General features: G+C 46.7%; 218 protein-coding genes, 7 pseudogenes, 2 riboswitches and 3 other annotated features (2 of these 230 running past the window's edge). Of the genes and pseudogenes, 184 read left to right on the forward strand and 41 right to left on the reverse strand.

Annotated features, from left to right (window positions below):
* From D5E69_RS10475 to D5E69_RS10530, 12 genes are all read left to right on the forward strand, one after another.
* A protein-coding gene (locus D5E69_RS10475; RefSeq protein WP_048003989.1) for a DUF3243 domain-containing protein crosses the window boundary here: on the forward strand, positions 1-195 show its 3' portion. It extends 63 nt beyond the left edge of the window; the window shows 195 of its 258 coding nt (coding positions 64-258); its start codon lies beyond the left edge, outside the window; it ends in the stop codon at positions 193-195.
* Between the two features lie 173 nt (positions 196-368).
* Positions 369-1,160: a DUF3388 domain-containing protein gene (locus D5E69_RS10480; protein ID WP_048003988.1), complete on the forward strand. Its 792-nt coding sequence runs from the start codon at positions 369-371 to the stop codon at positions 1,158-1,160.
* Positions 1,161-1,179: 19 nt separating this feature from the next.
* Positions 1,180-2,088 (forward strand): helix-turn-helix domain-containing protein, encoded by a 909-nt coding sequence (locus D5E69_RS10485; RefSeq protein WP_063191227.1) that lies wholly within the window; start codon positions 1,180-1,182, stop codon positions 2,086-2,088.
* A 49-nt stretch (positions 2,089-2,137) separates the two neighbouring features.
* Positions 2,138-2,716 (forward strand): CDP-diacylglycerol--glycerol-3-phosphate 3-phosphatidyltransferase, encoded by a 579-nt coding sequence (gene pgsA, locus D5E69_RS10490; RefSeq protein ID WP_159129623.1) that lies wholly within the window; start codon positions 2,138-2,140, stop codon positions 2,714-2,716.
* Positions 2,717-2,779: 63 nt separating this feature from the next.
* The gene (locus tag D5E69_RS10495; RefSeq protein ID WP_159129624.1) at positions 2,780-4,018 is read left to right on the forward strand and encodes a competence/damage-inducible protein A; all 1,239 of its coding nucleotides are present in this window, start codon (positions 2,780-2,782) and stop codon (positions 4,016-4,018) included.
* A 214-nt stretch (positions 4,019-4,232) separates the two neighbouring features.
* Positions 4,233-5,270, forward strand: a complete 1,038-nt coding sequence (gene recA, locus D5E69_RS10500) for a recombinase RecA (protein ID WP_048003984.1) — start codon at positions 4,233-4,235, stop codon at positions 5,268-5,270.
* A gap of 407 nt (positions 5,271-5,677) precedes the next feature.
* Positions 5,678-7,237: a ribonuclease Y gene (gene rny / locus D5E69_RS10505; RefSeq protein ID WP_048003983.1), complete on the forward strand. Its 1,560-nt coding sequence runs from the start codon at positions 5,678-5,680 to the stop codon at positions 7,235-7,237.
* A 109-nt stretch (positions 7,238-7,346) separates the two neighbouring features.
* Complete coding sequence (locus tag D5E69_RS10510; RefSeq protein WP_048003982.1) at positions 7,347-8,150, forward strand: TIGR00282 family metallophosphoesterase; 804 nt, start codon at positions 7,347-7,349, stop codon at positions 8,148-8,150.
* 133 nt (positions 8,151-8,283) lie between these two features.
* Positions 8,284-8,544, forward strand: coding sequence for a stage V sporulation protein SpoVS (spoVS, locus tag D5E69_RS10515; protein WP_034760060.1), 261 nt, complete (start codon positions 8,284-8,286; stop codon positions 8,542-8,544).
* Between the two features lie 81 nt (positions 8,545-8,625).
* Positions 8,626-9,555, forward strand: coding sequence for a dipeptidase (locus D5E69_RS10520; protein ID WP_159129625.1), 930 nt, complete (start codon positions 8,626-8,628; stop codon positions 9,553-9,555).
* Between the two features lie 129 nt (positions 9,556-9,684).
* Complete coding sequence (locus D5E69_RS10525) at positions 9,685-11,436, forward strand: 2-oxoacid:acceptor oxidoreductase subunit alpha (RefSeq protein ID WP_048013100.1); 1,752 nt, start codon at positions 9,685-9,687, stop codon at positions 11,434-11,436.
* On the forward strand, positions 11,423-12,289 hold the full coding sequence (locus D5E69_RS10530) for a 2-oxoacid:ferredoxin oxidoreductase subunit beta (RefSeq protein ID WP_048013101.1): 867 nt from the start codon (positions 11,423-11,425) through the stop codon (positions 12,287-12,289). Before D5E69_RS10525 ends, D5E69_RS10530 begins: the two co-directional genes overlap by 14 nt.
* A 67-nt stretch (positions 12,290-12,356) precedes the next feature.
* Here the strand turns inward: D5E69_RS10530 and D5E69_RS10535 are convergent, their stop codons facing one another.
* Positions 12,357-12,872, reverse strand: a complete 516-nt coding sequence (locus D5E69_RS10535) for a hypothetical protein (RefSeq protein ID WP_048003978.1) — start codon at positions 12,870-12,872, stop codon at positions 12,357-12,359.
* Positions 12,873-13,342: 470 nt separating this feature from the next.
* On the opposite strand from D5E69_RS10535, the gene D5E69_RS10540 reads away from it, so the two are divergent.
* The 5 genes from D5E69_RS10540 to D5E69_RS10555 all read left to right on the forward strand — a co-directional run bounded on the left by D5E69_RS10540 (position 13,343) and on the right by D5E69_RS10555 (position 17,068).
* Positions 13,343-14,524 carry a BMQ_0737 family morphogenetic spore coat protein gene (locus D5E69_RS10540; protein WP_142245911.1) on the forward strand — a complete coding sequence of 394 codons (1,182 nt, stop codon included), beginning with the start codon at positions 13,343-13,345 and terminating at the stop codon, positions 14,522-14,524.
* Between the two features lie 41 nt (positions 14,525-14,565).
* Positions 14,566-15,684 (forward strand): hypothetical protein, encoded by a 1,119-nt coding sequence (locus D5E69_RS10545; protein ID WP_048015565.1) that lies wholly within the window; start codon positions 14,566-14,568, stop codon positions 15,682-15,684.
* A 23-nt stretch (positions 15,685-15,707) separates the two neighbouring features.
* Complete coding sequence (locus D5E69_RS23820) at positions 15,708-15,842, forward strand: hypothetical protein (RefSeq protein ID WP_258523385.1); 135 nt, start codon at positions 15,708-15,710, stop codon at positions 15,840-15,842.
* Positions 15,826-16,236 carry a M67 family metallopeptidase gene (locus D5E69_RS10550; RefSeq protein WP_148795047.1) on the forward strand — a complete coding sequence of 137 codons (411 nt, stop codon included), beginning with the start codon at positions 15,826-15,828 and terminating at the stop codon, positions 16,234-16,236. The genes D5E69_RS23820 and D5E69_RS10550 overlap by 17 nt, the downstream gene beginning before the upstream one ends.
* Before the next feature lie 133 nt (positions 16,237-16,369).
* Positions 16,370-17,068, forward strand: a complete 699-nt coding sequence (locus D5E69_RS10555) for a glycosyltransferase (protein ID WP_048003975.1) — start codon at positions 16,370-16,372, stop codon at positions 17,066-17,068.
* Between the two features lie 310 nt (positions 17,069-17,378).
* On the opposite strand, the gene D5E69_RS10560 is transcribed toward D5E69_RS10555, so the two are convergent.
* Together D5E69_RS10560 and D5E69_RS10565 are read right to left on the reverse strand one after the other, a co-directional pair.
* Positions 17,379-18,287: an NAD-dependent epimerase/dehydratase family protein gene (locus tag D5E69_RS10560; protein WP_048015566.1), complete on the reverse strand. Its 909-nt coding sequence runs from the start codon at positions 18,285-18,287 to the stop codon at positions 17,379-17,381.
* Positions 18,288-18,363: 76 nt separating this feature from the next.
* A complete protein-coding gene (locus D5E69_RS10565) occupies positions 18,364-19,434 on the reverse strand; it encodes a glycosyltransferase family 4 protein (protein WP_048015567.1) in 1,071 nt (356 codons plus the stop codon).
* 172 nt (positions 19,435-19,606) lie between these two features.
* Here D5E69_RS10565 and D5E69_RS10570 point away from each other — a divergent pair, with 172 nt between their 5' ends.
* The 8 genes from D5E69_RS10570 to D5E69_RS10605 all read left to right on the forward strand — a co-directional run bounded on the left by D5E69_RS10570 (position 19,607) and on the right by D5E69_RS10605 (position 26,514).
* Positions 19,607-20,314, forward strand: coding sequence for a glycosyltransferase family 2 protein (locus D5E69_RS10570; protein ID WP_249931589.1), 708 nt, complete (start codon positions 19,607-19,609; stop codon positions 20,312-20,314).
* Positions 20,311-21,270, forward strand: coding sequence for a hypothetical protein (locus tag D5E69_RS10575; RefSeq protein ID WP_048015568.1), 960 nt, complete (start codon positions 20,311-20,313; stop codon positions 21,268-21,270). The genes D5E69_RS10570 and D5E69_RS10575 overlap by 4 nt, the downstream gene beginning before the upstream one ends.
* Before the next feature lie 181 nt (positions 21,271-21,451).
* Positions 21,452-22,243: a glycosyltransferase family 4 protein gene (locus D5E69_RS10580; protein WP_159129626.1), complete on the forward strand. Its 792-nt coding sequence runs from the start codon at positions 21,452-21,454 to the stop codon at positions 22,241-22,243.
* Positions 22,240-22,665: a glycosyltransferase family 4 protein gene (locus D5E69_RS10585; RefSeq protein ID WP_249931590.1), complete on the forward strand. Its 426-nt coding sequence runs from the start codon at positions 22,240-22,242 to the stop codon at positions 22,663-22,665. Before D5E69_RS10580 ends, D5E69_RS10585 begins: the two co-directional genes overlap by 4 nt.
* Before the next feature lie 97 nt (positions 22,666-22,762).
* Positions 22,763-23,857 (forward strand): non-hydrolyzing UDP-N-acetylglucosamine 2-epimerase, encoded by a 1,095-nt coding sequence (gene wecB, locus D5E69_RS10590; RefSeq protein ID WP_048013110.1) that lies wholly within the window; start codon positions 22,763-22,765, stop codon positions 23,855-23,857.
* Positions 23,847-24,839, forward strand: a complete 993-nt coding sequence (locus D5E69_RS10595; protein ID WP_048003969.1) for an SDR family NAD(P)-dependent oxidoreductase — start codon at positions 23,847-23,849, stop codon at positions 24,837-24,839. Before wecB ends, D5E69_RS10595 begins: the two co-directional genes overlap by 11 nt.
* Positions 24,836-25,651 carry a dTDP-4-dehydrorhamnose reductase family protein gene (locus D5E69_RS10600; RefSeq protein ID WP_048015570.1) on the forward strand — a complete coding sequence of 272 codons (816 nt, stop codon included), beginning with the start codon at positions 24,836-24,838 and terminating at the stop codon, positions 25,649-25,651. Before D5E69_RS10595 ends, D5E69_RS10600 begins: the two co-directional genes overlap by 4 nt.
* Positions 25,648-26,514, forward strand: a complete 867-nt coding sequence (locus D5E69_RS10605; RefSeq protein WP_159129628.1) for an NAD-dependent epimerase/dehydratase family protein — start codon at positions 25,648-25,650, stop codon at positions 26,512-26,514. Before D5E69_RS10600 ends, D5E69_RS10605 begins: the two co-directional genes overlap by 4 nt.
* A gap of 35 nt (positions 26,515-26,549) precedes the next feature.
* Here D5E69_RS10605 and D5E69_RS10610 read toward each other — a convergent pair whose 3' ends face one another.
* Positions 26,550-27,431, reverse strand: a complete 882-nt coding sequence (locus D5E69_RS10610; RefSeq protein ID WP_048015572.1) for a glycosyltransferase family 2 protein — start codon at positions 27,429-27,431, stop codon at positions 26,550-26,552.
* A gap of 119 nt (positions 27,432-27,550) precedes the next feature.
* Between D5E69_RS10610 and D5E69_RS10615 the strand changes: the two genes are divergently transcribed.
* Positions 27,551-28,714, forward strand: a complete 1,164-nt coding sequence (locus D5E69_RS10615) for a hypothetical protein (protein ID WP_159129629.1) — start codon at positions 27,551-27,553, stop codon at positions 28,712-28,714.
* 40 nt (positions 28,715-28,754) lie between these two features.
* Here D5E69_RS10615 and D5E69_RS10620 read toward each other — a convergent pair whose 3' ends face one another.
* Positions 28,755-29,816 (reverse strand): coiled-coil domain-containing protein, encoded by a 1,062-nt coding sequence (locus tag D5E69_RS10620; RefSeq protein ID WP_159129630.1) that lies wholly within the window; start codon positions 29,814-29,816, stop codon positions 28,755-28,757.
* Between the two features lie 216 nt (positions 29,817-30,032).
* Here D5E69_RS10620 and miaB point away from each other — a divergent pair, with 216 nt between their 5' ends.
* From miaB to D5E69_RS10650, 6 genes and pseudogenes are all read left to right on the forward strand, one after another.
* Positions 30,033-31,589, forward strand: a complete 1,557-nt coding sequence (miaB, locus tag D5E69_RS10625) for a tRNA (N6-isopentenyl adenosine(37)-C2)-methylthiotransferase MiaB (protein ID WP_048013113.1) — start codon at positions 30,033-30,035, stop codon at positions 31,587-31,589.
* 1 nt (position 31,590) lies between these two features.
* On the forward strand, positions 31,591-32,022 hold the full coding sequence (locus D5E69_RS10630) for a YlbF/YmcA family competence regulator (RefSeq protein ID WP_048003962.1): 432 nt from the start codon (positions 31,591-31,593) through the stop codon (positions 32,020-32,022).
* A gap of 432 nt (positions 32,023-32,454) precedes the next feature.
* Positions 32,455-32,991 (forward strand): outer spore coat protein CotE, encoded by a 537-nt coding sequence (locus D5E69_RS10635; protein ID WP_048003961.1) that lies wholly within the window; start codon positions 32,455-32,457, stop codon positions 32,989-32,991.
* Between the two features lie 145 nt (positions 32,992-33,136).
* Positions 33,137-35,299, forward strand: coding sequence for a DNA topoisomerase III (locus D5E69_RS10640; protein WP_159129631.1), 2,163 nt, complete (start codon positions 33,137-33,139; stop codon positions 35,297-35,299).
* A gap of 137 nt (positions 35,300-35,436) precedes the next feature.
* Positions 35,437-36,878, forward strand: a pseudogene (locus tag D5E69_RS10645) (carbon starvation CstA family protein).
* A gap of 168 nt (positions 36,879-37,046) precedes the next feature.
* Positions 37,047-38,387, forward strand: coding sequence for an aspartate aminotransferase family protein (locus tag D5E69_RS10650; protein ID WP_187427046.1), 1,341 nt, complete (start codon positions 37,047-37,049; stop codon positions 38,385-38,387).
* A 44-nt stretch (positions 38,388-38,431) separates the two neighbouring features.
* On the opposite strand, the gene D5E69_RS10655 is transcribed toward D5E69_RS10650, so the two are convergent.
* Positions 38,432-39,295 carry a VanW family protein gene (locus tag D5E69_RS10655; protein WP_249931591.1) on the reverse strand — a complete coding sequence of 288 codons (864 nt, stop codon included), beginning with the start codon at positions 39,293-39,295 and terminating at the stop codon, positions 38,432-38,434.
* A 203-nt stretch (positions 39,296-39,498) separates the two neighbouring features.
* On the opposite strand from D5E69_RS10655, the gene D5E69_RS10660 reads away from it, so the two are divergent.
* From D5E69_RS10660 to mutL, 3 genes are all read left to right on the forward strand, one after another.
* Positions 39,499-40,284, forward strand: coding sequence for a hypothetical protein (locus tag D5E69_RS10660; protein ID WP_048004512.1), 786 nt, complete (start codon positions 39,499-39,501; stop codon positions 40,282-40,284).
* 127 nt (positions 40,285-40,411) lie between these two features.
* Complete coding sequence (mutS, locus tag D5E69_RS10665) at positions 40,412-43,006, forward strand: DNA mismatch repair protein MutS (protein WP_159130344.1); 2,595 nt, start codon at positions 40,412-40,414, stop codon at positions 43,004-43,006.
* Between the two features lie 9 nt (positions 43,007-43,015).
* Positions 43,016-44,848, forward strand: coding sequence for a DNA mismatch repair endonuclease MutL (gene mutL / locus D5E69_RS10670; RefSeq protein ID WP_159130345.1), 1,833 nt, complete (start codon positions 43,016-43,018; stop codon positions 44,846-44,848).
* A gap of 40 nt (positions 44,849-44,888) precedes the next feature.
* Here mutL and D5E69_RS10675 read toward each other — a convergent pair whose 3' ends face one another.
* Entirely contained in the window at positions 44,889-45,335 is a 447-nt protein-coding gene (locus D5E69_RS10675; protein WP_048013117.1) for a DUF4385 domain-containing protein, read from the reverse strand.
* A 141-nt stretch (positions 45,336-45,476) separates the two neighbouring features.
* Between D5E69_RS10675 and D5E69_RS10680 the strand changes: the two genes are divergently transcribed.
* The 6 genes from D5E69_RS10680 (at position 45,477) to spoVK (ending at position 52,272) form a co-directional block, all read left to right on the forward strand.
* Complete coding sequence (locus D5E69_RS10680; RefSeq protein WP_048003955.1) at positions 45,477-46,487, forward strand: class I SAM-dependent methyltransferase; 1,011 nt, start codon at positions 45,477-45,479, stop codon at positions 46,485-46,487.
* 12 nt (positions 46,488-46,499) lie between these two features.
* A complete protein-coding gene (locus tag D5E69_RS10685; protein WP_249931592.1) occupies positions 46,500-48,875 on the forward strand; it encodes a penicillin acylase family protein in 2,376 nt (791 codons plus the stop codon).
* 42 nt (positions 48,876-48,917) lie between these two features.
* Complete coding sequence (locus D5E69_RS10690; RefSeq protein WP_048015580.1) at positions 48,918-49,712, forward strand: aminoglycoside adenylyltransferase domain-containing protein; 795 nt, start codon at positions 48,918-48,920, stop codon at positions 49,710-49,712.
* Between the two features lie 70 nt (positions 49,713-49,782).
* The gene (gene miaA / locus D5E69_RS10695) at positions 49,783-50,733 is read left to right on the forward strand and encodes a tRNA (adenosine(37)-N6)-dimethylallyltransferase MiaA (protein WP_159129632.1); all 951 of its coding nucleotides are present in this window, start codon (positions 49,783-49,785) and stop codon (positions 50,731-50,733) included.
* A 28-nt stretch (positions 50,734-50,761) separates the two neighbouring features.
* The gene (gene hfq / locus D5E69_RS10700; RefSeq protein WP_048003951.1) at positions 50,762-50,998 is read left to right on the forward strand and encodes an RNA chaperone Hfq; all 237 of its coding nucleotides are present in this window, start codon (positions 50,762-50,764) and stop codon (positions 50,996-50,998) included.
* A gap of 338 nt (positions 50,999-51,336) precedes the next feature.
* Entirely contained in the window at positions 51,337-52,272 is a 936-nt protein-coding gene (gene spoVK / locus D5E69_RS10705) for a stage V sporulation protein K (protein ID WP_231578832.1), read from the forward strand.
* A 33-nt stretch (positions 52,273-52,305) separates the two neighbouring features.
* Here spoVK and D5E69_RS10710 read toward each other — a convergent pair whose 3' ends face one another.
* On the reverse strand, positions 52,306-52,914 hold the full coding sequence (locus D5E69_RS10710; RefSeq protein WP_048003950.1) for a trimeric intracellular cation channel family protein: 609 nt from the start codon (positions 52,912-52,914) through the stop codon (positions 52,306-52,308).
* A gap of 191 nt (positions 52,915-53,105) precedes the next feature.
* On the opposite strand from D5E69_RS10710, the gene D5E69_RS10715 reads away from it, so the two are divergent.
* From D5E69_RS10715 to glnA, 3 genes are all read left to right on the forward strand, one after another.
* Positions 53,106-54,383 carry a methionine gamma-lyase family protein gene (locus tag D5E69_RS10715; protein ID WP_048003949.1) on the forward strand — a complete coding sequence of 426 codons (1,278 nt, stop codon included), beginning with the start codon at positions 53,106-53,108 and terminating at the stop codon, positions 54,381-54,383.
* Between the two features lie 195 nt (positions 54,384-54,578).
* A complete protein-coding gene (locus tag D5E69_RS10720) occupies positions 54,579-54,992 on the forward strand; it encodes a MerR family transcriptional regulator (RefSeq protein WP_048003948.1) in 414 nt (137 codons plus the stop codon).
* Positions 54,993-55,029: 37 nt separating this feature from the next.
* On the forward strand, positions 55,030-56,364 hold the full coding sequence (gene glnA, locus D5E69_RS10725; RefSeq protein WP_048003947.1) for a type I glutamate--ammonia ligase: 1,335 nt from the start codon (positions 55,030-55,032) through the stop codon (positions 56,362-56,364).
* Between the two features lie 189 nt (positions 56,365-56,553).
* Here glnA and D5E69_RS10730 read toward each other — a convergent pair whose 3' ends face one another.
* Positions 56,554-58,014, reverse strand: a complete 1,461-nt coding sequence (locus D5E69_RS10730; RefSeq protein WP_159129633.1) for a SulP family inorganic anion transporter — start codon at positions 58,012-58,014, stop codon at positions 56,554-56,556.
* 123 nt (positions 58,015-58,137) lie between these two features.
* Here D5E69_RS10730 and D5E69_RS10735 point away from each other — a divergent pair, with 123 nt between their 5' ends.
* Positions 58,138-58,680: a recombinase family protein gene (locus D5E69_RS10735; RefSeq protein ID WP_048003945.1), complete on the forward strand. Its 543-nt coding sequence runs from the start codon at positions 58,138-58,140 to the stop codon at positions 58,678-58,680.
* Positions 58,681-58,729: 49 nt separating this feature from the next.
* Here the strand turns inward: D5E69_RS10735 and lexA are convergent, their stop codons facing one another.
* Entirely contained in the window at positions 58,730-59,350 is a 621-nt protein-coding gene (gene lexA, locus D5E69_RS10740) for a transcriptional repressor LexA (protein WP_159129634.1), read from the reverse strand.
* A gap of 157 nt (positions 59,351-59,507) precedes the next feature.
* On the opposite strand from lexA, the gene yneA reads away from it, so the two are divergent.
* From yneA to D5E69_RS10790, 10 genes are all read left to right on the forward strand, one after another.
* Positions 59,508-59,831, forward strand: a complete 324-nt coding sequence (yneA, locus tag D5E69_RS10745; protein ID WP_048003943.1) for a cell division suppressor protein YneA — start codon at positions 59,508-59,510, stop codon at positions 59,829-59,831.
* An 11-nt stretch (positions 59,832-59,842) separates the two neighbouring features.
* The gene (locus tag D5E69_RS10750) at positions 59,843-60,493 is read left to right on the forward strand and encodes a YneB family resolvase-like protein (RefSeq protein WP_048003942.1); all 651 of its coding nucleotides are present in this window, start codon (positions 59,843-59,845) and stop codon (positions 60,491-60,493) included.
* Positions 60,494-60,562: 69 nt separating this feature from the next.
* Positions 60,563-60,793 (forward strand): DUF896 domain-containing protein, encoded by a 231-nt coding sequence (locus tag D5E69_RS10755; RefSeq protein WP_048003941.1) that lies wholly within the window; start codon positions 60,563-60,565, stop codon positions 60,791-60,793.
* Positions 60,794-60,984: 191 nt separating this feature from the next.
* Positions 60,985-62,991 (forward strand): transketolase, encoded by a 2,007-nt coding sequence (tkt, locus tag D5E69_RS10760; protein WP_048003940.1) that lies wholly within the window; start codon positions 60,985-60,987, stop codon positions 62,989-62,991.
* Positions 62,992-63,044: 53 nt separating this feature from the next.
* Positions 63,045-63,500: a GNAT family N-acetyltransferase gene (locus D5E69_RS10765; protein WP_048003939.1), complete on the forward strand. Its 456-nt coding sequence runs from the start codon at positions 63,045-63,047 to the stop codon at positions 63,498-63,500.
* Between the two features lie 102 nt (positions 63,501-63,602).
* Positions 63,603-64,040: a sporulation inhibitor of replication protein SirA gene (gene sirA, locus D5E69_RS10770; RefSeq protein WP_048003938.1), complete on the forward strand. Its 438-nt coding sequence runs from the start codon at positions 63,603-63,605 to the stop codon at positions 64,038-64,040.
* A gap of 85 nt (positions 64,041-64,125) precedes the next feature.
* A complete protein-coding gene (locus D5E69_RS10775; RefSeq protein WP_048003937.1) occupies positions 64,126-64,347 on the forward strand; it encodes a YneF family protein in 222 nt (73 codons plus the stop codon).
* Positions 64,348-64,598: 251 nt separating this feature from the next.
* Positions 64,599-65,720 carry a CamS family sex pheromone protein gene (locus D5E69_RS10780; protein ID WP_048003936.1) on the forward strand — a complete coding sequence of 374 codons (1,122 nt, stop codon included), beginning with the start codon at positions 64,599-64,601 and terminating at the stop codon, positions 65,718-65,720.
* A 134-nt stretch (positions 65,721-65,854) separates the two neighbouring features.
* Positions 65,855-67,597: an ABC transporter transmembrane domain-containing protein gene (locus tag D5E69_RS10785; protein WP_048003935.1), complete on the forward strand. Its 1,743-nt coding sequence runs from the start codon at positions 65,855-65,857 to the stop codon at positions 67,595-67,597.
* 4 nt (positions 67,598-67,601) lie between these two features.
* A complete protein-coding gene (locus tag D5E69_RS10790; RefSeq protein ID WP_048003934.1) occupies positions 67,602-69,398 on the forward strand; it encodes an ABC transporter ATP-binding protein in 1,797 nt (598 codons plus the stop codon).
* A 91-nt stretch (positions 69,399-69,489) separates the two neighbouring features.
* Here D5E69_RS10790 and D5E69_RS10795 read toward each other — a convergent pair whose 3' ends face one another.
* Positions 69,490-69,663 carry an aspartyl-phosphate phosphatase Spo0E family protein gene (locus D5E69_RS10795; RefSeq protein ID WP_079516015.1) on the reverse strand — a complete coding sequence of 58 codons (174 nt, stop codon included), beginning with the start codon at positions 69,661-69,663 and terminating at the stop codon, positions 69,490-69,492.
* A gap of 267 nt (positions 69,664-69,930) precedes the next feature.
* Here D5E69_RS10795 and D5E69_RS10800 point away from each other — a divergent pair, with 267 nt between their 5' ends.
* The 3 genes from D5E69_RS10800 (at position 69,931) to D5E69_RS10810 (ending at position 71,655) form a co-directional block, all read left to right on the forward strand.
* A complete protein-coding gene (locus tag D5E69_RS10800) occupies positions 69,931-70,635 on the forward strand; it encodes a cytochrome c biogenesis CcdA family protein (RefSeq protein ID WP_048003932.1) in 705 nt (234 codons plus the stop codon).
* 86 nt (positions 70,636-70,721) lie between these two features.
* On the forward strand, positions 70,722-71,081 hold the full coding sequence (locus D5E69_RS10805; protein ID WP_048003931.1) for a response regulator: 360 nt from the start codon (positions 70,722-70,724) through the stop codon (positions 71,079-71,081).
* 94 nt (positions 71,082-71,175) lie between these two features.
* Entirely contained in the window at positions 71,176-71,655 is a 480-nt protein-coding gene (locus D5E69_RS10810; RefSeq protein WP_048004510.1) for a CcdC family protein, read from the forward strand.
* A 140-nt stretch (positions 71,656-71,795) separates the two neighbouring features.
* Here D5E69_RS10810 and D5E69_RS10815 read toward each other — a convergent pair whose 3' ends face one another.
* Complete coding sequence (locus D5E69_RS10815) at positions 71,796-72,221, reverse strand: DUF2621 domain-containing protein (RefSeq protein ID WP_048003930.1); 426 nt, start codon at positions 72,219-72,221, stop codon at positions 71,796-71,798.
* Positions 72,222-72,422: 201 nt separating this feature from the next.
* Here D5E69_RS10815 and D5E69_RS10820 point away from each other — a divergent pair, with 201 nt between their 5' ends.
* The 13 genes from D5E69_RS10820 (at position 72,423) to D5E69_RS10880 (ending at position 86,206) form a co-directional block, all read left to right on the forward strand.
* Positions 72,423-73,760: an ATP-binding protein gene (locus D5E69_RS10820; protein ID WP_053072394.1), complete on the forward strand. Its 1,338-nt coding sequence runs from the start codon at positions 72,423-72,425 to the stop codon at positions 73,758-73,760.
* 219 nt (positions 73,761-73,979) lie between these two features.
* Positions 73,980-74,495 carry a hypothetical protein gene (locus D5E69_RS10825; protein WP_053072393.1) on the forward strand — a complete coding sequence of 172 codons (516 nt, stop codon included), beginning with the start codon at positions 73,980-73,982 and terminating at the stop codon, positions 74,493-74,495.
* 99 nt (positions 74,496-74,594) lie between these two features.
* The gene (locus tag D5E69_RS10830; protein ID WP_048004508.1) at positions 74,595-74,732 is read left to right on the forward strand and encodes a YvrJ family protein; all 138 of its coding nucleotides are present in this window, start codon (positions 74,595-74,597) and stop codon (positions 74,730-74,732) included.
* A 114-nt stretch (positions 74,733-74,846) separates the two neighbouring features.
* Entirely contained in the window at positions 74,847-75,989 is a 1,143-nt protein-coding gene (locus D5E69_RS10835; RefSeq protein WP_048003928.1) for an exonuclease SbcCD subunit D, read from the forward strand.
* Positions 75,986-79,117 (forward strand): AAA family ATPase, encoded by a 3,132-nt coding sequence (locus tag D5E69_RS10840; protein WP_159129635.1) that lies wholly within the window; start codon positions 75,986-75,988, stop codon positions 79,115-79,117. Before D5E69_RS10835 ends, D5E69_RS10840 begins: the two co-directional genes overlap by 4 nt.
* Before the next feature lie 7 nt (positions 79,118-79,124).
* Positions 79,125-79,937 (forward strand): acetate and sugar kinases/Hsc70/actin family protein, encoded by an 813-nt coding sequence (locus D5E69_RS10845; protein ID WP_159129636.1) that lies wholly within the window; start codon positions 79,125-79,127, stop codon positions 79,935-79,937.
* 75 nt (positions 79,938-80,012) lie between these two features.
* On the forward strand, positions 80,013-80,612 hold the full coding sequence (locus D5E69_RS10850; protein ID WP_048003925.1) for an SCO family protein: 600 nt from the start codon (positions 80,013-80,015) through the stop codon (positions 80,610-80,612).
* A gap of 627 nt (positions 80,613-81,239) precedes the next feature.
* The gene (locus D5E69_RS10855) at positions 81,240-81,791 is read left to right on the forward strand and encodes a VanZ family protein (protein ID WP_053072133.1); all 552 of its coding nucleotides are present in this window, start codon (positions 81,240-81,242) and stop codon (positions 81,789-81,791) included.
* Between the two features lie 74 nt (positions 81,792-81,865).
* On the forward strand, positions 81,866-83,071 hold the full coding sequence (locus D5E69_RS10860; protein WP_159129637.1) for a phospholipase D-like domain-containing protein: 1,206 nt from the start codon (positions 81,866-81,868) through the stop codon (positions 83,069-83,071).
* Positions 83,072-83,168: 97 nt separating this feature from the next.
* Positions 83,169-83,609, forward strand: coding sequence for a hypothetical protein (locus D5E69_RS10865; RefSeq protein WP_159129638.1), 441 nt, complete (start codon positions 83,169-83,171; stop codon positions 83,607-83,609).
* The gene (locus D5E69_RS10870; protein ID WP_048003922.1) at positions 83,578-84,204 is read left to right on the forward strand and encodes an NUDIX hydrolase; all 627 of its coding nucleotides are present in this window, start codon (positions 83,578-83,580) and stop codon (positions 84,202-84,204) included. Before D5E69_RS10865 ends, D5E69_RS10870 begins: the two co-directional genes overlap by 32 nt.
* Before the next feature lie 36 nt (positions 84,205-84,240).
* Entirely contained in the window at positions 84,241-84,867 is a 627-nt protein-coding gene (locus D5E69_RS10875) for a metal-dependent hydrolase (RefSeq protein ID WP_048003921.1), read from the forward strand.
* Between the two features lie 56 nt (positions 84,868-84,923).
* Positions 84,924-85,145: a binding site (T-box leader), on the forward strand.
* Between the two features lie 65 nt (positions 85,146-85,210).
* Positions 85,211-86,206, forward strand: coding sequence for a tryptophan--tRNA ligase (locus D5E69_RS10880; protein WP_048003920.1), 996 nt, complete (start codon positions 85,211-85,213; stop codon positions 86,204-86,206).
* Between the two features lie 83 nt (positions 86,207-86,289).
* On the opposite strand, the gene D5E69_RS10885 is transcribed toward D5E69_RS10880, so the two are convergent.
* A complete protein-coding gene (locus D5E69_RS10885) occupies positions 86,290-87,423 on the reverse strand; it encodes an alcohol dehydrogenase catalytic domain-containing protein (protein ID WP_159129639.1) in 1,134 nt (377 codons plus the stop codon).
* A gap of 244 nt (positions 87,424-87,667) precedes the next feature.
* A riboswitch (SAM riboswitch) is annotated at positions 87,668-87,776 on the forward strand.
* Between the two features lie 76 nt (positions 87,777-87,852).
* Between D5E69_RS10885 and D5E69_RS10890 the strand changes: the two are divergent.
* The 4 genes and pseudogenes from D5E69_RS10890 (at position 87,853) to metH (ending at position 95,446) form a co-directional block, all read left to right on the forward strand.
* A pseudogene (locus tag D5E69_RS10890) lies at positions 87,853-88,973 on the forward strand (methionine biosynthesis PLP-dependent protein).
* Positions 88,966-90,153 carry a cystathionine beta-lyase gene (metC, locus tag D5E69_RS10895; protein ID WP_048003917.1) on the forward strand — a complete coding sequence of 396 codons (1,188 nt, stop codon included), beginning with the start codon at positions 88,966-88,968 and terminating at the stop codon, positions 90,151-90,153. Before D5E69_RS10890 ends, metC begins: the two are co-directional and overlap by 8 nt.
* Positions 90,154-90,168: 15 nt before the next feature.
* Entirely contained in the window at positions 90,169-92,019 is a 1,851-nt protein-coding gene (locus tag D5E69_RS10900) for a bifunctional homocysteine S-methyltransferase/methylenetetrahydrofolate reductase (protein WP_159129640.1), read from the forward strand.
* Positions 92,000-95,446, forward strand: coding sequence for a methionine synthase (gene metH, locus D5E69_RS10905; RefSeq protein WP_159129641.1), 3,447 nt, complete (start codon positions 92,000-92,002; stop codon positions 95,444-95,446). Before D5E69_RS10900 ends, metH begins: the two co-directional genes overlap by 20 nt.
* A gap of 16 nt (positions 95,447-95,462) precedes the next feature.
* Here the strand turns inward: metH and D5E69_RS10910 are convergent, their stop codons facing one another.
* Together D5E69_RS10910 and D5E69_RS10915 are read right to left on the reverse strand one after the other, a co-directional pair.
* Complete coding sequence (locus D5E69_RS10910) at positions 95,463-96,269, reverse strand: STAS domain-containing protein (protein WP_053072134.1); 807 nt, start codon at positions 96,267-96,269, stop codon at positions 95,463-95,465.
* Positions 96,270-96,393: 124 nt separating this feature from the next.
* The gene (locus D5E69_RS10915; RefSeq protein WP_048003914.1) at positions 96,394-96,603 is read right to left on the reverse strand and encodes a hypothetical protein; all 210 of its coding nucleotides are present in this window, start codon (positions 96,601-96,603) and stop codon (positions 96,394-96,396) included.
* Positions 96,604-97,012: 409 nt separating this feature from the next.
* Between D5E69_RS10915 and D5E69_RS10920 the strand changes: the two genes are divergently transcribed.
* From D5E69_RS10920 to D5E69_RS23965, 13 genes and pseudogenes are all read left to right on the forward strand, one after another.
* Positions 97,013-97,843: an STAS domain-containing protein gene (locus D5E69_RS10920; RefSeq protein WP_048003913.1), complete on the forward strand. Its 831-nt coding sequence runs from the start codon at positions 97,013-97,015 to the stop codon at positions 97,841-97,843.
* 109 nt (positions 97,844-97,952) lie between these two features.
* Positions 97,953-98,924 (forward strand): ring-cleaving dioxygenase, encoded by a 972-nt coding sequence (locus D5E69_RS10925; protein ID WP_159129642.1) that lies wholly within the window; start codon positions 97,953-97,955, stop codon positions 98,922-98,924.
* Between the two features lie 12 nt (positions 98,925-98,936).
* Positions 98,937-99,548 carry an alpha/beta hydrolase gene (locus D5E69_RS10930; RefSeq protein WP_159129643.1) on the forward strand — a complete coding sequence of 204 codons (612 nt, stop codon included), beginning with the start codon at positions 98,937-98,939 and terminating at the stop codon, positions 99,546-99,548.
* 88 nt (positions 99,549-99,636) lie between these two features.
* Entirely contained in the window at positions 99,637-99,939 is a 303-nt protein-coding gene (locus D5E69_RS10935; protein ID WP_048013134.1) for a TIGR04104 family putative zinc finger protein, read from the forward strand.
* Between the two features lie 104 nt (positions 99,940-100,043).
* Positions 100,044-101,033 (forward strand): DUF3231 family protein, encoded by a 990-nt coding sequence (locus D5E69_RS10940; protein WP_159129644.1) that lies wholly within the window; start codon positions 100,044-100,046, stop codon positions 101,031-101,033.
* 158 nt (positions 101,034-101,191) lie between these two features.
* The gene (locus D5E69_RS10945) at positions 101,192-101,884 is read left to right on the forward strand and encodes a YwaF family protein (protein WP_048003908.1); all 693 of its coding nucleotides are present in this window, start codon (positions 101,192-101,194) and stop codon (positions 101,882-101,884) included.
* A gap of 68 nt (positions 101,885-101,952) precedes the next feature.
* The gene (locus tag D5E69_RS10950) at positions 101,953-102,519 is read left to right on the forward strand and encodes a glycerol-3-phosphate acyltransferase (RefSeq protein ID WP_048003907.1); all 567 of its coding nucleotides are present in this window, start codon (positions 101,953-101,955) and stop codon (positions 102,517-102,519) included.
* A gap of 12 nt (positions 102,520-102,531) precedes the next feature.
* On the forward strand, positions 102,532-104,142 hold the full coding sequence (locus tag D5E69_RS10955; RefSeq protein ID WP_159129645.1) for an aminotransferase class V-fold PLP-dependent enzyme: 1,611 nt from the start codon (positions 102,532-102,534) through the stop codon (positions 104,140-104,142).
* A gap of 13 nt (positions 104,143-104,155) precedes the next feature.
* Positions 104,156-104,694 (forward strand): annotated as a pseudogene (locus tag D5E69_RS24110) (LTA synthase family protein); the annotation flags it as partial.
* 201 nt (positions 104,695-104,895) lie between these two features.
* Positions 104,896-105,996, forward strand: a complete 1,101-nt coding sequence (locus tag D5E69_RS10960) for an LTA synthase family protein (RefSeq protein WP_488473445.1) — start codon at positions 104,896-104,898, stop codon at positions 105,994-105,996.
* 226 nt (positions 105,997-106,222) lie between these two features.
* Positions 106,223-107,062 carry a YitT family protein gene (locus D5E69_RS10965; RefSeq protein ID WP_370295228.1) on the forward strand — a complete coding sequence of 280 codons (840 nt, stop codon included), beginning with the start codon at positions 106,223-106,225 and terminating at the stop codon, positions 107,060-107,062.
* 98 nt (positions 107,063-107,160) lie between these two features.
* Complete coding sequence (locus tag D5E69_RS10970; RefSeq protein WP_048003904.1) at positions 107,161-107,979, forward strand: undecaprenyl-diphosphate phosphatase; 819 nt, start codon at positions 107,161-107,163, stop codon at positions 107,977-107,979.
* Positions 107,980-108,105: 126 nt separating this feature from the next.
* On the forward strand, positions 108,106-108,993 hold the full coding sequence (locus D5E69_RS23965; protein WP_331711585.1) for a GNAT family N-acetyltransferase: 888 nt from the start codon (positions 108,106-108,108) through the stop codon (positions 108,991-108,993).
* A 22-nt stretch (positions 108,994-109,015) separates the two neighbouring features.
* On the opposite strand, the gene D5E69_RS10985 is transcribed toward D5E69_RS23965, so the two are convergent.
* Complete coding sequence (locus D5E69_RS10985; protein WP_048003903.1) at positions 109,016-109,243, reverse strand: hypothetical protein; 228 nt, start codon at positions 109,241-109,243, stop codon at positions 109,016-109,018.
* 190 nt (positions 109,244-109,433) lie between these two features.
* Between D5E69_RS10985 and pssA the strand changes: the two genes are divergently transcribed.
* Positions 109,434-110,108, forward strand: a complete 675-nt coding sequence (gene pssA / locus D5E69_RS10990) for a CDP-diacylglycerol--serine O-phosphatidyltransferase (RefSeq protein ID WP_048003902.1) — start codon at positions 109,434-109,436, stop codon at positions 110,106-110,108.
* Positions 110,109-110,147: 39 nt separating this feature from the next.
* Here pssA and chrA read toward each other — a convergent pair whose 3' ends face one another.
* Both chrA and D5E69_RS11000 read right to left on the reverse strand, forming a co-directional pair.
* Positions 110,148-111,302, reverse strand: a complete 1,155-nt coding sequence (chrA, locus tag D5E69_RS10995) for a chromate efflux transporter (protein ID WP_249931595.1) — start codon at positions 111,300-111,302, stop codon at positions 110,148-110,150.
* A gap of 40 nt (positions 111,303-111,342) precedes the next feature.
* Entirely contained in the window at positions 111,343-111,651 is a 309-nt protein-coding gene (locus tag D5E69_RS11000; protein ID WP_048003900.1) for a PadR family transcriptional regulator, read from the reverse strand.
* Between the two features lie 272 nt (positions 111,652-111,923).
* Between D5E69_RS11000 and D5E69_RS23630 the strand changes: the two genes are divergently transcribed.
* On the forward strand, positions 111,924-114,467 hold the full coding sequence (locus D5E69_RS23630; RefSeq protein ID WP_430757496.1) for a collagen-like triple helix repeat-containing protein: 2,544 nt from the start codon (positions 111,924-111,926) through the stop codon (positions 114,465-114,467).
* A 178-nt stretch (positions 114,468-114,645) separates the two neighbouring features.
* On the forward strand, positions 114,646-116,091 hold the full coding sequence (locus D5E69_RS11010; protein WP_159129647.1) for an esterase/lipase family protein: 1,446 nt from the start codon (positions 114,646-114,648) through the stop codon (positions 116,089-116,091).
* A 49-nt stretch (positions 116,092-116,140) separates the two neighbouring features.
* On the opposite strand, the gene D5E69_RS11015 is transcribed toward D5E69_RS11010, so the two are convergent.
* Positions 116,141-117,334 carry a S8 family peptidase gene (locus D5E69_RS11015; protein WP_159129648.1) on the reverse strand — a complete coding sequence of 398 codons (1,194 nt, stop codon included), beginning with the start codon at positions 117,332-117,334 and terminating at the stop codon, positions 116,141-116,143.
* A gap of 566 nt (positions 117,335-117,900) precedes the next feature.
* Here D5E69_RS11015 and D5E69_RS11020 point away from each other — a divergent pair.
* The 9 genes from D5E69_RS11020 to D5E69_RS11060 all read left to right on the forward strand — a co-directional run bounded on the left by D5E69_RS11020 (position 117,901) and on the right by D5E69_RS11060 (position 126,293).
* Positions 117,901-118,158: a CD3324 family protein gene (locus D5E69_RS11020; RefSeq protein ID WP_048016318.1), complete on the forward strand. Its 258-nt coding sequence runs from the start codon at positions 117,901-117,903 to the stop codon at positions 118,156-118,158.
* A gap of 265 nt (positions 118,159-118,423) precedes the next feature.
* Positions 118,424-119,062 (forward strand): FusB/FusC family EF-G-binding protein, encoded by a 639-nt coding sequence (locus D5E69_RS11025; RefSeq protein ID WP_048003548.1) that lies wholly within the window; start codon positions 118,424-118,426, stop codon positions 119,060-119,062.
* 97 nt (positions 119,063-119,159) lie between these two features.
* The gene (gene rlmN, locus D5E69_RS11030; RefSeq protein WP_048014255.1) at positions 119,160-120,224 is read left to right on the forward strand and encodes a dual-specificity RNA methyltransferase RlmN; all 1,065 of its coding nucleotides are present in this window, start codon (positions 119,160-119,162) and stop codon (positions 120,222-120,224) included.
* Between the two features lie 325 nt (positions 120,225-120,549).
* Positions 120,550-121,029, forward strand: coding sequence for a MarR family winged helix-turn-helix transcriptional regulator (locus D5E69_RS11035; protein ID WP_048003550.1), 480 nt, complete (start codon positions 120,550-120,552; stop codon positions 121,027-121,029).
* 18 nt (positions 121,030-121,047) lie between these two features.
* Positions 121,048-121,683, forward strand: a complete 636-nt coding sequence (locus D5E69_RS11040; protein ID WP_048003551.1) for a nitroreductase family protein — start codon at positions 121,048-121,050, stop codon at positions 121,681-121,683.
* Positions 121,684-121,738: 55 nt separating this feature from the next.
* On the forward strand, positions 121,739-122,038 hold the full coding sequence (locus D5E69_RS11045) for a putative quinol monooxygenase (protein WP_048003552.1): 300 nt from the start codon (positions 121,739-121,741) through the stop codon (positions 122,036-122,038).
* A gap of 69 nt (positions 122,039-122,107) precedes the next feature.
* On the forward strand, positions 122,108-122,491 hold the full coding sequence (locus D5E69_RS11050) for a nuclear transport factor 2 family protein (RefSeq protein WP_048003553.1): 384 nt from the start codon (positions 122,108-122,110) through the stop codon (positions 122,489-122,491).
* Between the two features lie 360 nt (positions 122,492-122,851).
* Positions 122,852-123,136 (forward strand): CotD family spore coat protein, encoded by a 285-nt coding sequence (locus D5E69_RS23635; protein ID WP_262370522.1) that lies wholly within the window; start codon positions 122,852-122,854, stop codon positions 123,134-123,136.
* 103 nt (positions 123,137-123,239) lie between these two features.
* Positions 123,240-126,293: a DEAD/DEAH box helicase gene (locus D5E69_RS11060; RefSeq protein WP_159129649.1), complete on the forward strand. Its 3,054-nt coding sequence runs from the start codon at positions 123,240-123,242 to the stop codon at positions 126,291-126,293.
* Positions 126,294-126,576: 283 nt separating this feature from the next.
* Here the strand turns inward: D5E69_RS11060 and D5E69_RS11065 are convergent, their stop codons facing one another.
* Entirely contained in the window at positions 126,577-127,074 is a 498-nt protein-coding gene (locus tag D5E69_RS11065) for a DinB family protein (protein WP_048014253.1), read from the reverse strand.
* A 128-nt stretch (positions 127,075-127,202) separates the two neighbouring features.
* Between D5E69_RS11065 and D5E69_RS11070 the strand changes: the two genes are divergently transcribed.
* The 7 genes from D5E69_RS11070 to D5E69_RS11100 all read left to right on the forward strand — a co-directional run bounded on the left by D5E69_RS11070 (position 127,203) and on the right by D5E69_RS11100 (position 134,589).
* Positions 127,203-127,391 (forward strand): hypothetical protein, encoded by a 189-nt coding sequence (locus D5E69_RS11070; protein WP_048003556.1) that lies wholly within the window; start codon positions 127,203-127,205, stop codon positions 127,389-127,391.
* A 138-nt stretch (positions 127,392-127,529) separates the two neighbouring features.
* On the forward strand, positions 127,530-128,270 hold the full coding sequence (locus D5E69_RS11075) for a glycosyltransferase (protein ID WP_048003557.1): 741 nt from the start codon (positions 127,530-127,532) through the stop codon (positions 128,268-128,270).
* A 31-nt stretch (positions 128,271-128,301) separates the two neighbouring features.
* Complete coding sequence (locus tag D5E69_RS11080; protein ID WP_148795099.1) at positions 128,302-129,504, forward strand: glycosyltransferase family 4 protein; 1,203 nt, start codon at positions 128,302-128,304, stop codon at positions 129,502-129,504.
* Positions 129,505-129,600: 96 nt separating this feature from the next.
* Positions 129,601-130,482, forward strand: a complete 882-nt coding sequence (locus D5E69_RS11085; RefSeq protein WP_159130348.1) for a sulfite exporter TauE/SafE family protein — start codon at positions 129,601-129,603, stop codon at positions 130,480-130,482.
* A 228-nt stretch (positions 130,483-130,710) separates the two neighbouring features.
* Positions 130,711-131,298, forward strand: a complete 588-nt coding sequence (locus D5E69_RS11090) for a TetR/AcrR family transcriptional regulator (protein WP_231579029.1) — start codon at positions 130,711-130,713, stop codon at positions 131,296-131,298.
* Between the two features lie 47 nt (positions 131,299-131,345).
* A complete protein-coding gene (locus tag D5E69_RS11095) occupies positions 131,346-132,752 on the forward strand; it encodes an MDR family MFS transporter (RefSeq protein WP_048003561.1) in 1,407 nt (468 codons plus the stop codon).
* Positions 132,753-133,143: 391 nt separating this feature from the next.
* The gene (locus tag D5E69_RS11100) at positions 133,144-134,589 is read left to right on the forward strand and encodes an N-acetylmuramoyl-L-alanine amidase (RefSeq protein ID WP_159129650.1); all 1,446 of its coding nucleotides are present in this window, start codon (positions 133,144-133,146) and stop codon (positions 134,587-134,589) included.
* A gap of 287 nt (positions 134,590-134,876) precedes the next feature.
* Here D5E69_RS11100 and D5E69_RS11105 read toward each other — a convergent pair whose 3' ends face one another.
* A complete protein-coding gene (locus D5E69_RS11105; RefSeq protein WP_249931596.1) occupies positions 134,877-135,596 on the reverse strand; it encodes an AAA family ATPase in 720 nt (239 codons plus the stop codon).
* An 85-nt stretch (positions 135,597-135,681) separates the two neighbouring features.
* Complete coding sequence (locus tag D5E69_RS11110) at positions 135,682-135,903, reverse strand: hypothetical protein (RefSeq protein WP_048003563.1); 222 nt, start codon at positions 135,901-135,903, stop codon at positions 135,682-135,684.
* Between the two features lie 162 nt (positions 135,904-136,065).
* Between D5E69_RS11110 and D5E69_RS11115 the strand changes: the two genes are divergently transcribed.
* The 5 genes from D5E69_RS11115 to D5E69_RS11135 all read left to right on the forward strand — a co-directional run bounded on the left by D5E69_RS11115 (position 136,066) and on the right by D5E69_RS11135 (position 140,673).
* A complete protein-coding gene (locus tag D5E69_RS11115) occupies positions 136,066-137,535 on the forward strand; it encodes a flavin monoamine oxidase family protein (protein ID WP_048012723.1) in 1,470 nt (489 codons plus the stop codon).
* Between the two features lie 101 nt (positions 137,536-137,636).
* Positions 137,637-138,026: a CotD family spore coat protein gene (locus D5E69_RS11120; protein ID WP_159129652.1), complete on the forward strand. Its 390-nt coding sequence runs from the start codon at positions 137,637-137,639 to the stop codon at positions 138,024-138,026.
* 166 nt (positions 138,027-138,192) lie between these two features.
* Positions 138,193-139,299, forward strand: a complete 1,107-nt coding sequence (spoIIP, locus tag D5E69_RS11125; protein ID WP_159129653.1) for a stage II sporulation protein P — start codon at positions 138,193-138,195, stop codon at positions 139,297-139,299.
* Between the two features lie 108 nt (positions 139,300-139,407).
* Entirely contained in the window at positions 139,408-140,181 is a 774-nt protein-coding gene (locus tag D5E69_RS11130) for an aminoglycoside 6-adenylyltransferase (RefSeq protein WP_048003566.1), read from the forward strand.
* Positions 140,182-140,238: 57 nt separating this feature from the next.
* Positions 140,239-140,673, forward strand: coding sequence for a DUF2512 family protein (locus D5E69_RS11135; protein WP_048003567.1), 435 nt, complete (start codon positions 140,239-140,241; stop codon positions 140,671-140,673).
* Positions 140,674-140,710: 37 nt separating this feature from the next.
* Here D5E69_RS11135 and D5E69_RS11140 read toward each other — a convergent pair whose 3' ends face one another.
* Entirely contained in the window at positions 140,711-140,962 is a 252-nt protein-coding gene (locus tag D5E69_RS11140) for a hypothetical protein (RefSeq protein ID WP_048003568.1), read from the reverse strand.
* A 158-nt stretch (positions 140,963-141,120) separates the two neighbouring features.
* On the opposite strand from D5E69_RS11140, the gene D5E69_RS11145 reads away from it, so the two are divergent.
* The 3 genes from D5E69_RS11145 (at position 141,121) to D5E69_RS11155 (ending at position 143,103) form a co-directional block, all read left to right on the forward strand.
* A complete protein-coding gene (locus tag D5E69_RS11145) occupies positions 141,121-141,702 on the forward strand; it encodes a lysophospholipid acyltransferase family protein (RefSeq protein WP_048016310.1) in 582 nt (193 codons plus the stop codon).
* Between the two features lie 151 nt (positions 141,703-141,853).
* Positions 141,854-142,642, forward strand: coding sequence for a hypothetical protein (locus tag D5E69_RS11150; RefSeq protein WP_159129654.1), 789 nt, complete (start codon positions 141,854-141,856; stop codon positions 142,640-142,642).
* Complete coding sequence (locus D5E69_RS11155) at positions 142,642-143,103, forward strand: hypothetical protein (RefSeq protein WP_159129655.1); 462 nt, start codon at positions 142,642-142,644, stop codon at positions 143,101-143,103. Before D5E69_RS11150 ends, D5E69_RS11155 begins: the two co-directional genes overlap by 1 nt.
* A gap of 85 nt (positions 143,104-143,188) precedes the next feature.
* Here D5E69_RS11155 and fbpA read toward each other — a convergent pair whose 3' ends face one another.
* Positions 143,189-143,386, reverse strand: coding sequence for a Fur-regulated basic protein FbpA (gene fbpA / locus D5E69_RS11160; RefSeq protein ID WP_048003572.1), 198 nt, complete (start codon positions 143,384-143,386; stop codon positions 143,189-143,191).
* Positions 143,387-143,468: 82 nt separating this feature from the next.
* Positions 143,469-143,574, reverse strand: a riboswitch (SAM riboswitch).
* 154 nt (positions 143,575-143,728) lie between these two features.
* On the opposite strand from fbpA, the gene hemG reads away from it, so the two are divergent.
* Complete coding sequence (hemG, locus tag D5E69_RS11165; protein WP_159129656.1) at positions 143,729-145,117, forward strand: protoporphyrinogen oxidase; 1,389 nt, start codon at positions 143,729-143,731, stop codon at positions 145,115-145,117.
* On the opposite strand, the gene D5E69_RS11170 is transcribed toward hemG, so the two are convergent.
* The 3 genes from D5E69_RS11170 to D5E69_RS11180 all read right to left on the reverse strand — a co-directional run bounded on the left by D5E69_RS11170 (position 145,103) and on the right by D5E69_RS11180 (position 148,234).
* A complete protein-coding gene (locus tag D5E69_RS11170; protein ID WP_159129657.1) occupies positions 145,103-146,410 on the reverse strand; it encodes an amino acid permease in 1,308 nt (435 codons plus the stop codon). The two genes, hemG and D5E69_RS11170, sit on opposite strands and share 15 nt — an antisense overlap.
* Positions 146,407-147,645, reverse strand: a complete 1,239-nt coding sequence (locus tag D5E69_RS11175) for an MFS transporter (RefSeq protein ID WP_249931598.1) — start codon at positions 147,643-147,645, stop codon at positions 146,407-146,409. The genes D5E69_RS11170 and D5E69_RS11175 overlap by 4 nt, the downstream gene beginning before the upstream one ends.
* Positions 147,646-147,844: 199 nt before the next feature.
* Complete coding sequence (locus D5E69_RS11180; protein WP_159129658.1) at positions 147,845-148,234, reverse strand: tautomerase family protein; 390 nt, start codon at positions 148,232-148,234, stop codon at positions 147,845-147,847.
* Positions 148,235-148,396: 162 nt separating this feature from the next.
* Between D5E69_RS11180 and D5E69_RS11185 the strand changes: the two genes are divergently transcribed.
* Together D5E69_RS11185 and ileS are read left to right on the forward strand one after the other, a co-directional pair.
* A complete protein-coding gene (locus D5E69_RS11185; protein WP_048003577.1) occupies positions 148,397-148,804 on the forward strand; it encodes a hypothetical protein in 408 nt (135 codons plus the stop codon).
* A 63-nt stretch (positions 148,805-148,867) separates the two neighbouring features.
* Positions 148,868-149,083 (forward strand) — a binding site (T-box leader).
* Positions 149,084-149,133: 50 nt separating this feature from the next.
* Positions 149,134-152,219 (forward strand): annotated as a pseudogene (gene ileS, locus D5E69_RS11190) (isoleucine--tRNA ligase).
* Positions 152,220-152,234: 15 nt separating this feature from the next.
* Here the strand turns inward: ileS and D5E69_RS11195 are convergent.
* Complete coding sequence (locus D5E69_RS11195; RefSeq protein ID WP_048003579.1) at positions 152,235-153,260, reverse strand: STAS domain-containing protein; 1,026 nt, start codon at positions 153,258-153,260, stop codon at positions 152,235-152,237.
* 183 nt (positions 153,261-153,443) lie between these two features.
* Here D5E69_RS11195 and D5E69_RS11200 point away from each other — a divergent pair, with 183 nt between their 5' ends.
* From D5E69_RS11200 to D5E69_RS11210, 3 genes are all read left to right on the forward strand, one after another.
* A complete protein-coding gene (locus D5E69_RS11200) occupies positions 153,444-154,316 on the forward strand; it encodes a diacylglycerol/lipid kinase family protein (RefSeq protein WP_048003580.1) in 873 nt (290 codons plus the stop codon).
* An 11-nt stretch (positions 154,317-154,327) separates the two neighbouring features.
* The gene (locus D5E69_RS11205; protein WP_063191502.1) at positions 154,328-154,639 is read left to right on the forward strand and encodes an iron-sulfur cluster biosynthesis family protein; all 312 of its coding nucleotides are present in this window, start codon (positions 154,328-154,330) and stop codon (positions 154,637-154,639) included.
* A gap of 69 nt (positions 154,640-154,708) precedes the next feature.
* Positions 154,709-155,077 (forward strand): nucleotide excision repair endonuclease, encoded by a 369-nt coding sequence (locus tag D5E69_RS11210; protein WP_048003582.1) that lies wholly within the window; start codon positions 154,709-154,711, stop codon positions 155,075-155,077.
* Between the two features lie 37 nt (positions 155,078-155,114).
* Here D5E69_RS11210 and D5E69_RS11215 read toward each other — a convergent pair whose 3' ends face one another.
* On the reverse strand, positions 155,115-155,504 hold the full coding sequence (locus D5E69_RS11215) for a hypothetical protein (protein ID WP_048003583.1): 390 nt from the start codon (positions 155,502-155,504) through the stop codon (positions 155,115-155,117).
* Between the two features lie 163 nt (positions 155,505-155,667).
* Here D5E69_RS11215 and D5E69_RS11220 point away from each other — a divergent pair, with 163 nt between their 5' ends.
* The 8 genes from D5E69_RS11220 (at position 155,668) to D5E69_RS11255 (ending at position 165,928) form a co-directional block, all read left to right on the forward strand.
* Complete coding sequence (locus D5E69_RS11220) at positions 155,668-157,401, forward strand: sensor histidine kinase (protein ID WP_231578747.1); 1,734 nt, start codon at positions 155,668-155,670, stop codon at positions 157,399-157,401.
* Positions 157,398-158,264: a response regulator gene (locus tag D5E69_RS11225; RefSeq protein ID WP_159129659.1), complete on the forward strand. Its 867-nt coding sequence runs from the start codon at positions 157,398-157,400 to the stop codon at positions 158,262-158,264. Before D5E69_RS11220 ends, D5E69_RS11225 begins: the two co-directional genes overlap by 4 nt.
* A 65-nt stretch (positions 158,265-158,329) precedes the next feature.
* Complete coding sequence (locus D5E69_RS11230) at positions 158,330-158,968, forward strand: helix-turn-helix domain-containing protein (protein ID WP_213085589.1); 639 nt, start codon at positions 158,330-158,332, stop codon at positions 158,966-158,968.
* On the forward strand, positions 158,965-160,293 hold the full coding sequence (locus tag D5E69_RS11235) for an ABC transporter substrate-binding protein (protein ID WP_053072373.1): 1,329 nt from the start codon (positions 158,965-158,967) through the stop codon (positions 160,291-160,293). Before D5E69_RS11230 ends, D5E69_RS11235 begins: the two co-directional genes overlap by 4 nt.
* A gap of 653 nt (positions 160,294-160,946) precedes the next feature.
* Positions 160,947-161,903, forward strand: coding sequence for an ABC transporter permease (locus D5E69_RS11240; protein WP_370295113.1), 957 nt, complete (start codon positions 160,947-160,949; stop codon positions 161,901-161,903).
* A 16-nt stretch (positions 161,904-161,919) separates the two neighbouring features.
* A complete protein-coding gene (locus D5E69_RS11245) occupies positions 161,920-162,798 on the forward strand; it encodes a carbohydrate ABC transporter permease (RefSeq protein WP_048003587.1) in 879 nt (292 codons plus the stop codon).
* Positions 162,799-162,818: 20 nt separating this feature from the next.
* Entirely contained in the window at positions 162,819-164,432 is a 1,614-nt protein-coding gene (locus D5E69_RS11250; protein WP_048016297.1) for an ABC transporter substrate-binding protein, read from the forward strand.
* A gap of 17 nt (positions 164,433-164,449) precedes the next feature.
* Entirely contained in the window at positions 164,450-165,928 is a 1,479-nt protein-coding gene (locus D5E69_RS11255) for a glycoside hydrolase family 32 protein (protein WP_048016296.1), read from the forward strand.
* A gap of 66 nt (positions 165,929-165,994) precedes the next feature.
* On the opposite strand, the gene lysS is transcribed toward D5E69_RS11255, so the two are convergent.
* Positions 165,995-167,530, reverse strand: a complete 1,536-nt coding sequence (gene lysS, locus D5E69_RS11260) for a lysine--tRNA ligase (RefSeq protein ID WP_048016295.1) — start codon at positions 167,528-167,530, stop codon at positions 165,995-165,997.
* 67 nt (positions 167,531-167,597) lie between these two features.
* Positions 167,598-167,848 (reverse strand) — a binding site (T-box leader).
* A 201-nt stretch (positions 167,849-168,049) separates the two neighbouring features.
* Between lysS and D5E69_RS11265 the strand changes: the two genes are divergently transcribed.
* The 5 genes and pseudogenes from D5E69_RS11265 to D5E69_RS11285 all read left to right on the forward strand — a co-directional run bounded on the left by D5E69_RS11265 (position 168,050) and on the right by D5E69_RS11285 (position 172,964).
* Positions 168,050-168,799: an IclR family transcriptional regulator gene (locus D5E69_RS11265; protein ID WP_048012733.1), complete on the forward strand. Its 750-nt coding sequence runs from the start codon at positions 168,050-168,052 to the stop codon at positions 168,797-168,799.
* 19 nt (positions 168,800-168,818) lie between these two features.
* The gene (locus D5E69_RS11270; protein ID WP_048003592.1) at positions 168,819-169,775 is read left to right on the forward strand and encodes a sugar kinase; all 957 of its coding nucleotides are present in this window, start codon (positions 168,819-168,821) and stop codon (positions 169,773-169,775) included.
* 18 nt (positions 169,776-169,793) lie between these two features.
* The gene (locus D5E69_RS11275) at positions 169,794-170,432 is read left to right on the forward strand and encodes a bifunctional 4-hydroxy-2-oxoglutarate aldolase/2-dehydro-3-deoxy-phosphogluconate aldolase (protein ID WP_159130350.1); all 639 of its coding nucleotides are present in this window, start codon (positions 169,794-169,796) and stop codon (positions 170,430-170,432) included.
* Positions 170,429-171,576, forward strand: a pseudogene (gene dgoD, locus D5E69_RS11280) (galactonate dehydratase). The gene D5E69_RS11275 and the pseudogene dgoD overlap by 4 nt, the downstream one beginning before the upstream one ends.
* A gap of 35 nt (positions 171,577-171,611) precedes the next feature.
* Positions 171,612-172,964 (forward strand): GntP family permease, encoded by a 1,353-nt coding sequence (locus D5E69_RS11285; RefSeq protein ID WP_048016293.1) that lies wholly within the window; start codon positions 171,612-171,614, stop codon positions 172,962-172,964.
* 115 nt (positions 172,965-173,079) lie between these two features.
* Here D5E69_RS11285 and cyoE read toward each other — a convergent pair whose 3' ends face one another.
* Entirely contained in the window at positions 173,080-173,991 is a 912-nt protein-coding gene (gene cyoE / locus D5E69_RS11290; protein ID WP_048003595.1) for a heme o synthase, read from the reverse strand.
* 128 nt (positions 173,992-174,119) lie between these two features.
* On the opposite strand from cyoE, the gene D5E69_RS11295 reads away from it, so the two are divergent.
* The 4 genes from D5E69_RS11295 (at position 174,120) to D5E69_RS11310 (ending at position 176,258) form a co-directional block, all read left to right on the forward strand.
* Entirely contained in the window at positions 174,120-174,716 is a 597-nt protein-coding gene (locus tag D5E69_RS11295) for a TetR/AcrR family transcriptional regulator (RefSeq protein WP_048003596.1), read from the forward strand.
* 115 nt (positions 174,717-174,831) lie between these two features.
* Complete coding sequence (locus D5E69_RS11300) at positions 174,832-175,440, forward strand: DedA family protein (RefSeq protein ID WP_063191511.1); 609 nt, start codon at positions 174,832-174,834, stop codon at positions 175,438-175,440.
* A 94-nt stretch (positions 175,441-175,534) separates the two neighbouring features.
* Entirely contained in the window at positions 175,535-175,795 is a 261-nt protein-coding gene (locus tag D5E69_RS11305) for a hypothetical protein (RefSeq protein WP_048003598.1), read from the forward strand.
* A gap of 205 nt (positions 175,796-176,000) precedes the next feature.
* Positions 176,001-176,258 (forward strand): hypothetical protein, encoded by a 258-nt coding sequence (locus D5E69_RS11310; protein ID WP_156489339.1) that lies wholly within the window; start codon positions 176,001-176,003, stop codon positions 176,256-176,258.
* A gap of 552 nt (positions 176,259-176,810) precedes the next feature.
* Here the strand turns inward: D5E69_RS11310 and D5E69_RS11315 are convergent.
* Positions 176,811-178,091, reverse strand: coding sequence for an IS110 family RNA-guided transposase (locus D5E69_RS11315; RefSeq protein ID WP_159129661.1), 1,281 nt, complete (start codon positions 178,089-178,091; stop codon positions 176,811-176,813).
* 310 nt (positions 178,092-178,401) lie between these two features.
* On the opposite strand from D5E69_RS11315, the gene D5E69_RS11320 reads away from it, so the two are divergent.
* Positions 178,402-178,755, forward strand: coding sequence for an avidin-fold protein (locus D5E69_RS11320; protein WP_187427049.1), 354 nt, complete (start codon positions 178,402-178,404; stop codon positions 178,753-178,755).
* Positions 178,752-179,222 (forward strand): 8-oxo-dGTP diphosphatase, encoded by a 471-nt coding sequence (locus D5E69_RS11325; protein ID WP_187427050.1) that lies wholly within the window; start codon positions 178,752-178,754, stop codon positions 179,220-179,222. The genes D5E69_RS11320 and D5E69_RS11325 overlap by 4 nt, the downstream gene beginning before the upstream one ends.
* A 24-nt stretch (positions 179,223-179,246) precedes the next feature.
* Here D5E69_RS11325 and D5E69_RS11330 read toward each other — a convergent pair whose 3' ends face one another.
* Positions 179,247-180,125: a LysR family transcriptional regulator gene (locus D5E69_RS11330; protein WP_048003599.1), complete on the reverse strand. Its 879-nt coding sequence runs from the start codon at positions 180,123-180,125 to the stop codon at positions 179,247-179,249.
* Between the two features lie 111 nt (positions 180,126-180,236).
* On the opposite strand from D5E69_RS11330, the gene D5E69_RS11335 reads away from it, so the two are divergent.
* From D5E69_RS11335 to D5E69_RS11375, 10 genes are all read left to right on the forward strand, one after another.
* Complete coding sequence (locus D5E69_RS11335) at positions 180,237-181,331, forward strand: citrate synthase/methylcitrate synthase (protein WP_159129662.1); 1,095 nt, start codon at positions 180,237-180,239, stop codon at positions 181,329-181,331.
* Between the two features lie 231 nt (positions 181,332-181,562).
* Positions 181,563-182,036: a GNAT family N-acetyltransferase gene (locus D5E69_RS11340; protein WP_048003860.1), complete on the forward strand. Its 474-nt coding sequence runs from the start codon at positions 181,563-181,565 to the stop codon at positions 182,034-182,036.
* 36 nt (positions 182,037-182,072) lie between these two features.
* Positions 182,073-183,854: an ATP-binding protein gene (locus tag D5E69_RS11345; RefSeq protein ID WP_053071924.1), complete on the forward strand. Its 1,782-nt coding sequence runs from the start codon at positions 182,073-182,075 to the stop codon at positions 183,852-183,854.
* Entirely contained in the window at positions 183,851-184,501 is a 651-nt protein-coding gene (locus D5E69_RS11350; protein ID WP_159129663.1) for a class I SAM-dependent methyltransferase, read from the forward strand. Before D5E69_RS11345 ends, D5E69_RS11350 begins: the two co-directional genes overlap by 4 nt.
* Positions 184,498-185,421 carry an alpha/beta fold hydrolase gene (locus tag D5E69_RS11355; RefSeq protein ID WP_159129664.1) on the forward strand — a complete coding sequence of 308 codons (924 nt, stop codon included), beginning with the start codon at positions 184,498-184,500 and terminating at the stop codon, positions 185,419-185,421. The genes D5E69_RS11350 and D5E69_RS11355 overlap by 4 nt, the downstream gene beginning before the upstream one ends.
* A complete protein-coding gene (locus tag D5E69_RS11360; RefSeq protein ID WP_159129665.1) occupies positions 185,387-185,605 on the forward strand; it encodes a hypothetical protein in 219 nt (72 codons plus the stop codon). Before D5E69_RS11355 ends, D5E69_RS11360 begins: the two co-directional genes overlap by 35 nt.
* Positions 185,606-185,808: 203 nt before the next feature.
* On the forward strand, positions 185,809-186,516 hold the full coding sequence (locus tag D5E69_RS11365) for an HAD family hydrolase (protein ID WP_159129666.1): 708 nt from the start codon (positions 185,809-185,811) through the stop codon (positions 186,514-186,516).
* A 239-nt stretch (positions 186,517-186,755) separates the two neighbouring features.
* The gene (gene hisS / locus D5E69_RS11370) at positions 186,756-187,796 is read left to right on the forward strand and encodes a histidine--tRNA ligase (RefSeq protein WP_347566736.1); all 1,041 of its coding nucleotides are present in this window, start codon (positions 186,756-186,758) and stop codon (positions 187,794-187,796) included.
* The gene (locus D5E69_RS23970; protein ID WP_347566737.1) at positions 187,784-188,029 is read left to right on the forward strand and encodes a His/Gly/Thr/Pro-type tRNA ligase C-terminal domain-containing protein; all 246 of its coding nucleotides are present in this window, start codon (positions 187,784-187,786) and stop codon (positions 188,027-188,029) included. Before hisS ends, D5E69_RS23970 begins: the two co-directional genes overlap by 13 nt.
* A gap of 110 nt (positions 188,030-188,139) precedes the next feature.
* Positions 188,140-189,318: a TraB/GumN family protein gene (locus D5E69_RS11375; RefSeq protein ID WP_048003604.1), complete on the forward strand. Its 1,179-nt coding sequence runs from the start codon at positions 188,140-188,142 to the stop codon at positions 189,316-189,318.
* Positions 189,319-189,388: 70 nt separating this feature from the next.
* Here D5E69_RS11375 and D5E69_RS11380 read toward each other — a convergent pair whose 3' ends face one another.
* A complete protein-coding gene (locus D5E69_RS11380) occupies positions 189,389-190,693 on the reverse strand; it encodes a hemolysin family protein (RefSeq protein WP_082139183.1) in 1,305 nt (434 codons plus the stop codon).
* Between the two features lie 51 nt (positions 190,694-190,744).
* Complete coding sequence (locus tag D5E69_RS11385; protein WP_048003864.1) at positions 190,745-191,098, reverse strand: MerR family transcriptional regulator; 354 nt, start codon at positions 191,096-191,098, stop codon at positions 190,745-190,747.
* A 267-nt stretch (positions 191,099-191,365) separates the two neighbouring features.
* Here D5E69_RS11385 and D5E69_RS11390 point away from each other — a divergent pair, with 267 nt between their 5' ends.
* From D5E69_RS11390 to D5E69_RS11440, 11 genes and pseudogenes are all read left to right on the forward strand, one after another.
* On the forward strand, positions 191,366-192,190 hold the full coding sequence (locus D5E69_RS11390) for a D-aminopeptidase DppA (protein ID WP_048003605.1): 825 nt from the start codon (positions 191,366-191,368) through the stop codon (positions 192,188-192,190).
* A 14-nt stretch (positions 192,191-192,204) separates the two neighbouring features.
* Entirely contained in the window at positions 192,205-193,137 is a 933-nt protein-coding gene (locus D5E69_RS11395; protein WP_048003606.1) for an ABC transporter permease, read from the forward strand.
* Positions 193,137-194,084 (forward strand): ABC transporter permease, encoded by a 948-nt coding sequence (locus D5E69_RS11400; protein ID WP_048003607.1) that lies wholly within the window; start codon positions 193,137-193,139, stop codon positions 194,082-194,084. Before D5E69_RS11395 ends, D5E69_RS11400 begins: the two co-directional genes overlap by 1 nt.
* 6 nt (positions 194,085-194,090) lie before the next feature.
* A complete protein-coding gene (locus D5E69_RS11405) occupies positions 194,091-195,104 on the forward strand; it encodes an ABC transporter ATP-binding protein (RefSeq protein ID WP_048003608.1) in 1,014 nt (337 codons plus the stop codon).
* Between the two features lie 41 nt (positions 195,105-195,145).
* The gene (locus D5E69_RS11410) at positions 195,146-196,771 is read left to right on the forward strand and encodes a peptide ABC transporter substrate-binding protein (protein WP_159129667.1); all 1,626 of its coding nucleotides are present in this window, start codon (positions 195,146-195,148) and stop codon (positions 196,769-196,771) included.
* A 69-nt stretch (positions 196,772-196,840) separates the two neighbouring features.
* A pseudogene (locus D5E69_RS11415) lies at positions 196,841-197,763 on the forward strand (S66 peptidase family protein).
* A 5-nt stretch (positions 197,764-197,768) separates the two neighbouring features.
* Positions 197,769-198,887 carry a dipeptide epimerase gene (locus tag D5E69_RS11420; protein ID WP_159129668.1) on the forward strand — a complete coding sequence of 373 codons (1,119 nt, stop codon included), beginning with the start codon at positions 197,769-197,771 and terminating at the stop codon, positions 198,885-198,887.
* A complete protein-coding gene (locus D5E69_RS11425) occupies positions 198,865-199,770 on the forward strand; it encodes a C40 family peptidase (protein ID WP_159129669.1) in 906 nt (301 codons plus the stop codon). The genes D5E69_RS11420 and D5E69_RS11425 overlap by 23 nt, the downstream gene beginning before the upstream one ends.
* Before the next feature lie 12 nt (positions 199,771-199,782).
* Positions 199,783-200,786 (forward strand): annotated as a pseudogene (locus tag D5E69_RS11430) (ABC transporter ATP-binding protein).
* An 11-nt stretch (positions 200,787-200,797) separates the two neighbouring features.
* Complete coding sequence (locus tag D5E69_RS11435; RefSeq protein WP_159129670.1) at positions 200,798-201,574, forward strand: serine hydrolase; 777 nt, start codon at positions 200,798-200,800, stop codon at positions 201,572-201,574.
* Between the two features lie 275 nt (positions 201,575-201,849).
* Positions 201,850-202,563, forward strand: a complete 714-nt coding sequence (locus D5E69_RS11440; RefSeq protein WP_159129671.1) for a class I SAM-dependent methyltransferase — start codon at positions 201,850-201,852, stop codon at positions 202,561-202,563.
* Positions 202,564-202,611: 48 nt separating this feature from the next.
* Here D5E69_RS11440 and guaC read toward each other — a convergent pair whose 3' ends face one another.
* Entirely contained in the window at positions 202,612-203,595 is a 984-nt protein-coding gene (guaC, locus tag D5E69_RS11445; protein ID WP_159130351.1) for a GMP reductase, read from the reverse strand.
* A gap of 362 nt (positions 203,596-203,957) precedes the next feature.
* Between guaC and D5E69_RS11450 the strand changes: the two genes are divergently transcribed.
* The 5 genes from D5E69_RS11450 (at position 203,958) to D5E69_RS11470 (ending at position 208,303) form a co-directional block, all read left to right on the forward strand.
* Positions 203,958-204,572, forward strand: a complete 615-nt coding sequence (locus tag D5E69_RS11450) for an ArsR/SmtB family transcription factor (protein ID WP_159129672.1) — start codon at positions 203,958-203,960, stop codon at positions 204,570-204,572.
* Positions 204,573-204,686: 114 nt separating this feature from the next.
* Positions 204,687-205,943, forward strand: a complete 1,257-nt coding sequence (locus D5E69_RS11455; protein ID WP_249931478.1) for an MFS transporter — start codon at positions 204,687-204,689, stop codon at positions 205,941-205,943.
* Between the two features lie 45 nt (positions 205,944-205,988).
* Positions 205,989-206,723 (forward strand): ABC transporter ATP-binding protein, encoded by a 735-nt coding sequence (locus D5E69_RS11460; RefSeq protein WP_159129674.1) that lies wholly within the window; start codon positions 205,989-205,991, stop codon positions 206,721-206,723.
* A complete protein-coding gene (locus D5E69_RS11465; RefSeq protein ID WP_159129675.1) occupies positions 206,686-207,822 on the forward strand; it encodes an ABC transporter permease in 1,137 nt (378 codons plus the stop codon). The genes D5E69_RS11460 and D5E69_RS11465 overlap by 38 nt, the downstream gene beginning before the upstream one ends.
* Before the next feature lie 22 nt (positions 207,823-207,844).
* A complete protein-coding gene (locus D5E69_RS11470) occupies positions 207,845-208,303 on the forward strand; it encodes a GNAT family N-acetyltransferase (protein ID WP_048003621.1) in 459 nt (152 codons plus the stop codon).
* 41 nt (positions 208,304-208,344) lie between these two features.
* On the opposite strand, the gene D5E69_RS11475 is transcribed toward D5E69_RS11470, so the two are convergent.
* A complete protein-coding gene (locus D5E69_RS11475; protein ID WP_048003622.1) occupies positions 208,345-208,731 on the reverse strand; it encodes a sporulation protein in 387 nt (128 codons plus the stop codon).
* Between the two features lie 287 nt (positions 208,732-209,018).
* On the opposite strand from D5E69_RS11475, the gene D5E69_RS11480 reads away from it, so the two are divergent.
* The 3 genes from D5E69_RS11480 (at position 209,019) to D5E69_RS11490 (ending at position 211,544) form a co-directional block, all read left to right on the forward strand.
* The gene (locus D5E69_RS11480; protein ID WP_159129676.1) at positions 209,019-210,176 is read left to right on the forward strand and encodes an N-acetylmuramoyl-L-alanine amidase family protein; all 1,158 of its coding nucleotides are present in this window, start codon (positions 209,019-209,021) and stop codon (positions 210,174-210,176) included.
* A gap of 94 nt (positions 210,177-210,270) precedes the next feature.
* Positions 210,271-210,696 (forward strand): DUF1801 domain-containing protein, encoded by a 426-nt coding sequence (locus D5E69_RS11485; RefSeq protein WP_159129677.1) that lies wholly within the window; start codon positions 210,271-210,273, stop codon positions 210,694-210,696.
* A 212-nt stretch (positions 210,697-210,908) separates the two neighbouring features.
* Positions 210,909-211,544, forward strand: a complete 636-nt coding sequence (locus tag D5E69_RS11490; protein WP_048003624.1) for an FMN-dependent NADH-azoreductase — start codon at positions 210,909-210,911, stop codon at positions 211,542-211,544.
* Positions 211,545-211,702: 158 nt separating this feature from the next.
* Here D5E69_RS11490 and D5E69_RS11495 read toward each other — a convergent pair whose 3' ends face one another.
* Positions 211,703-212,140 (reverse strand): hypothetical protein, encoded by a 438-nt coding sequence (locus tag D5E69_RS11495; protein ID WP_048003625.1) that lies wholly within the window; start codon positions 212,138-212,140, stop codon positions 211,703-211,705.
* A gap of 165 nt (positions 212,141-212,305) precedes the next feature.
* Between D5E69_RS11495 and D5E69_RS11500 the strand changes: the two genes are divergently transcribed.
* Both D5E69_RS11500 and D5E69_RS11505 read left to right on the forward strand, forming a co-directional pair.
* A complete protein-coding gene (locus D5E69_RS11500) occupies positions 212,306-212,944 on the forward strand; it encodes a hypothetical protein (protein WP_159129678.1) in 639 nt (212 codons plus the stop codon).
* The gene (locus D5E69_RS11505; RefSeq protein WP_148795136.1) at positions 212,941-213,669 is read left to right on the forward strand and encodes a nucleotidyltransferase domain-containing protein; all 729 of its coding nucleotides are present in this window, start codon (positions 212,941-212,943) and stop codon (positions 213,667-213,669) included. Before D5E69_RS11500 ends, D5E69_RS11505 begins: the two co-directional genes overlap by 4 nt.
* Before the next feature lie 46 nt (positions 213,670-213,715).
* Here the strand turns inward: D5E69_RS11505 and D5E69_RS11510 are convergent, their stop codons facing one another.
* Complete coding sequence (locus D5E69_RS11510) at positions 213,716-214,108, reverse strand: sporulation protein (protein WP_048003628.1); 393 nt, start codon at positions 214,106-214,108, stop codon at positions 213,716-213,718.
* Between the two features lie 274 nt (positions 214,109-214,382).
* Here D5E69_RS11510 and D5E69_RS11515 point away from each other — a divergent pair, with 274 nt between their 5' ends.
* From D5E69_RS11515 to D5E69_RS11525, 3 genes are all read left to right on the forward strand, one after another.
* Positions 214,383-216,530 carry a peptidoglycan D,D-transpeptidase FtsI family protein gene (locus D5E69_RS11515; protein WP_159129679.1) on the forward strand — a complete coding sequence of 716 codons (2,148 nt, stop codon included), beginning with the start codon at positions 214,383-214,385 and terminating at the stop codon, positions 216,528-216,530.
* Between the two features lie 101 nt (positions 216,531-216,631).
* Positions 216,632-217,162, forward strand: a complete 531-nt coding sequence (locus D5E69_RS11520) for a nucleotidyltransferase family protein (RefSeq protein ID WP_231578776.1) — start codon at positions 216,632-216,634, stop codon at positions 217,160-217,162.
* On the forward strand, positions 217,155-218,006 hold the full coding sequence (locus D5E69_RS11525; RefSeq protein ID WP_048012764.1) for a hypothetical protein: 852 nt from the start codon (positions 217,155-217,157) through the stop codon (positions 218,004-218,006). The genes D5E69_RS11520 and D5E69_RS11525 overlap by 8 nt, the downstream gene beginning before the upstream one ends.
* Positions 218,007-218,022: 16 nt before the next feature.
* Here the strand turns inward: D5E69_RS11525 and D5E69_RS11530 are convergent, their stop codons facing one another.
* A complete protein-coding gene (locus tag D5E69_RS11530; RefSeq protein ID WP_048003866.1) occupies positions 218,023-218,424 on the reverse strand; it encodes an SET domain-containing protein in 402 nt (133 codons plus the stop codon).
* A 161-nt stretch (positions 218,425-218,585) separates the two neighbouring features.
* Positions 218,586-219,887, reverse strand: a complete 1,302-nt coding sequence (locus D5E69_RS11535; RefSeq protein WP_048003631.1) for a D-alanyl-D-alanine carboxypeptidase family protein — start codon at positions 219,885-219,887, stop codon at positions 218,586-218,588.
* Positions 219,888-220,055: 168 nt separating this feature from the next.
* Between D5E69_RS11535 and D5E69_RS11540 the strand changes: the two genes are divergently transcribed.
* The 10 genes from D5E69_RS11540 to D5E69_RS11585 all read left to right on the forward strand — a co-directional run.
* The gene (locus D5E69_RS11540; RefSeq protein WP_430757497.1) at positions 220,056-221,048 is read left to right on the forward strand and encodes a serine hydrolase domain-containing protein; all 993 of its coding nucleotides are present in this window, start codon (positions 220,056-220,058) and stop codon (positions 221,046-221,048) included.
* Between the two features lie 31 nt (positions 221,049-221,079).
* The gene (locus tag D5E69_RS11545; RefSeq protein ID WP_249931481.1) at positions 221,080-222,300 is read left to right on the forward strand and encodes an aminopeptidase; all 1,221 of its coding nucleotides are present in this window, start codon (positions 221,080-221,082) and stop codon (positions 222,298-222,300) included.
* A gap of 170 nt (positions 222,301-222,470) precedes the next feature.
* The gene (locus D5E69_RS11550; protein ID WP_048003634.1) at positions 222,471-222,866 is read left to right on the forward strand and encodes a DUF805 domain-containing protein; all 396 of its coding nucleotides are present in this window, start codon (positions 222,471-222,473) and stop codon (positions 222,864-222,866) included.
* 132 nt (positions 222,867-222,998) lie between these two features.
* Positions 222,999-223,571, forward strand: coding sequence for a glycerol-3-phosphate responsive antiterminator (locus D5E69_RS11555; protein WP_048003635.1), 573 nt, complete (start codon positions 222,999-223,001; stop codon positions 223,569-223,571).
* Positions 223,572-223,826: 255 nt separating this feature from the next.
* Positions 223,827-224,657: an MIP/aquaporin family protein gene (locus D5E69_RS11560; protein ID WP_159129683.1), complete on the forward strand. Its 831-nt coding sequence runs from the start codon at positions 223,827-223,829 to the stop codon at positions 224,655-224,657.
* 16 nt (positions 224,658-224,673) lie between these two features.
* The gene (glpK, locus tag D5E69_RS11565) at positions 224,674-226,164 is read left to right on the forward strand and encodes a glycerol kinase GlpK (RefSeq protein ID WP_048014476.1); all 1,491 of its coding nucleotides are present in this window, start codon (positions 224,674-224,676) and stop codon (positions 226,162-226,164) included.
* Positions 226,165-226,344: 180 nt separating this feature from the next.
* The gene (locus D5E69_RS11570; RefSeq protein ID WP_159129684.1) at positions 226,345-228,006 is read left to right on the forward strand and encodes a glycerol-3-phosphate dehydrogenase/oxidase; all 1,662 of its coding nucleotides are present in this window, start codon (positions 226,345-226,347) and stop codon (positions 228,004-228,006) included.
* 216 nt (positions 228,007-228,222) lie between these two features.
* Entirely contained in the window at positions 228,223-229,062 is an 840-nt protein-coding gene (locus tag D5E69_RS11575; RefSeq protein WP_063191529.1) for an SDR family oxidoreductase, read from the forward strand.
* A 125-nt stretch (positions 229,063-229,187) separates the two neighbouring features.
* The gene (locus D5E69_RS11580; protein ID WP_053071917.1) at positions 229,188-229,625 is read left to right on the forward strand and encodes a DUF4064 domain-containing protein; all 438 of its coding nucleotides are present in this window, start codon (positions 229,188-229,190) and stop codon (positions 229,623-229,625) included.
* A 125-nt stretch (positions 229,626-229,750) separates the two neighbouring features.
* On the forward strand, positions 229,751-230,686 hold the 5' portion of the coding sequence (locus D5E69_RS11585) for a M24 family metallopeptidase (RefSeq protein ID WP_048012771.1). It continues 159 nt past the right edge of the window; the window shows 936 of its 1,095 coding nt (coding positions 1-936); it begins with the start codon at positions 229,751-229,753; its stop codon lies off the right edge, out of view.

Consider the following 230,686-nt stretch of genomic DNA (forward strand, 5'->3'; position numbering starts at 1 on the left):
CAGCACAGCGGAATGGAAAATGAAACCGTGAATGATCTTGCTTATCAAATCGGTGACTATCTTTCCAAACAGGTGGAAGCTAAGAATGATCAAGAAAGAGTCCTTGCAGATCTTTGGTCTGTAGCATCACCTGATGAGCAGCATGCTATCGCCAACATGATGGTTAAGCTTGTCAACAATAACGGAACTCGCTAAAGAGAGGGGATTTTCCCTCTCTTTTTTACATTGACCCATTCAATCGTGAAAATAGAGAAAATGTAGGCAAATATGTAGGTTTTTCTTTTATATTAGAAAAAAATACTTTATTATAATACCTAGAGTTCAAAAATCCCCGAGTCTGGATCATCGCCTTTGAAGGAGGAAACCCGATGGAAAGGAAAGAGTGGTACCTGGAATACGAGATTCAAAAAAACCGACCCGGCCTGTTGGGGGACATTTCTTCCCTGCTTGGGATGCTCTCGATCAATATCGTCACCATCAACGGGGTGGACGAAGGGAGAAGGGGGATGCTGCTCCTTGCTGACACGGATGAGCAGATCGGCAGACTCGAATCGATCCTGCAGACAATGGATACCATCAATGTGACCAAGCTTCGAGAACCGAAACTGAGGGATCGTCTGGCTGTAAGGCATGGCCGCTACATCCAGCGGGATGCAGATGATAAGAAGACGTTCCGTTTCGTGCGGGATGAGCTCGGGCTCCTTGTCGACTTCCTTGCAGAGCTTTTCAAGCAGGAAGGACACAAGCTAGTAGGACTGCGCGGTATGCCCCGCGTGGGGAAAACCGAATCCATTGTCGCCTCTAGCGTATGTGCCAATAAAAAATGGCTCTTCGTTTCATCGACACTATTGAAGCAGACCATCAGAAGCAAGCTGATCGAAGATGAATACTCCGACGATAATCTCTTCATCATCGACGGGATCGTATCCACTCGAAGGGCAAATGAACAGCATTGGCAGCTGGTCAGGGAAATCATGCGCATGCCGGCGGTCAAAGTGATCGAACATCCCGATGTATTTGTACAAAATTCCGAGTATACCCTGGAGGATTTTGATTACATCATCGAATTGCGAAACAATCCCGAAGAGGAAATTACATATGAGTTGGTCGAACAAAATAATTTATTTCAAAATTCCGATTTCGGCGGTTTTGATTTTTGATATTGGAAGGTGTTAAAAAGTGTCTGAATTAGGAAAACGTTTAAAAGATGCAAGGGAGTCTCAAGGCTACAGCCTCGATGACCTGCAGCGGATCACGAAGATCCAGAAACGCTATTTGACCGGAATCGAGGAAGGTTCGTACGATTCCATGCCCGGTAAATTTTATGTGAGGGCCTTCATCAAACAGTATTGCGAAGCAGTCGGGCTGCCTCCTGAAGAAATCTTTGAGGAGTACAAGTCCGAAATTCCTGTCACGCAGCACGAAGAAATCCCTGATTCACTTTCAAGGGTCCAGACGAGGAAGACGGTCTCCGAAAGTTCCTCGAAGGTCCTCGATTTCATCCCGACGCTGCTCATTGTAGTGGTGATCATCGGCATCTTATTTATCGCGTGGTTTTTCTTGTCCGGGAAAATGGGCAATAATGACGCTGCTGACAATGATACGAACAAAAACAGCCAGGTAGCGGTGGATGAAAAGGATGTACCGAAGGAAGCCGATGATTCAAAAAAATCAGCTGACAATAAAGAAAAACCTGCAGCCGATAAGGACAAAAAGCAGGATAAAGAAGCGGATTCAAACGATACTAAAAAAGAAGACGCACAAACACTTGAGCAGACTTCTGTCCAGGGATACAAGACCACCTATGAATTGAAAGGGACAGATCAATTCGATCTTACATTATCTGCTGACGGTGATTCATGGATCGGTGTATATAATGAAGATGATAAGGTGTTGTTTGAAGGCACCCTGACGAAAGGGAGCGAAGAGGACTTCGATTTCTCAGGAGAGTCCCAGGCCTACCTCATCATCGGGAATGCTGCCAACACAGTGATCACCCTCAATGGGGATGAGGTCGAGTACGGAATCCCGACCGATGTCGTCAGGCAGGATGTTATCATCAATTACAGCAAAGAATCTTCAGAGTAAGGAAAGGGAGTTCCCTTTCCGCTAGTGCACTGGATTGGAGGCAATACATTTGAATTTACCAAATAAAATCACCATCTCCCGGATCATCCTGATCCCGTTATTTCTCATCATCATGCTGGTTCCCTGGAACTGGGGGGATATGCGCTTCCTTGGGGCAGATCTTCCTGTCAGCCAATTCGTGGGGGCTCTCATATTCATCATCGCGTCGACGACGGACTGGATCGATGGATATTATGCAAGGAAGCTGGATCTTGTCACCAACCTCGGGAAGTTCCTTGATCCCCTAGCGGATAAGCTTCTTGTATCTGCAGCCTTGATCGTACTGGTTGAAATGGGAGTGGCTCCTTCTTGGATCGTCATCATCATTATCAGCCGTGAGTTTGCCGTGACCGGCCTTCGCCTTGTGCTAGCAGGAGAAGGGGAAGTGGTGGCTGCTGGGCAGCTGGGTAAGATCAAAACGTGGGCACAGATCATCGCCATATCGGCATTGCTGTTGAATAATGCCATCTTCGAACTCATGAACCTGCCGTTTGATATCATTGCCCTATGGATTGCCATGTTCTTCACCATTTGGTCCGGTTGGGACTATTTTTACCATAATCGCAAAGCGTTTGTTAATTCTAAATAATGTAAGGAAGGGGTTGATTCAATTGGAATCATCCCTTTCTTCTTTCACTGGGAGGAAATAATCATGAATGCAGAAATTATCGCAGTCGGATCGGAATTACTTTTGGGGCAGATCGCTAATACCAATGCCCAGTTCATCTCAGAAAGGCTTGCCGAAGTAGGGGTGAATGTGTTTTATCATACAAGTGTGGGAGACAACCCGGCAAGACTTGAAGAAGTCATCAAGCATGCTGAAGAGAGGGCGGATCTGCTCATCTTTACAGGAGGTCTCGGACCGACCAAGGATGATCTCACCAAAGAGACCATTGCAAGGAGTCTGGGCGTCAGCCTCTCGATGGATGAAGATGCCATGGACTCCATCAAGGCTTATTTTGAGAAAGTAGGCAGGGTGATGACACCCAACAACGAAAAGCAGGCTTTGATACTCGAGGGTTCGGTACCATTGAAAAATGATTTTGGCATGGCACCCGGGATGGTGTTTCAACAAGCGGGTAAAGCATATATCCTGTTGCCTGGCCCGCCTTCTGAAATGAGGCCGATGTTCAGTACCTACGGGATTCCTGCCGTCATGAACCTCATGAAACGAAAAGAGGTGATCCACTCCCGTGTTCTCCGTTTCTTCGGAATCGGCGAGTCGCAGCTAGAAGCCGACCTTGAAGAACTCATCGACCGCCAGACGAATCCGACGATCGCACCTCTTGCAGGTGACGGTGAAGTGACCTTGCGATTGACGGCCAAGCACGAATCAAAAGATGTCGCGGAGACACTTCTGAATGAGCTGGAATCAGAAATCCGCGGAACCGTCGGGGAGTATCTATATGGATACGATCAAGATTCACTCGAACGGGTGGGCTTCAGACTCCTGAAAGAAAAAGGCTTGACCCTTGCGGCAGCTGAGAGCCTGACGGCAGGCTTGTTCCAATCCAGCCTCGCCTCGATTGCAGGAGCTTCTTCCGTCCTTGAGGGCGGAGTGGTGTGCTATCAGGATTCTGTGAAAAGGAATGTGCTGAACGTACGGGAGGAAACATTGAAGAACCAAGGTGCGGTCAGTCGTGAATGTGCCATTGAGCTTGCAGCAAATGTGCGGTCACTGTTCAAAACCGATATCGGCATCAGCTTTACCGGCGTAGCAGGACCTGAAGCGCAGGGGGATCTGCCTCCTGGTACCGTCTGGATCGGCATAGCCGCTGGTGAGGAAGAGCCGAAGGCATACCAGCTCACTCTGGCCGGAAGCCGGAACGGCAACCGCAGCCGGACGGTGAAGTATGGGTGGCATTATTTGGTGAAGGAATGCAATGAATAAGAAACGGGATGGGTGCCCACTGGGTGCCCATTTTTTTGTAGGATTGGAAACAGTGAGAGAATCATGGGAAATAGCGAAGGACAAAAAAACCGAATGAATGTTCGACTTTTTGCTTGTTTTCTATTAAAAAAACCTTTATAGTTATAGATAGGTTGGAAGTGAGACAAGCGTATAGATTGTTAACCAGTTAACCATTCTGAAGGAGGAATCATTTGTGAGTGAACGTAAAGCAGCCTTGGATATGGCGTTAAAACAAATAGAGAAACAATTTGGTAAAGGTTCCATCATGAAATTGGGAGAAAAGACCGACAGGGAAATCGTGACGGTCCCAAGTGGATCCCTTGCCCTTGATGCAGCACTTGGGGTAGGCGGATATCCACGTGGAAGAATCATTGAAGTGTATGGACCGGAATCGTCCGGTAAGACAACCGTTGCCCTCCATGCCATTGCAGAAGTACAGGCACAGGGCGGTCAGGCAGCTTTCATCGATGCAGAGCACGCATTGGACCCTGTCTACGCACAGAAATTAGGGGTCAATATCGATGAGCTCCTTCTTTCGCAGCCGGATACAGGGGAACAGGCATTGGAGATCGCCGAGGCCCTCGTCCGAAGCGGAGCCGTCGATGCCATCGTCATCGACTCCGTGGCAGCACTTGTTCCGAAAGCCGAGATTGAAGGGGAGATGGGGGATTCACACGTGGGGCTCCAAGCACGTCTCATGTCCCAGGCCCTCAGGAAGCTTTCTGGTGCCATCAATAAATCGAAGACCATCGCCATCTTCATCAACCAGATCCGTGAAAAGGTTGGGGTTATGTTCGGAAACCCGGAAACGACACCTGGTGGACGCGCCCTTAAATTCTACTCTTCCGTGCGCCTTGAAGTCCGTCGTGCCGAGACCCTCAAGCAGGGGAATGAAATGGTGGGGAATAAGACCAAGATCAAAGTCGTCAAGAACAAGGTCGCTCCTCCATTCCGGGTTGCAGAGGTGGATATCATGTACGGTGAAGGGATCTCAAAAGAAGGTGAAATCGTCGACCTTGGTTCTGAACTCGACATCATCCTTAAGAGTGGTGCCTGGTATTCCTATAACGAAGAACGTCTTGGTCAAGGACGTGAAAACGCAAAAGTATTCCTCAAAGAGAATCCGGACATCCGTAATGAAATCATGCTGAAGATCCGTGATCACTACGGTTTGGATACTGGTCGCGCCGAGACAGAGGATATGGAAGAAATGAGTCTGTTAGACGACTGATGCTTTCCTGCCGGGCTTTGGCTGCATTACCTTCGCCGACTGGGGATCGTTGCATGTAGCGAAATGATGCAGATCACACTGCCTTTTGAAAAGCGGACTGGTTACGGCCAGTCTGCTTTTCTGCTTTTTAAGGAATGAATTGCCCGGGAACTGACCACAATGATACTAATGTCATTCATTTTAAGGTATAAAACGTGCCGATTGATGGGATTGCTTGATAAATCTGGACACAAAGGTCCCAACCCCTTGACAATAAATTTTCTGAGATTTAAAATTAACATGTATATTTTACAATATTTTCGAATGACATTTGAAAGCCTAGCGCTGTATGTTGAGGTCAATTTGTGCAATGTACAAGCCGACATGTAAAAAACATGATGAAAGTGATAGCAAGAGGAGGTGAAATGATGCAACCTATAACACTCATCTCCATTTTGCTTAGCCTTATCGTCGGTGTCGTTGTTGGATACTTTATTCGCAGATCCATTGCCGAAGCGAAGATTGCAGGGGCCAAAGGTTCCGCAGAGCAGATTTTGGAAGAGGCCAGGCGCGAGGCGGATGCTCTGAAAAAAGAGGCCTTGCTTGAGGCAAAGGACGAAAATCATAAACTTCGCACTGAAATGGAAAATGAACTCCGTGAACGAAGAAATGAACTGCAAAAACAAGAAAATCGTTTGATGCAAAAAGAGGAGAATCTGGACCGTAAAGATGAGACACTCGATAAACGGGAATCTCAGCTTGAACGCAGAGAAGGTACTCTAAACGAGAGACAACAACATATTGAAGAGATGGAAAGCAAAGTGGACGAGATGGTAAGATTGCAGCAAACGGAGCTTGAACGCATCTCGAGCCTGACGCGAGAAGAAGCGAAGGGCATCATTCTTGAGCGTGTGGAAAACGAATTGTCCCATGATATTGCCATCATGGTTCGCGAACACGAAACCCGTGCAAAGGAAGACGCAGACAAGAAAGCGAAGGAGGTCCTATCCCTCGCAATTCAGCGTTGTGCTGCAGAACATGTGGCCGAAACGACTGTCAGCGTCGTGAACCTGCCTAACGATGAGATGAAAGGTCGTATCATCGGAAGGGAAGGAAGAAACATCCGTACTCTGGAAACACTAACAGGAATTGATCTCATTATCGATGATACCCCAGAGGCGGTCATTCTTTCAGGATTCGATCCGATCCGCAGGGAGACTGCTCGAATCGCACTGGAGAAATTGGTCCAGGATGGTCGTATTCATCCGGCACGCATCGAAGAAATGGTCGACAAATCCCGTCGTGAAGTGGATGAATATATCCGCGAGATTGGTGAACAGACCACATTCGAAGTAGGTGTCCACGGATTGCATCCTGATCTCATCAAGATCCTCGGTCGCTTGAAGTACCGTACGAGCTATGGACAGAACGTCTTGAAGCATTCCATCGAAGTAGCTCATCTATCCGGGCTATTGGCGGCAGAACTTGGTGAAGATGAACGTTTGGCTAAACGGGCTGGTCTCCTTCATGATATCGGGAAGGCCATTGACCACGAAGTGGAAGGCAGTCACGTTGAAATCGGCGTCGAGCTTGCCACTAAGTATAAGGAACATCCGGTCGTCGTGAACAGTATCGCATCCCATCACGGGGATACCGAGCCGACGTCCATCATCGCAGTACTCGTCGCTGCAGCAGATGCACTTTCTGCAGCAAGACCGGGTGCAAGAAGCGAAACCCTTGAGAACTATATCCGACGCTTGGAGAAACTGGAAGAGATTTCAGAGTCCTATGAAGGAGTCGAGAAATCATTCGCCATCCAGGCAGGGCGCGAAGTCCGGATCATGGTCCGGCCGGAAGCCATCGATGATCTGGAATCTCACAGACTGGCACGGGACATCCGGAAACGGATCGAAAGTGAACTGGATTATCCGGGACATATTAAAGTCACGGTAATTCGTGAGACAAGGGCAGTAGAATACGCAAAATAACTGGTTGACTCAGGAAGGGGCTCCCCTTTCTGAGTCAGCTTTTTTATTGATTCAAATGCATCCATATGTGATACAATAACGGAATGAAGCAAACAGAAGGGATTTTTTTATGAAATTATTATTTGTAGGAGACGTCGTAGGTTCAATGGGCCGGGAGATGATCTCTGAATATCTACCTAAATTGAAGAAAAAACATCTGCCGGATTTTACGATCGTGAACGGGGAGAACGCCGCTTCAGGCCGGGGCATCACGGAAAAGATTTATAAGCAATTCATTCAGGACGGCGCCAACATGGTAACGCTTGGGAACCATGCTTGGGATAATAAAGACATCTTTGATTTCATCGACGGAGCCAAACAGATTGTGCGACCTGCAAACTTCCCAGAGGGTACGCCGGGACAAGGGTTGGTATTCGCCCAGGTTCACGGCAAGGAAATTGCCGTGATCAATGCACAGGGAAGGACATTCATGCCGCCACTTGATGATCCATTTGCCGTTCTGGACGACTTGGTGACCGAAGCAAGAAAACGGACGCCGATCGTTTTCGTTGATTTCCATGCCGAAGCGACGAGTGAAAAACAAGCGGTTGGGTGGTTCTTGGATGGAAGGGTGTCCGCCGTCATCGGGACGCATACCCATGTACAGACGGCAGACAACCGGATATTACCGAATGGCACGGCATTCATGTGTGATGTCGGCATGACGGGCCCTTACGATGAGGTACTTGGCATGAGCAAGGACTCGGTTATCAAACGGTTCCAGACAAGTCTGCCGGTGCGCTTCGAAGTGCCTAAAACCGGTCGGAAAACCTTGAGTGCCTGCTTGATCGATATTGATCATAAAACGGGAAAAGCAACGAAAATCGAACGCATCCTCATCAATCAAGATCATCCGTTCATGACCGAATACTAAAATTCATTCCTTTTTCCTCCATACCGGAATGATTTGTCCATTTCCTGAATATAGTAGCAGTGGAATTGTTTATACCAAGTTTGTTCTTTACCACAAGCATACGGTATAGGGGAAATGACAAGGAGGAAAAGGAATGGAAATATTAAAAGTTTCAGCAAAATCTAATCCTAATTCTGTAGCAGGTGCACTTGCCGGTGTTCTTCGTGAGAGAGGGGGAGCTGAAATCCAGGCGATCGGTGCCGGTGCGCTGAACCAGGCTGTAAAAGCCGTAGCCATTGCCCGCGGATTTGTGGCTCCGAGTGGTTTAGATTTGATCTGTATTCCGGCATTCACAGATATCCTGATCGACGGGGAAGAACGAACCGCGATCAAGTTGATTGTAGAACCAAGATAATGAACAATAAGGGCTGTCCGCCATGGTGGACAGCCCTTATTTCGTTGATTACTATAAAGATAACAACCGGGAGGTGCAAGTATGATCATCGATACACATTGCGACGTACTTATGAAGCTATATATGCATCAGGGTCGGTATTTATTCAATACGAAGAGTGGATTGATGATCACCTACCCACAGCTGGTGCAGCAACACAGCCGGGTGCAGCTCTTCGCCATATTCATCCCCACCCATCTGAAGCCGGGGGAAAGATTCCAGGCTGCCCTGACGATGGTCAATCTCTTTCACCGTCAAGTGATTTCCCCCAATGATAAGATGGTGATGGTACGTTCAAGAGAGGATGTTCTCGCCTTGGAAGAAGATGAAATCGGTGCCATGCTCACTCTTGAAGGCATTGAAGCAATCGAGGAAGACATGGAGAAATTGGAGATCCTCTATCGCCTCGGGGTCTCGTCTGTCGGTCTGACCTGGAACTGGGCCAATGCCGCAGCCGACGGTGCACTTGAACCGAGGGGGGCGGGTCTGACGAATTTCGGGAAGGAAATCATCACATTCCTCAATGATCACGGTATGTGGACCGATATGTCTCATCTCAGTGAACAAGCATTTTGGGATGCCCTGCCACTTGCCGAACATCCTATCGCTTCCCATTCGAATGCCTATACGATTTGTCAAAACCCACGAAATTTAAAGAATGATCAAATAGAGGCGCTGATTGCAAAGGACGGATTCATCGGCATCACCTTCGTCCCTCCATTCTTGAATACAGCGAAAGAGGCCTCCATGTATGATGTGATCCGTCATGTCGATCATGTGTGCAGTCTTGGAGGAGAGGACCATATCGGATTTGGGTCTGATTTTGACGGAATCGATCAAACGGTGAGCGGATTGTGCCGCTATACCGATTACGGTTCGCTGATCGGGATGCTCTTGCGCTATTTTTCCGATGCCCAAGTGAGAAAATTCATTGGGGGAAATGTTCTGAAAAGACTTCCCGTGATCCTGTAATCCATAGTGGAATGGTGCGAATTGCAGGTAGTGATTTTCAGGCAAAAGTGATACACTGATTAAGTGAGTCAGGCATATGGGGAGACCGTTTCCCCCTATAATAGATTGCTAAGGAAGGGATTGAATGGAATGAAGCATCAGCTTTCCTGGAAGGTCGGCGGACAACAGGGAGAAGGGATTGAGAGTACAGGAGAAATCTTCTCCATGGCTTTGAACCGTCTCGGTTATTATTTATATGGATATCGTCATTTCTCCTCTAGGATCAAGGGAGGACATACAAATAACAAGATCCGCGTTTCTACGACGCAGGTAAGAGCGATTGCCGACGATCTGGATATTCTCGTTGCATTCGATCAAGAAACGATTGATGTGAATTATAAGGAATTACATAATGAAGGAATCATCATTGCCGATGCGAAGTTCAAGCCTGTCAAACCAGAAGATACAGCTGCAGAACTATATGTGGTCCCCTTTACGGAGCTTGCCACAGAGCTTGGAACGTCCCTGATGAAGAATATGGTGGCGGTCGGCTCAACATGTGCAGTGATGAACCTTGACCCTTCTGTATTCAAAGAAGTGGTCGTTGAGATCTTCGGCCGTAAAGGGGATGCCGTCGTCGAGAAGAACATGGAAGCGATCAGACAGGGCTATGACAAGATGAAGGACGATCTTGGTGAAAAAGCAGGCTCCCTAGAGCTGGAAGCGGCTGATGGGAAAAAGCGTATGTTCATGATTGGAAATGATGCCATTGCCCTTGGTGCCCTTGCAGGAGGAGTGCGTTTGATGGCTGCATACCCCATTACGCCGGCATCAGAGATCATGGAGTACCTCATCAAGAAGCTGCCCCTCGTTGGCGGTACCGTGATTCAGACCGAGGATGAGATTGCTGCCGCTACGATGGCGATCGGTGCGAATTATGGAGGCATCCGTTCATTCACGGCATCTGCGGGACCAGGTCTCTCACTCATGATGGAGGCTATCGGATTATCGGGGATGACCGAACAGCCCCTTGTTGTCGTGGATACACAAAGGGGAGGGCCTTCCACAGGACTTCCTACAAAGCAGGAACAGTCCGACCTCATGGCGATGATTTACGGGACACACGGCGAAATCCCTAAAATCGTCCTTGCTCCGAGTACGGTGCAGGAAGCTTTTTATGATACGGTTGAAGCCTTCAATCTGGCAGAGGAGTATCAGTGCCCTGTCATCATTCTTTCCGATCTGCAGCTTTCATTAGGAAAACAGACGGTGGAGCCGCTGGATTATTCAAAAGTGGAAATCAGGAGAGGGAAGCTTGCGGATAATGAGCTGGATGAACTTGAGCCGAAGCACTACTTCAAGCGCTATGAAGTGACCGGCGATGGCGTGTCCCCAAGGGTGATCCCCGGAATGAAGAACGGTATTCACCATGTTACCGGGGTGGAGCATGATGAAACAGGGAAACCGTCTGAATCCCCAGTGAACAGGCAGGCCCAAATGGATAAAAGGATGCGCAAATTGAATGATATCCGCTTTGACACGCCGGTTCATATTCATGCAGCCCATGAGGAACCGGATGTCCTTCTGGTCGGATTCAATTCCACCAGGGGAGCGATCGAGGAAGCCATGGTGCGTTTGGAGGAAGATGGGATCTCAGTCAACCATGCCCATGTCCGCCTCATCCATCCTTTCCCCACGGAAACCATACAGCCTCAGCTTGCATCGGCGAGAAAAGTGGTTGTGATCGAGAATAATGCTACAGGACAGCTGGCGAACATCCTGAAGATGAATGCAGGCTATGGCCAAAAGGTCGTCAATATGACTAAATATGACGGGACGCCTTTCCTCCCGCATGAAATACATGAAAGATGTAAGGAGCTGACGCAAAATGGCAACATTTAAAGATTTCAGGAATAATGTCAAGCCGAACTGGTGTCCCGGATGTGGTGACTTCTCTGTCCAGGCCGCCATACAGCGTGCTTCTGCGAATGTAGGACTGGACCCGGAACAGCTGGCCGTTGTCTCGGGCATCGGTTGTTCCGGCAGGATTTCCGGCTATATCAATTCATACGGCTTCCACGGAATCCACGGCCGCTCCCTGCCCATTGCCCAAGGCTTAAAAATGGCGAATAAAGAGTTGACGGTGATTGCTTCCGGAGGCGACGGTGATGGTTTTGCAATCGGCCTCGGCCATACCATCCATGCAATCCGGAGGAACGTCAACATCACGTATATCGTGATGGATAATCAGATTTATGGATTGACAAAAGGGCAGACTTCCCCGAGGTCGTCAACCGGCTTTAAAACAAAATCCACTCCACAAGGGAGCATCGAACCTGCTCTTGCACCAATGGAGATGGCTTTGACCGCAGGTGCCACATTTGTTGCACAGAGCTTTTCTTCTGACCTCAAGGAACTAACTGCACTGATTGAAGCAGGGTTGAACCATGAAGGGTTTTCTTTGATCAATGTATTCAGTCCATGTGTGACCTATAATAAGATCAATACGTACGACTGGTTCAAAGAGAACCTCACAAAGCTATCCGACGTGGAAGGATATGATCCTTCGAACAGGGAGCAGGCCATGAGTCTCCTTATGGAGAAGCAGGGGCTCGTGACGGGACTCATCTATCAGAATAGCGATCAACCTTCCTATCAGCAATTGATCCCTGACTATTCAGAACAACCACTGAGTTCTCATGATATCCGTCTCGAAGAAGAAACCTTCGATCAATTGGTGAAGGAATTTATGTAAAACAAACCGGGCTCTCGCGGTAGAGTCCGGTTTTTTTATGTGCTGGAACGGGAGCGTCCTGCCTTATTCATTGATGTCCACGCTGCATGCTTCTCACGTAGCCTCGTTTTAGATCCAGGAACCTTTTCTTCAAGCGTTCGAGTGCCGCGACCACTTCAAGTTGCCTTTTCTTTTCCTCATATATAGAGGTGTTCAGCTTCCTGATCTCTTCATTCTTCTCGTCAATTATCCTTGTGAACTCTCCGAATTCCGCTTCCTTTTTGTGACGTTCCTTCACGAGCGCTGATTCCAGCTGCATGACGTTTTCTTTCAGCTTTTCGACTTCAGTGGTATCGTTCTTCAAGATGCCTTCATTATCCCTGATAAGGAATGAGAGGCTGGGGCGTCCTACGTCTTCCTTTGCGATTCGCTCGCTCAGGCGCCTGTTTTCTTCCTTCAGCTCCTCGACTTGGCGCTTCAGGGTCAGGATGGCTTTTCTTGACTGAGTGGACTCCAATGCTTCATATTCCTGTTTGAACCTTTGCATTTCCGATTTATAATGGATGATCAGCTGATTGAGCTGGATGGGATCGAGCCGATTCATGCGGGTCACCTCTCTTTCGTTTCGGTTTCTTTTACTTCTATATATATGTATGAACCGGGTCATTCGTCCATCCAATGAATAAAGCCGTGTAAACTTCCCAGCGTTTACACGGCTTTCTTTCTATATTTTTATCCGCACACGAATATTCATTCTAAGCGTAAACGTTTGATTCTTACTTAATCAATCTCAAAATCTCTTTGAATGATGCGTCCATTGCCGTTTCCGATGCGGGCGCATGTATGGAATGCATTCATAAGAGGTTGCTCTTCACCTTCCTTTTACATCCTATGCACGTCCATCGGAAAATTGTTGGATAGGTGTCAGGGGGCCTGCGCCTTTTTTTTTATATGGAATACCATGCCGGTTATATTTTTTTGAGGAATCTAGGTGTTTTCTCTATACCGATTCGCGATGCCCCCATAGGATATAGTGTTAAATAAATATTCATGTAGACGAAAGGAAGGATTTGTTTGAATAAGCGTAAACAACTTAGGGGTTCCCAGACTCCTACGCCAACACCATCACCATCTCCTATTCCATTGGATCCCAATGATCTTGCTCCAGAATGTATTCGTGTCGACAAAGTATATGATTGGGTGTTTTATGCCAATCGATACGAAAACAAAAACTTCATCCCTGATGAAGACTGCCGTGCAGCGGTCAGTGCAGCACTAGCGGCCGGCCAACGTGTGGAAGTACAAACGGCACCGGTTGATCCTGCAAGTGTCAGTGTGACTGGTACCATCCTTGAAAACGGAAACCCGGGCCGCGTCCTGATCGTATGGACAGTCCCAGTAGAAGTCACTATCCTCATCGCAGGTGTACCAGCGTGTACGTTCACAGTTCGGACTCAATTCACTGATGAGATCATGCTTTGTGTGCCGACTGGCATCACGAATGCCAACCTGAACATCCGTGCTACGCAAGTCATCGCGTCTTCCGGTGGCGTCCTAATGGGACCAGATCCATTCGGACCGATGATTCCGCTTCGTGTTGTCCTTTGTAAAGATGTTCAAGTGGAATTCCCTGTAAAGTTGGAAGTACTGGCTAAATTCTGCTTCCCGCGTCCAAACAACATTCCAGTACCAGAAGAGCAGCTTCAATGTGACTTGAGCCTTCTTGAATTCCCTCGTCAATGCCCTGGCTTGTTCCCTGTTGCAAACTGTGAGTGTCAAGGTACAGCTCTTGCGAGGAATGAAGATACCGAAGCCACATTCGGCACTGGAGCAGCGGCTGAACTTGTTACAGGTCTATCCACTCTCAGAGCGGAAATCTGTCAAGAGTGTTCCCTTGGGGACAGCACATGGTCTTACTCCTTTGTTGATACGGAAGTTGGACCGACTCCTGCACCTACTGCAACTGGATTCCAACCGGACTTCAGCTTCAGCTTCAACCCGTCTTCCATTGACCGCGTAACATGTGGAACAGACGCATTGACTGCTGTCGGAGAAGGGATCCGCTACTTCGACGGCGCCCCTGAGCAATTGTTCTACGAACTTCAAATCTTCACAGGCTTGCTTGGACCGATTGCTGAAGGCTTCCGCCTGATCCTTCGTAACACTGCCAATGCCGTCATTTTCGACAGTGGAGTAGTAGAAGCTCTCGTTGAATTCAGCGAGTGTCAAACATTCAATGACCTATTGAACGGCTAATGATTAGGGAGAGAGAGGAAACTCTCCCTCCTTTTTTTAACATGGAAAGAATCTGTACATATGATGAAAGAAAAGGATCAATGGGGGTGTTGGCGATGATGGAAAGGGACGATGGTGAGGCATTGAAGGCATTGGACGATATTCGGGTCATATCGGAAGAAGTGGAGTCGTTGTTCGGGGAATTGACAGAACGCGGTCCAGGCCGCATGGAGAAGGCAAGGATGCAGGAGGAAGCAGATGGCCGCAGGATCGTGGAATCCCTCCAGGCTCAACTGAAAGAATGGAAAACCAGGGAACGGGAGCAAGGTGAAGTGATCCTTGTCCTTAAACGAAAAATGGAACAGCTCAAGGAGAAGATCCATCATGATCGAGTTGCGAGCGTGAAGCCATCGTCCCCTTCAGTGGAAGTCATCATGATCGAGAACAAGGGTCCGCACATGCTGAAAGCGGTGAAGGAAAGGGTTATGAAAGTCGTATATGAGGCACCATCCAGAAATTCATTTGTCAGGATCGACTGCGATAGTATGCTCATGGGTTTAGAGACGAACAAAAAGATGGTGGAGCTTTTTTATAAACAGATGAATTCCTATACAGAAAGGTGGAGATATACGATGTGGAATTTTTTATCCGGTAAGGAGCACGCCGAAATGAACGCTGAGGTTTTACAGAGGTTGGAAGAAATCGATGAGCAGCTTCGTGTATACTCATCGAAATTTATGGAAGTGAAGGAAGCGATAGCCGAACAGCAAAGCAGGAACGACTCCGCTCAAAACCATCTCACTGAAGTGAAGAAGATCCAGGAAGAAATCAATAAGATTGAAAGCTATTATGAGGAAGAGATCCAAAGCCTGAAGCAGCAGATCGACCATTTCAAGGAGAGGGAAGGGGAGCTCCAACGGGAAATCACCCTTCTGCATGATCAGCAAAAAAATGCCCCCAAACAAAGTGCGAGGGAGCTTGAACTGGAAGCTGAAGTTGAATCATTAAGGAGTAAAATCAAGCAACAATCGAACAAAAAAAATGATCTGTATAAGCAGATGAAGACCCAGAAGAAAGAGGAAGTCCCGCAGGTGAACCCGGAATTCGATGAGTATGGAAACATTCCCCTGCCCTCCGATTCCAAGAGGACGATGTTCAATCCGCAAAAGTACTTCCGATGACCCATGGAAGGGGGTGAAACATCATGATGAAGAAAGATCAAAACCAAATCTACAGACAGAAAAAGAGCATTCCCATCGGCATTAAAAAAGAACAAAGGGAAAAAATCGCAGCAGAGCGCACCAAGTTCAAGTTTAAAGGGTGTGGGTGCAACGCATAAAGAATCAGTCATTCTTTCAAGGAATCTCTATAGCAGATTGATCCTGGAAGCGAAATCTTCCATGCCGAATGAAGCATGCGGACTCCTATCCGGAACCGGTTCACGATGCACGGGGGTTTGGCCGATGAGAAATACCGAACCATCCCCCTATTCCTTTGCCATAGATGAATCGGAGAAGGAACGTGCTGTTAGGGATATGCATGAACGCAATGAGACATTTATCGGATTGTACCATTCTCATCCGAATGGCCTGCCTGTCCCTTCGCAGGATGATATCGATCATGCACCAGATGTATTCTACTTCATTATTTCCGTCGGTGGCGCGGAAGAAGGAATCCGTTGCTACAGAATCCGGGGGAGACAGGTCACACATCTGACCATCATTGTGGAATAAGAGTGCAATGGCACTCTTATTCCCATTTGTCTTCCTAACTGAAAGAGTAGATTACGAGATTCGGTGAAACGCACAAGCGGTTTTCTCCTGTATGCATATAGTATAGAGAGACAAGCAGGAAAGAGGTGATTATGTGAAAGTCTCAATCATCATCCCATTTTACAATTGTCCCTATGTCGATCAGGCGATACGGAGTGCCATCCACCAAACCTATCCTGATCTTGAAGTCATTGTAGTGGACGATGGTTCTACCAAGTTCACCGAGAAGATCGCACCGTATAAACATCGAATCAAATACATCCGAAAAGCGAACGGTGGAACGGCTTCAGCTCTTAATGAAGGTTTGCGGCATGCAACGGGTCATTACTTTGCCTGGCTGAGCTCAGATGATCAATTTGTCGCAGATAAAATACAAAAGCAAGTGACGTTCATGCAGAGGAACGGATCAAGACTCTCCTATACGGCCTTTAAAACCGTGGATTCAAACAATACGATTATTAGCGAAATACGTTCTGCACCCATGAGACATGGGACATTCAAGCAGCGGTTGCTTCAAGGGTGTCCAGTGAATGGATGCACGGTCATGGCAGAGATTGCCCTCATGAAGCAGGCAGGCTGGTTTGACGAAGGATATAAATATGCCCAGGACTATGAAATGTGGTGCCGCCTCAGTTTGTTCACTCACATGCACTATTTCGATGAATCACTTGTGCTGTACCGAGTTCACCCTGGGATGGGTACGGCCCGTTTCGGAGGCGGTATTGCGAATGAAGCACAACAGATCCAACAAACGTACAGCAAGCTTTTCCAATCTGCCAAACGGAAAAAATAAATAGAGCCTGCTGGGACAAACGTGTTTTAGTCATAGTAAAACCCGAATTCATTTGCCTGCGATCAGGCAAAATAGTTCGGGTTTTTAATTTGTTTCATGACCATTACTCTTTTAGATTCTAGCGGTTGATTGGAGTGCAAGACGAAGACTCCTGTGGGAAGAGCGGCACCCTCAGGCATGCCGAGGAGGTTCACGGGCTACCCGCGGAAAGCAAAGTCTTGCACGGAAATCATTAGAGGTATACAGGACCTACATCGATAGTGTTCGTCATTAAATAATCCCATTTTAGTTTCTAGCAACCTCTTTCTTTCTATCGGCGGCGGAGCGTTTCAGAAATGCCCATGTCCATATCATACCGGTGAGCCCACCCAAGGGTCCGGTTGATCAAAGCCGGATCCAGACAGCTGTGTTTAATATCGCCGGGGCGATCCGCACCGTGCGTATAGGGGATGGATTGACCCGTGTGATTTTCAAGGGTCTTGATGACCTCGAGGAGTGATGTGGGGATACCGGTCCCTACGACAAATGTGCCTACATCCTGAATATCCCCGGCCGCCCTGTTGGCTGAAACGATGTCTTGCACATACACATAGTCTCTCGTCTGCAATCCGTCTCCGTTCACCTTTAACGGTTCTCCTTTTGACAGTTTTTCGGTAAAGACGGCGATGACTCCGCCTTCCCCTTTTGCCGTCTGTCTGGGACCATACACATTCCCATATCTTAAAATGGTGTAGGGAATGGAGAAGAGGTCGTGATAGAGTGTGATATAGCGCTCAGCCACCAGCTTCGAAAGCCCGTAGTAGGAAAGGGGAGAAACGGGAAGGTCCTCAGTGAGGACCGATTCAGGTGAATTCCCGTAGACAGCGGAAGTGGACGAAAAGACGAACTTTTTCAGTGACAGGCTCCTGCATGCTTCCAGGATGTTGATGGTTCCACCCACGTTCACCAACATATCCGTATGCGGGTCTTCCAATGACCGGTTCACATCTGCTTGTGCTGCAAGGTGATAGATGACATCCGGCTTGATGGAAGTGATCAGTTCCCTTGTTTCTTGAGAACTGATATCCAATTGGTGAAACGAAGCGGCATCAGGCAGATGCTCTAGTTTTCCGCTGCTCAGATCATCAATGATATGGACGTCTAAGCCGTCTTTGATAAGGCTGTCGGCCAGGTGGGAGCCGATGAAACCTGCTCCACCGGTTACAATTGCTTTTTTCATAGTGTTCACCTCTGTTTTTAATACACTATGCAAAGAAGCTGATTCGGGTTGAACAGCACGCCCATGAAAAGTCGTTTTAGATGCCTAAAGTTCTGAGCATGCCATTGAAGTGAATCCTATATGCTTCGTGACCAAACTGCGATTTAAGATGGAGAAGGGCGTTTTCGATGATGTACGATCGCAATTGTCCATCATCCATCAGTTTCAGCCCCTGCTCGACTGCTGTCTGAACATTGCCGATCGAGTAGTATTTTCCCGTTTGGTTATGAAGGATAGTGCTCCTGATCCCATCTGAGTCTGATGTGAGGACGGGACATCTGCAACTCATCGCTTCCAAAGGTGAGTAAGGGGCCCCTTCGACCTTGGACGTGCAGCATAGAAACCCTCCGGAATCTCCGATCTTCGAGAAAAAATGGGGCATCTGGGAATGTGGTACATTCTGTAGGAGATGAAGGTGTGCATCAAGATGATAGATGGATTTCAGTGTATTGAAATCCTGGCGTTCTTTAGGTGTGGAAAGGCTGGGATCTTCAAACATATATAGCTGGATTCCCGGCTTCCTCTTGATCATTTCGTGACCGATATGCAGGAACTCCCTCCAGTTTTTATTATCTTCCAACCTACCGATCCAGGCGATGATGGGGGAGGGATGTTTCGGGAGCGCCTTATAGGTGAAGGCATCCGCATCAAAGCAGTTATTGAATCCGAATGTTGGGGTCCCGGGGAAAAACTCATTGAATATGGCACCTATATGCGGGGTTTTCGGATAGAGCAGCCCATCGCAGAATTGATTCACATAGGGGATCGCATTTCTCATTTCAGCCCTCGCTGTTGCCTGGGGACCATACCCCTGGATTTCTAATAGGATCTTCCCCTTGTAACCAAGTTTCCGGAAACGTTCCATTCCCCGGTAATCAGAAGTGATGATGACGGCATCGTATCGGCCTTTTTTCAGGATCCTCTGGATGTCGGCATCCTGATCGGCTATAAATACATTGGCTTCTTCATGGTTCAACAGATCCCGTTTCTTGCTGTAGTAGAGGAAGTCACACTGAATCCCTGCAGATTTTAATGCGGCAGCCCTCTGTCGATTCAGCGTTTCTACACCGCCGCTGGGTACATAGAAGACAAATAAAACGTTTAACATAGTATCCTCCTTTAACCGAATGGACTCATTGGTCCTTATTATCAGGTATATGTAAAATGCGGGAAGTTGTACAGGACATTCAGGGAATAACCATTGAAATCCCTGTTTTTACTGTCAACGGATACAAGCATGACATAGTATGGAGAAGAAAAGCTTATGAGGGGGTGAAAGGATGGTTATGATTCCGAAAGTATCTATTATCATTCCGTTCTACAATTGTGCTTACGTGGATCAGGCAATCGAAAGCGCCCTCAATCAATCATATCCGTCAATCGAAGTGATTGTGGTGAATGATGGCTCCACCATGCATCTGGAAAAGCTTGAACCTTATGCAGATCGGATTTCGATTCTCCATAAAGTCAACGGAGGAACGGCAACGGCATTGAACTGGGGAATGGATACCGCTTCCGGGACCTATACCGCCTGGCTGAGTTCAGATGATCTATTCCTACCGGAGAAGATTTCCCTGCAGGTAGAGTATATGGAGCGGAATCGGATCGACCTCTGCTTCAGTGATTATCTTCTTATCACGGATGCAGGAACAGAATGGATGTGGTCGGTCAATGAATCCTTTGAGGAAATAAAAGGGCTTAAAGACGTGCTGTCGTATCGGAATCCCATTAATGGATCAACGATGCTCATGAAGAGGACGATCTTCAGGGAAGCCGGATTCTTTGAACCGAAGTACCGCTTTACCCATGATTATGATATGTGGATGCGGCTGATGTTGAAGGGATACTCATTTGGTTACATTCACCGGCCGCTTATTAAGTATCGCACCCATCCAGCGTCAGGCAGTATGAACCATCAGGCCGATATCCGTAGGGAAATGAATGATCTGCAGCTGCTATACCGAGAAAAAAGGAGAGAAGAGGATTGAGAGAGCTTATACTATCGGGAGCCACCCAGAAATCCGGACTTAAGAAGGATTGGGAACAGTTTAAAAAAGGCCTGGTCCTTTCGTTTCACACCAAAACCCAGCAGATACAAAAGGTGATTGAATATACCTCCCCAAAGGAAGTTTGTGCAGAAGATGAGCCCTCTATATCGTTCACGGCTGCCACGTTGAGGAAGAACAAGCTCTATGTTCCAACGCATACCGAAATATTGGTATACGATTTGAATACCTATCGGCTCGAGAAATATTTCACATATCCTTCATTGAATGATGTCCATCACGTGTATCCAAGAAACAATGGGAATCTGCTTATTTGTAACACCGGGCTTGATATGGTGATCGAGACGTCCCCTAAAGGTGTGATCCTGAACGAATGGAATGTAGGCAGAGGGGGGCCATGGAAAAGTTTTGATCCGTCGATCGACTACCGGAAAGTCCCTACCACCAAACCCCATAAACATCATCCGAACTTTGTGTTTGAACTGGACGATGAAATATGGGTGACAAGATGCCTGCAGAAAGACGCGATCTGTTTGACCGATCCTTGGAAAGAGATAACGATCGGCAGGCAGCTCATCCATGACGGAGTCCTTTATAAGAACCATCTTTATTTCACGCAGGTGGACGGCCACATTATCAAAGTGAATGCAGGGAGCCTGCAGGTCGTTCAGGACATCGACCTCTCAACCGTGGCTTCACACGAGGAAAAACTGGGGTGGTGCAGGGGCATCAGACCGCTTACAGAGGATATCATCCTTGTTGGCTTCACACGGATCAGACCGTCAAGCAGGGTGAATGAAGACGGATCCAGGGAATATTACGGGCAGCATGGTGTCCTTCCAACCCGAATAGCCTGTTATAACATCAAGGAAATGGTTTTGATGTGGGAGAAGGATCTTGAGCCTTATGATATGAATGCCATCTATTCTATTAGCTGATTAAAGGAGAGTGGAAGAGTTGTTGCCCAGAAAAAATACGTACCGACATCCCGGCAGGAGTGTTCCCATTTCAGCTAAAAAACCGCTACCGAAACCCCAAACGAATACCCCTCCGAGATATGCCATCCCCGATCCCAGGTTGAGAGAAGTGCTCGACCGGTATGCAGGGGAGTGGTGAACGATGAAAATCTTGATCGCTACCATCTTCCCATTACCGGGGGGAGGTATTTGGTCATTTGTGTCCCACCTTCATGATGGTCTTGTCGCGCAAGGACACTCCGTCGATATCATCTGCTCGAACCACACCAATACACAGGTATTGAATCTCTTAAAAGGGAATACAGTCGAACTTGTGCCCTTCCGTCCCATGATTGAGCGAAAGCTGAGGAAGTCCATTCCGAAATTGATCCAGCACCCATGGGTTTATCATGCTGAAGTGAACAGGTATCAATTTGAAAGGGGACTGACAGAGCTTGATTTGTCACAATATGACCTCATCCACTGTCAGGATGTCCTTTCTGCGGTATCGATCAGCAGGATGAAACCTGCACGTACCCCCATGGTCACGTCCATCCACGGTTTTTTGTCCGGGGCGATCTTCCATCAAATCAAAGCCACTAATCCCGGCATCGCCGATGATGATATCTGGAACAGTTTCGTCCTTCAGTACTACGCCAGATTGGAAAAAATCGGCTATGACAGCAGTGCATGCCTCCATACTTCAAGCAGATGGATGCGGGGGATCCTGCTGAATCAATACAGCGTTCCCTCTCGTAAGATCATGACCTTCAACTATGGGGTCCCGATTGAACAGTTCCCTGCATACTCGGGACAGCGTCCATCCGGTAAATGCACGATTGTGGCCATCAGCAGATTGGTCTACCTCAAAGGCCTTCATCACCTTCTTGAGTCCCTAGAAATGCTCTCCCCGTCGTTGGATTGGGAATGCCAGATCCTCGGGAGGGTGAGATGAAGGATAAACTGATGGACCAGGCTAGACAGCTTGGAATCGATTCAAAGGTGAACTTCCTTGGAAATCGGAACGATGTTGTACAAATCCTGCAGATGGCGGATGTTCTGGTGATTCCGAGTCTCCAGGAAAATCAGCCGTTTGCGGTTATTGAAGCACAAATGATGGGAGTACCGGTGATTGCATCCAATGCAGGCGGACTTCCTGAAATGGTGGAGCACCAAGCAACGGGCCTGATCGTGGAAAAAGCGAATAGCCATCAGCTCTCCAGGGCATTGGATCATATCATCCGTCACCCTGCAGAGCGGGACCGGATGGGACAGCAGGCATGGAAAATGAGCAGGGAAAAATGGGGTCTTGCATCTCTCATTGAGAATGCTTCAGCATTCTATCAGTCAGCGATGAACACGAACATCAAGACCTGATCTATCCGCCCTTTTATTGAAACAGTGAGAAGAGTCTAGGACAGCTCCCGCTTTCTATCATAATGTATTAAGACGAAACAGAAAGGAGAGCTCACAGGTGAAAATCGTTACAGTACTGGGGACAAGGCCGGAGATCATAAGGCTGAGCCTCATCATGAAAAAGCTTGATCAGCTTGCCGATCGGCATGTCATCGTGCACACAGGGCAGAACTTCACCCACTCACTGAACGGGGTGTTTTATCAGGAGCTTGGTCTGCGTGCACCCGACTACGTCCTGTCGGATAAGCAGCAGTCCCTCGGAAAGCAGCTATCCGCCCTCTATGAAGGACTCGAAGACATTCTGATCCGTGAGAAGCCGGATAAAGTGCTTGTGCTTGGCGACACGAACAGCGGGCTGAGTGCCATCCTGGCAGAGCGGATGATGATTCCTGTCGTCCATATGGAAGCAGGGAACCGCTGCTTCGATCTGAATGTACCGGAAGAGAAGAATCGAAAGATCATCGATTCTGTCTCATCATTCAATCTTGTCTATACCCCTTATAGCAAAACCAATCTTCTCAATGAAGGAATGACACCAAGCAAAATCATCACAACAGGCAACCCCATCTATGAAGTATTGAAGCACTATGAATCGAACATTGATGACAGCACCATCCTTACAGGCCTTTCATTGAAAGAAAGGGACTACTTCTTGGCCACGATCCACAGGGCAGAAAACGTAGACAACCCCGACCATCTTACCTCCATCATCCAAGCCATGAACCGCATAGCTGCCACCTACAAAAAAAGAATCATCTTCAGCGCGCATCCGAGAACACGTTCCAAGTTATTGGCCATGCCCCACCTATCCATCGATCCGAGAATTGAATTCCATGAGCCTTTCGGATTCTTTGATTTTATTCAGCTCGAAAAAAAGGCGTACTGCGTTTTGACCGACAGCGGGACTGTCCAGGAAGAATGCTGTATCTTCCATGTGCCGGCCGTCACAGTCAGGAAGACGACCGAGAGACCGGAAACCGTCGATTGTGGCAGCAACTTCATTTCCGGCCTGGAGGAAGCAAACATCGTGAATGGTGTCAAAGTCATGTGTTCCAAGGCTGCAAATTGGCATTGTCCTGCAGAATACTTGGATGAACATGTGTCGGATAAAGTGATCAATATACTTTTAGGAGGTACAGAAATTGTTTACTAATAAAACAATCCTAGTGACGGGAGGAACGGGATCATGGGGGAACGAGCTCGTATCCCAGCTTCTCGAGAAAAATCCGAAGGAAATCAGGATTTTCTCCCGGAATGAAACGAGTCAGGTACTGACAAAGCAGAAATTCGAGAACGATCCACGACTGACGTTCCTGATCGGGGACGTGCGGGATAAGGAGGCGGTGATGGAGGCGGCTCAGAAAGTCGATTATATCTTTCATCTTGCTGCACTTAAACATGTACCGGTCTGCGAGCATCAGCCTCTTGAGGCACTGAAGACGAATGTGATGGGTACCCAGAATATCATCGATGCCGCCATTGAGAATGAAGTGGAAAAAGTGATCAATATCTCCACTGACAAAGCGGCGAATCCCTCCAATTTCTACGGTTTTACGAAAGCCATGGGGGAGAAACTGATCATCAATGCCAATGTCCTGACCGATAAAACGAAATTTGTGTGCGTACGGGGAGGAAATGTACTGGGGACAAACGGAAGCGTCATCCACGTCTTCAAGCATGGAATCAAGGAAAAGTCGAAAATCGGGATAACGGATAAAAACATGACCCGTTTCTTCCTCACGATCAAAGACGCCATCAAGCTGTTGTTCAAGGCCACCTATGAAAGCCACGGAGGAGAAATTTTCGTCATGAAGATGCCGACGTGCAAGATCATGGATCTGGCTCAAGTACTCATCGATCGATATTCACCTGATCAGGAAGTGACAGTGGAAGAACTCGGGATCCGACCGGGAGAAAAACTGCATGAATTACTTCTGACGGAATTTGAAAGTCACAATACCATTGTATATGACAACGAATACTTCGTGATTTTACCTACGATCCATATCGAAGGGCTGACGGAATTCTACAAAGATTTTCCACAGGTGGATCTCGATACGTATTCTTCCAGCGATAACATCATCAATTACGATCAGATCAAGTCCATGCTGAAGGACGGGGGCTTCTTGGAATGAAAATCCTCGTATTGGGAGGCAGGGGCATGGCAGGCCATGTCATCACTTCCTATATGAAAAAGCAGGGACACGATGTCCTGTACACCACACGGAATGAAGATGGGATCCAACTTGATGTAACCAGCCTTGCAGGTGTACGGAATGTCATCCTGAGCCACAAGCCGGATGTGCTCATCAACGCCGTCGGTCTCCTGAATGAAGATGCAGAGGCAAGGCTGAAGGATGCCATCATCGTGAACGGGCTCCTGCCCCATTATTTGACGGAAGTCCTTGATGAATATGGAGGGAAACTTGTCCATATCAGTACGGACTGCGTCTTTTCAGGAGAAAAGGGCAGCTATGTCGAGGATGATGAAAAGGACGGCACCACCGCCTATTCGAAGACGAAGTCGATCGGTGAGGTGACCCGGTCCCCCCATCTGACGGTCAGGACCTCGATCATCGGACCTGAATTAAAAGAGAATGGAATCGGCCTCTTTCACTGGTTCATGAAGCAAAAAGGGGAAATAAAAGGATACGCGAATGTGTTCTGGAACGGTGTGACCACTCTGGAACTTGCCAAGGCAATCGATCACCTGATCCAAGCCGGTGCAACAGGACTCTATCATCTATGCACGCCGGGCAGAATCAGCAAGTATGAGCTGCTTCAGCTTTTCAAGGAAACTCTTCAAAAAGATGATGTGACCATTACCCCTTCTTTGACACCGGTTCATGATAAAACGCTTGTTCATACGCGAAACGACGTTCATTTTCACGTTCAGGACTACAAAAGCATGCTCTCAGAAATGGTCGAATGGATGCGGCAAAAATGAAACGCGTCCTAGTGACAGGGGCATCGGGATTCACCGGGCGTCATGCTTGTGCCTTGTTCGCTAGCATGGGTCACGCTGTATACGGCCTTGTAAGGACACCTACGATGATGAAAGACGTGACGCTAGTTCATTGTGACCTCATGGATGAACAGCAGGTCCAGAGGGTGGTGGAAGAGGTGAAACCCGACATCACCCTGCATCTGGCTGCGCAAAATCATGGTGGTATATCCTGGGAGAAACCTGCTCTTACGTTCCGCATAAATGTAGTGGGTACCCTGAATCTTTTGGAAGCCTTGAGGATCAGCGCACCAGATTCCGTGATGCTGGTCACGGGATCGGTACTTGAATGGAACGCGGGCTCCATGCCGGCCCATCCCTATGGCGTATCGAAGGTCATGCAGACAGCCCTTGCTTCCTCTTGGTCACAGCTATTCGGCTTGGATGTGCGAATTGCCCGCTCTTCTAATTTATGCGGTCCTGGTGAATCCACGGGCATCTGTTCCCTGTTAGCCAGAAGCTGTGTTGAAGGGAAGGAAGCATTTCACTTTTCCAATATACTCGATCAGAGGGATTTCCTGGATGTCAGGGATGCGGTTCGTGCCTATGCAAGGATTATTACAGATGGTGAGCGCGAAGGGGATTATACTGTAGCCTCCGGTCGGAACCGGACCCTCCTGGAAGTGGCAAGGGAAACAAGGGATATAGCCGGTAGCGGAATCTCCTTCACCACAGACGCCTTTCAGCACACTTTCCAGGAAGTGTATTCCACGAGGGGAATCCGGGCGTTGGGGTGGGAACCAGTTATTCCGTTCAAGCAGACGCTTGCAGATATCCATGACTATATGAATAAAACAAAAAGGTAATCGGAGACGATTACCTTTTTGCCGTTCCATAGGAATCAGAAGTAGATGGAGAATTTCTTGAACAGTGTTTCAATACTGGTCTTCCTCTTCTTCATATACTCTGTTCGTTTTTTGAGAACCCCATCCTGGAGCACCCTTCGATCAATCTTGATGGGAGAACCATGAACAATGAGAGATTTGGCCCTTTCGATCCGCGCATCGTCAAAATGGAGATAGGCCATTCTCATAAGGTTGTAGTAGATTCCCTCGTAGTTTACGTTGTACGGATGGGCCGTCCTGAACAAATGAAGGATCGTGACCGTGGGATCGCAGTGGCAACGGTAACCGAAAAGCCACAGTTTGATCGAAATTTCTACATCTTCGTGCCCCCACGAATAAAATCCGGGTTCAAATCCGCCAATATCGTCAAACGTCTCTTTCTTCATAACAATGCACGCACCGGGAAGGATGGCTGTTTCAAAAAGCGCACGGCCCCTGGGATTCCATTTGATTTTCAGGGAAGGAGTCAGAGATTGGCCGTAGCCCACGATGGAAGGGTCCTCCAGCGAACCGATGGCTGGACAAACGGCATCGGTTACCCCGCTTGCCACCGGATAGACAAGGCGGTCCAACCAGAAATTCTCAAAGGTCATATGGGCATCGCAAAAAGCGATATAGGGGTAGTTGGCAGCATCCGCCCCCAGATTCCTGGCAACAGATGGCCCCACCCCTTCTGCCCGCACATAGGTCACTTTTTGTTTATGTTCATAGGTGGAAAGGAAGGCGAAGCCATCATCAGTGGAGGCATCGTCCACAAGGATTGCCTCGACCTCGACATTTGTCTTGACGCTGAAAAGGGAATCCAACGTCATCTTTACATTCTTGCCTTCGTTCTTCACAGGGAATACAACGGAAACTTTGGGTATATGCCTGCTCATATCGACGCTCCTTTGCTACTTGCCTCTGAATCAGTGTATGTCGCTCCGGTCCGACCGTGAATCATGCAATTAACATAAGTCGCAAAAGGAGTTCATAAGATGAGTATTGGGTGATGCACATGGTGAAATGGAAAGTGGACGGGAGAGAGATGGGCGAACTTGCCGATCACCTCCTTCCATTTGTTCAATGGTTCTGCGCAGAGTATAAGTTCGAGTATAGAAGGGATCCATCAGGAGAAATGGAAGTATTCTCACCATTGTTTGGAAAAAAAGTGGAGGTCGCTGTAACGGGGATCAAAGAAGAAGCTTTTTTTCGCATGTTCAAATCCCTTATGGAGGTCCATGGGATAAAGGTTCGTTCTAAGGAAACCAGGGAAGGGGAGGCACCGGACAAATTCATCGACGTACAATTTGTTCAGACGGAAGATAAAGAAAGATCCTTATCGTTTGGGTTTTCCAATGCCGTCGAGGCAGTCGATGTGAAAAGTCTCATCAAAATCTATCAAGGGGAAATTAAATTCGGAAGCATCAACGTGCTGCAGGGTCGACCCTTTGACCATCGATATCGTTTTGTTTTCAAGGGGATGGAATGGGATGACTTCCTTACAGGTGAAGCGCCCACCATTGTGGCCAACTGCATTCTGAAATCCATCCTGAAGGCGGATTTGATTCCATATCTGACCCTTCTGTCCACTGGAAGGGAGCCGATCCCGATGGAGAGGGTGAAGACACCGGTTAAAGAAGAAAGGGTACAGGAGATCGAGGACAGGGACTATGAGGAAGCGAAAAGAAGAAAACAGCGGCAGCGCGCCGAGAAAATCGTGAGTGCCCATTCATACTTTGATTATAACGTGATGCCGAATCGGAAGCTGGATAAGTATACGGTAAAAGCGGATTTCTTCATTAAGAATACTGGGACAGTCGTCCTTGATCATCCAAAGCTCTGTTTTCGGGTCGATCCTCACGACCGGGTCGAAATCGGCGGTCAGATCCTTCCTCCCGAAATGAGTGAACTTTTCTCCCTTCAGGGTCAGACCGGAGCGCAAGGATGGCAGTATGCAGGAAAGGACTGGTTGGAAAAGGCGTACGAAACAGGGGAATACTGGATTGAATCGATTCAGCCCCTTCAATTGGCTCCTGGGGAAACCATCAAGGTTGAAGGTGTCCAGTTCTCGATCGAAGCACTGAACGAGCAAAAAGCAGCCACGATCGCAGGGTTTGTTTATGTAGAAGGAGAGAATCTTCAGATTCAATCGCAAAACAAAATCCTCATTACATTTTGATAAAGCCGCCCTGGTTGAAATCAATCGGGGCGGCTGCTTGTTATGATTCGGATTTGGTGGCCCCGAGATATTTGGGTCTGATCTGGCGCCTGCGATGATGCTCGATCATTCCCTTCAGCTCCTGGACTTGAGACGAAAGGGAGTGATTCGTCGAACGGATGGTCTGGATTTCTTCAAAAAATCGACGATCCGTTTCTTCGATCAGCTCCTGCATGAATACATGCTGACGCTGGATGCCGAGCAACTGGAGAGCTTCCATTTCATCCATTCGGTCCTCCTGCTCTTTTCGCTTTTGATCTATATCACCGAATCTTGATTCCATGAGCCATTCGTAATCCTTCATTTCCTGCTGGATCCCCAGCATCATTTCCTTGATGATCGTCATTTTTTCAATTTCGGCCTCTTTCAGCCGTTCTTTTGCCTGCTGAAGGGTAGAAAGGGCGATGGTCCGTTCCGACACCAATTCCTCGAACTGCTCTGTTTTCATAAGCAAGCTTGTGAATAGCGCATTTTTGGAATCCTCCGAATGAGCCAATGCGTTCCGCAAGTCATCGATATGAGCTTGTTGATTGAGCAATTTTTCATCCTTTTTCAACGCGTCGGTCTTGATGCGATCATACCATTCTTTCAGTGTATCATTCTCATCCGAAAGCGCCGAAGCTTCCTGTTCCCGTTCTGAAAGAGCCAGGATCAAATGGGCATTCTTCTCCTTCAGTGCATTGACCTCAGCCAGCAGGGTAAAAGATTTTTCCTTCCATTCCTGTAAGGACGATTCAGTGGTCAACAGTTGCTCCCTAAGATTGCGCGATTCCATGGCGTTTTCCTCTGATTTATGGAAGTAATGATTCCGATCCCTGATCAAATCCTCCTCTATTGCCTGTTGTGCTTCAATTTCTTCCTGAGATGTTTCCCACTGTGATTGAACTTCCGATAAGCGCTTTTTATAAAATGCCGCTTCTGCAAATAGTGCCCCTCGACTCAGACGTGCAATCTCTCGTTTCAACAGATGCAGCTGCGATTTCAAAAAGATGGTTTCCCCGTTTTCAATATAATACGAGGGTTCTTGATCTCCCTGTCTGATAGCTTTCTCCTCCTTCATCATTGTTTATTTTTACCGTATGCACCCATCCTCGAGGCGCAACCGGTGAGAATGCCTAATTTGCATGGTGACCGGGTTTGCATGGTCGATAGATGCAGGGAGCTATTGTATGATCTTCCAAAAACCGATATACTTAAACAAGCAGAATACCTTCTTATTGAAGCGGTTACAGTCCGGGGAGGTCGTTCTCAGGTTACAAAGCTTGAAAGGGGACTACTCATGAATGAGGAACAGCGAAAACATGGACAGCAGGCGAATCCCACCTCACCAAAAGGCGAGAAGGATTACAGTCAATATTTTCAGAGCGTCTATATTCCGCCTTCGTTGAAAGAAGCCAAAAAACGCGGGAAAGAGGAAGTCCAGTATCATAATGACTTCACCATTGATGATAAATTCAAAGGCCTTGGAACAGGAAGGAAATTCTACATACGTACATATGGTTGTCAGATGAACGAACACGATACCGAGGTCATGGCGGGGATCTTCATGGCCCTGGGCTATGAAGCCACGAACACGACGGATGATGCGGATGTGATCCTTCTGAACACATGTGCCATCCGGGAGAACGCCGAGAACAAAGTGTTCGGTGAACTCGGTCATCTCAAGGCACTGAAACGGGAGAATCCTGAACTGCTCATCGGCGTATGCGGATGCATGTCCCAGGAAGAATCGGTCGTCAATAAGATCCTGAAGACCTATCAGCAGGTGGATATGATCTTTGGCACCCACAATATACACAGGCTCCCAGAGATCCTTGCCGAGGCCTATATGTCCAAGGCCATGGTCGTGGAAGTCTGGTCCAAGGAAGGGGATGTGATCGAGAACCTTCCGAAGGTCCGCAGAGGGAATATCAAGGCCTGGGTGAACATCATGTATGGCTGCGATAAGTTTTGTACGTACTGCATCGTTCCTTACACGCGTGGGAAGGAACGGAGCAGAAGACCGGAAGAGATCATCCAGGAGGTCCGGATGTTGGCCGCTCAAGGGTACCAGGAAGTCACCCTTCTTGGTCAGAATGTCAATGCGTATGGCAAGGACATTGAAGACCTTGACTACGGACTCGGGGACCTCATGGATGAATTGAGGAAGATCGATATCCCGAGGATCCGCTTCACGACCAGTCATCCCCGCGACTTTGATGATCATCTCATCGAAGTCCTTGCGAAGAAAGGGAACCTCGTCGAACACATCCATCTTCCGGTTCAGTCCGGTTCCACCCCTGTCCTGAAGATCATGGCCAGAAAGTATTCCCGTGAGGCCTTCCTTGACCTCGTGGCGAAAATCAAGGCGTCCATGCCGGATGTAGCCCTGACGACCGACATCATCGTCGGTTATCCGAATGAAACAGAAGAACAATTCGAAGAGACCCTCTCTTTGTACAGGGAAGTGGGCTTCGAATCGGCCTACACGTACATCTACTCCCCACGGGAAGGGACCCCGGCAGCCAAAATGAAGGATAATGTTCCTGACGATGTGAAGAAAGACCGATTACGCAGGCTGAACGAAGTGGTGAATGAATTGTCTGGCAAGGCCCTCCTTCCGTATAAAGGCGAAATCGTGGAAGTCCTGGTGGAAGGAGAAAGCAAGAAGAATCCGGAGGTCCTCGCCGGATACACAAGAAGGAACAAATTAGTGAATTTCAAAGCGCCCAAGACGGCCATCGGCAAAATCGTGAAGGTGAAGATCACCGATACTAAAAGCTGGTCGCTCGACGGGGAAATGATCGAAGAAGGCTTAATCGGATCTGAATTTCAAATACCGGCAGAGGTGAAATGATATGGCGAAATATACAAAAGATGATATTATCAAACATGCAGGCGATCTTGCTCAGATGATCGCGGATACTGAAGAAGTGGATTTTTTCAAACGTGCAGAGGCACAGATCCATGAAAATCAAAAAGTAAGAGAAATGATTGCAAGCATCAAGAGTCTTCAGAAGCAGGCGGTCAACTTCCAACACTACGGTAAAAGCGAAGCACTGAAGATGGTTGAAGCAAAAATCGAAAACCTGGAAAAAGAAATTGACGCTATTCCCATCGTCCAGCAATTTAAAGAATCCCAGGAGGATGTGAATGATCTGCTTCAGATCGTCGCATCTGTCATCTCCAACAATGTCACCGATCACATCATCGAAACGACAGGCGGTGACGTCCTCAGGGGAGAAACCGGATCCCAGGTCCGCAATTCCATGCCTGGCAGCTGCTCGTAAGTTTCCCATTCAAAGATGCTGGGACAATTGTGTCCAATCATAGTAAAACCCGAACGATCTTGCCTAAGATCGTTCGGGTTTTTTATTTGGTTCATGACCATTACGCTTTCATTTCTTTCAAGAAGCGTAGGTATGCGGGACCCATGTCGAGGAGGCTCACGGGCTACGCGCGAAAAGCGAAATCATGCACGGTATAAAGTACCTATACTGATTGTGTTCGTCATCAAATCGTCTCTTTATTTGTTGTACCAACCGCTTTTTTCTTCGTCCATCTTTTCGCCTCGCATCCGCTCTCCTTTTCGTAACATCCCTTGGGTATTCGCATACAATACAGTATCTCGCAACAATCCTTTCATGCAATCCAATTTACTCGCACAAACACCTAAGTCATCGCATAAGATGAATTGAAAATGAATGAGGAGGTACGCTCGAATGGCAGAATATAGAGAGATCATTACAAAAGCGGTCGTAGCGAAGGGACGCAAATTCACTCAGTCCCATCATACGATTTGCCCGCCGCATCACCCATCGAGCATTTTAGGCTGCTGGATCATCAATCACGAGTACAAGGCACACAAAGTAGGGAAAAAAGTAGAGATTCAGGGTTGTTATGATATCAACGTATGGTACTCCCACAGTGATAACACGAAAACGTCCGTGGTTACTGAGCGAGTCGAATATACAGACGTCATCAAATTGAAATACCGCGATCCTGATTGCTCGGATGATCTTGAAGTGTGCGCACGCGTACTCCAACAGCCGAACTGCTGCGAAGCGGTCATCTCACCGAATGGGAATAAAATCATCGTTCATGTAGAACGTGAATTCCTGGTGGAAGTGATCGGTGAAACGAAAGTATGCGTCCTGGTGAATCCTGACGGCTGTGATGATCATGATTGGGACTGCGACCTGGATGACGAAGAGTTTGAAGAATTGGATCCGGAATTCCTTGAAGGCATCGAAGAGTAAAGATTGCTAGGAAGACGGCCTCTTCCTAGTTTTTTTATTGAAACCATCCAACCGGATGGTTTCTTCTTTGTGGAACGCCACTGCCCGATTGCATGTAAGTATGCTAAAATGGGTGGGAAGACCGATCACGAAAGGATTTTTAACGATGAAAAAAACAGTGGTTCTGGCAGAAAAGCCTTCTGTCGGAAGAGATATCGCACGGGTGCTGAACTGCACACAAAAAGGAAACGGATTCATGGAAGGGAAAGAGTATATCGTAACCTGGGCCCTTGGGCATCTGGTTACCCTTGCAGACCCCGAAACCTATGATGACAAGTACAAAACGTGGAAGATAGAAGACCTGCCGATGCTACCGAAAGATCTTAAGCTGGTGGTGATCAAAAAAACAGGCAAACAATTCAATACCGTAAAAACCCAGATGAATCGGCCAGATGTGAAAGAAATCGTCATTGCCACGGATGCCGGGCGTGAAGGTGAACTCGTCGCCAGGTGGATCCTGGAAAAGGCGAAGCCGCAAAAACCGTTGAAGCGTCTGTGGATCTCATCCGTCACCGATAAAGCCATTCAGCAGGGCTTCAGCCGGTTAAAGGATGGAAAAGCCTATGAAAACCTCTACAGAGCTGCAGAGGCAAGGTCCGAAGCGGATTGGTATGTCGGCATGAATGCCACGAGGGCCTTGACGACCAAACATAATGCCCAGCTTTCCTGCGGCCGGGTACAAACCCCGACGCTTAGTATCATCGCTCAGCGGGAAGAGGAAATCAGGAACTTCAAGCCGGTCCCATACTATGGCATTCAAGCGGTCACCGCAAAAGGGACCTTTACATGGCTAAAAGGTCAGGAGTCAAGGTCGTTTTCAAAAGAAGAGGTGGATCAGGTAGAAGCTGCCTTGAAGGCTCAAAAAAAACCGCTTACGATCGATACTGTCAAAAAAGCAACGAAAAAAAATCCTGCCCCTTCTTTTTATGATTTGACTGAACTACAGCGTGATGCCCACAAGATATACGGCTTTTCGGCAAAAGAAACGCTGTCAATCATGCAGAAATTGTACGAACAGCATAAATTGGTCACCTACCCGAGGACCGACAGCAAGCATCTGTCGAGTGATATGGTCGACACACTGAAAGATCGTCTGATGGCCGTCAATGTCCAGGAGTACAGAAGCATCGTCCATCATGCAATGAAAGGAAAGCTTACCCTTTCAAAAGCGTATGTTGACGACACCAAGGTCAGTGATCACCATGCCATCATTCCAACGGAGGAAACACCTTTTCTCCAGAAACTCCAAGACAGGGAACGGAAAATTTACGATCTGATCGTGAAGCGATTCGTCGCGGCATTCTATGCACCGTATTCTTATGAGCAGACCACCGTCACGGGAAATATCGGTCAGAACCGATTCCAGCTCAAAGGAAACAGGGTGCTGGATCAAGGGTGGAAGGCCGTTTATGAGAAGGAAAGCGTCGAAGGCCTGAAGGCAACGCTAGCCGAAGGGGAGAGTCTGCCGCTATTGTCGGTAAAGCAGACGGAAGGGAAAACCACGCCGCCGGGAAGATTCAATGAAGGAACCCTTCTGACCGCCATGGAGAATCCGCGGAAGTATATGAAAGGCAGCGATCAAGACCTGTTGGAGGCCATTTCGGAAACCGGGGGACTCGGTACCGTGGCGACCCGTGCCGACATCATTGAAAAACTATTCCACACGGCGCTCATCGAAGAGACGGGGAAAGAAATCACCATCACGTCCAAAGGGAAACAGCTACTTGACCTGGCACCTTCCGAGCTCAGGTCTCCGACACTCACTGCAGAATGGGAAATGAAGCTGGAGCAGATTGCCAGTGGCAAACTGAGCAAACAAGAATTCATGAAGGAAATCAAGGAATATACGAAAAAGTCGGTCCATGAAATCAAGCAATCCACTAAAAAATTCTCCCATGACAATCTCACAGGAACGAGATGCCCGGATTGCGGGAATCTCATGCTTGAAATTAAGAATCGTAATGGGAAAATGCTCGTTTGTCAGGATCGTGAGTGTGGACATCGCAAAAACGTCAGTAAAAAGACGAATGCACGCTGCCCGAACTGCCACAAGCGCCTTGAACTTAAGGGAGAAGGCGATGGACAACTGTTCGTATGTGTGTGCGGTCACAAAGAAAAGCTTTCTACCTTCAATCAGCGGAGGAAGAAGGAAAAGGGCGGAAAAGCAACCAAAAGGGATGTCAATCAATACTTGAAAACCCAGCAGAAAGATGAACCGGTGAATACAGCTCTCGCCGATGCCCTTGCCAAATTGAAACTTGATCAATAACTGTCAAGACGGTCTTTGGACCGTCTTTTTCTATGGGTAAAAAGAAATAAGTTTCATTATTTTGAATATTTGGTTGATTTGTCTGTCAAATCATATTAAGATTGCGGTTATATTCATACATAAAGGGGGATCGGCACATGCTCACGTTCATCGCGGCATTATTCATTCTGATTGCAGGCTACTTCGTTTATTCAAAGGTGGTCGAAAAGATTTTCGTCATCGACGACCGAACGATCACCCCGGCTTATTCAAAACGGGACGATTTGGATTACGTACCGATGAGCTGGTGGAAGGCAAGCCTCATCCAGCTTCTGAACATAGCGGGACTTGGACCGATCTTCGGTGCCATTATGGGTGCTCTGTACGGTCCGGTTGCATTCATCTGGATCGTCATCGGCTGTTTGTTTGCAGGGGCTGTACATGATTACTTTTCAGGGATGTTGTCTTTGCGGCATGGAGGGGCACAGTTCCCTGCCATCGTGGGTAATTATCTCGGGAAACCCGTGAAGGTGGCGATGAATCTCCTATCCATCGTCCTCATGATTCTCGTAGCCGCAGCCTTCACAGCCGGACCTGCCCAGCTTCTAACAGAGCTGACTCCTTTATCATTCATGACATGTCTCATTCTCATATTCATTTATTTTGTTGTCGCTACAGTTCTTCCTGTCAACAAAATCATCGGAAGGATTTATCCATTCTTCGGGGCTATCTTGATTTTCATGGCCGTATCCATCGGCATTGGTTTATTCTTTTTTGAACATCCGATCCCGAACCTTACCCTGAAAAATTTACATCCGGGAGATCTACCCATCTGGCCGCTGTTGATGGTAACCGTTTCATGCGGCGCGATTTCGGGGTTTCATTCCACACAGAGTCCGATCCTTTCAAGAACATTAAAGAAAGAGAGCGAGGGGAGGAAGGTATTTTACGGTGCCATGGTGGCAGAGGGTGTCATCGCTTTGATTTGGGCGGCAGCCGGGATGGCTTTCTTCAACGGAACGCCGGGTCTTCAAGAGGCTCTTGCCACAGGGGGCCTGCTGGTGTGGTCAATGAGATCAGTGTCACAACCCTTGGTACCGTGGGTGGCATATTTGCCATCTTGGGGGTCATCATCCTCCCTATTACGACAGGGGACACAGCCCTGCGCTCTTCGAGGATGATGCTGGCTGAATTGATCCGCGATATCCGAAAGCGGGACACGGACAATAAGTGGCTCCCTGTCCTGTTGGTCATCCCGGTTGCACTCCCGACATTCCTCCTGACTCAGATCGACTACAGCTTTTTATGGAGATATGTGGGATGGTCCAACCAAGTGGTGGCAACTGTCATGCTGTGGACAGGTTCCATTTATTTACTCAGGAAGGCTGCCTTCCATTGGATTTGTACGATTCCCGCCTTATTCATGACAGCGGTCGTGAGTGTGTATATCTTTTATGCACCTGAAGGATTCGGACTTGATTATAAGCTGTCCATGATCCTTGGATCGGTGATTTGGGCGGCGGTCCTGATCTGGTTCCTTCGTCAATGGAAGATGAGCCGGCCCGTCCGCTCCCTCAAGCCTGGAACCCTTCATTCATAAGGGGTTGGATCAAAGAGCCGGACGGTTAGTCAAACCGTCCGGCTTCTTAACGTGTTTCAGTTTATCCCCGAAGCCCTTAAACAGGAGAACCGGTTCAGAAACCACTGCTTCTAAAGGTGGACAGCCCCGAATAAAGATGAGTAGGGGAAGACCAATCAGAAAGGAGCGATGGTGGTGGATCAACACAAGGATCTGTTACAAGATGAGCGGAGGGTATGGCATTCCATGAAGCCTTATAATCCAGATGCGACCATGGTCGTGACCAAAGCAGCCGGTGCGTGGGTGACCGATCATGAGGGCGCGCGTTACCTCGATGGAATGGCTGGGTTATGGTGTGTGAACATAGGATACGGAAGAGAAGAGCTGGCGACTGCCGCTTACGAACAATTGAAGGAGATGCCTTACTATCCCCTCACTCAAAGTCATCGGCCAGCAATCGAACTGGCGGAGAAGCTGACCGAGCTTATCGGGGATGACTATGTGTTCTTTTTTTCCAACAGCGGTTCAGAGGCAAACGAGACGGCATTCAAGATTGCCCGTCAATATCATCAGCAAAAGGGGGAGGCCAATCGGTATAAGATCGTGGCAAGATACCGGGGATACCACGGGAATACCCTCGGGGCTTTATCTGCAACCGGACAGGCCCAGAGGAAATATAAGTACGAACCACTGGCACCGGGATTCATCCATGTTAGGCCACCCGATGCCTACAGGGATGAACCGGGATCAACCGGAAAAGACCTCCCTGCCGTCCAGGCGCTCAATGAAACACTGACATGGGAACTCAGTGAAACGATTGCAGCTGTCATCATGGAACCGATCATCACAGGCGGTGGGATCGTCATGCCTCAGGATGGATATATGAAGGCAGCGAAGGAGGTATGTGAAGCCCATGGGGCACTGCTGATCGTGGACGAAGTCATAACAGGATTCGGACGCACGGGAAAAGCATTCGGATTCATGCATTACGGGATTAAACCGGATATCATCACGATGGCAAAGGGGATTACCTCAGCGTATCTCCCTCTTTCTGCGACGGCTGTCAGGAGAGATGTGTACGAGGCGTTCAAGGGTCGTGAGGAATACGATTACTTCCGGCATATCAATACATTCGGGGGGAGTCCTGCCTCATGCGCAGTGGCTATGAAAAATATCGATATCATTCAAAAAGAGCAGCTTATTGACCGCTCTGCAAGACTGGGTGAAAAGGCCTTACATTTTCTCCGCCAAAAACTGTCTGCCCATCCTCGGGTCGGTGATGTGAGAGGAAAAGGACTCCTCCTTGGAATCGAGCTGGTGAAGGATAAGTCGACCAAAGAGCCGCTAGACGGGAAATCTGTAAGCAGTGTAGTGGACTATTGTAAGCAAAAACGTATCCTGATCGGTAAAAATGGAGCCACGGTAGCGGGATTCAATAACGTCCTTGCCCTCTCACCTCCCCTTGTGATTGAGGAGGACGATCTTGAGCTGATGCTTGATACCGTTGTTGAAGGGATCAATCGTCTATAAGATTGATCAAGCCCTCGCAGTTGCGAGGGCTTTTATGGTCACGATCAGTGCCGTTTTTCAGATGGTTTGGCAGGCGATGCACCTGGAACGCTCCTCTTCTCGGCTTCCACTTGATCGGATGAAAAAATGGTCACGATCATTTGTCCCCCTACGACTTTGGACCGGATCAGGATGGGCTGATGATAAGGGTTGCGGAATGCAAAATCGGGTCCATACCAGCTGACGGTCGCGTCTCTTCCTTTCGGGACGTACGGGACCCTTTTGGAATGATGATAGCGCTCCACGATCGTCACCCCTGCACGATCAACGGCATTGAAGAGAGTAGATGAAACCTGGCAGATCCCTCCCCCGATATCTTCCGATAATTCTCCCTTGACGATAACGGGAGCCTTCATATAACCCTTTCCTTTTGTACGTTTACCCACCGTCTTGTTGAATGAGAACGTCTCGCCGGGAAAGACGACTGTGTTGTTGATTTGCCCGGAAGCCAGGATGATATTATTCGTTCGTTCTTCATTTTTTTTATTGAAATACGTTACATAGGATCCGATGCGATTCGTGCGTATATGGGCAAGGATTTCTGTATCAACCTTAGGGTAGGTTTTCAGGGTCGGAGCATCAGTGGAGCGCACTCCTTTGTAAAGATAATTCATCATGGCTTCTCTTAAGCCGTTGCGGTCAAGCATGAGTCCTGTTTGTCCGGGGATGATACGATTATGCTCATCAATTTTGGCATTGATGGGCGCTTTATACGTCTTTTCCTGCAGAAGGGAAACAAGATGGTTAAAATGGTCTTCATTAAGTATCGGTAGATCAAGGTAGGGAAGAGCCAGAGATTCCTCCTTGACCGTAATGATTTCATCCCCTGTATCAAGTTCAAGGGGCTGCTGATTCGATAGTCCGATCATGGCAGCAATTAAAAAAGTGGTCCAAGCCATCATTATCACCCTTTCCCTTTTAGTATGGTCCCCCCGTATACGGTCATACGGGGGAAGGATGATTACCAAAAATTAATGGTTATGGAACGGCTCAATTAACGAAAAAGTATGAGGAAGAGTACGGGCAAGCGTCCGGAAGAAATCAATAAGAAAGGGGGCATTTGATGGCACTGATGATGATGAAAGTACTCATGACCGCATCCATATTAAGTGCGGCGCCTTTAAGAGTCGACTATTTGACGGACACGCTTTCGTGGAAGGATACGAACCTGCTTCTTCCCAAGTATTCATATTTCGAGCTCATCGATGTGGAGACAGGCAAGACGTTTCAAGTCCAGCGACGGGCGGGGAATAAACATGCGGATGTCCAACCGGTGACTGAAGAGGACACGAAGGTGATGAAAGAAATCTACGGAGGACATTGGAGCTGGAACAGGAGGGCGATCCTGGTGAAGTCGGGAAGCCTCCTCATTCCTGCTTCCATGAACGGAATGCCTCACGGGGGAGGAGCTCTTCAGAATGGATTCCCGGGACATTTCTGCGTCCATTTCCTTGGAAGTACGACCCATAAGACGCCGCGTCCGGATTTCGCCCATACCCTGATGATCCATAAAGCTGCCGGAGAACTTCCGGAGTTCATTGCGTCCTTGAAACCAGAGGGAGCAATGAGGGTAGTTGAGATGGCAGTGAAACAACGAGATGAAGAGTTGCTCGGAAAAATGCTCATGGAAGGAAGTGGGATGGAGTCGGAGGCCCTTCTGAAGAAGGTGGAAACGATGAAGATATCTTCCTTCGAAGTGAAGGAAACAAACCCGTTCCTGTCCAGCGTCACTGCCAAGGTGAAGTGGACGGACGGGAAACGGAGAGTCCATCATTCTGTTATGAAATTAAACCTTCACCAAGCAGAAGGGATCTCGGGTTGGAAGATTGATGGCAAGGAACTGAGCGGTTCATTTTGATCATGATTGGTTTAGGCGGATGGGTTCATTCCATCCGCCTGTTTCCATTGTTTCCGGCATGAAACCTCATGGTTAGATATGATATAATGAGACGTCTAGCAGAATACGGAAAGGTTTGAATGAACCCATGACTCAATACACGCCAATGATTAAACAATACTTACAGGTGAAGGCAGAATATCAGGATGCCTTTTTATTTTTTCGTTTAGGGGACTTTTATGAAATGTTCTTCAATGATGCCATCTCAGCTTCTCAGGAATTGGAAATCACCCTGACAAGCCGAGATGGGGGAGGACAGGAGAGGATTCCGATGTGCGGAGTTCCATACCATTCTGCTCCCAATTACATAGAGCAACTGATCAACAAAGGATACAAGGTCGCCATTTGTGAACAGACTGAAGATCCAAAGCATGCAAAAGGGGTCGTAAGACGTGAAGTCGTACAGCTCATCACCCCTGGTACAGTGATGGAAGGTAAAGGGTTGAGCGATAAAGAGAACAACTATATCGCCAGCGTGGTATCCTTTGATGATGGCACATACGGCCTCGCCTACAGCGATCTGTCAACGGGCGAAACCAACGTCACCCTTGTAGCCGACGGCATGGCGCAGCTATTGAATGAGCTGTCCACGATCGGGGCAAAGGAGGTAGTCGTAGCGCCGGATCTGGAGGAGGAGCACCAGCTCAAGCTCAAAGAACGCCTTGAAGTGACCCTTTCTTTTGAGGTCGGGCATGGATCAGCTGTTTCATTCGAGCACTTACTGGAAGAACTTCAGCAGGAAAAATTGAAACAGACGGCAGCCCTTCTCATGCATTATCTATTCAGGACTCAAAAGCGGAGCCTGGACCATCTGCAAAAGGTGGAAACCTATCATTTGAACCATTTCATGAAAATGGATTACTATTCCAAAAGAAACCTTGAGCTGACGGAAACCATCCGTTCCAAAGGAAAGAAAGGATCTCTTCTCTGGCTCCTGGATGAAACGATGACCGCTATGGGAGCGCGTCTTCTCAAACAATGGATCGACCGGCCGCTCATTTCACGCCGGGAGATTGAAAAGAGGCAGATGGTCGTCGAAGTATTCCTTGAACGGTTCTTTGAAAGACAGGACCTGAGGGAGAGGCTGAAAGAAGTCTATGACCTTGAAAGACTTGCAGGACGAGTGGCGTTTGGAAACGTGAACGCAAGGGATTTGATCCAGTTGAAGAAATCCCTCCAGCAGATTCCGATTTTGAAATCCCTCATCGCCTCACTGGATCATCATTCCATCGACCGCTACAGTAAAGAATTGGATCCTTGTGAAGATCTGACGGATCTCCTGGAACTTGCCCTCGTGGAAAATCCCCCTCTTTCCATCAAGGAAGGCAGCTTGATCCGGGATGGCTATCATGAAGAGCTTGATCAATACCGTGATGCCAGTCGAAACGGAAAGTCGTGGATTGCCGCTCTTGAACGGGACGAGCGCGAACGCACAGGGATCCGTTCCTTGAAGGTCGGCTTCAACCGTGTCTTCGGCTATTATATTGAAGTAACAAGAGCCAACCTTCATCACCTTGAAGAAGGAAGGTATGAGAGGAAGCAGACGCTCACGAACGCTGAGCGTTTCATTACCCCGGAGCTGAAAGAAAAAGAAGCGCTCATCCTGCAGGCAGATGAACGCAGCGTCGATCTTGAATACGAATTGTTCATCGGGATCAGGGAGCAAGTGAAAGAATTCATCCCGCGCCTTCAGCGCCTGGCTAAGGTTGTAAGTGAACTCGATGTTCTTCAATGTTTTGCCACGGTCAGTGAAAAAAGGCACTACAGCAAGCCGGTCTTCAATGAACAAAGACGGATCGCCGTCAAGGATGGCCGTCACCCTGTCGTTGAAAAGGTCATGGGAGCAGATGGATATGTGCCCAATGATTCCTACATGGACAGCGAGCGTGAAATCCTCCTGATCACTGGACCGAACATGTCCGGGAAAAGTACGTATATGAGGCAGCTCGCCCTCACAAGCATCCTGGCCCAGATTGGCTGCTATGTCCCGGCCGCTGAAGCTGACCTTCCGATATTCGATCAAGTATTCACGCGGATCGGAGCGGCAGACGATCTGATATCTGGACAGAGCACGTTCATGGTGGAAATGCTTGAAGCCAGGAACGCCATCGTCAATGCGACGGAGGCGAGTCTGATCCTGTTTGACGAAATCGGACGCGGGACGTCCACTTACGATGGAATGGCCCTGGCACAGGCGATCATCGAGTACATCCATGGGCATATTGGTGCCAAGACGTTGTTCTCGACTCACTATCATGAACTGACAGTACTGGAAACCGAACTGCCTAAAGTCAAAAATGTTCATGTGAGTGCCATGGAGCAGAGTGGGAAACTGGTGTTCCTTCACAAAATCAAAGATGGGGCGGCAGATCGAAGCTACGGTATCCATGTGGCGGAACTTGCCGAGCTTCCAGAGATCCTCATCACAAGAGCCAATGAGATCCTTTCGACCCTAGAAAGCAAAAAAGGGATGGAAGAATCAGCAGCGACCATTGTAAAGGAGGATGAGCCTGGCCAGCTTTCCTTTTTCGAAGAAGGAAAGAAACAGAAGACCGTTGCAAAAGAGCTATCCACAAAGGAAACAAAAATTCTGGATGAGCTTAAGAAATTGGACATTCTTGATATGACTCCGATTGATGCCATGAACACCCTTTACGGAATCCATAAGAAACTGAAGAAATAAGGAGGCAGTATCGTGAAGATCTTTCAGCTCGATGACTCCCTATCAAATAAAATAGCAGCCGGGGAAGTGGTGGAGCGTCCTGCATCCGTGGTAAAGGAACTACTGGAAAATAGTATCGATGCCGGTGGAACGATCATTGAAATCCATGTGGAAGAAGCGGGACTGAACTCCATCAGGATCATAGATAACGGGGATGGGATCGACGAAGAAGATGTCAAGACGGCATTCAAGCGCCATGCCACCTCGAAGATCAAGGATGAGAACGATCTCTTCCGTATCCGCACCCTCGGATTCAGGGGTGAGGCACTGCCGAGTATCGCCTCCGTCTCCCACTTCACGATGAAGACCTGCACAGGAGAGGGACCGGGTACAAAAATCGAGCTTGCCGGGGGGATCGAAGAAACCTTCGAAAAGACCTCCTCTCGAAAGGGGACGGATATCACTGTATCCCAACTGTTCTTCAATACACCTGCAAGGTTGAAATATATGAAGACGATTCATACGGAACTCGGCAATATCACCGATGTGGTCAACCGTATTGCCCTGTCTCACCCTGAGATTTCCATCAAGCTCCTCCATAATGGAAAGTCCCTCCTCCATACGAACGGGAACGGAGATGTGAGGCAGGTCCTGGCATCGATCTACGGACTCGCGATTGCGAAGAATATGGTGCCGATCCATGTACAATCCCTGGATTTCAAGGTCACAGGCTATGTGTCCATGCCGGAGATCACCAGAGCTTCCCGCAACTATATTTCAACGATGATCAATGGGCGCTTCATTAAGAATTATGCATTGGCCAAAGCAATCGCAGAAGGATATCACACCCTTTTACCAATTGGCCGGCATCCCATTGTCCTGTTGAATATTGACATGGATCCGGTCCTCGTGGATGTCAACGTCCATCCTTCCAAAATGGAGGTAAGGATCAGCAAGGAGCAGGAGCTTAACGCCCTGATCAGTGAGGGGATCAAAACCGTATTCAAAAAGAAGGAACTCATTCCGACCGGGTCTGTCGCACCGAAATCGATGGCACCCAAGTCTGAGCAAACCTTCATGACCCTCGACCATGTTTCTCGCCCGAAGCCGACTATTCCTGAGATGGTAAAGGAACGGCAGCCGGTGATGGTGGAGACTGAGATCAAGGAGGAGGCGTATTCAGAGCCAGCCTCCATGGACGTCCCTCATGAGACGGAGACACCCTTTCGCACCGTTCCGGTTGAACCATCCGTGGAGCCGGATGAAAGCAAGGATCAATCAAGGGTCCCGCCCCTGTATCCGGTCGGACAGATGCATGGAACGTATATCTTTGCACAGAATGACCAGGGCCTGTATATAATCGATCAGCATGCCGCCCAGGAGCGGATCAAATATGAATTTTTTAAAGAAAAAGTGGGTCAAGTCGCCAAGGAGCTGCAGGAAATGCTTGTGCCCATGACCCTGGAGTTTTCCACTGATGAATTCATCAAGATCAATGAATGCAGGGGTATGCTCGAAGAGGTCGGGGTTTTCCTTGAGGACTTCGGTCATAACAGCTTCATCGTCAGATCTCACCCGCAGTGGTTCCCTAAGGGTGAAGAGCAGGAAACGATCGAGGATATGATTGAGCAGGTCCTGAAAATGAACCGCATCGATATTAAGAAGCTGCGAGAAGAAGCGGCCATCATGATGAGCTGTAAGGGGTCCATCAAGGCGAACCATCACCTTCGCAATGACGAGATCCTTTCACTTCTTGATGAGCTGAGAAGTACGTCGGATCCGTTCACTTGTCCGCACGGACGACCGATCATCATTCACTATTCCGTTTATGAGATGGAAAAAATGTTTAAGCGGATCATGTAAAAGAAAGCAGGGAGATGCGGCGCATCTCCCTGCTTTCTTTTCATCCGTACTTTTTCTGATGCTGCTTCTTCCTCTTAAGATAATCCGGATCTTCTCTTACCTGGATCCACTTTTTCTCGAAGATAGAAGCGGATTCAGCTTTTTCATCATCTATTTCCCTATCATTCACATTTCCATCATTGTCATATTTCTTGCCTCCGGGGTAATTGGCATATCTCCTGGACCTTGTATACCCCATCTGCAGGAACTTCCGCGCCATATCCATCCCCACAAAATCATCCTTCTTTTGATAATCCAGAAACATCGCATGGATCTTGTCTGATGATTCCTTTGCAATCGCAGGTGTCTTGAACTTCCAATGAGGCAGGATTTCGCTTTTATATGGTTCGACCATCAGGACTCCTTGTTCCCCCCGGCCGACGCGATAAAGCTCAGGGGACTCCCTGAAATCAATCTGTTTATAGTCTAGGGAATAGTCAAAAGCCATCACTCCACCTCCTACGGTCCTTTTACCCCATACCGGCAAGGAAGAAACGGATTGTTCTCTCTCTTCATTGAAGGAATTTTGAGAATGAAAGGGTAATAGTATATAGAAGGAATGAAAGCGTTTTAATATAAGCGTGAGAGGATGAAAGCAACGATGGAAGATACATATTTGGAACCTTCTTATCGAGTGGACAAGCGTAGCTTTACGAAAAGGGAGCATGATCGGTTTGTTAAGCTGAAAGGTGTGGGGGATTGGTCAGGAGTCACATGGGATCAGGTGGGTAGACCGTTCAAGGTGAACCGGTTTTCCAAAGAGAAGAAAGAGTGGGAGCTGAGGGAAGGGAAGACCCTGCCGGTCCATGCTTCCTGGGAGATGTTCAATCGTTCCTTCCATGATTGGTTCGTGAAGGATGTGCCGGAAAGTCTGAGTCAGAACAGAAAGAAGATTGTGGGGGAGACCTTGAAGCTCCATCTGACTTCATCCGTTGAAGCGATGAAAGACCATTTGCGTCTGCACTTATGGAATTATGTCCATCGGATCCAGGATGGAATATGGGATCCCAGGGGGAAACGGGAGCTGTTCAAGGGGTTGGATGTGCTCAAACCGAAAATCTTGTTCCTGGGTGCTGCCGAAGGGTATGAGGCGATGCAGTTGGCCGCCATGTACCCGGGAAGCAGCATCGTAATGGTGGATTATGATCCCTTCTGTAAGGACACCCGGTATGAGGATTTCCCAGAATCCTATCCATTTCTCGGGGAAAATCCAGACACCGGGGGGATGAAAGTCTACCATAAGAGCGATTTTCCTACAGACTACGTAGTCAGTGATATCAGGGAACTTCCGTATGGCAAGGAATTCGATATCGTCCTGAGTGTCGGGTTATTGGAGCATTTCCCCGATGAACATAAGCCTGAAGTCGTCGATTGGCACCGGAAATTCCTTAAGCCTGGAGGATATATGATCCTGACGACCCCGAGAGCCCAGTGGAAGTCAAAGGTGTATTACGATCTTATGGCAGATGTGATGAACCATACGTACCGTGAGCTCATGACTGTAGAACAGATGGGACTCTATCTGTATGAAAACGGGGCCGACATCCTCCAGCATGGATACATCAAAGTGCATAACGGGATTATCGCAAAGGCGAGATAGGGAGGTGTTATCTTGGAGATAAAACTCAAGAAGAATCGAAAAAGAACAATCATCATAGGTGGAATCGCCTTCCTGTTTCTATGCATGACTTCTCTCATCCTTTATGCCGATTCGTTCATTGGACGCTCACTTCCTCAGATCGAAGGAAAATTGAGCGTTCCCGGCCTCTCTGAAGAGGTAGAGGTGGTCAGGGACAGCAAAGGCGTCCCCCATCTCGCTGCTTCCAATGACCGCGACCTTTATTTGGCGCAAGGATACATTCAGGCGCAAGATCGGCTGTTCCAGATGGACCTCAGCCGAAGGCAGGCATCAGGCCGATTGAGCGAGGTGGTGGGGGAAAAGGCAGTTGACCGGGACAAGTTCTTCCGTACCCTCGGTCTCAGGCGGGCTGCCGAAGCTTCCCTTGAAGGATATTCACCTGAAGTCAAGGAGGTGCTGACCTGGTTTGCGGATGGAGTGAATGCCTATATAGAAGAATCGAAGAAGAACAAGTCCTTGCCGGCCGAGTTCACCCTATTGGGCTATGAACCTGAGAAATGGACGGAAGTGGATTCTTTGACAATCGGAAAGTACATGGCCTTTGATCTCGGCGGCCACTGGCAAGGGCAGGCTTTCAGGTATTGGGCATTGCAATCGTTACCGGAGGAAAAGGCGATGGATCTTTTCCCCTCTTATCCGCAAGATGCTCCCACGATCATACATGAAACGAAAGAGCTTTCCATGAAATGGGGGAATGCCATCGCAGAGCCTGTCATTCCACCTGAGATGAACGGAAGCAATAATTGGGTAGTGAGCGGCTCGAAATCGGCAAGCGGGCATCCCATGCTCGCGGATGATCCCCACCTTTCGTTGGGAAGTCCGTCCATCTGGTATCAGATGCATCTTGAATCGCCGGACGTTAATGTGAGCGGGGTGATCTTTGCGGGGATTCCTGGAATCATACTCGGTCATAATGAAACGATTGCCTGGGGTGTGACCAACACCGGTCCGGATGTTCAGGACCTCTACATTGAAAAGCGCCACAAAGAGAAAAAGAATCACTTCCTCTATGACGGGAAATGGGAGGAGGCCAAGGTGATCAAGGAACCCATTGCTGTAAAAGACAGCGAGACGATTCCGTATGAAGTCACGGTTACACGACACGGCCCCATCGTATCGGAATTCGCGAATCAGGATGATAGCGAAAACGCTCTATCCATGAGATGGACGGCTCTGGATCCGAGTCTCGAGTTGCAAGCCATCATCGACATGAATAAAGCGTCCAATTGGACCGAATTCGAAAGGGCAATGGAAGATTTTCATACGCCTACCCAGAACTTCGTATTCGCTGACAAAGATGGGACGATCGCATACAAAGCAAACGGCAAAATCCCCATCCGGAAGAAGGGGGACGGACTCCTGCCGGTACCGGGATGGACATCGGACTATGAGTGGACCGGATTCATTCCGTATGATGAACTGCCCAGAGTCGTGAATCCTGCCGAAGGATACATCGCAACGGCAAATAATAAGGTGATAGGAGATGACTATCCCTATCATATCAGTCATCATTGGGCGGGTCCTTATCGGTACATGAGGATCAGCGAGGTCCTTGAAGCAAAAGAGAAGCTGACGAAGCAGGATATGAAGGACCTGCAAAATGATCACATGAATCTCCAGGCAAGGGAGTTTGTTCCGCTTCTTCTGAACGCTCTGGAAGGAGATGAGCTCTCCGTTCAATCCCGGGAAGCCCTCGACCTCCTAGCAGGTTGGGATTTTGATGATGAGGCCGATGAGGCCGCCCCGCTTCTATTCCATCAGTGGATGGACCGGATGAGCAACGACCTTTTTGATGACAGCATCCCGACCGATATGTTGAAGCTTTTTGAAGGAAAACAGAACGTGGTGGACGAACTGATCAGGAAGGCGGCGAAAGGGGAGGTTTCACCATGGTTTACTGAGCATGGTGGATTCGAATCATTTCTAGCCGAAAGTCTGTCCGATACACTGGAGGATGGTTTTGATCAATACGGTTCAGATATGAACGGGTGGGCATGGGGGGACTACCACAGGGTCTACTTTGAAAATCCCCTTTCCTCTGCTTCATCCATCCTTGAATGGTTCCTGAACCGCAGAGGCCCTGAACCTGTCGGCGGTAGTCGGGTCACAGTGGGTGCCGCAAGCTATACCGATGATGGGATTGTCAATCACGGGGGCTCATGGCGATTCATCATCGATACGGAAGATATGTCCAAGGCCGACCATATCGTAGGACCTGGTCAGTCCGGTCATTTTAAGAGCACGTGGTATGATGATCAAATCGATGACTGGATAGAAGGAAAGTATCATGAAACGACCTTGAAGCCACCTGCGGACGGCAAACGGCTTCGCTTGGTACCGGAAACATAAACAGGGGCCGGATAGTCCGGCCCCTGTCCAATGGGAGGAAGTATGATGGAAGAGTATGCAACGGCACTTGCAAAACGGATCAGTGGGCTGTTCCAGTATAAACTGACGGGGGTCTATCTCCACGGCTCGCTGGCCATGGACTGCTTCAATCCGGAAATCAGTGATATCGATCTTCTGATCATCGTGGAAGATGGAATAAGTAAAGATGAAAAAAAAGCCCTCGATGACTTGTTCCTGAAGGAATACAGAGGTGATCACCTTCCTGCAAAAGGGTTGGAAGTCAGCGTCATTACACGAGGGAATGTCCGGCCCCTGCTATATCCGACGCCTTTCGACTATCATTTTTCAGATATGCATATAGACGCCATAAGACGGGGGGACGCTACTTTCCCAGCATCAGACCCTGACATTGCAGCCCATATCGCCGTCATCCGCACGCGGGGGAGGGCATTGATTGGTGAGCCGATCGAATCGGTCTTCGCCCCCGTTCCTCATACGATCTACATGCGGGCCATTTATTACGACATTCAAGATGCGGAAACGGATATTTTGAAACAGCCAACCTATATGATCCTTAATTTATGCCGGGTGTATCAATTTTGTATCAACCAGTCTGTCGCTTCTAAAAAAGAGGGAGGAGAATGGGGACTCCAATCCTTGCCGGTTCGTTTTCATCCCATCATCCAAAAAGCACTGAAGGCGTATGCAATAGGGAGAACGTGGAAAACAGCCGTTGAGGAGGAGGCTTCTTTGACGGATTTTGCCGTTTATATGACTTCTTCCATCAGGGGAAAGAGTATCAATTTACACAATCATGACGATAATTTGAAGATATAATACATCTTTACGTATCATTATGGTACGATAGCGAATGAGGAATGACTACATAGAAGGCAGTGGATAGACGTTGAACAAAGAAAAGCTAATCGTCCTGATCGGTCCGACGGCCGTAGGGAAGACGAAGACGAGTATCGAATTGGCGAAGGCATTCGATGGCGAAATCATCAGTGGGGACTCCATGCAGATCTACAGGGGGATGGATATCGGAACGGCGAAAATCCGCCATGATGAGATGGAGGGGATCCCCCACCATCTAATTGATATCAAAGATCCCGTGGAATCGTATTCGGCTGCTGAGTTTCAGCAGTCGGTCAGGAAATTGATCACAGAGATCCATGCCAGGGGGAAAATGCCGATTATCGCCGGCGGGACTGGTCTTTACATCCAGTCCGTTCTCTATGACTACCGATTCACGGAAACGCCGGGAGACGAAGCGTTCAGGGAGCGATTGGAAGAAGAATCCCATCAGATCGGTCATGAAGCCATGCATCGCAAATTGGCTGATGTGGACCATGAAGCGGCCTCTCAGATCCATCCGAACAACATAAGGCGGGTGATCAGGGCCCTGGAGATCCACCACACCACAGGAAAGACCATGACAGAGTATCAAAAGCAGCAATCCCGGGATCTTCAGTATAATGTGGCTCTCATCGGCTTGACCATGGACCGGGACAAGCTTTATGAGCGGATCAACCTCAGAGTGGACATGATGGTGGACGAAGGGCTTTTGCACGAGGTCAGATCCCTGTATGAAGATGGGGTCAGGGAGGTCCAATCGGTTCAGGCAATCGGGTACAAAGAGATTTACGACTACTTTGACGGCAAGGTAAGCCTTGAAGAAGCAGTGGAGAATCTGAAACAGAACTCCAGAAGGTATGCCAAACGTCAGCTCACGTGGTTCCGGAATAAGATGGAAGTCGACTGGTTCGATATGACTGCATCGGAGCACCGTGATGAAATAATCGCTGACATTTCGAAATTCATTGCAGGAAAGCTCGGATTAGAGTCGAATAATTAGTATATAGAGATATAGAGGAGGATGCTCGATGAAACAATCCATTAATATTCAGGATCAATTCTTGAATCAACTGCGTAAAGATGGGTCACCAGTTACCGTTTTCCTATTGAATGGTTTCCAAATCCGAGGTCAGGTGAAGGGGTTTGATAATTTCACCGTGTTATTTGAAACGGAAGGGAAGCAACAGCTTGTTTATAAGCATGCCATTTCCACTTTTGCACCTCAGCGAAATGTTCAATTGAATTTCGATGAGCAAAACGTGTGATCATAGTTCAGAAATGGGGGCCGCTCAGCGGTCCTTTTTTCATTTTCAAAAAATGGCGCGATAAGCCTTACGGATTCATACCGGCCGGTTGTACCCGTGGAAAATACAATTTCTGATGAAAATAGGATTAATGAATCCTCATCTATTGAATAGAATGATATGAGGGGGATACGATATTGCTGCCTTGATCAAGAATGACGGACGATTTATTTCTCGGGAAAGCGCAGGAATTGACAAAAGAATGTTCTTTTGTCGAAGCGTACCGGGGGTGAAAATCCGCAGAATGTGTTTGCATATAGAATGGCGAGGTGAACCCTTTGGACCAACAACCGATGCGAATGAAGAACAACGGTCAGATCAGCATCGTCCTCAATTCACAAAAACGGAATCCGCTGCGGGATTCGATGATACAGGAATCCATTCCTCAGTCCATGCCCCAGGAGCATGCTGCTTTGAAAGAAATAGAAGAAGAATTGGGCACACTCATCGGAATGGACGAAATGAAGAAAATGGTGAAGGAGATCTATGCTTGGATATACGTGAATAAAAAACGTGAAATGATGGGACTGAAAGCGGGGAAACAAGCCCTTCATATGATGTTCAAAGGGAATCCCGGAACAGGTAAGACAACCGTGGCCAGGATCATAGGCAAGCTGTTCCTGAAGATGAATGTGCTGTCGAAAGGACATCTTATAGAAGCAGAGAGAGCGGACCTGGTAGGTGAATACATTGGGCATACAGCTCAGAAGACCCGAGACCTTGTCAAAAAGGCGTTGGGCGGGATCCTGTTTGTCGATGAAGCCTATTCTCTGGGTCGGGGAGGAGAGAAGGATTTCGGGAAAGAAGCCATCGATACCCTGGTGAAGCATATGGAGGATAAGCAGCATGAGTTCATCTTGATCCTTGCCGGCTACTCAAAGGAAATGGATCATTTTCTTACGCTGAATCCCGGGCTTCAATCAAGGTTTCCCCTCGTGTTTCATTTCCCCGATTATTCCGTCGACCAGCTGATGGACATCAGTAAGCTCATGCTTAAGGAAAAGGAATATATGCTCAGCCACGATGCCGAACGGAAAATACGTGAGCACCTTCACGGGGTGAAGAATGCCATTACGGCGAATGCATTTTCCAATGGACGATATGTACGGAACATCCTTGAGAAATCCATCCGGGCCCATGCCATGCGTCTTCTCATGGAAAATAACTATGACCGGCATGAATTAATGACCCTGAGGAGCAACGATCTTGTCTTCACACGGAAGGACAGCGATTGAAAAAACATGCATTCGTAAAGAATGCATGTTTTTTTAGGCTTCCGATTGGAGCCTTTTATTCGGCAGCTTCCATTTATATAGATAGGAAAACACACGTAACGCGGTGGTGATGACAAATAAGGCATATAATTCAATCGGTGATTCTGCTATGCCGAATCCGACAGCCATCCCCGAGACGACGGCCCAAACCGCGTAGATCTCAGATCTGAATACGAGGGGTTTCCTGCCGGCTAGCAGGTCCCTGACAATCCCGCCTCCCGTACCCGTCAGAACGGCGGCCACGATTATTGCGCTCATGGGATGATCCATGTTGACGGCATACAGGGCCCCCTGTATGGCAAATGCAGACAAGCCGATGGCATCGAAGAAGTTACCCCACCGTTTCCAGTGCTTCAATAGATTGTGGGGGAAAAGAAAGACGGCCGTAATAGCGAGGAGGGCGATCTGAAATAGCATACCCTGCTCCCAGAGTGCGGAAATGGGTACGCCGATCAATAAATTCCGGATCGCTCCGCCACCGAAAGCCGTGACGATTCCGAGTACGTATACACCCAGTATGTCATATTCTTCTTCCATCGCAACAATCGCACCTGACACCGCAAAGGCAACAGTGCCGATGATACTCAATACTTCCCATGTCATACCCTGGTCTTCCTCTCCTGATCGTACTCTTTAAACCTATCTGATTGTATCACGGCAACATGGATTTGCAACCATTTTTGCCGTAGTGTTTGTGAGGAATATTTGATATGATTGGTCTGTTGGTCTGCAGTATTAAGTGAGACTGTGAGCCGGCGCAAAGGAATTCGAAAAGCAGAAGGGAATTTATAGACATGTTTGATCAATTAAAACACGGAGAGGTCCTGCAGCCGCTTGCCCGATCCGTTGAACAATCCATAGCCCATATCCATGCAGCCATTGATGAGCGGGCAGAACGAAATCAATTCAATGTATTAACTTCTTTTCAGAAGCATCGTGTGAGTGACTCCCATTTCAACCCTTCGACAGGGTATGGGTACGATGATGCAGGAAGGGATACTTTAGAGAGCATTTACGCAGATGTGTTCGGCGGAGAGGCGGGGCTCGTTCGTCCCCAGATCATCTCGGGCACACATGCGATATCCATCGCACTCTTCGGCATCCTCCGTCCAGGAGATGAATTGGTATACATAACAGGAAAGCCTTACGACACCCTTGAAGAAATTGTCGGGATCAGAGGGAAGGGTGCAGGCTCCCTGAAGGACTTCCATATCGACTACCGGAGCATCGACCTTACTTCCGACGGTAAAGTAGACTTCGGTGCAGTAAGAGAGGCGCTGGGCACCAAAACGAAAATGGTGGGGATCCAGCGTTCGAAGGGATACGCCAACCGTCCTTCCTTCACAGTGGAAGAGATCAAAGCCATGATTGATTTCGTCAAAGAGATCGATCCATCGATCGTCGTTTTCGTTGATAACTGCTACGGTGAATTTGTTGAAGACCGTGAACCATGCCATGTCGGAGCCGACCTTATGGCGGGATCGCTCATAAAGAATCCCGGGGGCGGACTTGCGAAAACGGGAGGATATATCGTAGGGAAGAAGGAATTGGTCGAAGCGTGTTCGTACCGCATGACGTCGCCGGGTATCGGTGCGGAGGCGGGGGCTTCCCTCTACAGTCTTCAGGAAATGTATCAAGGATTTTTCCTCGCTCCCCACGTGGTGGCGCAATCCTTGAAAGGGGCCGTCTTTACTAGTGCTTTCCTGACAGAGCTCGGGATGGATACGAATCCAGCCCCTGATGCTCCCCGTACCGATTTGATCCAATCTGTCCAATTCGGTGATCGGGACCGGATGGTCGCTTTCTGTCAGGCTATTCAATTCGCTTCACCCGTGAATTCTCATTTCACCCCATATCCCAACTATATGCCTGGATATGTGGATGATGTCATCATGGCTGCAGGCACGTTCGTTCAGGGGGCGAGCATCGAATTGTCGGCTGACGGACCATTAAGGCCTCCATACGTTGCATATGTACAGGGGGGACTGACCTATTCCCATGTGAAGATCGCGGTGTGCACGGCCGTCGATGAATTGATCGAAAAAGGTTTTATGCCCCATTTAAAAGGTTAATATGATAAGTACAAAAGGATAGTCGATCAGTGACTATCCTTTTGTTGTTGACCCGAGCACAACATACCGCAAAAAGAATCACACTATTCAAAATGGATGATCAAAAAATATGTAAGGTAATCTAACATATTATTGACAGAATTCCTGACATTGAATATAATGAACACATGAACGAACAACAAAGGGGGAATCACGATGAGCGGAAGTGAAATTCGTCGAACGATGGCATTGTTCCCAATTAGCATTGTCATGCAGCTCACGGACTTGACGGCTCGTCAGATTCGATACTATGAAGAGCATGAATTGATCAATCCGGCCCGTACGGAAGGAAATCGAAGGCTCTTCTCCCTGAACGACATCGATAAACTCCTGGAGGTCAAGGATCTTTTGGAACAAGGGATCAACATGGCCGGCATCAAAAGGATTTTCGCTGTCTCGGGTCAGGAAACGAAAGTAGCATCTGACGTTAGTGGCAAGAAGGAAGAAAAAGCACGGCAGGATCTTTCTGACGATGATCTCCGCAAGCTGCTCCGGAATGAATTGATGCATTCCGGGCGCTTTAGCAAAACATCTCTTCGTCAAGGTGACATGTCACGCTTCTTTCATTAAATAAACCTTTACTAAACCTGAGGAGGAATTACGCAAAATGGCAAAGTATACTCGTGAAGATGTACTAAGATTGGCGAATGAAGAAGGTGTTAAATTCATCCGTCTCCAGTTCACAGACATCCTGGGAACGATCAAAAACGTGGAAATCCCTTTCAGTCAGCTTGAAAAGGCGCTTGACAACAAAATGATGTTCGATGGTTCTTCCATTGAAGGATTTGTACGGATCGAAGAATCCGATATGTATCTATTCCCGGATCTTGATACGTGGTTGGTATTCCCTTGGACAGCCGAAAAAGGGAAGGTTGCCCGTTTGATCTGTGACATCTATAACCCAGATGGAACTCCGTTCGAAGGAGATCCGCGTAATAACCTCAAACGTATTCTGAGCCAAATGGAAGAGCTTGGATTTACTGATTTTAACCTCGGGCCTGAACCGGAATTCTTCCTATTCAAGCTGGATGTGAATGGTGAACCGACCCTCGAATTGAATGATAACGGAGGATACTTCGATCTTGCACCTACGGATCTTGGGGAAAACTGCCGTCGCGATATCGCACTTGAACTTGAAGAAATGGGCTTTGAAATCGAAGCTTCCCACCATGAGGTTGCTCCTGGTCAGCACGAGATCGATTTCAAATATGCCAATGCCCTCAAGGCTTGTGACGACATTCAAACATTCAAACTCGTTGTTAAGACCATTGCCCGCAAACACGGACTGCATGCTACCTTCATGCCAAAACCGTTGTTCGGGGTGAATGGTTCCGGAATGCACTGCAATATGTCACTTTTCAAAAGCGGCGTGAACTCATTCTTCGATGAAAAAGGCGATCTTCAATTGAGCGATACAGCGCGTCAATTCCTTGCCGGTATCATTAAACACGCAACGAGCTTCACGGCCATTACAAACCCTACGGTCAACTCTTATAAACGTCTTGTTCCAGGGTACGAAGCTCCATGTTATGTTGCATGGTCTGCGCGTAACCGCAGCCCGCTCATCCGTATCCCGGCATCACGCGGTCTAAGCACGCGCGTTGAGGTGCGAAGCGTCGATCCGGCAGCCAATCCATATCTTGCGATGAGTGTACTGCTTGCCGCCGGTCTTGATGGAATCAAGAACAGCTTGGAAGCACCTAAGCCAATTGACCGTAACATCTACGTTATGGACAAAAAAGAGCGTGAAGAAGCAGGAATCACAGATCTGCCGGCAACCCTTCATGCTGCACTTGAACAGCTGAAAACAAATGAAGTCATCGTTGGTGCTCTTGGTGAGCATATCTTCGAACACTTTGTAGAAGCGAAAGAAATCGAGTGGGATATGTTCCGTACACAAGTTCATCCTTGGGAGCGCGAGCAATATATCCAAATGTATTAATCTATTGAAAAAGACCCCGGAAGGATTTAATCCTTCCGGGGTCTTTTTTGTAGATTGAAAGAATGAGCTTAGCGCAATCTTCACCGATGGCGGGTTCCATGGGAAAACATACCTTTGTTCTTGGGGAAGGGATTAACCCTTCTCGAACCAAACGTTTTCTTGGATAGGATCATGGCCATGATCCATCCGTCAGGCTGTCAAAGAAGTTTTATCATCTGTCAGCAGTAGAAGCGAGTCCTGAATCTTTTTACTTGTAGAGCTTAGTCCGATCGTCTCCACTTTACAGCCTTGATTTTTGCATTTGGCCAGGACTTTCGCGATGGCTGCTACTGCAGATTCATCCCAGATGTGGGCATGGGAAAGATCGATCTTAACGTACTGAACTTCGCCGGTCAGTTGAATGGAGCCTACGAACGTATCCACTGATGCAAAGAATAGTTGGCCTTCAACCGTGAACTTGCGCTTAACACCATCCACTTCTTCCGTAACCTTCAACTTTGATAGTTTGGCCACAAAGATCATGGCACTCAGCAATACCCCTGCAATAACACCTTTTGATAGATCATGAGTGGCAACCACGATCGCCACGGTGATGAGCATCACTGCGGCATCTCCTTTAGGGGCTTTCCAGATATAACGAAAGGAAGACCAGTCGAAGGTACCGACAGAGACCATGATCATGATTCCGGCAAGAACGGCCATGGGAATCTTCACAACAAGGTCCCCAAGTACAATGATGAGAAACATCAGGAAGGCCCCGGCTACGAATGTGGACAAGCGCCCGCGTCCTCCGGACTTTACATTGATCACCGACTGACCGATCATCGCGCATCCGGCCATCCCACCGAAGAATCCATTAATGATATTGGCGACTCCCTGACCCCTTGCTTCCTGATTTTTATTGCTGTCCGTATCCGTCATGTCATCAACGATTGAGGCCGTCATGAGGGATTCAAGCAGTCCTACAATCGCTAGGGCGAGTGAGTAGGGGAAAATGATGCTCAATGTTTCAAATGAAAACGGTACATCAGGAAGGAAGAACGAAGGCAAGGTCTGGCTTATCGTCCCCAGATCTCCTACGGTCCTCAAGTCTGCTTGTGAAAACAAGGCAATGGCGGTTAGTACCACAATGGCTACAAGTGGTGCAGGGATGGACTTGACGAACCGTGGGAGTACATACACAATCACCAACGTCACCGCCACAAATACATAGGTCATCCCGTTGATATTGAAGAAGTGAGGCACTTGTGCCGAAAAAATCAGGATGGCCAGTGCATTCACGAAGCCGATCATCACAGCACGGGGTATGAATTTCATGAGTCTCGCGATTTTACATACACCGAACAGGAGTTGGAAGATTCCCGTCAAGATGGTGGCCGCCAACAGATAATTCAACCCGTAATCTTTGACAAGCGGGACCATGACGAGTGCCATGGCACCGGTAGCAGCAGAAATCATGGCCGGTCTTCCGCCTACAAAGGAAATAATGACGGCAATGCAGAAAGAAGCATATAGCCCGACCATGGGATCGACACCGGCTATGATGGAAAAGGCAATGGCTTCCGGAATGAGGGCAAGTGCGACGACGATCCCGGAAAGGATGTCTCCCTTGACATTCGAAAACCACTGCTGTTTTATGGTATTCTTCATATTGTCACCTCGTAGAAATCGTAAATTTACGTTCAATAAAAAACAGTTTATCACCGACTTTCCCAAAAGTGAACCTTTTTGGGAAAGTTATTCAAGAATAGGTTGGGGAGGGAAGAGACGCCTATGATCATCGGATACTACAGACCGAGCTTTGAGGATCCAGAAGGACGGCAACAGGAAACAGAGCTCCTGAAGATAGAATGCAAGGTTTTATACAGGGAGGAACATTCTTCACCTAAGAGAAGGGTAAAACTGGAAGAACTGCTAGCCGTAGTTGGGGAAGGAGATACGGTCGTGGTCACTTCCTTAATCGACTTCGCTGATTCCAGCCGACAGTTACTGGAGCTATTGAACCAGCTTGAAGCGAAAGGTACACGCTTCATTTCTATATCAGAAGGGCTGTCGACCAGTCCGGGGCAGTCGTACCGTTTTCAGGAAGTCCTTGAGCATCTTATAAGCTTTCAAAGCGATGTGATCAGTGAAAGGACAAAAAAAGGCATAGGTGAAGCGAAAGAGAAGGGAGTCAGTACGGGACGGCCGCGCAAGCCGGATGAAAATGTAAAAAAGGCGATCGACATGTACGAAACGAAAACCTACAGTCTTTCAGAAATCAAAGAGAAGACGGGCATCAGTAAGTCCACCCTCTACCGATATCTCGAAAGATAGCAAAAAAGAGCTCCGGTCACATGTGACCGGAGCTCTTTTCTAGATATCATTAATGAACTTGCCGGTAGACACCAACGACTTTCCCGAGGATCGATACATTGCGGAGGATGATCGGGTCCATGGAAGAGTTTTCAGGCTGGAGCCTTACGAAATCCTTTTCTTTGAAGAAACGTTTCACGGTCGCCTCATCCTCTTCAGTCATGGCGACGACGATCTCACCATTGTTGGCTGTCTGCTGCTGCCTTACGATGACGAAATCACCGTCGAGGATCCCGGCTTCAATCATACTGTCACCCATGATTTCAAGCATAAAGATATGCTCGTCAGCCGGAGCCATTCTCTCTGGGAGAGGGAAGTATTCTTCGACGTTTTCAACCGCTGTGATCGGTTGACCCGCCGTGACTTTCCCGATGAGGGGAACATTCACGACATTGTGACGGGGGATCGAGTCTTCCACAAGGTCGAGGATCTCAATGGCTCTTGGCTTGGTCGGATCCCTGCGGATGAGACCTTTGCTTTCAAGTCGGGCCAGGTGGCCGTGGACAGTAGAACTTGAAGCCAGTCCCACCGCTTCCCCGATTTCGCGCACGGAAGGCGGATAGCCTTTTTCTTTCACGGAGCTTTTGATATATTCCAAGATATCCTGCTGCCGTTTGGATAGTTTTGTCATAGTCACGCACCTCTATCTATCGATCTTATGTTCCCATTATAACATGGTGGTGGGAACGATACAAACATAAGTTCGAATTTTTGATTGACTCCAAACGGATGTTCGTATTATGATGGATGTAACAAATAGAACAAACATTCGTATGGAGGGAATCATTATGGCAGGGAAACTTTGGGCGAATTACTCATATATACTTGTATTTTTTGGCTTGGCACTTGTGGCATCAATCTATTTCATTCTTCAAATGGAAGACGGAGTATCTTATCATAGTATAGAGGTGCAGGAGGGCGATACGCTCTGGACCATTGCAGATCAATACAGCAGCGACTCTTCCATGTCCACCGATGAATTTATCAAATGGGTGGGTGAACAGAATAATCTGGCCACCTATACAATTTCTGCGGGTGATTCCCTTGTGCTCCCAGTCAAAAAAAAGCTCGGGATCAACGGGGATTATCAGTATGTCATGAACGAGGAATAGAGGGGTTTTGAATGAATGCAATCATCTACTGTCGGGTGAGCACGAAGAAGGATACACAGGAAACATCACTCGAGCGTCAGGAAGAAGAGCTGGCGAAACTTGCACGGGAGTACGGAATGCAGGTTTCATCGGTCATAAGGGATCAGGCAAGTGGCTATGACCTTGACCGGCCTGGCGTTCTCGAGATGCTTGATCTTGTAAGGGATCAGGCGATCGATGCAGTGTTGATCCAGGATGAGACAAGGATCGGAAGGGGAAATGCGAAGATTGCCCTGATCCATTGCCTTTTGAAGGAGGATGTCAAGATTATCAGTCAGTCCCAGAGCGGGGAGCTGCATCTGTCGGACTCTGACTCCATGGTCATTAACATCGTAAGCATGGTGGAGGAATATCAGCGCAAGCTGCATAATTTGAAGATCAAAAGAGGCATGAAACGGGCCGTGGCGAACGGATTCCGTCCCCAGAAGAATTTGAAGAACAAGGGGAATATTGAGGGTAGGGAGCGTAAGGAAGTCCCCGTTGAAGAAATTGTCAGGCTGCGCAAGAATGAATTGACCTTTGCAGAGATTGCCGCTACTCTTCGGGGATTCGGCTATGATGTTTCGAAGGCAACCGTTCATAGGCGTTATAAAGAGCATATGGATGCAGTCGATCAAGCGTAACCCTTGTCATCCCCTATTATATTTAGTAACATGTCGTTATACGTTACCGAAATCAAAGGGGTTTTATAGATGCTTTCAAAAGAAAAGATGAACCGGATCAATGAATTATCCAAAAAATCTAAGTCTACCGGACTTTCAGCAGATGAAGCGAAGGAACAGACCAGATTGAGGAAAGAATATCTTGAGACGTTCCGCCAATCCATGAAAGGGACCATTGAAAACACCAGGATCTTTGATCCCGATGGAAATGAAGTGACGCCCAAGAAGATACAGGAAATTCAAAACAAAAAGAAACACTGATTCTCAGTAGTCAATACTGGATCACGCGGACTTCAAAGCGTGATCCTTTTTATTATGCAAAAAAAGTGCCAGTAATTCCGAACGGATATCAGTTTTAACAAAAAGGAAGACGTGGTATCATTCAAGATAGTTGTATAAACAGCCAAAGAAGATTAATATTAAGTAGAGATTGAAAAGGAAGGATGTCTGACATGTTTGATAAAACAGATCAATTAGCAATTAACACAATCCGAACGTTATCGATCGATGCGATCGAAAAGGCAAACTCCGGTCATCCGGGAATGCCGATGGGTGCAGCTCCTATGGCGTATGCTCTATGGACACGCTTCATGAACCATAACCCCAAAAATCCACATTGGTTTAACCGTGACCGTTTCGTTCTCTCTGCAGGACATGGGTCAATGCTTTTATACAGCTTGCTTCACCTTTCAGGCTATGATGTTTCCATGGATGACCTGAAGAATTTCCGCCAGTGGGGCAGTAAAACACCAGGACACCCTGAGTATAAACATACAGCAGGTGTAGAAGCGACAACAGGTCCACTTGGACAAGGAATCGCGATGGCAGTTGGTATGGCCATGGCTGAGAGACATATGGCAGCCACTTATAATAAAGAGGGCCACGACATCATCGATCACTTTACATATTCCATCTGTGGAGACGGAGATTTGATGGAGGGCGTTTCAGCTGAGGCGGCCTCACTTGCTGCTCACTTGAAATTGGGCCGCTTGGTCGTTCTTTATGATTCAAATGATATTTCCCTTGACGGGGAACTTGATAAGTCATTCTCTGAAAGTGTCAAAGGCCGTTTCGAATCTTACGGTTGGCAATATGTCCGCGTGGAAGATGGAAATGATCTTGATGAGATTTCCAAAGCCATCGAAGAAGCACAAGGTGATACAAGCCGCCCTACAATGATCGAAGTGAAAACGGTCATCGGCTACGGTGCACCTAATAAATCTGGTAAGTCTGCTGTTCATGGTGCTCCACTCGGGGAAGACGAGATGAAACTGACGAAGGATTACTATAAATGGACGTTCGAACAAGACTTCCATGTTCCGGATGAAGTCTACGCCCGTTTTGAAGAGAAAATCCAACAGGTAGGTAGTGAAAAAGAGGAAGCATGGGCGAAGAAATTCGTTGCGTATCAAGATGCGCTTCCAGAGCTTTCTGCTCAGCTGGAAACAGCGATCAGAGGCGATTTGGCCGAAGGATGGGACAAAGAAATCCCGGTTTACGAAGAGGGAAGCTCATTGGCAAGCCGTGCTTCTTCAGGAGACGTGCTGAATGCCATCGCTAAAAACCTGCCAACCTTCATCGGTGGATCTGCCGACCTTGCCGGGTCCAACAAAACGAACATCAAAGGCGAAGCAGACTTCTCTGCAGAAGCGTATGATGGACGTAATATTTGGTTCGGTGTCCGTGAATTTGCCATGGGTGCAGCCATGAACGGTATGGCTCTGCACGGTGGACTGCAAGTGTTTGGTGGAACATTCTTTGTGTTCAGTGACTATCTGCGTCCTGCCATCCGTTTGGCAGCTTTGATGGGACTTCCGGTCACATACGTCTTCACCCATGATAGTATCGCAGTCGGAGAAGATGGACCTACACATGAGCCTGTAGAACAGCTTGCATCACTCCGTGCCCTGCCGAATCTATCTGTCATTCGACCTGCAGACGGCAATGAGGTAGCCGCTGCGTGGAGGCTTGCTGTCGAGTCGAAAGATCAGCCGACCATGCTTGTACTTTCGCGTCAGAACCTGCCTACCATGAAGTCATCTGCTGATAAAGCATATAACGGTGTTAGCAAGGGTGCGTATGTAGCTTCTCCTGCCGGCAAAGAACAGCCTGATGCCATTTTGATTGCTACCGGTTCAGAAGTGGGTCTTGCCCTGGACGCTCAAAAAGCACTCGAAAAAGACGGAATCAATACATCTGTCGTCAGCATGCCGTCTTGGGATCGTTTCGAAAAGCAATCTCCGGAATACAAGGAGTCCATCCTTCCGAAAAGCGTGAAGAAACGTCTTGCCATCGAGATGGGTTCACCACTCGGATGGGATCGTTACGTTGGTGACGAAGGTGACATCCTGGCCATTGACGGCTTCGGTGCTTCAGCTCCTGGAGAAAAAGTGATGGAAGAGTACGGATTTACAACAAATAATGTTGTATCCCGTATCAAAGCCCTTCTTCAAAAGTAAGACATTTTAAGCCGGCTCATCCATTGAGCCGGCTTTTTTAGGTGGTGTAATAGATGGAAATCATTTATGAACAGCAAAAAGACCGAAGCGCCTTCATCCCCCTTTTGATGCTGGCTGATGAATCGGAAGCCGTAGTAAGAAGCTATCTGGAAGATGGGGAAGTGTACACCTTCTCAAACGCTGGAGAGACCGTAGGGATTATGCTCATGGTGGCAGTGGATTCATCCACCATCGAGATTAAGAACATGGCGGTGGTAGATTCAGCGCGTGGACAGGGGACCGGCCGACAGATGATCAAGGAGATGGAAAAAAAGGTGAAGAATTCAGGGTATCGAACCATACTGGTCGGGACGTCAAATTCGTCCATAGGCAACCTGATATTCTATCAAAAATGCGGTTTTCGATTTGAATCCATCAAAAAAGATTTCTTCTTGGCCTATCCGGAGCCATTCTATGAGAATGGAATAAGAGGTTTGGATATGGTGATGCTGAAAAAAGAATTGGGCTGAAACGGTGATTCGACAAAACTAGTCCATCTTCTCAACAATTTCTGACAACTCCTCTTCCTATGATTGGGTATACTGAATAGTATAATGGGAGGGGGAGTAACTGTGCGACGCTATCAGGTCTATTGGATTGCAGAGGAGTTTGCCCAGCATTTTTACGGTAGGGAACGGATGTTTCACCAGCTTTTCAACGAGATGGAGAGTTCTTCCGGGGAATTGCACACGATCATTTCCAAGCAGGTAGAGTATATTACAAGACCGATTCCATACCTCCCAACGAGACGCTTCATACAAAATGAGTTATTATCGGTCAATGGTTCCGGATGGGACGATGATAGGGCCGTGATTCACCTGGAGTCATCAGGGGTCTCTCTTGAATTAAAAGAGAGAATGTTGACGATTCATGCATGGGGAACCGATGAATCAGAGTACATTTTCTTTGAAATTCTAAGGAGACATATGGGATACTTATTGGCTGTGGACATTCAAAATGAACGGTTTGGATGGTTAAAGCCGATAAAACAAAGAAAATTTATATATTAATTAAGAAATTATGACAGAAATATTGTATAATCTTCTTTGGTTTAGTACACTTTTATAAGGACAACATGAAGGAGGAAGTAATCGTATGTCAACGACCGCTATAGCTATTCTGGTCGGCGTGATCGCACTGCTTGCCGGAGTTGCGCTAGGGTTCTTCATCGCTCGTAAGTACATGATGAGCTATCTTAAGAAAAACCCGCCGATTAACGAACAAATGCTACGCATGATGATGATGCAAATGGGACAGAAACCGTCTCAGAAAAAGATCAATCAAATGATGAATGCAATGAACAAAAACATGAAATAATCATCCCTGTATGATGGGACTGAGATAAATCATTTCGCTACCCTTTATTGGAGAGTAAGACTTTTCTACTGGAAATGCTGTCAGATTGGTTTATCCGTTTTATCGCAACGAAGCCACTTCCCATCGGGAAGTGGCTTTGTTGCGGGGTGGAAAGATGAATGTCTGTTAAAATGATGGATTTCACAAATTAGTATGATTATCATTCTTCAACCGATTTGATTTGTGGTAAACTATAGTCCGGAGGTTGTTGTATGAAAAAATGGATGATTGCTTCTCTTTCACTATTGATCTTCGCATCAGGATGCGCGAATAAGCCATCTGAAGTAGTCAGTGATGAAACACTTGAAGCACAAAGCAAGGCAGCCGGTAAGGCGCGTGAATATTTAACCTATAAAATCGATCAAGAAAAAAAGTCCGTCAATCGTGGACTGATCACGCAAACGGTGAATAACCGCAGCGATATGGATGAAATCGAAACGGGCTTGATGTCACAGTCCATCAAACACTTTTCTCCGGATAAAGTGAACTATCAGGAAGGTCAATACCTGACCAATATCAATGATTGGATCAAACGAAAGTCTTCTTCAAACAAAACAGGTTTGAATCCCGAATTGAAGGTAGAGGACGGTATGGGATGGGAAGAGCAGGTGCAATTGGAGAAGGACAACCCTGCATATCTTGCCTACATTCATGAACAGAACTACGTAGATTCAAAAGGGAACATTCAGGGGATTTCCCTGGGGCTCGCCATGAACTCTGTGGATTACATAAGGGTGCAGGACAGTCAGAAACTCATGCACTTTGATGAAAAGCAAATCGGTTCAAAAGAAATGGCCGCTTATGGAAAAAAGGCCGCCGAAACGATTGTTAAGCGAATCAGGAAGAATTCAAAATTAAAAGATGTTCCCATTATGATCTCCCTCTATAAACTTCAGCCGACCAATAGCGTCGTGCCGGGAAATTACTTCACCACGGCATTCATCGACGGGAATGACAATTCTATCAAGAAATGGAACGACCTTGATGAGAAATACTATTATTTCCCAAGTGATAAAGGGGAAGAGAAAAACCGGGACTTGGCGAAGAACCTATTGAACCTGGAAGATGAGGTGTCCAAGTACTTCTCACACCAGGATATCAAGCTCGTCGGGAAAGCACTGTACTCCGGTGATTCAATCAACAAGCTTGTGATCGAGGTGAACACGGGCATGGTCAAGGAGACGGAACTGATCGGGTTCTCCCAGGTGTTCGGCCCCGAGATCGTCGATTATTTCCCTAATATCCCGGTATATGTATACGTAAAAACACCTAAAGGGGTCAAGGCCACGATTGTAAAAGAAGTGGATCAGGAACCCTTTGTCGACATTCAATGAGCATCTCTTCGGAGGTGCTTTTTTTATTTGATGAAAGGAGTGTACATTCTTTAAAAGGGTCTGTTTTTTTCATTTATTACTGTCTGAGTATTTGGTAAAATAAAGAGTCTTAAGAAAATTATGGGGGAGTAGATATGAGGGTATTTTTAGATTTAAAATGGTTTTTTCTCCAGGAGAAAAAATCCTATATAACCGGAATTTTGATCCTTTTGATGGTAGCCTTTCTGCAGTTGATCCCTCCTAAAGTCGTTGGGATCGTTGTGGATGGGATCAAGGATAGCACCTTGACGCGTTCTGATATTGTAAGGTGGATGCTTATTCTGGCCGGAACGGCAGTGGCCATGTATGGGTTGCGATACGTCTGGAGAATCATGATATTCGGTTCGGCGAATCGGCTATCGAAGCTTCTCAGGAACCAGCTTTATCATCATTTCACCAAAATGGCTCCTTCGTTTTTTCAGAAAAGGCGTGTGGGGGACCTTATGGCTCATGCAACGAACGATCTCCAGGCGATCCAGCAAACAGCCGGTTCGGGCGTATTGACCCTCGTTGATTCCTTGTCGACAGGAGGGTTCGTCATTATCGCCATGGCCTTCACGATCAGCTGGAAACTCACGCTGATTGCATTGATCCCCATGCCGTTCATGGCCATTCTGACAAGTTACTATGGAACACTTCTTCATAAACGTTTCCATAAAGCCCAGGAAGCGTTCTCTTCACTCAACGATAAGACCCAGGAAAGCGTGACAGGAGTCAAAGTCCTGAAGACGTTTGGGCAGGAGAAGGAGGATATCGAATCCTTCAGGCGTGAGTCGGAAGATGTGGTGCAAAAAAATATGAGTGTCGCCAGAGTAGACTCATTATTCGATCCCACCATTTCCATTATCGTAGGTCTCTCGTTTTTCCTTTCCATCGTATTCGGATCAAAGTTTGTCCTGAGCGGTGAATTGACCATCGGAGAGCTCATATCATTCACAACCTATCTGGGTTTACTCATCTGGCCGATGCTTGCATTTGGGTGGTTATTCAATATTGTCGAGCGTGGAAGGGCTTCATACGACCGGGTGTCGAGATTATTGAGGGAAGAAGTTGAGATCGTGGATGGAACGGTAATGGAGAAGCCGAGAGGAGATATCGAGTATGCCATCGAATCGTTCGCATTCCCTGGAGAGAAGGATCCGGCCCTGAAGGGTATCCAATTCACGTTGAAAAAAGGCCAGACCCTCGGGATCGTCGGGAAAACCGGTGCAGGAAAGACTTCTCTTCTGAAACTCCTGCTCAGGGAGTTTGAAGGTTATTCCGGTGAGGTTCGCTTTGACGGTGTACCGATCACACAGTATGCACTGGACTCACTAAGGCAATCAATCGGATATGTTCCTCAGGATCACTTCCTATTCTCGGCCACGATTAAGGAAAATATCGCCTTCACCGACCCGTTGGCATCCATGGAGAAGGTGAAAGGGGCAGCGGAGTCCGCCCAGATCCATCATGACATAGAAGGGTTCCCTCAAGGCTACGATACCGTTGTGGGAGAGAGAGGGGTCTCTCTTTCAGGAGGACAAAAACAGCGGATTTCCATAGCCAGGGCTTTGCTTATGGAGCCGGAATTGTTGATCCTTGATGATTCCCTCTCTGCCGTCGATGCGAAGACGGAAGAAGCAATCCTCACATCCCTGAGGAAAGAGCGCGAAGGGAAAACCACCATCATCACATCCCATCGCCTGAGTGCCATCGTCCACGCCGATCTGATTCTGGTCATGGATGGGGGCAGGGTGACCCAGAGGGGTACGCACGAAGAGATGATGCAGGAAGACGGTTGGTACAAGGAAATGTATCTCCGCCAGCAATTAGAGGATATTGTAGAATATGGAGGGTGAGCAGATGGAACCAATACCTGCACTTAGCCCCAAGGATCAGCGAAAGATCTTTTTCCGCCTGATGGGGTATGCAACGCCGCATCGAAAGACGATTTATTTGGCATTCTTTTTACTCTTATTGACAACGATCGGGGATGTGTTCGGGCCCATCCTCATAAAAGTGTTCATTGATGATTATTTGACACCCGGTGTCTTCCCTTATGGTCCCCTTGTCGCATTGGGCACCGGTTACCTGCTCATTCAACTGGGGAATGTCGTTGTATCCTACCTTCAATTGCTGAAGTTCCAGGAAATCGCTCTGAAGATCATCCAGCAGCTGAGGGTCGATGTATTCACAAAAGTTCAAGGGCTCGGGATGAGATATTTTGATCAAACTCCTGCGGGCAGCATCGTTTCAAGAGTCACCAATGATACGGAAGCGATAAAGGATATGTTCGTAAGCGTCCTCGCTTCTTTCATCCAGGGAGGATTCTTGATCATCGGCATCTTCATTGCCATGTTTGTGCTGAATGCAAAGCTTGCAGTCTTTTGCTTGTTCATCCTGCCCATTTTGATCTGGATCATGAGTCTGTACAGGAAGTATAGTTCCGTATTCTATCAGGATATGAGGGAGAGGTTGAGCCAGTTGAATGCAAAGCTGAGCGAATCCCTTTCGGGTATGGCCATCATTCAAATATTCAGGCAGGAAAAGAGAATGAGGGAAGAATTCGGCCACACCAATGAACAGCATTTTCGGGCGAATATGAGAAATATCAAAGTGGATGGCCTCCTTCTGAGACCGGCCATCGATTTGGTCTATGCAGCGGCACTGATGGTCGTGTTGACCTATTTCGGGGTGGCATCATGGGATCATCCAATTGAAATCGGTGTTTTATATGCATTTGTGAATTATCTTGATCGATTTTTTGAACCCGTCAATCAAATCATGATGAGGCTCAGTCTGTTCCAACAAGCCATCATTGCTTCGAACAGGGTGTTCACGCTTTTGGATGAAAAAGAAGTGAGTCCTTTGCAGGGGGGAGACGGACAATCGTCGGAAATCACAGAAGGCAAGATTGTGTTTGACAACGTTTCTTTCTCGTACGACGGGAAGCAGGATGTGCTGAAGAACATCTCGTTCACAGCAAACCCGGGGGAAACAGTCGCCTTAGTCGGTCATACGGGAAGCGGAAAAAGTTCGATCATTAATCTTTTGATGAGATTCTATGAATTCGAGCGGGGAAGGATCACGATTGACGGACAGAGCATCAAGTCATATCCCGTTCACGAAATAAGGAAAAAGCTCGGCCTCGTCCTTCAGGATCCGTTTCTTTTTTACGGTGATGTGAAAACGAATATCCGTTTGTACAACGAGCAATTGACGGATGATGAAGTAAAGGCGGCAGCAGAATTCGTCCAGGCAGACAGCTTTATCCAAAAGCTCCCGCAGGGGTATGATGATCCCGTGGTCGAAAGGGGATCGACGTTTTCGAGTGGACAACGACAGCTTATCGCCTTTGCACGGACGATTGCCACCAAGCCGAAGATCCTCGTATTGGATGAAGCGACGGCGAATATTGATACAGAGACCGAAGAGGCCATCCAAGAAGCTCTCTCCAAAATGAGAGAAGGCCGCACGACCATCGCGATCGCCCACAGGCTTTCCACCATTCAGGATGCCGATCTGATCCTTGTACTCCACAAAGGAGAAATTGTGGAGAGGGGTACCCACAGGGAATTACTGGATGGAAGAGGAATCTATCACAAAATGTATTTGCTCCAGAATGGGATGGTCGAAGGAATGGAAGATGCCATAGGCTGATAGAAATCAAATAGGCAGCCCCGGTCGGGACTGCCTTGTTTTTCCGTATATTAGAATACTATTAATGGAAATGATGATAGGGATGGCCGGTTCAATGAAGGACAACAGCATTTTTTATGTATTGCGCATTATAACGGTTCAAGAGTCGATCGAGTTCCTGGCTGAACTGGATGGCTTGAGGGGATGTCAATCCATTCTCGGCGACGATGGCAATGAGTTGGGCGCGTTTGAGTTCAATTCGATCAAGTAGCTCTTTTTTAGACACGGCTGTTTCCTTTCTTTTGTATAACCTGACAAGGTCTATACAAAACTAGTAATAACTGTAACTTTTTTATTAGTATATCGGAAAACGAAACTTTTTTCAAAGTAAAAATTCGTTTTTATGAAAAAGAAAAGAGCCTTTAATGTTTTTGTTATTATTGCTCTTCACTGTAACCATATCGACATAAACCTTTCACATGAACATTTCTCATAAAGTTCATTTTTGTCTGATAGAATAGAAATATAAAATAAATGTAAGGGGGATGTCAACTTGTCTGATGTAAATATTTTTCTTGCGTTCGGCGCCGGGGTCCTTAGCTTCATTTCCCCATGTTGCCTTCCGCTCTATCCGGCTTTTCTTTCATACATAACCGGAATGAGTGTAAGCGAGCTGAAAGCCGAAAACGCCATGCTTCAAAAAAGGAGCCTGCTCCATACGCTGTTCTTTTTGATCGGCTTTTCCGTGATTTTCATTGCCATCGGATTCACGTCCTCTTTTGTCAGTGGATTCTTCACACAGTATCAGGATCTCATCCGTCAAATCGGTGCGATTTTCATTGTGATTTTCGGTTTGATGGTGATCGGTGTGTTCAAGCCTGAGAGTCTGATGAAGGAAAGACGTTTTGAATTCAAGAATCGTCCTGCAGGATTTTTAGGATCGATCTTGATCGGGATGGCGTTTGCTGCCGGCTGGACACCTTGCACAGGACCGATCCTTGCTTCTGTTATCGCATTGGCATCGAGCAATCCAGGGTCGGGGATGATCTATATGATGGCCTACGTTCTTGGATTTGCCATTCCGTTCTTCGTCTTGTCCTTCTTCCTGGGAAAAATGAAGTGGATCAGAAAAAACACCGGCCGGATCATGAAAATCGGCGGGTACATCATGATCGCTGTGGGGATCATGTTATTCTTCGACTGGATGACCAAACTCCTTGGATACCTGATCTACGTCTTTGATTTCACAGGCTTCTAATCCATTCCAAACTATGATATAGTGAAAACGGTAAATTCCAATAAGTTACACATTTAGATCGAACAAGGTAGAAGGGGGGGCGAAATGTGGCAGGCATTCTGATTGTGGACGATGCAAAGTTCATGAGGGTCACCTTGGGGAATATGGTCCGCTCCGGAGGACATGTCGTGGTGGGGGAAGCGGAGAACGGGCTCGAGGCGGTAGAAAAATTCAAGGCCCTTCAACCTGATCTTGTCACCATGGATGTCACAATGCCGGAGATGGACGGGATTCAAGCGGTAAGAAGAATCATGGATGAATACCCCGATGCTGTGATCATCATGTGTTCTGCCATGGGCCAACAGCGGGTGGTAATGGATGCAATCGAAGCGGGGGCGAAAGACTTCATCGTCAAGCCCTTTGAAGAAAACAGGGTCTTAGAGGCAATAAGCCGCATACTTTCGTAAGGGTTTACATAAAATACAGCTGAAGTGTTTTCGTTTTATGGAAGAATCATGTTATACTATTTAAGAGCTAGAAAGTAGAAGATAAAGGATGATGATGGTTATGGTGATTGCTTCATCCATAGCAGCAATTCTTATGGGGTTCATGGTGATCTTTATCCGCACTAAAGCCCAAAAGAAACCTGTAAGTGCAAAAAAAATCATACTGCCTCCGGTATTCATGAGTACAGGGGCCCTTATGTTTATTTTCCCCTTCTTCAGGGTGCATCCCCCTCAAATCATAGAGGCGCTGTCTGTGGGAATGGTATTTTCCATCCTGTTGATCAAAACGTCTAAATTTGAGATCAGGGATGATGATATCTATCTTAAGCGGTCGAAGGCGTTTGCATTTATTTTAATCGGTTTGCTGATTATCAGGATTGTCGGGAAAGTCTTACTGAGCACCTCCATCGACTATGGTGAATTAAGCGGTATGTTCTGGATCCTTGCATTCGGAATGATCGTCCCTTGGCGCATAGTCATGTATATTCAATATAAGAAGATCCATCAGGAACACCAGAACTTCTCAACGATTTAAAAAAGAAGGCTGTCGCAACCAGTTGCGACAGCCTTTTCGTTATTTCCTGCCCTTCTTGATCTTCAGATAGAAGAAGATTCCCCCAGAAGTGAGGATAAGCAGATAGAGTAAGATCGGTATAAGAAGGATCGGGCCCATATTCAAAACAGGTGCCGGTATGGGGATGCGTCAATCTTCATTTCATCCAGTTTCTTCAGAAGGAATTTATGATCCCTCTTCGGGGTCGCCATAATATAGCCCTTGATGATCAAATCCTCCGAGATGTCTTCCGCATGTTGTGAAACGGCTAATTCTCCGATCTTGCCTGCAATTTTATGCTTCGCCACATCGCGGAACAACTCAGGTACCGGAGTGACGAGTTCATTGAGCATTTTCTTTCCCTCATCATTCCACAAATGGATCGTTTCGTTCACATAATGCTCTTCCCAATCCATATCTGACTTTCCATCTTCCTTAGGAAACCGTTTAAGGAATTTCCTGAACATGAAAAATCCCCCGATGGCAAATGAAGCTGTCAGAAATACGACCCAAAATAAAATAAAGTAGAGAAACCATCCTTCAAGCACGTGATCACCTCAACAATTCGTGTATTCCCTTACATTATTATAATCAAGCTGGGGAAATGTGACAAGATGATGCGCATAATTCGACGAATAGTATGATGTTCTTAATAAGAAATGATATACTGATACTAGTGTTCATGTAAATTCTTTCTAGTAATGACATTTTTTAATCTGCGAAGTGTTAGAAGAAGGAGTCGTTCTGTGATGAAGTATCGGGGAAGGGTATTAATGACGTTGATCGGTATCATCTTCATTCTAATATGGGATATAGTCTACTACATCGAAATGAATCTAAAGATGGATGTGTTGTTAAATATCATATTCTCATGCATCTTATTGATCGTCCTGTATTGGACTGGCGGATATCTGGACAAAAAAACAGAGAAGATAGCATCCTACAAAGATAGTAAAGATGAGATGAAGATGATCAATGAAGAGATGCAGCATGTGCTTCAAAGCATTGAAGAAGTTGTTTTTCATACGGACGCCAAAGGGTGTTTTCAATTTCTTAACAGATCATGGGCGGATTTCAGCGGATATTCTGTGAAGGAAAGCCTTCATAAAAATGCCCTTCACTTCATTTCCCTCCATGAGAGGCATGAAGTGCTGCGGATGATCAGACAGCATATTGATCAAGGCAAACCAAAATTCAAAATGGATTTTTCCTATCAGAAGCGCGACGGTACACAGCGCTGGGGGGAAATGAACATCAAGTTGAGCTATGATCAGGCAGGCAGGTTGGTGGGGACCGTGGGAACCATTTCAGACGTGACGGATCGCATCCACACCGAAGAAGAATTGAAGGAGCTTAATGAGACGCTGGCCATTGAGTCCCAGAAGCTATCAGTAGCCGGGCAGCTCGCAGCCGGAATCGCCCATGAAGTAAGGAACCCCCTTACTTCCATCAACGGATTTTTGCAGCTTATCAGGGATGATGCCGATGAAAAGACGAAGGACTACCTTGAAATCATTTTTTCAGAGATCAAGCGAATCGAACTGGTACTGAGTGAGTTGTTGATCCTAGCAAAGCCCCAGACCGTCTCGTATCGCCATATCAATGTCAAAGAAACGCTTGTACATGTACAGAAGCTGTTGAATACCAATGCAATCCTCTATAATATCGATATCCGGACGGATTTTTCATCTGACGATCTCTTTATTAAAGGGGATGAAAATCAGTTGAAACAGGTGTTCATCAACCTTATTAAAAACGGGATTGAATCCATGCCCAGAGGAGGGACCATCACGCTGAAAGGGCTCCTGAACAAGCACAACAAGGTCGTTTTGACGTTTGAAGACCAGGGGGTCGGGATGAAGCGGGATATCCTCGATAAGCTGGGCGAACCTTTTTTCACTACGAAAACGAAGGGGACAGGATTGGGGTTGACGATCTGCCTCAGGATCTTGAGGGATCACCGTGCAGATGTCAGAGTGAACAGCGAACCTGGAGAAGGGACTAAATTTTTCCTTACCTTTGAGTCCGCGGGTCCTCCCATCCGGAAAAAACGCGAAAAAGCCGATGTTCAAACATCGGTACGGTGATAATAAGCATGGGTAAAAGGTCTTGATTCACACCATGTATGAATTGAATATTCTTAAAATTATAACTTTGGAGAAATTAGGAAATATTCCTTTACTTCAGCTCTGACCCCATGATACTATACATTTTGTGGACTTTACACAATGTTCCAGTGCAGGATCAGGCAGCTGATGAACATAGTGAAAGACCTTACATATGAATGTACGAGAGGGGAAATAAACATGAAAAAATGGTTGATTGCAGGATTGGGACTTTCACTTGCACTTGTCGGTTGTTCCAACGCTGATGAAGACAAAAAGGAAAGCACAAACAAAACAGAAGAAAAAGCAGACGCTAAAGGCGATCTAATGGATTATTATTTGAATCTGACCACGACTGTAAATGGTGTGGATGGAGATTTGAACGCTTATGAGGGTGCGATTGCAGGTGAAGAGCCTCCTAAAGGCGAAGAGCTTAAAAAACTTAAGGACGCTGCTGCTGCATCGGCTTCAGAAACAGCCACAGCGGTAGAAGGTATGGACATCCCGAAAGAACTTGAAGACCAAAAGGCAGATTTGGAGAAATTCCAATCTACCCTAGCTGAATCCTACAAAATGAAGTCTGAAGAATTGGCTAAAGATGATGCCAACACAGAAGAAGCCGATAAGAAATTCACAGATGCAGAATCTCAAATTTCCAAAATCCTTGAAGATGAAGGCTTGTCAAGCCCAAGCCTTGCAACGGATCTGAACGGTTAATACAGAAGGGACCTCCTATTGCAGGAAGGTCCTTTTTTTGTTCCAGGGGTACCTCCTATGGAGAATCCTTCCTATAGTAAAGGAAAGGAGGTGTTCATGATGGATGCGTTCATTTCATTCATTTCGGAAGTCGGGTTTCCCATCGTCGTAACCATGTATCTGCTTTATCGGATCGAAACAAAGCTAGATGCTGTCATTACCTCGTTGCAGACACTGCCCGACCGGATGAAGGATTGAAAAGGGGAGTAATGGTCTCCCCTTTTTACTATGCCCGCTGGCTGATAGAAGGACAGGGGCTTGTGCTGTCTGATATAATTTGAGGTATCAGATTGATAGAAAGGAAGAGATCATTTGAAGTTCATACATACTGCCGATTGGCATCTGGGCAAGCTTGTACACGGTATCTACATGACAGAAGAACAGCGCTACGTACTCGACCGGTTCGTTGAGCTTGTGGAAGAGGAGAAGCCTGATGCCGTCGTCATCGCCGGAGATTTATACGACCGCAGCGTACCCCCGACAGAAGCTGTCGAGCTGCTGGATGAAACCTTATATAAAATCAATGTGGAGCTGAATACCCCCATTGTCGCCATCTCGGGTAACCATGATAGTGCAGAAAGGCTTTCGTTCGGTTCCTCATGGTACAAACAGAGCGGTTTTCACTTGAAGGGTAAACTGACGGACGATTTCACCCCTGTGACGATTAACGGGGTGCACTTTCACTGTGTACCTTACTGTGAGCCAGGGACGGTCAAACATCAACTTAAGGATGAACATATTACTTCTCATCACACCGCCATGCAGGCAATCGTGTCGCGCATCAAAGAAAATTTGGGAGACGGCCCAAATGTCCTGGTCGGTCATGCCTTCGTACTCGGCGGACAAACCACGGATTCAGAGAGGATATTATCAGTGGGAGGTTCAGGCTGTGTAGGTGCTGAGTTATTTGATGCCTTTGATTACACGGCTCTTGGTCATCTCCACAGTCCTGATGCCATTAAGCATGATAAAATCCGCTACTCGGGGTCCTTGATGAAATATTCATTTTCAGAGGCTGCACAGAGAAAATGCGTCACCATAGTAGAGATGGATCCCGATGGGCGATTTCAATTGAAGGAAAAGATCCTAAAACCCCGGAATGACATGAGGGAATTGGAAGGGTATCTGGATGAGCTCCTCGATCCTGCCTTTTATGTGGAACAGGAAGTAAGGGACTACCTAAAAATAACGCTGAAAGACCAGGGGGCCCTGATCGACCCGATCAATAAGCTGCGGCAAGTATATCCGAATGTCCTTCATCTCGAACGGAAGCTTGAACGTACAGACGAAAAGAAGAAGCAGTCCGTACGTCTTCAACAGCACAAGCAGACATCGGGGGTCGAACTGTTCAAAGACTTTTATAACGAAATGACCAGTAGCGATTTCACTGATGAAAAAGAAGCCCTCATCCAACGGGCCTTGGAGAAAGCCACAAAGGAGGTTGAAGCGCGATGAAGCCATTACAGCTGACCATGCAGGCATTCGGTCCTTATGCTTCCAGGGAAGTCATCGACTTCCGTGAACTGGAGAACAGGACGATGTTTGTCATCTCCGGAAAGACGGGTGCTGGGAAAACGACGATCTTTGATGGGATTTCATATGCTATATACGGTAAAGCAAGTGGGGAAGACCGCAGTCCGGTCGATCTGAGAAGTCAATTTGCGAAGGAAGATGAGTTAACGGAAGTGGAACTTCTATTCACCCTGCGCGGAGAAACATACAAGATTTGGCGCTCTCCCCAGCAAGAGAAAAAGAAGGCAAGAGGAGAAGGGTTCACCACCATGAATGCACGCTCGGAGCTTTATCGGCTGGGTGGTGATGGGGAAGAACTGCTAGCAGCAAATGTACGGGAAGTAGATGAAAAGATCCGCAGTATGATCCAACTAGACGCCAATCAGTTTCGTCAAATCCTTATGATCCCACAGGGGGAATTCAGGAAGCTTCTCACTTCGGACAGTAAAGATAAAGAAATCATTCTTCAAAGGCTTTTCCATACTGAATTATACAGAGCTGTTCAAGAACAATTGAAGGAAGAAGCCGACCTCCTCAAGCATCGGGTTTCATCATCCGTTGAAGAGCGCACCAGGGAGCTTTTGAACATCCGTTACGTTGACAATGAGGAAATGCGTGAGCTGCTCCTCTCCGATCCGCTGAAGGATCAGACCATCATGGAGCTTCTCCCGACCCACATTCAATCATTGAACGGATCAAGGGGAAAGGTAGAAGAAAAACTGGTGGAAATCCAAGAGAAAAGGGATGCCCTCCAACGGGAACTTGCCGAGGCCAGGTCGCTGGATGAGCAGTTCAAATTGCAAGAAGCCCTCCTCCAGAAGAAAGGAGAATTGGAAGGGGAAAAACCGCGTATAGATCAGGCTGAAAGGGAAATCCAACGGGCCAACTATGCCGCACTCCTGGTACAGCAGGATGATTACTGTAAAAAATTGAACAAAAAGCTGAAAGCCGAAGAAGCGACACTTGAGCAGCTTATGGAAACGAAGAAACAGATTGAAGCCCGTCTAGTTAAGGCCAAAGCGTATTTTGAGGAAGAGGCCAGAAGACAGGAAGAGCGTGACCAGGTGGCACGGTATGTGCTGGAGCTTGAAGGGATGGAAAAGCAGATCCAATCGATCGACGAACTTCAAAGGGACACAGCCGTCTTGAAGAAAGAACAGGATCAGTGCCTTCAAAACGTCCACACCAACAAAAAGCAGGCGGAGGTCATCAGGGGTGGGATCAAAGAACGGGAAGCCGAGCTTGAAAAAGCGGATGATCTTTTCGAAGAGATTCATGGTGTTGAAGAGACGATTCGCGAGAAAAGAGAAAAACAGGACCTATTGGAAGAGTTGTCCATCCTTATTCAAAAAGAAGAAGCACTATCGAATTCAGTCGGGTCCCTTAGGAGGGACGAGGCTGCAAATGATGCCCGTTTGTCCGATGCACGGTCCACTTATCTCTATCTTGAGGATAAGCGTAACTCCGCTCATGCAGACCGGCTTTCTGCTCTATTGGAAACGAACCAGCCTTGTCCGGTCTGCGGGTCCCTTCACCACCCTGAACCTGCAACAGGGCAATCGGAATTACCTTCAGAGGTAGAGCTTGAAGCGGCAAGGAAAGCAAAGGAAGAGCTTGAAGAAGCAAAGGGAAGGCTATCCATAGAAATCGGTAGGGAAGAAGGCAGGCTCCAGGGAATCCAGGATCAGTGCCGTGACAGGTCAGAGCGCTTGAACGAGCGGATGGGTTCCTTTAATCGGGACAACACCCAAGTGACATTGCATGATATCCGTGAAGAAATAAGGAATCTCCGTTTGAACCTGAACCAGTTGCGATCCCGCGAAGACAGGGTGAAGGTTCTAAAAGACGAAGTGAAACAGGAGAGATTGAAGCTTGAAGAACTCCATGAGGTGATCCAAGAGGCAGAGGCCCGCTTGGAAAAAGCAAAATCAGAGTACCTTTCTTCTCATGCGAAACTTGCGGAAATCACCTCCTCCATACCGGAAAATCTTCGCTCCCCTGATGCGTTCAGGACCGAACTATCCAATGCCAAAAGGAAGAAGGAAGAACTGAAACGAGCTCATGAGCAGGCCCAGGAAGCTTTTAACAGACTTCAAAACGAAGAGCAGATCAAACAGGGTCAGATCAACGATAAACACCAATTGCTCACTTCCTTGCAGAAAGAAATGAAGGAAGAAAGGCAACAGTTCAAAGACATGATGGACAAGCAGGGCTTCAAGGATTATGGTGCTTATATAGAGGCCAAAAGAAACGAAGAACAAATTCTTCATCTTACTGATCAGGTGAGAAAGCACGGAGAAGAAATGCGGTCGGTCTATGATCGACTGGCTGACCTCGGAAAGCATCTTGATGGGAGAGAACGCCCTGACCTCGAGTCCTTGAATCAAAGCATCATCTTCTGTACTGAAGAGTTGAAAATGGCGAATCAAGAACTTAATCGCATTCAGACGGATATATCACAGAATGAAGGGATCTATCGCCGGGTCAATGACATCAATGAGGGGATCAAGGAGCTGGAGGCACAATATCTTACCGTGGGTCACCTGGCGGAGATCGCACGTGGACAGAACACCAATCGTATTACGTTTGAACGGTACGTCCTCGCCTCCTTCCTGGAAGATATCTTATTGGTGGCAAATGAACGACTGAGGAAAATGACATCGGGCAGGTATGAGTTGATCAGGAAGAATGACAGAAGCAAAGGGAACGTCCAGAGCGGGCTTGAATTGTTGGTGTTCGACCAATTTACAGGACAGGAACGACATGTGAAGACACTTTCTGGTGGAGAGAGCTTCAAAGCGTCTCTTGCACTGGCTTTGGGACTTGCCGATATCGTTCAACAGCATGCTGGCGGCGTGTCCCTTGAAACGATGTTCATAGACGAAGGATTCGGAACCCTGGATCCTGAATCCCTTGATCATGCCATTGAAGCTCTGATGGATATTCAAAGCAGCGGAAGACTTGTTGGAATCATTTCACACGTACCTGAATTAAAAGAACGGATCGATGCAAGACTGGAGGTCATTTCTTCCCAGAACGGGAGCCGCACGGAATTCAGAATTTCAGGATAGGGGGCATATGATGAAGAGGGTGATCGGTGTAGACGCAGGAAGCACGTTGACCAAGCTGGTTTATAAAGAGGATGGAAGAATGCACTACAAGAAATTCCTAACCAATGATCATCTTTTCATCCGACAGTTGCTTAAGCTTGATCCTGTTGATTCGGTCGTGGTGACCGGTGGAAGGGCAGACTTATGGAGGGACATGAAAAACGTCCCTCTTCATGAGTTTGATGCCGTCACACTTGGGACCCGAGAGCTACTGAAACAGGAAGGGAATTCCCTGGACGAATTCATATTGGTGAATATCGGAACGGGGACGTCCTTCTTCCGAGTGAAAAAGGACGAGTACGAGAGAGTGTTAGGCAGCGGGATCGGCGGGGGAATGTTTATGGGACTGGGCAGGAGATTGACAGGGGTGACAGACTTTGAGGACTTGGCGGGGCTCGCCGAAGAGGGGACACGCAAGAACTCAGACCTGCTCGTCGGGGATATATACAGGGAAGAAGAGGTGGGCATCGCACCGCATTTAACGGCGTCAAACTTCGGAAAACCCCCTTCATCGGCTGAAAGTCCGGGTGATCAACTGAGGTCGTTGACGAATATGATGGCGGAAACCATGATCCTTTTATCAATGAGCATCGCTCCCCAAACATCCAAGCCCTTTCTAGTGTTTGTGGGAAATGGCGTTGAGGGGAATGCGGCGCTTCAAGAGGATTTGGGAAGTTTCAGGGAATGGCTGAAGTACACGCCTTTGTTCCCCGATAAAGGTGGGTATGCAGGGGCGCTGGGGGCATATATTCAAGGCTTGAATTCACAAAATGGTCATTGATAATCAGTTGGCGGTGATTGTATTTGCACCCATTCTTTACTAACATAGAATATGGAGAACAGAATCAGAGGGGGTATGGTTTTGAAAAGGAAAGCGTTTTTATTAGTGATCGGCTTCATCATGATCCTTCTGTCAGCTTGCAGCAACAGCGGTTTCCAAGCAGATACCAATTACAAAGTGAAGAATTTTTCATTCATCAATCAAAAGGGCGAAACAGTGACGTTGGATGATCTGAAGGGGGAGGTATGGATCGCCGATTTTATCTTCACCAATTGTGAGACAGTCTGTCCACCGATGACATTCAATCTGACCAAGCTCCAAAAGGATTTGAAAGAGGAAGGGGTAGAGGATTATCGCATCGTATCCTTCAGCGTTGATCCCGAGAATGATACCCCTGATAAATTAACGGAGTACATAGGCAACTTTGAAGCAAATACCGATAAATGGGATCTGCTTACAGGCTATGAATTCGACAAAATCAAAAATCTGGCCGAGGACTCCTTTAAGTCAGTCGTGGCCAATGTTTCGGATTCGGATCAAAAGATTCATGGGACCAGTTTCTATCTGGTTGACCAAGAAGGGACCGTCGTGAAAACCTACAGTGGGAATTCGGATGTTCCATATGACGAAATGGTTTCCGATATAAAAGCCCTTATAAAAGAAGGGGAAAAATAAGCCTGAAAGAGACTGGGACAAACGTGTTTTAGACATAGTAAACCCGAATTCATTTGCCTACGATCAGGCAGAATGGTTCGGGTTTTTTAATTTGTTTCATGATCAATACGATTTCATTTTCTAGCGGTTGATTGGAGTGCAAGAGGAAGACTCCTGCGTTAAGAGTAGCTTAGGAGTGAAGGAGGAGGCTCAGGGGCTACCCGCGGGAAGAGAAGTCTTGCACGGAAATCATGAGCGGTATAAAGAACCGATACTGATACTGGTCATTAATTGGTACGATTTTAGTTTTGTCCCAACCGCTTTTTCATATGTTTGAAAGAGATTTCTATCATGGTGGGACCCGACATAGACTGGATAGTGGATGACGATGTAAAAGTGGCAGGTTCCGGTTTCGGTGTGATAGAGTAATGAAGATAGTTTGAAAAGCGCAGGTGAAGGAACATGAGGAATAAGGGTATATTTATTGTGGATTGTCTTATAACGTTCTTTATTCTTCTTTGGGGACTGAATGCTTTTATGAATGGCGAGGTCATAAAAGGGATCTTGTTTGGATTATGTTTTATCATCATGGCCGGAGTGTTCATTTTTCGCTTCAGGCAGAAGAAGTGAGGATGGTGATGAAGTAATATGATGGAGCTTTGGCGATCATTCGGCTGGTCGGTGCCGATCTTGCTAACCGCCGCCACCGCCTTGATCATGATCATCATCACGAATCAAGGCCGGTCCCGCAAGCGGGATCTTCTCCCGAAAGTGTTCACGATTCTCTCAATCGGGGCTGTCTGCCTCCTGACATTGACACCTTTGGATGGACCGAATATATCGGAAGGCCAAACCAATCTTGAGCCATTTTCAAACTTGAAGTTGAACCTTCATGGCCCGCATGTGGAAGTTCCCATAAGGAATCTTCTGGCAAATGTCCTGTTGTTCGTCCCATTCGGTTTTTTCGCAGCCTGGTGGATGAAGAGGAAGAAGGCATTGTGGTTGAAAGTGACGGGTGCTGGTGCACTACTGTCCTTGATCATTGAAGCATGTCAGTATACATTCCCTCTCGGAAGGGCGACAGATATCGACGATTGGATGATGAATACCCTGGGTGCCTTGATGGGGGTCCTCTTGTTTGGGCTAGGCCAGAGCCTATATAGAATAATAAAGAACAACTGGAGAAGAGGAAGGCCGTAGACTACGGCCTTCCTTTGTTATGTATCACGCCCCTCCTTAAGACAAATGCTATAGGAAAAAGGAGGAGGGATAAAATGAAGAAATGGATGATTTGGACTCTGAGTCTCTGCCTTTTCCTTTCGTATATACTCTGGCTGATGAATGTGGATGTGAAAAAAGGAGCGGCAGAATATGAACGAAATCATCCACCGGTCCAGACGTCCTTCTATGATGGAAAGGCGTCGATCCTGAATGATGGTAAATCATTTTACTCTTCTTTAACAACAGACGTCGAGAACGCCCGGCATTCGGTCAGCATCCATTTCTTCATTATACGGGACGATGATGTGACCCGCCCCTTCTTTTCTTTGCTTCAGAGAAAAGCGGAAGAAGGGGTCGATATCCGGTTATCGGTTGACGCTGTCGGATCGGATATGAAAGGCAGCACGATCGAAGGCCTGAAAGCGAGCGGTGTGAAATTCCTCAAAAGCCGACCTGTCAAACCTGAACATGTATTTTATCGTCTGCATCATCGAAATCACAGGCGGATCATCGTCATTGATGATACCATCACCTATATCGGTGGATTCAATTTGGGCAAAGAATATATCGGGAAAGATCCTGACCTTGGCTACTGGAGGGATTATCATCTTCGGATCGAAGGTGACGTGGCCAAAGAAGCCGCCCTTCAATTTAACCGTGATTGGAAGGAAGATGGCGGCAAGGGAAGGAAGACATCTGAAGGGAAATCGACTATCCATTCCGGTGATTCCCGCTATTCCCTGCTGTTCAATACAGGTGGGGATCTGGAAGGGAGGATGCGCGAATGGATAGATGGAGCAGAGGAAAGCCTCATCATCGCCACTCCTTATTTCATTCCGACGGATTTCCTCGTGACTTCACTGAAAAATGCCGTCTCCAGGGGAGTGGATGTGCGCATCCTCGTACCGGATGAAACGGATGCGTGGTTCACGAAACCCCCGGGCTATAAAATCGAAAAAGAACTCCTTGAGGCAGGAGCGGGTGTATACCTGTATGAGAAAGGTTTTTTTCATGGGAAGGTCATGATCATCGACCATCAATGGGCAGATCTTGGAACGGCGAATTGGGACCCGCGAAGCTTGTTCTTGAATGATGAGAGCAACTGTATAATCGAAGGGAATAAGGTAACAGAGCTTGAACAATTGGTTCTAAAAGATATGGAGGATGGCCGTCGTCTATCATTCAAGGACTTTGAAGAAATTCCCCTGTGGCAAAAAGGTCTGGAGTACACACCAAAGTGGGTTTTTCGCTACTTTTAGAAGGAAATGTGTTACAATGTAACAATGGTTTTTTCTGCCCGTGAATTGCATGGACGGGATCAGAAAGAAGATTGAAACGCAACAAAGGAGAATTTGAATGGACTCGGCAGTGATATTTGATATGAAGGAAACATTTATGAGAGAGGACGGCGGGCAGGAGCTGTGGAAAGAAGAAGCGCCAGAGCTTATTCACTACCTTTCTGAGCGCGGATACAAAATAATGGTCATGAACTGTCCAGGGATAGAGCAGGCAAAAAATTATATGAAACAACTTGGGTTAATGGGGTGCGTAGACGGTTTCTATGATAGGCATGCTTCTCTGCCACCTGAATTAACGGATTGTTCAGCGGGTATTCTTGTAGGGGGAAGTAAATCAAAGCTCTCAGAAATGGGCTGTCTTACCGTATGTATCGGGGGAACGGGTTCAGAGGATGGGGCGGATGTTCTCCTGACAAGGTCCCTGGAACTGAAAGCCTACCTAAAAGCGATGAGGGAAGAGGTGCAGTATGAAGGAAAAGGAGATGCTTTCCATATTTAATGATCAATACGAACGCATCGGAAAGGCGGATCGTGAAGACGTCCACTCAAAAGGATATTGGCATGAGACGTTTCACTGTTGGGTTGCCTTCCATGATCAGGGAAGGGATATCGTCTATTTTCAACTGAGAAGCATGGATAAGGGGGATTTTCCGGGTCTGCTTGACATTACGGCAGCCGGACATCTGCTGGACCATGAGGCAGTTTCGGATGGGATCAGGGAAGTGTACGAGGAGCTCGGTCTTACGCTTGCATTTGAGGATCTTCATCCTTTGGGAGCGTTGAAAGAGGAATTGATTGACGGTCCATTGATCGATAGGGAATGGGCGAATGTTTTTCTCCTTAAACAGCATGTTCCATTTGAAGCATTTCAGCTTCAAGAAGAAGAAGTGGCAGGGATTTTTGCAGCAGGTCTTGATGATGTGGAGAAATTGATCGAAGGAGAGAAGGATTCGATTCCAGTGGATGGATTCAGGATTCGAAAAGGAAAGAAGGAGTTCATCAGTTCAAAGGTTGCTTTGAATGCATTTGTACCTCACGAAGCTTCTTATATGGTCCAAGTGATTGATCGAATACGTGATAGATTAAGAGGGTAGTCATACATATTTTTTACAGCGAAAGAGGGAAACGACTTGAATGGAACGGCACATATGACAGTTGGAGCGGCTGTCGGCTTCATCATTGCCCAAACGTACGGTGCGGATGCCGTTGATACTGCCTCACTGGTTGCTGCGGGCGGGGTGGCTGCGCTTATTCCGGACCTTGATGTGAATGGCAAGCTCAGCAATAAAGTCACTTTTTCCTCGAAAATGGTGAGGTCTGCGGTCCAGGTGGTTGCACTATTGGTGATGCTATACAGCTACTTGGAAGGATCAGGGAATGAGAGATGGCTGGGGATTGGATACGGTGTAGTCGTCTTGATCTTCTCTACGTTCATCACCCAAAGAAGGATGCTTACCATCACTGGCATAGGGATAGCGGCCTGCGGATTCCAGCTTGATACATCTTGGATGTGGCTGATGGGGATCTACGTGATCATCGCCTCGCTGGTTTCACACCGTACATACACTCATTCTCTCCTCGGCATCATCTATTTTTATTTTGTGGCTCTGGCATTTCAGGATGCTGTTGGGGTGGATGGGTTGTTTCAGGCATCCATGATCGGCTATATCAGTCATCTGATCGGGGATATGAAATTCCTCCCTTTCAATAAAAAAGGAGTGAAACTATTCCTCCCCATATCCTCTAAAGAAATCTGAAATGATGGAAAAGTTTGACTGTTTAAATACGATACTGTATGATAATAAAAAAAGATAGTTGAGCGTTGATAAAGAGGAGTAAACGGAACAGATGCCACAGAGAGCTGATGGTTGGTGTGAATCAGTGCAGATGACCGTTGAATGGACTTTGGAGCTTCCCGGTACGGGCGGATTTCCCACCGATAAAAGGGAGTCCGACGGTGAATGGTCACCGTTGGCCGATAAGCGCATGCTTGACGCATGAACGAAGGTGGCACCACGGGTCTCCCGTCCTTTACAGAGGACGGGGGACTTTTTTATTTACAGAACATTTACAGACCATCACTGAGGAGGAAGACTAAAGATGAAACACAGGGTGTTGACAGGAATCAAGCCTACCGGAAAAATTCATTTGGGTAACTATGTGGGAGCCGTCAAGCCTGCACTGAAGCTGGCGGAATCAGAGGAATATCAGGCTTCTTACTTCATCGCCGATTATCACGGGATGACCAAAGTGCAGGATGCGGAGGAAATGCGGAACCTTTCAAGGGGGATTGCGGCAGCGTGGCTCGCACTGGGTCTCGATCCTGAAAAGGTGACGTTTTACAGACAGTCGGATGTACCGGAAATTTTCGAACTCACATGGATCCTCTCCTGCGTCACACCTAAAGGGCTTCTCAATCGTGCACATGCTTATAAAGCGATGACCGATGGTAATCAGCAGGCGGGACAGGATATCGACCATGGTGTAAACATGGGGATCTACACATACCCCGTCCTCATGGCATCGGATATTCTTTTATTCCAGGCAGACAAGGTGCCAGTGGGGAAAGATCAGCTGCAGCACATCGAAATTGCCCGGGATATTGCCGGATACTTTAACAAGCAATATGGAGAAACCTTCAAACTCCCTGAGCACTTCATCCAGGAGCAGTCCGCTATTGTACCGGGCTTGGACGGAAGGAAAATGAGTAAATCTTACAATAATACCATTCCTCTCTTCGAAGAACCCGCCAAGCTTAAGAAGTTGATCAATAAGATCAAGACCGATTCTTCGCTTCCGACAGAACCGAAGGACCCTGATCAATCTGTAATTTTCGCTTTGTACAGGGAATTTGCCTCTCCAGAAGAGGTCAATGTGATGAAGGAGCGGTTCATGGAAGGAATCAGTTGGGGAGAGGCGAAAGCGGAATTGTTCCAAGCCATCAACGGAACGATGGCCGGCCCAAGGGAAAAGTACTTGGAATTGATAGAATCGCCGGAAAAAATGGACGCAATCCTCGCCCGTGGAGCCCGAAAAGCAAGGGAGACAACTTCTCCATTCCTTGCAGAAATCAAAAAAAAGGTAGGGATCCTTTAACTACGTACACCAAGCAATACAAAAGCCCGGACACCCTGGTTATGTGGGCGCCCGGGCTGATTGCGTTGACCGGGTATGACTCGTTAAGGCTTAAGGATCACTTTGATGTTCCCATCTGATTTTTCATCGAAGATTTTGTACCCTTCGCTTGCCTGTTCCAGTGGAAGGGAGTGCGTGATGATATCAGTCGGGTCAAAGGTCCCGTTTTCGATCATGCCGTAGAGCTTCGGCATCAGATGGATCACCGGTGCTTGTCCCATCTTAAGTGAAACGTTCCTGCTGAAGAAGTCCCCGATCGGAAAACGGTTCGCCTCAGTCGCATAGACACCCGTCAACTGGACGGTTCCGAACTTGCGTACAGCCTGGGAAGCGGTGATGATGGGGCGGATCGTTCCAAACTGATTATCAAAGTCAGATCCGAATGATTCATCGGAAGCTACAGTGCCGTCCATCCCGACGCAGTCGATCACCACATCCGCCCCGCCATTTGTGTCTTCATGAAGCAACTGGCCGATATCCGGGTTGTGGGAAAAATCATAGATTTCTGCTCCATTCGTCTTCTTGGCATGTTCAAGCCGGTGCTTCACCTGATCCACGGCAATGACTCTTATTGCCCCTTTTAATTTGGCGAATTTTTGAGCCATGAGCCCGATTGGCCCACTTCCCAGGATAATGACGGTATCACCGGCCTTCACCCCGCTGTTCTCGACGCTCCAATAAGCAGTAGGAATGACATCTGAAAGGAATAGGACACTCTCGTCAGAAAGTTCGCTTTCTTCCGGAACTTTAAAAGAGGTGAAATCTGCATAGGGGACCCTCAGGTATTCGGCTTGTCCGCCAGGGTAGTTACCGTTCATCTCGGTAAAACCGAACAGCCCGCCGACTTCACCATGAGGGTTTGACTCATTACATTGACTTTCCATCTGATTTTGGCAGAAGAAACATTCCCCGCAGCCGATATTGAAGGGGATCACGACCCGATCTCCTTTTTTCAAAGTTTTGACGGCCTCGCCCACCTCCTCGACGATTCCCATTGGCTCGTGACCGACTATATAGTCCCGGGGCGGCTCGATTCCTGCCTTATATAGATGCAGATCCGATCCGCAAATTCCGCTTGCCGTGATTCGTACGATCATATCCGTGCTTTCCTGGATATCGGGTGTGGCCACTTCCTTGACCGTCATATTTTCCTTGCCTTGGAACGTTACTGCTTTCATTATTGTCACTCCATTCACATTTTGTAAGATTATTGTAGATGTTTAGACATAACCGGCCTGCATTAAACCTAGGAACGGCATCTTTTGAAAAGCTTCAGTCCCTCATTATTGGAAAGGAGCACACGGAACACTTCGATGACTGTGAAAGAAGTCTGAGTTTTGGTTTAAATTCGTCAATTCGCATTGACATTTTCCCTATACTGGTATAAATTATGGGAAAGCCATTAAACAATCATATATGCAATTCTTATCAAGAGAGGTAGAGGGACTGGCCCGATGACACCTCAGCAACCAGCCGTAAGTAAGGTATGGTGCTAATTCCAGCAAGCCGATTCAGGCTTGGGCGATAAGAGGGATTTTAACCATTCAAACCTTCTTATACGTATAAGAAGGTTTTTTGATGTAAATAGGGATAAAGGAGAGGTCGCGATGAGCCGACATATTGAAACATTACTGGTGCAGGCAGGGAACAGGAAGGATGCAGGAACGGGTGCTGTCAGTCTCCCCATCCACTTATCGACAGCATATGAACATAAGGGCATCGGGCAGTCGACGGGCTATGATTATTCCCGGACGGGTAACCCAACGAGAAGTACACTGGAGGAAATCCTTGCCCAGTTGGAAGGGGGGCATAAGGCATATGCCTTCTCATCCGGTATGGCTGCTGTCCATGCCGTCCTGTCCCTGTTTCAAAGCGGGGATGAACTGGTTGTTTCCAAAGATCTGTACGGAGGAAGCTACAGGCTATTTAAACAGTACGAAGCACAGTATAAAATGAAGTTCCGCTTTATCGATACAGCATCCATCGAGGAAGTGGAAGCATCAATCAGTCCTTCCACGAGGGGGATTTTCGTCGAAACGCCGACCAATCCCCTGATGAATGAAGCACCCATCAAGGAAATCAGCCGGGTGGCAAGGAAACATGATGTCCTGCTCATCGTTGACAACACCTTTTATACCCCGGTCATTCAACGTCCGATTGAAGAGGGGGCCCATATTGTCATCCATAGTGCGACGAAGTATCTCGGAGGCCACAATGATGTATTGGCTGGTGTAGTGGTAGTCGACTCCGAACCACTCGCCGACAGAATTTATACGGTACAGAACTCAATCGGTGCCACACTTGCACCACTGGACTGTTGGCTCTTGATAAGAGGAATGAAGACGCTTGGCCTGAGGATGAAACAGCACGAATCAAATGCAAAACAAATTGCTTCGTATCTTGAAAGTCATCCTTCCATCATCGATGTTCTCTATACGGGAAAGGGCGGGATGCTCTCGTTCCGCCTGAAAGAAGAGGAGTGGGTGGGACCGTTCCTGGAGCGTCTGGAATTGATCACATTCGCTGAAAGCCTTGGGGGGTGGAGAGCTTCATCACATACCCGGCTACTCAGACACATGCGGACATTCCGGAAGAAGAACGGATCGCACTGGGAATATGCAACCGACTTTTACGATTTTCAGTAGGTATCGAGAATGCAGGCGATCTGATTCAAGACCTTGAACAGGTATTGACAAATCTTGAGGAAGAGGTGTATTCACATGAGTGATAAAAAGGAGTTCAGCATCCAGACGTCCCTTATCCACAGTAACGGAGTAGATAAAGAGACCGGCGCGGTCAGTACGCCGATCCATCATGCGACCACGTTCCACCAATCGGATTTTGATCAGTATGGAAACTACGATTACAGCCGTTCAGGTAATCCCACCCGTGAAAAAGTCGAAGAAGCCATCGCGGAACTGGAGGGCGGAGTGAAAGGATTTGCTTTTTCATCGGGTATGGCTGCTATCTCCACGAGCTTCCTTCTGTTATCCGGTGGTGACCATGTCCTGGTATCGGAAGAGGTATATGGCGGCACATACAGGATGATTACGGAAGTACTGACGAAATTCGGGATCGAATATTCATTCGTCGACATGAAGGATCTCCATGAGGTAGCGTGTGCCATACGCCCGAATACGAAGGTCATCTACATGGAGACCCCGTCAAATCCGTTGCTCAATATCACCGATATTGAAGGTGTCGTCAAGCTAGCCAAAGCACATGGATGTATGACGTTCCTTGATAATACATTCATGACGCCCCTTCTCCAAAGGCCGCTCAGTCTAGGAGTGGATGTCGTCCTCCACAGTGCGACGAAATTCCTTGCCGGTCACAGTGATGTCCTGGCGGGACTCGCCGTGACAGGGAACGAAGAGATTGCCAAAAAGCTTGCATTCTTACAGAATTCCTTTGGAGCAGTCCTTGGTGTGCAGGATTGTTGGCTGCTGCTTCGCGGCATGAAGACCCTTCATGTGAGATTGAAAGAGTCGTCCCAATCCGCCTTCAAGATAGCCAGATTCCTGGAGAAAAGGGGGGAGGTGGAGCATGTTTATTATCCAGGCCTCACCTATCACCAAGGTCATGAGATCCAGGTAAGGCAGGCTGAAGGACCGGGAGCGGTGCTATCCTTCCGGCTAAAGGGAGCAGAGGAAGTAAAGCAGCTCATCGACAATATCAACATTCCTGTATTTGCTGTGAGCCTTGGGGCAGTGGAGTCGATTCTATCCTATCCATCAAGGATGTCACATGCCTCCATGCCGCGGGAAGAAAGGGAAAGAAGGGGGATTACAGACGGTCTTCTCCGACTTTCCGTAGGACTGGAAAATGTCGATGAACTGATTGCGGATCTTTCCAAAGGACTGGATGCCATAAAATTAACTAAACCATCAAGAATCATTAACTTGTAGGAGGGAGTGAACAGGATGAACACTCTATTGGATGCACTATCTGAAAACATACTGATTGCGGATGGTGCGGTCGGAACCCTTCTATACTCGTATGGGGTTGACCGATGTTTTGAAGAATTGAATCTATCCCATCCCGAAGAAATCATCAATGTGCATAAGCAATATATCGAGGCGGGCGCTGATATCATCCAGACCAATACGTATGGCGCCAATTATGCAAAGCTTTCAAGGTACGGGCTGCAAGATCAGGTGAAGGAAATCAATGAAGCGGCCGTCAAGCTGGCGAAGAAGGCAGCGAAAGAGGGGACGTATATCCTCGGGACCATAGGGGGGATCAGGGCCATCAATCAGCATATCAGCCTGGAGGAAGTGAAACGGGGTTTTCGCGAACAGCTATACTGCTTGCTCCTCGAAGGAGTCGACGGGATCCTCCTGGAAACCTATTATGACTTTGAAGAGCTCAGGACTGTGTTGCAGATCGTGAAGAAAGAAACTGATCTGCCGGTCATCGCACAGGTATCCATGCATGAAACCGGGGTATTGCAAAACGGGATGGATATTAAGGACGCCCTTGGGGAACTGGAACTCCTCGGAGCCGATATCGTCGGGATCAACTGCCGGATGGGTCCTTTCCATATGGTAAAGTCCCTGGAAGGAGTTCCTTTGCCCAAGTCGTCTTTTTTGTCGGTCTATCCGAACGCAAGTCTACCAAACTATGAAGAAGGACGGTTCTACTATGCTGCGGAGCCTGACTATTTTGGAGATATAAGCAATGAATTGCGCCTTCAGGGTGCCAGAATCATCGGGGGCTGCTGCGGGACGACTCCAGCACACATCAAAGCCGTTAAGGAACGAATGATTTCAAGGGTGCCGGTAAAAGAAAAAAAGGTGAAAAGACAGGAGCTGATCAAGCTCAAAGATCCCCTACTCCAAAAAAGCCTGCTCCACCATAAAGTAAAAGTGAAAAAAACACTCATTGTCGAACTGGATCCCCCGAAGCATCTGGATACCGGATTGTTCTTCCAAGGGGCAAAAGCATTAAAAGAAGAAGGAATCGATGCCATAACCCTCGCTGATAATCCCCTTGCTTCCCCACGGGTCAGCAATGATGCTATGGGGACCCTTGTTCAACAGAAATACGACCTTGACCCCCTCGTGCATATTACGTGCAGGGATCGTAACCTTATCGGCCTGCAGTCCCATTTGATGGGCCTTCACACCCTGGGGATTCATAATATTCTGGCGATAACAGGGGATCCTGCGAAGATCGGTGATTTTCCAGGTGCTGCATCGGTGTACGATCTTTCCTCCATCGAACTGATCGAGCTGATCAAGCAGAATAATGAAGGCCTATCCTTTTCGGGAAAATCTTTGAGACAACGGACGAACTTTTCGGTCGGTGCAGCCTTCAATCCAAATTTCAGGCATTTGGACGCTTCCGTAAAACGTCTGGAGAAAAAACAGAGTGCAGGAGCAGACTACTTCATTTCGCAGCCGGTTTTCAGCTGTGAACATCTCGTTCAAATTGCAGAGGCAACCAGGCATTTGCAATCACCGTTATTCATCGGGATCATGCCCTTGATCAGTTCACGAAATGCCGAGTTCCTTCATCATGAGGTACCTGGGATCAAGGTGCCCGATCAGGCAAGAAGATTGATGAAAGAAGCGGAGGGAGATCCTCTCCAATCCAGAGCGGTCGGAATGGGGATTGCAAAAGAATTAGTGGAAACGGCAATGGAGCTGTTCAACGGTCTATACATCATCACTCCGTTCATGCGCTACGATATGAGCGTAGAATTGATCCGGCATGCGAATGTCATAGAAAAGGAAAAGAGGGAAGTACCATATGACCACAACATTGTTTGAACAACAGCTCAAGAAGAAAATCATGATTCTTGACGGAGCGATGGGGACGATGCTTCAACAGGCAAATCTCTCTCCGGAAGATTTCGGAGGGGAAGAACTGGACGGATGTAATGAACATCTGGTGTTGACGGCACCAGACGTCATTACCCATATTCATGCCGAGTACTTGCGAGCAGGGGCGGATATTGTAGAGACCAATACATTCGGAGGGACCCCGGTCGTCCTGGATGAATATGGGATCGGGCACAAAGCCTATGAGATCAACCGGGTGGCTGCTGAACTTGCAAGGAAGGCAGTAGATGCGGTCAGCACACCGGAATGGCCAAGATTCGTTGCCGGGGCAATGGGACCGACCACGAAAACACTATCTGTCACGGGTGGGATCACATTCGATGAACTGGCCGATGATTACAGAGTGCAGGCAGAAGGCCTACTAGCTGGTGGAGTAGATGTCCTTCTTCTCGAAACGAGTCAGGACGCCCTGAATGTCAAAGCGGCAAATATAGGGATCAAACAGGCCTTTTCCACTGCTGGCAGAGAGATCCCGATCCTTCTTTCCGGAACGATCGAGCCGATGGGCACGACGCTTGCCGGTCAGAATATTGAAGCATTCTATTTATCACTGGAGCATTTGAATCCACTAGTTGTGGGTCTGAATTGTGCCACGGGACCCGAATTCATGACTGACCACCTGAGGACCCTATCAGGCCTTTCATCCTCTTATGTGAGCTGCTATCCCAACGCGGGGCTGCCGGATGAAGAGGGCCATTATAATGAAACACCTGCATCCCTTAGTGTCAAAATGAGAGGATTTGCCGAGAAAGGCTGGTTGAATCTTGTCGGCGGCTGCTGCGGAACGACGCCTGAACACATCCATGCCATTCGTGAAGCGGTGAAGGACCTGCAGCCACGGCAACCGGAAGTGGTTCATCCCCACGCGGTTTCTGGCATCGAGCCCTTTATCTATGATGATCCCGATAACCGCCCCACCCTGGTAGGGGAAAGAACCAATGTGATCGGATCACGGAAGTTCAAGCGGTTGATTTCAGAAGGGAAGATCGAAGAAGCATCTGAGATTGCCCGGGCTCAGGTGAAGAATGGTGCTCAAGTGATCGATATCTGTCTGGCCGATCCTGACCGCGATGAAGCCGAAGATATGAACGTATTCATACAGGAAGCTGTTAAAAAAGTGAAGGTTCCCCTCGTCATCGATTCAACGGATGAAGAGGTCATGGAAGGGGCCCTCCGGTTCATTCAAGGGAAGGTGATCATCAATTCTGTCAACCTGGAAGACGGAGAAGAGCGTTTCGAAAAGGTGGCAACCCTTGTGAAGAAATACGGAGCAGCCATCGTGGTGGGGACCATCGATGAGGAGGGCATGGCCGTCAGTGCTGAGCGCAAGGTGGAAATTGCCCAGCGATCCCACAAGCTTTTGACCGGTAAATACGGAATCCGTTCCGAGGATATCATCTTCGATCCCCTCGTATTCCCAGTAGGAACCGGGGACGAACAGTATATCGGTTCGGCTTCGGCAACGATTGAAGGGATCAGGAGGATCAAAGAGGTGCTACCCGAGTGTCCGCATATTCTCGGTGTGAGCAATGTGTCCTTTGGGCTTCCGCCGGTTGGAAGGGAGGTCCTGAATGCCGTCTATCTTTATCACTGCACGAAGGCAGGACTCGACTACGCCATCGTCAATACAGAAAAACTTGAGCGGTTTGCATCTATTCCTGAAGAAGAGGTGGCGATGGCCGAACGGCTGCTTTTTGATACAACTGATGCCACTCTAGCGGAATTCACTGCCTTCTATCGCGGGAAGAAGAAAGAATCCAAGGTACCTATCAATACCATGACCCTTGAAGAGAGGCTCGGTCACTACGTAGTGGAAGGCACAAAGGAAGGCCTGTTGCCTGATCTAGAGCAAGCCTTGCAAACGTATGATTCCCCCCTGTCCATCATAAATGGTCCTTTGATGGCCGGCATGAGTGAAGTGGGAAGGCTCTTCAACGATAACCAACTCATTGTTGCTGAAGTACTGCAGAGTGCAGAAGTGATGAAAGCATCGGTTGCCTTCCTCGAACCCCATATGGAACAAAGTGAATCCTCTTCCTCTAAGGGCAAGGTCATCCTTGCTACCGTGAAAGGGGATGTCCATGATATCGGCAAGAATCTGGTAGACATCATCCTCAGTAACAATGGCTATGAGGTGCATGACCTTGGAATCAAAGTGGCCCCCCAGGAGCTCATAGAGGTCATCAAAAAAGAAAAACCGGACATTGTCGGTTTGTCAGGGCTGCTCGTTAAATCTGCTCAGCAGATGGTCATCACAGCACATGATATGAAGCAGACAGGGATCGACGTTCCCATTGTTGTCGGAGGAGCCGCACTGACCCGGAAATTCACCTCCACAAAAATCGCCAAGGAATATGCCGGACTTGTGTTATATGCCAAGGATGCCATGGATGGGCTCAGCATCATGAATGGCATTCAAGATGTTGAAAAAAGAAAAGAGCTGGAACAAAAGCGTACACTGGACCTTGCTTCACATTCTGAACCGGCAGTCCTCAAGGAGGAGGAAGGTGGGGGCCTTGCGGTAAAAGTCCGGTCGGAAGTATCGACAGACGTCGATGTCTTCGTCCCCGCAGACTATAACGATCATATCATCCGGGAATTCTCCCTGGATCATATCCGGCCATACATCAATGAGCAAATGCTTCTCGGTCACCATCTCGGAATAAAGGGGAAGATCACAAGGCTCCTTGCTGAAGGCGACGAGAGGACGGTCGGACTTAAAAGGATGGTTGATGAATTATTTTTAAAAGCCAAAGAGGATGGTCTGATACAGGCGTCTGCTCTCTATCGGTTCTTCCCTGCGCAGGCTTCGGGGGATGACGTACTGATTTATGATCCGGAAAATCCTCAGAAGGTAATCGAAACATTCCATTTCCCGAGACAAAAAGGGAATCAACATCTTTGTCTCTCTGATTACTTGAGGCCGGTCGAAAGTGGAGAGATGGACTACGTAGGCTTCTTTGCCGTCACAGCAGGATATGGTATCAGGCAGTGGGCCAAAAAACTGAAAGACGAAGGAAGATTCCTGGAAAGTCATGCCCTTCAAGCTCTCGCACTGGAAACCGCTGAAGGCCTGGCCGAAAGGGTGCATGAAATGATGAGGAGCAGATGGGGGTTCCCTGATCCGGTCGATATGAGCATGCAGGATCGATTCAGGACAAAATATCAGGGACAAAGATTCTCTTTTGGCTATCCCGCCTGTCCCGACCTGGAAGATCAGAGCAAGCTTTTCAACCTGATTCATCCTGAACGCATAGGGATCCATCTCACCGATGGATGTATGATGGAACCTGAGGCATCGGTCACTGCCATGGTATTCGCCCATCCGGAAGCGAGATATTTTAATGTTCTATAAAAGAAACGGAAATCCTTTAAAGGATTTCCGTTTCTTTATGTACGAATGTAAAACCCATTTCCTGTAGGGCGATGGCGATGGTTGGCTTCACTTCCAAAGACGAAAAATCGATGCCCATCTGAATGGCCGTTTGAGCCACTTCCGGCCTGATACCTGATAATATGACATCCACTCCGATGAGATTCAGGGCGGAAATGATACGAAAAAGCTGCTGAGCTACCATCGTATCAACGATCGCCACGCCTGATAGATCGATGAAAAGAAAATCCAGTTCTTTTTTTAAGCTGTCCTGAAGGGAATGGGTAAGTATCGATTTTGCACGGTGGGTGTCGATGTCCCCGATTAAGGGAAGGATGCCGACTTGTGGAGCGACCTCTATGATAGGACTGCTCAATTCGTTGATCAGCTCCTGTTGACCGGATAGTATCCTGTCGGAATGGGTTTCAAAGGTTTTTAGAAACTCATCTGTCACCATGTCAAAGGTTTGAATGGTGCCAATCAACCAAACCAGGAAGCCGGGGGAGCCTACAAATTCATCAGGCAATGTTTCTTTCACATTGTCCATAAAGATCCGTTTGAACCTGTTGAATTCGGAAATTTCCAAGCTGGGTGACCTGGCAAAGTCGAGTCTTTCATCGGCAGCCTTTTCAGCCCAGCGTATAATCTTATCATCGGATGGGAAAGGCATGGAACGAAGGAGAAGGATGAACTCGATCAGTCCCTCCTTCAGGTCGTCGCCTTGAGGTGAACCTTTTGCCCACTCCTCTGCGATCCGCTCGCTTAATTCAAGGGTGAGATGTTGATGGATGAGGTTTGTGTCCATATGTCTCTCGCTTTCGTATAGAGTTTGATCTCTCATTTTCTATACCCGTCGGGTGAACAAATAAACACAATATAATTGTAATTTTCTAATAGGGAATATGATGCTTCAGGAAGGTGAAAAGGGGTCAGTGGGATGTCAAATTCTTTTTTAGAAGTTTTGGATACTCTTGTAATTGATACGATGTTTCCATGATGATCAGAATCTTTTCTTCTGAAAAACCGCTGATCATCGCGAGGTTTTCAAGGGTGGGAGCTAAATCCAGCGACTTACAAAATCGGCAGGCGCTTTGGATGGCCAATAATTCGATATAGTGTCTCGACAGCTTCTCTTTCATTCGTTTCATCCCCCTTCAATTGATTGGCCGTCTACAGGATGGAGAGCTACCCCGATGCAGGAAGGAAAGGTATCATCAAACACCATTCAGGGATTCGTTTAAATATTCAATCTATTATTTCTATTATATACTTTATAATTGGAATTGTAGAGAAGTATTTTCATATTTTCCCGATTTCGAAAAAAATTTGTCGAAATGTCGTTATGAGACTGGTATGAAAGAGTTTGAAACTGGTAATATGTGAAAGACATCGGATATACTAATATCATGAAACCGATTCGTATAATGGACCTTCAGAGTGGATGATAAAAGCCATACTGCTTATACATATCATACATACATGACAAGGGAATACCCCTTGACTGCTGCAAAAGGGTTTCAGTAAGAGCTGCCTTAAAGGAGGAGCACCATGCCAAGTAATCAGGATTTTTACGAATTTTTAATCAAGAGGGCAAAACAGTTGACGGACGATTGGTATAATTCACTCGATAAAAGCAACACATCAGGGGTGTATACTTCATCCAATCCGCAAGTGATCGAAACACTTAAACAGCAAAATTTTGAATTCCATGGGATACTTTGCAGCATATTTATCACAGAGCGTCTTGCATTCGAGCAGGAACTGGATAAATGGATTCTGTCCGTTGCTGAGGACAAAGAACATATCAACACGCCGAACCACCATATCCTGAAGGAGTTTGTCAGGGTAAGGGAGCAATACCTGGGCTTTTTACAAGAATTCAAAGATATGTCCTCTGAAGAAGACGGTTTCGATGTCTTTAACGAGTGGTGGAAATTGTTGGTTCAGTCGTTCGATCACGCGATGGTCCGTTTCGTAGAAATGCAGACAGCTGTTGTCAATAAACAGCTACAAGCTCAGCAAGAAGTCATTAATGAGCTGAGTTCGCCCGTCATCAAGCTGAATGAGCACACGGCCCTGCTTCCTCTAGTGGGTAATATCGAACCGACGAGGGCTGAATACATTCTTGAAAATGCCCTTGAACAGTGCGTTGAGAAGGGTGTCACCCAACTCTTTATTGATTTGTCGGGAGTGGTGCTAATTGATACCATGGTCGCGCATCAGCTTTTCAATCTGATGGATGCACTTCAACTCATAGGGGTCAAACCGATCCTGTCTGGACTTAGACCTGAGATCGCGCAGACGGCCGTACAGTTGGGGTTGAAATTTGATAACCTTACCATCACTTCAACCCTTTCCCAGGCCCTGAACAGACTTTGAGTATAAATGCTAAAAGAGAAAGCAGCCCTGCTTTCTCTTTATTTTGAATTCGTATATCTTGAATTAAAGATAATTTCCGGTTATACTTTTAGGAAAAGGAGGGGACAACATGGAGGTAAAAGCGATCAAAGGACATCACCATGTGTCAGCCATCACAGCGAATGCACGTAAAAATCTGGATTTCTATACCAAGGCCCTCGGTATGAGGTTGGTCAAGAAAACAGTAAATCAGGATGATCCATCGGTTTATCATCTGTTTTATGCGGATGAAATGGGGAATCCAGGTACAGATTTTACTTTTTTTGAGATTCCTCCGGCGGCCAGGACCCACTTTGGTACGAATAGTATTTCCCTGACGTCTCTAAGGGTCAAGAACGATAAAGCCCTCGCTTATTGGGAAGACAGATTCACTCAGCTTGGTGTGGAACATGAGGGCATTTCCGTTCGGACGGGGCGTTCGACGATTTCTTTCCGCGATCCGGAGGGTCAGAGGCTGATGCTTGTATCGGATGAAAATAATGCGGGTGTGCCTGGAGGGATTCCATGGAGAAAAGGGCCGGTGCCTGCTGACTTTGGCATCATGGGATTGGGGCCAGTTCAGCTGACGGTATCAAGGGGCGAACGGACTGCCCGGGTATTGACGGACATCCTGGGCTACAAGGAAACAAGGGCTTTCCCTTCACCAGTCGATGGCCAGAACGACATCAGGGTATTCGAAACAGGAGAGGGCGGCACGGGAAGTGAGATCTTCTTGGAAGAACGAAAAGATATCCCAGGTGAAAGACCGGGCCGGGGCAGCGTTCACCATCTTGCATTAAGGGTAGAAGATGAAAGTGACCTGCGCCGATGGATTGATCGCATCAATGAATCAGGATATGTCAATTCCGGATTCGTTGACAGATACTACTTCCGGTCCCTTTATTTCCGAGATCCGAATGGGATCTTATTCGAATTGGCCACTGAAGGACCGGGATTCGATCTGGATGAAGGGCTGGACTCGCTTGGAGAATCACTGGCTCTGCCACCTCATCTCGAGTCAAGACGTGTTGAAATTGAAAAGTCATTAAAACCTTTAACTTAAGGAGATGAAACCATGAAACACATTTATCAAAAGGGAACAAATGAAAACGCACCGACACTACTACTTTTACATGGAACAGGAGGGGATGAACGTGATTTGCTGCCCCTCGCAGACATGATTGCCCCGGGCGCATCTGTTCTTAGCGTAAAGGGGAACGTGAGCGAAAACGGGATGCCGAGATTCTTCGCCCGTCTGGCAGAAGGGGTCTTCGATGAAGAAGATCTCGTATTCAGGACGAAAGAATTGAAAGACTTTATCGATAACAGTGCCGTCGAGCATGGCTTCAATCGGGATCGGGTGGTCGCACTCGGATACTCAAACGGAGCGAATATTGCCGGAAGCATGGTGTATCATTATGAAGATGTTCTTGCAGGCGCGATTCTTTTCCATGCCATGGTACCGAGAAGGGGAGTGGATATCCCTGCCCTCAAAAACCTTCCTGTCTTTGTCGGCGCAGGCACCAGGGATCCGATCATCCCTAAATCGGAAACCGAGGAGCTGATACTGCATTTGAAGGAATCCGGGGCCGATGTGACAGAGTATTGGACGAATGGAGGTCATGAACTGAGAAGAGAAGAAGTCGATGAGGCAGCCAGGTGGTTTCAAAACCACTTTGTAAAATAAGGTGTGAGTCAGGATTCCTTCTACCCCTTAACGTCCTGTAATGATACAATTTAAGAAGAGAGTACCACTACAGGAGGCTTCAATATCCATGCAAAAATGTGAAAAATGCGGTCGGTCATTCCGGTGGAAAGATGTTCTGTTTTCCATCTGGCAATCGTATAAACCGATCACATGCAGTCATTGCAACACCAAACATACCATCAACTTCACTTCAAAATTCATCGTTTCGTTTCTGGTGCTGCTTCTGGCACTGGTCGTCATTTTCTATCTGTCGCCTATCAATGGATGGTCCAAACCAATGACATTCGGAGTCGCACTGGTCGTGGTTTTCTGTATCACCTTCACACTTCCGACCTTTGTGCGCTACGAGATTCCCACAAACAAACGATAGACTAAAGGTGCTTCTTCATGAAGCGCCTTTTTTATGATGCAACTGATACGAATACATAGGGGGAATAAGATAACACTATAAAAAATGATAAAGGAGCGGGCCCTATGAGCACTAAAAACATTCAACTCACAACGGCTGAGATTGCTGCCCTATGGACCACGTATATAAAATGTTCGGCCATGGATTGCTTTTATCAGCATTTCCTTATTCATGTGGATGATGATTCCATAAAGGACATTCTCGTTCAGCATGCAGAAGCCAATGCGACGTGGATCCAGCAATTAACGTCAATATTCGAAAAAGAAGGATTCCCCGTACCGAAAGGATTTTCTTCTAGTGACGTGGATCTCACTGCCCCCCCTCTCTTTACCGATATCTTTGTATTGAGCTTTGTGTACAGAGGGGGGCAGGTGACGAACGAGCATTTCACTTCGTTGCTTGAGACGGTGGCAAGAGCGGATGTGCTAGCATTTTTTGAGGCGTCTTTGGCGAAAAGTGTCAATTTATATAAGTCATCGTTGAAGTTGATGCTTGAAAAAGGTGTATATGACCGACCTCCTAAGATTCCCTATCCCGATCACGTTGGTTTTGTCAAAGAGAACCCTTCCCTGATCGGTCAGCTCCTAGGGGAAAACCGGCCGTTGAATGTACTTGAACTGAGCGAACTGTTTTTTATCATCGAACGTAATTGTATCGGTCTTGTCCTTTTAAAGGGTTTCTTACAGGTTGTGAAGGATCGGGAAGTGAGTGACTATTTTAGAAAAGGAAAGAAGCTTAGTGAAAAACAGATCACAGCATTCAACAAGATTATTATGGAAGATGATGCATTCCCTACGTATCCGATGACCATGGAAGTGACCAACTCCACAGAATCACCATTTTCCGATAAGCTTCTCGTATTTTTTATTACAAGCTCGAACGCAGTGGGACTTAGTACGATGTGTCATGCCATTACCATGTCCACAAGGAAAGACCTCGGAGTACAATTTGCCATGTTCGTGACCGAGATCTTAAAGTTTGGGTCAACCGGATTGGACCTACTTGTAAGAAGGGGGTGGATGGAAGAGCCCCCGCAGAAGAAAAATAATAGGTAGGTTTTATTCAACCCTCTTTCAGTGGAAAGAGGGTTTTGTGCTACTATAAACATAATCGGTCCATCGTGAAACTCAACTTGAAGGGCAGAATGGTTGGGCTCATTTATCTTGAGAGTCAGGTTGAATAGATGCACATCATACACATCTGGGGGGCTGTCATGCTTGTAATCATCTATCCATTTAAGTTATTCTCCATTTCCCATATCATTGCGATCATATTGACACTTGTCGGGGTGCTGTTCCTTTTCCTGGTCCGGAACCGAATCACTCCGAAAGGGAAATTGGTCTTGAAGGTAGGTCTTATCGCCAGCCTGTTCCTATCTGAATTGACGTTCCAACTGTGGTATCTCTTAAGAGGGGAATGGACAATCGAAACGAATCTCCCGTTCCAATTATGTTCCCTTTCACTTTATCTTTGTGTGATCATGCTTTTGATGGGAAGCTACAGGCTTTTTGAGGTAACCTATTTTGCCAGTATGGCGGGGGCTCTCATTGCCGTGATCACACCCGAACTTTTTTATGGTTTTCCGCATATACGGTACTTTCAATTCTTCATCGCCCATGCGGCCATCATCCTTTCTGCCTTTTATATGATCTGGATGGAAGGCTTCCACGTCACGTTCAGGTCAGTCATCAGGGCATTTATTTCTCTGAACGCCATTGCGCTGATGGTGTACTTCATCGATCGTATCACGGGTGCCAATTATATGTTCCTTGCACATAAACCATATAATATGAGTCCAATCGACTACCTGGGTCCGTATCCGTGGTATCTCCTTTCCCTGGAATTTGTTGCTTTTTTTGTTTTTCTGCTTTTGTACCTACCTTTCTTTCTTTATAATAAAAGGTGAATTTGCTAAATTAGGAAACTTTTTCTTTCGTTCTTCGTCTACTATTTTGAGAAGAAAGGCGTTTTATCATGAATGTTATCATCGGGATCATAGTAGCCGTTCTATCCTACTTTGGAGGGGGTATCATGGGTGCCCACTATTCTGTAAAGGGATCGGGCGTTGATATTCGACAGGAGGGAAGCGGAAACGTTGGGGCAACCAATGCCTTGCGGGTTTCAGGCAGAAGGGCATTCGTCCTGGCCGTACTATTGGATATTGCCAAGGTGATGACGGTCTTATTCATTGTGAATGCCATGACGACCGGAAATGGGTACCTTGTTGGTTCGGCATTCTTTTTAATGCTGGGTCACTTATTCCCTTTGCAACTGGGATTCCACGGAGGGAAAGGAGTCGTTGTTTATCTTGCGGCCTCCTTGTTTCTATCCCCGGTGGCCATCGCCGGTTTCATCCTATTGATGGGGATCGGCTATTTCAGTTTGAAGAAATACAAGGTCGCCGGCTTCATCGCCATGGCCTCCATACCGGTCACGTCCTGCTTAACGGGTGATCCCTTAGTGATATCACTATCATTGGCAGGTTTATTCATAGTGGTAATAATCATGCATTTGAAACCATCACATCAAGTGAAAGCGTAGGAGGTAATCAGAATGGAAACCCATTCTCTCATCTATAAATTGGCAACTGAAAAAGAAGAGATGGATCAGATCAACCGGTTGAATTACCGGACGTTTGTAGAAGAAATCCCCCAGCACTCCACCAATGAGGAGAAGGCGCTCGTGGATCGTTTTCATGACGAGAATACATACATTATTGCCAAATGGGGAAGCGAGGTAGTGGGCATGATCGCCCTTAGAAGCAATCGCCCATACTCCCTTGACAGCAAAATCGAGGACCTTGATCAATTTTTACCAAAGGATTCAAGCACCTGTGAAATCCGTTTACTATCGGTTAAAGAAGAATTCAGAAGTACAAGGGTATTCTTTTCACTTTGCGATCAGCTTGTGACTCATTGTCTTGAGAGAGGGTACGATATGGCTCTTATATCCGGTACTGTCAGACAGCTGAAACTCTATAGAAGGATGGGATTCATTCCCTTCGGTGAACGAGTTGGAAGTGGGGATGCCGTCTATCAGCCGATGTATCTGACAAAAGCAAGCTTCGAGTCATCCACTAAGGCGTTTATACGGATGATGGAACGGAAGAACCGTGTGAGAGAACTGTCTTTCCTTCCTGGCCCGGTGCCAATGAGAAAAGAAGTGACGGATGCATTCAAGGGAGCAACAGTCTCCCACCGGAATAATGAGTTCATTGAATGTATGAGCAAGGTCCGATTGAGACTGAAAGAACTTGTGAATGTGAATCATGTACTGGTTTCGGTAGGGACGGGAACCCTTTCGAACGATATGGTGGCTGCACATCTTTCCGTCCTTCCAGGACCTGGGCTGATCCTGTCTAATGGTGAATTTGGCTACAGGCTACAGGATCATGCCGACCGTTTTGGCCTGGAGTACATGACCATTTCAAAGGAGTGGGGAGTACCCGTCCGTGCAGAAGAAGTGGAAGAGATCCTGAAGCAGAATTGTGACATTCAGTGGATATGGACGGTGCATTGTGAAACATCAACGGGTTTCGTTTATGATGTCGAAAGGCTCTGTGACCTTTCAGATCGCTATGATGTAAAATTGTGCATCGATGCCTGCAGCTCCGTTGGGGTCATTCCCTCTGATCTTGGCCGTGCATATCTTGCCACCAGTGTGAGCGGGAAGGGGATTGGAGCTTACCCTGGGCTTGCGATTGTATTCCACCGTGAGGCAATCGGACCTGACAGCCGGATCCCTCGCTACCTGGATATCGGTCAGTACGATAAGAATGCAAGCATTCCGTATACCCACTCTTCCAATCTGGTGCAGGCATTGTATACGGCGCTGGGTGCAGTGGATACAGCCTCCAGGCCTATGATAATGGAGATTCTCAGGCACAGATTGATTGAAGCAGGTTTTCATGTGATCGGGGATGAGGACTACTCACCAGGAATCATTACGGTGGCATTGCCACCTGATATCCCTTCAAGGGAATTTGGTGACAGATGCCGTAGAGCGGGTCTGATCCTGAGCTATGAAAGCGACTATCTCCTAAAGCGGAATTGGATCCAGCTTGCCTTGATGGGGAACTATCAGGAATCTGAGGTCAATGAAGCCCTTGATCGGATCAAGACATGTATGGACGCTTATCGCAGGGAGCTTGCCACACATGGGTGATCGGTGGAATAGTATGAAAGAATGGAAGTTTACCTTCAAACCGGTGCTCATATCTGGGTTTGCGTTATGGGTAAAAACGGTCATCGTGCTTTTCGTCGGTTTTTCCCTTCACATCGACAATGTCCATGATGCACTGCTGGTGCTGATCAATCCGATTGCATCGATCCTCCTTATCCTGGGAGTAAGCTTTTATTTCACAAAAAAAATCAACCGATTCACCATCTTTCTCGTAATGATCCTTGCAAGCGGCATCCTTTATGGGGACCTTCTTTATTACCGCTTTTACTCTGATTATGTAACAGTCCCCATCCTGTTCCAGTTTAAAAATGTCGGGGGATCGGACCCAGTACATTCGAATTGATCAGTGGCTGGGATCTCCTCTTTTTCCTAGACCTGATTGTGGTGGGCGTTTACCTTTGGAAGACACGTGCAGTGAACGTGGACGTGAAAAAAAAGCAAAAAGCAGTGTACGTCATCGGGAGTTGCCTGGTCTTGATCGTCACGATCGGCATCGGTCTGCTGAAGTCGCCTTATATGTTCGCTGAAGCCTACGATCGGGAACAAATGGTAAAGGCAATCGGACCTTATAATTATCACCTATACGATATTGGCATAGCAGCAGGAAAGCCGTTTTCAAGGACCCTGGCCACAAAGGCAGATACAAAGGAAACCATTCGATACATCGACTCCAATGATAATGAAGAATCCGACTTATTCGGAATTGCCAAAGGCAAAAATCTCGTTCTGGTCAGTATGGAATCCACTCAAAATTTCGTGATCGATCAAAAAGTAAATGGAGAAGAAATTACTCCCTTTCTTAATTCGTTGATCAAGGATAGCTTTTATTTCAGTCAAATCTATGATCAAACTGCCCAAGGAAAGACTTCCGATTCGGAATTCATGGTGGATAATGGATTATATCCCCTCGCCAGCGGGTCTACGTTTGTGCAAAGGCCTGACAATACCTACCGGGCCCTTTCTCACCTTTTAGATGAACAGGAGGATTACTACACAGCTGTCTTCCATGGAAACGATAAGACCTTCTGGAATCGGGATAAGATGTATGAGGCCCTTGGATATGACCGATTCTTTTCTAAAGAGGAGTATGAAGTGACGGATGATAATTCAGTGAATTATGGTATCAAAGACATCCCGTTCTTTCAGCAGTCCATGGATTATGTAAATGATCTTCCTCAGCCTTTTTATGCCCGGTTCCTCATGCTAACCAATCACTTTCCTTTTCTTCTCGATAAAGAGGATCAATTCATAGAAGAAGCGGATACGAGTGAAGGAGTGGTCAATCGTTATGTGACGACTGTTAGATATGAAGACGAAGCCATCAAGAAACTCATAGAAGATTTCAAGGAGAGGGGACTCTACGATGACACGGTTTTTGTTTTTTACGGTGATCACTATGGAATCTCCGAAAAATATGAAGCAGGTGCATTTGAACTCCTTGGGATGGAGGATTCCGTCATCAACCATATGAAGCTTCAGCAGGTGCCTCTCATCATCCACGTTCCGGGTGAGGAGGGACGAACGATTGATACGTTGGGGGGAGAGATTGATATTAGACCGACGATTCTTCATCTGATGGGAATCGAATCCCAGTCAAATCTGTCGTTCGGGCATAATCTCTTCACCAGGGTGGAAAATCACCCGGTGATCTTTAGGAATGGTGATTTCATCACTGAAAAATTCCTATATAAAAACAGCGTTTGCTACAATAGGGAGTCCGAAGAAAGTGAAGATACGGGCAAATGCGATCCTTATAAAGAAATTGTAAGGAAAGAACTGGGGCTTTCAGATGATATCATTTATGGAGATCTGCTGCGGTTCCTAAAATCGGAATAAACACAAAAGCTCTTTCCATAGCGGAAAGAGCTTTTGACTGTAATTATATTATGTTAACTAAAGGTGTTTTTCATAAGAGATTTGTCGAAAAATGAAGGAATTTCCATGTGTCAGGGAGAATAGATTAATAGAGAACCGCGGCTTGCAGAGCGAGTCCGATACTTTACTGGGAGGTCCTATGGAAAATCAAATAGACTATCTGCCGATTAACCATAAAAAAATTCCGATGAAGGAAATCATCAAGCGGGGAATCTTCATAACCCTTGGAGCCATTATCATGGCCGTAGGGCTGGAAATCTTCCTCGTGCCAAACCAGGTCGTAGACGGAGGAATTGTGGGCATCTCGATAATGCTTGCCCATATAACAGGCTTCAAGCTGGGTCTGTTCATATTCGTCCTGAATATCCCTTTTTTCTTCGTTGGGTACAAACAGATCGGGAAGACGTTTGCCCTTTCCACTTTATACGGCATTGCCGTGTTATCAGCGTTTACCACCTTCCTCCATCCTGTACCCGCCCTGACAAGCGATGTGATGCTCGCTACCTTGTTTGGGGGAGTCGTTCTTGGAATCGGAGTCGGGATGGTCATCCGCTATGGAGGATCCCTCGATGGAACGGAAATCCTCGCCATCCTCTTCACGAAACGATTACCGTTTTCAGTCGGCGAAATTATCATGTTCATCAATCTCTTTATTTTGGCCAGTGCCGGTTTTGTGTTCAGTTGGGATCGGGCCATGTATTCACTGCTTGCGTATTTTGTAGCCTTCAAGATGATTGATATTACCATCAAAGGACTCGATGAGTCTAAATCCGTCTGGATCATTAGTGATAATTATCAAAAAATCGGTGATGCTCTCCTTTCAAGGCTCGGCAGGGGAGTCACCTATCTCGCCGGGGAAGGCGCATTTTCCGGAGACGACAAAAAAGTGATCTTCTGCGTCATCACAAGACTTGAAGAGGCAAAACTGAAAGATATCGTTTCGGAACACGATCCTACCGCGTTCCTTGCCATCGCTGATATCGCAGAAGTAAAGGGTGGAAGATTCAAAAAGAAGGCGATTCATTAATTCACAACTTCGACCAAAATTCTTATTGCCCAGTGCCTCCTAAAATCGTAAACTATATAAGTCTTACTTATTATGTGGTAATAGAGGAGAACTGACATATGGAATGGTTGACGCTGTTGAAAGCACTTATCCTTGGAATGGTCGAGGGATTGACCGAATTTGCACCTGTTTCGTCAACCGGGCACCTGATCGTGGTGGATGACCTGATCATCAAATCACAGGAAATCCTGGGCAAATACCCGGCTAATACATTTAAAGTCGTGGTCCAGCTCGGGTCCATCCTGGCCGTTGTGATCGTATTCAGAGATCGATTCATCGAGATGCTCGGTTTAAGACGAAATAAAGAACGAACACATACATTAAAGCTCAGTCATATCATCGTTGGCCTTCTGCCGGCCATGGTCCTCGGTCTACTATTCGATGACTTTATCGATGAACATTTATTTTCCCTTAAAACGGTTCTCATCGGCCTTGCGGCGGGATCGATCCTGATGATAGCAGCGGACCTGTTTCGCCCCAAGGTTCCCGTTATCGAGACCGTCGACCAGTTGACCTATAAAAAAGCGATCATGGTCGGTCTCATGCAGTGTATCGCCCTTTGGCCTGGATTCTCACGATCGGGTTCAACGATCTCAGCCGGCGTCCTCTTCGGTCTCAGCTACAGGGCAGCATCGGATTTCACGTTCATCATGGCTGTGCCTATCATGGCAGGCGCGAGCGGGATTTCCTTATTGAAGAACTGGATGTATATGACACCGGAATTTGCTCCTTTCCTTATTACAGGGTTCATCAGTGCATTCATCTTCGCCTATTTATCGATCAGATTCTTCTTAACGGTCATCAGCCGGATCAAACTGATCCCCTTCGCCATTTACAGGCTTGTGTTAGTGGCGGTCATCCTGATCTTTTTCATGTGAACTATCGGAAAGCTGCCGTGCATAGGCAGCTTTTTTTCTTTTCAAGTCTGTGTTTTTTACTTTAGCCATCTTTACAGTTGGATTATTTTACCTTAAACTAATCTGATAGATATGGGGGGAAGAGTAATGTTTGAATTTCAGCGCATGACTCAGAGAGAGGCAGAGGAGATCGCCTATACTTGGAAATACGACGGTGTTTTTTCATTTTATGACATGACGGCAGACGAAGAAGATCTGCTCGAATTTATAGATGGAAGCAAAAGGGGAGAGCACGTTTTTTCCTCGTACGTAAAAGGAAAGCTCACAGGTTTTCTCACCTTGGATTTTGTAGAGGGGAATATTGATATTGGTCTCGGACTGAAGCCTGATTGGACAGGGAAAGGGAACGGGCGTGGATTTTTACAGTCCGCCCTTTCGTTCATCCAGTCTCGGTACACGTTCCATGCATTGAGCCTTTCGGTGGCATCATTCAACCAACGGGCCATCTCTCTTTATTCTCATATGGGATTTGTACGGAATGGAACATTTCTACAGGAGACCAATGGAGGAGAGTATGAGTTCATCCGCATGATTCTTCCACCGTTCAACGGAATCGTTGTGACAAGGGCCTTTGACAAGTCAAGGTTGATGGAAATGCAAGAAGTATACCAGTCCGTGGGGTGGAATAAACACTCATTGGACGTAATAGAAGAAATCTATCGACAAAGTAACATTGTATGTATGGTGTATGTGGACGGACGGGTGAGGGGGGTAGGGAGAGCTTTATCAGACGGGGTTTTCAACGCGGCCATCTACGACGTGGTGATCCATAGAGAAGCTCATGGCCAGGGGCTTGGAAAACGCGTAATGGACCATTTACTCGATCGGCTCAAGGGAATTTCATGTGTTCATCTGATTGCGACGACAGGAAATGAAGAATTTTATCAAAAACACGGCCTGTTACCGATGAAAACAGGGATGGCCAGGTACAGAAGTGAGGTACTTGAAAACGAATACCTCATAAAAGAAAAATAAGCACCGCAAAATACGATGCTTATCAAATGATACGATCCTCTTTGGACGGTGGGCTGTTCAATTCCATTTTCTGCAGCTCAAGCTTCATTTTTTCCGTTTCAAGGACAAAGTTCTCGTGTTTCATCTGCTCAAGTTTGAGCTGATCTTCAAGCATTTTTTGTTTATACTTTGTTTGTTTTGTGAAATGATCTGAGATGATCGCAATGATCGGTATGGCGAAAACCATGATTACTGCAATTGTGCCGGTCATGTGTCCATTCCTCCTTAGCTTTTTTATCTGTTAACAAGAGTATAGCAGACAATTCTGTAAAGTAGACAGTGGTTTCATGTATTTCTACGAATCAGAGCCATTCTGAGTTTCATAATTAATCGGATATCCTGAACTTTTGCTGCGGTTTCATGATATGCTAATACTAAAAATGAGAATTGTGAGGGCATTTATGCGATTTAAAAAAATGATACCCAATATGTTTACACTTGGGAATCTGTACTGTGGATTTTTATCGATAGGTTTTGCTGCGAGTGGCCAATTCAAAAATGCTGCCGTCTTGATCATCATCGGAATGATGCTTGACAGCATGGATGGAAGGCTTGCCAGGATGCTCGACGCCGACAGCGAGCTCGGAAAAGAATTGGACTCATTGGCGGATATCGTGACGTTTGGGGTGGCTCCTTCTTTCCTTGTGTATTATACCTCGTTCTACCATTATGGGTTGCTGGGATTCATCGTTGCCGGACTGTTCCCGTTGTTTGGCGGATATCGGCTTGCCCGTTTCAATACCAGTCCAAAGAAAGCATCTCTTCATTATTTTGTCGGGGTTCCGATCACCGCTGCCGGTGGAATCATCGCCATATTGACGTTGTTCGGTTCGATGATACCGAATATCGTCATCACTGTGATCTTCACGGCCATGTGTTTCCTAATGGTGAGCAGGATCCGCATACCGAGTTTAAAAGAGGTTCCTCTGCCAAAGTACGGGACGATTGTAACCGTCTTTTTGGGGGCCATGCTATATGTAATCTATAAAGGTACGTATGAGCAATTCCCCTACCTTATCTATATCGCGACTCCCCTCTACGTCGCCTACCTTGCATACAGATTTGTTAAAAGATGAAAGCAAAAAGAGCATGATCGATGGATCATGCTCTTTTTGCTATAAAAATAGAAACCCAGCGATAATCCCGGCTACTACGATCACCCAAGGAGGGAGCTTCCAAAACATGAGCATACTGAAGAGAATGGCGGCTATGCCGAAATGCAGGGGAGAGGTTATCGTACTTGTCCAGATCGGCTCATAGAAAGCGGAGATCAATATCCCGACGACGCTCGCATTCACTCCCATCAAAACACCGTTCATTCCTGGATTCCTTCTCAGAGCATTCCAGAAAGGAAGAGCGCCGAAGATGAGAAGAAAAGCCGGAAGGAAAATGGCGATTGTCGCTAATAAGGCATATTCCCAGCCGCCGATTGCCCCTCCAAGAAACGCAGCAAAGGTAAACAATGGACCGGGGACGGCCTGGGCAGCACCATACCCCGCTAAAAATTCCTGACCGGATATGATTCCCGTTGGAACCAATTCCTTTTCCAAAAGTGGAAGTACAACGTGCCCACCGCCAAATACCAATGCCCCTGCCCGGTAGAAGCTATCGAATAAGGTCACTGCCATGGTCGAGGTCGCTTCTTTAAGTAGCGGAAGCCCTCCTAATAATCCGAAGAAAAGAACCAGACACACCGAACCGAACGTTTTACTAATGGAAAAGTGTGAGTGGTTTTTCTGTTCGGCCATGTCCTCGTCTTTGCGGAGTAAGAAGAAGCCGCATGCTCCGGCGAGGATGATGACGGTAACTTGAGAAAAGGATGAGCCCCATAATAAGGTGACAAGGAGGGAAAGAAGGGCGATCGCTTTCCTTGTCAAGTCTGGAGTAAGCTTCGATGCCATCCCCAATACAGCATGAGCAACGACAGCTACGGCAACGATTTTCAAGCCGCTTAACCACCCTGCATCACTCACCCCAGTATTTTCAAGAAAGATGGCAAAGAGTGTTAACACGATTACAGAGGGGATAGTGAAGCCGATGAAGGAAATGATTCCCCCCATTTTACCCCCTTTTAAAATACCGATTCCGATCCCAACCTGGCTGCTTGCGGGTCCAGGGAGGAATTGGCAAAGGGCAACCAATTCTGAATACGTTTTTTCATCAATCCACTTCTTTTTCCTTACATACTCTTCATGGAAATAACCCAGATGGGCGATCGGGCCACCAAAAGAAGTCAATCCAAGTCTGGTAGAGACCAGTAATATTTCCATCCAATTCATGAATTTTGATTTCATTTTTCTTATCACCTCGTTAATCCTTTATTTCTTTAAAGAGTTCATAAGCTTTATTCCTTGCTTCATCCAGCACGGTGATTCCTTTAGGGGTAATGCTGTAATATTTTCTTATTTTCCCTTCCACTTTCTTATCCTCACGCTCCAACAATCCATCTTTTTCCATAGAGTGAAAGATAGGATATAAGGTACCCGAACTCATTTGATAGCCATGCTCCTGAAGTTCATGAAGCATCCACGTTCCGTAAATGGGTTCTTCCTTGGCATGGTGAAGAATGTGTATATGAATGAAGCCGAGAAAGAGTTTCCTTAATACGCGATCTTCCAAGCTTTTCACCACCTTACTCTTACCGATATTGAATATCGATATCGGAATTCGATATTGATATCGTAACAGAGGGGAAGGGTGGATATCCATACGCTTCAAGAAACTTTACAAAAACTTAATAATCTGTGTTTTGAATGGGCAGTTGAAAAAAATTCTCTTCCATGACAGATATCCAAGCTATTTTTGTTCGTTTGAATAGAATAATGAAACTGTTTAGTGGGGGATTGTTTATGAAAAATTATGGTGATTTTAAAAACAACCCTTCATGGGATGTGAACGAAAGTTTTGATTATGTGAAATCAACGAATTTAGATCCATATTATGTTCCCACGGGCTGTCCATCTATTTTTCCAAGAAGGTCTTCTTCAGGACCACAGGGACCACAGGGGGCTACAGGAGCACAGGGGCCAGAAGGTGTACAAGGAATTCAAGGGGAAGTCGGAGCCCAAGGGCCACAAGGAGATCAAGGCGCAACTGGGACTCAAGGTCTTCAAGGAGACCAAGGCCCTCAAGGAGCTCAAGGTCCACAAGGTGACCAAGGCGCAACCGGGGCTCAAGGTCCCCAAGGAACACAAGGTCTAACCGGAGCCCAGGGACCACAAGGAGATCAAGGAGTAACCGGAGCTCAAGGTGCTCAAGGTGACCAAGGTGCAACAGGAGCTCAAGGTCCACAAGGAGATCAAGGCCCTCAAGGAACTCAAGGTCTGACCGGAGTCCAAGGTCCACAAGGAGATCAAGGCGCAACAGGAGCTCAAGGTCCACAAGGAGATCAAGGCGCAACAGGAGCTCAGGGCCCACAAGGGGACCAAGGTGCAACAGGAGCTCAAGGTCCACAAGGAGATCAAGGCACAACAGGAGCCCAAGGTCCACAAGGAGATCAAGGCCCTCAAGGAACTCAAGGTCTGACCGGAGCCCAAGGTCCACAAGGAGATCAAGGCCCTCAAGGAACTCAAGGTCTGACCGGAGCCCAAGGTCCACAAGGAGATCAAGGCCCTCAAGGAACTCAAGGTCTGACCGGAGTCCAAGGTCCACAAGGAGATCAAGGCGCAACAGGAGCTCAAGGTCCACAAGGAGATCAAGGCGCAACAGGAGCTCAGGGCCCACAAGGGGACCAAGGTGCAACAGGAGCTCAAGGTCCACAAGGAGATCAAGGCACAACAGGAGCTCAAGGTCCACAAGGAGATCAAGGCCCTCAAGGAACTCAAGGTCTGACCGGAGTCCAAGGTCCACAAGGAGATCAAGGCGCAACAGGAGCCCAAGGTCCACAAGGAGATCAAGGCGCAACCGGGGCTCAAGGTCCACAAGGAGATCAAGGTGCGACCGGAGCTCAAGGACCACAAGGAGATCAGGGTGTAACGGGAGCTCAAGGACCACAAGGAGACCAAGGCGCAACAGGGGCTCAAGGCCCACAAGGAAATCAAGGCGCAACGGGAGCTCAAGGTCCACAAGGAACACAAGGATTAACCGGGGTTCAAGGCCCACAAGGTGACCAAGGCGCAACGGGGGCACAAGGTCCACAAGGGACTCAAGGTGTAACAGGAGCTCAAGGACCGCAAGGAGATCAGGGTGCAACGGGAGCTCAAGGTTCACAAGGGACGCAAGGTGTTACTGGAGTTCAAGGACCACAAGGAGACCAAGGTGTTACTGGAGCTCAAGGACCACAAGGAGACCAAGGTGTTACTGGAGCTCAAGGACCACAAGGGACGCAAGGATTAACCGGGGCACAAGGCCCACAAGGTGACCAAGGCGCAACGGGGGCACAAGGTCCACAAGGTACTCAAGGTGTAACCGGAGCTCAAGGACCGCAAGGAGATCAGGGTGCAACGGGAGCTCAAGGACCACAAGGGACGCAAGGATTAACCGGGGCACAAGGCCCACAAGGAGATCAAGGCGCAACAGGAGCTCAGGGTCCACAAGGGACGCAAGGCGCAACGGGAGCTCAAGGTCCACAAGGGACTCAAGGATTAACCGGGGCACAAGGTCCACAAGGAACCCAGGGTGCAACTGGGACTCAAGGTCTTCAAGGAGACCAAGGCCCTCAAGGAACTCAAGGTCTAACTGGAGCTCAAGGTCCACAAGGAGATCAAGGCGCAACAGGAGCTCAGGGTCCACAAGGGACTCAAGGATTAACAGGAGCTCAGGGTCCACAAGGAGACCAAGGCGCAACCGGGGCTCAAGGACCCCAAGGAACGCAAGGCCAAACCGGAACCCAAGGACCACAAGGTACGCAAGGATTAACGGGAGCCCAGGGACCACAAGGAAATCAAGGCGCAACAGGGGCACAAGGTCCACAAGGTACTCAAGGACCACAAGGTGTGCAGGGCGCACAGGGACCAGCTTTCGCGACAGAAGGTTTTTCGGGCAGAGCGGATGGAATTACGACGGCAGCTTCGCAACAGATTGCGAACTTCTCTGTGGCCGCTCCGTATTACAGTAACGTAAACTTTAATGCCACTACCGGGACATACACAGTACCTGCAACCGGAAGATATTCAATCAAAGCAACCATCAACTATACGACGACGGCAGCCATCTCGGTAACATTGGGTGGTGGAATAAATCCATCATTTGTTGTAAGGAGGATCGCGGACAGTACGACTCTGGTATCAGGACTATTCCCGGTGCTCAATGTGAACATTGCATTGGTGTTGACACTAAGGACCATTCTTGGAAATGGGACTGTAACTTTGGCTGGGGATGTTCAGCTGAATGCAAACGATACAATTGGATTGTTTTATGTATCCGACGGTCTCACAGTCAACTTGAATCTCGGTGCTGGCCAAGGAATTGTGTGGTCGGTATATCGAATCGCATAACGTAGAGAGGATACGAATAAAGCCCCTACCTGTAGGTAGGGGCTTTATTAGGTCCATGGGATGGAATGATCAAGATTAGCTAGTTCTTTCTTCTCTTTTCTATATTCGTTCAACATATTGGCAAAAAATAGACGATAATAGTAAGTGGACAGAATATTTAGAAAAAGGAGTGAGGAAGTTGAAAAGGAAGATTAGTTATTCCTGTTTATTTCTAATGTTACTGTTTCCTTCTTGGACGTTGGCGGGTGATTTTGGTAAAGATGATCCTTCTGGAAATCCCGGTGAGTGGTATGTCGGGACGAATCCAGCCGCAGCCAAGCAGCCAATTTTGTTTGTGCATGGTTTGAATAGTTCATCGAATACTTGGTGGAATGAAAATGATATGTATAATGTTGCTTATCGCAGTGGCTATAAGACCGCATTCATTGATTTATATCCACAAAAGGATATGTGGGCAAATGGTGCATTGTTGGCTGCGAAATTAAAGGAAATCCATGATTATTTTGGGGGAAAAGTGGTGGTGGTTGCTCATAGTAAAGGAGGGATCGATACTCAATCTGCTCTCGTCCACTATGGGGCTGACCGTTATGTTTCCAAAGTGATTACGCTATCGAGCCCCCATCATGGGTCACAGCTGGCAGATTTAGCCTACAGCAACTGGGCCGGCTGGCTGGCTGCCATAATCGGAAGCAAAAATGAGGCGACCGCATCTTTACAAACCGGATATATGAGTCAGTTCAGGTCGCAAACTGACGGAAGTAGTGGGATGATCCCTTTTTATACGATGGGTGGTACTTCCTGGGGAGGATTCGGCGGATCTCTGTACTGGGGAGGACTTTACCTTTCGGGATATGGAAGCAACGATGGAGCTGTGACCATAGCAAGTTCTCGATTGCCAAATGCACAGGAGGTGGCAATCGGAAAGTGGGATCATAAAACCGTCAAAGAGGGATCTTCTACATTTTCTATTTTTCAATCATTATTATCTTCTTCCCCCACACATGATGTGGGATCCAGGAAGGAATCGGCTCTCAAGGCCAACACGTCATCCTTCATCCGCGGAGGTGAGTACACAAAGCATTCGAAGGAATCCTTTTGGGTAGAGGTCGGTGCAGAACGGATTAATATTGACTGGTTGGCAACGAACGTAATTGAGGATGTTTATCTTACAAGTCCAGATGGAGAAGTAACCGAATTGAAACCGTCAGGAAAGGATCAGGGAAGTTACTTCAACGGGGCTATTCATCACGTGGGCACGGTAGAAACCCCTATTGAAGGCGAGTGGAAGGTGTCATCATTATCAAAAAAACCGGGAGCGTATTTATTGAATGTTGGATTCACAAGTCCACTGAATGATGACTTGGGGGTAACAACGACGGAGAAGGGAGTAAGCATTCAATCGAATATGATCAGTGGTGTCACCCAGCATACAATGTTTGAGTTCTATCCGAAGGGGAAAGCGGTGTCTCAGTCTGTCAAAGGGATTGGGGCAATGTTAAATGCAGGAGAAGGAACTTATAACCTGACAACGGATATTGAGTCTGATTATAAAGGGAAACCGTTCAATAGAACCATCATCCAGAGTGTGTACCTGAACCAAAACGGCCAAATCGTAAAACAGTAGTGAACGCAATGAAAGAGCCCACCGCGAACGGTGGGCTCTTGTTTATCTTTTAGTATCGTACAGCTTTGTTTGAGTTGATTTTACCATACTTGAAGTTTGTTCCAGTGCCAGAGATCTTATCAGCGGTTTGTTCAATGGCCTGGCGGATCTGTACGTTATTCTTTCCTTGGCTAGCCAACAAAGCAGCCAAGCCGGCTACGTGAGGAGAGGCCATGGACGTACCTGACATATAGGAATAGCCATTATTCGGAACGGTTGATGCTATGTTCACACCTGGTGCAGTGACATCCACCCAAGTCCCGTAGTTGGAGAATGAGGCTTTTCGGTCACTGGAGTCAATGGCGCCTACTGCAATGGCATTAGGGTAAGAAGCTGGCTGGAATGTACGGGATACATTGTCGTTACCGGCAGCGGCAACGACTACAGCTCCTTTGTTCCAAGCATAATCGACGGCACTTTTAAGAGTTGTGGAGTTGCATTCGCATCCAAGGGAGAGGTTGAGTACCTTTGCTCCTTGATCAGCAGCATAGCGGATTCCTGAGGCAATGCTGTCGAGTGAACCACTTCCATTGGCATCAAGTACGCGCACTGCAAGGATCTTCGTATCAGGAGCCATTCCGGCTACGCCAATTCCATTGTTCGTATCGGCAGCAACAGTACCGGCTACGTGAGTTCCATGACCGTTTAGATCCATTGGGTTATTGTCTCTATCGATGAAGTCATATCCTTTGATCACCTTCCTGGCAAGATCAGGGTGATTATAATCTACCCCAGAATCAAGCACAGCCACCGTTTGAGTGCTGCTTCCACGGGTTACATCCCAGGCAGCTGGGGTTGAAGTGTTTTGTGGTCCATACTGGTACGTAGAATAGTAAGGATCATTCGGTGTCCATGTCGCTTGGAATGTATAGTTTGGTTCAGCGTATTCTACATTTGGGTTGTTTTCCAGGGCCTTTACAGCCTGATCGACGTCCACTACTTCCAATACCTGAAATGGATCTTTCGCAGATGCTTTCTGTTCATTTGCTTTTGCTTTATTCAAAGCAGATCCTTGTGCCTTTTCGGAAACACCATCCTTGAATTTCACAATGACTTCACCGGATTCGAAAGCATCTTTGTCCACTGTTTTATTGACAGGTTGGAACGGTTTCGGTGCTTCCTTGGCAAGTGAACTACCTCCGAAGGCAGGGAATAAAGCAAGGGAAGTTGCTAAGGATAAAGCGGCTATTTTTTTGAACTTCATAAAAGCATTCCTCCATTTTCTATTTTTTTATGACGACAAATTAGCAGGTCGATCCTCCCTTCAGAAATCGAGATGAACAAAGGCCGTTGTGTTAAATGATAGATATGTAGGTGACCCTTATTACCTAGGATTCTAGCAGGTTGCGACAAATTACTGAATAGTATAAATTTTATATTGAAAACTGAATAACCTCTCATTTATTGAAAGATTCAACAAAATGACCGCTTGGTATGAAATGTTTCATGATTGGGGGCCGTGACAAGACTAATATGATAGGTGAATGGTCACTTATTTTCTCAAATAGAAGGTTGAACATAATAGAAGTCGATTGTTATTATAATATTATTATGTAAACCACATAAAATTTATTATAGAAATTATACTGCCTGTATCAGTATACTGAAAGCAGGAGGTGATCGTATGGAAATCCGTTTTCCAAAATCCGCAGCATCTCATGCAAAGCCTGTATGATTCGGCGATCCTTTGCATGGGGTGGTAGATGAAATCGCCATTCATATGTCGGCTTTGTACCTTATTGATCCAACAACGATAAGGAGCTGACACGGATGAAAACAGTCAAACAAATTCCGGATTATCTAATGAGAGAATTACAGAACTATGTTCAGGGACAAAGCATTTATATCCCTAAACGAAAAGAAGAATATGATGCCTGGGGCTCTAAATCAGGTGGAAGGGAAGCGCTCCAACGGAGAAATCACTCAATAGTAGAAGCATTTACAGCCGGAGAATCAATTGCTTCCATTTCAGATAGGTATTACTTATCCATCGAGACGATAAAGAAAATCGTTTATGGAAAACGCTGAGGCGGTCCATGGAAGATAGATCAGGAAAATCAATCATTCAAAAGAAAACAGCTTGCTTTGACCAATCATGTCAAAGCGAGTTTTTTTTACAAATGAGAATAGTCATATGAAAAACAACCCTTTTTCCTAACCGGGGAAGTTAGATCATCTCCTTTCTTTCTTATCGTTCATGAAAGGTGGAGTTCTTTCTAACGTTGTTCTCTACCTATGAACAAATGAATGAATGCGTTATAGTAGAACTGAAATGAGGTAAGGAGAGATCGTAATGGAGCGCTTTATACGAAATGATCAATATAATGAAATATCGAATCAAGCCCAAATCTTGCTGAATGGATATTCAACTGTGAATGATCTGAACGTACTGCATGCACTGAGGGGATTAGTGAAAGATAAAGTGAACGGGTTGTTTACCGATCTGACAGTTTCTCAGGAGGAGATGCTTTCCAAAGTCGAGGAGGTGAAGGATTCTGAACAGGCAGAGGACTTCCTTTTAGGACTTGAACCATATATTCTTCCGTTTCCACCGATGACCGAGGCGAAACTGAAGAAGTTGTTTCCAAAAGTGAAGAAGCTGAAGATGCCGGATCTTTCAGAGTTGAACGAAACGAATCTCACTTATCTCGGCTGGAATGATTACGGTCAGGAACGCAAATACTTGGTGGTCGAACGAGACGGGAAGTTGACAGGTTTAAAAGGCAGATTCACTCCTTCTAATAAAAAGGGGATCTGTGCCATCTGTCATTCATTCAGTGAAATCGGAATGTTCATGTCAGAATCAAAAAAATCCCAGCAAGGAACCTATGTGAATAGGGGTAATTATATTTGTCAGGATAGCGTGGTGTGCAATACCCAAGTGAAAAGTCTTGAAAGGCTACACGATTTTCAAGAAAGAATGAAGTCGTAATCCAAAGGAACAGTGTATAAATCCCTTGAAACATTACGATACTTTCAGTAGTATAGATAAGTAGAAAATCGTATTGTTTCGAAATGAGGGTATAAAAATGGAGAAAACATCCATATACGGATTAACGATAGATCAGCTCACAGATTGGCTAGTTGAGCACGGCCAGAAGAAATTCCGTGCTGCTCAAGTCTGGGACTGGTTATATAAGAAGAGAGTAACGGACTTCTCTCAAATGAAAAACCTGAATAGTGCCTGTGTAGAACTGTTGGACAACCATTTCCACATCCAAACTCTTCAACAGGAAATTAAGCAGGAGTCCAAGGACGGAACGATCAAATTCCTTTTCAAACTTCAGGATGGAAACCTGATTGAGACCGTTCTTATGCGTTTTAATTACGGACTTAGCGTCTGTGTGACCACTCAGGTGGGTTGTAACATCGGTTGTACGTTCTGTGCAAGTGGATTGTTGAAGAAAAATCGCGATCTCTCAAGCGGTGAAATTGTGGAACAGATCATGAATGTACAGCATCATCTTGACGCGGCCGGCAAGGACGAGAGGGTCAGTCACATCGTGGTTATGGGAATAGGCGAGCCATTTGATAACTATGATAATATGATGGACTTCTTCCGTGTCGTGAATGACCAGAAGGGCCTATCCATCGGTGCACGCCATATTACCGTATCAACAAGTGGTTTAGCCGATAAGATTTACAAGTTCGCCGACGAAAATATCCAGATCAACCTGGCTGTTTCCCTTCATGCGCCGAACAACGAGCTACGGACCAGGATCATGAAGATCAACCGTGCTTATCCACTTGAGAAATTGATGCCGGCGATTGATTATTACCTGGAGAAAACGAACAGGAGGATTACGTTTGAGTACATCCTCTTGAGTGATGTGAATGATCATGTGGAAGAAGCGAAGCAACTTGCCAAGCTTCTGAAGGACAAGCGACATCTATCGTACGTCAATCTGATTCCATATAACCCCGTTGATGAGCATAATCAATATCAAAGGAGTACGAAGGATGCCATCGTGAAGTTCTACGGAACTCTCCTGGATAATGGGATCAACTGCGGTGTGCGTGTGGAACAAGGTTCAGATATCGATGCTGCCTGCGGTCAACTTCGCAGTAAACAAATTAAGAAAGCCATGGCATAATAGAAGGCCTGCCGTGACAAACACAATACATGACCGGACGATCAATCGATGCACATCGAGATCGTCCGGTTTTTATTTTTTGTCATGTGATTTTACTAGAGACTGTTGTTGCACAAACCTCATCATTAAACGAGAAGACAATTGATATATCAATGATTGATTAATTGGATGAAACTTATTAGTTGACGCATCAAATGTATCGTAGTATGATCTTGCTTGTAACCTTTTAAAACAAGATTTTAAAGAGATTACACGTTATGATTGACGGGTCATGTAATATGGGCTGCATCCTTGACAGTCAGGTCGCTTTATAGTATATTAATTGATGTATCAACTATTGAGTGATCAATTGTTAAAGGAGGGGGATGCTTTGCCGAATCACTGTTCAGAAGAAGGTAAGATCATCTATCAGCTGAATGACATCTATAAATTAATGAGTCCCAAGTTCGAACGCTGTACCGGTATCAGTCAATCACGTCTCGAGCTTCTCCATAAATTATTTGATGTTGACGAAATCAGTCAGACCCAATTACAAAAAGAGGTTTGTATAGATGGCGCAGCCGTTACAAGACATTTGAAACAGCTCGAAGCACAAGGCATGGTATCTCGCAGGAAGAATCCTGCAGATAATCGTTTTACATTCGTCCGCCTGACGAAAGAGGGAAGAGAAAAAATCGATTCCTTTAAACGTGAGAAAGAACAATTCATCAGTAGGGTCCTTGACGGTTTTTCAGAGGCTGAGATGAAGGAGCTTTCCTCCAATCTTTCTAGGATCCAGGACAACGTCAATAAAATCAACTATTAAGAAAAGGGGAATACCATCATGAATTCCGTTCGCAACAACGACTTCCAAGACCTCATTACCGGACGCCGTTCCATCCGGAACTACGATCCGAGTGTGAAAATCAGCAAAGAAGAAATGAAGGAGATCTTGACTGAAGCAACACTTGCTCCGTCTTCTGTGAACCTTCAACCATGGCGCTTCCTTGTCATCGATAGTGAAGAAGGAAAAGCCACTCTTGCACCACTTGCAAAATTCAACCAAACACAGGTTAATACATCTTCAGCTGTCATTGCCGTATTCGTGGATATGAACAGCCTTGACTACACAGACCGTATCTATAACGATGCTGTGGAAAAAGGCCTTATGCCTGCAGACGTGAGAGACAGACAGATTCCTGCAATCAAAGGGATGCTAAGCCAGGTTCCTACACAGGAAATGCGTGAAATGAATCTGATCGATGCAGGTCTTGTATCCATGCAACTGATGCTTGCAGCACGTCACCACGGATATGATACAAATCCAATCGGTGGGTATGAAAAAGATCAAATTGCCGAAGTCTATGGAATGGATAAAGAACGCTACTATCCAGTTATGTTGATTTCAATCGGTAAAGCTGCAGACGCTGGTTACCAGTCTGTCCGCCTTCCAATCGATGAAATCACAGAATGGAAATAATCCAATCCGACCATCACTGAATGTATTAAACCAACAAAGAAGAGGAGAATGATCCATGATTATTACACACGCTGAACTACAAGTGAACCCTGCAAAAGAAGAAGAATTCCTGGCTGAGATCCGTACGCTGATCGCTGCTTCTAAACAAGAAGAAGGAAACGTGGACTACTCGCTTAAACGCGATGTTGAAAACCCGAATCATTTCACTATGATTGAAATGTGGAAGGATATGGACGCAGTCCAAAGCCATAACAATAGCGAGCACTTCAAGGCATTTGGTGCTAAAGCCCAGGCATTCCTTGCCGGCCCTCTTGCAGTGCGCATGTTCGAAGGACAAGAATTGAAGCTTTCTTAATCAATGAACCGATAAGAAGCAGTTCCTCTTGGAGCTGCTTTTTTTATTGGGAAAATGGAGGATAAGGATATGGAAAATTTAATGAAATATTTTGATCTGTTCGATCAATCCAGAACAAGTGAAAAAGCGTTTGAGGAGTTGAGCAGCCTATTCACAGAGGACATGACGTTTGTATTGAATGGACATGAAAAACACGGCATCGATCAATGGAATCAATTCGTAAAGATGGTGTTCCAGGAAAATGTCGACCTCAAGCATATGTTTGAAGGCTGGGTATATGATGAGAAAGAAGATCTTTATGTAACACCATGGGCAGTCTGCGGAAAACGCAAATCGGGGGAAGTCTACACCCAGACAGGGAAAGATTTTGCCAAACTAGATGCATCAGGAAAAATCACTTATCTGGCTAATGTGCCTGACAATACCGACATGTTTTCTGATTATAAGAAGTAATGCGGTATTGATTGACACCTTCTGAAATAAGAAGGTGTTTTTTAATGAATAAACAAAAATTTTTGTTGTGTCATGTACAATACTATTTCAAGTAGAAGTTGATGAGTATGAGCAGGCATTATGGTCAAGCAGCGGGCATCGCTGTTTTTTTTTTTTTTCGAAAATCTTTTTACGAAATGGGTATTCATACAGACAATGGACGCTTGTCCTGCTTATACTATCTTAGACCCAGAGAAAGAGAGGAGGATACAGATTATGTATAAAGGAAATAAAGGAGTTCAAGGTGCCCAAAGCGGGCAACAGCCGATGAACTGCGGGTATCCGCAGGTTTCTCCAGCCCAAACCAAACCGACACAAATGATGCCGGCTCAGACCAGCCCAACAAAACAATTCACCGAAAACGTTAATCAGGAAGTCCAAATCCCTATGGTTCATCCAAGCCACACCACTCAGGTGAATCACACTCATTATAAATATGTACACTCTTATCCACACACACAATCGGTGGTCAATTCCGTTTCGGAAGAACATGTATGCGCAGAGCCGCAACAACAGATGCCGATGCATCACTGCCCACCACCTTGCCCGCCTCGTCCGTGCCCACCACGTCCATGTTGCAGGCCAAGACCAGGATATTTCTGGTGATAAGGAATGGTGTCCTTTAAGGACACCATTTTTTTGTGGGTAGGTTCCGTTCCAAGCCGATAGTTGGTATCATGAGGAGTAGAATGTTGAAAGGAATCGAGATATGTACAGACTGACAGACCGCATGATCAAAGATCGATGCGGAGATCAATCATATAAAAAAGGACAAGAGTATGTGAGGCGCAATCGTGTACACATCCTTTCTAAACGGGATGAACATGTGAGCGCAACGGTGAAGGGCGATGAAGACTTCTCTGTGACGATCAACCTGAGCGATGATCGAGCCTCCTGTTCATGTCCCAAACTGGCATCATTCAAGAAGGAATGCCAGCATATTGCAGCGGTGTGGCTGGCTTTGAAAGATGAGGCTGCCGCAGATGGACTAATCGCACTCTTCAATGAGGAAAAAAGCGTCCCTACTGTAAAAGCGCATTTCGAAACCAGGGATGTCCTGCACCTTCACTGGCTCCTAAGGTACGAAGAAACCATGTATCTGTATCTTATTATAGAAGGAAGGGAAATTCTTGACATCCATGGCTTCACTGAAGCGGTTAAAGAAGGGAAGCGTTACAGGATTTCCAACGATTTCGATTATCTTCCATCCTCCCATTGTCTTCAGCTTGAGGACATGCAGCTGTTGGATTGTCTAGAGCATAGTAGGGAAGGACATCCGGATACGGGATCACTTATTATTTCGCCTTCTGCATGGAGGGGCATTCAACCTCTCCTTACGTACGTTAAGGCTTCCTTCGAATATCCAACGGGGGAGCGGACAGGATTTACTGTCTCCAAAGACATGCCGGACATAGGCTTTCATTTTGATCATACAGAACAAGGTTTTACCTTGCATATCAAGGGTGTCCGAGATCTACAGGTCATTCCTCCCTATGAATTGGTCATGGATGACGGGATCTTCAGGACATTGCCTGCACCCAATGGGCGCAAACTGATAGAGATGAAAAAGTTGCTTACGTCATCTTCTGATGTGATCAGGATTCCCCACACTCAGATCAATCTGTTTGTTGAAAAGGTGGCAGTAGGGTTAAAAGACCTGGGGGAAGTTACATTCTCTGAAACGATGATGACGTTGATCACCCACACCCCACTGGAAGCGAAGCTTTACCTTGATCGGGTAGGGAACAGGCTGTTGGCCGGGTTGGAATTTCAATATGGGCATCTCTCAATCAATCCGCTTGCCTCTGTTCAGGACGATGGACAATTCCTGAGGGATCGTGTCCAGGAGCAGCTTATTCTCGAAAAAATCGATCAGATTCCTTTCACCCGCACGGAAGAAGGCTTATACCTTCAAAATGAAGAATTGGAATTTGATTTTTTGACCTACGGGGTGAATGACCTCAAAGGGTACATGAACATATATGCGACGACTGCCGTCCGCAATCGTCTATATAAACGCAAGGCCTTGCCTAGACTTCGAGTGAAGGTGAATAAGGAAAGGGGCAACTGGCTTCATTTTTCATTCGATATGAATGGGATTCCGCAGAAACAGATTGAAGGGATATTGCAGGCATTGGAAGAAAAACGCACCTATTATCCAATGGGTGACGGGTCGTTGTTATCGTTGAAAACGAAAGAAATTCGAGATATGGAGAAATTTCTTCACACCGTCGAGGCCGATCGCCATGACCTTCTGAATGGAATGGGTGTAGTCGTCTCGCCAACTTCCGAGCTTCTTGATCTCGTTGAAGATAGTGACCTTTATCATCTAGATGAATCATATGCTGAATTCATTAAGGGGATCCATCATCCTGAAACATTGCATTATCCTGTTCCACAAGAATTAAAAGGGGTTTTGATGCCCTATCAGGAGACAGGATACTCTTGGCTGAAATATTTAGCTTCATTCCGTTTTGGTGGATTGCTGGCTGATGATATGGGACTCGGAAAAACCCTGCAGGCCATCGCCTATATCCTCTCTGAAAAAGCAGAAATCAATGATTCCGAAGATCCGATCCTGGTAGTATGCCCCTCTTCTGTGGTACATAATTGGCAAAGGGAATTGGAGAAATTCGCCCCGGTTTTGAGGGTGCGGGTGATCGAAGGGACCTCAACAAAACGGAAAAATCTCATGCTGGATACTGGGGCAGATGTATGGATTACATCTTATCCCCTCATACGAATGGATTATCGGCAATATGAAAACGTGAAATTTCATACGGTATTTTTGGATGAAGCCCAAGCCTTTAAAAATCCATACACACAGACCAGCAGGGCGGTGAAGAAAATCCGTTCTAAGAGGATCTTCGCTATGACGGGTACACCCATTGAAAATACATTGGAGGAATTATGGTCGATTTTTCACGTGATTTCGCCAGGTGTACTAGGGGGGATCACAGATTTCAGCCATCTTCAGCCTAAAGAAGCTTCAAGGAAGGTGCGCCCGTTCATTTTGAGGCGTGTGAAAAAGGATGTGCTGACACAGTTGCCCGAAAAGCATGAGTCGGTAGAAATGATTGACCTCTTACCTGAACAAAAGGCATTGTATGCTTCCTATCTTGCGAAACTCAAGCATGATGAATGGAAGCATCTCGATCGCCATACACTGGATAAGAATCGCATCAAAATCCTTGCGGGTCTTACAAGGCTCCGCCAACTCTGCTGTCATCCCGCTCTTTTTGTAGAGGGCTATCAAGGAGGATCTGCTAAACTCCTTCATCTTCTTGCACTGATAAAGGATGCCAAATCGGAAGGGAGAAGGGTCCTCATTTTTTCCCAATTTACAAGTATGCTGAAAATCATTGGTGGCGAGTTGCTTAAACAGGGCACGCCGTATTTCTATCTTAGCGGTGAAACCGATTCACTTGAAAGGGTGGATCTATGCAGGCGTTTTAATGAGGGAGAACGTGATTTCTTCTTGATTTCCTTGAAAGCAGGAGGAACAGGCTTGAATCTACAAGGGGCAGATACCGTCATCTTGTATGATGCGTGGTGGAATCCGGCTGTGGAGAATCAAGCAACGGACCGCGCCCATCGAATGGGACAAACGAAAGAAGTCCAGGTGATTAAATTGTTATCAAAAGGCACAATTGAAGCGAAGATGAATGAGCTTCAGCTGAAAAAGAAGGCGTTATACCACGAGGTGATTGATCAAGATTACCACTGGAGTGTAGAGGACTTGAAAATTTTGATGGAAGAGTGAAAGAGGCTGGGACAAAAGTGTTTTAGTCATAGTAAAACCCGAATTCTTTTGCTCACGATAAGACAAATGAATTCGGGTTTCTTTCATGAACATGACCATTTCACTGTTTCCAACGGGAAGAGTAGCTTATGTGAGAACCCGAAGGCAGGCCGAGGAGGCTCTCACGGGCTATCAGCGGAAAGGGGGGGCTTACACGGAAAACTTGAGCGGTATAAAGAATCTTTACTGATACTGTTCGCCATGAAATGGTCCATTTTTCGTTTTGTCCCAACCTTTTCCTGAATCAGCTCAGCTCTGCTTTCAATTCGCGAATCTGATCGATATGCCGTTTTTCGTGATACCCGATAAAGGGAACCCACTGATCCAATCGTACCATTCCGAATACAGGATGGGGATTTCCCTTTGATTTCAATTCATCCTCAGAGGTTGTTGTGAGAAAATGAAGTAGGTCTTTGCGCGAGTTTTTAAGTTTTTCTCTCATCTCGTCGAGCGTCTTCTTTTCATCGGCAGGTTCGACGTATGAAGGAGCTTGCACTTTTCTTGAGCGGTCGACGGTAAGGTTTACCGGCTTATCGTCAATCATGCTGGTTTCACCGTGTTCTAGTGTTTTAATCATGGAGGCCGTGACAGCCTTTTCCATTAAATATAAATGGTCGACAACCTGCATGATTGTCCAGCGATTTGGATGAAGGCTTTGATTGAGCTTTTCATCTGAAAGGTTTTGTAGTTCATCGAATAGTTCTTTGCGTGTATCTTCAATCAATGTGATCGATTCTTTCATTGTTCTACCTCCTACATGTTTCTTTCATTGTAGTCGTTCAACTCTTATCCGTACAGTAAATGGGTTTCAGAGGGGTTCTTGGGGGTATTGTATGATATGAATGGAGATTATGCTGAAGGGGTGGAGGGATGGATACGATCAAGAACGACATTGAACAATGGATTGCTGAACACTTTTCCGGGGAAGATGTTATCATCGAAGAATATCCTTATCTTCCCCACGGCAAAAAAATAAATGAACCTTTAAAAGATGATTACGTGATCATTTATTATCATGCTCGTTATGACAGGGTGAATTTTTACTTTAAGCCGAACTGAACATGGATCTTTACTGGCTGCGTTGAATGATTTCCATTCAACGCAGCCAGTTTTTTTTAGGTATGGGCAAAGGTCTAATCAGATGTAGCGTGGGATGAATAGGATGTAAAAACTTGTCCGGAATGAGGAGGATTTTTCATGCAGCCCTTGGTTTCAATCATCATCCCTTTTTATAACTGTGCGTTCGTCGACCAAGCCATCGAGAGCGCCCTTCAACAGTCATACCCGAACATCGAAGTTATACTGGTGGACGACGGATCCGATCGGGAAGTAGAAAGGATTCATCCTTATCTGTCTTCGATTCACTATGTGAGGAAAGCAAATGGAGGGACAGCATCTGCCATTAACACGGGCATCCAACATTCAAATGGGGAGTATATCGCCTGGCTGAGTTCGGATGATGTCTTCCTGCCACACAAAGTAGAACAACAAATCCACTTCATGAAGAAACATCATGCGAAGGCAAGCTTTACCAACTATGATTATATCGGACCTGATAATAATCTTCTAATCCCTAAATGCGGTGGACAGTTCCAGCACGCAGAGGAAGTATATCGATCATTTTTGACATCCAACCCGATAAACGGGTGCACCGTTATCTTGCACAGGGAAATCTTTAATCGAGTAGGGTATTTTTCTACGGAGTTCAACTATACTCAAGATTATGAAATGTGGTATCGCATCTTACTAAAAGGCATTCCATTTTACTATCTTGACCAAGTCTTATTGAACTATCGTGCGCACCCCAATCAAGGTACAAGTAAGAACCAGGAAGGAATTAAGAAAGAAACCTATATGATTAAACATCACTATATACCTAAGATTGAAAACTTCCTCAACTTTCAAGGGAACAGGCTAAAGCGAGTAGTGTTCGAATGAAGACAGACCTAAACATGAAAGGTGGATCCGCATGAAGATCTTATTGGTGTCTTACTACCCCCTTCCTTACGCTGGGGGAATATGGACCGTTGTATCGAATCTTCAACAAAAGCTACTTTCCCTTGGTCACCAAGTTGATCTATTTTCACAGCGCCCCGACTTGAGTGGGTATCGTATGCATCATCTGGATCACGGGATGATGCTGGAGGCGATGCGCCCGAAGATTATGGCCAGAATGAACGTAGAATGCCCGTATCACCATCAGCATTCAATCATTCAAAAGGCAGAGATCTATCGTCTTAATTTTGAAATGACATTAAGGGAATATGGATTGGAGTCATACGATATCATTCATGCACAAGATGTCACCGCGGCTCAAATCATCGGTACTATGAAGCCTGGGCATATCCCTTTGGTCACAAGTGCGCATGGAAGTCTCACAAAGGAGATATTCCTCGTATTAAAATCCGTTTATCCCCAGCTATCCGAACATTCAATCCTGACAGGACGCGACTTCAAGTATTATCAAAAACTTGAAGAGCAGGGATATAAGGGAAGCAAGTATATTCACACCCAATCAAGGTGGATGAAGTCTCAAATCGAAGCCGATTTTCGGGTGCCTCCTTCAAAGGTCATTTCGTACCCGCTTGGAATCCATAACAAGCAAATCGGCACACCGGTATCAAAGAGGGGTCAAAAAAAGATACTCATCTTCTCTGGAAGGGTCATCTATCTTAAGGGAATTACCTTTCTGCTTGAAGCCCTATCGCAGGTGAACATGGTCCGGGAAGACTGGGATTGCCTAATTGTCGGAGATGGTGATTACCTACCGGAAGCAAAGGCGTTAGCAAGACGGCTTCAGTTGAATGACCGCGTGTCATTCCTCGGACACCTGCAGAGCATGGAATCCATCCTTGCTCAAGGTGATGTGCTCATCCAGCCGAGTCTTCAGGATACTCAGCCCCTTTCGGTTGTAGAAGGGCAGTTAGCCGGATTGCCGGCGATTGTCAGCGATGCTGCGGGACTTCCAGAGATGATTCAGAATGGATTGAACGGCTTGATTGTTCCCACAGGAGATGTGAGATCATTAAAAAATGCAATAGTGGAATTGCTGAATGATGATGACCGACGCTGCAGGATGGGGCATGCGGCGGTTGCATGGGCCAATGAACGCTGGACATTGGATGCCATGGTTTCCCAGACGCTGGCTCTTTATAAGATGGCTCTGTCATGATCATGGGGCAATGTCTCAAACGGTATGGAACAAGGAATAATGAGGCGATTCTTTATAGGATTCCTGTATATGCCGATCAAGTGGAAGATGAACGTCATGCGTAAATTAATTATTTTTGCCATCGTCGGTTTTTTTGCACAGCTTGTCGACGGCTCCTTGGGTATGGCCTTCGGACTGACGTCTTCCACACTGCTCCTGGCTTATGGAGTTGCACCGGCTATTGCATCTGCTTCCATCCATATGTCTGAGATTGCAACGACTGCTGCGTCGGGGATGGCACACTGGAAGTTCGGAAATGTCAACAAGCGCATGGCCTTGCTCCTTATGATTCCGGGAAGTATCAGTGCCTTCATCGGGGCGGCATTTTTAAGCAGTATCCCCGGAGAGGCGGTTAGACCTTATATATCTTCCTTCTTATTATTATTGGGGTTGTATATTTTCATCCGCTTCCTTTTTTGGCCTTCTTCGTCTGGTGATGAGCATGACGTGAAACCCGCTGCTTATGTGCGAAAAAGGATTTTATTGCCTCTTGGAGCCACGGCTGGCTTTTTTGACGCAATAGGAGGTGGTGGGTGGGGACCTATCAATACACCCGTTCTATTATCCAGGAAGGAGGCAGTGCCAAGGGAGGTAATCGGTACTGTGGACACGAGTGAGTTCGCTGTGACGTTATCTGCTACACTCGGATTTATTCTGTTCCTGGGATGGGGGAATTTTGATTGGCAGTGGGTGGCGGCATTCGTTATAGGAGGCGTAGCAGCAGCACCTATTGCTGCACTGTTGGTCAAGAAACTTCCTTCATTTCTCCTGGGTGTGCTTGTAGGCGGATTCATTATTCTTACCAACTCCTATACGTTACTCACTGCGTTTAACCAACCAAGTACCTTAATCCTGGTGGTATGCTCAGTCATCTTGTTTATGTGGATCCTCGGGGTTATCTACAGTATGAAGGGGAAAAGACTTAAAAAGAATAGATAAAAAGAAACGACTTTGCTCATGAGTGAGCAAAGTGGTTGACATATGACACGATGTCACATAAAGTGGATAAGGTTCCATGTGACATCGTGTCATTTTGTATTGGGGAATCGCTGAAGGATTTTTGTCTTTATTTTATAGCAATGCGGGTATAGACCATTGAAGTTTTCTTCCTGGCATACATCCGTCACAGAGGGAGTGTCCGAATTGCCCAAACCGACTTTTTTTAATTTGCGTGAAGAGAAACGGAGCAGATTGATCGATGCTGCTCGTGAAGAGTTTTCCCGAGTATCCCTTTATGAAGCATCCATTTCAAATATCCTGAAAATGGCGGGGATACCGAGGGGGAGTTTTTATCAGTATTTCGAGGACAAGGAAGACGCATTCTTCTACCTGGTAGGAGAACATGCAAGGGAGAGGTTTGAACACTTCACCTCCTTATTGCGTGAACATAATGGCGACCTTTTTGAAGCAAGCAGGGAACTATTTAGAATGGTCCTGCAGCATTCTAGGGCAAGTGACCAAAACCGTTTCATGCGGAATGTCCTCCTGAATATGAATTATAAAATTGAAAAGACCTTCACCCAGCATTTGACCAAAGAAACGTTGGATCAGCGCTATGCAGAAGTGTATCATCTGATTGATCGAAGTCTTCTCAACATCCAAACAAGGGAGGATCTGTATCATCTCCTCCAGATCAACACCGCGATCACATTCCATAACCTCGTTAAAAGCATATCGGATGAACTTACTGTAAAGGAAGCGCTGAATAAATATGATAGGGAGATCCACATGATAAGGAAAGGGGTTTCCATGTGAAGGATCTTCTGTGAAATAAGACCAGAAGATAGAAGGGAGAATGAAAAATGGAGGATTCGCAACAAACACAAACATTCAACAAAACACCACTGCTTATCGTATTGATCTCCGGTGCGTTTGCCGCCATTCTCAATCAAACGTTATTAGGTACGGCATTGCCCCATATCATGAAAGACCTGAACCTTGATGAAAGTACAGCGCAATGGCTGACATCGATCTTTATGCTGGTCAACGGGATCATGATCCCGGTTACGGCATTTTTGATTGGCCGTTTTACGACGCGGGCTTTATTCCTCAGTGCCATGGGCCTCTTCGCGGTTGGGACAGCTATCTGTGCTGTCGCACCTTCGTTCGGCTTTTTAATGGTAGGAAGAATCATACAGGCCTCTGGTGCAGGAATCATCATTCCGCTGATGCAGACCATCCTGTTCATGATTTATCCAGTAGAAAAAAGGGGAGCGGCCATGGGGATGTTCGGGCTTGTTATCTCATTTGCGCCGGCGATCGGACCATCCCTTTCAGGGTGGATGGTCGAAGAACTCCCTTGGAGGAGTCTGTTTTATGTGATCCTGCCGATCGTGATCGTGGATTTCATCGTTGCCTATTTCCTATTGAAAAATGTGACAAAACGTACATTCCCTAAATTGGACATCCTGTCTGTCATCTTATCTTCATTCGGTTTCGGCGGGTTGCTTTATGGATTCAGTATTGCAGGCTCCAAGGGATGGGGAAGCTACCAGGTGGATCTGTCCATGATCGTGGGTGGACTCTCGCTGCTTTGGTTCATCCTTCGACAGCTCCGCTTGAAAGAGCCGATGCTTCAATTCCGCGTATTTAAAAATTCCATGTTCACGCTGACAACTGCATTAGGCATGATTGTATTCATTGCCATGATCGGTGCAGCTACGGTCCTTCCACTGTACATGCAGAACATGTTAGGCTTTTCAGCGCTCGAATCTGGATTGATGCTCTTGCCGGGTGCTTTGATCATGGGGCTGATGAACCCCATAACCGGCCGGTTGTTTGATAAGTTCGGAGCCAGATGGCTAGCGATCATCGGTCTTACAATCTTATCCCTATCGACATTCATGTTCACCAATTTATCTGCAGAAACGACATTTTCTTACTTGGCAACTTGGAATGCAGTAAGGATGTTCGGGGTGGCCATGGTGATGATGCCTGTTACAACAGCAGGACTCAATCAGCTTCCTTCGAATCTGATCCCTCATGGTACGGCCATGAACAATACGATGCGTCAGGTTTCCGGCGCCATGGGTACGGCCATGCTCGTGACCGTCATGACCACAAGCGCCATTCCAACGAAAGGGTTGGAGGGCATGATCCACGGGGTGAACGTTTCCTTCGTGGTGGCGGGCATCACCGCAATCTTGGCACTGATCCTGTCATTTTTTGTGAGGAATCCCGGTTCAAGAAGAATCAAGGGAAGTGCGTAACAGAGAATACACGAAATCTGATACCTAGCACATTGATCCGAGCGACCAATCGCCTTTCGATTGGTTGCTCGGATTTTTTCTTTTCCCCAAACCGTGAAGAATTCCGAATCTAGTAACTATCCATTCATCCACACCAACTCTTCCTCCGGCTCATATGGTATAGGAGGAGGTGATAGACTTGTGAAAGCACTTTGGAAACACGTAAGAAACCCGCTTTCCTCGAATCCAGATCCCCTGCGTGATCTGGAAAAGGCAAAGGAGATACCGAGGATGGCTAACTTCGGCTTTGCCACACGCCCTCTACGTTTCTAAATGATTGGCAGCTTGTCCGAACATGCTGGTATAATCCTGCATATACTATAGTAGCAACGATTAAAGGAGGATGTAACAAGTGAAGGTCATAATGATTGATCCCGGTCATGGTGGAAGCGATCCCGGGGCAAGCTATAAAGGCCATGAAGAGAAGTATTATAATCTGCTCATAGCTCATGGACTGAGAGATTTCCTGCTGAAACATTATCAGGTCAACGTGATCATGACCCGTGAATCCGACCGGGAATTATCTTTAGAGGAAAGAAGCCGACTTGCCAATGCCAGAGGAGTTGATTTCTTTTTATCCATCCACCATAACGCAGGGGGTGGGACAGGGTTCGAAAGCTATATTTATGATGGAAGGGTATCAAATGATATGGTATCCCTCCAAGCCACCATCCACAATGAAATCGTCTCATCCATCAACAAGCATAGTGTGGTGGACCGAGGAAAGAAGAGGGCGAACTTTCATGTACTGAGGGAAACAACCATGAACGCTCTATTAGTGGAGGTCCTATTCATCGATCGTGATACCGATGTCGCTTTGATGCAGTCACCGGCGTTCAGATCAGATGTAGTCTCCGGATTAGGAAAGGGCGTTGCCAAAGCATTGGCGCTGCCTGATGCACAAAAGGCAACATTCAAAGTGATTGCGGGGTCCTTCAGCGATCGAAAAAATGCTGAAGAGAGGCTGGAAGAGCTTGCCGCTAGAAAAATCGATTCCTTCATCACGTCCTTACTACTTGATGGAAAAACATATTACCGGGTCCAGGCAGGGGCATTTGCCGATCGGCCAAATGCTGAAAACCTGGTTCAAACGTTGAAGGGATATAAGATCGATGCTTTCCTGGTCGTTGAAGGCGCAGTTTCATCCGTGCCTCCCGTATCTCCACCAAAGCCAACGAATACGCCAAAACCTAGCTCTCCGCCAACTTCCGCCCCAAAACCGACCCCTCCGCCACAATCTCCTTCAAAACCGGGGTATTCCATCCTGGGGGAAAGTATGTTGAAAGGTCATCAACTTGATGAGTTTGCAAGGAAGGTGAACCCTGCAGCACCTCTTCTCGGAGCTTACTATGCCACTCTCGGAAGACTGTACGGTATACGGGGTGATGTGGCTTATGCCCAAGCACTGCATGAAACGAACTTTTTCCGATTTACTGGACAAGTTAAAGCTTCGCAGAATAATTATGCCGGGATCGGGACGACTGGACCAGGTGCGGATGGCGCACAGTTCAGTACCCCTGAGGAAGGCGTCCACGCTCACCTTCAGCATCTATTCGCTTATGCGACCACATCCCCATTGCCGGGTAGTATTCCACTCATCGATCCACGTTTTTCCCTTGTGAAAAGGGGGATCGCCCGAGACTGGACAGATCTAAACGGAAAATGGGCCGTGCCCGGGACCACTTATGGTCAAATGATTTTGGCTCTGCATGAACGGAATCTAAGCGATTCCATAGCCTCGTCAAAGGCACAGATTTTATTGATGGAAGATGCGATGAAGCAGCTGATGAATAAGTAAATGCATAAAGAGGCTCGTACAAAGGTGTTTTTGTCATAGTAAAACCCGCATTCATTTGCCTGCAATAAAGTAAATGAATGCGGGTTTTTAATTTGTTTCATGACCATTCCGATTTCATTGTTTTCAGTGGTTGATAGAGGTGCAAGACTAAGACTCCTGCGGGAAGTGTAGCTTTTGTGAGACCCGGCAGGCTCACGGGCTACACGCGGAATGCGAAGTCTTGCACGAGCGTATAAAGAATCTATAATGGAACCTTTTTAGTTTGTCCCAGCTTTTTTAGAGGAAGATTAATCGTCTTTCAACAGATGGTGGATCATTCTTTTATGATCATTGAAGAATTGCTGCATGATGCGGTAGTGTCCGACTTCTTCCAATTTCCTTTCCCTTACACCGTCTTCGCCAAGCTCGATGATGGTTGAGGAGGGATAGGCCATCAAGATAGGGGAGTGGGTGGCAATGATGAACTGAGATTTTTGATTGACGAGCTCATGGATCCTTGTCAGCATAGACATTTGTCGCAGTGGGGAAAGGGCAGCTTCCGGTTCATCCAGGATATAGACTCCGTGACCGCGGAAGCGATTCATGAATGTGGAGAAAAATGCTTCCCCATGGGACTGCTCATGAAGGGATTTGCCGCCATACGAATCGATGATCGGTGCGCCAAAAGGGTCTTCATCGAGTTTTGAAATCTGGGTGGCTACATTGTAAAAGCTCTCAGCACGTAGAAAATAGCCATCTGTGGGTTTTTTTGGACCACGGATGATGCGGAGATATTGATCAAGGTCACTGTGTGAATCATACGTTGAAAACTGAAGGTGGAGGGAGCCTCCCTCAGGGTTGAATCCCATGGCAGCAGCTATTGATTCGAGAAGGGTTGATTTCCCCATGCCGTTTTCACCGACAATAAAGGTCACATCACGGTCCAGGTTGATTTCGTCGAGGGTACGGATGCTCGGGATATTAAATGGGTATCGATCAAATGAGGGAACCTCTTCTCTTTTTAACATAATGCTTCTCAGATAGCTGAACGTATGCATAAAAACCTCCTTATAATAAAAAAGGACATCACTTAAACATGATGCCCACTTGTTCTTATGAGGATGACGTCAGTTCCAGGATGATGGAAGTGAGGTCTTCGATGTCTGAATAGTAGGTTACAGAATGGGGACCAGTCTTCAGTAGAAACAGCTGCCCTTCCCTATCGAATGAAATGGAGATCTCTTTGGGTTCTTCACTCATGAAGGTATGAGTGATTTCACTTTCATCGAACTCCTTCATCGTTTTTAGAAGCTTGACTACAACATCACGTGTCATAGATTTCCCCCCTTTGATCACTAAAGGGATTGACTAAATACAGTCTCTTAGACCCAATGACTATCCTCAGTATAACAGAGATATCCACAAAAAGAAACGCATGTTCTCTTGCGTATAGGGCTGGCCACCCGCACATATGATGGGAGAAAGGGGGAGGGGAATATGAATCAGTGGGGAATCAGATCGGGGGCACGGTCTCCTGACTATCCTGACGACATGCTCGCTATCATAAAACGCGGGCTGCCGCGGGGAAAAGGGAAGAAAAAGATCTTGATCATCGGGGCAGGACTCAGTGGCCTAGTGTCAGCATCATTATTGAAGAAGGCTGGACATGATGTCACACTTTTGGAAGGTAATAATCGGCTCGGAGGCAGGGTGTATACGAAACGTTCACCTTTTTCTAAGGGAAACTATCTTGATATGGGAGCCATGAGGATTCCGGATAACCATCGATTGGTGATGGAGTACATCCGTATGTTCAACCTGCCGACCAATGCCTTTTTGAACACCACGCCATACGACAAGCTGTATGTGAATGGGGTCTATAAAACGGTTGAAGAATATGAGAACAATCCAGATGTTTTAGGGTTTCCACTGAACGAATCAGAAAAAGGCAAGACGGCGGAACAGCTTTTCCTGGAAACGACCAAACCGTTCATCGATGCTTATCAAAATGGAAGCAGGGAGGAGCGCAAACGCCTTATAGAGGAATTCTCAAATTACTCAATGGGCAGATTCCTGCGGGAAAGTCCCTACGGAAACCCCCTTTCTCTCAATGCCATCAGAATGATCAGCGTGCTCCTCGGGATAGAAGGATTCCCGGAGTTTTCGTTTGCCGACATTCTGACCGATATCATTTATCCAATCTTCAGGAAAGAAACGAAATTCAATCAGATCACAGGAGGAAATGATCGTCTTCCATATGCCTTCCAGGAAGAATTGAAAGAAAACCTGCTTATGAATCAACAGGTTTACCGGATCGTGCAGGGACCAGACGGCGTTGAAGTATATACACGTACCGGAGCACCTGGCGTCCACAGGGGGGATTTTGCCCTGGTGACCGTTCCTTTCACGGTTTTACAGACGATTGACATTGAGCCCTATCAGTCTATTTCCTTTAAGAAGTGGCAGGCGATAACGGAATTGACCAATGTCCCTGCGGTCAAGGTTGGTATAGAGTTTAAAACCAGGTTCTGGGAGGAAATGAAGATCGGTAATATCATCTCAGATCTTCCGTCCCGGTTCACGTATGTGCCGAGTAACGGGATCGGCAGTGGCCGGCCAGGTGTCCTTCTGGCGAGCTACAGTTGGGGTCAGAATGCCCTTCTATTGAATAGCATGTCTAAAGAAGCTGTTCTTGCCAATGTTCTGAAAGATCTTGAAAAGTTTTATGGCCCCAGGGTCTACACGGAAATCAGCTCATATGCAGTATACAATTGGAGTGTCAATCCATTTTCGGCGGGCTGCTTTACGTTATTTACCCCTGGGCAGGAAACGGATATTGCTGATTATATCCAGCAACCTGAGGGAAGACTTCATTTTGCAGGGGAGCATACCTCATCCTTCCACGGATGGATGGAAGGGGCTATCGAATCTGGAATCAGGGCCGCTTACGAGTTGAATGCAAGATAGCATACCCAAATCTATGAAAATAGGAGCTTATCCCACACCTTTTCCTATATGAAGCATACTCTATCAAGTAAGGTATTTTAGTAGGAAAGGGGGAAAAATAAGTGGGAAATTACCAACACAACAGAAGAGTTTCACCTGATCGCGATAGAGATCGTGATCGTGATCGTGATGAAGTCATCGTTAACCCTACTCAGCGCGTTGTGAATACCCGTACGAAAACGCGCACTGTTAAGAACATCCACCCGACTGAAATCATCAACGTCAACCGTACCATTGTCCGTAATGAAAATTATTACCCTGTACGTACGAGGGAGGTCAACGAAACAGTGGTTGAAAACTACGACTGTGGAAGGGATATCAATCGTCCTGATTGCAGAAGGGTAAGTCCGGGAAGCGGATGGGTCCGTCCGGCAAATGATGATCGTGGTCGCAATGAATGTGGCAATCGCTGTGGAAACCGCAACCGCTGCTGTGGCTGCAGGTGGTTCTAGTATAAAAGCATCCTTCGGGGTGCTTTTTTCCTTTGTGAGGAATAAAACCTTCTATTATCGATTCATGGAGCATAGATTGAACTAGTAAAACTAAAAAATGGGAGATCTTATGATGCCGAATTTTCCTAGAAACCGAAACAGTTTAGTTCCACTCGTCGCCGTCTCATTGAAAGCTATCATAAGGGTCGTCGTAATTGGAGTCATTGTGATGTATGCCTCCATCTGGCTTATTTCCACCATGGCCATCAAGCTGAAGGTCGATAGCCTCCTGTATTCCTCTGTATCGGAAATGGTTCCGAAACAGACCTTCCTTATGCTCCTTTCACAGGAGATGACGGGATTGAGGATAGCCAATGAAGATCAGCTCAATCATGATTTTGATTGGCTTGAAAGTGTCACGAATGTATCCCTATTGGATCCGAGGAGTTTATTTGGTAGGGAAATACCCGGGATTGAAAATTATCATACCCATATAGCGGTAGCAGGTAAGGGAACAGATATTACAAATCTACCGTACGAATCACCAGCCCCAACCGATGAGCAGCTGACCAATCAGGAAGTGGACCAGGACCAGATCGACCAGGCGAATGACTCCAAGGACGACGGGGTAAAAGAAGTGGACAAGAAGTCTGTATTCATTTATCACTCCCACAGCTGGGAAGCATTCAGTCCACTCATTAAGAATAATCAATCGAGCGATCCGGCCAGCACGAACGAAAAAGTCAATGTCATCGCAGTCGGCGCCAAGCTGAAACAGGAATTGGAGTCAAAAGGCATCGGGACCATCCAGGACAAAACCGATGTGAATCAGGCACTGAAAGAAAAGAGCTGGACCTATTATGAATCCTATAAATTATCAAGGGGTCTTGTCCAAGAAGCCATCGCCCAGGACGAAGATCTGAATTATATCATCGATGTACACCGGGACTCACAGCCTAAGAAAGTGACCACTAAAACCATCAACGGGAAACCGTATGCCCGCCTTTTCTTTATCGTAGGGAAGGAAAATAAAAATTATGAAAAGAACCTGAAAATTGCCAGGGATCTTCACGCCAAGCTGGAAAAAGATTATCCGGGCATCAGCAGGGGGGTATTCGTCAAAACAAAGGCAGAGGGGAATGGCGTATACAATCAGGATCTGACCGAAAGGGCCCTGCTCCTTGAGTTCGGCGGGGTAGAGAATAACCTGGTGGAACTTTACAACTCTACAGAAGCTTTCGCTGAAATCTTTGCAGAATATTATCACAAAGATGCAATCGAAGTAAACAATTGAACGGGCCTCATGGGCTTGTTCTTTTTTTGGGAAGAAATAAAAAAGAATTGAAGAAAACACGAATAAGGAATATAATGGCGTAATATCAAAAAAGAGGAAGTGTGGAGGATGAAGCAAAAGATTGCTGTCGAAGCCATTGCAGATAGTCTGAAAAAAGATGGCAGGGTGAAAAGCATTTATGTAAAGGGATCGATGGGGCGTGAAGAAGAAGATGAGTTTTCCGACGTGGACCTTTATTGCCTTGTCGAGGAACACGATCTGACGTCATTCCTTCAGGACCGGCTTCAACACCTGGAAGCCTACGGGAAGCTCCTATTTCATGATGATTTGTTCATCATCGCCCCACAAATCATTGCAGTTTATGAAGACCTGCTTCATGTCGACCTCTTCACGGTCACGGAAAAGACATTCAAGCAGAAAGATTATTTCAAGGTCATCTATGACCCTGAAGGCAAGTTGAGCCCATTCGAGAGAAGTCAAAACCTTTTATTATCCGATGCCGAATTCAACGAATTCGCTGGTGACACCGGTTGGTTCCTATTCCAATACCTCAAAGCGATGAGAAGGGGAAACGATCTTTGGGCCGCGGAAATGCTGCAGCACACAATGAGGAATTTCTCCAGTGTGCTTTTGCAACGATACAAGCCTGAGAGGGCACAGCTCGGGTATAAATCCCTTGAGACGAGTCTTCCTGAGCAACTTGTCGGAAATGTGAAGAAAATCATGGGGCTCATAGGACCTTTCACTCATCAACAGGCTGCCAGTGAGATCCTGCGACTGATTGAAGCTGAGAGAGGATGGATCAGGTCAGAGTGGAAAGACGAACAAGGAAACCGACTGTTGGATACCATGCTCAGTACATTGGAAGGTATAAGAAAGTAGGAAGTCTGATACATAATCCGTTCTTTCCTGCAAACCCTAAAGGCAGGAGGGATGTTCTTGAAGTATGTTTCAGCTTTTCTATTAAAACTGGTCGTCACATTCCTGATCCTCTACACGGTGTTGGCAGGGATTCAAAATTTAACTATGGGATCCATCATTGCATTGACTGGTGTACTCGTCCTGATCGGTTATCTCCTCGGTGATTTGTACCTGCTGCCAAGAACAACGAACGGTTGGGCAGTGCTTGCAGACTTTGGTTTGAGCTCCATCGTGGTTTATTTTCTCAGTTCGGCCATGGTGACTGGTTCTCAAACCTTTCTTGTAAGGTCTTTTGTGGCGGCAGTGGCAGTGAGCTCATTCGAGTGGTTTTTTCACCGTCATCTCAGGAAAAATGTGTTTTCGCCCGAGTCCTCTGTCCCCGTTTATCGTCAGGATTATCAAACCGAAGCATCAGAAGAATTTCAACCTGACCTCGAGAGGGATGAAAGATAAAAGGACGGTATGCTTCCATACCGTCCTTTTCAATGACTCAGCGGGAATCTCCAGTCTTGTTGAATGTCATGGAAAACTGTCTTACCACTGCATGAACCTCACTGATTTTTTCCTCCTCAAGTAATGCCGTGATCCTTGGGAGGAAGGAGTGGACGTCTTCATTTGAGAAGGTCCCATTCTGCTGTTTTTTGAAGTTCTCCATTAAAATTTCTTTAGCCTCTTCTTCCTTGCCCTCTTGAACCCTTTGTAAAATGAAAGATAGAAACTTTTCTTGTCCTTGTGGATCCATTCCGCGTCCTCCTTGAATTCATCATGGTCATCTTTTTCATCGTACCAGCTGCCTTGCCTATTTTCCAGAGAGTTGCCCATAAAAATTAGTAGTTGTAAAATGGCGGATTTCCACTATAATTAGTACCAGGTATTAAAACTAGATGATGGGGTGATTTCATGTACTCATTTCTCGCAAACCTAGCAAAATTGATTTTTGGAAAAGTGGAAATCCGAAATGCCCATCTACTCCCTAAAGATGGGGGTTACATCGTGACGTGTTCCCACAAAACTTGGCTCGACGTCGTCGCTCTAGGCTTCAGTATGCCCGGACCCGTTCACTTTATGGCGAAGAAGGAATTATTTGACCGCAAGATTCCCGCTTATATCTTACATAAGATTCATGCCTTTCCTGTGAATCGTGAGAACCCTTCCCCTTCAAGTATCAAGAAGCCCGTTAAGCTCCTACGGGCAGGATCGATTGTAGGTGTATTCCCTGGAGGAACCCGTTCAGATGAGGATGTGGAAGCAAAGCGCGGTGCCATCACCATTGCAAACCTCTCCAGGGTACCCATTGTACCGGCAGCCTATCACGGGCCTACATCGTTTAAAGAACTATTGCGTAACCGTCATAAAGCCGTTATCGTTATCGGCCAACCATACACCGTCCGTGCAAAAGACAAGGAACAAATGACTGCGGAAACAAAGGTTTTATCGGGGAAAATCAATGAGTTAATCAAAGAAGCCCAAAAAATAAGCTGAAAGCTGTCCGGACAGATCCGACTTTAGGTCTGTCCGGACAGCTTTTTGTATGATTCGGTATTCATACATATCATTTAATTTCATTTGAACAGGTATGAATCCCTTCCCATGGCAGAAACTATCCAAAGAATGGAGCAGGGAGGAGTATCAAATGAAACGGTTGAATAATGCCGGTGAACAAGGGAATCTTGCATACGTGAGTATTTTCGGCACCACACAGATTCATTTGAGGAACCCCATGATTGTCGCGTTGTGGTCCATGGCTTTTCCGGGGTTCGGTCATCTCCTTCTTTCCAAATACCTTAGAGGTTTCGCCCTGGTGATTTGGGAGATCTATATCAACCAGACCATCCATCTGAATACAGCCATGGTTTATACGTTCATGGGTGATATCGACGCAGCTAAAAGCGTCCTTGATGTACAATTCATGCACTTGTATATTCCGGTGTACTTGTTTGCCATATGGGATAGCCATAGAACCGCCGTCGACTTGAATAAGGTTTATTTGAGTCATATAGGAAACAAGTCGAGCATCAATCAGAGACTCATTATACATCCTTTAGAAATCAACTATCTCGACAAGCGATGCCCTGTTTCAGCTTTTTTTTGGTCGATGGCTATACCGAGCGTCGGGCATTTTTATAATCATCGGATTGTATCCGGTCTTTTCACGCTGGTGACCACTGTAATTTACGTATACCACTCCCATCTGTTGGAGGGAATTCATTATCTCATTTTAGGAAGAGTGGAAACCGCCATAAATGTGCTTGATAAACAATGGTTATTGTATATGCCGTCCTTTTATTTTTTCACCATATATGATGCGTATGTGGGGGTTGTAGAGAACAATAAACTTTTCGACCGGGAACAGTCGGCTCTTCTAAAAAAGTATTATCAGAAGGGATCTTTGTTGATTGGTAGAGGATGGAGGGTCAGGTAGTGCAAATCATCGCATCGTTCAATCATTCATCCTACATTGAGATGAGCATCGTCAAGCTTGAAGAGAGGGGATTGGATGATCTATATGCCATCCCCCTAGAAAGCAGGAAGAAAGAAACAAGGCTGTTTGACTCCATCCATTATTCTGATGGCCATTCCCTTCTCAATAAAGGTATGTTCCTGGCTGTCATCTTTTCGGTCATAACCACTAGTCGTGGGTTTGTATTGGAATGGGGGCCGATCTATTGGGGATTGATTGGTGCAGGGAGCGGACTAGTCCTTGGTTTCCTTATAGACCTGTTCCTGGTTAGGTTCAAGGAGAGAAAACAGATCCTCACCGATCATGCTCAGCCATCTGAGATCATCCTTATCATCAACTGCGGGAACAAGGATGAAGAATGGGTGACCCAGATGCTTTGGGAGCACCATGCATTGGGTATTGCCGCAGTAGGAAAAGAGTGAAAGGAAGGAACAGACGATAAAAAAACCATTCAATATCTCATTATTGAATGGCTTGAACCTAACCAGATGGGGGTTCGTGATCGGTTTAAAGGGTCGCTTTGGCACCATTTACCCAATGGATGGAGCCGGACTCAGTGTGTGGGTGACATTCTTTTTTTACGCAGCGAAACTCCTCTTCCAATTCTTCAAGGGTCAGTTCAAACAGTTGCCTTTCTCCTTTTTTGTACACTTTATGGACGATCAGTTTATTGATCAATTCATTCCTTCTTTGCGTAGTTTCCATCGTATTCACTCCTCATGGATAGTAAGGAAGAGGATAAAAAAATCCCTCTTCGGGATAAGAAGAAGGATTGCCCGGACTCTTCAACTCATCTTTCAAGCAGCTGCTTGAGGAATTAGCACAGTGTTCCCATTAAGGAATCTGTTGCTGAGGTTTCACAGGGCCATTCCCTCTACCTCTCTTGATAAGTATTGTATTGTTTATATTGTAAACCAAGTATACCAAGTTGTCAACTTGGTTTAATGTGCGTTTTCAGACACACAAACTTAGAGTGAATCACTCGAATATCCCGGCCAATCATGATACCGTATGAATAGAATGAATTAAGCGTTTGGAGTGAACAGGATGAAGACAGTGGCAGTTGTCGGTGGAGGTATCACCGGTCTCACGACACTATATTACCTTCAGGAATACTTAAAAGATGAAGAGGTAAGGCTCCTTTTGATTGAAGGGGAACATAAATTTGGCGGTAAAATCAAATCGATTCCATCGGATCCCTTCATTATCGAAGCCGGTGCAGATTCCATTGTATCAAGACATCCCGGGGTACTTGAGCTTATCGGTGAGGTAGGGCTTATGGATGAACTTGTGTACAACGAAACGGGTACATCGTTTATCTATACTCAGGACACATTACATAAGATTCCAAGTGATTCGGTGTTTGGTATCCCCATGACAATAGATTCCCTGATGGAAAGTACGCTGATTTCAGATGACGGAAAAAGGGCTGCACTCCGGGATTTCGAAACAGTGAATGAGACGTTCACCAAGGAAGATTCCATCGGGGATTTCCTGGAGTCCTTCTTGGGGAAAGAGCTCGTTCAAAACCAGATTGCACCCGTCTTATCGGGTGTATATTCAGGAGATTTATACACACTGAGCATGTCCTCCACACTTCCGTACCTATTAGATTATAAAAATGACTATGGCAGTATCATGAAGGGTCTATGGATCAACCGAGAAAAACATCAGGGGAAGTCCAATAAGAAATTTGTTTCGTTTAAAACCGGACTATCTGCCATCATCGATCGATTGGATGAGCGCACGCCGCATTCAGAAAAGTACAAGGCGAACGGACTGGAAAGTCTGCAAAAAGCCGGTGGCACTTATTCATTGGAGCTCACCAATGGTGAAATCATATCAGCGGATGCAGTCGTCCTGGCGATTCCGCACGATCAGGCAAGGAAGATTTTGGGGCACCCGGTACTGGATGAAGGCTTTTCACTCCTTAAGAATAAATCCCTTAAAAGTATATACCTTGGATTTGAACTCCCTGACACCGTATTGCCTGCAGATGGCACTGGGTTCATCGTTGCGGAAGAACAAAACGGGGTTAAATGTGATGCTTGCACATGGACCAGCAGGAAGTGGAAGCATACCTCTTTGAATAGTCAGCTTCTTGTGAGGCTTTTCTATAAGGATTCCAATCCACATTGGGAACAGATCCATGATCTCACTCAAGATGAATTGCTTCTTATAGCACTCCGGGATATAGAGGCGACGATCGGCATCAAAGGCAAACAGCCCATTCTTCAGGAAGTAACGGACTGGTCCGGCCTGATGCCGAATTACAATATGGAACATGCACAATCAGTGAGACAACTGGAAACAAACCTTGCTGTTGAATTCCCTGGGGTCATGCTTGCTGGCGCTTCCTATTACGGTGTGGGCATTGGTGCCTGTATACAGAATGGAAAGAAGACAGCGGAGCTGCTGTCTTCACGACTTCGCTAAACGACGGGATGACTTATAGTTGAACAGCAGGGAGGCTAAACTGATCAGCACCAGAAGCACCATGCTCAAATAGAATCCATATCTGCTTTCCTTCAGTGTGAACGTCCCGCTGATGGCCAACACGAGGATGGCCAATGCAAACAGGCTCACTCCGTTTCTCCTGACATCTTTGTCAAGTAGCTTGAAGGATGAAAGCAGGATGAATGCCCAATTACAGAGTAGCAGGATGCCTGCGGCAGTGATGAAGGCCTCAAAGATGATCCCTGGCAAGAGATGAGAAGCAATGATGGCGATTCCCATACCGGCAACGGAGAGGCAGAGGGAAGGAAGAGGGATATCCCTCTTCCATTTTCTTTTGAATATCCTTGGTGCTTCACCTTCATCCGCCATAGACCGAAGGAGGCGGGTGACGCTGAATAACGCTGCAGCCAATGCAGAAAAACCGGCTATCAGGATGACGCCGTTAAAACATGAGGCAACGATGGGGACATGTCCACGATTCAGGACGGATATAAATGGGCTCTCCTCACTGGAAAAGTGGGTGGGTGCCTGCAGTTTCATTGTCACCCAAAGGGCCAATACGTACAATGAGCCAAGGCAAAGGATCAGTGCTCTCCCGCTTTTGAAAATGTCTTTGGTTTCCGTGAGCCGGGAAGCCATCAGCCCGATAACTTCGATGCCTGCGAAGGAATAGAAAGCAAAGATCAAGGAAGTCCTCATCCGATTGAATCCTTCATCTAATGGCATTGAACCATTCAGGTGGAAGTGGTTTCTGCCTCCAGATAACAGTGATGCCCCGATGAATAGGAAGATCACAAGTGCTGAAAGCTTGATGACTGAAAAAAAGTCTTCCGCTATATCAAATCCCCTTGCTCCGAGTAGTACGACCGTGATGGATAGCACCGCAAAGATAAGGGTGAAAACCCAAAGGGGAATGGAAGGGAACCAGTACCTGGACAAAATCCCAAGGGCGGTTAACTGACCTCCCATGATCAATACGGTGGAAATCCAATAGATCCAACCGCACAGGAACGCCGCCCATCTTCCGTATGCTTTTCCAGCATAGGTACAGAAGGATCCTTCGCAAGGATCGGCCATGGTCATCATGGCAAGCCGTTTATACACGATCCAGGTTGCGAACGCAGCGATAAGAAACGCAGGGATGGTGAACCCGCCCGATGATTTCAGCGCAATTCCAGTACCAAGGAAATACCCCGTCCCAACCGTACCTCCAGCACCGATCAAGGAAAGATGCCACCAGGAAAGAGAAGGCTCAGCTGATTGATTCTTCATGATGATCCTCCAGCCTGTTGCGGGTTCGTTTTTTCTTCTGTGTGGACCCAAAACAGAACCAAGATGATGATGATCACCGCAAAAAGTCCCGCACCGATGAAACTCACATTCAACCCATTTTTCATAACCAGCGAAACCAAAGGGGGTCCTGCAGCGACACCGATAAAACGGGAGGAACTATAAAGCGAAGAAATGGTCCCTCGTTCTTCTTTTTCAATGTTTTCCGTAATCAGGGCATCGAGGGTCGGTAAAAGGGCACCGATGGCTATCCCGATTAAACCTGTGAGGCAGAGCAGGAAGACCAACTGTTCTCTGAGAAAACCGACGAATGGCACACATAGGGTCAAGAGGGCAAGACAGCCAACCATGATCCCTTTCATTCGTTTCAAATTTCCTTTGATGTTCTTTCCCGAGATGTAAGAAGCGACACAAAGGGCAAGCAGAGGGATCGCCAGGACAAACCCCTTCTTCACACCATATAAGTGATGGATCTTTTCGAATGAATCACTCAAGTAAAAAAGAATGCCGAATAGGACCAGCATCACATACGCACCTATTGTAAATACTGTGCAAATCCACTTGCCATGCTCCTTGAAGATCCCTTTCGTTTTCTTGATGAACTCCTTAAGTTCGACAGGGGCATCCTTTTTTTTAGGTACTTTAATGAAAAAAATGACCAGCAGGATGGAAATAAGGCTGAAAAAAGAGATGGAGAAAAACGGCAGGAACCATAAGAAAGCCGCGAAAGCCGCTCCCAAAATGGGGCTCAATACCTTGCCGAACGTATTGGACGTTTCGATGATTCCAAGGCATGAGCTTGTTTTCTCATCATCATCTTTGTATAGATCACCTACAAGGGGCAGAATGATGGGGGCTGCACCTGCTGCACCGATCCCTTGCAGGACCCTCCCGATAATGATCCAAAGGAAAGGATCATTCATTTTCCATGATGCGTAGCCTGCAATCAGACCGCCGATTAAAGAAAACACAAGACTCGGAAGGATGACCATTTTCCGTCCGAACCGATCCGACAAATAGCCGGCAATGGGAATAAGGAAGATGGAAGCAATAGAATAACTCGTGATGATCATGCTGGTTTGGAAGGATGAGATGCCAACCTTCTTTTCAAAAATCGGAAGTACTGGTATCAACATGGAGTTCCCCAGCGTCATGACGAGTGGGATGGAGGCCATACTGACGACACACCAGTTACTCACTTTTGATTGATCGTTCATTTTGACACCTCATAGTCATTATGGTTTCTCAAATAATGTTCCTTCTTACCAGTATGCGGCACGGCTTCGAGTGCAATTCGTCTTAAATTATTCCAAGTGACAGAGTGGTCGATTGTAAGTAGGCATTCTTATTTACGATCACCTAAAGGAGCACACCAAAAAGAGGCTGCAGCCGCACAGCCTCTTGAATCGTTCTCTTTTAAAGCTTACCTGTAAGAAATTGAGCTTCCCCTTCACCGAAACTCCAATCTGCATCACGATTCGTAACAATCGATACCATCAGATCATCTGGTGAGATGCCGCAGTCCTTCTCAAGTTTTTCAGCCAGCAGTTGATACAATTTCTTTTTCTGTTGATCGGTCCGTTGTTTACTCGTGATGGTGATGACGACCACATCATCGCTTCTGTTGAAGCCCAGTCCCGTGTCTTCAATGATCATCTCGTGCTTCGGGTGTTGATGAACGATCTGATAGCGGTCCCTTTCAGGAACACCAAAAGCCTCAAGGACTGCTTGATGGGCACTATCCAATATTTTTTTTACTGTCGAAGGGTCTCTTCCTTCGATTAGATCGAATGTAAGCAATGGCATATAAAAGCCTCCTAATCTTGATGATACCGATAAGATACCACCCCAGAGCAACGTTAAACATGGTAATGAATGACGGCACGAATGACTTGAAAAAAACGGGTCATTCCATACATAATGGAAATAAATCCATTTATAATTAGAAATTGTGAGAGGAAGATGTTTGTGACATGTCACATTTTGATTGCCACAATCAGGAATATAGATGTCGAATCGACCAGATGGGAAGAAGAGTTCGGGATCGGCTTGAAATCCGCGGAACAATATAGGGGAGATGTACCTTTCACATTGCCGTATCTCTATGAGGCGTATGATGATGACCTTCCGTTATTAATGTTGTTGAATGAGCTCATGGCAATAGGGGATGTAGTCGAGCTGTATGAATATTGTGAAGGGAAGAAGGGAGGAGTGGCCGTGAATAGAAGAGAGGAAGCCGTAACGGTGAATCTCCATCAAAAGACTTATCAGGATCAGCATGGAACCTATAAGTTGAATCAAAAAAAATGGCTGAATGACCTGGCCACCAAGAGGTATTTGACTGACCGTAGTGTGACCACCTTCCTTAAATATTAAAAGGATGAATAAGGAAAAAATGATTGACTTTTACAAGATGAGGGTGTATCCTTTTGGAAATATTCAAATTCCATGACGGGAAGAGTACAGAAGGAAACCTCCTTAAGAGAGCCGCTGTGTGGTGAGAAGCGGTGGAGAACCTTTCGGAAAATCACCCCCGAGAAGTCCTGCTGAAGGAAGCATAGGCAGGGTCGGTGCACAGCCGTTAATGTGTTGACCGAGTGCCGTACAATTTGTGCGGAAGATGGGTGGTACCGCGGAATAACATCCGTCCCTTTTTATAAGGGGCGGTTTTTTTGTTTGATCATTCAGAGGGAAGAGGGTTCACGATGAAAACAGTTGATGTAAAAGAAAAGGCGCATAAGCGTGAAGAACGAATCCAGCAGTACTGGAAGGAAGCCGGTACGTTCGGGAAATCCATTTCTGAGCGGGAGGGTAAAGAAACGTTTGTCTTTTATGAGGGACCACCAACGGCCAATGGTCTTCCCCATGCGGGTCATGTACTGGGACGGGTCATCAAGGATTTTGTTGCAAGATACAAAACGATGCAAGGGTATCAGGTATATCGCAAGGCAGGGTGGGATACCCACGGATTACCGGTCGAGCTGGAGGTGGAAAAGCAGCTAGGGATTTCAGGGAAACAGCAGATCGAAGACTATGGCGTGGAAAAGTTCATCAATGAATGCAAGAACAGCGTCTTTCATTATGAGAAACAATGGAGGGAATTCACGGAGGCCATAGGGTATTGGGTAGATATGGATGACCCTTATATTACCTTGGAGAACGACTATATCGAGAGTGTGTGGCATATCCTCAGCGACCTTCACAAACGGGATCTCCTTTATAAAGGGCATCGGGTCACGCCGTATTGCCCGAGCTGTCAGACTACACTCAGTTCCCATGAGGTTGCTCAAGGCTATAAAGATGTCAAGGATCTCTCTGCTACAGCGAAATTCCGCATCAAGGGAAGCGAAAATGAATTCATCCTCGGCTGGACGACAACACCATGGACTCTGCCAGCCAACATGGCACTCGCCGTCAATCCGGCATTAACATATGTAAAGGTGAAAAGTGACGGTGATACATATATCGTTGCCGAAAGTCTGAAAGACAAGCATTTTTCAGAAGAAGCAACCATCATATCCCGTTTCAAAGGAAGTGAATTGGAAGGCACCCCTTACATCCCTCCTTTTCCATTTGTGACCCCGGAAAAGGGGCATATCGTAGTTTCAGGGGATTTTGTCACTGCTGATAGTGGAACAGGGATCGTGCATATCGCTCCTGCTTACGGAGAAGATGATTACCAATTGGTGAAAGATCATGGTCTTTCATTTGTGAATGTCGTAGACGGACAAGGTAAGTACACGGACGCCGTCCCACCTTTCCAAGGTAGGTTTGTCAAAGACTGCGACGTGGACATCGTGAAGTATCTTGCAGTCGAAGGGCTCCTGTTCCATAAAGAGAAGTATGAGCACAGCTACCCCATTGCTGGCGCTGTGATTCACCCCTGCTTTATTATGCAATTGAAAGCTGGTTCATCCGTACGACGGCGTTGAAGGATCAGTTCATCAAGAATAATGAACATGTTGAATGGTACCCGGAACATATTAAAGAAGGCCGTTTCGGTCACTTCCTTGAAAATATGGTGGATTGGAATATCGGCAGGAACCGCTACTGGGGCACCCCTCTACCCGTCTGGATCTGTGATTCTTGCAGCCATCAATACGCACCGGCAAGCATGGATGACCTGAGGAGCCGTTCTGTGGAAGAAATCGATTCCGTTGAACTGCATAAACCTTTTGTCGATCACATTCATCTGACCTGTGATCAGTGTGAAGGATCCATGACGCGTGTACCGGAAGTGATTGATGTTTGGTTCGACAGCGGAAGCATGCCATATGCACAGCAACATTATCCATTCGAACATCAGGATCGATTTGAAAAGCAATTCCCAGCAGACTTTATCTGTGAAGGAATAGACCAGACCAGGGGATGGTTCTACAGCTTATTGGCTGTTTCAACATTGTTCACGGGAAAGGCCCCTTATAAGCGCGTACTGGCTACAGGTCATATTTTAGACGGAGAGGGCCGGAAGATGTCGAAGAGTAAAGGGAACGCATTGAATCCAATGGACCTTGTCTCTGCATTCGGTGCTGATGCCCTCAGATGGTCACTCCTTGCTGACAGTGCTCCTTGGAATAACAAGCGCTTCTCTGAAAGAGTGGTGCTGGAAGCAAAATCAAAGGTAGTCGATACTCTGGTTAATGTTCACTCATTCTACACCATGTACGCGAAAATCGATTCATTCACCTATTCAGAATTAGACCAAGGAGAAAAGACCCTGCTGGACAGGTGGATCCTTTCAAGACTGGACAGTGTGTCTCAAAACATGAGGGAAGCATTGGATCGCTACGACTTCACCAAGGGAGCTCAGGCTCTTGAGGTATTCATTGGGGAAATCAGTAACTGGTATATCCGCCGCTCACGGGATCGCTTCTGGGAGGAAGGCGTGTCAGATTCAAAACTTGCTGCATTCTCCACACTCCATCATGTACTAGTGGAAACGAGTAAACTGGCTGCACCTTACATTCCGTTCCTTGCCGAAGATATCCACCTTAACCTCACGGGCAAAAGCGTACATCTCGCCGAATATCCTGAAGGGGGAACAGGTTACAGCGATCCATCAATCGAAAGGGAAATGGCTGCCGTCCTTCAGGTGGTTGAACTCGCTCGGAGCGTCAGAAATGCAAAATCGATCAAAACGAAGCAACCTCTATCGGAAATGACCGTCATTGCCACTGAACCACAAAACGGTGAAGCGTTAAAAAAACATCAAAGGATCATTCAAGAAGAAATCAACGTCAAACGGGTCCTTGTACAGGAAACATCCAATGATCTTGTATCGTATGAAGTGAAGCTTAATTTCAAAAAAGCCGGTCCCGTATTAGGAAAAAAAGTCGGCGCAGTCAAGAAATATTTAGATCAATTAAGTCAAAGTGAAGCAGAACAGATTGTCCAAGCGGAAACGTTACATCTGGATATCGAAGGCGAGCAATTGACTGTTCCATTTGAGTTGCTTCTTGTGGAGAGGGTGGCAGAAGAGGGGCTTTCCATGGGCGCAAATGCTTCTTATCAGGTTATCCTCAATACGGAAATCACAGAGGAATTGAAGCTTGAAGGTCTGGCTCGTGAAGTCATACGGGCCATCCAGACCGAGCGGAAAGAGCGCGACCTTCCAATAGAAGCTAGGATTTCCCTTCGGTTGGACGGAGACCCGGAAATACGGAAGGCGATCGAACACAATGAATCACTGATACGTGAAAATGTCTTGGTGAAGGAGATGAAAGTAGAAGCATTATCTGGTGGAAAGCAAGTAACGTTGAATGACCATAGATTGATCATCGACATCGCTTAAAAAGAAGAACCCCGTTCAAGAAACGGGGTTCTTCTTTGTGATGCACAGCCCCATTTGACCGAGGGCATAATGGATGCCTTGCTGAAGGACAGAAAAACATGGGATCCGCTTGATTTCATGTCCGCTTTGGGCAATTTGAATACTGAATTCAGCCGAGATTCCCACCAATAGGCAGCGAGTCCCAAGAAGGGAGGTGGCTGCGACAAATTTTTGAATGAAATTCAATGTGAATTCATCCACCCCGATTAAGCTTGTAGCGTCGATGATGAGGTAATCCGCCTTATATCCTGGGAGATTAAGGAGGGTGCGGTTAAGGAGCTCTTCACCCCTCGTTTCATCATAGCGACCAACCAAGGGCACTACCAGGATGGAATCGAGGACGGGTATGATCGGAGAAGAGATCTCCTTGATGATACTGGAAAGGGTATGTGTTCTCTCGGCTGCTGCAAGATCCATCTTTTGCTGCATTTCATTCGTTTGTTCTTCGATTAATGCGCTGACATTCAATGAAGGTGTGATGTCGGAGTGATTGAATTCATACTCACTATATGGGTCGCCTTCAAGTTGGCTCCTGTTCACCTTGTACCACATTTTCTCCCCGAATAAGCCCGTCAGGACCCCGGCCCAGTGACCTGGAAGGAATGTGCCTTCTTGATTTTTTCCTTGCTCCTTATTGACCTGATATTCCCAGCTGTTCCGGACGCGAATCACGGCATGAAGCCCTTCTTTTGAATAGGATACAATCTCTGTATCACCCCAGCCCGCTGTCACATAGGTGGTCGGAAGCTTGCCGAGGATGTCATCTACTTTCCCGAGGGAGCGCCTGTAAAAATCACTTACGATGGTTCCGGTCCTGTATCCTGAAGTTTCCAGTACAAGTCTTGACTCTTTATGCCCTGCTATCTCTTCGATCGTATCAAAAAGGGTCTTGAATGCCGTATCCACCCAGAACAATACGACCCGTTCATTTTCAAAATGAACTTCCCCGTTCACAAGATCCCAGTCGAATAAAGAGCCGCTTATATCAATTGCATGTTTCATGATTGACGCCTCCAACAAGATGATTTCTTTTCATATGTATAGAAGGTAGTGCGAAAAATCTGCAAACCTAAATATGAGTACCCTCCTTTTCATGTCAGTAAACATCATACCAATGATTTTTTAAGGATTTATCAATTGGTCCAAGGGGTATAGTATGAGAAATGACAGTCAGGGGGAAAAGGCATGAAAGAGGCGATGATCATTATCAATCCTTCTTCTGGAAAGGAAGAAGCGGTGGATTACGAGAAAAAAGCTATACATAATCTCGAAGGCTATGAGGTCTTGGTGCGTGAAACGAAGGGAGAAGGGGATGCTACATTGTTTGCGGAGGAAGCTTGCGAGAGAGGCTTTGACCTGATCATATGTATGGGCGGGGACGGAACCGTAAACGAAGTGATCAATGGCATGGCAGAGAAACCCCACCGCCCAGAGCTTGCCCTGGTGCCACTGGGAACGGTGAACGATTTTGCGAGGGCGATATCACTGCCGCTCGAGCCTGAGGAGGCCCTCGAGGTATTGAAATCAACCAATACCCGGGAAGCCGACATCGGGAAGGTGAATGACCGCTATTTCATCAACATCATCGCCGTGGGTGCATTGGCTGAAGCCTCATTCTCTACGACTGCAGAGCAGAAATCAAAGCTCGGTCCTCTCGCGTATGTTGTGGAGGGTATGAAAAAAATGAAAGAGAAACAGCCGTTTCCGTTAGAGCTGTCAGGAGAGCAGACCTGGAGGGGGGATTCCTTATTGACCCTCATCGCCATGACGAATTCCATCGGGGGATTCGAATCCATCGCCCCGGAAGCAGAAGTCGATGATGGATCGCTTCATGTCTATATCATCGAAGATATGCCGATACCCAAGTTCCTCTTATTGCTTCCTAAAATATTGGCGGGTAAACTGACAGAAAGCCCTCAGGTTCATCACCTGAAAGCAACCAAGATCGAAGCGTCCTCATCCCTTGACATGAAGGCGAATATTGATGGGGATGAAGGATGCACACTGCCGTTGACTGTAAAAAGTCTTCCTCGACACTTGAAAATCAGAATTCCATAAGGAGGATCAGCATGAATCTAACCCTGACAGACCCAGCTTTAATGAAACTATCAGAAATACCCCGCGACCATAAGGTGCAGCTTGCCCTCGACCGGGGGAGTTGTGATATCGTGAATAATGTATACGAAATGAAAGTGATCCCTCCAAGAGAGCTGCAAAACCATGAACGCAGCATTGACTATAAGGGTGTCACCTTCATTGTGGACGACGATTTCGAAGACGCCTATGATCATGAACTTACGATTGATTTTCAGAAGAATGCATTCGTGTTCAAGAATAAGAATCAAACCTTCAACAACCGGGTAGGGCTTCGTTTTTTGTGAATGAGATGGCTTTCTGTCCTGTTATATGATACTATTAGCCCTTACAGTATAAAAAGGACGTGACGTTCAATGATCAATATTACCATTCCAAAAGCGGATGTATCCATTACAGAACGCAAACAGAACGAAAATGAAGAAATTAAAATTCAACCGATCGAGGGTTTCATCGACCTTCATGAAATTCCGCGTGATAAAGGTGGAATCATCCTCTTTTATGACAACAAGGACGAACTTCTGTTTGTAGGAAAAGCCAGAAAGCTGAGACAGCGTGTTAAAAAGCATCTGGAAGATAAAGTATCGCCCCTTCGCGAACACAGGAAGGAAGTTCATCGCATCGATGTCTTATTTGTGGAAGATGCAATGGAACGCGAAATTTACGAAACATATATCATCAATGCGCTTAGAGCCAGATACAATGTGGAAAAAGCATTCTTTTAATGCGTGACCGGAAGCTCCTCGAATGGGAGCTTCTTTTTTATGGCGCATGATGCGCGTCCCAATTCAAAAGATCCTCTTCAGGTATATAGGTATGGAGGGTACCGTTTCCATCTTCCACATGATAGGTAACCTTTGAGCCGTTGTCATGCCAGATTAGTGCTATTCCTTTAATGATAGCTGTCCTAAACATTCCGGCCATATGCAGATGTACCCTATCAAGCAGGTCAAATCGGGTTTGATAGAAACGGGGCACACCCTTTGCTTCACTGGAAGCCACATTAATGTGCAGCCGGTCATTGTTTTGAATCATGTAAAATGTTTGGTCTCCCGCTTGAGACAGTTCATGACAACATCCCACCACGGTGCCTGTGTAGCCGCCTTCATAAAAAACGTCTCCGATATCCATTGCCATGACGCTGCCTTTCATCCTTTGCCCTCCCCGTAAAATCAATTATCCCATCCTATGTATGGAAGCACGGAGGTAGAACACGCCCTTTAAATGTATCTACTGGAATTTATTGATCTATGATACATTTAGTAGACAGAAACGTTGAAAGGGAGCGGCCATGTACATTTCACTTAGAATTCGATTGCTACTAATATTTACACTTGTCCTGACCATTCCTTTCCTTACGCTATCACTCCTCGTCCCCGAGTGGTTCGGTACCATCATGGAAAAGAAAACGACCGAAGCGACCGTAGAAATGATGGATCAATTTTCTCAATACTCCGATTCACTGACTTCTCAGGTGGAAGACCTTGGAAAACAGGTGCTTGTGAATCCCGCTACTCAGGAGTGGGTGCGTTCAGAGGAAAACGGGCAGTCCGACACAGATCTACTCTATATGAAGAATCAATTGAAAACGGAGCTCTCGTCGATGATGGTGAATAATTCAAAATCAATGTCTGTATCTGTCTATCTAAATGATGGAACAGGTACTTCACAGACGCTTCCTCCTCTTAGGGAGATTGTTTGGTTCAAGGAATTTTATGACTATGATCAACGTTGGATGAGGTCACATCATGAGTGGAATGAGGATGAAGTCAACAGTTACCTTCTTCCTCTTTTTGATTTGAATACGATGGACCTCTCCGGCGTCATCAAAGTGAATTTTCCTACCGTCCTGCTAGAGGAGTCACTTGAAAAAGTAAAGCTTGGAGATGAGGGGCACGTATCATTGCTGGATGCTAAAGGGAGAGACGTGTTGGGAGGGAATCCGGATATATCATCCGATATCGTGAAGATGAGCTTGCACGAGATGAAGGATCATTCTGCAAGAACAGGTGTAGTGGAAGTGACTAAGGGGGAAACCAAGCATCTGGTCTTTTATCAAAAAATGGGGGTTGGCGATTGGATCCTGATGAGCGAAATAAAAAAATCCGATCTCTACGCGCCTGTCCACTCACTGCAAAGGAATCTTTTATTGATCAGCGGCTGGATCTTTTTACTGACAATCTTGATTTCTTACATCCTGTCTTCGAATATCGTCAAGCCTCTATGGAAATTGACGGAATCTATGAAACTTGTCGAAAAGGGAAAGTTCTCAGAGGCTGAAAAAGGGTTTCCCGCGATCCGCACGAGGAACGATGAAATCGGTTATGCCGTAAAGGCATTCAAGAATACAACCAAGACATTGGACAAACTGATCAAAACGGAGTATCAGGAAAAGATCAGGAGGAAGGACGCGGAGTACAAAGCACTGCTGCTACAGATCAATCCGCACTTCCTGAACAATACGCTTGAAGTGATAGGAGGACTATCCGCTCAAGGGGAAAATCGTAAAGTCATTGATGTGACCGTCCATTTGGGGCGGATGCTCTCGTATTCCCTTGATACTGAAAGGGATGTTGTCACAATAGGGGAAGAAATAAACTATATGCGCCGATATACGGAAGTATTGAAACTTCGTCATGAAGATGCCCTACATATACTGATTGAAGAGGATCCAGCACTCGATAATGTACCGATCATCAAGTTCGTCCTGCAACCTCTCGTCGAAAATGCAGTAAAGTATAGCTTTATACGGAACGATGTGGCTTCCATCGGAATTTCCACCCGAAAAGTCGGAGATGAGGCGGTTTTGATTGTGGAGGATAATGGAATCGGCATACCTGGAACGGTCATCAAGGAACTTGCGAAGATTGATCGAAACGAAAATAATGTTCTCGACAGCAGGGGCAAGAGCATAGGACTGAAGAATGTCCTTGGAAGATTGAAGCTTTCCTATGGAAACCGCTTTTCGTATTCGATTGAAAATAAGGATCCCGGTGGGACTCGGATCACCCTTATAATTGCAATGGAGAAGGAGGAGAGGGAAGAATGAAGGTGCTGATAACCGATGATGAAGCTCAGGTTCGAAAGGGGCTGCTATGGAAGCTTGATTGGGAGAAGGAAGGGTTCACAGTTGTCGGGGAGGCGTCAAACGGAAGAGAAGCTCTGCGTCTCATGGAGGAAAAAGAGCCTGATATTGTCTTGACGGATGTAAGGATGCCGATCATGGACGGGATTGCGCTGGTGAAAGAACTGGCCAGTAGCTATCCGAAGATCCGGACCATCATCCTTTCGGGATACGCTGACTTTGAATATGTCAGGGCCTCAATGCATGAGGGAGTCAAGCGATATTTGCTGAAGCCCGTGGATCCCGAGGAATTATCTTCAGCCTTAAAGGATATTAAAGACGAATTGATCCGTGAAAAGGCTGAAGAATATAGGGAAGAACGAGCAAAAAAATTGATGGAAGATCAGCTTGCGGATATAAGAGAGCAATATCTCCTACAACTTGTGAGGGATGAATGGGCTGGCCTCTCCATCAGTGAAGAGAAGTTGATGTACCTGGGTTTGGAAGCATTTTGCAACCAGGAAGTGAGGTTCCTGTCAGTTGAGATCAGGGGAAGCATGTCCAGGTCCGACCTTAGGGCGCTCTTCCTGCCTTTCCGGATGATCTGTCGGGAACTTGCCGGGGAAAGGGCCCTTTCATTTGTAGACGCGAGCTATCCCCATATGGTTCATTACATAAGCAGGATCGATGATGTGAACAAACTGGCAACAGATGTACAACGAGCTGCAAAGGAATTCCTCGGGCTTGAATCAGTCATAGGATTAGGGAAGCCGGTGAGGGGGAGAGGGCTCTTAAATCCGGCTATGAATCTTCCATCCTCGCATGGGGGCAAAGCTCGATCAACATAGAATCACAATTAATCGATGATAATAAGAGGGAAAATGACCCCGATTTTCCCGATGAAGCTGTAAAAGTGCTTAACGCTTATATTGAACAGGGTAATGAAAGTCTTCTGCAGTCGTTTCTTACGAATCTGCTTGAAAGACAGTCATCGGTAATGGATTTTACACTGACAGCGAATCGAATCCTCCTGCATCTCAATCTCCTTGCCGGAAAGTATGACCCCAAAAGGGCCGAGGTAGGGGAAGAGGTCTGGAAATGCCAGATAAGCATATGGGAGTTGACCTCATATCAGGAAGTAATCCATCAATTGACGGAGCTATCCAATCGTATCATGAGAATGGCCAGCAAGCTCAAGACGCCGGCTAATGGAGAAGAGGTCGTTTCCCAAGTCAAAGCATATATGGACATCCACTATGCCACTGACATGTCCCTTGCCACACTGGCAGGTCAGTTCCATATTAATGCAGCCTATTTATCGGAACTCTTTAAGGCTCAGGTAGGGCAGAATTTTACGGACTATCTGATTTCTCTGCGAATGAAAAAAGCGAAGGAACTTCTTGTTGATACCGGGCTGAAAGTCATTGATATCGCCCATATTTGTGGATTTTCAAGTTCAGGTTATTTCAGTACGGTGTTTAAAAAGAAATTCGGTGTGAAACCGATCGATTACAGAAAAGGCCTGGGCACTGAAGGAGGAGAAGAGAAGTGAAATGGAAGCTTCCGATCCTATTGGGACTCATCCTTGTATTGGGGGCAGCCGGCTATCTTTCCATTGAACCGATTTTCAATGAGGGAGGAAAAGAAGTGGCAACCGCCCCCAAGCATACACCTGAAATCACCCTGAACTTCTGGAGGAATAAGGGGACGGCTCTTGAAAATCAGGCGTATGAAGAACTGGTCAAGACGTTTAACGAAGAGCACTCCACTATTCAGGTCAAGATGACCCAGATCCCTTACGGGGATTACGAACTAAAGCTCCGGACGGCCATTGCTGCAGGGAGTCCGCCGGATATCATGACGATTGATACACCGACGCTGGCCCTGTATGCGAGTGCCGGTGCCCTTACATCCATCGATGATTATATGAAAAAGGAGGGACGGGTGGAGGATCTGGCTGAGCCCACTTTGAAAGGATTGATGTATGAGGGGGACATCTACTTGTCTCCCATCGCGGAGTCCAGCGTCGGATTGTTCTACAATATCCGGCTATTTGAAAAAGCCGGCGTTCCTCTTCCTTCGAAGGACCCGGAGGATCCCATGACATGGGATGAGGTAGCCGAAGCCGCCGAACGAATCTCTGCGCTATCAGATGAGATCATAGGTATCGATCCCGCTCAAGGGTTTCCCGACGGTGAATCCCCCGCATATTACAAGATCCCGCTCATTTGGCAGTTCGGAGGGGAGATCATGGACCCTGACAACCATACGGCAGAAGGGTATCTGAATTCGACCGAAAGCCTGCAGGCACTTCAGTTTTATCAGGATATGTATCAAAAACGGGGCATAGCGAAAGTTGAAATGCCGCCGGATGCATTTGAAAACGGTCAGTTGGGGATGGTCATACAGGGATCGTGGATGACAGATAGCTATGAACAGGAAAACCCTGAATTCAAGCTTGGAAAAGAATATGGCATCACATCCTTACCAAAAGGGATTCAGCGGGTCGTTCCAAATGGCGGGTGGGCCCTTGGTCTTTCGTCGAAGGCGTCACATCCCGATGAAGCCTGGGAATTCATCCGATATGCGACGAGCTATGAGGGTTCAAGACGCTATATTGAGATTACAGGGGATGTGCCGGCAAGGTATTCTGTTGCCAAAAGCTTTCCAGAGCTGAAAGAGTACCCCAAGAATATATTCGTCCATCAGGCACAGGAGTACTCTAGGAACAGGCCAGTCACAGCCGCTTATCCTGTAGTGAGTGAGGCCATGCGCATCTTGTTTGAAGATGTGGGAATCGCCAATAAAGATGTTGGTTCTGCGGCCGATGAAGCCGTAAAGAAGATCGAGGACGGCATCAAGGATATGGAAGAATGATGGTATAAAAGACGTTAGCAATGAAGAATGGGGACCTACCGGGTCTCTTTTTTTGTTTTTAAGTCCCCAAAAAGGCACAGAACGCCTTTCCGGTGCCTCCTCCTTATGCTTGTCGGGTCAGCCCAACCCGCCTCCGCTTTTCTTCATGTCCAGCTCCGGGTGCTTGAGGATCGAGGTCATAAGTCAAAGATCTCATAAAGGCCAAGGACGCCTTTCCGAGATCTTCGCCTTATGCTTGTCGCCTCAGGGCAAGCACCCTCCGCTTTTCTTTGACCAGTTCCGGCGGGTTGACCCTCGAGGTCATAAGTCCAAGTCCCCAAAAAGGCACAGAACGCCTTTCCGGCGCCTTTGCCTTATGCTTGTCGGGTCAGCCCGACCCGCCTCCACTTTTCTTCTTGTCTAGCTCCGGGTGCTTGAGGCTCGAGGTCATAAGTCAAAGATCTCAAAAAGGCAAAGGACGCCTTTCCGAGATCTTCGCCTTATGCTTGTCGCCTCAGGGCAAGCCCCCTCCGCTTTTCTTTACACCCGAAAATGTTGTAATGTATCAGCCGAAAATAGTGGACGTTTTTAATGAGAGTATCCTTTAAAGTGAGATTTGTAGACGATGATATCGCTTTCATTAAAGAGAAAAAGGGGGTATTAATGTGCAGGAAATAGCTAAGGCAGGTACCGAAACTGCCGTATCAGCGAAACCGCAGAGCCGTTGGAAGGTCAAGTGGGCTTCTGTTAAGAGAAATCATCTTCTTTATTGGTTATTGGCACCAGCTATCTTGTTAACCATTGTGTTCAAGTACGTACCGATGTACGGTGCATCCATCGCTTTTAAAGATTTCAGCCCGATTAGGGGGATCATGGGGAGTGAATGGGTGGGGTTGAAGCATTTTACAAGTTTTCTTTCTTCCCCTAATTTCATGGAGATCCTTCTTAATACGATCAAATTGAGCTCGTTTGAATTGTTGATCGGGTTTCCAATCCCGATCATTCTAGCATTGATGCTCAATCAGATCAGGAGGGCGGGGGTGAAGAAGAATATCCAGCTTGTTCTTTATGCACCTCATTTCATTTCCGTGGTGGTCATATCAGGGATGGTTTTTCTTTTCCTTTCTCCCACCGGTCCAATCAACGCCATGCTTTCCTTCTTCACAGATAAGCCGGTCTCGTTCATGTCAGACCCCGATGCGTTCCGTAGCATCTATATATGGTCAGGTGTATGGCAAGGAGCGGGATGGGCGTCGATTATCTATGTGGCTGCATTGGCAAATGTGGATCCTCAGCTCCATGATGCCGCAACAGTCGATGGAGCATCCCTTCTGCAGAGGATATGGCATATCGATTTGCCAACATTAAAACCGGTAATGGCTGTTCTATTCATACTGGCTGCAGGCGGGATCATGGCCATCGGATTCGAGAAAGCATACTTGCTGCAGACGTCTATGAATATCCCTTCTTCAGAAATCATTTCAACCTATGTGTATAAGCGGGGACTACAAGCTGGGGACTATTCCTTTGCAACGGCTGTTGGATTATTCAACGCGCTGGTAAACGTCATCCTACTGGTCTTCGTCAACGGGGTGGTCAAGAAGTTGAATGAGGGAGAAGGACTTCTTTAGAAAGGGGAGCATTCAGATGAACACCTATTCAAAGTCAGACCGATTCATTCTATTCACCAATAAGATCCTGTTATGCGGCATCGTCGTAGTGGTATTGTTTCCATTACTCTATGTGCTCCTTGCCTCACTTCTGGAACCGAATGTACTGCTGAGCAAGGGATTGTCGTTCAATTCTTCCGACTGGACCCTTGAAGGGTACCGGAAGATTTTCGAAGATGGTTCCATCGTAAGGGGATTCATAAACTCCATGCTTTATTCTGCGGGTTTCACCATCGTGACAGTGACGGTTTGTATTCTCGCAGGTTATTCTCTATCATCGGACGAATTGGTCGGGAAGCGTTTCATCATGATATTTTTCCTGGTCACGATGTTCTTCAACGGTGGATTGATCCCGACCTACCTGGTGGTCAAGAACCTCGGCATGCTGAATACCGTATGGGCAATCATCATTCCGAATGCCATCAATGTGTGGTTCATCATCCTCTCAAGGACCTACTTCAAATCGATACCGAATGAACTGAAGGAAGCGGCGAGGATCGACGGAGCTTCTGAATTTAAAATATTCCTGAAAATCGTATTTCCGCTATCAAAACCGATCATTTTTGTCATTGCTCTGTATGCGTTCATCGGTCAGTGGAATTCCTACTTTGATGCCATGATCTATCTTGAAGACAGGGACCTCTATCCCCTTCAGCTCGTCTTACGATCAATCCTGATTCAAAATGAGGTACAGCCAGGAATGATCGGGGATCAGCAGGCGGCCGCAGAGCTACAGAGGATTTCAGAAATGATTAAGTATTCATCCATCGTGCTGGCGAGTCTTCCACTCATCATCATGTATCCATTCTTCCAAAAGTACTTTGAAAAGGGTGTAATGGTCGGTTCATTAAAATAATCTCAAGGGGGAAAAAGAGAATGAAGAAATGGTCAAAAACAATGTCAGCTGCAGTATTGACAGGAATCCTGGTTACTGCAGGTTGCAGCAATAGCAGTAAAAGTGCATCTTCCGAAGACTACGAGCTGAAGGACATCAAATTTCCATTGAAGGAAGACGTCAGTCTGAAAATCATGACGTCCAGTTCACCATTGGCACCGAATGACCCAAATGAAAAACTGATCCTGAAGAGGCTGCAGAAGCAAACAGGTGTGGAAATCGATTGGACCAATTATACGGCAGGGGAAACCTTCGATGAGAAACGGAATCTTGCTGTCGCAAGCGGTGATTTGCCCGACGCCATCATGAACACAGGGTACGGGGATTATGAAATCCTGAAACTCGCAAAAGACGGAGCGATTGTCCCGGTGGAAGACTTGATTGAAAAACATATGCCAAACTTGAGGAAGGTCCTCGAGGATGCCCCTGAGTATAAAGCAATGATGACGGCTCCTGACGGACATATCTATTCTTTCCCATGGATAGAGGAGCTTGGTGCAGGAAAAGAAAGCATCCACTCTGTTGATGATTTCCCGTGGATCAATGTAGAGTGGCTGGATAAGTTGGGACTCGACATGCCGACAAATACTGAAGAGCTGAAAGATGTTTTGAAAGCGTTTAAAACACAAGATCCGAATGGGAATGGAAAGGCAGACGAAATTCCGATGTCATTCATCATCAACCATGGAGGAGAAGACGTCTCTCATCTGTTTGGTGCCTTCGGTCTCGGGGAAAATGGAGATCATACTGTGGTGACCGATGATGGGGAAATCAAAATGACGGCTGCTGAAGAGGGCTATAAGGAGGCCATCCGTTATTTGAATGACCTGTACAAAGAAGGACTGATCGATGTAGAAGCATTTGAACAAGACTGGAATACCTATCTTTCAAAAGGAAAAGAAGGGCGTTATGGAATGTACTTCACCTGGGACAAGGCCAATATCACCGGGATGAATGATACGTATGACCTGCTGCCTCCACTTGAAGGGCCAGATGGAGAGAAAAATGTGACGAGAACCAATAATATGGGATTTGACCGCAATAAAATGGTCATCACATCGGCGAATAAAAATCTGGAGCTTACGGCAAAATGGATCGATCAGTTATATGACCCGCTCCAGTCCGTACAGGATAATTGGGGAACGTATGGTGATGAAAAACAGCAGAATATTTTTGAATTCAATGAGGCTGATCAAGCATTGAAACACCTTCCTTTGGAAGGAACGGCCCCTGTTGAGCTCCGTGAGAAAACCTCCATCGGTGGTCCTCTTGCCATATTGGATGAGTATTACGGACCTGTGACCACCAAACCGGATGATGCTGCATGGAGACTGGGGCTAATGAAAGATGTAATGGTCCCTCATATGAAGGCAGAAAATATCTACCCTAAAGTATTCTTCTCCTTGGAGGACCTCGATAAGTTATCCAAGATTGAAACAGATCTTTTTGCTTATATCAACCGTAAAAAAGCCGAATGGATTACAAACGGCAAGATCGATAAGGAGTGGGAAGCGTACCTGAAGGAATTGGACCGGCTTGGACTCCAAGAGTGGTTGGAAATCAAGCAGGCCGGGTATGATCGAAATCAGGAATAGGAAGGAGAGTCATGTAGATGAGGAATCAGACTGAAAAGGAAATGTACACGGAAAAATTCCGTCCTCAATTCCACTTTTCGCCTGGAGAACAGTGGATGAATGATCCAAATGGATTGGTGTATTTCGAAGGAGAGTATCACTTGTTCTTCCAACATCATCCCGATGGAAACACATGGGGGCCGATGCACTGGGGACACGCAGTCAGTAAGGACCTGGTTCATTGGGAAGAACTCCCCATCGCTCTTTATCCTGACGAACTCGGGACGATCTTTTCTGGAAGTGCTGTGGTGGATTGGCATAATTCCACAGGATTCTTCCAAGAAGGAAAGCCTGGGCTGGTGGCTATCTATACAAATCATGACACCGATCCTGTGTCGGGTAAGATCAGGCAGCGGCAAAGCGTGGCCTATAGTGTTGATAACGGACGGACTTGGAGCAAGTACGAAGGAAATCCGGTTCTGGAGAATGTATCACTGCAGGATTATCGGGATCCAAAAGTTTTCTGGCATGATGAATCCGGAAAATGGGTGATGGTCCTGGCAACCGGGCAATCCATTACCATCTATCATTCTCCTGATCTGCTGATATGGACGTATGCGAGTACATTCGGTCATGAAGAAGGGTCACATGAAGGGGTGTGGGAATGCCCTGATTTATTCCCTCTTCAATGTGATGGGGAGAAGAGATGGGTCATGCTCGTAAGCATAGGGGATCATCCTGATTACATTGAAGGTTCCAGGACCCAGTATTTTATTGGGGATTTTGATGGAGGGACTTTTACCAATGAGAACCCCGCAGATCTCATTTTATGGCTGGATCATGGCAGGGATAACTATGCAGGGGTGAGTTGGTCTGATCTGCAGGATGGCAGAAGGATCTATATCGGATGGATGAGCAATTGGCGCTATGCAAATGATGTCCCCACCGATCGGTGGAGGAGTGCCATGACGCTGCCAAGGGAGATTGGCTTGAAGAACTCGCCTTCGGGCTATCGACTCATTCAGCGTCCAGTGCGTGAATTGGCGGACCTCTCAGAAGACGGAACGGCTGCTAAAACTCCTCTTTTATTAAATGAAGGTGAAACTTATCAAGAACGAATGCAGACAAATCTTGCTCATCTCCATTTTGAAACGGAGGCAGATACAAATTCGGTTTGGTCCCTCACGATCCGGCATGGAAGGGAAGAAGTGTCACTCTTAACCTGTCGCGTTAGTGAAGGAATCCTTACACTAGACAGGCGCCGTTCGGGAGTCCATTCATTTTCAACATCATTTCCAGCGGTTCAAATGGCAGAATATGCAGGAGATGGAGAAGCCGGTTTCCATCTATATATCGATACCTCATCGATTGAGATCTTTAGTACAGACGGTAGACTGGCGATGACCAGTCTGATCTTCCCGGAGGGTGAAAGCTTAGAATTTGAATGTAGGGCATTAACGGGAAATGTCGTATTGAAAGAATGGAAGGTTTCTGCACTCCGGTCCATTTGGTCTTAAAAGAGTGTATGTTTCCCTTCGTTCGTAACAAAAGACTGCAGGTGCTCCTGCAGTCTTTTTGTACGTTCAAAATGCAAGCAATGCCATGAAGCGGTCTTTTCCCACAGCCGAAAGGAGAAGGGGCAGTCTGGGGCCGCTTTTCTTTCCAAGGACGAGCATGTAGATCGATTGGAATAAAGCTTTTTGTTCGGATTTCATTTTCTTTTTGTCTTCCTGACGACAGATTTCATAAACAGAATTCATCGGATCAGCTCCTGCAGCGATGGAGGCTCGGAATCGTTGAACTTGCCTTTTGGCATCATCAGGAAGCGAGAGGAAGTAATCTACCTGCTTGCTGCCATTTACCTTGAGTTCCTTCTCTGGGTTCCATTTTTGAATCCAATGCTTGACCCGTGCGCTGATTTCCTCAAGCTCTCCAGATTGGACCGTGATTCCCTGATCGCTCAATATGGAACCAAGCAGATCGGTACGGAAGGAAATCAACGGGAGCAGGCCAGCGATTTGATTGAATGAGACCTTTGGACTCGTAATATCGGAGGCGATAAGGTCCATTACTTGCTCCATGACAGGATCATTCAGCGACCCATCCTGATAGGCGGAGAGAACTCTCTCAAACTCGGAGTGGTTCTTGATCACATCATCATCCAACCCTATATGAAAAGCAGATTCCGGCCGGTGACGGGCGAACAGGAACAGAACCACTTCCGGACGATAGACGTCCAATAGATCCTCAGTCTTTAGGACCTGTCCCGAGGAACTGGACATTTTCTTATGAGATCCCTTCTGACTGATGAACTCGTATGCGGTATAGAGGGGCGCCTTGTAATCAAAGATCCTGGCGGCAATCGCTTTTGATACCGTATAGCTGCCGTTCTCGGAGGAATGATCCCTTCCTCCAGGCTCAAACTTCACCCCTTCAACAGCCCACCTCATGGCCCAATCCACTTTCCAATTCAATTTAAGGAAAACTGAATCGAGTCTTTCAGTTTCGTTCACTCCGCATCTGCAGTGATACGTAAGTGTCAAAGCTTCTTCCGAAAATGAGTCGATATGGACGTCATCCTTTCTGCACACTTTGCAATAAACCGTCGCAGGGTAAAAGGCATCGCGCTCATCCTCCGATGATTCATTCGTCTTGAACTCCATAAGAATGTCGTAAATTTCCTTCCGCTTTTTCAATGCAAGTTCGATAGAGGGAAGGTATCTCCCAGACGTATACTCCTTATGCTGATAAATAAACTCAGGATGTATATTGAACATTTCGAGTGATGTTTCAAATTCCTTCTCGAAATGAGAGGCCCATGTTCCCTGTCCAAATGGATTAGGCACTTCGGAATATGGTTTTCCTATGTGTTCGGAAAATCCCGCATCAATATTGGAGGGGATCTTCCTTAACCGGTCATAATCATCCCATGAAAAGATGAAGCGGACGTTTTTCCCCATATTCTTCAACGCTTTCGCCACAAAATGAGTCGTTGCTACCTCCCTGAAATTCCCCATATGAACCGTGCCTGAAGGACTGATACCGGATGCCAGCGTGTAAGTTTCAAGATCAGGATCGGTAAGAACGATTCTTTCGGCTATTTCAAAAGCCCAGTGCATGATGAAAATCCTCCTTTTTCTATGATCTAGCTTCCAACAAAAAAACTCCCACCCCCAAGATCGAAATCTTGAGGGCGGAAGCTTCCATCCGCGGTACCACCTCAGTTTACCGTTACAGTCACCTGTCCGGCCTTATCAGGTACGGCTTTATGCGATACCTTATCCTTTTAACGGGGGATTCCGCCACATCATCCTTGAGAACTCAATTCCTTGTGGAGCTCAGAGGTTTTTTTCAATAGGATTCCACAGCCCCCTTTTCAGCTGCCGGGGGTCTCTTTACAGTTTTATCCTACCTACTCGTCTCATCATCGCTTTTAGATTGAATTGATGATAACAGAATATTCATGATATGGCAAGGGACGCTGAATTAGTTGTTTCAAAAAAAGTCACGCTGATAGTGTAAACATTGGATATTTTCAGAATTATTCATTGACGGAAGCGTTTTCTGATGTTACGGTTAAGGCAATTAAAATCACAAATAGAATTATAAATCACATATGTGATTAAGAGGTGGTAGGTATGTCTGTAAAGTCAGCAAAGAGGGCGTTGGATATTTTAGAAATCCTATCGCACTTCCCCCGTGGTTTAACGATCAATGAGGTTAGTCTCAAGCTCGGGCTCCCTCAGAGCAGCACATTTAATCTCATCAAGACCCTTACCCAAGAAGGATACCTGTATCAGGATGAGATGAAAAAATATCGCTTGGGAGCAAAACTGATCAATCTGGGAACTGTAGCAATGGAAAGTCTGGACATTCATCAAGTATCCCTCCCGTATCTGAATGGATTGATGGAGCGCATGAATGAAACCGTATTCATGTCTGTGCTTTCCGGAAATGAGCTCGTTTACATAGCGAAGATCCTGAGCAATCGTTCCATCCGGACGACAGCTGAACCAGGCCATGTCAAACCCCTGTACTGTACGGGGCTCGGAAAAGCTTTTCTCGCTTTCATGCCGGAAGAGGAAAGGGAACGTCTATTGGACGGGATGACCCTGCAGCAGATTACGCCAAAAACCGTGACGAACCGACGGGAGCTCCTGTCTCAGTTGGAATCGTTCAAGAAACAGGGATACAGTATTGATGATGAAGAAAATGAAGAAGGCCTCTATTGTGTGGCTGCCCCGATTTATGGTGCAAGGGGAGATGTGATCGCAGCCATCAGTGTGGCTGGCCCAAAAGAAAGGATGACCGTCCAGGGCAATGATGTCATCAGGGATTTACTGAGTACCTCACATGCAATCTCACAAAAAATCGGATTCATTCGATAAGAAAGGAGGGATAGGAACCATGGATGTCGTCGCTATAGGAGAAACACTGTTATCATTGACCCCAGCACATAATGGATTATTGCGACATGCTGAATCATTGAAGCCGAAAGTGGCAGGGGCCGAAACGAATACACTCATCGGACTGTGCCGTCTGGGCCATAGGACAGGATGGATCAGTGCGGTCGGAAACGATGAAATCGGCGAGCGGATTGTTGCCACGGTGCGGGGTGAAGGAGTCGATACGACTCATGTAAAAAAAGATGAAATGCACAATTCAGGAATCTTTTTTAAAGAAATCATCGGGAGCGGAGAGGTCAGGGTCCAATACTTCCGCGCAGGATCTGCCGCTTCCCATATGGAGCCCGCCGATTTACCTGCATCCTTCATACGCTCGGCCAAGTATCTTTATCTTACAGGAATCACCCCGGCACTGAGCGAAACGTGTAAACACACAATTTTTGAAGCGATCAAAATAGCCAGGGATTCAGGAGTAAGCGTGGTATTCGATCCGAATATCAGGAGGAAGCTGTGGAGTGAAGAGGAAGCAAGGTCCACTTTGACAGCGTTATGTGAGCTATCTGATATCGTCCTTATCGGTGGCACCGAAGGAATGTTCCTCTTCGGGACGCAAGATACAGATGAAGTTGCCCATCGATTATTCGAAAGCAAGCAGACCCGCTTGGTTGTTATCAAAAAGGGTGCAAAGGGGGCTGCCTATGCTAAACCGGGAAGCGAGACCGTTCAAGTCGACCCATTCCCGGTATCCAGCGTGGTCGATCCCGTGGGAGCGGGGGACGGATTCGCTGCGGGGTTCTTGTCAGGGCTGATCGAAGGGCTGAAAACAAAGGAAGCCGTAAAAAGGGGCTGCGCCGTCGGTGCCATGGTCACCATGGTCAGTGGTGATTATGAAGGTCTACCGGATGAGCGGCGCTTGGAATCATTTCTAAACAGAGACAAGGAAGACATTGAAAGATGAGAAGGAAGGCTGATGAAAATGAAAACGCTTAACAAAATCCTTGAAGGAAAAGGGATCGCCATCATCAGGGGTTACCACACGGAAGACGCTGTCAAGATTGCCCGTGCCTTGAAAAAAGGAGGCGTCACCCTTTTAGAGGTGACGTTGAATTCACCCGATGCTCTCCAAACCATCAGGGAATTGTGTAATGAGCCTGGAATTACCGTCGGGGCCGGTACCGTTCTGGATGGTGCCGCAGCACAGGGAGCAATCGAAGCAGGGGCGAAATTCATTTTATCTCCCACCTTGAAGGTCGAAACGATCCGGACTGCGAAACGGTACGGGGTAGTCAGTATCCCCGGGGCGTATACGCCTTCTGAAATCTTGACGGCTTTTGAAGAAGGGGCAGATATCGTAAAGGTGTTTCCTGCAACGGCCCTCGGACCATCATTCATCAAAGATATGCAGGGCCCGCTTCCTCAAGTCCGCCTCCTTCCGACCGGTGGTGTAACGGTAGAAAATGCAGTAACGTTCTTGGAAGCTGGGGCTGTCGGTGTAGGGCTCGGGAGTTCACTTGTGCATAAAACAGAATGTGTGGATGACGCATTCTTAGACGAAATTGAAATGAAGGCCAAACGGTTCAGGGAACTGGCCATGATGAGAGGGGTAAGAACATGAAGATAACAGGATATGAGTTATTCCAAGTACCACCAAGATGGTTGTTCCTTAAGATCGAAACAGACGAAGGAATCACAGGCTGGGGTGAGCCGGTGATCGAAGGAAAGGCAGCAACCGTCAAAGCTGCTGTCGAAGAACTCATGCAGACGCTGATCGGAAAGGATCCTGCCCGCATCGAGGACCATTGGAACATGATGTACCGATCGGGATTTTATCGTGGTGGACCCATTTTGATGAGTGCCATTGCGGGCATAGATCAGGCGCTGTGGGATATAAAAGGGAAGTTTTACGGAACACCCGTCCATCAATTACTCGGAGGAGCCTGTCGTGATTCGATCAAAGTGTATTCATGGATCGGGGGAGACCGCCCGAGTGATGTTGGAAAAGCGGCTAAAGAAGTAGTGGATCGGGGATTTGAAGCAATCAAGATGAATGGTACCGAGGAGCTTCAATACATCGATTCCCATCAGAAGATCGATCAGGTTCTTGAGAGGGTGGCGGCCATCAGGGAAAGCGTGGGACCGTACGTGGGCATCGGGATCGATTTCCACGGACGAGTACATAAACCGATGGCCAAGATACTGGCCAAAGAACTTGAACAGTTCCGCCCGATGTTCATCGAGGAGCCAGTCCTGCCTGAAAACAATGAGGCGCTCCGAGAGATTGCTGCTCATACGAATATTCCCATCGCCACAGGAGAGAGAATGTTCTCCAGATGGCAATTCAAGCCGTTGTTGACGGATGGATATGTAGATATCATTCAACCGGATCTTTCCCACGCTGGGGGATAACGGAGTGCAAGAAAATCATTTCCATGGCAGAAGCCTTTGATGTAGCTGTAGCACCCCATTGTCCTTTGGGCCCGATTGCCCTTGCAGCCTGTCTACAGGTGGATGCGACTTCCCATAATGCCGTCATCCAGGAGCAGAGCCTGGGTATCCATTATAACGTCGGAAGCGATCTGTTGGATTATATCGTCGATAAGGACGTATTCCGTTATGAAAATGGATTTGTTGAGATCCCTCAAGGCCCGGGGCTGGGCATTGAAGTGAACGAAGAGGTGGTAAGGAAGATGGCGGCCGAGGGACATGATTGGCATAATCCAATCTGGAGACACAAGGATGGCTCCATTGCCGAGTGGTAAAGGAAAAGGTTAACTGACAAAAGGGAGGGATTCACATGGATTCAGGAACAATGTTGATTCTTATAACCGTATTAGGAATTGCACTGCTATTATTCTTAGTTATGAAATCAAAGCTTCAGGCATTTGTCGCCCTTCTCATCTCGAGCTTATTCATCGGACTCTTATCCGGTATGGAGATGCAGGAGGTCATTGCCTCCATCGAACAGGGGATGGGAGGAACGTTGGGGTTCATCGCTGTCGTCGTCGGCCTTGGTGCCATGTTCGGTGAAATGCTCAGGGTTTCCGGTGGAGCAGAACGCCTGGCGATTACCCTGGTGAATAAATTCGGGGATAACAAAGTCCAGTGGGCACTCGGTTTGACCGGGTTCATTGTAGCCATTCCTGTATTTTTGGATGTTGCACTGGTTATTTTGATCCCGATTGTTTATAGTCTTGCCCAGAAAGCAAAAAAATCGACGCTCTATTTCGGAATTCCATTGCTGGCGGGACTTGCCGTGACGCACAGTTTTGTCCCTCCTACACCTGGACCGATTTCAGTTGCGTCCATCCTCAATGCAGATCTGGGATGGGTCATCCTATTCGGATGTCTCGCAGGTATTCCGGCCATGATTTTGGCAGGACCTGTATTCGGCCGGTACATCGGGAATAAAATCGATGTGAAAGTACCGGATTTCATCGATCAGGAAGAGCTCCAAAAGTTTAAGAATGAAAAGGATTTACCAAGCTTCGGTATGATTTTCATCCTGATCATGATTCCATTGTTCCTGATCCTTCTCAATACAGTGACGGGACTGGTTTTACCAGAAGGGAACACCGCGAGATCGATTCTTACGTTTGTTGGTCATCCGTTCATCGCTCTGACGATCTCAACGTTGTTGACGTTTTACTTCCTTGGGACGAAAAGAGGTTATTCCAAGGATGATATTCAGAATATCGCAACCAAATCCCTGGAACCTGCAGGGATCATCATCCTCATCACCGGTGCAGGGGGAGTGTTCAAACAAACCTTGATCAATAGTGGTGTAGGGGATGTACTGGGTGAAATGATGGCAACTTCCAATCTGCCGCTTGTCGTCGTAGCATTTATTATTTCAGCATTCGTCCGCGTGGCACAGGGCTCCGCCACCGTCGCGATGATCACGGCAGCCGGCTTGATGTCCCCGATCCTTGGAATGGTGGAAGTGTCCCAGCCGATGCTTGGATTACTTGTCATATCCATCGCGAGCGGAGCGACTGTATTCTCCCACGTCAATGATTCAGGCTTCTGGCTCGTCAATCGTTTCTTCGGATTGACTGAGAAGCAGACCTTACAAACATGGACCGTGATGGAAACGATCATCGGATTTGTAGGATTCGGTGTTGTATTCCTTATCAGTTTCTTCGTTTAAGTGAAAATAAAGCCCGGAATCCTGTAAGTATGCAGGATTCCGGGCTTTTTGACTTATAAATAGGATTTAAGGATCCATAAATAAAAGACCTGGACTTGGTCCAGGTCTTTACCGTTTAAAATATGATGCCCAGCAGGGAAAATACAATGACAGCGGAGAATAGCAGTGTCATGTGAAGTAAAGAATAGAAGAACATTGTATTTGCCCACTGCCGCTGTTCCATTTTACGTCTTCCGTAGATGCTCAAAACGAGCCATCCTGCACTGAGTACAAGGCCGATCGTCATAAGGGTGATGCTCACCGGCATAAGAAGGAGACTGGCCAATGCCAACACCACAAGATACACATTGGTTTGAATGACAGTGCGCTTGAATCCTTTCACCACTGGCAGCATTGGTACGTTAGCTGCTTTATAATCATCATGCTTCCTGATGGCAATGGCATAGAAATGCGGCATCTGCCAAATCATACTAATGACGAAAAGGCTGATAATGGCCGGATGATCGATGGAAGAATGGACGGCCGTCCACCCGATGAGGACGGGCATCGCACCGGATATACTTCCAATCTCCGTATTATAGATCGTCCGTCTCTTGCTCCACATCGTATAGGGAACGACGTAGAAGAAAAGACCGAGTAAACCGAATAAAGCGGCCATCGGTGTCGTGAGTGCCAAAAGGAGCAACCCTACCAGGGCCATGCTGATGGCGATCCACAAAACGGTCATCGGCTGGATATCACCTGTGACGGTCGGACGGCTCTTCGTCCGCTCCATGAGGCTATCGATATCCCGGTCATAGAGATTATTGAAAGCACCGGCAGCACCGATCACAAGGGCAGATCCGAGGACGGCCAGAATGATATTGGGCAGGTTCTCAACCAGATTCAAATCGAACATGTAGAGTGCCAGTGTCAATCCGGCGACCATTGGAATCAGGTTGGATTTGATGATGCCGGTCTTGATGGTTTGGGTCAAGACCTCACTATATGCGCGTTTCGTTGGTAAAACGTGCTCTTGAGTTTTCATTATTATCATCTCGCTTAGCTGGATTCTATGAAGATAGTAATTCGGTTTGCACATACCGAAAAGAATATATATACTATATGGTATATTAATAGTATATTCGTAAACTGTCAAGAAATCAGGAGGACATCATGAACAGAAGAATGACGCAAGAGGAAAGAAGGAACGAGACACGGCAAGCACTTCTGGGCGCAGCAGTGGAATTATTTGCACAAATGGGCTTCCACGGGGCTTCCATTGATAAGATCTCTGAAAAAGCAGGATACAGCAAAGGTGCATTTTATGCCCATTTTGATTCTAAGGAAAACCTATTCCTCATACTCCTTCAGCAGCAGATGGAGGGATATGTCCACGACATTGAATCGATCCTAAATCAACAAGAGTCCATTGAAGACTTTGTGACAGCCATGAATCACTACTATGAACAACGCAAATTCCTCGAACAATCGTCCTGTTTGCTAAACATAGAGTTCCTACTTTACGCCATGAGGGATCCATCCGTAAAGGAAAAGTGGTCTGACCTCATCCAGGCCTCAGTCGATCAGATTGCTTCAGGAATCGAAAAGCTTCTTGGGAGTGTACATCCTTCTAAAGAGCTGACGCCGGAAGAACTTGCCTGGGCCATTTTGTCACTGGAGAATGGGATATCCATCTATTCCTTCATCCGTCAAGATCAGGTGCCATACAGACTATACGAAAAAACATTGAAAGACCTCTTAATCTGTTAAAATATGTGTCACTATTCATTGAACACTATTCATTATACCAGCTGTACATACAGAGAGAGCGATCTGGATGTGACATTTCTCTAAACAATCGAATCTACCATCTTTGGAGGGAATCATGGAAAAATGGATTATTGAAAGCATGGAGCAATACGGTTACCTTGGGATCTTTTTATTGGTGGCACTTGAAAATATCTTCCCACCCATCCCTTCTGAGATCATCCTGACGTTCGGAGGATTCATGACCACAACGAGCAGTATGACGATTCCGGGGGTCATTCTCGCTTCAACGGCAGGGTCTGTCGTGGGGGCCATCATCCTTTACGGGATCGGGGTGTTACTCTCAGCCGACAAACTTGAACGGATTGTTGATAGATGGGGCCATATCCTCAGGGTCAAACCAGATGATATAAAGAAAGCCGATCGATGGTTTGACCATTATGGGTATCGTGTCGTCCTGCTTGGGCGGATGGTGCCGTTGATCCGAAGCCTCATTTCGATTCCTGCAGGCGTTGCGAAGATGAAATTTATGTACTTCCTTCTCTTCACGCTAATCGGTACATTAATTTGGAATACTGTCCTTGTATGGGTGGGATCGGCTGTTGGAGATTCATGGGACAGGATCGTTCAATACATGGACGTGTATTCTTACGTCGCCTACGCACTCATCGCACTGGTACTGCTCTATTTTGCATACAGGTGGATGAAGCGATTCAAGAAGAAGTAATATCTCGGGCCGGGCTCACCTATGTGAGCCTGGCCGTTTTTTTGTGTGGAACGGAATCTTGCGGGCTATACTACAATTAAGGAGGCATGCGTTCATGACATCAAAGAGTGAGAATATGGAAAAGGAATATAAGAACCTCGAGAGGCTGCTCGCTTCCACCCTGCACTATTTGTCCGACGATGAAGTAGAAGAAATCGATCTCGAGTACCTCATGGAGCATACGAACGGACTCCGGGAGTGGTGGCAGCAGTACCGGGAGAAAAACAAAAAGGTATTGGAAAAGGAAATTCAGCATCTTTTGCCTTCTCTTTCTCTGGAGGAATTGGAAGAATTAAAGGCAAGACTAAAAAAGTAAACCTTGACTGAAAAGGTCGTTGAGTTTGATGAACAAAGGGTGAACAAACGTTTACAATTAAGTTACAACTGCACATTATAGTTGGAACCGTTACCCATCTATCTGATATAATCAGGATAGGTAGAGAAAGGGGCAGGGGGCCATGCAACTGCAAAATTTAAGCACAGAAGAGATTGATCTCTGTTATCGCGCAGATCCATTTGAGATGACTCGGTCAATCTTAAAAGAGGACCTCAGGGGGCTTGAAATCATCTCACTCAAAGGGATTGAAAAGCGAAACCTGCTTCCAAAAGAAGTCGTAAACGTACTGTTGATCTATTTCTATGAGGAATTTGGTGGACAGGTGTATAATCGCACCGATTTGATTAAATTATACAATTCATGGGCATCAAATAATGTAAACACATTTGATGAAGCAGTCCAGATGGCAAAGGAAGACATCAGGCATTATCTTGGCCGCTGATGATTAATGTATATAGATATGAAGCGAGACCGGGACAAAAATGTTTTAGTCATAGCGAAACCCGAATCCAGTTGCCTACGATCAGGCAATTGAATTCGGGTTTTTAATTTGTTTCATGAATATTCCGTTTTTCTTGTTTCTTGCGGTTGATAGGAATGCAGGACGAAGACTCCCTCGGAAAAAGTTATTATGACGGGTGTTCCCAACACTTTTCTTAGGTGAAAAATTTTTTTGAATATCCTTTCGGATTTTCTTCATTCCTTCATTTATCATTTATTCAAAATAAAGGGGATCGAGCCTACGCGTTGCGTCAGGAGATTGGATAAATCCCCCCTTTTTAATTCTTATGGGCACCTTTGATCTCTGCTTGTTAAGGGGACTCACCCTCCCATATCTCCTGGCATCTATGTGCTCACATTCCTTCGTTGGGTCTCGCCTTAACGCAGAGGCCAGCTTATGCTCCTGCATGGACTGATCTAAGATGATCGTCGAAAGTCTTGTGTGTGCCGGCTTCTCAGTGTCTAGGTTGTTTTAATTAAGCGAGCGTAGATGTTACGCAGCTTCTTGATTACCAAAGAAGGAGATATCAGCTACCATACGCTCTTCATTGAATGTTTCGCCCCTTTTGCTTAAACCATGAAGGACTTGAATCAATTTCCGACATAGGATTAACAACGCTTCTTTCTTAGCGACGGGGTGTTCGCGATGTTCACTATAGTAATCGTACAGGGACCGAAACGCTGGTATGGCGTGTAAAATCGGGAAAATCGCCTTATATATCAAGGAGCGTAGCCGTTTCCGCCCGCGTTTAGACAATCGCTTGTTCCCTTCTTTTTTTCCCGAGGAATTGGTGACTAACGTAAGACCCGCTAATTTTAGGATTTGGCGTGGACTCTTATAGTGTGAAAAGGCTCCTATTTCTGAAAGGATCTCTACTACGGTGTTTTCTCCAATACCAGGGACCGAAAGGAACAGATCGAAATCTGTCATCTGTTTCGCCAACGTCACTAACTGCTTTTCTATGCTTACCAGTTGTTCTTCAAGCAGCTTCATCTGTGTCAATAGAATTTGGATTTCTGCCCGTGCCATTTCAGGACTCTCCTGATAGCCAATAGATGTGGCCGCGACATCAAGAAGCTTAGTAAGGTTTTTAACCGAGAAATGCTTACCTCCCAGGTTCTTGAGGTTCTCCAAGAGCTTCTCAGGATCTTCTCTCACAAGGTCTTCCGGAAGAGGATAAGAAGAAAGAACAGTGGAGGCGTTCATTCCAATGGACTTATAAACCGAAATAAACTCAGGGAAGTATAGATCAATCCATCGCTTGATCCGGTTTTGAGTCGACGCTCCTTGTTTTTTCAGACGAGCCCTAAATGCCGAACCATGACGCAACTCTGCTTCAATAGGAGTCATGTCACGAGGAATACTGTAATAGCCTTGCGGTATCATCTTGGCAATGACACGAGCGTCTTTCGGATCGTTTTTACTCTGTAGGTTGTCATCCAATTCTTTGGTTTGCTTCACATGGAGAGGGTTGACGAGAACAAAGCGAATGCCCCGATCCGTAAGGTACGAGGATAAATTCATCCAGTAATGACCGGTAGGTTCAAATCCAACGACTACATTCTTCTTTTGATGAGATTCCATCACCTTTAGGATGGTAGCGTAAAAGGTTTCAAAGCCTTGTCTGGACTGACGGAATGAGAAGCTTTTCTTGACCTCCCTACCTCGTTCATCCACTGCGCAGGCATAATGTACACACTTGGCGATGTCGACGCCAATCACCAATGTGTCCTCAGAAATTTGATTAATGCGTTCATTTCGATTATCATGCATGTTAAAGATCCTCCTTTTTGTGTGTGGCTTCGCACCTGCATCATAAAGGAGGATCTTTTTTTGTGCAATAGGTCCATACTTTCCCCACAGGAATAGCTCCTGCGGGTAGAGTAGCTTAGAGGAGACCCCGCCGCCTTGCCGAGGAGGCCCGGGCTACCAGTGTTCGTCATTCAATGGCACCTTTTTGTTTTGCCTCAACCTCTTTTTATCTCAAGTTTTCAATCAGTCCTCCATTTATTATCAGACAATATTGAATAATCACTCAATCGTTGTTATACTGTGAAAATCATGTCGAAGGAGGAATAGATTGTTGATCAACTATCATAATCGAACATTTACTGCAGTAGAAAACTCTGAAAACGGGGAGGTCTCGACACGGACCATTTTCACATACCAGCAGGAAGGAGACCTTCTGACTGGTTCGTATGAAGGTGGGGAAATACAAAAAGGCTTCCTTATCGGATTGGTTGGCGATGATGGATGTCTTGATTTCCGCTATAATCATGTGAATGTGGATGGAGCCATCCGTGGGGGGATATGTCGATCCACTCCGACTCTTCTGGATGATGGGAGAATTGAACTGAAGGAGGACTGGGAATGGCTGGATGAAGCAAGGTCGAAGGGTCATTCTGTGATAAGGGAAATAGTGGAAGGAGACCGTTGACCATCATACATACAAAGTTTTGGACGCTATGCTTAATCAAGGACGGAGATCGGGTCTTGATGATCGACCGGCAGCACGATGATTTTACAGGTTTTATCCCTCCGGGTGGCAAAGTAGAGTTTCCTGAATCCTTTACCGCAGCCGCAATCCGCGAGGTGAAGGAAGAGACCGGTCTTGAAGTAAAGAACCTACAATACAAAGGGATTTATGAGTATGTCAACCCTGAAAGAATGGAAAGGTATATCATCTTTAATTATCTTACGACTGAGTTTTCCGGAGAACTCTTGAAAAACCCGGCGGAGGGAATTCCCACGTGGATTGCCCTCTCCGACGTTCCAGGGCTCCCTATGCAGGCTTCCATCAGGAGGCGATTCCCTTACCTCTTGAAAAAAGGTACATTCGAGATACATGTGACATGGAATGAATCGAGAGGTTGCGAGGGTGATGTCAGTATAACTGTCACATGAAGGAGACATGGGAAGACGAGCACGTTAATAATGGAAGCGGGACAAGAATTGAAGGAATTGCTGCTGGGTTTCATGTGGATATTTCCATAGGGAGTATGCATTTGCTTCCGGTAGTTCAAACGAACGGACTGGAATTTCCATCAGTCTCCCTTCAAGGAGTTCCCTTCTGACTGTGGAAGAAGGCAGAAACGATACGCCAAGCCCCTCGGCAATGAATCGTTTAGTGATGTGGATTTGTGAAACCTTCATCATCTTGGAGTTGGGGTAAAAATGTTTCAGGATCTCGCACAGTTCCTCCCAATAACCTGGGTGGTTATGGGTGAGGATCCTGGCATGGTGGAGAACTTCTTCTTCATCGAGGGGAAGGGCGGATTCAAAATCTCTCCCATCATGCGGCGCGACGAGCATGACCCTGTCCGAGTAGAGTTTTTCACTTCCTACCTCTTTATGAAGGGAGGGAAGACAGGATAGCCCGATATCAACTTCTTCATTCATGACGGCACGTTCAATATCACTGGACTCGATGATCTTCACGTCCACTTCAACGTAAGGATATTCGTTCATGAATCGTTTCAATACGGCAGGCAGGATGGTATCGGCTATCAAGGGAGAGATGGCAATCTTCAATGCAGCGGTATACCCTTGCATGAAGGATCGCATTTTCTTCAATCCATCTTCATGAACCCTCACCATCTCTTTAGCTTCCCCCACAAAGTATCGACCTGCTTCGGTCAATGCCACCTTCTTGTTGCTCCGTTCAAAAAGGGCCACACCCAGCTCTTTTTCCAGCTGCTTGATATGGACCGATACGGATGGCTGAGATATATACAATTGTTCAGATGCCTTTCTGAAATTGCGTGTCTGAGAAGCTGCGATGAACGTCCGTAGCCAGTTCAACTCCAACTGAATCACTCCTTGATTAAAAAAAGTAATTGATCCATTCAAATAAATATAATGTTCTTAATTAATACTCTACTATACACTGAGATTAATAACCAGTGAGGAGTGAAGAGCATGTATCAACCGGGATTGAAAGGAATCGTAGCCGCTCAAACGGCCATCAGCCATATTGATGGAGAGAAGGGTATTCTTATATATAGAGGACATGATGTACGGACTCTTACGGGAAAATGTTCATTTGAACAAGCAGCGTTTCTTCTCTGGTATGGTAGACTCCCTTCCAAAGAAGAAGGCGAACATATGGTGGAGGAGTTGAAAAACAACCGAACGCTCTCCGAAGCTATGCTGGATGTCCTTACACGTCTTCCTGAAAACATGGATCGCATGAGCGTGCTGAGGACCGTCTTGTCAGCTGAAGGGGGATCCGAATATGGGTGGAAGCCTACCCTGAATCAAGCAGTACGGATTACGGCACTCATCCCGACCATCATCGCATACAGAGAACGTCATCTCAAGGAGTTGGATTTTATCGAGCCTCATGAAGAACTGGGGCATGTTTCAAACTATCTGTATATGCTTACAGGAGCCGAGCCCGATCGCGCTGTTTCCCAAGCCCTCGAAACCTATATGATACTGACCATGGAGCACGGGATGAACGCTTCGACCTTTTCTGCAAGAGTCACGGCATCTACTGAATCCGATCTGATTTCATCCGTCATTTCAGCGATAGGAACGATGAAAGGGCCTCTTCATGGAGGGGCACCGACAGGCGTAATCGCTCTCCTGGAGGAAATAGGGAGGGAAGAAAACGGAGAGAACGTAATCAGGGAGAAGATTTCCCAAGGGGAAAAACTGATGGGGTTTGGTCACAGGATCTACAAGACGCGTGATCCCCGAGCGACAGCCCTTAAAGGCAAACTACTTGAATTCCGCGGGGAAAATAAGGAGCTTGATCTCGCCATTGCGATTGAAGAGATCGCTGTCAAACTCCTTGAAGAACTGAAACCGGGCAGGGGTCTTTATACGAATGTGGAGTATTACGCTGCATCGATCATGAGGGCCATCAATCTTCCTGATCACCTCTTCACCCCAACATTTACAGCTGCTAGGGCTGTCGGCTGGACGGCCCATGTACTCGAGCAATCCGAAGATAATACGATATTCAGGCCGCAATCTCACTACATCGGAAGCCTTGCGGAACCCATTTGACCAGTACACTGCATGGCCCTCCATCTATATGGAGGGCTTTTTATCATGCATTGAGAAGAAGGTGTTGCAAAGGAATGAGACGAATGGGCCATACAGGTGAAAAAAATGCATAATATAGGGGATGAAACACACATTTTGTCAAAAAAAGATGAAATAAGCCATGATTTTAAGGATATTTATGGTAAGTTATAAGAGAGCACTATACGGATGGAAAAAACGGGGGTGAGTGCCTTGAATGTAGTACCTGTTAAGGAGATAGAGGTCAAAGAACGAGTCGGATTCTTCCTTAGGCATTGGGGAGGTACAGAGATGGTCATCTCTACAGGCATCCATGATTGTGTCAACCTAGACGGATTTGCTTGTTTAGAAGACAACAAGATCCTGGGACTTATTACGTTTGTGTACGGAAATCAAGAGTGTGAAATCATTTCATTGGACAGCTTGCGGGAAGGAGTCGGCATCGGTTCATTCCTTCTAAGAAGGGTGGAAGAGGAAGCCGTCATCAATGGATGTCTTTCCCTTTCCGTCATTACGACAAATGATAATCTCAACGCTCTCGGGTTTTACCAGCGAAGGGGCTTCCAATTAATAGACCTCAAATGCAACGCTGTGGAAACAGCCAGAATTCATAAACCTTCGATTCCATATATAGCTGAAAACGGAATTCCCATTAGGGACGAGATTCTATTAAACAAACAACTTTGAAAACATCCAATGACCCTTTAGTGGAGGAGGATACGCATGGAGTATATGCTGTTAGTCGCTATCGCATTCATACCATTTATCATCTCGATTTCATTGATCATTTACTCCAGATCCACTGTCTCCGTTGCCCTTGCCTGCTTTCTGGTCCTGCTCGGGGCATGGCAGCTTGAAATCGCGTCCCTCTATGCAGACGGGCTCCTGTCAGAGCAGGTGATTGACCGTTTATTCAGGATTTTCAGGGTCGGTCCGATACTGATCATGCCGATCATCTATTATTTCATTTACTATTTGGTCAGTGAACATGAAGAGTTGAGACGCTACAGGAAATGGATCAATCGAACAAGCCTGAGTGTGATGATCGGATACAGTATTCTGGTTTATATCATCAATTTCACGGAATATGGAGTCACGTCGTATATGGTAGCCCCGGGGAGGGTATATTCCCCTACCCACTGGCTTCCGGTCTATGGATCCCTGAACTGGACGTTCCTCCTGAATATTTTCCTTGTATTCATACACACCTTCCTGCTTCTTAGGGTCACCATCTTGATGAAGGACCCGATCTATAAGCTGTTTTATGGAAAATTGATCATTGGTGCACTATTCGTGTTCTTGAATGGAGTGACAAGTGGATTTGGGTTATTCCCCTTATTCTTTTCAAGTTTCAATTCCATTCTTGTCGCCATCCTTTTATTCATCGGTTTCTTTCAGATGCAGACAGCGCGTGTAAAGCAGGCAAACACCCGTCTGGCGAAACAGAGTGAGCTCTTGGAAGCCATCATGAATCTGAATCCGAACTATTTGATCGTCATGAACCAATCAAATCAGATCATCAAGGTTAATGACTCCGCAGAAAAACTCTGGGATGTGGACAAAACCGAGTTAACGGGAAAAGATTTCAGCGTACTGGCAGAGCCTCCCTACTCGATCAACCCCTTACGTAAAGACGTACAGAGATTCGTTAATAAAACAGGCAGGCCGTACTATATCCAGTGGGGGTTCCAAAAGTTGGATCAAGCCGAGAAGGAATATCACACATTGTTCTACGGAATCGACTTCTCAAAGCAAAAAGAAAATGAGCGTTTGTTGCTGTCGTCTGAAAAATCAAAAGTCATCGGGGAACTTGCAGCGAGCATCGCCCATGAGATACGGAATCCATTGACAACGGTCAGGGGATTTATTCAATTATCAAAAGAAGTTCAGAAAGAAAATGGATACGAAGATATCGTCCTTGAAGAAATCGATCGCATCAATGAGGTTTTGAAGGAATTATTGCTTCTCGCCAAACCTGAAGCACAAGTGGAAGATACCGGTGATAGCTCCACTTCCATATCCGTCGTGCATGAAGTCAATACCATCAAGCTTCTGTTTGAAGCCATTGCCATGGAACAAAATAAAAGCATCAGCATCCACAATACGCTTGACCATGGACACCTGGTCCGATTCGAGAAATCCCATTTCAAGCAGGTGATCATCAATATTTTGAAGAATAGTTTTGAAGCACTTCCTAAAATGGGTAAAATCAAGATTAAAATCGATGAAAAAAGCGGGAAGACCAGGATTCGGATTCTCGATAATGGTCGGGGTATTGCGAGAGAACGACTGTCCAGGATCGGTGAGCCTTATTATACCAATAAGGAAAAAGGCACGGGGATCGGTTTGACCATCTGCTTTAAATTGATCGCTGATTACAGCGGACAAATGAAGGTGAAAAGCAAAATCGGATGGGGTACGGTCGTCACCATCACCCTTGATCCGGTTCCGATGGAAAGCCGACCGCCGAAAGAAGAGTTAGACGGAAGGAGCACGGTGGTATGAACAGTTGGGAACAAGCATATCGAAAAACGGACAACCTGTGGGGAAAGCGTCCTGATCGATCCCTTATTGAATACAGCTCTCTCCTTAATGAAGGAGACGCCATTTTAGATCTCGGAATGGGGGAGGGGAGGAACGCGTATTATTTCGCCGCAAAAGGACATCCCGTCACCGGTGTCGATTATTCCTCAGCTGCCGTCAAGCGCTGCGGGGAAATCGCCATTGAGTCGGGGGTGGAGATGGAAGCGCTTGTCGCTGACATAACGCGTTTCCCTGTACCTCCTTCAACGTATTCGCTGATTATCTTAAGCAACGTACTGAACTTCTTCCATCCGCTTGAAATCGAACGAATCCTCCATAAGGCCATCAGCGGTCTTGTAAAGAAAGGAATGGTCTACATTCAAGCTTTCAGTCGCGAGGATCCTGCCTATGCGAGGAATGAGAAGATGGCTGCAAAAGTGGATGAAGGAACTTTCTATAGAGAAAAGAATGAAACGTACATCCATTTTTTCTCCAAGAGTTCCCTCCTTGACTATTTCACAGATTTCGACGTTCTGATCATGACAGAATCCTATCGTTTGGATCTTACACACGGCGAGCCCCACTATCATGGCGTCATTGAGCTCCTTGTCAGGAAGAAAGCAGGATGAACGAGCAGATTCGCTTCATAAAAGTCCGGGGTGCCGCTATGGAAGTATGGGAAATGGGGGAAGGTGCGCCCGTGGTCATCTTGACTGGCATGAATTCGCCTATTTGGGAATGGCATCCAGTGGTGCAGGCTCTCTCAAGGAATCACAGGGTCATTCTATTTCATCGACCTGGCCTTGGCAAGAGTGAGATCGGGGATCATACCCGAAGGACGGGGGCCATTGCCGAAGAACTGAATGAGCTGCTTCCTTTACTAGGGATCCATGAACCGATCATGCTCATCGGGCATTCATATGGAGGGCTGTGTGCACAGCATTTTGCTCGATGGTACCCTTCGAAGATCAAAGCGCTTCTTCTGGTGGATTCTACCTCAGTCAACCTTCATCGACTCGACGATCTCGATCTCCCTGTGATGGATGCAGACAATGATGCTGCCTGGCTCGAAACCTGTCTATCCTATAGCGAGAAGACTCGCGAAGAGCTTAAGGTTGTAATCCCCCTCGGTTGGGACTCTGGTCTGCCCACTCCGTTGCTTGAAAAGCTCAGCGATTTCCAATGGAATCCACTCATGTATGCAGCCATGCACTCGGAGGTTACATGGTGGAAGGAGGACGCATGGATAATTAAGAATGGTCCTCGGTTTCCTGTAATCCCTTTAGTGGTCATTGCCCGTGATAAAAAATCTATAATACGGCAAGAAGATGGACTCCCTGAGTGGGAGAAAAGAATATTTGAAGCCCTTTGGGAAAAGCTGATGTATGAACAGACAAGGCTGACGGAAGGCAGCCGGTTCATCGTGGCGGAAGGATCAGGACATGCGGTACATCTTGATCGACCCGACGTCGTCGTGGAAGCCTTTCATCATCTGACGAAGAAGGTGCAGGAAAATGAAGGTGCTGGTGGATCTTGTCCTATCCATTGATGGGATACATATGAGAAAGGGCGGGGAATTTGATGTGAGGAAACGATCAGATATCCCGCTTCTGATTTGCCGCTGGATCAATCAAATCAAAATGGATACCGGATATAGAGATACGGAGATTGTAAGCGTTTATCTAGATGGGAGTAAAGATTTGACGGAAGAAGTCAGGCTGACTTGCCGTTGAAAGAGGTGTGATCGGTTCTCGAAGGATTGAATACTGATCGTCAAAAGAGCCTGAACAGACAGCTGCCCGGCAAAAAGATGACTCCGTGTCTCGGGGTTTGCAGGTACTTGATGGTAGACAAAGAGGGATTTCCACACACTCCAAACGGGAATGTATTCACAGGCCATAAAAAAGTTCAAAATGCTGGATAGGAGGTCTGTACAATGATCAAAGCGGTTTGTTTTGACCTTGATAACACTCTTCTGGACAGGGATGGATCTCTCCATTCCTTCCTGGAGGATCAATACGTACGGCTGAGTATGTTTCATCAGATGAAAAAGGACCTCTTCATGGATCGGTTCATCGAGTTGGATGATCGGGGTTATGTATGGAAGGATATCGTTTATGAAACCCTGATTTGGGAATTCGACCTGAGGGGGTGCACCATAGAAGAGCTTCTGTCTGATTATCTAACCCATTTTCACCATCACTGCATCCCTTTGGGCCCAGTGGAAGAAGTGTTGAAGGAACTGCGTGCACGCGGGATACTCATCGGGATCATCTCAAATGGATATCATCAGTTTCAATCCGATAACCTGAGGGCGTTATCCATCCATTTATATGCTCACGAAATCCTCATCTCAGAATCGGAAGGGCTGCGTAAACCGGACAAACGAATCTTTCAATCTATTGCCGACAAAATGGGCGTGAAGGTTGAGGAATGCGCATTTGTGGGCGATCATCCCATTAATGATGTGAAGGGGGCCAAGGAGGCAGGTATGATGTCGATTTGGCTCAGGGGTGATGGGTACAGCGTTCCGGATCATGCAGATGCTATCATCGATCAACTTCCTGAGCTCATGGGTGTTTTGAGAAAGCTGGACGTTGAAAGGCAGGACCAGCCTAGGCATCATTCCTGCGAATCTATATAAATGAAAGCTTGCCTGATGATTCACATTGTGCTATTATTGTGAAAATTCGAGGTGTTTCTTATGAATTTATTCATTCAGACACAATCCCATCATCATATCAAGTAGCCTTGCTGGTTGTTTTTAAAATCAGGAAGGCTATTACCTAATGAACCGCATCTGACTCTAGTCTCTACTTAGATCAGCTGCGGTTTTTTGTGTTCTGGATAAGGGGCCTTTGAATTGAAAAGGAGGATGACATAATGAGAAAGATGGATTATCAGAATGTAAGAGGAACAGCAGATTATTTGCCTGAAGCTGAAGGGATCCGAAGAAAGGTGAGGAATACACTGGAAGACGTATTCATACAATACGGCTGCAAACCGTTAGAAACGCCGATACTCAATTATTCGGATCTGTTGGCCTCCAAATATGGGGGTGGGGCGGAAATCCTGAAAGAGATGTACATGCTGAGCGATCGTGGAGAACGCGATCTTGCCCTGCGTTATGACTTAACCATCCCTTATGCGAAGGTAGTGGCCATGAACCCAACGTTGAAAATGCCGTTTAAACGCTATGAAATCGGTAAAGTGTTCAGAGACGGGCCAATCAAAAAAGGCAGGATGAGGGAGTTTACTCAGTGTGATGTAGACGTAACAGGTATCGATTCATGTGCAGCGGAAGCAGAGCTTATCATGATGGCACTGGATGCGTTCGACCGCTTGGAAATGGAAGTGGTCATCCAGTACAATAACCGGAAGCTGCTTGCAGGCATGCTGGAATTCTTCGGCATCCCTCCTGAGAAAAGTGGGGAAGTGATCCTCGTCCTGGATAAATTGGAGAAGATCGGCCTGGAAGCATGTGAAGAGGAACTGAAGAAAAAAGGACTTAGTGTCGTAGCATTAAAAGAAACAAAGCAGTTCATCTTGGATTCCCCCACTTGCTTGGAGTACTTTTCACCCTATATAGAAAAAAACACATTGATCTCTGAGGGGCTGGAGGAACTGAAAGAGCTAGAGCAAATCCTTGAAGGTTTGGGATTGAAAGCTCAGTGCCAATTCAATCCATACCTTGCCAGGGGACTGGACATTTATACGGGTACCATCTATGAACTCTTCCTGAAGGACGGCGGCCTGCGGTCGAGCATCGGAAGCGGCGGTCGCTATAATAATGCCATTGCCGGATTGAAAGGGGAGGAGGAGGGATCCTATTCAACTGTAGGAATCTCCTTCGGTTTGGACGTCATTTTGACAGCCCTTTTGGAAAAGGAAGAAACCACCCCGAACCTTGGGTGGATTACTTGATCATTCCGGTCCAAGAAATGGAAGAATCCTTTCGGATGGCACGGGTTCTCAGGCAAGAGGGGAACAGGGTCGAAGTGGACATGTCTGGAAGATCCGTAAGAAAAAGCATGGACTATGCCGATAAGGCAGGGATCCCGTTTGTAGCGGTGATTGGAGAAAGGGAGGTTTCAAACCGGATATGCATGGTAAAGGATATGAAAACGGGTAAGCAGACAGAATGGGTTTTCAAATGACATGCGGGTCAATGAAGGAAGACAACTAGAAGATGATTTTATTTAAATTTTGCCAAAACTAGTTTATCATATGATAGAGAATGTCCATTGCTTGAAAAGGAAGGTACCCTATGTCAATTGAATCAGAACAGAACATTACCAGGATACATATTGAAGACAAAGAATTCATCCTCATCGGCACGGCCCATGTTTCCAGACAAAGCGCCGAGCAGGTGAAGCAGGTTATTGAGCGGGAAAGGCCGGATACAGTGTGCATTGAGCTGGATGAACCGCGTTATCAATCCATTGTCGAAGGAGATAAATGGAAGCAGACGGATATCTTCCAGGTGATCAAAGAGAGAAAAGCAACCCTGCTCCTTATGAATCTTGCCATTGGATCATTCCAAAAACGGATGGCCAAGCAGTTCGGAATCAAACCAGGACAGGAAATGATTCAGGGAATCGAGTCTGCCAGAGAGACGGGAGCAGAGCTGATACTTGCCGATCGAAACATTCAGGTCACGTTTTCTCGGATCTGGAATAATCTCGGATTCACCGGTAAAGCAAAACTGCTCACCCAGATCATTTTCAGCATCTTCAGCGATGAAAGCATCACAGAAGAAGAACTGGAGAGGATCAAATCGAAGGATATGCTTGACTCCATGCTCAATGAATTCACTCAGGTGTTTCCGCAGTTAAAGACACCCCTTATCGATGAACGCGATCAGTACCTGGCCCAAAAGATCAGAACAGCGCCTGGAGAAAAGGTGGTTGCAGTCCTGGGAGCTGCTCACGTTCCTGGGATCACCAAGGAAATCCATAAAGAGCACGACTTGAAAAGATTATCTGAGCGCCCTCCAAAATCTAAGGCACCGAAGATCATCGGTTGGATGATCCCGCTTGCCATCATCGCATTGATTGTTTATACCTTTATCAATAACCCTTCGGCCGGCTTCGACCAATCCATCAGTTGGATCTTGTGGAATGGCGGATTTTCAGCACTTGGGGTATTAATAGGGATGGGGCATCCGCTAGCCATTTTGACAGCTTTTATTGCCGCACCCATCACCTCTTTGCATCCGCTCCTCGCAGCAGGGTGGTTCGCAGGTTTTGTGCAGGCATATTTTAAGCGTCCAAGTGTAAAAGATTTTGATACGTTATCGGAGGATGTCCTGAGCGTGAAAGGGTTTTGGAACAACAAGGTGACCAGGGTCCTGCTGATTGTTGTATTGGCGAACCTTGGAAGTACCTTGGGGACGATCATCGGAGGAGCCGATGTGGTAAGGTTATTCATTAAGAATTTCACTTGAGCAAGCAATGGTTTGCACTCTCAATCCTCTAGTTAAAAAAAGAAGGAGCAGGTATCCTGCTCCTTCTTTTTTATACTGTTTTTTCAACCTCAAGGTAATGTATCTGATGCCCGTCATTATCATGGATCCTGAAGGTGAAGCCTTCTTCAGTGACGATTTCCTTGCTTGCATTGGAATCGATGTTTTCAGAAAGGAACCATCCACCGATGGTGTCCACTTCCTCATCACTGAGGTCGGTACCAAGGAGGTTATTCACGTCCTGAATTAGAAGTTTGGCATCCAGGATGTAGTGATTTTCTTTTACTTTCCTGATTTCCGGTACTTCATCGTCATCAAATTCGTCCCTGATTTCTCCTACGATTTCTTCAATGATGTCTTCAACAGTTACCATACCGGACGTCCCGCCGTACTCATCAAGGAGGATGGCGATGTGGACGCGTTCTTTCTGCATCTTCACGAGAAGATCATGGATCGGTATGGTTTCGATGACGCGAATCAATGGATTCACATAGGGCTCGAGGCTGTCAATTCCGTCAGCCGATTGGATGGACGCGGTCAGAAGCTCCTTTACGTTCACAAAACCGAGGACATTATCCTTATCCCCGTCGACTACAGGATAGCGGGTATAGTGTTCGGTCGTAATGACATCCATCACTTCATCCATGGTCGCATCCTTTGAAATGGAGATGATCTCTGTACGGGGGACCATGATTTCCTTCGCAAGTCTTTCATCAAATTCAAAGATGTTATTCACATACTTTAGCTCGGACTGGTTGATCTCGCCGCTCTCATAGCTTTCAGAAAGAAGAATGCGAAGCTCTTCCTCCGAGTGGGCCAGCTCATGCTCCGACGCAGGCTTCAGGCCGAAAAGGCCGACGAAGAATCGCGCTGATCCGTTCAGGAACCAAATGAACGGGAACATAATGCGGTAAAACCAGATAATCGGAGATGCGAAAAGCATTGTAATGGTTTCCGCTTTTTGAATCGCCATCGTCTTTGGAGCGAGTTCCCCAACCACTACATGAAGGAACGTCACAAGTGCAAACGCAATTCCGAACGATAGGATGTGAGTAAGGGATGCGTTCAAGTGAAAGTACTCGAATAACGGATGTAACAGGGTTTCCACCGTAGGTTCCCCAAGCCAACCGAGGCCGAGTGCCGTCACCGTGATACCAAGCTGACATGCTGACAGGTACTCATCAAGATGTGTAACGACCTTCTTAGCCGAGACTGCACCTTTCTTTCCTTCAGCGATCAGCTGGTCGATCTTGGAAGTACGCACCTTGACAATTGCAAATTCCGTTGCAACGAAAAAGGCCGTCAAGGCGATGAGTACGATAATTGCTGCTAACTTAATTAATAATAATGAATCAATGTCCAATGAATCGTCTTACAGGTGTAAGACGTTCACCTCCCGATAAAAAATTTAGTTTAACAACAGAAGGAGGGATTGGATCAGCGTATGACTTTCCTTTGAAAGATCTTTTTTTGCCTGCGGAAGTTCTTTATGATTCAGAATCTCCGTCACTTCTGTGTTCAGGTCTTTCAGTTTCCATCTGAGTGCCCGCACGTCGATTTCTTCGGTATCTTTTTCAATCATTTTCTTCCTTATCATGTCCAAAGACATGCCGCTTGATTTCATATCATTGACTTCTCTTATGATGTTTACACAAGAAATATCATAATAGCGATAATTAGAAGGAGAACGTTCGACTTTTAGGATCCCGATATTTGTATAATGATCGATCGTACGTTTTGTTACATTCGCCAACTCGGCCAACTCACCAATTTTTAGTTTCTCTGTCCCAAACGATTTCCTCCTAACCGTCACGTGATAGTCTCTATTTTAATGTAAATGCTTAAAAAAGAAAATCCTTTTTACTTTTTAGATAGTAATGCTCTGTCCATAGGTGAAAAGGAGGTGGGGACGACCTCTATTTTTAGGAGTTTATTCCTTTTTTTCACGAAATACCTTGTCACTTCCCTTTTTAATTATTATAATATTAAGAAAATTTAATAATATTTTCCTATGAAGGGAGGAAGCACAATGAAGATTTATATTTCCGTTGATATGGAGGGGATTTCGGGACTAGTGGATCACACCCATGTCGATTCTAGGATGCACAATTATGAACGCGGAAGAAAGATCATGACGGATGAAGCCAACGGCGTCATCACTGCTGCTTTTGAAGCAGGATGTCATGACATCGTCGTCAATGACAGCCATTCACAAATGAATAATCTGATGATTGAAATGCTGCATCCCGACACAACCCTGATCACCGGCGGAGCAAAGCCGTTTTCCATGGTACAGGGGTTGGACGAGTCATTCTCGGGTGCTTTTTTTATTGGCTATCATGCACGTGCATCGAAAAAGGGCGTCCTGTCCCACTCCATGACTTTCGGAGTGAGGAATATGTTCATCAATGATATGGCCATAGGGGAAATGGGATTCAACGCTCTGGTGGCGGGATATTATGGCGTCCCGGTCCTCCTGGTATCAGGTGATGACCAGGCTGCGATTGAAGCAAACGAGCTCATTCCGAATGTGACGACGGCGATCGTGAAAGAAGCGGTTACCAGGTCGGTCGCCAAAAGCCTTACACCGAAAAAGGCGTCGGACCTTCTTGCCCGTCAAACTGCGTCGGCCCTTTCCAACCGTTTAAAGGTAGAGCCCCTGGTTCCCCCGGAAAATCCGGTCCTTCGCATCGAATTCGCTAATTACGGACAGGCAGAATGGGCCAGCACTATGCCGGGGACGATGTTGGAGCCGGATTCGACGACGGTCCGTTTCGATGCGAGGGATATCCTTGAAGCATACAGGGCGATGATCGTCATGACCGAACTCGCAATGAAAACTACATTCTGTTAGAAAGTGTGAAGCTGATGAGTACATATTTATTGAAGCGATTGGTTTCCATGGTGATCACCCTGTGGCTGATCATCACCTTGACGTTTTTCCTCATGCACGCCATACCTGGATCACCATTTAACGAAGAACGCAATACGAGCGAGGCCGTCCAAAAAAATCTTGAAGCTCATTATCACCTCGACGAGCCGCTGATGGTCCAGTACGGTCTGTATCTGAAATCGCTCATGACGCTGGATTTTGGTCCATCCATCACCAAGCCGTCCCAGACGGTCAATGATTTACTGAGCAGGGGCTTCCCGATCTCGTTCGAACTTGGGATGATCACGTTGATCATTGCCGTCATTTCCGGGATCATCCTCGGAATTGTCGCAGCTCTCCGACATAACGGATTCATTGATTATGTCGCCATGACATTCGCTGTACTCGGGATTTCGATCCCAAATTTCGTGATGGCCACCATGCTGATCCAGCAAATCGCTGTAAACTGGGAGCTCCTTCCGGTGGCTACCTGGCAGAGCTGGAGGCATATGATTCTGCCTACCTTGGCGCTCGCCACCGGACCAATGGCCATCATAGCGAGACTGACTCGATCGAGCATGCTTGAAGTCCTTACGCAGGATTATATCCGGACAGCACGTGCCAAAGGACTCTCACCATGGAAAATCGTGTTCAAGCATGCCCTCCGGAATGCCCTCCTGCCCGTTGTGACCATCCTTGGAACGCTGGCAGCCGGGATTTTGACGGGTACGTTCGTCATCGAACAGATTTTTGCCATACCTGGCATGGGGAAATATTTCGTCGAGAGCATCAATCAGCGTGATTACCCGGTCATCATGGGGACGACCGTCTTCTACAGCGCCTTCCTGATTGTCATGCTGTTCTTGGTGGATGTGGCATATGGACTGCTCGATCCGCGGATCAAACTACATAAGAAGGAGGCCAGATGATGGCGATCCCCAAACGAGAAGAAGAAGTAACCGCTGTTCCTGACGAATGGTTTGCCCCCTTGGATAAGAATAAAAATGAACGGGAGGCTGTCGTCAGGCCGAGCCTTTCCTACTGGAAGGATGCGTGGAAGCGTCTGGTAAAGAATAAGCTTGCCATGCTCGGATTATCCTTCCTGATCGGACTGATTGTCTTGGCCATCTTCGGACCGATCATTTCTCCACACGATGTCACGAAACAGATTCTGGCCGATCAGAATCTCCCCCCTTCAGCAGGTCACTGGTTCGGAACGGATGATATGGGGAGGGATGTTTTCACCAGAACTTGGTACGGAGCTCGTATCTCCCTGTTCGTCGGCTTCATGGCAGCCCTCATAGATTTTGTCATCGGGATCCTTTATGGCGGGATATCGGGCTATAAGGGGGGCAAGACGGATAATGTGATGATGAGGATCATCGAGATTCTTTACGGTCTTCCTTACCTTCTCGTCGTGATTCTTCTCATGGTTGTCATGGGACCGGGATTGTTGACCATCATCGTCGCTCTGACCGTGACGGGATGGATCGGGATGGCGAGGATCGTACGGGGACAAGTGCTCCAAATCAAAAATTATGAATTCGTCCTTGCTTCGAAAACCTTTGGAACGAAAACCGGGAAAATCATCCGGAAGAATCTTCTCCCGAATACGATGGGACCGATCATTGTCCAAATGACCCTCACCGTCCCGAGTGCCATTTTTGCAGAAGCATTCCTGAGCTTTCTCGGATTGGGTATTCAGGCTCCCTACGCGAGCTGGGGCGTCATGGCCAATGACGGGCTGTCTACGATCCTTTCCGGTCATTGGTGGAGGTTATTCTTCCCGGCGCTCTTCATCTCCCTCACCATGTTTTCTTTCAATGTCCTGGGTGACGGGCTGCAAGATGCGCTGGATCCGAAATTAAGGAGGTAAAACATCATGGAAGAAGTTCTAACAGTGAAGGACCTTCATGTATCGTTTTCAACCTATGGAGGCGAAGTTCAAGCTGTACGCGGCGTGAGTTTCCAGGTAAAGCAGGGGGAGACCTTGGCAATCGTGGGGGAATCAGGCTGCGGGAAAAGCGTGACATCTCAAACCATCATGAGGCTCATTCCCAATCCACCGGGGAGGATACGGAGTGGATCCATTTTGTATAAAGGAAAAGATCTTTTGAGATGCTCGGAGGCCCAGATGCGTCGAATACGCGGTAAGGATATTTCCATGATCTTTCAGGATCCGATGACCGCATTGAATCCGACGCTGACCATCGGAGAGCAGATCAAAGAGGGGATCCTGCAGCATGAGGACGTTACACGGAAGGAAGCGGGAGTGCGGGCGCGGAAAATGCTGGAGCTGGTGGGCATCCCGAACCCCGAAGAGCGCCTTAAGCAATATCCCCATCAGTTCTCGGGTGGAATGAGGCAGAGGATCGTCATCGCCATGGCCCTTGTCTGTCAGCCTGATGTGCTGATTGCGGATGAACCGACCACCGCCCTTGATGTAACAATACAGGCTCAGATTCTGGAGCTTTTCAAGGAGATCCAGGACAAGACGGGTGTGTCCATCATCTTGATCACGCATGACCTCGGGGTTGTTGCCCAAGTGGCAGATCGGATTGCTGTCATGTATGCAGGTAAGATCGTGGAGGAGGGGACCCGCAGGGAAATATTCTATACCCCTCAGCATCCCTATACAAAGGGACTCCTCCATTCAGTACCCAGGCTCGATCTCGTAGGGGAGGATTTGATTCCGATACCCGGCTCACCCCCGGATTTATTTGCCCCGCCTGCGGGCTGTCCATTCGCTGCACGATGCGATATGGCCATGGAGGTGTGCGACAGGATCCATCCTCAAAAGACCAGCCTTTCGGAGGATCATCACGTGGATTGCTGGCTGCAGGATGATCGGGCCAAACAAGCAATGCTTTCAGCTGTGAATGTAACAATCCGTTAGATTCACAGATTGATAGATAAAAACAATAAGGGGGAAATCAGATGAAGAAATGGAGCAAGCTGCTTATTTTCGGGATCATCCTTGTCATGCTGGCTGCTTGTACGGCGAATGAAGACGCAGGAAGCAGTTCGGAAGGAAAAGATCCGAAGGACGGAAAAGGGGAAAAGGTTCTTTACTTGAACAACGGAGCGGAGCCGACGTCCTTTGATCCGCCGATCGGATTCGATTCCTATTCATGGACGGCACTGAACAACCTTATGGAAGGTTTGACGAGACTCAGCGACAAGCATGAGCCGGAAGGGGCCATGGCAGAAAAGTGGGATGTATCGGAAGATGGGAAAGTTTATACCTTCCACCTGAGGGAAAATGCCAAGTGGTCCAATGGGGACGTTGTAACGGCAAATGATTTTGTATTTGCCTGGAAGCGTCTGCTTGATCCTGAAACCGGATCACCGGCATCCTTCCTCGGGTACTTTATCGAGGGCGGTGAAGCATATAATACCGGGAAGGGCAGTGCAGATGACGTAAAAGTGAAAGCGGTGGATGAAAAAACGTTTGAAGTGACATTGAAGAGCCCTCAGGCCTACTTCTTGAGCGTCATTGCAAACCCGGCATTCTTCCCGATCAATGAAAAAGTCGCCACCGACAATCCCCAGTGGTTTGCCGAAGCAGACAGTTTCGTGGCCAATGGACCGTTTAAATTGAAGGAATGGGAGCACGACAGCCATTTCGTGATGGAGAAGAATGATCAATATTGGGATAAAGAAAATGTAAAGCTTGATGAGGTCCACTGGGCCATGGTCAATGACTCCAACACCGATTATCAACTTTTCAAAACAGGCGAGCTTGATACAGCAGACGTGCCGGCAGACCTGAGCGAGGAACTGTTCAAAGATGGAAAAGTTAACGTGGAAGATCAGGCAGGCACATATTTCTACCGTTTCAATCTAGATCAGGAGCCGTTCCAGAATAAAAATATCCGGAAAGCATTCTCCATGGCAGTGGATCAAAAGCAGATGGTCGACTATGTAACCAAGAACAAAGAAGAAGCCGCCTATGGTTTTGTCGCCAGCGGCTTCAATGATGCCGACGGAAACGATTTCCGAAAAACAAGCGGGGACCTTACCCGGACCGATGTAGAGGAAGCCAAGACCCTTCTGGAAAAAGGGATGAAGGAAGAAGGCTATGAAAAGCTTCCTGCCGTCACCTTGACGTACAGTACGAGTGACACCCACCAGAAGATTGCCGAAGCCATGCAGCAAATGTTCAAGGACAATCTCGGAGTGGATGTGAAGCTTGCCAATATGGAATGGAACGTGTTCCAAGATGAACAAAAAGCCGGTAAATTCCAGCTTTCCAGAAGCTCCTTCCTGGCTGATTATGCAGATCCGATCAACTTCCTTGAAAACTTCCAGACCGGTCATTCCATGAACAGGACCGCCTGGAGCAATAAGAAGTATGACGAATTGATTCAATCAGCTTTGAACGAAGCCGATGAACAGAAGCGTTTCGACATGATGTATGAAGCCGAGAAAATCCTCATGGACGACATGCCAATCATCCCGGTCCATTTCTACAACTACGTATATATGCAGAATGAAGATGTGTCAGGTATCGTCCGTCATCCAGTGGGCTATATGGAGCTCAAGTGGGCGGATAAAAAATAAAAGGAGCGGGGAGGACAATGGAGGACTCATTGTCCCTCCCTCTTTTTCTACTAAAAGGATGTGCTACCTATGAAAGCTTCACCTTTACAAAAGGGAGATAAAGTGGGTGTGATTGCACCGGCCAGCCCTCCAAACGTCGAAAACTTTAAAAAGGCATTGCCGTTTCTGAAAGAGCTTGGACTAGAACCTGTGATCGGAAGGCATCTCTATGAAAAAAATGGGTACCTTGCCGGGAAGGATGAAGAACGACTGGCGGATTTGCATGACATGTTCAGAGACCCCGAAATAAAAGGAATCATTTGTGCATGCGGTGGAGTGGGAACAGGAAGGATTGTTTCAGATCTTGACTTCGACCTGATCCGCAGCAATCCGAAGATCTTTTGGGGCTATAGTGATATCACTTTTTTACATACGGCGATTTTCCAGCAGACTGGTCTCGTAACCTTCCATGGACCCATGCTAAGCACGGATATCGGCCTAGATTCTGTACCGGATTGGACAAAGAAATCCTTTGATCAGCTCTTTGACACAGAGGATGTCATTTATCCTGGATCCCTATCAACCATCGAAGCGTTGGTAGAAGGCAAAGCAGACGGGGCCGTTGTAGGGGGAACTTGACACTTCTGGTCAATTCCTTGGGGACACCACACGAAATCGATACAAAAGCGAAACTCTTTTTTATAGAAGAGATCGATGAAGAACCTTATAAGGTGGATCGGATGCTCAATCAATTGAAGATGGCGGGGAAATTATCCGATGCATCCGGCATCATCATCGGAGATTTCAAAAATTGCGAACCGGTCAAACGGGATCGGTCCCTTAGCTTGGACGAAGTGATCAGGCATCATATCATCCCCGCTGGTAAACCAACCCTGAAGGGATTCATGATCGGTCATTCCTCACCGAGCTTTGCCATTCCATTCGGAGCACGGGGCTTCATGGACACGGCGGACCTTTCCCTGAAAATCGAATCCGGCCTTCGAAAGGAGTAAGGAAGATGATCATACAGAACATCGAAACATTTCAGACATTTGTCCCTCTGATCAAGCCTTTCAAAACCGCTCTGAGGACCGTGACCGCCGCTGAAGCGATACTTGTGAAAATCACCTGTGAAGACGGACGGATCGGGTGGGGAGAGGCACCGCCCACTGCTGTCATAACAGGGGAGACCCTTCAAAGTATAGAGGGGGCGATCCACCATCACCTCAAACCAGCCTTGTTAAAAACCGAACTATTGAATCATGAGGAGCTATTCTATCGCATCCGAACATGCATGATCGGCAATGGGAGTGCAAAGGCTGCCGTTGATATGGCCATCTATGATTTGTTATCCCAACGGAGTGGACTCCCGCTCTATCAATTTCTGGGAGGATACAAGGATCGATTGGAAACGGATTTTACCGTTAGTGTCAATGAGCCTTCGGAAATGGCCGATGATGCACGGCAATACATAAGAGAAGGTTTTGACGTTTTAAAAGTTAAGGTCGGAAAGGACGACATAGAAAAGGACATCCGCCGCATCCGAGCGATTCGGGAAGCTGCAGGGACGGATATACAGATCCGCTTGGATGCCAATCAAGGATGGGGGGCAAAAGAGGCGGTGCGTGCCATCAAAAAAATGGAAGACTCTGGTCTTGGAATCGAACTGATCGAGCAGCCTGTCCCCGCTCATGACCTGAACGGACTCAAATGGGTAACGGACCATGTCGATACACCGATCATGGCCGATGAAAGTGTGTTCAGTCCGTTTCAAGCACTGGAGGTGGTAAAGCACCGTTGTGCAGATCTCATCAACATCAAACTGATGAAAGCCGGCGGCATCCATCAGGCGATCAAGATCAACGTCCTTGCAGAAGCAGCGGGGATGGAATGCATGGTGGGGAGCATGATCGAGTCCCGATTGGGGATCACCGCGGCAGCTCACTTTGCAGCCAGCAGCCGAAATATAACCCGATACGACTTTGACGCCCCCCTTATGCTTGCGCACGACTTCCTTGAAGGCGGGGCGATCTATGAAGGCAAACAGATCAAACTTCCTGAAGTTCCCGGATTGGGGATCAAACACATACACTTGGAGAAAGGGAGGGTAACCAATGAAGGAAAGGTCAGTAGTTAATGTGGCCGTAGCCACCTTATGGACGACACCTCAGTCCCCTAGAAAACGTGACGAAGAAATCTTGTCTGACCCTGTGGACATGGAGAAGTGGATTGCCCCGCAGGACTATGAATCGCTACTTGAGTTGTGCGACCATAATCTTATCCAATCACAGCTCTTATTCGGAACCGAAGTAATCGTGGTGAGAAGGGATGGGAGCTGGTCAGAAGTGGTCGTGGCGGAGCAGCCTTCATCTAAATGTGCAGACGGATATCCAGGATGGATTCCGAGCTGTCAGCTGAGCAGGGATGAACGAAAGGAACCGAAGGACGGGTATGCCATCGTCAATGTCCCTTTCACTGAGCTGGAGTATGAAAATGGCAGGATGAAACTAAGTTATCTGACTGCCCTTCCGGTAATCGATCAAACGGAAGAAGTCGTTCGGGTGCAGACACCGAAAGGCCTTGGTACCCTCCAAGTGGACGATATCGTTTTCTCTTCACGAACTGTACCTGATGTTCAGGGAGATGGCGTGGCAATTGTGAAGGAAGGGGAACAATTCCTGGATCTTCCCTATCTTTGGGGAGGTATGAGCGCATTTGGATATGATTGCTCAGGCTTTTCTTACAATATGTGCCGTGCTAACGGTGTGATCATCCCGAGGGATGCAAACGACCAGGCAATCCACGGTGAGAAGGTATCATTGGATGCATTGAAACCTGGGGACCTATTGTTCTTTGCATATGAGCAGGGAAAGGGTGCGGTTCATCACGTGGGAATCTATCACGGCAATGGCGCCATGATCCATTCTCCGAAAACCGGAAGGACAATCGAGATTCTTTCACTGAAGGGAACCTACTATGAGGAAGAACTATGTGAAGCAAGGCGCTATTGGAAAGACTAGGAGGCGGTATGGATGACCAATGAGAAGCTACTTCAAGTAAAACGGCTGAAAAAACATTTTCGATTGGAAAAGGGGAAATTGCTCAAAGCGGTAGACGACATCTCCTTCGATATATACCGGGGCGAAACATTCGGGCTAGTTGGGGAGTCCGGCTGCGGGAAATCAACGACAGGACGTACGATCATCGGGCTTTATGAATGTACGGATGGGGAAGTGGAATATGCGGGTCGCAATCTGCATGCATTGAGCTCGAAGGAACAGCACGCGTTTCACCGTAAGATCCAGATGATCTTCCAGGATCCATACGCCTCCCTCAATCCGAGATCCACCGTGAAAGAAATCATTTCTGAACCTATGGAGTCCCACAAGCTATATAAAGATAAGAAGGAACAGTTGGAAAAGGTGTACCAATTGCTTGAAGACGTCGGTCTGAACCGGGATCATGCTAATCGGTATCCGCATGAATTCAGCGGCGGACAGCGTCAGCGGATCGGGATTGCGCGTGCACTTGCCCTCGATCCCGAGTTCATCATCGCAGATGAACCGATTTCGGCCCTTGATGTGTCCGTACAAGCCCAAATCGTCAACCTTTTAAGGAAACTACAAAAACAAAAAGGCATTACCTTCCTTTTCATTGCCCATGATTTATCCATGGTGAAGCATATCAGCAATCGGATCGGCGTCATGTATCTAGGATCGATCGTCGAGCTGACTGAAAGTAAGGAACTGTACAAAAAGCCTTTGCACCCATATACACAGGCGTTATTATCCGCCATCCCGATTCCGGACCCCGACGTGGAAGACCGGAGGGAACGGATCATCCTGAAGGGGGAGATCCCAAGCCCCATTAATCCCCCAGTGGATGTGTATTCAGAACGCGATGCCCGCACGCGATGGACGTATGTGCCGAGAAAAAACCAGCTTGGAAGGAAGTCGAATCCAGCCATTATGTGGCTTGTCACCTTTACGATGAAACCATAGTCAAAGATCATGACGAAGTCGCCGTAACCAAATGAAGGCGTCAGGCATGGAATACTTGAGAGAGGAAATGATGGGGATCGTACAGGAATGTTCCGGGAAAGTGAGCTTCTCGGTCCTCTTGGATGATGAATCTCTTTCGTGGGAGGAGGACCGACGTATATCATCAGCCAGCCTGATCAAGCTTCCGATCTTGATGGCTGCATATGAACAGATTCAGACAGGCAGGCTACGGGCTGATGCCATGATTGTACTGCGTCATGAAGATCATGTGGAAGGTGCAGGGGTCTTGAATGGATTGCACGATGGTCTGACGCTGTCCATTGAAGATTTGTTAACGCTGATGATCACTGTCTCAGACAATACAGCCACCAATCGGCTGATCGAGCTGATTGGAATGGATTCTATCAATAGGTTCTGTCTTGACTGGAATTTAAAGGGAACATTCTTGAACCGTAAGATGATGGACTTCCCATCATTGGAAATGGGAAAAGACAATTGGACGTCATCTGAGGACGTGGTCAGCTGTCTTACACTCATCAACGAAGGCCCCTTTGAAGAGGCTTCAAGGAAGAAGATGCTTACGATGCTCTCACGCCAGCAATTCCGTGATAAGCTTCCTGCCTTGCTCGGGGATGATGTAAAGGTCTTCAATAAGACCGGGGAGCTACCCGGCGTCGAACATGATTGTGCTATCATTGAGTCGGCTTCAGGTAAGTATGCTTATGTAGCAGTTCTGACTGATGAGTTGCCGGCTCCAGAGGAGGGCAGGAGGGTGATTCGGACAATGGGAAAGCTTATAGGTGATTATGTACACTCTTTCTAGCTGTCATCTGTTTGTCATAATTGTCATATAAATGTTCAGCTAGGCAGCGGATCGTCTTACAGGAAGGCCCAGAAAGCCCTCCAAGACGTGGGAAGGCTTGCGGCCACCATGTATCCATGGCCCATCTTTTGACCTATCAAGGTGATGAAGAGGGGCTTAGGGACGATTTATATGGTTCAGGTTCAAAGCCTTTCTCTATGAAAAACATCAGTGTTTCATGCTTCTGTAACATGCCTATCCTTTCCATCCTGTACAATTATAGGAGGGGGGATACGATGAAAGAATGGATTGTAGATGAAAACGATGTGATGAAGATGTTGGATTCATGGCTAAGGGATCCGAAACCTTTTTGGGAAGGATTCTATGAGAATCGTGAACGAAAAATCCCTATTTTCACAAACAGACCGGATGAGAACCTTGTGTCGTATGTGAAAAGTGGACAATTGAGAACGGGCAGGGCGCTGGATATTGGATGTGGTGCCGGCAGAAACGCAATCTATCTGGCCAGTAACGGATGGGAGGTCGATGCAATGGACCTTTCATCGACTTCCCTTGCGTGGGCAGGGGAGCGAGCAGAGGAAGCGGGTGCATCCATCCGCTTCTTCCAGGCAGACCTCCTCGAGCATGAAATTGAAAAGGATGCCTATGATTTTGTGTATGACTCGGGATGTTTTCATCATATTGCTCCACACAGAAGACCCCGGTACAGAGAAGTGATCATGAGGGCGCTGAAGCAAGATGGATATTACGGCCTTGCATGTTTTTGTGAAGACGGTGAGTACGGGGGTGCCACCCTCACGGATTGGGAGATTTACCGAACAGGTTCGCTCCATGGCGGGATGGGATATACGGAGGAAAAGCTCATTCAGATCTTTGAGTGCTTCACCCCTGTGGAGATACGGAAAATGGTCGGGACCGGCGATCCGGATGTATTTGAATCCGAAGGCCTATGGGCAGCATTATTCAAGCATGATCTGCACCGGTTCTGAACAAAAAGTAAAAGAGTTGGGCGCACAGGGCCCAACTCTTTTAGTCTATCAATATACTTTATCTCCATTGAAGATCGAGTTTTTCACGACCACATAATCGACGGTCCGAATGGCATCGAGCTTCGTTCCGCCTGCGTAGGAAATCGAGGACTGAAGATCCTGTTCCATTTCGGTCAGGGTGTCTTGCAGGGATCCTTTATGCTCTACGAACATTTTCTTCCCTTCGACGTTTTTCTTTTCGCCTTTTTGGAATTCAGAGGCAGAACCGAAATACTCTTTGACGCGCTTCCCATCAATTTCGGTCGTTTCGCCAGGAGATTCTTCATGCCCCGCGAATAACGATCCGATCATGACCATGCTGGCACCGAATCGGATGCTTTTGGCGATGTCACCGTGCGTCCGGATCCCTCCGTCAGCGATGATGGGCTTTGTTGCCGCTTTTGCACACCATCTTAAAGCTGCCAGCTGCCAGCCACCGGTGCCAAAGCCGGTTTTGATTTTCGTGATGCAGACTTTTCCCGGACCGATCCCCACTTTGGTCGCATCGGCTCCAGCGTGTTCAAGTTCACGTACCGCCTCAGGTGTTCCAACATTCCCCGCAATAACAAAACTTTCAGGCAAGAGTTTTTTTATATGTTGGATCATGCTGATCACGGCATTGGAATGGCCATGTGCAATATCGATCGTGATGTATTCAGGTATCAACCCTTTAGAGGCCAGTTCCTCTACAAAACTATATTCTTCTTCCTTCACGCCCACGCTGATGGAAGCAATCAGTCCGCGAGCATGCATGTCCTCGATGAAGCTGATTCTTTTCCCAGGTTCGAAACGGTGCATAATATAGAAATAGTTATGTTCTGCAAGGTACATAGCAATCTTCTCATCGATGATGGTCTGCATATTGGCAGGAACCACAGGAAGTTTAAATGTATGTCCACCCAATGTGATGGCTGTATCACATTCTGAACGGCTGTTAACAATGCATTTGGCTGGAATCAATTGAATATCTTCATAGTCGAACACGTTTTCCATCATGAACACTCCTAAACACGAATAATTATCGTCGGACGAAAATGAAATGTTCGTCCATTGGTAATGTACATGATTTCTTGACCGTTGTCAAAGTTTTTTATCAATTTAAGATGACGTGATTATAATCGATTACTATTTTTCGCAGCAGCAGGGGCAGTCGCATTCTTTTTTTGTTTCACACAAGCAGTGTGGGCAAGAACATTCATGGACCATCAGGACACCTTCTTTCGTTTATCCACCATTATATCCAGATGAAAGAATTTCAATCGATATCCATATTTTCCTTGCAAATCAATCTTTATAGATTTAGAGTAGTGTTAACAGTTAAATTTTTTTTACCGAGTAAAAAAAGAGGTGTGAGGATGAAAGGTATCTATATCATCAAAGACCTCGATCAGCTTAAGGCTCTCAGCGATCCGTTCCGGGTCCGACTGATGTTCAAACTGATCGAGAGGCCGTATACCGGTCAGCAACTATCGGAAATCTTCGAGCTGTCACGCGCCCGGATTCATTATCATCTGAAAGAGCTTGAAAAGCTTGGTCTGGCCGAAATCGTGAGAACCGAAGAGAAAAACGGCATCATTCAAAAGTTCTATCAGTCTGTAGCAACGGGGTTCTATCCCCATTCAAGTCTTTTCCCACACACGAAGGAAATCAGCGATATGAAACAATATCTCATGCTTGAAATGATGGAACAAACGACTTCAAAACTCTTGTCGGCACCACCTGAAGCCCTCGAAGACGTTGATTCGAGCGGTGACCCTTCTGAGTGGAATATGTTAGCGTCTTCCTGGGAACTCCAAGTGTCTGAGGATTCCTTCAAGTGGTACATCAAGGAACAATTCAAACTGATGGAAGAACTTGATCGCCGCGCGGAAGCAGAAGAGGCGTCGAGCAAAAAGAGATATTTTGTATCCAACTACGGTTTCCGGGTAGAAGAGCCTGTTTTTGAAAGAGTAAAAGACAAAGACCAGTGAGAAGGTCTTTTCTTTTGGCACAACGGTAAAATAATTTTAACTGAGTATATTTTTTTACTTTGACGGTCAAAAAAAACTTACAGTCAGGAGATGGTGAATGAGATGAAAGAGCATTTGTTGAGAAATCGAAACTTCAGCTTCATGTTTACAGGCAGGATCCTATCGAATATGGGGGACAGCATCTACTATGTAGCCGCCATGTGGCTTGTGTACGAACTGGGAGGGAGTGCCTTTTATACGGGGTTGGCCGGTTTCCTCACAATGCTGCCGACGGTGCTGCAGTTCTTGATTGGTCCACTGGTCGATCGTTTCAGTACAAAGAAGCTGCTGACCATCGTACAGCTGTTTCAGGCAGGATTGATCCTGATGATTCCGGTTGCCCATTTCATAGGCTATTTGAATGTGGCCGTGATCTTGACGATCATGCCGGTAGTATCCATGATGAATCAGTTTACGTATCCCGCCCAAACAGCCGCCTTGCCACGGATCATCAAAAAAGAACAGCTTGTAAAAGGGAACGCTCTGTTTACGTTCGCCTATCAGGGAGTCGACATGATCTTCAATGCCCTTACAGGAATCCTACTTCCATTGATCGGTGCCATAATCCTCTTCATGATGGATTCTGCCGTGTTCTTAGCAGCCGCATTAGTATACAGCGCCCTTTGCTTGCCGGAGAAAAAAAGTACCACGAAAAGGACGTTGAAGGAATCGACTCTTCAGTATAAGAAAGAGTTGGCAGAAGGGGTGATGATCGTTTTTCGCTCGTATTTGGCCATCTTTCTGGTCGCTTCCGTTGTTGCAAATGGTGCTATCGGTGCTACGTATGCCATCCTGCCCGTATACACTGGTGAATCGGCAGGGGCATCCTGGTACGGGTGGTACCTTGGAGCCATTTCACTCGGTCTTCTGTCAGGTGCAGCACTTGCTCCTATTCTTACCAGATTCCCGCTGGGTTTGTTAACCATTACATTGTTTTTCATAGGCGGGGGCAGCTGGATCCTGTCAGGTCTCTCGGGTGTTTCCATAATGGGGCTTGTATTATTTGGCATAGCCTGGCTTCCTATCGGAGCAACGAATATCATAACGGGGGCAGCCATCCAGTCCATCATGCCATCGCATCTGATGGGAAGGGTCTTTTCCGTGGTTGCGTCCATGAGTGCCATGGCGATGCCCCTTGGATCACTGCTGGGCGGAAGTATGGCCAATCGTTGGGGGAGCGGGACCATCTTTATTTCGGCAGCAGGCGCAATCATCTTTATTTCGATATTTTGGTTAAGTGTCTCCAAGCTGCGCAGGCTTCCAAGCTCGCATGAGTTGTCTGCTGCAGATCTCCTTTTACCTGAAAATTCTCACTCCACAAACGTTGGATGATAATGGTAGAATAAGAAAGGATACTCAGTCAATGGAGGCAAAACGATGATATTGAGCACGATTATTCAAGAAGCAGGGTACGGACATGACGATTTGATTCTTCAAGGTATTTCATTCGAGGTCGGTAAGGGGGAGCTTGTCGGGCTGATCGGCCCCAACGGTGCGGGGAAAAGCACCACAATCAAGACCCTCCTTGGTCTTATGAAACATGTGAAGGGAACAGTCGAGATGTCATCTTATGCGTATATTCCGGAACGTCCGATTTTTTACGAGCGGATGACGATGCGGGAACATATTGACTTTCTGTACACGACCATGGGAGGGGAGCACGCAGCCTTCGAAGAGAAAGTGACAAATCTGGTCAGCTTCTTCCGATTGACCCACGTCCTTCACCATTATCCTGATCGGTTCTCAAAAGGGATGCAGCAGAAAATGATGCTGATCCTGGCGTTTCTGAAAGAACCGGATCTGTATATTATTGATGAGCCGTTCATGGGGCTCGATCCGACTGCCGTAAAAAAACTCCTCGGTCTATTGGAAAAAGAGCGGGAAAGGGGAGCTGGCGTCCTGATGTCGACCCATATCCTTGACACCGCCGAGCGGATCTGCGACCGCTTTGTGCTGGTAGCTGAAGGGAAAATGATCGTCGAGGGGAACCTGGAGGACATCCGGAGAAAGAGCGGACTCCCTGATGGAACACTATTCGACTGTTTCGATGCATTGACAGAGGAGGGTGAGAAGGATGGCCTGGCCGATTTTTTGGCACCGATTCAAGGATGAGTGGATGCAAAAATGGAAGGTGGTCCGCTCGGTCATCGACTGGACGATTGCCCTTTACCTTGTCATCCCATTTTCCATCATGGTGCCTTTTTTCTATCGGGACTGGTGGAATGAAACGGGATCCTACTGGGCTACCGGCATTCCGATATGGATCCTTCTTTCCATATTGGGCATCATGACACTCGGGGGAAATATACGCACTTATGTCTTAGAGGCTGATCTATTGTTCCTGATAGAGAAGAAGGAACGTTTTGTGCCAATGAAAAGACTGGGCTTCATGGTCACCATGGGACAGAGTTTGATGTCACTCGTTTTGCCTGGTGCTTTAGCTCTCCCTATATTCCTGAACATATACAATGAACGCCCCTTCACACTAGCAGTGATCTTTATTCTATTATTCTCGTTGAAGTGGTCAGTGCTGCTAATAAAGAAATACATAGCGGGGAAGTGGAAGAAGGGAATCTATATCCTTCTCATGTTGGCAGCCTTTGTTCTGATTACAACTGGAAGGGATTCACCACTGCTGGCAGCCATGGCATCATTGATCCTGTTCATAATCTTAGTGGTTTACTTTTTTAAAGGGGTGAAAGGCACAGCCGATTTTCAAAACGAGGTGGAGATCGAGCAATCGGAGAGGAATCAATATGTGAATCTGGTGTACAGTCTTTCTTCTCAGATAGAAAAAGAAAAAGGAGGGAATCGTGGCAGACCGTTCATTTTGTTCAGGAATTCGAGACGAATATTCAAGGAAAGGACAGCTGAAAACGGAATCCTTGAACTAAGTTTGAAGGCGTTTTTGCGAAATGGAACCTACTTGCGGACATATATACAGATGATCTCCATCACCTCTGCCGGAATCCTCTTCCTACCACTATTACTGAAATGGTTGCTTTTTGGAGGGATTCTCATCTTCATGACCTTCTGGGTCCAGACCATTTTCAAGAAGCTCACGAGCAATCGGTTCTTCGAAGTGGCTCCTTTCGATAAAGAGGCGGAGTATGCTGCTGCCAACAGGTTCGGTAAGTGGCTCGGAACACCTGTCCTTATATGGACCGGAACCATCACGATCTGTTCAACAATCTGGTCGGTTTATTTTTAAATGAGAACTAGGAGGAGTCTACATGGTTGTATTGAAGCGAATGAGTGATAAAGAGTTTACTGCATGGTGGAAAAACAGTGTCGCTTCCTATGCAAGGGAGAAAGTGAAAGCGGGTAACTTCAAGGAGGAGACGGCGATTGAACAGTCTGAGAGCGAATTCCAAAAGCTTTTGCCACAAGGAAAAGATACACCGGATCATTATCTGTTCACCGTGATAGATGAGGGAGAACATGTTGGAATGTTATGGTTTCATGCCAATCACGAGATAAAGGAAAATTACATTTTTGATATTGAGATGCTTGAAAGCAAACGGGCCATGGGATATGGTAAACAAACACTCCAGGCACTCGAAGAGCTCAGCAGGGAAATGGGTATGGACAAAATTTCCCTGCACGTTTTCGGTCATAATAAGACAGCCATCGGACTATATACGGCCACAGGGTTTGAGACGACCAATATCATCATGTCTAAGCAGCTATAATAAGTTTTTCTAAAGGCTCCTTTCAGGAGCCTTTTCTATTGCTAATGAATCGTGACGTAATCCTCATCCACGCTATCTTGTCCTTCCTCAAACTTGAGCTTTGTCCTGAACAGGAACCTTGCTCCTGCAGGTTCAGCCGGCAGATCATTCGGAATCTGATAGACGAATGAATACATGTCCTTCTCTTTCGTCTCGAGAGCTTGAGTGATCGCCACCACACTCGTATCGAAGATTTCTTCTTTCTTACCGTTTTGATAGATCATGACAAGCTGACATTCGATTTTTGTCAGGAGCTGATCGACGATCCCACCGTTTATAAGGAATTTACCTTGCAATTTTTCTCCTTTTTGGTAGTGATCTTTTGGAAGGATCAGATCGATCATTGCTGAACCGACACCATTCAGTGACATATATTTTCGCAGTAGCATATAGCTCCTCCTTTTTTTATGAACATAAAAGACCTTTACCAAGAAGAGAAGTCACAATCAGCCACATTCTTCCGGTAAAGGTCTCGCTAGCAACACGGTTGCCGATGAAGCCGGGAGACTCTGCTCCGTAGTGACGACCTCATCGTATAAGCTACTCCCCTTTATGGGATTCAATTGAGATTATCATATGAAGAAATGTTCAATTTGTCAAATAGTAAGGTGAATGGATGTAAGCCGTTCCCAAAAGGACGAGCTCTTCATATAGTAACGTAAAAGGAGTGATGAGTATGGCTAAGGCCAGTGACTTTTTGATTGCACTTGATGACGGTCATGGAATGGAAACCCCGGGAAAAAGAACCCCTTATATTGAATCCCTGGGTAGGCAGATCCGTGAAAATGAATTCAATGCTGCAGTGACGAATTACCTTAAGATTGAGCTCGAAAGATGTGGTTTCAGAACGGTTTTGACTGCTCCTACAGATGTAGATACCCCTCTTAAAGAAAGGACAGATCTCGCCAACTCCCTGAATGCGGATGCACTTGTATCCAATCATTTCAATGCACTGAAGGACCGGTTCGACCCAGGTGGCAACGATCCGGAAGGGCATTCGATTCATATTTATCCGGGCGATGCAGTCGGAAGGCAATTTGCAGAAAAAGTAGCAAAATATATGCGTCAAAATCCCCGTCAGAAGTTCAGGGGAATCATTGAACAGAACCTCCATATCACCCGAGAGTTCAAGAATGCCGCCATCCTGATTGAAAACGGCTTTATGGACAATCGAAGGGAATCCCTCTTGATGATCGATCAAACATTCCAACAGGAACGAGCTCGCGAGGAGGCACAGGGAATCTGTGAGTATTTCGGTGTGCCCTATGTAGGAGGAAGCGCTCCTGCACCTGCACCGGCTCCATCCCCAACCCAGAAGCCTGTAACTGGGAGTGAGATTGGAAAACGTGTTGAGTCGATCTACCAAGGTGCGGATCAATTGAATTTTTATTCTAAACCGACCTTCAACCAAGCCTTCGTAGCAGGAAAACTCGCATTTGGGTATGGTTTCCCTAAAATCACAGCGAAGATTAACGTAGAAGGTGCCCAGATGTATGAAGTGCAGAACTCCAAAGGGAATACCTACTATGTGACGGCGTCCCCTCAGTTTGTGAAAGTCGTCGGTGCCGGTACCAGTACCCCTCAGCCCCCATCATCCCCGTCGATCAAAGCCATTGGAGAAATCACGATCATCGGAGTTGCGAACGCTGCCATCATACAGGACCGGCCGGATCGGCTTGCTTCCAATAATCTCGGTACCATCAATAAAGGTCAGACCATCCGTGTCGCTGGATCCGTCAAAGGGAAAAATAGCCCTAGCGGCTACTGGGAAGTTATCTATAATGGGAAACGCGCCTATATTACAGGTGAATTAGGCCAATTCCGTTCTTATTGATCATGAAGGCCCGGACATTCATTCCGGGCTTTTTTTGTGGATAAGCAGGGGCAAAGGAGAGGGATGTCGTATATGCATGTTAGGGAGGGATTGCATGTACGAATTGAAAACGAAGGAAACGGATGCGGACGTGCTGGAATACATCGAAACGTCTGTGCCTGAGAATCGCAGGGAAGATGCTTTCAAACTGCTTGATCTGTTTACTGAAGCCTCAGGGTTCGCGGCGAAGATGTGGGGTAAGAGCATCATTGGATTTGGATCCTACCATTATAAATATGCAAGCGGCCATGAGGGAGATGCAGCACTGGCAGGATTTTCACCACGCAAATCCAAGATTTCAATCTATTTAGGGTGTACTGGAACTGAGAAAGACCGGCTTTTATCGAATCTCGGCAAACATACTAGCGGAAAGGGCTGCGTCTATATCAATCGGTTAAGTGACGCAGACGCGGATATACTGAAAGAACTGATCCGGTTGTCGATCCATGAACTTCAAACCAAATATCCTGCAAATGGGTGAAGAAGAGTCAGTCAAAAGACTGATTTTTCTTTTTGGCATCGTTGGTAAAATGGGTACTTGCTTAAGAGATTTCAATCATATTCCAACCCGTCGCAAACTTATGGCTTGCAATCGTGGCGAATATCTTATATGATTAATCTCGAATTAAGAATATCTCAGTTCAAGATATACGAGATATTAACTCCCTAGAAAAGAAAGGAACGAATACACACATGTCTAAAGTATTGTACATCACTGCCCATCCACATGATGAGTCTACATCATTCAGTATGGCTGCAGGTAAAGCATTCATCGACTCTTACAAAGAAGCGAATCCATCAGATGAGGTTGTTCACATCGACCTTTACAAAGAAAACATCCCTCACATCGACGCGGATGTATTCAGCGGATGGGGCAAACTCCAAAGCGGAAGCGAGTTCAATGCACTATCTGCTGAAGAGCAAGCAAAAGTAGCCCGTTTGAACGAACTATCTGATCAGTTCGTAGCAGCTGACAAATATGTTTTCGTTACACCATTCTGGAACTTCTCTTTCCCTCCAGTTATGAAAGCTTATATCGATTCTGTCTCAGTTGCAGGAAAATCATTCAAATACACCGAGCATGGCCCTGTTGGACTCCTAACAGATAAAAAAGCCCTTCACATCCAAGCGCGCGGAGGCATCTACTCTGAAGGTCCTGCGGCTGCAATGGAAATGGGACATCGCTACCTTGAACTCATCATGCAGTTCTACGGTGTGCCTAGCTTCGAAGGTCTCTTCATCGAAGGACACAACGCAATGCCAGAAAAAGCGCAAGAGATCAAAGAAAACGGAATTGCCCGTGCAAAAGATCTTGCGAAAACATTCTAATAGGTGTAACAAAAAAGACCGCCAGCTGGATACCCAGTCTGGCGGTTTTTTATGAGGTGCCCCTTCTGCAGCGAAAGAAGCACCCCGTTCCGTTCGTTTATCTAGGAGGAAGGTGGGTAATGCATGTTCTATGCTGATGTTGCTTGTCCAGACACGGATCAGCCGGCGGTAGCCAATGCCGTGAAACTTTCAGGACCTACCCTAATCGTCCCCAGTGCAGTGGCACTGACATAGGCGGAGTAAACCAGTGGACCACTAGCAGGGATTCCAGGATTGAAGTCAGCACCAGCGAATGTGATCAATTGTGGACCTACAATGGATAAATCCAAAACTTGCCTTGCAGTATACACTGTAATCAAACCTGATTGCTGTGTACCACGGATGATAGTGATATCAATGTTCGTCGCAATCGGAAGCAAAGGAAGCTGAACAGCCATCGTTCCTTCGAACTGAACCCTGATCTGTCCAACGGTTGCTTTCGTCACGTCCAGACCTACAACTCCAAAAAGACTATTTTGACCTACAAGGATTGGCGTTGAAATCTGTCCATACGTACTCGCATTCTGTGAGGTACGTGCATCAAGAAAAATCCCCATATTTTCACCTCCTGTCTTGTTATCTAGTACAGTATATGCATGTCCGATCAATGCGTCTGTGCACATGCTACAGTTTTAAAAAATGGATGATACCTTAAATGAAACTTTTCCAATCGCTAAACCGTATAAAGATGTAGGAACATTACATAAATTGGGGGAGTACAAATGTGGATCAGCATCGGTTTCAGCATCATCTATCTTTTTTGTATCATTTATATGATTTCTTATCGCCTGAATATAAAAAAAGCGGTTGAACGTTCAGCCGAAGCCCATTATCCGTCAGCACAAACGAAATTAGAGAATATTATCGTCCCTGACAGGTGGGAGCCCATGATCCCACTTGATAAACGTTCTAAATCCTATCGGATCGTCCATTGGGGAACACCTGCCGTCATCCTGCTCATGAGCGTTCTATTCATCCTAGTATTCGGAATGGATTTTCTGCATGGTTCATTCATAAATTTTGGTTATATCTTTTTTACCTTCTTGGTCATGATCCGGCATCAGGGAAACATCTACCTGTTGGATGATGGGGTCATCTTGAACGGGAGATTTTCCTCGTGGAATAAGGTGAAGGGGTACAAAGTTGAAAAAATCGTGAAGTGGCATGAATTATATGGTCTGGATGATCGGTTGAATAACAGCTATAAGGTCAGCCTGCTCTTGAAACGGGGCATCTTTCAGCCGAACTACGTGGTACTCACGGAAGAGCGTGACATGAGAAGTGTCGTTCAGCTTTTGGAGGATAAAGGAATAGAAGGGACAGTCGCGTATTCGCTTCCCCAAGTGGAGGTGCAGCGATGACTCTCGAGCGTGCATTTCATTCTGCCAAAGAGTTGATCCTTGACCGGTTTCCTTCTTGTCACGCGGCCTTATTGAGTGGCAGTGTCGTCCGGGGACAGGAGACAGCGACTTCTGATCTCGACATCATCGTGATACATAATGAACTCGCCTCCTCCTACAGGGAAAGCCTGATCTGGCAGGGATGGCCGGTTGAATTATTTGTCCATAACTCTACTGGGATCCTTGATTTTTTCAAGGATGATTGCCTCCGTGGCAGGCCATCACTCCCGCGGATGATCGCAGAAGGGCTGCCTCTGAAAAGTAATCAAACACTCGACTCATTAAAGGTTATCGCAAACAGACTGCTGAGTGCCGGACCGGAAAGCTGGGATGAAGATACCATTGATAGGAAGCGGTATTTTCTAACAGATGCCCTTGATGATTTCAACGGGTGTACCGACCGGGGAGAAGGACTGTTCATTGCCGGTCATCTGGCAGAACTGCTTCATGAATTTGTTTTAAGGACAAATGGATGTTGGATCGGCAGTTCAAAATGGATTACGAGGGCCCTGAGGGAGTTTGACCCTGAGTATGCACTACGTTTTGTCGATGCATTTGATTCCTATTACAAACACGGGGAGAAAAGAGCGGTGACCACTCTGGTGGATCAAGCTCTCAGTCCGTTCGGAGGCCGCTTGTTCGACGGATTTTCAATCGGGAAACCCATTGATGAGCCATCTTCCTGATCATACTAAAAAGGGTGTTCCGTTAAATACGGAACACCCTTTGCTTTTAATCAGGTATGATTTGGAAGCTGTCATGATCTTTTCGATGCATGCCTTCCTCAAATATGAGACGGGTAACGAATTTATACGAAATCCCCTCTTTACTTGGAGGGAACGTATCTGCCAATCGGCAGGCAAATTGAATTTTTCGTTGTTCTCCTGCTTTCATAATGGAAGAGCTCAGGATCGTATTCTGGTGAAGGACGGATGAACACTCGGTCTTTTCATTGTACTGCAGCAGATCTGTCTCGATCCTCTTCAGCTTCTGATCGACTTTACCGCCGATCAATTCGTATTCCCCTTTAATGAGTTCTCCTGGACAATAGGCAGAACGATGCAGTACAAGATCGATCTTCGCAGCACCGATCCCCATCTTACACATCAACTTTGCAAACATCATTCTCACCCTCGCTTTCTTTATAATATTTATCTGTTCATGGGCAGAATTATCCTCTAACAAAGCTATATTGTAAAGAAAGAAATCAATGATGTCTACACTATAATTTCGACATTTTTCGATTAACGTTAAAGCCCAAAAGAGTATATAAAATATAATGGAATAGTTGTAAAATAGAGGTAGATTAATAGAAGGACTTTCTATACAATAGGAATCGGAAGCAATCTTATCTGCCGAACGTGCAGGTAGTGAATATATCGTACAAAGGGGTTATCGAATGAAGGAAAAGAAAGCAAAGAAAAATCAGACGACGGTCCGTATGAATCTGCTGTTCGTTTCCGTGTTTTTTCTGTTCTCCATGCTCATTCTCCGACTTGGTGTCGTCCAAATTGTCAAAGGAAGTCAGTATGAAGCGGAAGTATCGAGAACGGAAAACGTCAAGTCGGATAACGGCAATCCACCCCGCGGGAAGATCTATGACCGCTACCGGAATGTGATCGTCGATAACGTCCCCATGAATGCCATTACGTATACGAGCACTCAGTCGACGAAATCTAAAGAAATGCTGGAAGTAGCTGAAAACCTCTCCAAATTGATCGATATCGACGAAAAAGTGATCGAGAGCATTAACCCTCGTGACAAACAGGATTACTGGCTCCTCCGAAATAAGGAAAAAGCCGCTGGGCTCGTTACGAAGGATGAATTGGCTAAACTGGAAGCCGACGAAGGAATGAACGAGGATGAACGAAACAAAAAAGTGTATGAAATGCAACTCGATAGAATTCCTAAGGATGAACTGAAGGCTATTTCAAAACAAGAATTGAAAGTACTCGCCATCTTCCGCCAGTTCAATACCGGATATGCCCTGACGCCGAAGATTGTCAAAAATAAAAACGTCAGTGATGAAGAGATGGCCAGGGTAAGCGAAAACCTGTCAAGTCTTCCAGGGGTGAATGTTACTACGGACTGGGAGAGGAAGTATGTCCAAGACAGTACATTGCGATCAATCTTAGGTAAGGTATCCACGACGGAACAAGGAATCCCTACCGAATTGGTCGATGACTTCAAATCCAAAGGGTACGCTATGAACGACCGGGTTGGGACCAGCTATTTTGAATCAGAATATGAGAGCCTCCTGAAAGGGAAAAAGGAGGAGATCGAACACATTACCAAAAACGGCAGCGTCATTGATTCTCAGATGATTAAAGAAGGACATAGCGGAAAGGACGTCTACCTTACCATTGATCTAAAGCTTCAAAAAGAATTGGAAAAGATCGTGGAAGAGGAGTTAAGCAAGCAGGCTGCCAAACGATGGGAGTCACCGTATCTTGATCGTGCCTATCTTATTATGATGAATCCTTATACCGGTGAGATCCTCTCCATGGTCGGGAAGAAATATGGTCATGATAAAGACGGAAATGTGGAACTCCAGGATGATGCACTTGGGACCTTCACTTCGGAATACGGAGTGGGGTCGGCTGTGAAAGGGGCCACCGTGTTGACTGGCTATATGACTGACAGTCTCGCCATCGGCGAATCCCTTTTGGATGAAGCCATCCAGATAAAAGATACCCCGGTCAAACGCTCATGGTTCAACCAAAGCAGAGGGGCCATGTACATGACGGATAAGCAGGCACTTGAATGGTCCTCAAATGCTTACATGTGGAAAACGGCGTTTAAAGTAGCCGGCGTAACGTATCAAAAAGATCAACCGATGAACATCAAAAGAGAAACCTTTGATACATTCCGTAATCATTTTAAACAGTTTGGTCTTGGAGTCAAAACGGAAATTGATCTTCCGGGTGAAGCAGATGGGCTCCAGGGTTCCGAGTATAAGCCGGGTAACCTTATGGACTTCGCCATTGGGCAATACGATACGTATACACCGATGCAATTGGCTCAATATGTATCCACCATCGCCAATGGAGGATACCGCATGCAGCCTCATATCATGAAGGAAATCAGAGAGCCGAACTATGAGAGTGAAAAAGTCGGATCCTTGTTATACGAACATGAGTCTAAAGTGCTAAATAGGCTTGATGCTTCTGAAGAAGAGATTCATTCCGTCCAACAAGGATTCTACCGGGTGGCCCATGGTGCGAATGGAACGGCTAATAACTTTGCCAACGCTCCTTACGATGCCGCCGCAAAGTCAGGTACAGCTGAAGCATTCTACTATGCCCCTGAACGCGGAAAAAACCTGGAAACCTATAACACGACTCTGGTAGGGTACGCCCCGTATTCACATCCTGAAGTGTCATTTGCAGTAGTACTCCCTGCATCTCATCAGGATAAGGACCCGTATGTCAACAAAACCATTGCCAAACGAGCCATGGACAAATACTTTGAATTGAAAAAGGAATACGAGAAAAAGGGCTACTACAGCGAATCAACAGACAAGGAAGTTATAGAAACTGAAGAATGACCAGGCAGTCCCCTATAAGGGGATTGCCTGTTTCTCTTGAAGGGGGAAATGTATTGAAAACTGAGTCGGAAATTACCGAAATGATTAAAAACGATTCATGGATGATAGAAATACTTAAGGTCACAGCTGAATTAGACCTCCCCGACTGCTGGGTATGCGCGGGCTTTGTACGAAACAAGGTGTGGAACCATCTCCATGATCGGGGATGGGAACCAATGAATGATATCGATGTGGTATATTATGACACTAGTGACACCGACGAAGAGACAGAGAAAAAGATCGAACTTCAGCTTCTGAAGTCTGTTCCCCATGCTCCCTGGTCTGTGAAGAACCAGGCAAGGATGCATGAGGTGAATGGGGATGAGCCGTATGTATCCACCGCCGATGCCATCTCGAAATTCCCTGAGACAGCCACGAGTGTAGCCGTCAGATTGAATGATGAAAATGCTCTCCAATTGCTTGCTCCTTGGGGAATCAAGGATCTTGTCAACATGGAAGTGCGGCCGACCCCACATTTTAAGGAAACGCCACATGGATACACGGTTTATGAGAAGAGAATACAGGAAAAAGGATGGAACAAAAAATGGCCGATGGTGAAGGTCTTTTCCAGAGGGGGGACGGTGAATGACTGACGGGTACGCTCTATCCTCAAACATCCTTGAGCAATGGAAAGCACGGATCCTGCCGGAAGAGGATTGGTTTTTCTTCACGGACGATGAATGCTTCCCTTATGGAGAGATGGACGTGTTAGTGAAAGCCAATCTCTCACTGGATATCAAAACGTCGTATCTGACGTGGTCTCTTCCTGAAGGGGTATTTGTAAAAAAAATGCACCCAGGCGAATTCGAGGAGCTATCATATGAAGCCAGACAGAGAATCTCCGCAATTCAATGGGAACTCGGGAGGGGCTTAGTATTTGATCGTGAAGAAACGGAAGAATGGTTCGGTGAGCATGTACCGTCATTATATAAAGGAGCCGGAAAGAAACTCGTACTCTTCACAATCGCTTTTTGGCGTTCACTTGAGGAGCATCAAAAGGAAGGGTTTCTAAGAGCCTACAGCCGAATGTGGGTAGACGAACAACCATTATGGAAAGGGGCTCCTCCATCTTTTAAAACATTCATGCAGCGGGAATATCCGCATCTTATTCCGTATCTTGATGTTTTTCCCGACAGGAACGGGGCCAACTGCCTGGCTGCAGTCGCATTCGCCACCGACGCTTCGTCCGATCTCTATCATTGGATGCAGGCAGAGGAATTCAACCATCTGATGGCCGGTAGGGAAGAGGTCGGGGACATATCCGGAAAGGAGGTCCTGGTGTGGAGGGATTCTGAAGGGAGGATCATCCATGCGTGCTATGCGTTGAATGAGGAATTTGTTTTCAATAAGAACGGACAGACGATGTTCAATCCCTGGCAACTTCTTACGGTGGAACGGGTGATAGGCTCCTGGGGAGAGCCGGTCATATACAGATAAGAAAAGAAGGGACCCATTAGGAGGTCCCTTCTTCGTCACTTTCTTTTTCGTTAAACCATAGAGGATCGTCGTTATCGACTTCACCATTGTAGTTGATAAACAGCTCTTCGCCAGCTTTAATATCCCGATACGCATAAAAATCGAATGTATGATTATCAAAGTTGATGTCATAGATCGTATTTGGAGTATAGGAATGGTTGAAAAGCATCCCATAACCAAGGAGAAGGGCTGTATGGTTCATGCCATACTCAAACACATAATCCGCCAAGAAGGTCTTTTCAATATAGTGATGCTCTTCATTAGGGTATGGAATTACCGGAGCCTCATGAATGAGCTCTCCTTTGGGAATGTCCTGTTTGGCAAAGACACCTCTTCTAAGTTCCCCGTCACTGACGGGAGACATTTTCACTTCAATCATCCTGACACCTGCTTTCAAAATTCTCTTCTAGATCTGTCAGGCCGACCGGCACACGCATGATTAGAAAAGGGCATAAAGGGTTTTTCATCATTGTTCCCGAGGGGCAACAATCAGAAAACCTCCTCCTTTAGCCTGACAGACTTACTAGTAAATTGCAATCGTTAAAAAAGATCTTTGAAGAAGGATTTGATGCCCCTGGCACTTCGTACAACCCAACTCGCTTTTTCAACCGTCTCATCAGCCGTTACGTCCACTGAGTAATCAGCGGGTACCCCGTCAGGAATATACTCCTCTTCAGGAGGATTCTTCACCTTGAGGACGCCGACTTTTTCCCCTTTTTCAATCGGAGCGATCAGCTTACCGTCATTCGTTACTTTGTCGGGATCCAGGACCAATTCCACCTCGGTTTTTTCTTTTTGTTCTTTTGGAAGGGTCAGTGCAATCGGTTCTTTTATAGCGACACTGAGTTCTTTTTCTTTTCCGTTGTATACCTTTATGTTTCCAGGTGCTGCGGTTGCATCCTTTAGGGATAAATCCACTTCCTCGAATTCATTGAATCCGTAGTCCAGAAGCGCGGCAGATTGAATGAACCGCTCGGCACTGCTGGATTGACCATTAGCATCTTTAGCATCCAGGATGACAGATATGTAGCGGTTTCCGTTCCGTTCGGCTGTTGCCGTGAACGTGGTGCCGGCAAATGGGGTCGTCCCGGTTTTCAACCCGTCTGCTCCTTTATAATAGAAGGATTTCCCTTTCAGTAGTCCGTTTGTGCTTTTCATTGTCAGTTCTTCCTCGGTGCCAGGTCTGAACTTCTTGGACGAAAGCCCGGATGTTTCAAGGGTTTCGGGATAGTCGTGGATCAGACGATAGGCAAGGGTGGCCATATCTTCTGCAGATACGACATTCTCATCATCCGGTTCAGTACCCTCCGGATACATCCCAAGCATATCGACATTGCTGAGACCGGAAGAATTGACGAAATGATAATGCTTCATCCCGAGTTCTTTCGCTTTTGCATTCATCTGCTTGACGAATTCACCTTCTGATCCGGCGACAATTTCTGAAAGGGCGATCGCTGCGCCGTTTCCGGATTTGATGACCATGGCTTCATACAATTCTTTGACTGTATAGGATTCGCCCTGCTTCAAAGGAACATTGCTCAATCCGGGAGCATTGGCGAGCTGATAAACTTTGTCGCTGATCTTGTAGGATTGATCCCATTTGATCTTCCCATCTTTAACGGCTTCTTGAACCAGATACTCCGTCATCATTTTGGTCATGCTGGCAATCCCCAGCTCTTCATGTTCATTTTCACCATACAGGATCTTTCCTGAGTTTCCATCTATTACAATGGCCGCATCCGCATGGATTTCCGGCTCCCCTGCCGCAAAGGCTTCACCTTGAAACCCGGCGACGGCAAGCATGGATACCAAGAGGGCGGATGCCGTCTTACGTCCATTCATATCTGTATACCTCCAACGTCAAGTGACTTACAACCCCGTTATTTTACCATAGTTTCAATGGGAGGGACGAGTCAGTTTGTGACAGATACAGAAGGATATGTCGGAAGAATGTCGAATGGGTAGAGAAGTCTTGTCTAAAAGGAGGGAATCATCATTCCAACTCTAAAAATCAATCTCGAAACCTCTTTGATCCCCTGGGTAGAGGATATCGCCCGCAAAAATGATAGTTCAGGCCACGCCCTCTATATTATGAAAGATGGGAAGACCGTTCTTGAACATTACGGCGGATACCACTCGTTTGAACCAGGTGCCCAAAAGGTGAATCCAACATCACGCTTTAACATCGCATCTGCACGGAAGAGTTACATAGGGTTGATGGTCGCTTATGCCCTGTATGATGGCTTGCTCAAAATCGATCAACCCGTGCACGATTATGTAAAGGTAAAGGATCCCGTATTCAGGGGGGTCTCCATCAGGCATCTCCTGACCCACACTCACGGCATCGGAGAAGGGGACAGTGGCCTGTATACGGAATTCACTCCGGGAGAGAACTGGAGTTATAACAATGTTGGGGTAGATACACTGGCGCATCTGGTGATGGAGATGTACGGTGTGACCATCAGCTCCTTCCTTCAGGGAAGAATCTTCAATCAGCTGGAGTGGGTGGAAACGGGCTGGATGACAGAAACCTCACATGAATTGGTGAAAATCATCGGCAACAGAGATGAAAAGCCTATGGACGGTCTTCATCCAGATAGCGACGGAACTAGGAAAAACTTATTTGTTTCCGCAAAGGAGCTCGCTTGGTGGGGTCAACTGCACCTTGATAAAGGGAAGGTAGGTAACCGTCAAATCGTCCCAGAAGAAGTGGTCAATCTTGCTACAAGCATCCACACGCCCGAATCGCTTCTGGATGAGTTGCCACGAAACGGGGCGTTTTGGTACGTACAGGACATCCCGCGGATAAAAAGTGAAATCGGGGATGCTGTACCTGCTGGTTCCTACCAGATTCTTGGCGTGACAGGACCGACGATCCTGGTGATCCCGAAATATCAAATTGTTGCTGTCAAAATGTATAACAAAAGGTATAATTACGGAGGCGCAGATTACCTTCGATACTTGAAGGAATTCAGTAATAGGGTGGCTGACGCCTGTACATAAACGGGGGATGAATGGAATGAATGAGCAGCGAATGAGTAACTTGAAGAATTATGCGGCCCTTGCAGTCAAGGTAGGGGTGAATATCCAAGAGGGACAGGCACTTTGGATCAGTGCTCCCCTCGGGACGGAGGAATTCGTCCGTTTGGTGGTGAAGGAAGCCTACATGGCCGGATCGAAAAATGTGCATGTACAGTGGTTCGATGAAGCGGTTTTGAGGACCCACTATGAACTTGCGCCGGAAGAGACATTTTATGAGTATCCTGAGTGGCTGGCTGCTGCCCACGAATGGCTGGTCGATCACAGAGGTGCTTTTCTGCAGGTTGATTCAGGAGATCCCGATCTTTTGAAGGGAATTGATGCAGAAAGGATCACCGCCTTTGAAAAAGCGAGCGGAGATGCTCTGGACCGATTTTATGAAGCCATAGAGAACGACCACATCCCATGGTCGATCGTGGCAATCCCTTCCCAGGAATGGGCAGAGAAAGTCTTTCCCGATCTAAAGGGTTCCGAAGCAGTCGATACATTATGGGAACATATCTTCCAATCGGTACGGATGGATGAACCAGATCCTGTCGAGGCGTGGAAGAAGCATATCAATGAACTGACTTCAAGGGCAGAGAGACTGAACGATTTGAATTTAAGGGAACTGCATTATGCTGCACCGGGCACAGATCTCACCTTGCATCTGCATGAAGACCATATTTGGCTGACTGGTGCAAGCAAGACACCTGATGGAAAGGACTTCATCGCCAATATGCCTACGGAGGAAGTGTATACCGTTCCGGTCAAAAACGGGGTGAACGGGACCGTCCGTGCAACAAAACCCCTTGCCTACAACGGCAATGTCATCGATGATTTCACCCTTACATTCAAAGATGGGAAGATCATTCACGCTACTGCTCAAACAGGAGTAGAGATCCTGAAAAAAATGATCGACATAGACGAAGGCGCGGCCTTTCTTGGCGAAGTGGCTCTCGTTCCCCACGATTCACCGATCTCAAACTCCGGGATTCTTTTCTTCAACACCCTCTTTGATGAAAATGCATCCAATCACTTGGCGATCGGTTCTTCCTATCCTACCTGTATGAAGGATGGCAGTATCCTCTCAGATGAAGAAAAAGAAGCAAGGGGACTGAACGAAAGCGTGGTTCATGAAGATTTCATGATCGGTTCCGGGAGAATGGATATCGTCGGTGTAACCAAGGATGGAGAGAGTGTACAGATTTTCAAAGAAGGGAACTGGGCATTCTGATTTAAGGAAAAAGGATTAAAATATGAAACATTCTGGTAATTTAGGTTTAGTTCAAACTTCCTTGAGGTATTGAAAAACAGGGCGATTTTTCCAGTCGCTTTGTATATCCCAACTTTTAAGGAGGGTAGACTGTCCAACTAACTAAATAAGATGATTAGGAGCGATGAGTCATGAGCTGGTTTTTAAAAGGATTGAAGCAATACGCTGATTTTAGAGGGCGGGCAAGAAGGCAAGAATATTGGATGTTTACTCTTTTTAGTTTCATTTTAGGTGCCATTCTATATTCCTTACTTTTCATTGGGATTGCTATGGATTCAATGGGCATGATTGTGTTCGGATTGATTCTTTTCATCATTTATGTACTTGCACTATTTGTTCCGACACTCGCCGTCACTGTACGAAGATTGCACGATACGGGCCGAAGTGGAGTATGGTATTTCATCAACTTTGTACCATTTGCAGGAGGAATCATTTTATTGGTGTTCTGCTGCCTCGATAGCGAGAACGGAAATAATCAGTGGGGAACGAACCCAAAGAATAGCGGTAGTGCAATCGAAGCAATCTAAAAGGACAGGGAGGCCATTCCTACATAAGGAATGGAAGGATGGAATGGGCCCGCCTCTTCCAACTTCCAATCTGGACGTCAGATGACAGAAAGGCCCCCCTTTTTCTATTTACAAATGAAATGGTGATGCAAAATGAGTTTTGAAGGACAAAGTATTTTACCCGCAGTGAGATCGATGAAGGATTTTGACAAAATGCTCAAAACATCATTCCAATACGGAGTATTCCTGGATCTCCACGTAGGGATGCTGAAAAGCGTATTCGACTATGCTAAAAAGGAAAAACGGAATATGTTCCTCCATCTGGATTTGATCCATGGCTTATCGAGCGATGAATATGCAACAGAATACATCTGTCAGGAAATCAAGCCGTACGGGATCATCTCCACCAAAGGGAGCGTCATTAAAAAGGCGCGTCAAAGGGGGATTTATGCCACACAGCGAATATTCGTCATTGATTCCAGTGCCATGAAAAGGAGCATTGAGCTCATTCATAAGACGGACCCCGACTACATAGAAGTGCTTCCCGGGGTTGTACCGAAAATTATTCGTGAGATAGGCGAAAAGACGGGGAAACCGATTTTTGCAGGCGGTTTGATTGATACCGTGGAGGAAGTAGAGGCATCCCTTGAAGCAGGCGCCACGGCCATTACAACGTCCAATCTCGATCTTTGGAAATATTATGATAGAAAAAATCTTATTAACTGATTGACAACGCTTCCATGTTATTTTAATATAGGAATTAAGTTAATAACCAGTGAATGAGACCTAAGAGACTCACAAGATTTTTTCCGTTTATAGCCATTATAAAAGGGATATTTCTGTGGGTCTTTTGTCTGTGAACTGGTTGTTCCATAGATCAATTGTTATACCAGAAGTTGAAAGCGGAATCAATCAAAGGGGTAACGGTATCATTCATCTATGGAATTGACTTATACTATCTTGTTGGAAAGAAGGGGTATCATGTCTCCATTTTTAGCTGAAGTGTTGGGAACTGCACTGCTTATCGTTTTCGGTGCAGGAGTGTGTGCCAACGTCAATTTAAAAAAATCATTCGCTTATAACTCCGGGTGGATCGTCATCACATTCGGATGGGGCTTGGGGGTTGCCATGGCTGCCTATGCAGTCGGTCAATTCAGCGGAGCCCATTTAAACCCGGCTGTTACATTTGGACTTGCCTTCAATGGCGATTTCCCTTGGAGCGATGTACCGATGTACATCCTTGCTCAAATGATCGGCGCCATCATCGGTTCTGCCATCATCTATCTGCATTTCCTTCCACACTGGCATGCAACGAAAGATCCAGGTGTGAAGCTTGGCGTGTTCGCTACAGGTCCTGCAATCCCACATTATTTCTCGAATATCTTAAGTGAAATCATTGGAACTTTCGTATTGGTTATAGGATTATTGACAATAGGGGCGAATACATTTGCAGAGGGATTGAATCCGTTCATCGTCGGGTTCCTGATCATCGCCATCGGTATCTCGCTTGGTGGTACTACTGGGTATGCGATCAACCCTGCTCGTGACCTCGGTCCACGTATCGCTCATTTCATCCTGCCGATCCCGGGTAAAGGATCATCCAACTGGGGCTACTCCTGGATTCCGGTTCTTGGCCCGCTATTGGGTGGATCATTCGCTGGTGTGTTTTACAAAGCATTCTTCAGTGGAACGATGACATCGGCGTTCTGGATCATCCTTGCCGTGATGGTAGTAGTATTGGTACTTGCCTATGTGGCAGACAGGAAACAATCTCTTGCTGAAAAAGCTTCATTATTAGCAGACGAAAATTGAATGGAGGAACAAAAACATGGAAAAATTCATTCTCTCCCTTGACCAAGGGACAACAAGCTCAAGGGCAATCCTTTTCAATCAGAAAGGGGAAGCGGCCCATACGGCACAAAAAGAATTCACTCAACACTTCCCGAAACCAGGCTGGGTAGAACATAATGCCAATGAAATTTGGGGATCGATCCTTGCCGTCATTGCAAGCGTTTTATCAGAATCGAGTGTAAAAGCAGAGCAAATCGAAGGAATCGGCATTACGAACCAGCGTGAAACAACTGTGGTGTGGGATAAAGAGACTGGCGATCCCGTTTATAACGCCATCGTTTGGCAGTCAAGACAAACGGCTGGAATCTGTGATGAACTGAAGTCCCAAGGTTTGAACGACAAGTTCCGAGATAAAACCGGATTGTTGATCGATGCATATTTCTCAGGGACGAAAGTAAAATGGATCCTTGATAATGTTGATGGAGCTAGGGAAAAGGCCGAAGCTGGAAAACTACTCTTCGGTACGATTGACACATGGCTCATTTGGAAGATGAGCGGTGGAAAAGCCCATGTAACGGACTATTCCAATGCATCCCGTACGCTCATGTACAATATTTACGATCTTGAATGGGACAAAGAACTACTTGATATCCTCGGAGTTCCTGAGAGCATGTTGCCAGAAGTAAGACCGTCTTCTGAGGTATATGCTACGACGATCCCTTATCATTTCTTCGGACGTGAAATTCCGATTGCGGGAGCTGCAGGGGACCAGCAGGCAGCCTTGTTCGGTCAAGCTTGTTATAATGAAGGAATGGCAAAGAACACCTACGGTACAGGTTGCTTCATGCTGATGAATACTGGAGAGAAGGCTGTGAAATCTGACAACGGCCTGTTGACGACACTTGCATGGGGGATCGATGGGAAGGTCGTATACGCCCTCGAAGGAAGCATCTTTGTAGCCGGTTCGGCAATCCAATGGCTTCGCGACGGTCTCCGCATGTTCAATAATGCAGCAGACAGCCAGGCTTATGCAGAACGCGTTGATTCTACAGACGGCGTATACGTAGTTCCGGCCTTCGTAGGTTTGGGTACACCATACTGGGATAGCGATGTTCGCGGATCTGTATTCGGATTGACACGCGGTACATCCAAGGAGCATTTTGTCAGAGCGACACTGGAATCCCTTGCGTATCAAACGAAAGATGTACTGACCGCAATGGAGGCCGATTCAAACATCCCTCTGAAGAAACTTCGCGTAGATGGTGGAGCAGTCAAAAATGATTTCTTGATGCAGTTCCAAAGTGATATCCTCGACGTTCCGGTTGAGCGTCCGGTCGTCAATGAGACAACGGCCCTAGGTGCTGCGTACCTTGCAGGACTTGCCGTTGGATTCTGGAAGGATCAAGATGAAATTTCTCAACAGTGGAATATGGAGAAGCAGTATGATCCGGATATGGAACAAGAAAAACAGGAAGAACTTTACAACGGGTGGAAAAAAGCCGTTAAAGCAACTATGGCTTTCAAATAAGATCAACCTGTGATATAATGAACTCAAGTTAATAAAACGGTTAGAGACCAAGAGAGACCATTTCCACATTTATAGAGATTATTTCTATAATGCTGGTTTTGGTCTCTTTTTTTATGGTTAAAGTATAAGAGAGATTACTCATTAACCGTTTACAACCATACATTCTAGGAGGAACCACTTATGACTTTTTCCAGCACGCACAGACAAGAAGTGAAAAATGCATTAAAAAATGAACACTATGACTTGATCGTAATCGGTGGGGGGATCACCGGATCAGGTATTGCTCTTGATGCTTCCAAGCGCGGTATGAAGGTGGCGCTTGTAGAAATGCAGGATTTCGCAGCTGGGACTTCCAGCCGTTCTACCAAGCTTGTCCATGGTGGTTTGCGCTATTTGAAACAATTCGAAGTGAAGATGGTGGCAGAAGTAGGGAAAGAACGTGAAATCGTGTACGAAAACGGTCCACACGTTACCACTCCTGAATGGATGCTGCTTCCGATGCACAAAGGTGGTACATTCGGTAAATTCAGTACGTCCATCGGTCTTAAAGTGTATGACTACCTTGCAGGAGTCAAACGCAGTGAGCGCCGGACCATGCTTTCTGTATCGGATACATTGACGAAAGAACCTCTAGTGAAGAAACAAGGTCTGAAGGGGGGAGGTTACTACGTAGAATACCGGACAGATGATGCACGTCTGACCATCGAAGTCATGAAGGAAGCCATCGCTCACGGAGCAACTTCCATCAACTATACAAAATCCCAACGTTTCATTTACGATAACAAGAAAGTTGTCGGAATCGAAGCGGAAGATCTGCTTACCAATGAAACCTATGAGATCCGAGGAACAAAAGTCGTGAATGCTGCGGGTCCTTGGGTAGATGATGTACGCCATAAAGATTACAGCACGAATAACAAACAGCTGCGCTTGACTAAAGGGGTCCACCTTGTCATCGACCAAAGCAAATTCCCGCTTCGTCAGGCTGTGTACTTTGATACTCCGGATGGCCGCATGGTCTTCGCGATTCCTCGTGATGGAAAAGCTTACGTGGGAACAACTGATACAATCTTTGATAAAGATAAGGCTCATCCGTACATGACATCTGAAGATCGGGATTACATTATGAATGCCATCCATTTCATGTTCCCGGATGTGAACATCACCAACGATGATGTAGAGTCAAGCTGGGCTGGTGTACGACCGCTGATCTTTGAAAAAGGGAAAGATCCTTCTGAAATTTCCCGTAAAGATGAAATCTGGGAAGCCGAAAGCGGTCTGATCACCATTGCCGGTGGTAAATTGACCGGATACCGCAAGATGGGTGAAACGGTTGTAGACCTTGTTGCAAAACGATTGAAGGAAGAAGTGAAGCGTAAATTCCCAGAGTCCACTACCAAACATATGCCGATCTCCGGGGGCCATGTCGGCGGATCCAAAAACTTCCCTGCGTTCGTGGATGAGAAAGCGAAGGAAGCGGTGCGCTACGGTCTATCTGAAGAAGAAGGACGTAAACTGGCTACCATGTACGGCTCCAATGTGGATCAGCTGTTCAAACTTGCACATGCGTATACTGGAACCTCAGGGAACAAAGAAGTACCTGCTTCCCTATATGCTCAACTGCTCTATGCCATCCAGGAAGAGATGACCGTAACGCCGGTCGATTTCTTTATCCGTCGTACAGGCGCATTATTCTTTGATCGTGCGTGGGTCGTCAAGTGGCACGAGCCTGTAATTGAAATGATGAATGGATTGCTCAATTGGACGCCTGAGCAAAAAGAGAAATTCACCAACGATCTGAAAGTCGAATTGAAGAATGCTGTCGTACCAATCGATCAGCAGTAATATGCTTAGAATTATATAAAAGGTCATTTTTGTGAAAGACTCTGACAATCCAAGCGTCTCATCTCTCTTAACGAAGCTTCATCGCTTTAAATGGATATTGAACGCAGGGGGAAAAGTCTTTACCATGAAGAATGAAATTGACCCTCATAGAAAAGAACGGCTCCCGTGATGGGAGCCGTTCTTTTTTTGATATACTTGCATTATGGGAGGGATGATATGAATCAGAAAGTGGCCATCGTGACAGGAAGTAATAGCGGTTTCGGCCTTCTCACGGCCGTAGAGCTCGCTAAAAATGGATTCAGAGTGGTTGCCACCATGAGGGATACCGCTAAGAAAGAGGATTTGCTTAGGAGTGCGTCTTCTTTACAGGTTGAAGACCGGATTTTCATCCAGGAACTGGACGTGACCTCTGCCTTGTCTCTGGAATCGTTCAAGGAGTTCCTGACTTCTCTGGATAGAATAGATGTGCTTGTGAACAATGCAGGATTTGCACAGGGAGGATTCCTCGAAGAAGTACGCATGGATGAGTTCCGTCAACAATTCGAAACGAATGTATTCGGAGTGATCGGGGTGAGTCAGCTTATCCTGCCTTATATGAGGAGGCAAGGCAGTGGAAAAATCATCAATATCGGCAGTATCAGCGGTCGGATCGGTTTCCCTGGTCTGAGCCCCTATGTATCATCAAAACATGCCCTCGCTGGACTATCTGAGAGTCTGAGGCTCGAAGTGAAGCCGTTTGGGATTGATGTCCATCTGATTGAAGCCGGCTCGTATCAAACAAACATCTGGTCCACAGGAAAGAAAATTACAGAACGATCCCTGCAATCAGAATCCCCTTATCATGCACAAATGAAAAAGCTGAATGCCCATTTGGTTGAATCAGGAGCACAGTATGGGGACCCCCGGAATGTTTCATCTCTGGTCGCAGCCATTGCCAATGGACGTAAACGAAGATTCAAGTATGCAATCGGTAAAGGTACGGGAGTGACGATTTTAGTAAAATCGCTTTTACCATGGAAGACCATTGAGAGGATCATTCTTCATACACTAAGGTGATATCCCTTCCATATTCCTTATAGAAATGGTGAAAATTTCATGATAAAATGAAAAACGTGCAATATCCACTTCTTTATAGTGGAGAATGGAACAGACTACTACATAATCGAGAAGGAGAGTATCAAATGATTAAGCGTACAGGGGAAGTAACAATGGGGATTTTCGGCATTATTTTCTCATTCGGTTTTACCATCATGGGAATCATGGCCAATGTCCTTTTAAGTAATCCCGACTTTGTAAGAGGAATGGAGGAAGCAGAAAACGATCCTCAATTTCAGGCGGACACTGGTGGGATGAGTGTAGAAGATATGCTAACAATGATTGAAGCATCCAGTACTTATCTCATTATTCTAGGGATTGTCGCTTCCATTATTGGTTTGCTTGCGGTCATCTTCATCACGAAGAATCGAAAGCCTGTTCTATCAGGAGTACTATTCATCGTTTCGGCCTTGATTATCGGTATCGGAACGTTCGGTGCCGGATTCGTTCCTGGAATCCTCTATCTGATTTCAGGGATCATGGCGCTTGTCCGCAAACCAAAACCTGTGGACACCGTACTATAATGGCAACAAAAGAGCATCCCTTGAAGGGGTGCTCTTTTTTCATCCAATCTCAAACCATTCAATCAAACCGACAAATATGGTAGCATAGAGAAGGAAAGACCTTTAACAGCACTGGAGGAAGAATCATGAGCCGATTGGAACAATTCAAAGAATGGCTGCAACGTGAACAGATCGATGCAGCATTCATCAATTCAAGTGAAAATGTATTTTACTTAAGTAACTTTCTGACTGACCCACATGAACGTCTCGTCGGGGTCTTTGTATTTCCTGAAGCGGAACCATTCTTCGTTGCACCGGGGATGGAAGTACGCCAGGTAAAAGAAGCCGGATGGCCATATGAGGTGATTGGATACTCCGATCATGAAGATCCTTGGGACTTCGTTGGAAAAGCTATGGAAAAGCGGAACATCCAAGCTAAAAAGGTGAGCTTTGAAAAAGAAGTGGTCACCTATGCACGAAGTGAAGCATTCCTCAATCTATTCGAGTCTCCGGAGATCATCAATGCTGAAGACCGGTTGAATGACATGCGCGTTTGCAAGTCCACTGAAGAGATCGAAATCATGAGGAGAGCAGCGAAGATGGCCGATTATGGTGTGGAAGTCGGAGTCGCTGCTCTTAAAGAAGGGATTTCAGAAATGGAGGTCCTTGCCACAATCGAGTATGAATTAAAAAAACAGGGTGTCCGTGAAATGTCTTTCGCCACGATGGTCCTCTTCGGTGAAAAAGGCGGTGATCCGCATGGTAATCCGGGAGACCGTACACTAAAGGCGGGAGATCTCGTTCTGTTTGATCTGGGAGTGGTCCTCGATGGCTATACGTCAGATATTACGAGAACCGTGGCGTTCAAATCGATCTCGGATAAACAACGGGAAATATACGAAACGGTTTTGAAAGCGGAACTTGCCGCACTGGAAGCCAGCAAGCCAGGCAACCGCGTAGGGGATCTTGATTCGATCGCCCGTGCCATCATCACAGATGCAGGATATGGAGAAAACTTCCCTCACCGCATCGGCCATGGCCTTGGCATCAATGTCCATGAGTTCCCTTCCATGAGCCACACC

The organism is Rossellomorea marisflavi (genome assembly GCF_009806575.1).
GTDB lineage: Bacteria > Bacillota > Bacilli > Bacillales > Bacillaceae_B > Rossellomorea > Rossellomorea marisflavi_A.

Bases quoted from the DNA above. Each gene is read 5' to 3' on its own strand.
- D5E69_RS10820 (WP_053072394.1), top strand. From the start codon at position 72,423: ATGAAGTATCGGGGAAGGGTATTAATGACGTTGATCGGTATCATCTTC.
- D5E69_RS10885 (WP_159129639.1), bottom strand. From the start codon at position 87,423: ATGAAAGCAGTAACGTTCCAAGGCAAGGAAAATATGACGGTCAAGGAA.
- D5E69_RS11375 (WP_048003604.1), top strand. From the start codon at position 188,140: ATGTCAATTGAATCAGAACAGAACATTACCAGGATACATATTGAAGAC.
- D5E69_RS10940 (WP_159129644.1), top strand. From the start codon at position 100,044: ATGAGCACTAAAAACATTCAACTCACAACGGCTGAGATTGCTGCCCTA.
- D5E69_RS11110 (WP_048003563.1), bottom strand. From the start codon at position 135,903: ATGACACGTGATGTTGTAGTCAAGCTTCTAAAAACGATGAAGGAGTTC.
- D5E69_RS11305 (WP_048003598.1), top strand. From the start codon at position 175,535: ATGACATCAAAGAGTGAGAATATGGAAAAGGAATATAAGAACCTCGAG.
- metC (WP_048003917.1), top strand. From the start codon at position 88,966: ATGAGTGATAAAAAGGAGTTCAGCATCCAGACGTCCCTTATCCACAGT.
- D5E69_RS11365 (WP_159129666.1), top strand. From the start codon at position 185,809: ATGATCAAAGCGGTTTGTTTTGACCTTGATAACACTCTTCTGGACAGG.
- D5E69_RS11475 (WP_048003622.1), bottom strand. From the start codon at position 208,731: ATGCTACTGCGAAAATATATGTCACTGAATGGTGTCGGTTCAGCAATG.
- D5E69_RS10650 (WP_187427046.1), top strand. From the start codon at position 37,047: ATGGTGGTGGATCAACACAAGGATCTGTTACAAGATGAGCGGAGGGTA.
- D5E69_RS11520 (WP_231578776.1), top strand. From the start codon at position 216,632: ATGATAGAAATACTTAAGGTCACAGCTGAATTAGACCTCCCCGACTGC.
- D5E69_RS10900 (WP_159129640.1), top strand. From the start codon at position 90,169: ATGAACACTCTATTGGATGCACTATCTGAAAACATACTGATTGCGGAT.
- tkt (WP_048003940.1), top strand. From the start codon at position 60,985: ATGTTTGATAAAACAGATCAATTAGCAATTAACACAATCCGAACGTTA.
- D5E69_RS11065 (WP_048014253.1), bottom strand. From the start codon at position 127,074: ATGAAAGAATCGATCACATTGATTGAAGATACACGCAAAGAACTATTC.
- D5E69_RS10790 (WP_048003934.1), top strand. From the start codon at position 67,602: ATGGAACCAATACCTGCACTTAGCCCCAAGGATCAGCGAAAGATCTTT.
- rny (WP_048003983.1), top strand. From the start codon at position 5,678: ATGCAACCTATAACACTCATCTCCATTTTGCTTAGCCTTATCGTCGGT.
- D5E69_RS11215 (WP_048003583.1), bottom strand. From the start codon at position 155,504: ATGAAAGGCAGCGTCATGGCAATGGATATCGGAGACGTTTTTTATGAA.
- D5E69_RS10630 (WP_048003962.1), top strand. From the start codon at position 31,591: ATGGCGAAATATACAAAAGATGATATTATCAAACATGCAGGCGATCTT.
- D5E69_RS11250 (WP_048016297.1), top strand. From the start codon at position 162,819: ATGAAGAAATGGTCAAAAACAATGTCAGCTGCAGTATTGACAGGAATC.
- glpK (WP_048014476.1), top strand. From the start codon at position 224,674: ATGGAAAAATTCATTCTCTCCCTTGACCAAGGGACAACAAGCTCAAGG.
- D5E69_RS11420 (WP_159129668.1), top strand. From the start codon at position 197,769: ATGATCATACAGAACATCGAAACATTTCAGACATTTGTCCCTCTGATC.
- D5E69_RS11465 (WP_159129675.1), top strand. From the start codon at position 206,686: ATGGCCTGGCCGATTTTTTGGCACCGATTCAAGGATGAGTGGATGCAA.
- D5E69_RS10775 (WP_048003937.1), top strand. From the start codon at position 64,126: ATGTCAACGACCGCTATAGCTATTCTGGTCGGCGTGATCGCACTGCTT.
- D5E69_RS10985 (WP_048003903.1), bottom strand. From the start codon at position 109,243: ATGACCGGCACAATTGCAGTAATCATGGTTTTCGCCATACCGATCATT.
- guaC (WP_159130351.1), bottom strand. From the start codon at position 203,595: ATGGAAAACGTGTTCGACTATGAAGATATTCAATTGATTCCAGCCAAA.
- D5E69_RS11175 (WP_249931598.1), bottom strand. From the start codon at position 147,645: ATGAACGATCAATCAAAAGTGAGTAACTGGTGTGTCGTCAGTATGGCC.
- D5E69_RS10830 (WP_048004508.1), top strand. From the start codon at position 74,595: ATGGATGCGTTCATTTCATTCATTTCGGAAGTCGGGTTTCCCATCGTC.
- D5E69_RS23635 (WP_262370522.1), top strand. From the start codon at position 122,852: ATGCCGGCTCAGACCAGCCCAACAAAACAATTCACCGAAAACGTTAAT.
- D5E69_RS10970 (WP_048003904.1), top strand. From the start codon at position 107,161: ATGGAATGGTTGACGCTGTTGAAAGCACTTATCCTTGGAATGGTCGAG.
- D5E69_RS11450 (WP_159129672.1), top strand. From the start codon at position 203,958: ATGAAAGGTATCTATATCATCAAAGACCTCGATCAGCTTAAGGCTCTC.
- D5E69_RS11040 (WP_048003551.1), top strand. From the start codon at position 121,048: ATGAATTCCGTTCGCAACAACGACTTCCAAGACCTCATTACCGGACGC.
- D5E69_RS11580 (WP_053071917.1), top strand. From the start codon at position 229,188: ATGATTAAGCGTACAGGGGAAGTAACAATGGGGATTTTCGGCATTATT.
- D5E69_RS10870 (WP_048003922.1), top strand. From the start codon at position 83,578: ATGAAGGAAAAGGAGATGCTTTCCATATTTAATGATCAATACGAACGC.
- D5E69_RS10480 (WP_048003988.1), top strand. From the start codon at position 369: ATGGAAAGGAAAGAGTGGTACCTGGAATACGAGATTCAAAAAAACCGA.
- mutS (WP_159130344.1), top strand. From the start codon at position 40,412: ATGACTCAATACACGCCAATGATTAAACAATACTTACAGGTGAAGGCA.
- spoVS (WP_034760060.1), top strand. From the start codon at position 8,284: ATGGAAATATTAAAAGTTTCAGCAAAATCTAATCCTAATTCTGTAGCA.
- D5E69_RS10720 (WP_048003948.1), top strand. From the start codon at position 54,579: ATGAGCGGAAGTGAAATTCGTCGAACGATGGCATTGTTCCCAATTAGC.
- D5E69_RS10950 (WP_048003907.1), top strand. From the start codon at position 101,953: ATGAATGTTATCATCGGGATCATAGTAGCCGTTCTATCCTACTTTGGA.
- D5E69_RS10545 (WP_048015565.1), top strand. From the start codon at position 14,566: ATGGAAAGAATCTGTACATATGATGAAAGAAAAGGATCAATGGGGGTG.
- D5E69_RS11515 (WP_159129679.1), top strand. From the start codon at position 214,383: ATGAAGGAAAAGAAAGCAAAGAAAAATCAGACGACGGTCCGTATGAAT.
- D5E69_RS10945 (WP_048003908.1), top strand. From the start codon at position 101,192: ATGCTTGTAATCATCTATCCATTTAAGTTATTCTCCATTTCCCATATC.
- D5E69_RS10785 (WP_048003935.1), top strand. From the start codon at position 65,855: ATGAGGGTATTTTTAGATTTAAAATGGTTTTTTCTCCAGGAGAAAAAA.
- D5E69_RS11060 (WP_159129649.1), top strand. From the start codon at position 123,240: ATGTACAGACTGACAGACCGCATGATCAAAGATCGATGCGGAGATCAA.
- D5E69_RS10640 (WP_159129631.1), top strand. From the start codon at position 33,137: ATGAAAAAAACAGTGGTTCTGGCAGAAAAGCCTTCTGTCGGAAGAGAT.
- D5E69_RS10935 (WP_048013134.1), top strand. From the start codon at position 99,637: ATGCAAAAATGTGAAAAATGCGGTCGGTCATTCCGGTGGAAAGATGTT.
- D5E69_RS11245 (WP_048003587.1), top strand. From the start codon at position 161,920: ATGAACACCTATTCAAAGTCAGACCGATTCATTCTATTCACCAATAAG.
- D5E69_RS11490 (WP_048003624.1), top strand. From the start codon at position 210,909: ATGTCTAAAGTATTGTACATCACTGCCCATCCACATGATGAGTCTACA.
- D5E69_RS11360 (WP_159129665.1), top strand. From the start codon at position 185,387: ATGAAGGTGCTGGTGGATCTTGTCCTATCCATTGATGGGATACATATG.
- D5E69_RS10930 (WP_159129643.1), top strand. From the start codon at position 98,937: ATGAAACACATTTATCAAAAGGGAACAAATGAAAACGCACCGACACTA.
- D5E69_RS10565 (WP_048015567.1), bottom strand. From the start codon at position 19,434: ATGTTAAACGTTTTATTTGTCTTCTATGTACCCAGCGGCGGTGTAGAA.
- D5E69_RS11560 (WP_159129683.1), top strand. From the start codon at position 223,827: ATGTCTCCATTTTTAGCTGAAGTGTTGGGAACTGCACTGCTTATCGTT.
- D5E69_RS11105 (WP_249931596.1), bottom strand. From the start codon at position 135,596: ATGTTAAAAAGAGAAGAGGTTCCCTCATTTGATCGATACCCATTTAAT.
- D5E69_RS11070 (WP_048003556.1), top strand. From the start codon at position 127,203: ATGGATACGATCAAGAACGACATTGAACAATGGATTGCTGAACACTTT.
- D5E69_RS10495 (WP_159129624.1), top strand. From the start codon at position 2,780: ATGAATGCAGAAATTATCGCAGTCGGATCGGAATTACTTTTGGGGCAG.
- glnA (WP_048003947.1), top strand. From the start codon at position 55,030: ATGGCAAAGTATACTCGTGAAGATGTACTAAGATTGGCGAATGAAGAA.
- D5E69_RS10755 (WP_048003941.1), top strand. From the start codon at position 60,563: ATGCTTTCAAAAGAAAAGATGAACCGGATCAATGAATTATCCAAAAAA.
- D5E69_RS11075 (WP_048003557.1), top strand. From the start codon at position 127,530: ATGCAGCCCTTGGTTTCAATCATCATCCCTTTTTATAACTGTGCGTTC.
- D5E69_RS11140 (WP_048003568.1), bottom strand. From the start codon at position 140,962: ATGGATCCACAAGGACAAGAAAAGTTTCTATCTTTCATTTTACAAAGG.
- D5E69_RS10715 (WP_048003949.1), top strand. From the start codon at position 53,106: ATGTTTGATCAATTAAAACACGGAGAGGTCCTGCAGCCGCTTGCCCGA.
- fbpA (WP_048003572.1), bottom strand. From the start codon at position 143,386: ATGGAAACTACGCAAAGAAGGAATGAATTGATCAATAAACTGATCGTC.
- D5E69_RS10655 (WP_249931591.1), bottom strand. From the start codon at position 39,295: ATGATCGGACTATCGAATCAGCAGCCCCTTGAACTTGATACAGGGGAT.
- D5E69_RS11425 (WP_159129669.1), top strand. From the start codon at position 198,865: ATGAAGGAAAGGTCAGTAGTTAATGTGGCCGTAGCCACCTTATGGACG.
- D5E69_RS11265 (WP_048012733.1), top strand. From the start codon at position 168,050: ATGTCTGTAAAGTCAGCAAAGAGGGCGTTGGATATTTTAGAAATCCTA.
- D5E69_RS11205 (WP_063191502.1), top strand. From the start codon at position 154,328: ATGAATCTAACCCTGACAGACCCAGCTTTAATGAAACTATCAGAAATA.
- D5E69_RS10680 (WP_048003955.1), top strand. From the start codon at position 45,477: ATGAAAGCAACGATGGAAGATACATATTTGGAACCTTCTTATCGAGTG.
- D5E69_RS11170 (WP_159129657.1), bottom strand. From the start codon at position 146,410: ATGAAGAATCAATCAGCTGAGCCTTCTCTTTCCTGGTGGCATCTTTCC.
- D5E69_RS11200 (WP_048003580.1), top strand. From the start codon at position 153,444: ATGAAAGAGGCGATGATCATTATCAATCCTTCTTCTGGAAAGGAAGAA.
- D5E69_RS11315 (WP_159129661.1), bottom strand. From the start codon at position 178,091: ATGCATGATAATCGAAATGAACGCATTAATCAAATTTCTGAGGACACA.
- D5E69_RS10860 (WP_159129637.1), top strand. From the start codon at position 81,866: ATGAAGAAATGGATGATTTGGACTCTGAGTCTCTGCCTTTTCCTTTCG.
- D5E69_RS11390 (WP_048003605.1), top strand. From the start codon at position 191,366: ATGAAGATTTATATTTCCGTTGATATGGAGGGGATTTCGGGACTAGTG.
- rlmN (WP_048014255.1), top strand. From the start codon at position 119,160: ATGGAGAAAACATCCATATACGGATTAACGATAGATCAGCTCACAGAT.
- lexA (WP_159129634.1), bottom strand. From the start codon at position 59,350: ATGACAAAACTATCCAAACGGCAGCAGGATATCTTGGAATATATCAAA.
- D5E69_RS11150 (WP_159129654.1), top strand. From the start codon at position 141,854: ATGAAACGGTTGAATAATGCCGGTGAACAAGGGAATCTTGCATACGTG.
- D5E69_RS11180 (WP_159129658.1), bottom strand. From the start codon at position 148,234: ATGCCATTGCTTACATTCGATCTAATCGAAGGAAGAGACCCTTCGACA.
- lysS (WP_048016295.1), bottom strand. From the start codon at position 167,530: ATGCACTGGGCTTTTGAAATAGCCGAAAGAATCGTTCTTACCGATCCT.
- D5E69_RS11345 (WP_053071924.1), top strand. From the start codon at position 182,073: ATGGAGTATATGCTGTTAGTCGCTATCGCATTCATACCATTTATCATC.
- hisS (WP_347566736.1), top strand. From the start codon at position 186,756: ATGAGAAAGATGGATTATCAGAATGTAAGAGGAACAGCAGATTATTTG.
- metH (WP_159129641.1), top strand. From the start codon at position 92,000: ATGACCACAACATTGTTTGAACAACAGCTCAAGAAGAAAATCATGATT.
- D5E69_RS11255 (WP_048016296.1), top strand. From the start codon at position 164,450: ATGAGGAATCAGACTGAAAAGGAAATGTACACGGAAAAATTCCGTCCT.
- D5E69_RS10865 (WP_159129638.1), top strand. From the start codon at position 83,169: ATGGACTCGGCAGTGATATTTGATATGAAGGAAACATTTATGAGAGAG.
- D5E69_RS11310 (WP_156489339.1), top strand. From the start codon at position 176,001: ATGACTCGGTCAATCTTAAAAGAGGACCTCAGGGGGCTTGAAATCATC.
- D5E69_RS10915 (WP_048003914.1), bottom strand. From the start codon at position 96,603: ATGAAAGAGAAGCTGTCGAGACACTATATCGAATTATTGGCCATCCAA.
- D5E69_RS11080 (WP_148795099.1), top strand. From the start codon at position 128,302: ATGAAGATCTTATTGGTGTCTTACTACCCCCTTCCTTACGCTGGGGGA.
- spoVK (WP_231578832.1), top strand. From the start codon at position 51,337: ATGAAGAACAACGGTCAGATCAGCATCGTCCTCAATTCACAAAAACGG.
- D5E69_RS10580 (WP_159129626.1), top strand. From the start codon at position 21,452: ATGAAAATCTTGATCGCTACCATCTTCCCATTACCGGGGGGAGGTATT.
- D5E69_RS11575 (WP_063191529.1), top strand. From the start codon at position 228,223: ATGAATCAGAAAGTGGCCATCGTGACAGGAAGTAATAGCGGTTTCGGC.
- D5E69_RS10710 (WP_048003950.1), bottom strand. From the start codon at position 52,914: ATGACATGGGAAGTATTGAGTATCATCGGCACTGTTGCCTTTGCGGTG.
- chrA (WP_249931595.1), bottom strand. From the start codon at position 111,302: ATGGAAATATTACTGGTCTCTACCAGACTTGGATTGACTTCTTTTGGT.
- D5E69_RS11510 (WP_048003628.1), bottom strand. From the start codon at position 214,108: ATGATGTTTGCAAAGTTGATGTGTAAGATGGGGATCGGTGCTGCGAAG.
- D5E69_RS11505 (WP_148795136.1), top strand. From the start codon at position 212,941: ATGACTCTCGAGCGTGCATTTCATTCTGCCAAAGAGTTGATCCTTGAC.
- D5E69_RS10765 (WP_048003939.1), top strand. From the start codon at position 63,045: ATGGAAATCATTTATGAACAGCAAAAAGACCGAAGCGCCTTCATCCCC.
- D5E69_RS23965 (WP_331711585.1), top strand. From the start codon at position 108,106: ATGTTTGAATTTCAGCGCATGACTCAGAGAGAGGCAGAGGAGATCGCC.
- D5E69_RS11410 (WP_159129667.1), top strand. From the start codon at position 195,146: ATGAAGAAATGGAGCAAGCTGCTTATTTTCGGGATCATCCTTGTCATG.
- D5E69_RS11045 (WP_048003552.1), top strand. From the start codon at position 121,739: ATGATTATTACACACGCTGAACTACAAGTGAACCCTGCAAAAGAAGAA.
- D5E69_RS10810 (WP_048004510.1), top strand. From the start codon at position 71,176: ATGGTTATGGTGATTGCTTCATCCATAGCAGCAATTCTTATGGGGTTC.
- D5E69_RS11480 (WP_159129676.1), top strand. From the start codon at position 209,019: ATGGCTAAGGCCAGTGACTTTTTGATTGCACTTGATGACGGTCATGGA.
- D5E69_RS10660 (WP_048004512.1), top strand. From the start codon at position 39,499: ATGATGATGAAAGTACTCATGACCGCATCCATATTAAGTGCGGCGCCT.
- D5E69_RS10520 (WP_159129625.1), top strand. From the start codon at position 8,626: ATGATCATCGATACACATTGCGACGTACTTATGAAGCTATATATGCAT.
- D5E69_RS11545 (WP_249931481.1), top strand. From the start codon at position 221,080: ATGAGTAACTTGAAGAATTATGCGGCCCTTGCAGTCAAGGTAGGGGTG.
- D5E69_RS10525 (WP_048013100.1), top strand. From the start codon at position 9,685: ATGAAGCATCAGCTTTCCTGGAAGGTCGGCGGACAACAGGGAGAAGGG.
- D5E69_RS10510 (WP_048003982.1), top strand. From the start codon at position 7,347: ATGAAATTATTATTTGTAGGAGACGTCGTAGGTTCAATGGGCCGGGAG.
- D5E69_RS11400 (WP_048003607.1), top strand. From the start codon at position 193,137: ATGGCGATCCCCAAACGAGAAGAAGAAGTAACCGCTGTTCCTGACGAA.
- D5E69_RS23820 (WP_258523385.1), top strand. From the start codon at position 15,708: ATGATGAAGAAAGATCAAAACCAAATCTACAGACAGAAAAAGAGCATT.
- D5E69_RS10920 (WP_048003913.1), top strand. From the start codon at position 97,013: ATGCCAAGTAATCAGGATTTTTACGAATTTTTAATCAAGAGGGCAAAA.
- D5E69_RS10730 (WP_159129633.1), bottom strand. From the start codon at position 58,014: ATGAAGAATACCATAAAACAGCAGTGGTTTTCGAATGTCAAGGGAGAC.
- D5E69_RS11530 (WP_048003866.1), bottom strand. From the start codon at position 218,424: ATGATTGAAGTGAAAATGTCTCCCGTCAGTGACGGGGAACTTAGAAGA.
- D5E69_RS10855 (WP_053072133.1), top strand. From the start codon at position 81,240: ATGATGGAGCTTTGGCGATCATTCGGCTGGTCGGTGCCGATCTTGCTA.
- D5E69_RS11085 (WP_159130348.1), top strand. From the start codon at position 129,601: ATGCGTAAATTAATTATTTTTGCCATCGTCGGTTTTTTTGCACAGCTT.
- D5E69_RS11460 (WP_159129674.1), top strand. From the start codon at position 205,989: ATGATATTGAGCACGATTATTCAAGAAGCAGGGTACGGACATGACGAT.
- D5E69_RS11405 (WP_048003608.1), top strand. From the start codon at position 194,091: ATGGAAGAAGTTCTAACAGTGAAGGACCTTCATGTATCGTTTTCAACC.
- D5E69_RS10675 (WP_048013117.1), bottom strand. From the start codon at position 45,335: ATGGCTTTTGACTATTCCCTAGACTATAAACAGATTGATTTCAGGGAG.
- hfq (WP_048003951.1), top strand. From the start codon at position 50,762: ATGAAACAATCCATTAATATTCAGGATCAATTCTTGAATCAACTGCGT.
- D5E69_RS11300 (WP_063191511.1), top strand. From the start codon at position 174,832: ATGGAAAAATGGATTATTGAAAGCATGGAGCAATACGGTTACCTTGGG.
- D5E69_RS10560 (WP_048015566.1), bottom strand. From the start codon at position 18,287: ATGAAAAAAGCAATTGTAACCGGTGGAGCAGGTTTCATCGGCTCCCAC.
- D5E69_RS10780 (WP_048003936.1), top strand. From the start codon at position 64,599: ATGAAAAAATGGATGATTGCTTCTCTTTCACTATTGATCTTCGCATCA.
- D5E69_RS11210 (WP_048003582.1), top strand. From the start codon at position 154,709: ATGATCAATATTACCATTCCAAAAGCGGATGTATCCATTACAGAACGC.
- D5E69_RS11470 (WP_048003621.1), top strand. From the start codon at position 207,845: ATGGTTGTATTGAAGCGAATGAGTGATAAAGAGTTTACTGCATGGTGG.
- D5E69_RS10615 (WP_159129629.1), top strand. From the start codon at position 27,551: ATGGTGAAATGGAAAGTGGACGGGAGAGAGATGGGCGAACTTGCCGAT.
- D5E69_RS10955 (WP_159129645.1), top strand. From the start codon at position 102,532: ATGGAAACCCATTCTCTCATCTATAAATTGGCAACTGAAAAAGAAGAG.
- D5E69_RS11525 (WP_048012764.1), top strand. From the start codon at position 217,155: ATGACTGACGGGTACGCTCTATCCTCAAACATCCTTGAGCAATGGAAA.
- D5E69_RS11020 (WP_048016318.1), top strand. From the start codon at position 117,901: ATGAAAACAGTCAAACAAATTCCGGATTATCTAATGAGAGAATTACAG.
- D5E69_RS10620 (WP_159129630.1), bottom strand. From the start codon at position 29,816: ATGATGAAGGAGGAGAAAGCTATCAGACAGGGAGATCAAGAACCCTCG.
- D5E69_RS10910 (WP_053072134.1), bottom strand. From the start codon at position 96,269: ATGGACACAAACCTCATCCATCAACATCTCACCCTTGAATTAAGCGAG.
- D5E69_RS10570 (WP_249931589.1), top strand. From the start codon at position 19,607: ATGGTTATGATTCCGAAAGTATCTATTATCATTCCGTTCTACAATTGT.
- yneA (WP_048003943.1), top strand. From the start codon at position 59,508: ATGGCAGGGAAACTTTGGGCGAATTACTCATATATACTTGTATTTTTT.
- D5E69_RS11285 (WP_048016293.1), top strand. From the start codon at position 171,612: ATGGATTCAGGAACAATGTTGATTCTTATAACCGTATTAGGAATTGCA.
- D5E69_RS10840 (WP_159129635.1), top strand. From the start codon at position 75,986: ATGAAGCCATTACAGCTGACCATGCAGGCATTCGGTCCTTATGCTTCC.
- D5E69_RS11550 (WP_048003634.1), top strand. From the start codon at position 222,471: ATGAGCTGGTTTTTAAAAGGATTGAAGCAATACGCTGATTTTAGAGGG.
- D5E69_RS10600 (WP_048015570.1), top strand. From the start codon at position 24,836: ATGAAAATCCTCGTATTGGGAGGCAGGGGCATGGCAGGCCATGTCATC.
- D5E69_RS11130 (WP_048003566.1), top strand. From the start codon at position 139,408: ATGAAGCAAAAGATTGCTGTCGAAGCCATTGCAGATAGTCTGAAAAAA.
- D5E69_RS10925 (WP_159129642.1), top strand. From the start codon at position 97,953: ATGGAGGTAAAAGCGATCAAAGGACATCACCATGTGTCAGCCATCACA.
- D5E69_RS11485 (WP_159129677.1), top strand. From the start codon at position 210,271: ATGTACGAATTGAAAACGAAGGAAACGGATGCGGACGTGCTGGAATAC.
- D5E69_RS11275 (WP_159130350.1), top strand. From the start codon at position 169,794: ATGAAAACGCTTAACAAAATCCTTGAAGGAAAAGGGATCGCCATCATC.
- D5E69_RS10530 (WP_048013101.1), top strand. From the start codon at position 11,423: ATGGCAACATTTAAAGATTTCAGGAATAATGTCAAGCCGAACTGGTGT.
- D5E69_RS10750 (WP_048003942.1), top strand. From the start codon at position 59,843: ATGAATGCAATCATCTACTGTCGGGTGAGCACGAAGAAGGATACACAG.
- D5E69_RS11195 (WP_048003579.1), bottom strand. From the start codon at position 153,260: ATGAAACATGCAATTGATATAAGCGGCTCTTTATTCGACTGGGATCTT.
- miaB (WP_048013113.1), top strand. From the start codon at position 30,033: ATGAATGAGGAACAGCGAAAACATGGACAGCAGGCGAATCCCACCTCA.
- D5E69_RS10735 (WP_048003945.1), top strand. From the start codon at position 58,138: ATGATCATCGGATACTACAGACCGAGCTTTGAGGATCCAGAAGGACGG.
- D5E69_RS11015 (WP_159129648.1), bottom strand. From the start codon at position 117,334: ATGAAGTTCAAAAAAATAGCCGCTTTATCCTTAGCAACTTCCCTTGCT.
- D5E69_RS11435 (WP_159129670.1), top strand. From the start codon at position 200,798: ATGGAATACTTGAGAGAGGAAATGATGGGGATCGTACAGGAATGTTCC.
- D5E69_RS11115 (WP_048012723.1), top strand. From the start codon at position 136,066: ATGAATCAGTGGGGAATCAGATCGGGGGCACGGTCTCCTGACTATCCT.
- cyoE (WP_048003595.1), bottom strand. From the start codon at position 173,991: ATGAAAACTCAAGAGCACGTTTTACCAACGAAACGCGCATATAGTGAG.
- D5E69_RS11355 (WP_159129664.1), top strand. From the start codon at position 184,498: ATGAACGAGCAGATTCGCTTCATAAAAGTCCGGGGTGCCGCTATGGAA.
- D5E69_RS10535 (WP_048003978.1), bottom strand. From the start codon at position 12,872: ATGAATCGGCTCGATCCCATCCAGCTCAATCAGCTGATCATCCATTAT.
- D5E69_RS10960 (WP_488473445.1), top strand. From the start codon at position 104,896: ATGGAATCCACTCAAAATTTCGTGATCGATCAAAAAGTAAATGGAGAA.
- D5E69_RS11050 (WP_048003553.1), top strand. From the start codon at position 122,108: ATGGAAAATTTAATGAAATATTTTGATCTGTTCGATCAATCCAGAACA.
- D5E69_RS11335 (WP_159129662.1), top strand. From the start codon at position 180,237: ATGTATCAACCGGGATTGAAAGGAATCGTAGCCGCTCAAACGGCCATC.
- D5E69_RS10965 (WP_370295228.1), top strand. From the start codon at position 106,223: ATGAAGGAAATCATCAAGCGGGGAATCTTCATAACCCTTGGAGCCATT.
- D5E69_RS10610 (WP_048015572.1), bottom strand. From the start codon at position 27,431: ATGAGCAGGCATATACCCAAAGTTTCCGTTGTATTCCCTGTGAAGAAC.
- D5E69_RS11395 (WP_048003606.1), top strand. From the start codon at position 192,205: ATGAGTACATATTTATTGAAGCGATTGGTTTCCATGGTGATCACCCTG.
- D5E69_RS11495 (WP_048003625.1), bottom strand. From the start codon at position 212,140: ATGGGGATTTTTCTTGATGCACGTACCTCACAGAATGCGAGTACGTAT.
- D5E69_RS10690 (WP_048015580.1), top strand. From the start codon at position 48,918: ATGATGGAAGAGTATGCAACGGCACTTGCAAAACGGATCAGTGGGCTG.
- D5E69_RS11035 (WP_048003550.1), top strand. From the start codon at position 120,550: ATGTATCAACTATTGAGTGATCAATTGTTAAAGGAGGGGGATGCTTTG.
- D5E69_RS10825 (WP_053072393.1), top strand. From the start codon at position 73,980: ATGAAAAAATGGTTGATTGCAGGATTGGGACTTTCACTTGCACTTGTC.
- D5E69_RS11225 (WP_159129659.1), top strand. From the start codon at position 157,398: ATGAAGGTGCTGATAACCGATGATGAAGCTCAGGTTCGAAAGGGGCTG.
- hemG (WP_159129656.1), top strand. From the start codon at position 143,729: ATGAAGACAGTGGCAGTTGTCGGTGGAGGTATCACCGGTCTCACGACA.
- D5E69_RS11570 (WP_159129684.1), top strand. From the start codon at position 226,345: ATGACTTTTTCCAGCACGCACAGACAAGAAGTGAAAAATGCATTAAAA.
- D5E69_RS11270 (WP_048003592.1), top strand. From the start codon at position 168,819: ATGGATGTCGTCGCTATAGGAGAAACACTGTTATCATTGACCCCAGCA.
- D5E69_RS10880 (WP_048003920.1), top strand. From the start codon at position 85,211: ATGAAACACAGGGTGTTGACAGGAATCAAGCCTACCGGAAAAATTCAT.
- D5E69_RS11295 (WP_048003596.1), top strand. From the start codon at position 174,120: ATGAACAGAAGAATGACGCAAGAGGAAAGAAGGAACGAGACACGGCAA.
- D5E69_RS11440 (WP_159129671.1), top strand. From the start codon at position 201,850: ATGAAAGAATGGATTGTAGATGAAAACGATGTGATGAAGATGTTGGAT.
- D5E69_RS11145 (WP_048016310.1), top strand. From the start codon at position 141,121: ATGTACTCATTTCTCGCAAACCTAGCAAAATTGATTTTTGGAAAAGTG.
- D5E69_RS11025 (WP_048003548.1), top strand. From the start codon at position 118,424: ATGGAGCGCTTTATACGAAATGATCAATATAATGAAATATCGAATCAA.
- D5E69_RS10585 (WP_249931590.1), top strand. From the start codon at position 22,240: ATGAAGGATAAACTGATGGACCAGGCTAGACAGCTTGGAATCGATTCA.
- D5E69_RS11095 (WP_048003561.1), top strand. From the start codon at position 131,346: ATGGAGGATTCGCAACAAACACAAACATTCAACAAAACACCACTGCTT.
- D5E69_RS11555 (WP_048003635.1), top strand. From the start codon at position 222,999: ATGAGTTTTGAAGGACAAAGTATTTTACCCGCAGTGAGATCGATGAAG.
- D5E69_RS11535 (WP_048003631.1), bottom strand. From the start codon at position 219,887: ATGAATGGACGTAAGACGGCATCCGCCCTCTTGGTATCCATGCTTGCC.
- D5E69_RS11500 (WP_159129678.1), top strand. From the start codon at position 212,306: ATGTGGATCAGCATCGGTTTCAGCATCATCTATCTTTTTTGTATCATT.
- D5E69_RS10850 (WP_048003925.1), top strand. From the start codon at position 80,013: ATGGTTTTGAAAAGGAAAGCGTTTTTATTAGTGATCGGCTTCATCATG.
- D5E69_RS10605 (WP_159129628.1), top strand. From the start codon at position 25,648: ATGAAACGCGTCCTAGTGACAGGGGCATCGGGATTCACCGGGCGTCAT.
- D5E69_RS10845 (WP_159129636.1), top strand. From the start codon at position 79,125: ATGATGAAGAGGGTGATCGGTGTAGACGCAGGAAGCACGTTGACCAAG.
- pssA (WP_048003902.1), top strand. From the start codon at position 109,434: ATGCGATTTAAAAAAATGATACCCAATATGTTTACACTTGGGAATCTG.
- D5E69_RS10635 (WP_048003961.1), top strand. From the start codon at position 32,455: ATGGCAGAATATAGAGAGATCATTACAAAAGCGGTCGTAGCGAAGGGA.
- D5E69_RS11350 (WP_159129663.1), top strand. From the start codon at position 183,851: ATGAACAGTTGGGAACAAGCATATCGAAAAACGGACAACCTGTGGGGA.